171 protein-coding genes, 4 tRNA genes and 4 pseudogenes are annotated in these 211,560 nt (G+C 43.2%); 108 read left to right on the top strand and 71 right to left on the bottom strand.

Annotation, left to right across the window (positions count from 1 at the left end; all coding sequences use genetic code 11):
* The 3 genes from J699_RS0218840 to J699_RS04270 all read left to right on the top strand — a co-directional run.
* The coding region (locus J699_RS0218840) for a BapA/Bap/LapF family large adhesin (RefSeq protein WP_228133445.1) at window positions 1-6,831 on the top strand (6,831 nt) is incomplete at its 5' end.
* Between the two features lie 116 nt (window positions 6,832-6,947).
* Entirely contained in the window at window positions 6,948-8,612 is a 1,665-nt protein-coding gene (locus tag J699_RS04265; protein WP_032870240.1) for a poly alpha-glucosyltransferase, read from the top strand.
* 19 nt (window positions 8,613-8,631) lie between these two features.
* Window positions 8,632-10,359, top strand: a complete 1,728-nt coding sequence (locus tag J699_RS04270) for a CapA family protein (RefSeq protein WP_032870242.1) — start codon at window positions 8,632-8,634, stop codon at window positions 10,357-10,359.
* On the opposite strand, the gene J699_RS04275 is transcribed toward J699_RS04270, so the two are convergent.
* Window positions 10,356-11,084, bottom strand: a complete 729-nt coding sequence (locus J699_RS04275; RefSeq protein ID WP_032870245.1) for a metalloprotease — start codon at window positions 11,082-11,084, stop codon at window positions 10,356-10,358. The two genes, J699_RS04270 and J699_RS04275, sit on opposite strands and share 4 nt — an antisense overlap.
* Before the next feature lie 88 nt (window positions 11,085-11,172).
* On the opposite strand from J699_RS04275, the gene J699_RS04280 reads away from it, so the two are divergent.
* Both J699_RS04280 and J699_RS04285 read left to right on the top strand, forming a co-directional pair.
* Window positions 11,173-11,493 carry an MGMT family protein gene (locus tag J699_RS04280; RefSeq protein ID WP_079281823.1) on the top strand — a complete coding sequence of 107 codons (321 nt, stop codon included), beginning with the start codon at window positions 11,173-11,175 and terminating at the stop codon, window positions 11,491-11,493.
* A gap of 97 nt (window positions 11,494-11,590) precedes the next feature.
* Window positions 11,591-12,103 (top strand): hypothetical protein, encoded by a 513-nt coding sequence (locus J699_RS04285; RefSeq protein ID WP_032870249.1) that lies wholly within the window; start codon window positions 11,591-11,593, stop codon window positions 12,101-12,103.
* A gap of 65 nt (window positions 12,104-12,168) precedes the next feature.
* On the opposite strand, the gene J699_RS04290 is transcribed toward J699_RS04285, so the two are convergent.
* From J699_RS04290 to carA, 5 genes are all read right to left on the bottom strand, one after another.
* Entirely contained in the window at window positions 12,169-12,606 is a 438-nt protein-coding gene (locus J699_RS04290; protein WP_005231901.1) for a universal stress protein, read from the bottom strand.
* 234 nt (window positions 12,607-12,840) lie between these two features.
* Window positions 12,841-13,461, bottom strand: coding sequence for a CatB-related O-acetyltransferase (locus J699_RS04295; RefSeq protein ID WP_032870254.1), 621 nt, complete (start codon window positions 13,459-13,461; stop codon window positions 12,841-12,843).
* A 232-nt stretch (window positions 13,462-13,693) separates the two neighbouring features.
* The gene (gene greA, locus J699_RS04300; RefSeq protein ID WP_005231898.1) at window positions 13,694-14,170 is read right to left on the bottom strand and encodes a transcription elongation factor GreA; all 477 of its coding nucleotides are present in this window, start codon (window positions 14,168-14,170) and stop codon (window positions 13,694-13,696) included.
* Between the two features lie 91 nt (window positions 14,171-14,261).
* The gene (carB, locus tag J699_RS04305; RefSeq protein WP_005231897.1) at window positions 14,262-17,495 is read right to left on the bottom strand and encodes a carbamoyl-phosphate synthase large subunit; all 3,234 of its coding nucleotides are present in this window, start codon (window positions 17,493-17,495) and stop codon (window positions 14,262-14,264) included.
* Between the two features lie 14 nt (window positions 17,496-17,509).
* The gene (gene carA, locus J699_RS04310) at window positions 17,510-18,649 is read right to left on the bottom strand and encodes a glutamine-hydrolyzing carbamoyl-phosphate synthase small subunit (protein WP_032870258.1); all 1,140 of its coding nucleotides are present in this window, start codon (window positions 18,647-18,649) and stop codon (window positions 17,510-17,512) included.
* Window positions 18,650-19,008: 359 nt separating this feature from the next.
* On the opposite strand from carA, the gene J699_RS04315 reads away from it, so the two are divergent.
* Window positions 19,009-19,587, top strand: a complete 579-nt coding sequence (locus J699_RS04315; RefSeq protein WP_032870260.1) for a hypothetical protein — start codon at window positions 19,009-19,011, stop codon at window positions 19,585-19,587.
* A gap of 55 nt (window positions 19,588-19,642) precedes the next feature.
* On the opposite strand, the gene J699_RS04320 is transcribed toward J699_RS04315, so the two are convergent.
* A complete protein-coding gene (locus tag J699_RS04320) occupies window positions 19,643-20,179 on the bottom strand; it encodes a DOMON-like domain-containing protein (RefSeq protein WP_032870262.1) in 537 nt (178 codons plus the stop codon).
* 5 nt (window positions 20,180-20,184) lie between these two features.
* Window positions 20,185-20,511, bottom strand: coding sequence for a ribosome assembly RNA-binding protein YhbY (gene yhbY / locus J699_RS04325; RefSeq protein WP_004774823.1), 327 nt, complete (start codon window positions 20,509-20,511; stop codon window positions 20,185-20,187).
* Between the two features lie 228 nt (window positions 20,512-20,739).
* Here yhbY and rlmE point away from each other — a divergent pair, with 228 nt between their 5' ends.
* The 6 genes from rlmE to J699_RS04355 all read left to right on the top strand — a co-directional run bounded on the left by rlmE (window position 20,740) and on the right by J699_RS04355 (window position 27,460).
* Window positions 20,740-21,390: a 23S rRNA (uridine(2552)-2'-O)-methyltransferase RlmE gene (rlmE, locus tag J699_RS04330; RefSeq protein WP_005231890.1), complete on the top strand. Its 651-nt coding sequence runs from the start codon at window positions 20,740-20,742 to the stop codon at window positions 21,388-21,390.
* 136 nt (window positions 21,391-21,526) lie between these two features.
* Complete coding sequence (ftsH, locus tag J699_RS04335; protein ID WP_005231889.1) at window positions 21,527-23,422, top strand: ATP-dependent zinc metalloprotease FtsH; 1,896 nt, start codon at window positions 21,527-21,529, stop codon at window positions 23,420-23,422.
* Between the two features lie 136 nt (window positions 23,423-23,558).
* Window positions 23,559-24,407: a dihydropteroate synthase gene (gene folP, locus J699_RS04340; RefSeq protein ID WP_032870489.1), complete on the top strand. Its 849-nt coding sequence runs from the start codon at window positions 23,559-23,561 to the stop codon at window positions 24,405-24,407.
* A 97-nt stretch (window positions 24,408-24,504) separates the two neighbouring features.
* Complete coding sequence (locus J699_RS04345; protein ID WP_032870268.1) at window positions 24,505-25,263, top strand: SIMPL domain-containing protein; 759 nt, start codon at window positions 24,505-24,507, stop codon at window positions 25,261-25,263.
* 133 nt (window positions 25,264-25,396) lie between these two features.
* The gene (locus J699_RS04350; RefSeq protein WP_032870270.1) at window positions 25,397-27,037 is read left to right on the top strand and encodes a vWA domain-containing protein; all 1,641 of its coding nucleotides are present in this window, start codon (window positions 25,397-25,399) and stop codon (window positions 27,035-27,037) included.
* Window positions 27,038-27,145: 108 nt separating this feature from the next.
* Window positions 27,146-27,460: a DUF5713 family protein gene (locus tag J699_RS04355; protein ID WP_032870273.1), complete on the top strand. Its 315-nt coding sequence runs from the start codon at window positions 27,146-27,148 to the stop codon at window positions 27,458-27,460.
* A 35-nt stretch (window positions 27,461-27,495) separates the two neighbouring features.
* Here J699_RS04355 and J699_RS04360 read toward each other — a convergent pair whose 3' ends face one another.
* Together J699_RS04360 and J699_RS04365 are read right to left on the bottom strand one after the other, a co-directional pair.
* Window positions 27,496-29,094, bottom strand: coding sequence for an alpha/beta hydrolase family protein (locus J699_RS04360; RefSeq protein WP_032882932.1), 1,599 nt, complete (start codon window positions 29,092-29,094; stop codon window positions 27,496-27,498).
* A gap of 134 nt (window positions 29,095-29,228) precedes the next feature.
* Window positions 29,229-30,167, bottom strand: coding sequence for a DMT family transporter (locus J699_RS04365; protein WP_032870278.1), 939 nt, complete (start codon window positions 30,165-30,167; stop codon window positions 29,229-29,231).
* Window positions 30,168-30,518: 351 nt separating this feature from the next.
* On the opposite strand from J699_RS04365, the gene pnuC reads away from it, so the two are divergent.
* Window positions 30,519-31,124, top strand: a complete 606-nt coding sequence (gene pnuC / locus J699_RS04370) for a nicotinamide riboside transporter PnuC (RefSeq protein ID WP_032882931.1) — start codon at window positions 30,519-30,521, stop codon at window positions 31,122-31,124.
* A 40-nt stretch (window positions 31,125-31,164) separates the two neighbouring features.
* On the opposite strand, the gene J699_RS04375 is transcribed toward pnuC, so the two are convergent.
* Both J699_RS04375 and J699_RS04380 read right to left on the bottom strand, forming a co-directional pair.
* Window positions 31,165-32,307 (bottom strand): glycerophosphodiester phosphodiesterase, encoded by a 1,143-nt coding sequence (locus tag J699_RS04375; RefSeq protein WP_032870281.1) that lies wholly within the window; start codon window positions 32,305-32,307, stop codon window positions 31,165-31,167.
* A 182-nt stretch (window positions 32,308-32,489) separates the two neighbouring features.
* Window positions 32,490-34,097, bottom strand: coding sequence for a phosphoethanolamine transferase (locus J699_RS04380; protein WP_032870284.1), 1,608 nt, complete (start codon window positions 34,095-34,097; stop codon window positions 32,490-32,492).
* A gap of 331 nt (window positions 34,098-34,428) precedes the next feature.
* Here J699_RS04380 and J699_RS04385 point away from each other — a divergent pair, with 331 nt between their 5' ends.
* From J699_RS04385 to J699_RS04395, 3 genes are all read left to right on the top strand, one after another.
* Window positions 34,429-37,533 (top strand): efflux RND transporter permease subunit, encoded by a 3,105-nt coding sequence (locus J699_RS04385; RefSeq protein ID WP_032870287.1) that lies wholly within the window; start codon window positions 34,429-34,431, stop codon window positions 37,531-37,533.
* Between the two features lie 293 nt (window positions 37,534-37,826).
* Window positions 37,827-39,164 carry a magnesium transporter gene (gene mgtE, locus J699_RS04390; protein WP_005231875.1) on the top strand — a complete coding sequence of 446 codons (1,338 nt, stop codon included), beginning with the start codon at window positions 37,827-37,829 and terminating at the stop codon, window positions 39,162-39,164.
* Window positions 39,165-39,242: 78 nt separating this feature from the next.
* Window positions 39,243-39,836 (top strand): DUF4112 domain-containing protein, encoded by a 594-nt coding sequence (locus tag J699_RS04395; RefSeq protein ID WP_032870289.1) that lies wholly within the window; start codon window positions 39,243-39,245, stop codon window positions 39,834-39,836.
* Window positions 39,837-39,893: 57 nt separating this feature from the next.
* Here J699_RS04395 and htpX read toward each other — a convergent pair whose 3' ends face one another.
* A complete protein-coding gene (gene htpX / locus J699_RS04400) occupies window positions 39,894-40,799 on the bottom strand; it encodes a protease HtpX (protein ID WP_005231873.1) in 906 nt (301 codons plus the stop codon).
* A gap of 217 nt (window positions 40,800-41,016) precedes the next feature.
* Window positions 41,017-41,886 carry a lytic transglycosylase domain-containing protein gene (locus J699_RS04405; RefSeq protein ID WP_032870290.1) on the bottom strand — a complete coding sequence of 290 codons (870 nt, stop codon included), beginning with the start codon at window positions 41,884-41,886 and terminating at the stop codon, window positions 41,017-41,019.
* A gap of 497 nt (window positions 41,887-42,383) precedes the next feature.
* Here J699_RS04405 and ttcA point away from each other — a divergent pair, with 497 nt between their 5' ends.
* Together ttcA and J699_RS04415 are read left to right on the top strand one after the other, a co-directional pair.
* The gene (gene ttcA / locus J699_RS04410; protein ID WP_032870291.1) at window positions 42,384-43,289 is read left to right on the top strand and encodes a tRNA 2-thiocytidine(32) synthetase TtcA; all 906 of its coding nucleotides are present in this window, start codon (window positions 42,384-42,386) and stop codon (window positions 43,287-43,289) included.
* A gap of 196 nt (window positions 43,290-43,485) precedes the next feature.
* A complete protein-coding gene (locus tag J699_RS04415; RefSeq protein WP_005231862.1) occupies window positions 43,486-43,869 on the top strand; it encodes an SCP2 sterol-binding domain-containing protein in 384 nt (127 codons plus the stop codon).
* 55 nt (window positions 43,870-43,924) lie between these two features.
* Here the strand turns inward: J699_RS04415 and J699_RS04420 are convergent, their stop codons facing one another.
* Entirely contained in the window at window positions 43,925-45,034 is a 1,110-nt protein-coding gene (locus J699_RS04420) for a transglycosylase SLT domain-containing protein (RefSeq protein WP_032870294.1), read from the bottom strand.
* A 376-nt stretch (window positions 45,035-45,410) separates the two neighbouring features.
* On the opposite strand from J699_RS04420, the gene greB reads away from it, so the two are divergent.
* The 5 genes from greB to J699_RS04440 all read left to right on the top strand — a co-directional run bounded on the left by greB (window position 45,411) and on the right by J699_RS04440 (window position 49,039).
* Window positions 45,411-45,899 (top strand): transcription elongation factor GreB, encoded by a 489-nt coding sequence (gene greB / locus J699_RS04425; protein WP_005231858.1) that lies wholly within the window; start codon window positions 45,411-45,413, stop codon window positions 45,897-45,899.
* Window positions 45,900-45,995: 96 nt separating this feature from the next.
* Window positions 45,996-46,085, top strand: a tRNA-Ser gene (locus J699_RS04430).
* 653 nt (window positions 46,086-46,738) lie between these two features.
* The gene (locus tag J699_RS04435; protein ID WP_032870302.1) at window positions 46,739-47,425 is read left to right on the top strand and encodes a DUF6670 family protein; all 687 of its coding nucleotides are present in this window, start codon (window positions 46,739-46,741) and stop codon (window positions 47,423-47,425) included.
* 42 nt (window positions 47,426-47,467) lie between these two features.
* Entirely contained in the window at window positions 47,468-47,647 is a 180-nt protein-coding gene (locus tag J699_RS19420; protein ID WP_032870304.1) for a hypothetical protein, read from the top strand.
* 153 nt (window positions 47,648-47,800) lie between these two features.
* Window positions 47,801-49,039 (top strand): NADH:flavin oxidoreductase/NADH oxidase family protein, encoded by a 1,239-nt coding sequence (locus J699_RS04440; RefSeq protein ID WP_032870306.1) that lies wholly within the window; start codon window positions 47,801-47,803, stop codon window positions 49,037-49,039.
* 98 nt (window positions 49,040-49,137) lie between these two features.
* Here the strand turns inward: J699_RS04440 and J699_RS19840 are convergent.
* A pseudogene (locus J699_RS19840) lies at window positions 49,138-49,357 on the bottom strand (helix-turn-helix domain-containing protein); the annotation flags it as partial.
* An 11-nt stretch (window positions 49,358-49,368) separates the two neighbouring features.
* Between J699_RS19840 and J699_RS19950 the strand changes: the two are divergent.
* A pseudogene (locus tag J699_RS19950) lies at window positions 49,369-49,584 on the top strand (hypothetical protein); the annotation flags it as partial.
* 112 nt (window positions 49,585-49,696) lie between these two features.
* Here J699_RS19950 and J699_RS04445 read toward each other — a convergent pair.
* The gene (locus J699_RS04445; protein ID WP_005288361.1) at window positions 49,697-50,293 is read right to left on the bottom strand and encodes a LysE/ArgO family amino acid transporter; all 597 of its coding nucleotides are present in this window, start codon (window positions 50,291-50,293) and stop codon (window positions 49,697-49,699) included.
* Between the two features lie 388 nt (window positions 50,294-50,681).
* On the opposite strand from J699_RS04445, the gene J699_RS04450 reads away from it, so the two are divergent.
* Together J699_RS04450 and J699_RS04455 are read left to right on the top strand one after the other, a co-directional pair.
* Window positions 50,682-51,845, top strand: coding sequence for an MFS transporter (locus J699_RS04450; RefSeq protein WP_032882929.1), 1,164 nt, complete (start codon window positions 50,682-50,684; stop codon window positions 51,843-51,845).
* Window positions 51,846-52,087: 242 nt separating this feature from the next.
* On the top strand, window positions 52,088-52,975 hold the full coding sequence (locus J699_RS04455; protein ID WP_005231855.1) for an ArgP/LysG family DNA-binding transcriptional regulator: 888 nt from the start codon (window positions 52,088-52,090) through the stop codon (window positions 52,973-52,975).
* A 207-nt stretch (window positions 52,976-53,182) separates the two neighbouring features.
* Here the strand turns inward: J699_RS04455 and J699_RS04460 are convergent, their stop codons facing one another.
* The gene (locus J699_RS04460) at window positions 53,183-53,518 is read right to left on the bottom strand and encodes a hypothetical protein (protein WP_005288357.1); all 336 of its coding nucleotides are present in this window, start codon (window positions 53,516-53,518) and stop codon (window positions 53,183-53,185) included.
* A gap of 318 nt (window positions 53,519-53,836) precedes the next feature.
* Here J699_RS04460 and J699_RS04465 point away from each other — a divergent pair, with 318 nt between their 5' ends.
* From J699_RS04465 to J699_RS04475, 3 genes are all read left to right on the top strand, one after another.
* Window positions 53,837-54,253, top strand: coding sequence for a J517_1871 family lipoprotein (locus tag J699_RS04465; RefSeq protein WP_032870310.1), 417 nt, complete (start codon window positions 53,837-53,839; stop codon window positions 54,251-54,253).
* A gap of 65 nt (window positions 54,254-54,318) precedes the next feature.
* Window positions 54,319-54,942, top strand: a complete 624-nt coding sequence (locus J699_RS04470; protein ID WP_005231852.1) for a MarC family protein — start codon at window positions 54,319-54,321, stop codon at window positions 54,940-54,942.
* 206 nt (window positions 54,943-55,148) lie between these two features.
* Complete coding sequence (locus J699_RS04475; RefSeq protein ID WP_005231850.1) at window positions 55,149-55,670, top strand: acyl-CoA thioesterase; 522 nt, start codon at window positions 55,149-55,151, stop codon at window positions 55,668-55,670.
* A gap of 137 nt (window positions 55,671-55,807) precedes the next feature.
* Here the strand turns inward: J699_RS04475 and J699_RS04480 are convergent, their stop codons facing one another.
* Window positions 55,808-55,999 carry a hypothetical protein gene (locus J699_RS04480; protein WP_005231849.1) on the bottom strand — a complete coding sequence of 64 codons (192 nt, stop codon included), beginning with the start codon at window positions 55,997-55,999 and terminating at the stop codon, window positions 55,808-55,810.
* A gap of 477 nt (window positions 56,000-56,476) precedes the next feature.
* Between J699_RS04480 and J699_RS04485 the strand changes: the two genes are divergently transcribed.
* From J699_RS04485 to pgaD, 7 genes are all read left to right on the top strand, one after another.
* A complete protein-coding gene (locus J699_RS04485; protein ID WP_032870312.1) occupies window positions 56,477-57,490 on the top strand; it encodes a CobW family GTP-binding protein in 1,014 nt (337 codons plus the stop codon).
* An 81-nt stretch (window positions 57,491-57,571) separates the two neighbouring features.
* On the top strand, window positions 57,572-58,102 hold the full coding sequence (locus J699_RS04490) for a YaeQ family protein (protein ID WP_032870313.1): 531 nt from the start codon (window positions 57,572-57,574) through the stop codon (window positions 58,100-58,102).
* 30 nt (window positions 58,103-58,132) lie between these two features.
* Window positions 58,133-58,474, top strand: a complete 342-nt coding sequence (locus J699_RS04495) for an FKBP-type peptidyl-prolyl cis-trans isomerase (RefSeq protein WP_032870315.1) — start codon at window positions 58,133-58,135, stop codon at window positions 58,472-58,474.
* Between the two features lie 363 nt (window positions 58,475-58,837).
* A complete protein-coding gene (locus J699_RS04500; protein WP_005231844.1) occupies window positions 58,838-59,239 on the top strand; it encodes a hypothetical protein in 402 nt (133 codons plus the stop codon).
* 259 nt (window positions 59,240-59,498) lie between these two features.
* A complete protein-coding gene (pgaB, locus tag J699_RS04505) occupies window positions 59,499-61,496 on the top strand; it encodes a poly-beta-1,6-N-acetyl-D-glucosamine N-deacetylase PgaB (protein ID WP_032870317.1) in 1,998 nt (665 codons plus the stop codon).
* 13 nt (window positions 61,497-61,509) lie between these two features.
* Entirely contained in the window at window positions 61,510-62,766 is a 1,257-nt protein-coding gene (pgaC, locus tag J699_RS04510; RefSeq protein ID WP_032870319.1) for a poly-beta-1,6-N-acetyl-D-glucosamine synthase, read from the top strand.
* Between the two features lie 33 nt (window positions 62,767-62,799).
* Window positions 62,800-63,216 (top strand): poly-beta-1,6-N-acetyl-D-glucosamine biosynthesis protein PgaD, encoded by a 417-nt coding sequence (gene pgaD, locus J699_RS04515; RefSeq protein ID WP_005231841.1) that lies wholly within the window; start codon window positions 62,800-62,802, stop codon window positions 63,214-63,216.
* 131 nt (window positions 63,217-63,347) lie between these two features.
* On the opposite strand, the gene J699_RS04520 is transcribed toward pgaD, so the two are convergent.
* Window positions 63,348-63,433: transfer RNA gene (locus tag J699_RS04520), tRNA-Leu, on the bottom strand.
* 213 nt (window positions 63,434-63,646) lie between these two features.
* On the opposite strand from J699_RS04520, the gene J699_RS04525 reads away from it, so the two are divergent.
* The gene (locus J699_RS04525; protein WP_032870321.1) at window positions 63,647-65,425 is read left to right on the top strand and encodes an alkaline phosphatase D family protein; all 1,779 of its coding nucleotides are present in this window, start codon (window positions 63,647-63,649) and stop codon (window positions 65,423-65,425) included.
* 124 nt (window positions 65,426-65,549) lie between these two features.
* Here the strand turns inward: J699_RS04525 and J699_RS04530 are convergent.
* Together J699_RS04530 and J699_RS04535 are read right to left on the bottom strand one after the other, a co-directional pair.
* Window positions 65,550-65,635 (bottom strand) — tRNA-Leu (locus J699_RS04530).
* An 8-nt stretch (window positions 65,636-65,643) separates the two neighbouring features.
* Window positions 65,644-65,717, bottom strand: a tRNA-Cys gene (locus J699_RS04535).
* A gap of 152 nt (window positions 65,718-65,869) precedes the next feature.
* Between J699_RS04535 and folD the strand changes: the two genes are divergently transcribed.
* The 3 genes from folD to J699_RS04550 all read left to right on the top strand — a co-directional run bounded on the left by folD (window position 65,870) and on the right by J699_RS04550 (window position 67,858).
* Window positions 65,870-66,718, top strand: coding sequence for a bifunctional methylenetetrahydrofolate dehydrogenase/methenyltetrahydrofolate cyclohydrolase FolD (gene folD, locus J699_RS04540; protein WP_005231839.1), 849 nt, complete (start codon window positions 65,870-65,872; stop codon window positions 66,716-66,718).
* A gap of 48 nt (window positions 66,719-66,766) precedes the next feature.
* Window positions 66,767-67,435 (top strand): class I SAM-dependent methyltransferase, encoded by a 669-nt coding sequence (locus J699_RS04545; RefSeq protein ID WP_005288333.1) that lies wholly within the window; start codon window positions 66,767-66,769, stop codon window positions 67,433-67,435.
* Between the two features lie 141 nt (window positions 67,436-67,576).
* Entirely contained in the window at window positions 67,577-67,858 is a 282-nt protein-coding gene (locus J699_RS04550; protein WP_032870323.1) for a GNAT family N-acetyltransferase, read from the top strand.
* A 55-nt stretch (window positions 67,859-67,913) separates the two neighbouring features.
* On the opposite strand, the gene J699_RS04555 is transcribed toward J699_RS04550, so the two are convergent.
* The gene (locus J699_RS04555) at window positions 67,914-68,336 is read right to left on the bottom strand and encodes a hypothetical protein (RefSeq protein ID WP_032870325.1); all 423 of its coding nucleotides are present in this window, start codon (window positions 68,334-68,336) and stop codon (window positions 67,914-67,916) included.
* Window positions 68,337-68,596: 260 nt separating this feature from the next.
* Between J699_RS04555 and glpK the strand changes: the two genes are divergently transcribed.
* From glpK to glpD, 3 genes are all read left to right on the top strand, one after another.
* On the top strand, window positions 68,597-70,111 hold the full coding sequence (gene glpK, locus J699_RS04560) for a glycerol kinase GlpK (protein ID WP_005231833.1): 1,515 nt from the start codon (window positions 68,597-68,599) through the stop codon (window positions 70,109-70,111).
* 51 nt (window positions 70,112-70,162) lie between these two features.
* Entirely contained in the window at window positions 70,163-70,921 is a 759-nt protein-coding gene (locus tag J699_RS04565; RefSeq protein ID WP_032870327.1) for a DeoR family transcriptional regulator, read from the top strand.
* 260 nt (window positions 70,922-71,181) lie between these two features.
* Window positions 71,182-72,702 carry a glycerol-3-phosphate dehydrogenase gene (glpD, locus tag J699_RS04570; protein ID WP_032870329.1) on the top strand — a complete coding sequence of 507 codons (1,521 nt, stop codon included), beginning with the start codon at window positions 71,182-71,184 and terminating at the stop codon, window positions 72,700-72,702.
* A 43-nt stretch (window positions 72,703-72,745) separates the two neighbouring features.
* Here the strand turns inward: glpD and J699_RS04575 are convergent, their stop codons facing one another.
* Both J699_RS04575 and J699_RS04580 read right to left on the bottom strand, forming a co-directional pair.
* Window positions 72,746-74,938 (bottom strand): TonB-dependent siderophore receptor, encoded by a 2,193-nt coding sequence (locus tag J699_RS04575; RefSeq protein ID WP_032870332.1) that lies wholly within the window; start codon window positions 74,936-74,938, stop codon window positions 72,746-72,748.
* Between the two features lie 198 nt (window positions 74,939-75,136).
* A complete protein-coding gene (locus J699_RS04580; protein WP_032882928.1) occupies window positions 75,137-76,966 on the bottom strand; it encodes a phosphoenolpyruvate carboxykinase (GTP) in 1,830 nt (609 codons plus the stop codon).
* Window positions 76,967-77,364: 398 nt separating this feature from the next.
* On the opposite strand from J699_RS04580, the gene J699_RS04585 reads away from it, so the two are divergent.
* From J699_RS04585 to groL, 4 genes are all read left to right on the top strand, one after another.
* Entirely contained in the window at window positions 77,365-78,303 is a 939-nt protein-coding gene (locus J699_RS04585) for a diacylglycerol/lipid kinase family protein (protein WP_032870337.1), read from the top strand.
* Entirely contained in the window at window positions 78,284-79,051 is a 768-nt protein-coding gene (locus J699_RS04590; RefSeq protein ID WP_032870339.1) for a metallophosphoesterase family protein, read from the top strand. The genes J699_RS04585 and J699_RS04590 overlap by 20 nt, the downstream gene beginning before the upstream one ends.
* A gap of 177 nt (window positions 79,052-79,228) precedes the next feature.
* On the top strand, window positions 79,229-79,519 hold the full coding sequence (locus J699_RS04595) for a co-chaperone GroES (RefSeq protein WP_004652030.1): 291 nt from the start codon (window positions 79,229-79,231) through the stop codon (window positions 79,517-79,519).
* Window positions 79,520-79,578: 59 nt separating this feature from the next.
* A complete protein-coding gene (gene groL, locus J699_RS04600) occupies window positions 79,579-81,213 on the top strand; it encodes a chaperonin GroEL (protein ID WP_004878354.1) in 1,635 nt (544 codons plus the stop codon).
* 75 nt (window positions 81,214-81,288) lie between these two features.
* Here the strand turns inward: groL and J699_RS04605 are convergent, their stop codons facing one another.
* Complete coding sequence (locus tag J699_RS04605) at window positions 81,289-81,663, bottom strand: diacylglycerol kinase (RefSeq protein WP_005231823.1); 375 nt, start codon at window positions 81,661-81,663, stop codon at window positions 81,289-81,291.
* A 191-nt stretch (window positions 81,664-81,854) separates the two neighbouring features.
* Between J699_RS04605 and J699_RS04610 the strand changes: the two genes are divergently transcribed.
* Both J699_RS04610 and epmA read left to right on the top strand, forming a co-directional pair.
* Window positions 81,855-82,919 carry a 4-phosphoerythronate dehydrogenase gene (locus tag J699_RS04610; RefSeq protein ID WP_032870341.1) on the top strand — a complete coding sequence of 355 codons (1,065 nt, stop codon included), beginning with the start codon at window positions 81,855-81,857 and terminating at the stop codon, window positions 82,917-82,919.
* Window positions 82,920-82,924: 5 nt separating this feature from the next.
* Entirely contained in the window at window positions 82,925-83,899 is a 975-nt protein-coding gene (gene epmA, locus J699_RS04615; RefSeq protein ID WP_165569316.1) for an EF-P lysine aminoacylase EpmA, read from the top strand.
* Window positions 83,900-83,917: 18 nt separating this feature from the next.
* Here the strand turns inward: epmA and J699_RS04620 are convergent, their stop codons facing one another.
* The 5 genes and pseudogenes from J699_RS04620 to J699_RS04635 all read right to left on the bottom strand — a co-directional run bounded on the left by J699_RS04620 (window position 83,918) and on the right by J699_RS04635 (window position 88,901).
* Window positions 83,918-85,045 carry a helix-turn-helix transcriptional regulator gene (locus J699_RS04620; protein WP_032870346.1) on the bottom strand — a complete coding sequence of 376 codons (1,128 nt, stop codon included), beginning with the start codon at window positions 85,043-85,045 and terminating at the stop codon, window positions 83,918-83,920.
* A gap of 182 nt (window positions 85,046-85,227) precedes the next feature.
* A pseudogene (locus J699_RS19945) lies at window positions 85,228-85,345 on the bottom strand (hypothetical protein); the annotation flags it as partial.
* 127 nt (window positions 85,346-85,472) lie between these two features.
* Window positions 85,473-86,471 (bottom strand): SUMF1/EgtB/PvdO family nonheme iron enzyme, encoded by a 999-nt coding sequence (locus J699_RS04625; RefSeq protein WP_032870348.1) that lies wholly within the window; start codon window positions 86,469-86,471, stop codon window positions 85,473-85,475.
* Window positions 86,468-88,150: an arylsulfatase gene (locus J699_RS04630; RefSeq protein WP_032870351.1), complete on the bottom strand. Its 1,683-nt coding sequence runs from the start codon at window positions 88,148-88,150 to the stop codon at window positions 86,468-86,470. The genes J699_RS04625 and J699_RS04630 overlap by 4 nt, the downstream gene beginning before the upstream one ends.
* 133 nt (window positions 88,151-88,283) lie before the next feature.
* Entirely contained in the window at window positions 88,284-88,901 is a 618-nt protein-coding gene (locus J699_RS04635) for a rhomboid family intramembrane serine protease (RefSeq protein ID WP_032870354.1), read from the bottom strand.
* Between the two features lie 153 nt (window positions 88,902-89,054).
* Between J699_RS04635 and nfuA the strand changes: the two genes are divergently transcribed.
* The 10 genes from nfuA to J699_RS04685 all read left to right on the top strand — a co-directional run bounded on the left by nfuA (window position 89,055) and on the right by J699_RS04685 (window position 104,584).
* Complete coding sequence (gene nfuA / locus J699_RS04640) at window positions 89,055-89,693, top strand: Fe-S biogenesis protein NfuA (RefSeq protein WP_009511435.1); 639 nt, start codon at window positions 89,055-89,057, stop codon at window positions 89,691-89,693.
* A 311-nt stretch (window positions 89,694-90,004) separates the two neighbouring features.
* Window positions 90,005-91,726, top strand: a complete 1,722-nt coding sequence (locus tag J699_RS04645; RefSeq protein WP_032870358.1) for an amidohydrolase — start codon at window positions 90,005-90,007, stop codon at window positions 91,724-91,726.
* Window positions 91,727-91,885: 159 nt separating this feature from the next.
* Window positions 91,886-93,589, top strand: coding sequence for an amidohydrolase (locus tag J699_RS04650; protein ID WP_032870360.1), 1,704 nt, complete (start codon window positions 91,886-91,888; stop codon window positions 93,587-93,589).
* Window positions 93,590-93,987: 398 nt separating this feature from the next.
* The gene (locus J699_RS04655; RefSeq protein ID WP_032870365.1) at window positions 93,988-94,749 is read left to right on the top strand and encodes a TorF family putative porin; all 762 of its coding nucleotides are present in this window, start codon (window positions 93,988-93,990) and stop codon (window positions 94,747-94,749) included.
* Between the two features lie 408 nt (window positions 94,750-95,157).
* Window positions 95,158-96,417, top strand: a complete 1,260-nt coding sequence (locus J699_RS04660) for a Zn-dependent hydrolase (RefSeq protein ID WP_032870367.1) — start codon at window positions 95,158-95,160, stop codon at window positions 96,415-96,417.
* A gap of 78 nt (window positions 96,418-96,495) precedes the next feature.
* Window positions 96,496-97,896: an aminotransferase gene (locus J699_RS04665; protein WP_032870369.1), complete on the top strand. Its 1,401-nt coding sequence runs from the start codon at window positions 96,496-96,498 to the stop codon at window positions 97,894-97,896.
* Between the two features lie 204 nt (window positions 97,897-98,100).
* The gene (locus tag J699_RS04670; protein WP_032870371.1) at window positions 98,101-99,516 is read left to right on the top strand and encodes an aldehyde dehydrogenase family protein; all 1,416 of its coding nucleotides are present in this window, start codon (window positions 98,101-98,103) and stop codon (window positions 99,514-99,516) included.
* 113 nt (window positions 99,517-99,629) lie between these two features.
* A complete protein-coding gene (locus J699_RS04675) occupies window positions 99,630-100,958 on the top strand; it encodes an APC family permease (RefSeq protein ID WP_032870373.1) in 1,329 nt (442 codons plus the stop codon).
* A 72-nt stretch (window positions 100,959-101,030) separates the two neighbouring features.
* Complete coding sequence (aguA, locus tag J699_RS04680; RefSeq protein ID WP_032870375.1) at window positions 101,031-102,116, top strand: agmatine deiminase; 1,086 nt, start codon at window positions 101,031-101,033, stop codon at window positions 102,114-102,116.
* 458 nt (window positions 102,117-102,574) lie between these two features.
* On the top strand, window positions 102,575-104,584 hold the full coding sequence (locus J699_RS04685; RefSeq protein WP_032870377.1) for a ligand-gated channel protein: 2,010 nt from the start codon (window positions 102,575-102,577) through the stop codon (window positions 104,582-104,584).
* Window positions 104,585-104,615: 31 nt separating this feature from the next.
* Here J699_RS04685 and J699_RS04690 read toward each other — a convergent pair whose 3' ends face one another.
* Complete coding sequence (locus J699_RS04690; RefSeq protein ID WP_032870379.1) at window positions 104,616-105,623, bottom strand: hypothetical protein; 1,008 nt, start codon at window positions 105,621-105,623, stop codon at window positions 104,616-104,618.
* A 25-nt stretch (window positions 105,624-105,648) separates the two neighbouring features.
* Window positions 105,649-106,662 carry an alpha/beta fold hydrolase gene (locus J699_RS04695; protein ID WP_032870381.1) on the bottom strand — a complete coding sequence of 338 codons (1,014 nt, stop codon included), beginning with the start codon at window positions 106,660-106,662 and terminating at the stop codon, window positions 105,649-105,651.
* A gap of 236 nt (window positions 106,663-106,898) precedes the next feature.
* On the opposite strand from J699_RS04695, the gene J699_RS04700 reads away from it, so the two are divergent.
* Both J699_RS04700 and aac(6')-I read left to right on the top strand, forming a co-directional pair.
* Window positions 106,899-107,513, top strand: coding sequence for a carbonic anhydrase (locus tag J699_RS04700; RefSeq protein ID WP_005231802.1), 615 nt, complete (start codon window positions 106,899-106,901; stop codon window positions 107,511-107,513).
* A 99-nt stretch (window positions 107,514-107,612) separates the two neighbouring features.
* A complete protein-coding gene (gene aac(6')-I, locus J699_RS04705; RefSeq protein ID WP_032870384.1) occupies window positions 107,613-108,053 on the top strand; it encodes an AAC(6')-Ighjkrstuvwx family aminoglycoside N-acetyltransferase in 441 nt (146 codons plus the stop codon).
* Between the two features lie 27 nt (window positions 108,054-108,080).
* Here aac(6')-I and J699_RS04710 read toward each other — a convergent pair whose 3' ends face one another.
* Window positions 108,081-108,704 (bottom strand): arylesterase, encoded by a 624-nt coding sequence (locus tag J699_RS04710; protein ID WP_171062181.1) that lies wholly within the window; start codon window positions 108,702-108,704, stop codon window positions 108,081-108,083.
* Window positions 108,705-108,746: 42 nt separating this feature from the next.
* Between J699_RS04710 and J699_RS04715 the strand changes: the two genes are divergently transcribed.
* Window positions 108,747-109,451 carry an ABC transporter ATP-binding protein gene (locus tag J699_RS04715; protein WP_032870386.1) on the top strand — a complete coding sequence of 235 codons (705 nt, stop codon included), beginning with the start codon at window positions 108,747-108,749 and terminating at the stop codon, window positions 109,449-109,451.
* Window positions 109,448-111,934, top strand: coding sequence for an ABC transporter permease (locus J699_RS04720; RefSeq protein ID WP_032870388.1), 2,487 nt, complete (start codon window positions 109,448-109,450; stop codon window positions 111,932-111,934). The genes J699_RS04715 and J699_RS04720 overlap by 4 nt, the downstream gene beginning before the upstream one ends.
* Here J699_RS04720 and J699_RS04725 read toward each other — a convergent pair.
* Complete coding sequence (locus tag J699_RS04725; protein WP_032870391.1) at window positions 111,931-112,737, bottom strand: rhomboid family intramembrane serine protease; 807 nt, start codon at window positions 112,735-112,737, stop codon at window positions 111,931-111,933. The two genes, J699_RS04720 and J699_RS04725, sit on opposite strands and share 4 nt — an antisense overlap.
* Window positions 112,738-112,809: 72 nt before the next feature.
* On the opposite strand from J699_RS04725, the gene mtgA reads away from it, so the two are divergent.
* Together mtgA and ppk1 are read left to right on the top strand one after the other, a co-directional pair.
* Window positions 112,810-113,484, top strand: coding sequence for a monofunctional biosynthetic peptidoglycan transglycosylase (mtgA, locus tag J699_RS04730; protein ID WP_005231795.1), 675 nt, complete (start codon window positions 112,810-112,812; stop codon window positions 113,482-113,484).
* 113 nt (window positions 113,485-113,597) lie between these two features.
* Complete coding sequence (ppk1, locus tag J699_RS04735; RefSeq protein ID WP_005288233.1) at window positions 113,598-115,676, top strand: polyphosphate kinase 1; 2,079 nt, start codon at window positions 113,598-113,600, stop codon at window positions 115,674-115,676.
* Between the two features lie 53 nt (window positions 115,677-115,729).
* On the opposite strand, the gene J699_RS04740 is transcribed toward ppk1, so the two are convergent.
* Together J699_RS04740 and J699_RS04745 are read right to left on the bottom strand one after the other, a co-directional pair.
* Window positions 115,730-116,773, bottom strand: a complete 1,044-nt coding sequence (locus J699_RS04740) for an NAD(P)H-dependent flavin oxidoreductase (protein WP_032870393.1) — start codon at window positions 116,771-116,773, stop codon at window positions 115,730-115,732.
* Window positions 116,774-116,892: 119 nt separating this feature from the next.
* The gene (locus J699_RS04745) at window positions 116,893-117,594 is read right to left on the bottom strand and encodes a VIT1/CCC1 transporter family protein (RefSeq protein ID WP_005288229.1); all 702 of its coding nucleotides are present in this window, start codon (window positions 117,592-117,594) and stop codon (window positions 116,893-116,895) included.
* A 231-nt stretch (window positions 117,595-117,825) separates the two neighbouring features.
* Between J699_RS04745 and J699_RS04750 the strand changes: the two genes are divergently transcribed.
* Window positions 117,826-119,040 carry a tetratricopeptide repeat protein gene (locus J699_RS04750; RefSeq protein WP_032870395.1) on the top strand — a complete coding sequence of 405 codons (1,215 nt, stop codon included), beginning with the start codon at window positions 117,826-117,828 and terminating at the stop codon, window positions 119,038-119,040.
* Between the two features lie 21 nt (window positions 119,041-119,061).
* Here the strand turns inward: J699_RS04750 and J699_RS04755 are convergent, their stop codons facing one another.
* The 9 genes from J699_RS04755 to J699_RS04795 form a co-directional block, all read right to left on the bottom strand.
* Window positions 119,062-119,949, bottom strand: a complete 888-nt coding sequence (locus J699_RS04755; RefSeq protein ID WP_165569314.1) for a hypothetical protein — start codon at window positions 119,947-119,949, stop codon at window positions 119,062-119,064.
* Window positions 119,927-121,774: a hypothetical protein gene (locus J699_RS04760; RefSeq protein ID WP_032870400.1), complete on the bottom strand. Its 1,848-nt coding sequence runs from the start codon at window positions 121,772-121,774 to the stop codon at window positions 119,927-119,929. Before J699_RS04760 ends, J699_RS04755 begins: the two co-directional genes overlap by 23 nt.
* Entirely contained in the window at window positions 121,775-123,025 is a 1,251-nt protein-coding gene (locus tag J699_RS04765; RefSeq protein WP_005231784.1) for a glycosyltransferase family 2 protein, read from the bottom strand.
* Window positions 123,012-123,917: a hypothetical protein gene (locus tag J699_RS04770; protein ID WP_005231783.1), complete on the bottom strand. Its 906-nt coding sequence runs from the start codon at window positions 123,915-123,917 to the stop codon at window positions 123,012-123,014. The genes J699_RS04765 and J699_RS04770 overlap by 14 nt, the downstream gene beginning before the upstream one ends.
* On the bottom strand, window positions 123,917-124,666 hold the full coding sequence (locus J699_RS04775) for a hypothetical protein (protein WP_032882926.1): 750 nt from the start codon (window positions 124,664-124,666) through the stop codon (window positions 123,917-123,919). Before J699_RS04775 ends, J699_RS04770 begins: the two co-directional genes overlap by 1 nt.
* 179 nt (window positions 124,667-124,845) lie before the next feature.
* Window positions 124,846-126,288 (bottom strand): cryptochrome/photolyase family protein, encoded by a 1,443-nt coding sequence (locus tag J699_RS04780; protein WP_032882925.1) that lies wholly within the window; start codon window positions 126,286-126,288, stop codon window positions 124,846-124,848.
* Between the two features lie 119 nt (window positions 126,289-126,407).
* Window positions 126,408-126,890 carry an FKBP-type peptidyl-prolyl cis-trans isomerase gene (locus tag J699_RS04785; protein WP_004770302.1) on the bottom strand — a complete coding sequence of 161 codons (483 nt, stop codon included), beginning with the start codon at window positions 126,888-126,890 and terminating at the stop codon, window positions 126,408-126,410.
* Window positions 126,891-127,015: 125 nt separating this feature from the next.
* On the bottom strand, window positions 127,016-128,302 hold the full coding sequence (locus J699_RS04790) for an NAD(P)/FAD-dependent oxidoreductase (RefSeq protein WP_032870409.1): 1,287 nt from the start codon (window positions 128,300-128,302) through the stop codon (window positions 127,016-127,018).
* Window positions 128,303-128,395: 93 nt separating this feature from the next.
* Window positions 128,396-129,715: a D-alanyl-D-alanine carboxypeptidase PBP6B gene (locus tag J699_RS04795; protein WP_032870412.1), complete on the bottom strand. Its 1,320-nt coding sequence runs from the start codon at window positions 129,713-129,715 to the stop codon at window positions 128,396-128,398.
* A 170-nt stretch (window positions 129,716-129,885) separates the two neighbouring features.
* Between J699_RS04795 and J699_RS04800 the strand changes: the two genes are divergently transcribed.
* Window positions 129,886-131,589 carry a M61 family metallopeptidase gene (locus J699_RS04800; RefSeq protein ID WP_032870413.1) on the top strand — a complete coding sequence of 568 codons (1,704 nt, stop codon included), beginning with the start codon at window positions 129,886-129,888 and terminating at the stop codon, window positions 131,587-131,589.
* Between the two features lie 37 nt (window positions 131,590-131,626).
* Here J699_RS04800 and uraH read toward each other — a convergent pair whose 3' ends face one another.
* Together uraH and J699_RS04810 are read right to left on the bottom strand one after the other, a co-directional pair.
* On the bottom strand, window positions 131,627-132,028 hold the full coding sequence (uraH, locus tag J699_RS04805; RefSeq protein WP_032870416.1) for a hydroxyisourate hydrolase: 402 nt from the start codon (window positions 132,026-132,028) through the stop codon (window positions 131,627-131,629).
* Window positions 132,029-132,144: 116 nt separating this feature from the next.
* Entirely contained in the window at window positions 132,145-132,837 is a 693-nt protein-coding gene (locus J699_RS04810) for an outer membrane protein (RefSeq protein ID WP_032870418.1), read from the bottom strand.
* Window positions 132,838-132,987: 150 nt separating this feature from the next.
* Between J699_RS04810 and J699_RS04815 the strand changes: the two genes are divergently transcribed.
* The 3 genes from J699_RS04815 to J699_RS04825 all read left to right on the top strand — a co-directional run bounded on the left by J699_RS04815 (window position 132,988) and on the right by J699_RS04825 (window position 137,593).
* Window positions 132,988-133,674: a heavy metal response regulator transcription factor gene (locus J699_RS04815; RefSeq protein WP_032870421.1), complete on the top strand. Its 687-nt coding sequence runs from the start codon at window positions 132,988-132,990 to the stop codon at window positions 133,672-133,674.
* Window positions 133,667-135,034: a heavy metal sensor histidine kinase gene (locus tag J699_RS04820; protein WP_032870492.1), complete on the top strand. Its 1,368-nt coding sequence runs from the start codon at window positions 133,667-133,669 to the stop codon at window positions 135,032-135,034. Before J699_RS04815 ends, J699_RS04820 begins: the two co-directional genes overlap by 8 nt.
* A gap of 327 nt (window positions 135,035-135,361) precedes the next feature.
* On the top strand, window positions 135,362-137,593 hold the full coding sequence (locus tag J699_RS04825; protein ID WP_032870422.1) for an NADP-dependent isocitrate dehydrogenase: 2,232 nt from the start codon (window positions 135,362-135,364) through the stop codon (window positions 137,591-137,593).
* Window positions 137,594-137,726: 133 nt separating this feature from the next.
* Here the strand turns inward: J699_RS04825 and J699_RS04830 are convergent, their stop codons facing one another.
* Window positions 137,727-138,530, bottom strand: coding sequence for a pseudouridine synthase (locus tag J699_RS04830; RefSeq protein ID WP_032870424.1), 804 nt, complete (start codon window positions 138,528-138,530; stop codon window positions 137,727-137,729).
* 193 nt (window positions 138,531-138,723) lie between these two features.
* Here J699_RS04830 and icd point away from each other — a divergent pair, with 193 nt between their 5' ends.
* Both icd and J699_RS04840 read left to right on the top strand, forming a co-directional pair.
* Window positions 138,724-139,980, top strand: coding sequence for an NADP-dependent isocitrate dehydrogenase (icd, locus tag J699_RS04835; protein WP_032870426.1), 1,257 nt, complete (start codon window positions 138,724-138,726; stop codon window positions 139,978-139,980).
* 139 nt (window positions 139,981-140,119) lie between these two features.
* Window positions 140,120-140,740: a pentapeptide repeat-containing protein gene (locus tag J699_RS04840; protein WP_032870494.1), complete on the top strand. Its 621-nt coding sequence runs from the start codon at window positions 140,120-140,122 to the stop codon at window positions 140,738-140,740.
* 168 nt (window positions 140,741-140,908) lie between these two features.
* On the opposite strand, the gene J699_RS04845 is transcribed toward J699_RS04840, so the two are convergent.
* The gene (locus tag J699_RS04845) at window positions 140,909-141,520 is read right to left on the bottom strand and encodes a DJ-1/PfpI family protein (protein WP_032870427.1); all 612 of its coding nucleotides are present in this window, start codon (window positions 141,518-141,520) and stop codon (window positions 140,909-140,911) included.
* 273 nt (window positions 141,521-141,793) lie between these two features.
* On the opposite strand from J699_RS04845, the gene J699_RS04850 reads away from it, so the two are divergent.
* Both J699_RS04850 and J699_RS04855 read left to right on the top strand, forming a co-directional pair.
* Window positions 141,794-142,612 (top strand): PhzF family phenazine biosynthesis protein, encoded by an 819-nt coding sequence (locus tag J699_RS04850; protein WP_032882924.1) that lies wholly within the window; start codon window positions 141,794-141,796, stop codon window positions 142,610-142,612.
* A 144-nt stretch (window positions 142,613-142,756) separates the two neighbouring features.
* Window positions 142,757-145,525 (top strand): M16 family metallopeptidase, encoded by a 2,769-nt coding sequence (locus tag J699_RS04855; protein ID WP_032870430.1) that lies wholly within the window; start codon window positions 142,757-142,759, stop codon window positions 145,523-145,525.
* A 52-nt stretch (window positions 145,526-145,577) separates the two neighbouring features.
* On the opposite strand, the gene J699_RS04860 is transcribed toward J699_RS04855, so the two are convergent.
* On the bottom strand, window positions 145,578-145,961 hold the full coding sequence (locus tag J699_RS04860; RefSeq protein WP_004770279.1) for a DUF3144 domain-containing protein: 384 nt from the start codon (window positions 145,959-145,961) through the stop codon (window positions 145,578-145,580).
* Window positions 145,962-146,066: 105 nt separating this feature from the next.
* Between J699_RS04860 and J699_RS04865 the strand changes: the two genes are divergently transcribed.
* The gene (locus J699_RS04865; protein ID WP_032870432.1) at window positions 146,067-146,699 is read left to right on the top strand and encodes a hypothetical protein; all 633 of its coding nucleotides are present in this window, start codon (window positions 146,067-146,069) and stop codon (window positions 146,697-146,699) included.
* 328 nt (window positions 146,700-147,027) lie between these two features.
* Here the strand turns inward: J699_RS04865 and J699_RS04870 are convergent, their stop codons facing one another.
* Entirely contained in the window at window positions 147,028-148,485 is a 1,458-nt protein-coding gene (locus J699_RS04870) for a CYTH and CHAD domain-containing protein (RefSeq protein WP_032870434.1), read from the bottom strand.
* 177 nt (window positions 148,486-148,662) lie between these two features.
* On the opposite strand from J699_RS04870, the gene J699_RS04875 reads away from it, so the two are divergent.
* The 3 genes from J699_RS04875 (at window position 148,663) to hemL (ending at window position 151,182) form a co-directional block, all read left to right on the top strand.
* Window positions 148,663-149,034: a DUF962 domain-containing protein gene (locus J699_RS04875; RefSeq protein WP_005231759.1), complete on the top strand. Its 372-nt coding sequence runs from the start codon at window positions 148,663-148,665 to the stop codon at window positions 149,032-149,034.
* A gap of 154 nt (window positions 149,035-149,188) precedes the next feature.
* Window positions 149,189-149,800 carry a thiamine phosphate synthase gene (gene thiE, locus J699_RS04880; RefSeq protein WP_032870437.1) on the top strand — a complete coding sequence of 204 codons (612 nt, stop codon included), beginning with the start codon at window positions 149,189-149,191 and terminating at the stop codon, window positions 149,798-149,800.
* Window positions 149,801-149,883: 83 nt separating this feature from the next.
* Window positions 149,884-151,182 (top strand): glutamate-1-semialdehyde 2,1-aminomutase, encoded by a 1,299-nt coding sequence (hemL, locus tag J699_RS04885; RefSeq protein ID WP_032870439.1) that lies wholly within the window; start codon window positions 149,884-149,886, stop codon window positions 151,180-151,182.
* A 55-nt stretch (window positions 151,183-151,237) separates the two neighbouring features.
* Here the strand turns inward: hemL and J699_RS04890 are convergent, their stop codons facing one another.
* Entirely contained in the window at window positions 151,238-151,513 is a 276-nt protein-coding gene (locus tag J699_RS04890) for a hypothetical protein (protein WP_032870441.1), read from the bottom strand.
* Between the two features lie 15 nt (window positions 151,514-151,528).
* Here J699_RS04890 and J699_RS04895 point away from each other — a divergent pair, with 15 nt between their 5' ends.
* The 3 genes from J699_RS04895 to rapA all read left to right on the top strand — a co-directional run bounded on the left by J699_RS04895 (window position 151,529) and on the right by rapA (window position 155,714).
* Window positions 151,529-151,945: a GlcG/HbpS family heme-binding protein gene (locus J699_RS04895; RefSeq protein WP_005231756.1), complete on the top strand. Its 417-nt coding sequence runs from the start codon at window positions 151,529-151,531 to the stop codon at window positions 151,943-151,945.
* Between the two features lie 142 nt (window positions 151,946-152,087).
* Window positions 152,088-152,732 (top strand): RluA family pseudouridine synthase, encoded by a 645-nt coding sequence (locus J699_RS04900; protein ID WP_171070881.1) that lies wholly within the window; start codon window positions 152,088-152,090, stop codon window positions 152,730-152,732.
* Window positions 152,733-152,876: 144 nt separating this feature from the next.
* Entirely contained in the window at window positions 152,877-155,714 is a 2,838-nt protein-coding gene (rapA, locus tag J699_RS04905) for an RNA polymerase-associated protein RapA (protein ID WP_032870445.1), read from the top strand.
* Between the two features lie 58 nt (window positions 155,715-155,772).
* Here the strand turns inward: rapA and dps are convergent, their stop codons facing one another.
* The 3 genes from dps to fabR all read right to left on the bottom strand — a co-directional run bounded on the left by dps (window position 155,773) and on the right by fabR (window position 158,283).
* Entirely contained in the window at window positions 155,773-156,270 is a 498-nt protein-coding gene (dps, locus tag J699_RS04910) for a DNA starvation/stationary phase protection protein Dps (RefSeq protein ID WP_005231753.1), read from the bottom strand.
* 215 nt (window positions 156,271-156,485) lie between these two features.
* The gene (locus J699_RS04915) at window positions 156,486-157,502 is read right to left on the bottom strand and encodes an AI-2E family transporter (protein WP_005231752.1); all 1,017 of its coding nucleotides are present in this window, start codon (window positions 157,500-157,502) and stop codon (window positions 156,486-156,488) included.
* An 85-nt stretch (window positions 157,503-157,587) separates the two neighbouring features.
* The gene (gene fabR, locus J699_RS04920) at window positions 157,588-158,283 is read right to left on the bottom strand and encodes an HTH-type transcriptional repressor FabR (protein WP_005231751.1); all 696 of its coding nucleotides are present in this window, start codon (window positions 158,281-158,283) and stop codon (window positions 157,588-157,590) included.
* A gap of 140 nt (window positions 158,284-158,423) precedes the next feature.
* Between fabR and J699_RS04925 the strand changes: the two genes are divergently transcribed.
* Together J699_RS04925 and J699_RS04930 are read left to right on the top strand one after the other, a co-directional pair.
* Window positions 158,424-159,491, top strand: a complete 1,068-nt coding sequence (locus J699_RS04925) for a ferredoxin reductase (protein WP_032870447.1) — start codon at window positions 158,424-158,426, stop codon at window positions 159,489-159,491.
* 14 nt (window positions 159,492-159,505) lie between these two features.
* On the top strand, window positions 159,506-160,600 hold the full coding sequence (locus J699_RS04930; RefSeq protein ID WP_005231749.1) for a fatty acid desaturase family protein: 1,095 nt from the start codon (window positions 159,506-159,508) through the stop codon (window positions 160,598-160,600).
* 55 nt (window positions 160,601-160,655) lie between these two features.
* Here the strand turns inward: J699_RS04930 and J699_RS04935 are convergent, their stop codons facing one another.
* The gene (locus J699_RS04935) at window positions 160,656-161,123 is read right to left on the bottom strand and encodes a hotdog fold domain-containing protein (RefSeq protein ID WP_005231748.1); all 468 of its coding nucleotides are present in this window, start codon (window positions 161,121-161,123) and stop codon (window positions 160,656-160,658) included.
* Window positions 161,124-161,234: 111 nt separating this feature from the next.
* Here J699_RS04935 and J699_RS04940 point away from each other — a divergent pair, with 111 nt between their 5' ends.
* Together J699_RS04940 and J699_RS04945 are read left to right on the top strand one after the other, a co-directional pair.
* Complete coding sequence (locus tag J699_RS04940; protein WP_032870449.1) at window positions 161,235-161,867, top strand: TetR/AcrR family transcriptional regulator; 633 nt, start codon at window positions 161,235-161,237, stop codon at window positions 161,865-161,867.
* Window positions 161,868-161,901: 34 nt separating this feature from the next.
* The gene (locus J699_RS04945; RefSeq protein ID WP_032870451.1) at window positions 161,902-162,363 is read left to right on the top strand and encodes a GFA family protein; all 462 of its coding nucleotides are present in this window, start codon (window positions 161,902-161,904) and stop codon (window positions 162,361-162,363) included.
* A gap of 48 nt (window positions 162,364-162,411) precedes the next feature.
* Here J699_RS04945 and J699_RS04950 read toward each other — a convergent pair whose 3' ends face one another.
* Window positions 162,412-163,113: an SIMPL domain-containing protein gene (locus tag J699_RS04950; RefSeq protein WP_005231744.1), complete on the bottom strand. Its 702-nt coding sequence runs from the start codon at window positions 163,111-163,113 to the stop codon at window positions 162,412-162,414.
* Window positions 163,114-163,579: 466 nt separating this feature from the next.
* On the opposite strand from J699_RS04950, the gene J699_RS04955 reads away from it, so the two are divergent.
* The 3 genes from J699_RS04955 to J699_RS04965 all read left to right on the top strand — a co-directional run bounded on the left by J699_RS04955 (window position 163,580) and on the right by J699_RS04965 (window position 168,204).
* Window positions 163,580-164,950 (top strand): diaminobutyrate--2-oxoglutarate transaminase, encoded by a 1,371-nt coding sequence (locus tag J699_RS04955; RefSeq protein WP_005231743.1) that lies wholly within the window; start codon window positions 163,580-163,582, stop codon window positions 164,948-164,950.
* A 3-nt stretch (window positions 164,951-164,953) separates the two neighbouring features.
* Window positions 164,954-166,486, top strand: a complete 1,533-nt coding sequence (locus J699_RS04960; protein WP_032870453.1) for a pyridoxal phosphate-dependent decarboxylase family protein — start codon at window positions 164,954-164,956, stop codon at window positions 166,484-166,486.
* Between the two features lie 287 nt (window positions 166,487-166,773).
* The gene (locus J699_RS04965; protein WP_032870455.1) at window positions 166,774-168,204 is read left to right on the top strand and encodes an aldehyde dehydrogenase family protein; all 1,431 of its coding nucleotides are present in this window, start codon (window positions 166,774-166,776) and stop codon (window positions 168,202-168,204) included.
* A gap of 62 nt (window positions 168,205-168,266) precedes the next feature.
* Here the strand turns inward: J699_RS04965 and J699_RS04970 are convergent, their stop codons facing one another.
* A complete protein-coding gene (locus J699_RS04970; RefSeq protein ID WP_005288129.1) occupies window positions 168,267-168,752 on the bottom strand; it encodes an Lrp/AsnC family transcriptional regulator in 486 nt (161 codons plus the stop codon).
* 135 nt (window positions 168,753-168,887) lie between these two features.
* On the opposite strand from J699_RS04970, the gene J699_RS04975 reads away from it, so the two are divergent.
* Together J699_RS04975 and J699_RS04980 are read left to right on the top strand one after the other, a co-directional pair.
* On the top strand, window positions 168,888-170,609 hold the full coding sequence (locus J699_RS04975; protein WP_032870457.1) for an alpha-keto acid decarboxylase family protein: 1,722 nt from the start codon (window positions 168,888-168,890) through the stop codon (window positions 170,607-170,609).
* Window positions 170,610-170,747: 138 nt separating this feature from the next.
* Window positions 170,748-172,130: an amino acid permease gene (locus tag J699_RS04980; protein ID WP_005231736.1), complete on the top strand. Its 1,383-nt coding sequence runs from the start codon at window positions 170,748-170,750 to the stop codon at window positions 172,128-172,130.
* A gap of 268 nt (window positions 172,131-172,398) precedes the next feature.
* Here the strand turns inward: J699_RS04980 and J699_RS04985 are convergent, their stop codons facing one another.
* Entirely contained in the window at window positions 172,399-172,791 is a 393-nt protein-coding gene (locus tag J699_RS04985) for an SRPBCC domain-containing protein (RefSeq protein ID WP_228131949.1), read from the bottom strand.
* Window positions 172,792-173,192: 401 nt separating this feature from the next.
* On the opposite strand from J699_RS04985, the gene J699_RS04990 reads away from it, so the two are divergent.
* From J699_RS04990 to blp2, 6 genes are all read left to right on the top strand, one after another.
* Complete coding sequence (locus J699_RS04990) at window positions 173,193-174,224, top strand: substrate-binding domain-containing protein (RefSeq protein WP_005231734.1); 1,032 nt, start codon at window positions 173,193-173,195, stop codon at window positions 174,222-174,224.
* 99 nt (window positions 174,225-174,323) lie between these two features.
* Complete coding sequence (gene pstC / locus J699_RS04995) at window positions 174,324-175,703, top strand: phosphate ABC transporter permease subunit PstC (protein WP_032882923.1); 1,380 nt, start codon at window positions 174,324-174,326, stop codon at window positions 175,701-175,703.
* Entirely contained in the window at window positions 175,700-177,097 is a 1,398-nt protein-coding gene (pstA, locus tag J699_RS05000) for a phosphate ABC transporter permease PstA (protein ID WP_005231732.1), read from the top strand. Before pstC ends, pstA begins: the two co-directional genes overlap by 4 nt.
* Before the next feature lie 14 nt (window positions 177,098-177,111).
* Entirely contained in the window at window positions 177,112-178,026 is a 915-nt protein-coding gene (pstB, locus tag J699_RS05005; RefSeq protein ID WP_005231731.1) for a phosphate ABC transporter ATP-binding protein PstB, read from the top strand.
* A 147-nt stretch (window positions 178,027-178,173) separates the two neighbouring features.
* A complete protein-coding gene (sohB, locus tag J699_RS05010) occupies window positions 178,174-179,136 on the top strand; it encodes a protease SohB (RefSeq protein ID WP_005231730.1) in 963 nt (320 codons plus the stop codon).
* A 239-nt stretch (window positions 179,137-179,375) separates the two neighbouring features.
* Complete coding sequence (gene blp2 / locus J699_RS05015) at window positions 179,376-181,550, top strand: Ig-like repeat protein Blp2 (RefSeq protein ID WP_032870460.1); 2,175 nt, start codon at window positions 179,376-179,378, stop codon at window positions 181,548-181,550.
* Between the two features lie 25 nt (window positions 181,551-181,575).
* Here the strand turns inward: blp2 and J699_RS05020 are convergent, their stop codons facing one another.
* Together J699_RS05020 and J699_RS05025 are read right to left on the bottom strand one after the other, a co-directional pair.
* Window positions 181,576-182,214 carry a DUF2238 domain-containing protein gene (locus J699_RS05020; RefSeq protein WP_032870462.1) on the bottom strand — a complete coding sequence of 213 codons (639 nt, stop codon included), beginning with the start codon at window positions 182,212-182,214 and terminating at the stop codon, window positions 181,576-181,578.
* Between the two features lie 38 nt (window positions 182,215-182,252).
* The gene (locus J699_RS05025) at window positions 182,253-182,603 is read right to left on the bottom strand and encodes a hypothetical protein (RefSeq protein ID WP_005231727.1); all 351 of its coding nucleotides are present in this window, start codon (window positions 182,601-182,603) and stop codon (window positions 182,253-182,255) included.
* Between the two features lie 260 nt (window positions 182,604-182,863).
* Between J699_RS05025 and J699_RS05030 the strand changes: the two genes are divergently transcribed.
* Entirely contained in the window at window positions 182,864-183,268 is a 405-nt protein-coding gene (locus tag J699_RS05030) for a hypothetical protein (protein ID WP_032870496.1), read from the top strand.
* Here J699_RS05030 and rsmD read toward each other — a convergent pair.
* A complete protein-coding gene (gene rsmD / locus J699_RS05035) occupies window positions 183,265-183,813 on the bottom strand; it encodes a 16S rRNA (guanine(966)-N(2))-methyltransferase RsmD (RefSeq protein WP_032870464.1) in 549 nt (182 codons plus the stop codon). The genes J699_RS05030 and rsmD overlap by 4 nt on opposite strands.
* Window positions 183,813-185,834 carry a penicillin-binding protein 2 gene (gene mrdA / locus J699_RS05040; RefSeq protein ID WP_032870465.1) on the bottom strand — a complete coding sequence of 674 codons (2,022 nt, stop codon included), beginning with the start codon at window positions 185,832-185,834 and terminating at the stop codon, window positions 183,813-183,815. The genes rsmD and mrdA overlap by 1 nt, the downstream gene beginning before the upstream one ends.
* Window positions 185,835-186,072: 238 nt before the next feature.
* Here mrdA and J699_RS05045 point away from each other — a divergent pair, with 238 nt between their 5' ends.
* The 9 genes from J699_RS05045 to J699_RS05085 all read left to right on the top strand — a co-directional run bounded on the left by J699_RS05045 (window position 186,073) and on the right by J699_RS05085 (window position 196,837).
* Window positions 186,073-186,591: a hypothetical protein gene (locus J699_RS05045; protein WP_005231723.1), complete on the top strand. Its 519-nt coding sequence runs from the start codon at window positions 186,073-186,075 to the stop codon at window positions 186,589-186,591.
* Window positions 186,592-186,653: 62 nt separating this feature from the next.
* Window positions 186,654-187,967, top strand: a complete 1,314-nt coding sequence (locus J699_RS05050) for a membrane protein (protein ID WP_004652140.1) — start codon at window positions 186,654-186,656, stop codon at window positions 187,965-187,967.
* An 83-nt stretch (window positions 187,968-188,050) separates the two neighbouring features.
* Window positions 188,051-188,704 carry an adenylate kinase gene (gene adk / locus J699_RS05055; RefSeq protein ID WP_005231721.1) on the top strand — a complete coding sequence of 218 codons (654 nt, stop codon included), beginning with the start codon at window positions 188,051-188,053 and terminating at the stop codon, window positions 188,702-188,704.
* A 184-nt stretch (window positions 188,705-188,888) separates the two neighbouring features.
* A complete protein-coding gene (locus tag J699_RS05060; RefSeq protein ID WP_032870466.1) occupies window positions 188,889-190,220 on the top strand; it encodes an SWIM zinc finger family protein in 1,332 nt (443 codons plus the stop codon).
* Window positions 190,211-191,848 carry a hypothetical protein gene (locus J699_RS05065; RefSeq protein WP_032870468.1) on the top strand — a complete coding sequence of 546 codons (1,638 nt, stop codon included), beginning with the start codon at window positions 190,211-190,213 and terminating at the stop codon, window positions 191,846-191,848. Before J699_RS05060 ends, J699_RS05065 begins: the two co-directional genes overlap by 10 nt.
* A gap of 32 nt (window positions 191,849-191,880) precedes the next feature.
* Window positions 191,881-192,963, top strand: a complete 1,083-nt coding sequence (locus J699_RS05070) for an ATP-binding protein (RefSeq protein ID WP_032870470.1) — start codon at window positions 191,881-191,883, stop codon at window positions 192,961-192,963.
* 75 nt (window positions 192,964-193,038) lie between these two features.
* On the top strand, window positions 193,039-195,402 hold the full coding sequence (locus J699_RS05075; RefSeq protein ID WP_032870472.1) for a DUF5682 family protein: 2,364 nt from the start codon (window positions 193,039-193,041) through the stop codon (window positions 195,400-195,402).
* 3 nt (window positions 195,403-195,405) lie between these two features.
* Window positions 195,406-196,590 carry a VWA domain-containing protein gene (locus tag J699_RS05080; protein WP_032870474.1) on the top strand — a complete coding sequence of 395 codons (1,185 nt, stop codon included), beginning with the start codon at window positions 195,406-195,408 and terminating at the stop codon, window positions 196,588-196,590.
* Between the two features lie 64 nt (window positions 196,591-196,654).
* A complete protein-coding gene (locus J699_RS05085; protein WP_032870497.1) occupies window positions 196,655-196,837 on the top strand; it encodes a hypothetical protein in 183 nt (60 codons plus the stop codon).
* Here J699_RS05085 and nth read toward each other — a convergent pair.
* Together nth and J699_RS05095 are read right to left on the bottom strand one after the other, a co-directional pair.
* Complete coding sequence (gene nth, locus J699_RS05090) at window positions 196,834-197,520, bottom strand: endonuclease III (protein WP_032870476.1); 687 nt, start codon at window positions 197,518-197,520, stop codon at window positions 196,834-196,836. The genes J699_RS05085 and nth overlap by 4 nt on opposite strands.
* Window positions 197,521-198,318, bottom strand: coding sequence for an RnfABCDGE type electron transport complex subunit B (locus tag J699_RS05095; RefSeq protein ID WP_005231718.1), 798 nt, complete (start codon window positions 198,316-198,318; stop codon window positions 197,521-197,523).
* Window positions 198,319-198,705: 387 nt separating this feature from the next.
* Between J699_RS05095 and gdhA the strand changes: the two genes are divergently transcribed.
* The gene (gene gdhA / locus J699_RS05100; RefSeq protein WP_005231717.1) at window positions 198,706-200,052 is read left to right on the top strand and encodes an NADP-specific glutamate dehydrogenase; all 1,347 of its coding nucleotides are present in this window, start codon (window positions 198,706-198,708) and stop codon (window positions 200,050-200,052) included.
* A gap of 81 nt (window positions 200,053-200,133) precedes the next feature.
* Here the strand turns inward: gdhA and J699_RS05105 are convergent, their stop codons facing one another.
* The 5 genes from J699_RS05105 to J699_RS05125 all read right to left on the bottom strand — a co-directional run bounded on the left by J699_RS05105 (window position 200,134) and on the right by J699_RS05125 (window position 206,263).
* Window positions 200,134-201,240, bottom strand: a complete 1,107-nt coding sequence (locus J699_RS05105) for an META and DUF4377 domain-containing protein (RefSeq protein WP_032870478.1) — start codon at window positions 201,238-201,240, stop codon at window positions 200,134-200,136.
* A gap of 189 nt (window positions 201,241-201,429) precedes the next feature.
* On the bottom strand, window positions 201,430-202,203 hold the full coding sequence (locus tag J699_RS05110) for a DODA-type extradiol aromatic ring-opening family dioxygenase (protein WP_032870480.1): 774 nt from the start codon (window positions 202,201-202,203) through the stop codon (window positions 201,430-201,432).
* A 100-nt stretch (window positions 202,204-202,303) separates the two neighbouring features.
* Window positions 202,304-202,783, bottom strand: coding sequence for a 23S rRNA (pseudouridine(1915)-N(3))-methyltransferase RlmH (gene rlmH / locus J699_RS05115; RefSeq protein WP_005231713.1), 480 nt, complete (start codon window positions 202,781-202,783; stop codon window positions 202,304-202,306).
* Between the two features lie 318 nt (window positions 202,784-203,101).
* Complete coding sequence (gene lon, locus J699_RS05120) at window positions 203,102-205,531, bottom strand: endopeptidase La (protein WP_005231712.1); 2,430 nt, start codon at window positions 205,529-205,531, stop codon at window positions 203,102-203,104.
* A 144-nt stretch (window positions 205,532-205,675) separates the two neighbouring features.
* Window positions 205,676-206,263 carry a 5-formyltetrahydrofolate cyclo-ligase gene (locus J699_RS05125; protein WP_032870482.1) on the bottom strand — a complete coding sequence of 196 codons (588 nt, stop codon included), beginning with the start codon at window positions 206,261-206,263 and terminating at the stop codon, window positions 205,676-205,678.
* A 479-nt stretch (window positions 206,264-206,742) separates the two neighbouring features.
* Between J699_RS05125 and J699_RS0218825 the strand changes: the two are divergent.
* Window positions 206,743-211,560: pseudogene (locus J699_RS0218825) on the top strand (ESPR-type extended signal peptide-containing protein); the annotation flags it as partial.

The following is a 211,560-nucleotide window of genomic DNA, read 5'->3' as shown; positions in this document are numbered from 1 at the left end:
ACAGCGACCTTCACCGATGCAGCAGGTAACAGCAGCAGCGTGACTGACACCCAAGTCTATAACGTGGATGTCACTGCACCGAATGCCCCAGAGATTGATCTGGTCAATGGTACCGATCCAATCACCGGTACGGCAGAACCAGGTTCAACCGTGACTGTGACCTTCCCGGATGGCAGCACCGTTGATGTGGTGACTGATCCAGTGACAGGCGAATGGACTGTACCAAACCCGGGCGGTCTGGTGGATGGTGATACCATCACTGCGATTGCAACCGACCCTGCAGGTAACCCGTCTGTACCAGGTACAGAGACTGTAGACATCACTCCACCAAATCCAGCGGGTGCAACCCTTGCGATTGATGCAGTGACTGCGGACAACGTGTTGAATGCAGCTGAATCAACCACAACCATTACAGTGACAGGTACCTTAACTGGTATCCCTGCAGATGCAGCAAGCACAGTGGTGACACTGGTCATTAATGGTGTGACTTACACTGCAACTGTAGATGCAGCAACAGGTAACTGGACAGCGGATGTGGCAGGTAGTGACCTGTTGGCCGATGGCGATAAAACCATTGATGCCACAGCGACCTTCACCGATGCAGCAGGTAACAGCAGCAGCGTGACTGACACCCAAGTCTATAACGTGGATGTGACTGCACCGAATGCCCCAGAGATTGATCCGGTCAATGGCACCGATCCAATCACCGGTACGGCAGAACCAGGTTCAACCGTGACTGTGACCTTCCCGGATGGCAGCACCGTTGATGTGGTGACTGATCCAGTAACAGGCGAATGGACTGTACCAAACCCGGGCGGTCTGGTGGATGGTGATACCATCACTGCGATTGCCACTGACCCTGCAGGTAACCCGTCTGTACCAGGCACAGAAACTGTGGATCTCACTCCACCAGATACCACTGGTGCGACACTGAATATTGATGCTGTCACAGCAGACAACGTTCTTAACGCAGCAGAATCAGCTGGTACAGTGACCATCACAGGGATCTTAACTGGTATCCCGGCAGATGCAGCAACCACAGTAGTGACTTTAGTCATCAATGGCGTGACCTATACTGCAACTGTAGATGCAGCAGCGGGTACATGGACAGCCGATGTGGCAGGTAGTGACCTGTTGGCGGATATAGACAAGACCATTGCGGCTACAGCCACCTTCACCGATGCGGTAGGTAACAGTAGCAACATCATCGATACTCAAGTCTATACCGTGGATATTACTCCACCAGATAGTGCGACAACGACAGTCACGATTGATCCGATTACAGGTGACAATATTGTTGACTCAATTGAAGCAGGATTGAACCAGACCATTAGCGGTATGGTCACTGGAGAGTTTACAGTTGGTGATGCAGTCATCGTCAATGTAAATGGTGTGGATATTAACACCACAGTTCAAGCGGGCGGTGTATGGAGTATCTCCGTAGCCGGTGCAGAGCTGGTTGCAGATGCTGATAAAGTGATTAATGTCACTGTGAAGGCGACAGATGCAGCAGGTAACGTCGGTAATGTCACTGGTGATGTCACTTATACGGTGAACACCGGCACCTTAATTGCTTATGACAACATTGGACATGCAGTGCTTAGCCCGCAACCGGCATTGGTACAAGATGATGTGAGCTTGGGTAGTACGTCATATCTATTGTTAACTTCATTGGCAGGTATTGATCTTCAACTTGGTGGTAACTCAATCGGCTTTAATGTACAGACTGGGCATGAGGGTACAGTGACCTTCCAATACAGTGGCTTAATTGATGCTGCATTGTTATCAGACTATAAATTAGTAGTACAAAAATTTAATACCACAACCAATCAGTGGGAATCTATCCACGGCGATAGCGATGCTTCATTGCTTAGCTTGCACTTACTGGGTCTTGGCATCGGTAATGTTCCGGGTGTCGTACTTGAAGGTTTAGAAGCGGGTCAATACCGTGGCTTCCTGACTTACGATGGCTTATTAGGTGTAGGTGTCTTGGGTACCTTGTCTGCAACCATGGATGATTATGACCTATCGATCCCTGGCGGATACGAAGTCGGTAATGCTGAAGGTAACGTGATCCTTGATCCAGATCCAAATGGACAAGTCGATCAAATTACATCGACAACCATCGTATCTTCTGTGAATGGTCATGCGATTGATGCCGATGGTGAAAGCTTCGATGGTCAATATGGAACGATTACCTTCCATCAAGATGGTAGTTATACCTATGTTCCGTTCGCGAATAGCTCGGGTGTAGGTCAAACAGATCAATTCACCTATACCTTAACCGATCCGGTCACAGGCGCGACCACAAATGCCAATCTGAATATTGTGTTTGATTCAATCCGTGCTGCGGACAACTTGGTGGAAGTGGAAATCAATCCACAATACCAATTGGTGGGCACAGAAACAGATTCAGCATTCTATGGTATCTTGTTGAATGTCGGAAATCTGGTCGACCTGCAATTGCTGACTGTGGATACTGTTGATTTCAATGTCGCTGCTGGACAAGAAGGTGTTGCAACCTTTAGCTTCAATAGTCTAATTGGCGCATCGGCACTCGGTAACTACAATGTTGTATTGCAAAAATACAATGAAGTGACCGGTCAATGGGAAGCGGTGAATGGTACAGGTGACCGTTCATTATTGAATCTGACCTTATTAGGTAACACACCAACCGCGCAAATTGCGGGCTTGACCGAAGGCGAATATCGAGCGTTCTTGTCCTTCAATGGTCTGGTCGGTGGTGCAGTCGGTGTTACCCTGAACGGTGAGGTTGATCTCTACAACCCTGCGGTGATCACTGGCTACGATGTGGTTGCAGCACACGGTAACCTGATCTCTGATCCAAATACCAATGGTGCAATCGACATTGCTACACCAAACAGTGTCATCAGTGAAATTAACGGTGTTGCCATCACTGGCTCTCCAACTACGGTGCCAGGAGTTCACGGTACCTTGGTGATCTATCCAAATGGTGACTATACCTATACACCAAATCCTGACAGTGCTGGTTTAGGACAGGTCGATGAATTTACCTATACCTTACGCGATCCGGCATCAGGTACCACTTCACAAGCGACCTTCTACGTTCACCTCGACAGTAAAGTTGTCGATATGAACTGGAACCCAGCGGATCCATCAGAACCTGCAACCGTAACCATTATTGCAGCAGACGATGCCGTGAATGCTGGAATTAGTGCGCAACCGCATCTTATTGAAGATGACCGTGCACTAGGCAGCGCAACTTACCTTGCATTGCTATCGTTGGCAGGTATCAACCTCCAAGCACCTTTACCATTCGTGAACAGCACAGTGAACTTCAATGTGGCTGCGGGTGAGCAAGGTACAGCGACCTTCAAATACAGCAGTCTGATTAATGAAGGCGCATTGGGCGATTACCAGCTTGTTGTACAGAAATTCAATACGGTCACAAACCGTTGGGAATCAATTACCGGTAGCAGCGAAGCATCTTTACTTAACCTCAGCGTGTTAGGTATCGGCTTAAATGCAACTCCGGGAGTGGTGCTTGAAGGTCTGGAAGAAGGACAATACCGTGCCTTCATGACCTATAACGGTCTATATGGTAAGAGTATCCTCGGCACATTGACAGGTAGCATGGATGTCTTTGATCCAACACAAGTGGATTACACTGGTGTTGCAGTAGAAGGCAACGTGATTACCGGTCTAGGTGTGGGTACCAATGCCGACTCAGTCACAGGCTATACCGTGGTTGGTTCTGTAACCTTCAACGGGGTAACAACCACAGTTGATCTCACCAATGGGGCAACCATTGTCGGTCAATACGGAACACTGCAAATATTTGCAAATGGCGATTATATCTATACACCGAATAATACCAATGCAAATCTAGGTCTGGTGGATCACTTCACTTATACCTTGTCAGATCCTTTGGGTGGCAATACCTCAAGTGCAAGTCTGGACTTCACCATTGGCAACAGTACGCCAGTGATTGCAGTTGATGACCTTGCAGTTGCCGAGATTAATCCGGAATATCTGCAAATTGGCAATGATGTTGCGGTCGGTAGTCACGGTTATCTTGCGTTGGTCTCATTAACCAATAACTTTGACTTCCAGCTTGGTTCTGCGGGTGTGGCCTTCACCCTGACTGATCACACTCTCAATGATGTGACCTTTAACTACAGTGCATTGATCAGTGCAAATCTACTTGCCGACTATGTGCTTGTGGTTCAGAAATTTGATACTGCGACCAATCAATGGGTAGCGGTAAATGGCACAGGCGAAGCTGATTTACTGAGCCTTGCAGCCTTTGGTGGTAATACAGTGACATTAGATGGTCTAGGTGCAGGTCAGTACAGAGCCTTCATGACCTATGCGGGTAGCGGTATCGGTGTCAGCTTGCTCGGTACGCTTTCTGTTCAGAAAGATGTATTTGATGCAACCAACATCACCGGTTACAGCGTAGAAGCTGCAGAAGGTAATGTGATCCATGACATTGGTCTCAATGGACATGCAGATACTGCATCTGGTTTCAGTAGCATCACCAGCGTTGAATTCAATGGTGTGGCTCATACCGTGAATCCAACAGGTGTTACAACCATTATCGGTGACTACGGTACATTGTCGATTTACGCCAATGGTAATTACAGCTATCAACCAACTGCCAATGCCAGTGGTGTGGGCCAAGTCGATCAATTTACCTATACCTTGACGGATGGGGTGAATTCATCGCAAGCGACCTTGTACTTCCATATTGATAGCGATGCGGTCGATATGACCTGGAACCCGACAGATCCGTCGCAACCGGCAGATATCGTGGCTACACCTGTAGATGCGATTGATGATGTAGTGTCTGCGGGTATTGATGTTGTTCCACAAGGTCAGTTGGGTGTTGCCGTCGGTTCGGCAAGTTATCTGTTACTGGTGGGTGTGTCTGAGAACCTCAACCTTTCATTGCTGGGTACACCAAGTGTGAAATTTAATATTGCAGCTGGACATGGTGCGGACGTGACCTTCTCTTACGCACCAACAGTTTCACTGTCTTTATTCAATGACTACAAGGTGGTTCTGCAAGAAAAAGCAGCAGATGGTACTTGGCATAACATTGATGGTGGTTCAAGCACTGGATTGCTTAATATCGGTCTGTTAGGTAGTGGTGGTATTGGTGTAACAGTACCTGATCTAGGTCAGGGCGAATACCGCGCCTTCATGGTCTACACCGGTGTGGGCGTCGGTATCTTGGGTACCATGAGTGTAGTGAAAGATGACTTCGACTATACCGTTGCACCAACCAATACTGCGATTGAGGCTGAAGGCAATGTGTTAACAGGTGATTCAATTACCTTGACTACACAGGTTTCAACAGTCACTTCAGAAGTTGCTGGGGCGCCAACTGAAACCATCGGAACCAACACAACCATCGTTGGGGCTTATGGTACCTTGGTGATCTCTGCCAACGGCGAGTATACCTATACACCGAACACCACTGATTTGAGTGCGGTGGGTAAAGTCGATACCTTTACCTATACCATCCGTGATGTGCTGACTGGTGCGACGGATACGGCGCAATTGCATATCCAGGTCGGTTCACCTGATGCAACTGTGGTTTGGGATACAGTCAACCCTGGCAATGATGGTGTGGTTCAATTCACAGCCAATGCAGACAATGCAGTGACAACAACAGACTTCTCGAATAGCAGAGATGCAGCTGTTGATGTCGATAGTCCGAATATTACGGTCAATCTCATTGGTTCAACTTCGGTGACTTCAAATAGCTTTACGGTAGCGGCCGGAACAGTGGCCAATATTGATCTGGCGGCAGTTTATACGGCTCAACCACTTGCGAGTTTGTTGCCAACAGTCAGTTACGTGATTCAACGCAGTACCGATGGTGGAGTGACCTGGACCAATACTATCTACACTGGTTCACAAACTGCCTTGGGTAGTCTGGCAACAATTCAGGCGGGCAGTGTGGCCTTCCAGGACAATGTCGATTATCTGGCAGCGGGTCTGTATCGTGTTCAATACACTTTACAAGGCGTATCTCTAGGCGCAACTACCTTGGATACAAGTGTCACCACAACCACAATTCATCTGAATCAATACAGCTCTGAATGGATCAACGGTAACGTGTTACTCGGAGATGATATTGGTGGGGTTGCGGATACAGGTCTTCCAACACATGAAGGTTATAAACTTCAGGTGTGGGATAGCGTCGCTGGATCTTATGTCGATGCGATTGGACAAAGTATCAATACCGGTAACGGTATCCTGATCATGCAGGCCAATGGTACCTATGAATACCGTCCAAATGATGTCAATGTGACTACACATTTAACATCGGCGGATAGCATTGACTACAAGATCATTTCTGCAACAGGTGTCGAGTCAACTTCTACCTTAAATATTGATTTGACCCATACGGATTACAACCTGCTTTATACCAGTACAACTGCCAATGATACCTTCACCACAGGTACTGGATCAGATACCTTAATCTTCCAAATCCTGAATGGTAGTGCGGCATCAGCGGGTAATGGTGCAAATACAGGCGGTAATGGTGTTGATCACTGGACAGACTTTGTTGTTGGCAACACCAATACTGGTGCAGCGAACTACAATGATCAGGCAGACAAGATCGATATCCAGCATCTGTTGGATGGTGATCAAAATGCACTGAATATTGGCGAGTACCTCCGTGTAACCACAAGTGGTGGTAATACAACGATTGAAATCGATCGTAATGGTGATCCTGGTATCCTTGGTAGCAGTACGTATACACCATTGTTAGTACTTGAAGGGGTGACAACAGATCTGAATACGCTGTTAAATAACAACCAGATCATTTACTAATCCTCAATCCTTGCTATAAAAAGAGAACCTTCGGGTTCTCTTTTTTCATTTTGAGAAGATCATAAAAAATTGTGCTATCTTGTTTAAAACGCTTAAAAATTCTAACAACTGAAGACATGACGATTACGACGATTTCAGCACTTGAACAACTCAAACATCAACTCAGTGCTTACTTTGAAAAGATTCAGCAACATCTGGGTTTAACCCATACGGTTATTTTCTTGTCTTATGGCGAAAGAACCCAACGTTGCCAGGTCTGGAATACTGCATTGACTGAGTTACAATCTGCGCAACAGGCGTTGTTTACTTTTCTGGATACACAATTCAACCAGCAGGGACATCTGGCAGAATTGTTAAAATTTGATCTGGCCTATAACATCCAGCCAAAGCACTGGCAGCAAATCGAACAAAATTTAAAATGCCAGTTGCATAATAATCACTATCGTAAAGGCATCAGTTTTGATCAGCACTTCCGGACCTGTTTTTTGGAACAGGAATTGTATGGCAAGGCCATCATTCGTGGCTTGAGCTATGACACGCCCAATTTTTTTGATCAAGATAATCTGAATGCCAGTATTTCAAAGAAATATCCGCATCAAGCGCATCCAGTCCAGCTCAATCAAATCCAGCAGGTCTGGAGCTTCGATAGTCATGCTGTATTTTATGAATCTGGACAGTTGCTACCTCTCCGTAGTCAATTCACTGAACATGGAGTACGTTACTTAACAGATGACAAAAAACAGCATTTCATGCACATGATTGAAGCTAACACCCAGTTTCTTGAACAGCAGATTCAGGCGGATGGACGCTTTATCTATGGTTTTTTTCCAGCCTATGACCGTGACATTCGTAGCTATAACACAGTGCGGCATTGTACTTCGACCTATGCCTTGATTGAGACATTGGCGCTTTTCCCACACCAGCACAGAATCGCAAAAATCCAGACAGCCATTGAATATGCCTTAAAACATTTTTATATCGAAAAGCAAAGTGGTCTGGCTTATATGTTAGATGGCGCGGATCTCAGCCAACTGAATGAAATCAAGCTGGGTGCCAATGCCGCTGCAATTCTGATGTTGAGTAAATATCAGGAAATGACAGGGGATAATCATTATCTGAAGTTTGCCCAAGCCTTGGCCAATGGTATTTTGTCGATGGTCAATGATGCAGGCGAAACCGTACATGTCCTGCATTACCCAGACTACAGCGTGAAAGAAAAGTTTCGCATTATTTATTATGACGGTGAAGCGGCCTTGGCTTTGTTACGACTTTATCAGCTACAGGCTGATGAAAAGCTGCTAGGCACGGTCAAGCGCATGTTTGAACGCTTTATCGAACAAAAATATGATCGTTATCATGACCACTGGCTGAGTTACTGTAGCAATGAGCTCACCAAAATTTGTCCAGAGGAAAAATATTTTCAATTTGGGATCAACAATTATCGCAGGCATCTGGTGTTTATCCGCAATCGTAAAACGGCCTATGCCACTTTGCTGGAAATGATGATGGCGGCTTATCAAATGCTGTGCCGGATTCGGGATTTGGGTTTGCATGAGTTGTTTGCACAGGCACAGTTTGAGGATTTAAAAAAGCTGATCGAGTTTCGTAGCGATTTTCAGCGCACCGGATTTTTCTATCCCGAAGTGGCCATGTATATGGCCTGTCCTGAAAAGTGTCTGAATGCCTTTTATGTCCGGCATGACCGCTTCCGTGTCCGTATTGATGATCAGGAACATAATCTTTCCGGTTATGTGGCCTATGTTCAGCATTTTGAAAACTGAAACATTGAGGATAAAACCCATGCGCTCTCCTCAAGAAATCAAGATCATCAGTCGAATTGGCAATGAAAATTATCAGCATCCGCTCTGGCAGACTAAAATCGCAGGCGACTGTAGTGACTGGATTTTAGTTTATCTGGCTTTGCAAGCTATTGTTGCAGGTCAGGTGCAACTTGAGCAGAATATAGTAATCGAGCAGCCGTTTGAACAGCAGCATCAACAGGGACAGTTGCTGAAACAGGGGGCTTCTGTTTTGGCACTATTACAATATTGGAGTTTTACCCAAAGGCTTGAGCACAAGCAGGCACTTGGTTGTGCTTTGTTGGGTGATTGGCAGCAGGCTCAAATCCAGATAGCGCAGACTGCCCGGCAGTTTGGATTGCAACTGCCTGATCCAGACCGTGATGTACAGAATACCCTGCAAAATTTATCAGGTCTTGCCCAAGCCATCTTTAACATGCCTGTATCCTTATTACATACCGTATTTGTCAAAACATTCAAGCTTGCAGGGCAGCAGATTGCACCATTTAGCGCTGTATTGAGCTGTCACCAGCTCGATGCTGTCCTGATTCTCTCAGATCAGCAGCAACATTATTACTTTTCATATCGCCATGAAAATCAGAGTCTAGGCATTTTTCATCTTCTAGATGATTTGCATCGGATTGATCATCTGCTGCCGTATTATCACTATTTTGAACCCGCTTTATTGCCTGCCAAACAGATTCAGGCCAAACGGGAATGGATCAATATCATTGGCGATACCTATTTCGGTGAGTTTTATACCCATAAAAGAAAAAACAAGGGTATAGACGATGCGCTACAACGTTATGGCTATGCGCATTCTTTTGAGAGGATCAAACCGTTTTTCCATGAAGATGAGATCAATATTGCCAATTTTGAAGCCGTATTCAACCTTGATCAAGATTCGCCGCTTAATGATAAAAAAGCCTTTATTCTGGGAGCACAGCCTGAACCGACTCTGGCCGAGTTTAAGCGCGTGCATTTGAATACGCTATGTCTCGCCAATAATCATTTAAAAGACTATGGTACTCCAAGCCTTGTACATACTTTGGCGTTGCTAAATCAAGCTGAGATTAATTTTATCGGGGCAGGGGCTAATCAACAGCACGCGCATCAGTGCCTGCAAATTCAGGGTGAACAGCAAACAGTTGCCATTTTTAATGGCTATTGGCATCGGCAGACGGCTTATCAAGCGCATGACTTTTATGCATTGGGGCAGAGTGCAGGTGTGGCGAGTATCAATGCCATTCTATTTGAACAAATCATGCAGTATCGACAGCAATATCCACAGCATAAGATCATCGTGATCTGTCATTGGGGTGTGGATTTTAAAAGTACGCATCCTGAACAGGAACAGCTTGCACAGGTGTTAACCCGGATCGGTGCTGATCTGGTGATTGGTCATGGGGCGCATGCCATCCAGCCTATTCAATATATTCAGCATAAACCGGTCATATTCGGAATTGGCAATGGCGTATTTAATAGCAATGGCGAGTTTGAAAAATATCAGGCTTTGCCGTACGGACTGGTGGTTCGAATCAATTTAAAGGCGCAAAGCGTACAGCTTTATCCAATCTTCACGGATAATTTACACAGCTTTTGGCAGCCTTATCCTGTAAATGGAGCACAATTCAAGCAAGCACAGGCTTTTTTAACCGGTCAACTCAATTCGGCAGATTACACATTGGGACAAGATCATTTGGGCCATTATATCCAGCTGAAATTTTAAGGATAACGCTTGTAATTCTCGAGCATGATGCTGAGCTGTTCTTGGGTGAAGCCGAGATTACGTAAGCCACCGCTACCGAGTTTACAGTCGTAACTGGTCATAATATTGGTTGGTGTGGCTTTGGTGGCTTTCGGCGCACAGACATGGCTTAAGCCAAAAGCATGGCCCATCTCGTGTACACTGGCGGCCTGAATCTGGTAATTTAGGCGTTCCCAGTCAATTAAAATAAAAGGCTGACCCTGGTTTCTAAAGCCCCAACTGGTCACATCGGCATATTTGAGTTTATCGCCGTAGGAATCATAAATAAAAAACAGCACTTCCTTGCTTTTGCGACGAGGAAAGCAGGTTTTTACTGCACCAGGAATATTATCGGCAATCAAGGCTCTGGGCTGATTGAGTTGATTGGCCAGATCACATTTTCGTTTACTAAAGTCTTGATAAGAATAGTAGCGATGGAATTTGAACTTAAAGATTTTTTGATTATTTTCATCGACAAAATACTGGTTCAGGATGCCCAGCTCTTTATACATTTGCTTTTTGCTATCAAAGGCTTGGGCTTCAGGACGATTGGTGGTAAAAATAAAACTGACATTGACTACAGGCAAGTCATCTGAAGCACCTGCGTGATATTTATAAGGTGTGATTTTTACAGGTGATTTTTGTGTGGTACAGGATGCACTAAAGACCAGACAGCATACTGTCAGTGCTGTGAATTTTAACCGCATTGTTGTTCTCTCAAGTCGTAGCATTTTAATTATTGTGTCTAACGTTTTCGCATGATTTTTATCATCTTAGCAGATTTTTATAGGTTGTATTGTGCAAGATACCAATGAACTACATCGACAAATCTTGGAAGTAATTGCCCTGATTCCATATGGCAAAGTGGCAAGTTATGGACAAATTGCCAAGCTGGCGGGTTTGCCTAAACATGCGCGTTTAGTCGGTTATGTGCTCAAGCATTTAGATAAAGACAGTGAAATTCCCTGGTATCGTGTTATTAATTCTCAAGGAAAAATCAGTGTAATTCGTATCAATCAGCGTGGTGAAAATGTTCAACAGATGTTATTAGAACAAGAGGGAATCTATTTATTAAATGGCAAGGTCAGTTTAAAAACCTTTGGCTGGCAGCCTTAAATAATCTCAGACTAAACTAGAATGAATATGTTGAAATTATTTTACAGTTTATTTACACTTCGATACATAAAATTACACTAGTGTTTTTGGTATTTAAATGAAAAAGATTTCTCTATTTTGCGGGGCTGTTGTTCTCAGTTTATCTGGTTGTGCCAGCATCATTTCGGGTAAAACCCAAACCATGACATTTCAAAGCACACCTGAGTTAAGTGATATTACAATTTTAAATCGTGATGGGAAAAAAATTCATGTGGGTAAAGCACCTGTTACGGTCAGTTTAAACCGTGGTGCCGGCTTCTTTGTTCCTGAAAGATATACGGTTATTTTTGAAAAAGAAGGCTATGAAAAGAAAGAAATTACCGTAAGTTCAAGTGTAAACGGCTGGTATGTCGGTAATATTCTATTCGGTGGTATTTTAGGGTTACTCATTATCGATCCGGCGACAGGTGCGATGTATAGCCTAAATACCAAAGATACTAATGTTGTTTTAAATGATCTGAATAAAGAGAAACTTCAGGCTAAGGGTCAATCATTAACAATTGTATCGACCAGTGAAATTTCGAACGATGTTTTAGAAAAAGCCAAACCTATTGAATTAAAAACTCAATAATTCAAAATAAAAAAACATGGTAAACCTTTACCATGTTTTTTTATCAATCCGGCAGTATTTACCTTCTAGCGAACAATCAATACTGGAATATGGCTTTCAGCCAAAACCTTTTGTGCCACGCTACCCAAGACAAACTGTTTAAAGCCTGTACGACCATGTGAGCCCATCACGATCAGGTCAGCACCTAGGTTTTGCGCTGCGCCAATAATTTCCTGATGCACGGCAAAGCCTTCTAAGATTTGTGTGGCTACCGTCAGGCCATGCTCTTCAAATTTTTGCTCGGCTTTCGTTAAATTATCCTGAACATAACCTCGAACACGTTCAATCAAATCATTGCTTTGACCCATACGGATATAAGCATCTGCCAGATAAGGATCAAGTGCCATGACCTCAACCACAGTCACTTCACTGTCTAAGGCCTTCGCCAGTTGAGCTGCTTCACGAATGACATTCGCAGCAATTTCGGAGTCATCGATCGCCACTAAGATTTTTTGATAAGCCATGTTGTTACTCCTTATATTTATGATTTTGCATTGAATTGAGTCAATAAAATTTGCTTAATATATGAGCTATGATTCTATTCTAGACCTATTGCGATGAGAATAAAACCTAGCATTTTTATAGGGATAGTTATTATTTATAGCAGTATGGTTAAGCTTGGATGTGTTTAAGAATAGATGAAATTTCCATAAAAATAAAAGGGGACTATCATTATGATTTATCTATAAAAAGTTAGATTAACTTTGCTCGAAATATTGGATAAGGGCTTCTACATCATCCGTCTGCAATTGTTCACGCATTTTCAAAATCTGTTTTTCATCCAGATCATAAAGCTTTTGAGAAAGTAATTTTTCAATGTCTTGTTCAGAAAAGCGATACTTAATGACTTTGGCTGGAACACCGCCAACAATGGCATAGGGTGGAACATCCTGAGTAACTACAGCACCTGTTGCCACTACAGCACCTTCACCCAGTTTCACTCCTTGCATGATCATGGCACGACTACCAATCCAGCAACCATCTGCAATCACGGTGTCACCTGCAGGCAGAAAGCTGCGTGTATCAAAAGGGAAGGTCGAAATCCAGTCAGGGCGGTGCAGTTGATTGCCACCCATCATAATCACGCATTCCGCGCCGAAGCAGACAAAATTACCAATATAAAGTTGATCAATCGGTTTCTCAGGTGTGGACGACTTATCATGTAGATAGCGCACCACACAACGTTCAAAGCCCTGATCCCAATACGCAGAATAATAAGAATAATTGCCCTTGATATGGATGTTGGGGTTTTTCACCGTCTTAGAAATAAACTCGAACTCACACCAGTGTTTCACAGGAGAGTTGATTAATTGATCCATATCTTAACAATAACTACGAGAGGAAAGCGTCGCTATTATAACGACTAAAGTGAATACGGTTCTTTTTATGAGGGAAAAATTTCCTTACTCATGTAAACAGGCGTTGAAGATGATGAGGAAATAAAAAACCAATAAATGCATAGAGCATGGTCATTTTTTTTGAAAATAACACGTCCAAAACTAAAGAACTCTTCAATAAATGAAGAGTTCTTTGGAGACTTAATCGAGCGTGTTAAATATATTCCACACTTACAATTTCATATTCAACCTCACCTTGCGGTGTTTGAATTTTTACTTCGTCGCCTTCGTTTTTACCTAAAAGACCACGAGCAATCGGGGAGTTTACTGAGATTTTATTGATTTTAAAATCTGCTTCGTCATCGCCTACAATTTTATAAGTCTTACGTTCTTCGGTATCCAGGTTTTCAATGGTAACAGTCACACCAAATACAACACGACCATTTTGCTCGAGTGTTCTGACATCAATTTCTTGAACTGCACCGAGTTTACCTTCGATATCCTGAATACGGCCTTCGCAGAAACCTTGCTGTTCACGAGCAGCATGATATTCAGCATTTTCCTTTAAATCACCGTGCTCACGTGCTTCAGCAATCGCTTGGATAATACGTGGGCGATCAACTGTCTTGAGCTGTTGTAATTCTTTCTCTAAGGCAACCTTGCCTTCGGGAGTCATAGGATAACGTTGCATTTCAGTCCCTCTAAAGTGGTTGGGAAAATACAGGATTAAAAAAAGAAAAAGCCCGCCACCGATAAGGTGACGGGACTTTATCGGTAGAGAATTAACCTACAGTTTGTAAATCTTGCAAGCGGTACACATCCATTGGCAATTTCACAGCAAATGCTTGGCAAACTGCTTCAGCACCGTTGATTGTCGTGGTGTAGTACACCTTGCCTTGTAGGGCAGCACGACGAATCATGGCAGAATCATACTGAGCTTGTTTGCCTTCTGTTGTGTTGACAATAAGATGAATTTCACCATTTTTCAAGCGGTCAACAATATGTGGGCGACCTTCGGTCACTTTATTGACAGCTTCACATTCGATACCCGCTTCTTTCAATACACGGTGTGTACCATTGGTCGCAACAAGTTTGAAACCATAGTCAATCAACTGTTGAGCGATGTTGGCAATGTATTTCTTGTCTGATTCACGAACTGACAAGAAGGCATGCTTCACTTCGCCTTCAGTTGGCAAGCCAGGTAAACGTTCGTTTGAACCAAGTACTGCCTTGTAGAATGCTTCACCAAATGTGGTACCCACGCCCATGACTTCACCTGTCGATTTCATCTCAGGGCCAAGCATTGGATCTACGCCAGGGAATTTAGCGAATGGGAACACTGCTTCTTTCACTGCGAAATGGGTCGGGATGATTTCTTTAGTGAAACCTTGAGATTCAAGTGATTGGCCCGCCATACAACGTGCAGCCACTTTCGCCAAAGAGTCACCAATACATTTCGATACGAATGGCACGGTACGAGATGCACGTGGGTTCACTTCGAGTACGTAAACGTCATCGCCTTTGACTGCGAATTGAACGTTCATCAGACCAATTACGCCAAGCTCTTTTGCCATTGCAACCGTTTGACGACGCATCTCATCCTGAACTTCTTGAGAAAGCGAGTAAGGAGGAATCGAACATGCAGAGTCACCAGAGTGAATACCAGCCTGTTCAATATGCTGCATGATACCGCCGATCACAACATCTTTACCGTCAGATACACAGTCAACGTCGACTTCAGTTGCATCATCAAGGAAATGGTCAAGCAGGACAGGCGCTTCATTTGAGGCTTGTACAGCTTCACGAAGGTAGCGTTTAAGCTCTTCTTCGTTATACACGATTTCCATCGCACGGCCACCCAATACATAAGATGGGCGAACAACTAACGGATAACCTACTTTAGCCGCTTCAGAAATACCTTCTTCAGCAGATTTTACAATGCTGTTGTTCGGTTGACGAAGCTGTAAACGCTGGATCATTTGCTGGAAACGTTCACGGTCTTCAGCGCGGTCAATCGCATCTGGAGATGTACCGATAATTGGTGTACCGGCTTCTTCTAAAGCACGCGCCAATTTTAATGGTGTTTGACCACCGTACTGTACGATCACGCCCTTCGGCTTCTCGGTACGTACGATTTCAAGTACATCTTCAAGTGTTACAGGCTCGAAGTATAGACGGTCAGATGTGTCATAGTCGGTTGAAACGGTTTCAGGGTTACAGTTCACCATGATGGTTTCATAACCGTCTTCACGCATAGCTAATGCAGCGTGTACACAGCAGTAGTCAAACTCGATCCCTTGACCGATACGGTTAGGACCGCCACCAATCACCATGATCTTGTCACGATTTGATGGATTTGCTTCACATTCTTCATCGTAAGTTGAATACATGTAAGCAGTGCCAGATTCAAACTCTGCTGCGCAAGTATCAACACGTTTGTAAACTGGATATACACCCAAGTTCCAACGATGTTTACGGAATTGTTTTTGTGAAATACCCATCAAGTCCGCAATACGCAGGTCAGATAAACCTTTGCGTTTGAACGAGCGAATATTGTCAGCATTTAAATCACCAAAACCTAAAGTTTTCACTTGAGCTTCAGTTTTAATGATGTCTTCGATCTGGATCAGGAACCAGCGGTCGATTTTGGTTGCTTCAAATACGTCATCTAAAGAGAAACCGTGACGGAATGCATCCGCAACATACCAGATACGCTCTGGACCCGGGACTTTAAGCTCTTTTAGGATGATGTCTTTGGCATTTGCAGTACCTGCTTCGATTTTTTCATCAAAGCCACTGACGCCAACCTCAAGACCACGAAGTGCTTTTTGTACAGATTCCTGGAAGTTACGACCAATCGCCATCACTTCGCCCACAGATTTCATCTGAGTGGTTAATACCGGCTCAGCTTGTGGGAATTTTTCGAAGTTGAAACGTGGAATCTTGGTCACAACATAGTCAATCGATGGTTCGAAAGATGCTGGTGTTACGCCGCCTGTGATGTCATTTTTCAATTCATCAAGGGTGTAGCCCACTGCAAGTTTCGCCGCGATTTTTGCAATCGGGAAACCTGTTGCTTTAGAGGCAAGTGCAGATGAACGTGATACACGTGGATTCATCTCGATCACAACCATACGGCCGTCTTTCGGGTTAATACCGAACTGAACGTTTGAACCACCTGTTTCAACACCGATTTCACGCAGAACTGCAACCGATGCATTACGCATCAATTGATATTCTTTGTCTGTCAATGTTTGCGCAGGAGCAACGGTGATGGAGTCACCCGTGTGAACGCCCATTGGGTCAAAGTTTTCGATCGCACAGACGATGATACAGTTGTCGTTTTTGTCACGAACAACTTCCATCTCGTATTCTTTCCAGCCAATTAAAGATTCATCGATCAATAACTGGTGAGTAGGAGAGAGGTCGAAACCACGTTCACAGATTTCAAGGAATTCTTCGCGGTTATAGGCGATACCACCACCAGAACCACCCATCGTGAATGATGGACGAATGATGACAGGGAAACCGAAACCGGCTTGAATGGCCAACGCTTCTTCCATTGTTTCAGCAATGGCCGCTTTTGGACATTCCAGACCAATTTTACGCATTGCGATATCAAACAGTTTACGATCTTCTGCTTTTTCAATCGCGTCTTTTGATGCGCCAATCAGTTCAACATTATATTTTTCAAGAACGCCGTGCTCATCAAGTGCAAGGGCACAGTTCAATGCAGTTTGACCACCCATGGTTGGAAGGACTGCATCTGGACGTTCTTTTTCAATGATTTGTGCAACAGTTTGCCAAGTGATTGGCTCAATATACGTTGCATCTGCCATTGCAGGGTCAGTCATAATGGTCGCTGGATTCGAGTTGACCAGAATAACGCGATAACCTTCTTCACGAAGCGCTTTACATGCTTGCGCACCTGAATAGTCAAACTCACACGCCTGACCAATGACAATAGGACCAGCACCAATAATTAAGATGCTTTTAATATCCGTACGTTTAGGCATTATTCGCTCCTTAATTACTTCTTAGCGGCTTCGATAAGTTCGATGAAATGATCGAACAACGGCGCACAATCATGTGGACCAGGGCTGGCTTCAGGGTGACCCTGGAAGCTGAATGCTGGTTTGTCAGTACGATGAATACCTTGGTTTGTACCGTCAAACAGTGAGCGATGTGTCACTTTTAAGTTTGCTGGTAAAGTACTCTCATCGACAGCAAAGCCGTGGTTTTGAGAAGTAATCATCACTGTACCGTTCTCAAGGTTTTGTACAGGATGGTTCGCGCCGTGGTGACCGTGATTCATTTTCATGGTCTTCGCACCTGAAGCAAGCGCTAAAATCTGATGACCTAAACAAATACCGAATACTGGCAATGTTGTGGTTTCAACAATGGTTTTGACTGCTTCGATGGCATAGTCACATGCTGCCGGGTCACCAGGACCATTTGACAAGAACACGCCATCCGGATTTAAAGCAAGAACCTTTTCAGCAGGAGTCTGTGCAGGAACCACTGTCAATTTACAGCCACGGTCTGCAAGCATACGTAAGATGTTGGTTTTGACACCATAATCGTATGCAACCACATGATATTTTAATTCTGGTTGAGTGAAACCCTGACCTAAAGTCCAAGAACCTTCAGTCCATTCAAAACCCGTCGGGTCACAGCATTCTTTCGCAAGATCGAGACCGTTTAAACCGCCAAATTCACGTGCTTTCGCAATCGCTTGTTCTTCTGTAATATTTTCGCCAGCAAGGATACAGCCGTTTTGTGCACCTTTGTCACGTAAAATACGTGTCAATTTACGGGTATCAATATCAGCGATGGCTACAACATTATGTTGCTCCAGGTATTCACTGAGTGATTGTTCAGAACGGAAGTTGCTATGCAATAAAGGAAGATCGCGGATAATCAAACCATTCGCCCATACTTTATGGATGCGACCTGATTCAACGTCTTCACTATTACAGCCAGTATTTCCAATATGAGGATAAGTCAACGTCACAATTTGTTGTGCGTAGCTTGGGTCGGTCAAAATTTCTTGATAACCAGTCATGGCAGTGTTAAAAACGACTTCACCAGTCGTACTACCCGATGCACCGATAGACGTTCCTTTAAAGATCGTTCCATCTGCGAGGGCTAAAATGGCGGGGGGGCTCAAACCAAAGCTCCTGAACTAAGACCACAAAAATTAGGCTGTAAAAAAGCGAGAAGACATAAAAAAAGGCAGGCTGTCTTAAAAAAACATGCCCCTCCTTCCAGTCTGCTCGCTTGTAACTTAACAGCGCATTATACGCATGAGTGCGTGAAAAGTCTATGTGTTTTTATTTATTAAAATCAGGAATTACACGATTTATTTTTTTAAATGGCTAGATAACTGTCTATTGCAAAATCTCTCATCTTTATATGGTTATCATGAGATATTATGCAAATTGTCTGACAATTTTAATGTTGTCTAAGAAGTAGCCGTTTTATCCTATGCTTGGCCAAAAATTAACAATCAAGAAGAGGGTAAGCAAAATGGCTGAGAATCAAACGACACCGGTAACGGCTGAAGAAGTGAAAGATACAGTTGTTGAGAAAACAACCAAAGTGAAACAAGAGGTTGCTGCAAAAACGGCTGAAGTGAAGACTGCTGTGGCAGAGAAAACTGCGAAAGCGAAAGAAGCAGTCGCAGAAAAAACCGCAAAAGCAAAAGAAGTGCTTGCTGAGACCCAAGAGCAGGCGAAAGAAGTGATTGCTGAAACGCAAGGTCAAGTGAAAGAGGCTTTGGCAGAAACTCAGGAAAAAATTGAGACTGAAGCAAAAGAGTTAAATCAAAATGTTCAAAACCAGTTTGCGCAAATCAAGCAGGATATTTTAGAGCGTATCGAAGTGATTAAAACTCAATTGAATTCATCGCAAGGTAACTTGCTTGAACTGAAAAATGCATTGAAAACTGAGTTGAATGCATTGATTGAAGACTTAAGTAAAGTGAGCAAAGAACTGAAAGATGATATTAGCCAGATTTCAGTAAAGCATAAAGATACTCTGGTCGGTAGTTTTAAGCGCACCAAAGAGCAAGCGGTTGAAGCATGGAATAAAGTCCGTACAAGCTAATTGTTCGGAAATTAAAAAAAGCGAGAATTTTTCTCGCTTTTTTATGCTTAACCTATTAAAACTGATGTAACCAGTCGCGCTTGTTATGGAAGTCAGCTTGAGGGCTGCTGTGCTGCATTGCAAAATAATGCATACCTTGAGTGGTATTAAGTACAGCGGTTAAACCGATATACAGGTCAGCCCATTTAAGTTGATGCTCACGCATAAACTGGGAGAAATCCAGACTGACATTCAAGCCATAATGCGTGCGTTGCAAATGATTCAGTTCAATATCATAGGCAGCGACAGGCGGCATATCTTCAGGGAAGCGGTATTCTTCAAATTGATAGACTTGCCACGCTTGAGAAGGGGAAAGGTTAATTTCTCGGTAGAAATCTTGATCTTTCACGCCCACAAAAATTTCAAAGCACGTCTGTTCCCATAAAAAATCATGACGTGGATGCGCCGTAACCTGATATGGGTAAATCAAAAATTGATTTGGGTCACGAACCCAAAAACCAACATTCAAGGTTGCTGGTGTTTGTTGCTCAATCGCCCCAACGACCGTAATGGCACTAAAGCGATCAAAAGCGGATAGTTCATAACTCGCCATGCTAATTACTTATTACTTAAGTGAGCAAAACGGACTAAGTTAGACAGGTGCTGGTTTTGTTTCGCCGCTTTTTTATAGAGCAGAACAATTTTACCAATCTTTTGTACAGACTCGGCACCGGTTGCTTCTACAATCGCATCAATGACGGCACCACGTGCATCACGGTCTTCACCCGCAATTTTCACTTTAATCAACTCGTGGTCGTTTAACGCACGATTTGTTTCTTCAATGACGTTTTCTGTAAGACCTTGGCTACCAATCATTACAACTGGATTAAGTGCATGACCGATTTGACGTAAACGTTTACGTTCATGGATAGATAAAGCCGCCATTAAAAATACCTGATTGGAAAAACGACCTAGTATAACTTGCATCCTGTTTCTAAGATAGATTCGCAGGCCGACACTTCAAACAAATATGTGAAAAATTGCTGAAATAACCAATTGGCCTGATCGGAAAAAATCTGTAAAAGTTCGTGTGAATGAAGTACATCCGTACTGTAATAGGCGGAATTTTCACGTACAATGACTCATCAGAAGTTTTTTGAAATTTAGTGAGTTATGGCGACACGCATTACCAATCAAAAATTGTCTAAAAGCAGTCGTGCATGGATGAGAGAGCATTTAGATGACCCTTTTGTAAAAAAAGCACAAAAGGAAGGTTATCGCGCACGTGCGGCGTATAAGTTACTTGAAATCCAAGAAAAATATAAAATGATCAAGCCCGGTATGACGGTGGTCGACTTGGGTGCGGCGCCAGGCAGCTGGTCTCAGATTGCGGGTAAACTGGTTGGCTCAAACGGTTTGGTGATTGCCTCAGATATTCTGGAAATGGATGCATTGCCAGACGTAACCTTCCTGCAAGGCGACTTCCGTGAGGAAGAAGTTTTCGAAAAATTGTTAAATATTTTAAATGGACGTCAAGTAGACGTTGTAATTTCGGATATGGCCCCCAATACATCAGGTAATAGGGCTGTTGATCAACCGCGTCAGATTTACTTATGTGAACTGGCTTTGGATTTTGCTCAGAAAGTTCTCGGACCAAACGGACAGTTTGTTGTTAAAGTGTTCCAAGGTTCAGGATTTGACGAATTCCGTAAACAGGTGGTCGATAGTTTTGATGTATTAAAAACAGCCAAACCTGCGGCATCACGTGCTCGATCGAAAGAAGTTTTTTTGATTGGTCAAGGTCGTAAAAAGGCATTGCAATAAAAGTGTACTTGCCAAGTTGTTAAAAATTGTGCATTTTGTACCTTTTAAGTTTTTTGCAACGCAAATTCATTGCTGTTTTTGTGAAGGTCAGCCAAGATTAGGTATGATCAAATTAGATTGATATGGGAATAAAGCCTTGAGCGATTACTTCAAGAATGCCGTATTGTGGCTCATCATACTCGGTGTTCTGATTTTGATTTTTAGCAACGTCAGTGACCGCAATAAGCCTGCAGCGATGAAATATTCTGATTTCGTTGCAGCGGTGAATGCTGGGCAAATTAAACAAGTCACAATCGACGGTTTAAATATTAATGGTGAAAAAACCAATGGTTCTTCATTTGAGACGGTTCGTCCTCAAGTAGAAGACACTGAGTTGCTACCAAGCTTAAATAAACAGAATGTAGTGGTTGAGGGCACAGCACCGCAACGTCAAGGCATTTTGATGCAACTTCTCATTGCAAGTTTCCCGGTATTACTGATCATCCTGTTATTCATGTTCTTCATGCGTAATATGGGCGGTGGTGCTGGTGGTAAAAACGGTCCTATGAGCTTTGGTAAGTCAAAAGCGAAAATGTTATCTGAAGATCAGATCAAGTTAACATTCAGTGACGTCGCTGGCTGTGATGAAGCAAAACAAGAAGTGGTTGAAATCGTTGATTTCTTAAAAGACCCAGCCAAATTTAAACGCCTTGGTGCAACCATTCCACGTGGTGTATTGATGGTTGGTCCTCCAGGTACGGGTAAAACATTATTGGCGAAAGCCATTGCCGGTGAAGCTAAGGTTCCATTCTTTAGTATCTCGGGTTCTGACTTCGTTGAAATGTTTGTCGGTGTCGGTGCTTCTCGTGTTCGTGACATGTTTGAACAAGCGAAACGTCATGCGCCATGTATCATCTTTATTGATGAGATTGATGCAGTTGGTCGTCATCGTGGTTCGGGTACAGGCGGTGGTCATGATGAGCGTGAACAAACCTTGAATCAGATGCTTGTCGAGATGGACGGTTTTGAAGGCAATGAAGGCGTGATCGTGATTGCTGCGACCAACCGTGTAGACGTACTGGATAAAGCCTTGCTTCGTCCAGGCCGTTTTGACCGTCAAGTGATGGTGGGTTTACCAGACATTCGTGGTCGTGAGCAGATCCTGAACGTTCACCTGAAGAAACTTCCTTCGGTGACAGGTGTGGATCTTAAAGTGCTTGCACGTGGTACACCGGGCTTCTCGGGTGCGCAATTAGCAAACTTGGTCAATGAAGCTGCATTGTTTGCTGCCCGCCGTAATAAAAACACGGTCGATATGCATGACTTTGAAGATGCCAAAGACAAGATCTATATGGGTCCTGAACGTAAATCGATGGTGATTCGTGAAGAAGAACGTCGTGCTACGGCTTACCATGAAGCGGGACATGCGATTGTTGCCGAGATGCTACCGGGTACTGACCCTGTGCATAAAGTAACGATCATGCCACGCGGTTGGGCATTAGGTGTGACCTGGCAGTTGCCAGAGCAAGATCAGACCAGCCACTATAAAGATAAGATGTTGAATGAACTTTCAATATTGTTTGGTGGTCGTATTGCGGAAGAAGTATTTATTAACCAAATGTCGACTGGTGCATCGAACGACTTTGAACGTGCAACTAAAATGGCGCGTGCAATGGTCACCAAATACGGTATGTCTGATGCGCTTGGCGTTATGGTTTATGAAGATGAAAACCAAAATGGTTTCTTCGGTAATGTCGGTAGTCGTACCATTTCTGAAGCGACTCAGCAAAAGGTCGATGAAGAAGTACGTCGTATCCTAGATGAGCAATACAAAGTTGCACGTGAGATCTTGGAAAATAACAAAGATATCGCACATGCAATGGTGAAAGCGTTGATGGATTGGGAAACAATCGATCGTGACCAGATCCGTGACATCATGGAAGGACGTGAGCCGCAACCACCTAAAGTTTATGTTGCTGATAATCCAGTGGCGGCATTTGAACCACCGAAAGATGGCCCATCTACACCACCACCTTTACCAGCAATGGGCTAATCAAAGCTCAGATAAAAAGAGCGACTCCGGTCGCTCTTTTTTTGTCTGGATTTTGCGCCAAACTGAAAATAAATCAGCAACGCAGCATCAGCTGTGTTGTTAAAATAAGCCTGTTAAAGTGTGAAGAGTTTTGATGATGCAGTTGATGCCATTACCCCAAAGTCAATTATTCTGTGGTCGTTTTCGATTAGACCTTTCACAACCCCAGGTGATGGGAATCTTGAATGTAACCCCGGATTCCTTTAGTGATGGGGGGCAGCATCACCAGAAAGATCAGGCGATTCAACATGCTTTACAGATGATTGAAGATGGCGCAAGCATTATTGATATTGGGGGTGAATCTACCCGCCCCAATGCATCACCTGTGGCGCTGGAGGAAGAACTCCGCCGTGTGATTCCTGTGGTCGAGACATTATCCAAATATGATGTGATCATGTCGATTGATACCAGTCAGCCTGAAGTCATGCGTGCTGCCGTCCAAGCCGGTGCGCATATCTGGAATGATGTACGTGCCTTAACCCGCCCTCAAGCCTTGGAAACCGCAGCCGAGTTAAATATTCCTGTGGTGTTGATGCATATGCGGGGTGAACCGACCAATATGAATCAGCTGGATCAGTATAATGACGTGACCGAAGAGGTCATTCAGGAGTTACAACAACGTCTGGAACAGGCCATTGCGGTTGGAATTAAGCCGGAAAATATTATTATCGATCCAGGTTTTGGTTTTGCCAAAAATGCCCGGCAAAATTTCCAGTTATTGAATGAGTTCTGGAAGCTTAACCGAATGGGGTATCCAATTCTATCGGGCTTGTCACGGAAACGTTTTATTGGTGAAGCTTTAAATGGTGTCCCAGCCCAAGAACGTGCGGTGGGGAGTGTAACAGGGCATCTTTTAAGTCTTCAGCAAGGGGCAAGTATCGTTCGGGCACACGATGTTAAAGCCACTCGCGATGCGATCAAGGTCTGGAAAATGATGCAGGCTTAAAAGTGGCTGAGATGTCAGTAAAGCTTCAGGGCTCTATTGACTTGCTTGGCCAGATTACATATAACAAGACTATAAAATAAGCAAAGTGATATTAAAAATGGAAAATAAAACAATTACATATAAAAGTTTATGGGTATTTGCCCTCATTTTGAGTCTTGGATTCATTATTTCTGCAGGGGTTATGGGCTATGCCCTGAAACAGTTTAATAGCACTAAAAATTCAATTACAGTCAAGGGCCTGGCTGAAAAACCGATTCAGGCTGATTCAGCTCGCTGGGAGATTCATCTCCAAAGCAGCCATACATTGGACACGATTCCAGAGGCCTATCAATTACTTGATCAGCAAATGAAAGCCTTACAGGCGTTCTTTGTAGAGCATGGTTTTAAAGCGGCAGATATGCAACTCGGAAATAAAAGTTCACAACCCTATTATGAAGAAGTGAATCTGGGGGACGGGCGAATCAATCGCGAGTTTAAAGGCTATACCGCTTTACAGAATTTGGTGGTTAATAGCCGCGATATCAAGAAGATTGAACAGGCTGCCAAAGATGCATATCTATTGGATGAAAAGGGCATTGCCATTGAGCAGAAACCTGAATATTTGGTATCAAATTTAGAGGAAATCAAAATGTCGCTGATTGCCAATGCCACCCAAAATGCCTATAGCCGTGCCAACGAGTTTGCCAAAGTGGGTGGTGTAAAGGTCGGAATGATGCGTTCTGCCAGTCAAGGGGCATTTTATATCTTGCCAGAAAGTGGCTCGGATGATGATAGTGATTATGGCGGTGCTTATGACAAGGCCACCATTAATAAAATTGCCCGTGTGGTGGTGACCATCAATTATGCGATTGATTAGAACAACGGTTTAGCTGATTGATCAGCCAGGCTGGGAAGATACATTCGAATACGGTGTATCTTTCTTTTTTTGCATACAATTCTTTGTATCGTGACTGTATTTGAAAAAATGAAATAAATTGGGGAAGTGAATAATGCATCAATCAACAAAAATTTTAACCCTGAGTTTGCTTAGTTGTATGATTATGGCCTGTAGTACACCTGTTAAACAGTATGATCAGGTTGCAGTTGAAACTGCGATGCCTATAGCGCCCTCACCAATGACTCAGTCAAATCAGGGATTGATCAAAGCGCATAAGATGATCGCACCAGCATCTTATATTGCCGTGATGCCGACCATGGAAAGACCGCGCTTAGAGCAGAACACTGAAAAATATCAAAATAATGAAGTCAATCCAGTACATCGTGTTGCGGATCAAGCTGTTTCAACGTTTAGTATTGATGTAGATACAGGTAGTTATACCAACACACGTCGTTTTTTAAATGACGGGCGATTACCGCCTGTTGATGCGGTTCGTGCCGAGGAGATGATTAATTATTTTGATTATCAGTACCCGCAGCCAAATAGCATTCATCCTTTTTCGGTCACTACCGAAACCGTTGATTCGCCATGGAAACAAAATGCCAAGCTGATCAAGATTGGCATTCAGGCCAAAGATCTGAGCACCAAACAACTGCCACCTGCCAATCTGGTCTTTTTGGTCGATGTCTCTGGCAGTATGGATGCAGCTGACAAACTGCCTCTGGTAAAACAGACTTTGCGTTTACTCACCGAGCAACTTCGAGCACAGGATAAGGTCACCATCATTACTTATGCCAGCGGTGAAAAACTGGTCCTGGAACCGACTGCAGGCAATCAAAAAGACAAAATACTTGCTGTGATTAATGCCTTGCAGGCCAGTGGGGCAACCGCAGGTGAACAAGCCATCCAATTGGCCTATCAGCAGGCTGAAAAAGCCTTTGTGAAAAATGGTATTAACCGTATTCTGCTAGCGACAGATGGGGACTTTAATGTCGGTATTACCGATTTTAGTACCTTGAAAGGTATGGTGGCAGAGAAACGTAAAAGCGGGATCTCGTTAACGACATTGGGTTTTGGGACTGGGAACTACAATGAGCAGTTGATGGAGCAACTGGCGGATGCAGGCGATGGCAATTACAGCTATATTGATAATAAAAATGAAGCGAAAAAAGTGGTGCAGCGTCAGCTTTCATCGACCCTTGCGACTGTTGCTCAGGATGTCAAAATTCAGGTCGAATTTAATCCTGCAACGGTGAAAGAATATCGTTTGGTCGGTTATGAAAACCGGATGTTGAAGCAGGAAGATTTTAACAATGACCAGGTCGATGCCGGGGATATTGGAGCGGGACATAATGTCACCGCGATTTATGAAATCATTCCAGTGGGTCAACAAGGCTGGCTCAATGATTCACGTTATCAGGCATCGGCAAAAACTGACACAGCCAAAAAGTCAGAATATGCGTTTGTAAACTTGCGCTATAAATTACCAAATCAAGAGAAAAGTATTTTATTGAGTCAAGCAGTGAGGGCGGAAAGCAGACCATTGGTTCAAGCCAATAACGATACCCGTTTTGCCGTTGCTGTGGCCTCTTATGCCCAGCAATTAAAGGGTGGACAGTACAATGGCGCAATGGGATGGGATCAGATTATTCAGCTTGCACAGCAATCAGCGAAACCCGATCCTTATCAAATGCGAGAAGAGTTTGTGGAGCTTGCAAAGATTGCCAAAAGCTTAAGTGCTAGAAAAGAGTAAACATGATTAAAAAAAAGCGGTCGGAAAACCGCTTTTTTTATGCCTAAATATCGTGATTTTGGTTGGATTATGTTATAAGCATGGCGTTTTATTGGCATATTATTTTTTATGTTCGAAGATTTACTCCTCCCCATGTTTGACGATGAATATTATCCCGATATTCTCGTGGCTGAAGTGAAACAGCATATCCAGAAGTTTTCAAAAAAGGTAAGCCGTACTGACTTATCCGAAACGGAAATCTATCGTTTTGCACATCAGACCATGATCGAAATTAACGAAATGAAACCACAATTTGAAGATCTGGATTCCAGTTTAGATGACACTGCCGCAGATTATATTGCCGAAGCCATGATGATGGTGGTGCAAGATGTCGGTTATCTGGATATTGAAATGGAAGAATTGATTGCCAATCGAGAGTGGTAGAATTCACTCTCGCTGGTTTTTTATAAAAATAAATATTATTTCGAAGCGGTCTCACTCCAAAATTTAGGTAAAACAATGTGCCCTGAAATCCAAGCCTCAATTTTAGGTTGTTTTATTTTTTGATAGTACATGCTCTGTGTATTGATGAGTAAGCCTAGGGTATCGCCTTGATTCAATCGCCCATTCATACTTGGCAACTCAATGGTTAAATGCGGTTCATCCAGCTGGGTTATGTCTTGGGTAATCTGGTCATAAGCCTGTTTTCGGGCTGCATTAAACGGCGCAGTCTGATCATTTAAAACCTCATATTTCCCTGTGAGTTTGGATTTAATCGCCATAGAGATAAATAAGGTCGGATCTACTTTAGATGGTGTTTCTACCTGTAAAGACAGCCGTGGGGCACCCGTGATATAACCGCGTTGGGTGGCGGTATGGATAGGAACGAAGACTGCTTGAGTTGCAGTCGGTGCGATCCAGGTTTTATTCAGACGATAGGACTGAGTTGCATTCAGGTCATTTAAGCTCGTGACAGGACTTTGATCCACACATAACTCCGGTAAGTTGATCGCTGGCGTTTGGTCCTTGAGCTTCTGGTTGAACCAGTCCAAGATGGTATTTTGCAGATTATATTTTTGCTGATTGCCACAACTCACAGTTTTGCCAATATACCAGAAGGGTGTATTGCCGCGAGGCGAATGCTGGGCAAAAGGCTGTAAATGTCCGCCCTGTACTCCAATCAAATGAACGTCATGCTGAGCATGCTGAATACATTGGGCTGCTTTTACTCCTTCATTAAAGGGAAACAAGATATCTCTAAAACCCTGAATAATCAGTGCATCTGCTTGAGGTGCCTGTGCATGATCGCAAAACCAGCTGGCTTGATGGGTTTTTAAAAAATCATAGGTAGATGCTTTCAGTTGACCTTGTTGCGTTGCAAGATAGGCCTGTTTTAATTCGGGATCAAACTTATTCCAGTTCCACCAATCGCCAATCAGGTTGAGAAAACCGATCCAGTTACTTTTGGGTACTCCATTCGGCGCAAGACTATTGACGATGTCATACCAGGTGGTGATAGGAACGATGGCCTGTAAACGGGGATCACGTGCTGAAGCGATGTATTGTACTCCACCTGCATAAGACTCACCGATCATGCCTGTTCGCACGCCATGTTGATTTGTTGCCAGTTGCGGCAGGGTTTTTTCTGCCCAGTTCATCAGGGTGATGACGTCTTGAGCTTCTTTCTCCGGATCAGTCAGGCGGATTTTTCCTTGGCTATCACCGTGACCGCGCTGGTCATAACTCATGACCCAGTAGCCCTTCTGCCAGGCAGTTTTCGCGACTTGTCCAGTAGGTAACAGGAAACCATACAAACTCAGTTCCGGACGTTTCATCCGGGAGAGGCCAAAGCCATGGGTATGTAAAATTAAAGGTGCAGTCTGGTCAGTTTTTAAATGCGGTTGATACACCGTAAAGGCCAGTACAGTCCCATCCGGCGCCGTAGTCTTTGCCTGATAATAGCGTTGTTTCAGTTCGATGCTTTTGCTGGTCACCACCGTTGTTTGGGGTGTGGCATGTACACACCCTTGCAAGACGAATAATAGGCCGAAGCAGAGCCAGAAGACGTAAGAACGCATAGATTATTTCATCCTTGAACAAATCTTTGAGAAATCACGAGGTGATCGGGATAGTTTACTGTGGCTTGTTGGCCGATACTATTGCTGACAGGTCCAGTTGACTGACCTGTCAGTTTTAAAACCTTATCTATACCTTATTTTCTACGGTAAGCGTAAAGAAATAAGCCGAAGCATAGAAAAATAAGTCCAATGATCAGATGTGAGCTTAACGCTTCATTGTTGAACCATACCCCCCAGCCAGTCGCAAGAACGGGTGTTAATATGGTAATCAGCATGACCGTGGTCGGGTTCAGTTTCTGGATCAGGTGGAAATAACAAATCATGGCCAGCACCGACGAAAATAATGCGCTATATAACAAGGCCAGACCTGTTTGCAGGCTCGGCAACTGGGTCGGTGCTTGGCTGAGGAAAAAGGGTAATAAACACAGATAGCCGAACCACGAAACGAGCGTTGAGCCTGTGGTTTGAATAATGGGATGGATCCCGGCACCAATTTGTGCAACGGCAAACATGGAAAATACGTACAGCAGTACTGCAATAATTTCATAGATGACCCCAAGCCTATCTAGCTGGATGTGCGTTGCGCCAAGACCTAAGGTGAGCGAAAGTCCGAAAACGGCCAGGATGAGTCCATACCATTGGCGTTTTAAAAAGTGTTCGCGTTTGAGGATAAATACGGCGATCAGTCCCGACCATAACGGTGCGGTCCCATAAACAATCGAGATCATACCGGAAGAGACGCGGGTTGCACCCATATAACAAAAGGTCATGGAGCCGAACAGCCCAAGCGCACCGGCACCATAACTGAGTATGGCAGTCTTGTTGATGGTCAGTTTCAAACGAAAATAAAGCAGGCACAGCAAGGCCAGTGGAATGGCGATACTGAATCGTAAGAATAATCCCCAAGCCCAATGAATTTCATGTACTGTCCAGACCGCAGCTAAAGGTGTAAATGACCAGATCAGCACCACGGCGATGAATTGACCGACTGTAGCAAGGCGAGGGGAAACAGGGGCTACAGCCGGTTGTAGCTGTGGCATGGAGAGAGCATTCTTTTCGGGTAACTGGGTCATGACATGATTCCTGTAATAACAACGGTGAAATTAAGACAATAAAAAAGGTCGCTCATGAGGCGACCTGTGGATTCAACTGATGTTTAAAGTGTCATCATCTGAAATATATCAAGTCCCCTCGCTGTAACGCGTAGACACGTCGCCATGCCGCATAGACAGAAATGTCATGCGCAATCGCATTCGGACGTGAAGAGGAAACTTGATGGTTCAACATATAAGATATTCGAAACTGATTCTGATCTTTTATAGCATAGAGGGTGTTTGAAAAATAGCCATTTCTCAAATCAAGATAAAAATATAGATAAAGTAAATCAATAATTGGGCATTGCTAAAATTGCAGATTTTTCCATAATGTTGCCAACAAATTCTGAAAGAAGTTTGCTCTTGTCTGCCTTTGAAATTTTTGCGGTCGTGATCAGTCTGATTGGTGTGACCTTAACCATTCGACGCAATATGTGGTGCTGGTGGTTTAATTTTCTGGCGTGCAGTTTATACGCCTATTTTTTCTTTAGCATCCGCTTATATGGTGAAACACTGCTGCAATTTTTCTTTATTGCGATGAATGTGTATGGATTCTATTACTGGCTAAAAGGCAAACGTCAGGACCATGAGATCCGGATTGAACCGATTGCCAAAACTCTGGTATTGGCGCAAATGGGTATGGCGGTTATTTTTGGTCTGCTGTTTGGCTTGATGCTTAAACATTTTACTGATGCTGCGGTACCGATGCTGGATTCGCAATTGGTGGCATTCAGCTTATTGGCCACCTACTGGACCAGTCGAAAGCATATTGCCACGTGGATTCTGTGGATTTTTGTCAATATCATCTATGTGGGCATGTTTATCTACAAAGAAGTTTTCCTGACCGCAGGGCTCTATGCCGCCTTTATCGGACTGGCGGCTTATGGCTGGGGGCAATGGCAACAGGGCAAGCAAAAACAGCATAGCCATGCATAAATAAGGGCAGCTCAGGCTGCCCTTAAATTTGAAACAAGACTTATTTTGCCGTGGTTTGATAACTTTGTACTGCCTGGCGCCCCAATGCTGGATCATCGGTAAAGATCCCATCTACACCCGCTTTGAAATACAGCTGCATTTCCTTGATTGAACCTGTGGCACAACGTTCTGCTTCTTTGGCTTTATCTGCGCTACATTTTAAGCTGGCTGGCAGGAAGTTATTTTCAGGCCGGAAGGTATATGGATGCACCTTTAGCCCCGCCTGATGGGCATCTTTAACAAAGGAGGTGGTTTCCGTTATGTCGTCATTTTTAAAGACATAGACTTTCCATGGGCCGACACCATTGGCATATTTTGCAACTTCTTTAAGACCGCTTGCCGTGGCTAAATCTGCATAGGTTTTCGGATTGTTTTCAGCTACATAATCAGCAGGTTTGGTATCGGGCGCATCATAAAGCTGGATCAGTTGGGCATGTTTGACACTTTTGTGTAGATCAAGCTGATTCTTTAAGTATTTCAAATTGCTGACTTCAAAAGACTGTAAATAGATCGGTGCAATATCGCGGGTGTATTGATATTGAGATAAGGTTTTGAGCAGGTTATCTTCCATTGCCAAATTCTGTTTTTGAAAATAGGTGGGATGTTTGGTTTCGATATAAAGGCCGATGATTTTGCCGGTTTTCTTATAATTTGCTTCAGCCAGTTTGATAATCTGTTCCAAGGTCGGAATTGGATAGAGATCATTGTATTTTTGATTGTCTGGTCGATATTGGGGAATGCGCTCACGTGCTTTCAGTTGTTGCAATTCGTTTAAAGTAAAGTCTTCAGTAAACCAACCTTCTAAAGTCACGCCATCAATCACCTTGGTTTTTTTACGATCGGTAAATTGCGGCAGGGTTGAAACATTGGTGGTGCCGCCAATTTCATTTTCATGACGGGCAACCAGAACGCCATCCTGGGTTGAAACCAGATCCGGCTCAATAAAGTCGGCGCCATCGTCAATCGCCTTTTGATACGATGCAAGCGTGTGTTCTGGACGAAGTGCACTGGCTCCCCGATGTCCCACCACCAGAATTTTAGCACCCTGATTATTCGGTTGTTTGATATTGTTTTGATCATTGTTGTCATCATTGCAACCAGCAAGGCTGATCAGGCTCAGACAAAGAACTGCTTTTTTAAACATAGATAAGCTCATGTGTTTTTTATTCAAGCCGCTAGTTTGAGCGTTGAAGTTATCAAATACATGACAGGGAGATGATAGTTTTATGAAAATATCAAGAATTTTAAAAGCAGTCGCTCTGAAATAAAAAATCCAGTTTGATCTTGTGTCTAAACTGGATTCAAAAACAATGAGAAAATAAAGAGCTATTTCTTCCAATAAGGCCAGTTGGCTTCTGGTGTGAAATGATAATTGTCATCTAACCAGTAAGTTTGAGATGGGGAGGATTTGTCCTTCAGTCCCATAATCCGCATCAGATTATTGTCCAGTTCCGCAGTATTTAAGGTTTTTTCTTTATCTACACCTGTGCTGTGTAAGCGATCTGACCACATGATTACAGGGACCTGATAACCTGCTTTGGTATTTGGGCTATGACCGGCATAATCAATTTCATGTCCGACTTCATTGCCATGATCAGAAACCACGGTAAAGGATCTAAAATCAGGTGTCGCATCTGCTCTTAAATCATCCAGAAACTGGCTCAGTAATGAATCTTCATACAAGACCGCATTATCATAGTCATTGCGCAGTGAACGAATCCACGGATCAATGTCCCGATTTTTGAGGTCAGTTTCGACAGCATCGTTACTGTCGCTGGAAAACCGGTTAAATGCCGCTGGATAGCGCTCTTTATAATTGGGATGAGCGCCAATCAGATGGAGAATAATCAGTTTTTTCGGTTCAGGATCGGCCAGTGCCAGTTGATAATCCGGAATGAGCGTTTCATCCAACGAGGTGCTGCTGCGTCCCGAACGTTTATTTTTATAGACTGCTTTATCGGCATAGGCACCGAATAAAGAAGATAAATAGGTATCATCCTGATTACTGAGCCAGTAAATTTTATATCCTGCAGCCCGGGCATAGGCCAGAATACTTTCTGGTGAATATTGATCATATTGTGAAGCCGGGCTTTCGGTTAACAGTACACGTAATGCATTGATTGTAGACGGTGAAGGAGAGAAAGCATTACAAAAGACCTTGATCTCATTCACGCGTTTTGCCAGTTCAGGCGTGGTATTGCGTGGATAGCCACAGATACCCAGATTTAAGCTGGTTAAACTTTCTGACAGGACCAGTACATGGGTTTGTTTGCCTTTAGCCTGTTCAGTCAGTACCAGATTCTGCTTGGCACTTTTGTCCCATTGCAAATGGACATTTTTATGCTGTTTGATGCGGTCTTTAAAGTCCTGGATTTTGGTCTGATACTCCGTCCAGAATACAATCGGATGTACCTTACGGGAGGGTTTCATCAGATAACTGGTGATCGCCAGCAAGATCAGAAAAATAATACAGCCCCGATAAATTCGGCTGTGCCAGAGTCGGCTAAAATGAATCGGTTTAACCAGTTTAAACACGGTAATGCTATACAGGATGACTAAGGTCAACAGACCTGCCCCCACCATAAGCATGGTACCGAGATGAAGCTGAAAAAATTCCAGACTTTCCCGACGGTTGGTATTGGCAAGCGCTTCAATAATGAAATAGGCCTCATTATCACTATTGAATAAAAACCAGGTGCTTGAGCGAAGTAAGGCATCTAACCAGGCCAAAAACCACCAGATGATGGCAAGGAGATACCAATAGATTTTTTGTCGGGTAATCGCTAGATAAACAAACAGTACGCCAGGCAATGATAAACAGCCAAGTCTTAAACCATCAGATAAATTACCGACTGCAATCAGTAAGCCGCCTGTGATCAAGGCGGGCAATAAGATCAACAGCAGAATATTCAAGTTTTTTAAGCTGGCCTTCATATATGCCTAATACAATGGGGGAGATAAACTAAGCGTGCTAATATGATTTTAAGTCCGGGGTATGTCAATTCAAAATTAAGAAGTATTTGATTGCATAGTAAATTAAATTACCTAACAGCATTAAACTGCTGAATTATTGCAAAGCGATGGTATGAATTTTTATTGTGAATTATTCGAAATTCATTATTTCTCCGCAATTTACGCTTTTTGAAATGATATGTTAATAAGCATGGCGTTTGCCCGTCAGCTCGGTAATGATCATATTCTAAAAGCACTCGTATTTGCCTATCATTTTGAAAAACTGACTGTTTCACTAATGGAATGAACAGCCATGCTATCTAAGTTTTTTATTCATCGTCCGATCTTTGCCACTGTGCTGGCAATTATTGTGATGGCAGTTGGTTTATTCGCCATTCTGAATTTGCCCGTAGAACGTTATCCCGATATTGCACCGCCCCGAATTACGGTATCGGCCAATTATAGCGGTGCGGATGCTCAGGCGGTTGAAGATAGTGTGACCCAGGTTTTGGAACAGCAAATTAAAGGCATTGATCACCTGCTCTATTTTAGTTCGAGTAGTGATGCCAGTGGCAACAGTCGTATTAGTCTATTCTTTGAACAAGGCACCGATCCTGATCAGGCACAGGTACAGGTCCAAAATGCAGTCAATGGGGCAATTAACCGTCTTCCCGATGATGTTCAGCGCCAAGGTGTGAATGTTCGTAAATCTTTAAGTGACTCCTTTATGGTGATTGGGGTCGGGGATAAGTCTGGCCGATCAACCAATCTGGATATTTCCGATTACATTACCAATAACTTTGAACTCAATCTAAGCCGGATTGAAGGCATTGGCGAAGTCAGTGTGTTTGGTTCGCAATATGCCATGCGCATCTGGCTGGACCCGCAACGACTTGAACGTTATCAGCTTCAGGTGGGTGATGTCCGAACAGCGATTGAAAACCAGAATACACAAGTGGCAGCAGGTGCGATCGGAGCACTACCTGCGGCAAGTGATCAATACCTGAATGCCAAAGTCACTTCAGGCTCGTTGTTACGTACCCCTGAGCAATTTGAAAATATTATCGTCAAAGCCAATGCTGACGGCAGTTTTGTCTATTTAAAGGATGTCGCCCGAGTTGAAGTTGGGGCGGAAAATTATCAGGTGTTTAACCGTATCAATGGTTATCCTGCTTCGGGGTTGTCCTTGTCGCTGACTGTTGGCGCGAACGTGATGCAAGTGGCGGATGCGGTGTATAAAGAAGTGGCCCGTTTAGAAAAAACCTTACCAGAAGGTTATTTTGTGATGTATCCACGGGATGACACGCCATTTGTAAAAGAGTCGATGTCGCAGGTGGTCTCCACCCTGATTGAAGCCATCGGACTGGTGGTACTGGTGATGTTTATCTTCCTGCAAAACTGGCGAGCCACCTTGATTCCTGCCATCACGGTACCTGTGGTAATCCTAGGCACTTTTGCGGTCTTGGCTGTTTTGGGCATGAGTATTAATACCCTGACCTTATTTGCCATGGTGCTGGCGATTGGCTTGCTGGTTGATGATGCGATTGTGGTGGTTGAGAATGTTGAGCGTCTTATGCACGAGCAGCAACTCAGTGCCAAACAAGCCTCGATTCAATCGATGCAGGAAATCAGTGGGGCCTTGGTCGGGATTACCTTGGTCCTGACCGCCGTTTTTATTCCGATGTCCTTTTTTAGTGGGGCGACAGGGATTATTTATCGACAGTTCTCCATCACCTTGGTGGTGGCGATGGGGTTGTCCTTACTGGTCGCCTTGATTTTAACCCCGGCTTTATGTGCCATTTTGCTTAAACCGCAACACAAACAAGCACGTTGGGCAGTCAAATTTAATCAAGGGCTGGACTCTATTAAAACACGTTATCTGAAGGTGTCTAACAAAGTCATCAGCCTGAAAAGCATGTCCCTGATCGGCATTGCTCTCCTGATTGGGATTTTTGTCTGGGTGTATCGCGAATTGCCTAGTAGCTTTTTACCTCAGGAAGACCAAGGAACTTTAGCAGTGCAATTCCGTTTACCGGAAGGTACGCCGATGAGCAAAACGGAAAATGTCGGCAAACAGATTTCTGACTATTTCCTTGAACATGAAAAGGCCAACTTAAACGGGGTAATGGTGATTCATGGACGCAATTTTTCAGGTACCGGACAAAATCTTGGGCAGGCCTTTGTTTCACTTAAACATTGGGATGAGCGCAAGGGCACGGAAAACAGTGCCCAGCAAATTCGTGCGCGAGCAATGCAGTATTTTTCGCAGAATAATCAGGCCCGCATTATGGTGATGATGCCTTCGGTAATTCGTGGGCTTGGAAATTCAGATAAGATCGATTTCTGGCTACAGGATACCAAAGGTTTGGGCAGACAGAGTCTATTAAGCTCTTTTCAGGATTTACAGCAACAGGGCAATGCGCTGGATTCGGTCGAAAATGTGGATAAAAAAGGCAATGATGATCAGGCTGTACTGAATATCAAGATTGACCATAAAGCGGCCATGATACACGGGCTCAACGTCAGTGATATTAACCGCACCTTATCGACCGCGTGGAGTGGCAGTTATATTAATGACTTTATTGATCGTGGCCGGATCAAGCGCGTGTATCTACAAGGCGATGCACCATACCGCTCCAAGCCAGAAGATCTCAATTACTGGTATGTGAAAAATGCCAATGGACAAATGGTACCCTTTTCGCAATTCAGTCAGATTGATTGGCAGGGCGCACCGCCAATGCTGGAGCGCTTTATGGGCTATCCTGCCATTAGTCTGGAAGCCGATGCCGCGAGCGGTTTTAGTAGTGGGCAAGGGATGCAGGCTATTCAGGGACTGGTCGATAAAATGCCAGATGTCGGGCTGGCCTGGAGTGGATTGTCTTATCAGGAACAGAAATCCAGTAATCAGGCGATCTGGCTGTATCTCATTTCAGTCGCCTTTATTTTCCTCTGCCTTGCAGCTCTATATGAAAGCTGGTCTATTCCTTCGGTCGTGATGGCGGCGATTCCTTTAGGGGTCGGCGGAACGATTTTATTCAGTTACCTGTTTGGATTCTCCAACGATATTTATTTCCAGATTGCCTTGCTCACCACTATTGGTTTGTCCTGTAAAAATGCCATTTTAATGGTTGAATTTGCAGCCAGCCTGCAACAACAGGGACAAACCGCACTGCAAGCGGCTTTACATGCCGCAGGATTACGACTACGCCCAATCTTGATGACCTCGATTGCCTTCGGTGCCGGCGTTATCCCGCTGATGTTTTCGAGTGGTGCGGGTGCGTTAAGCCGACAGGCGATTGGTTATAGCGTGTTTGGCGGGGTGGTTTTCGGGACCATTCTGGTACTGATCTTTATCCCGTTTATGTATGTCTTGGTGAGAACGGCATTTAAGCCAAAACCGAAGGTTGAAACTGCTTAACCATATTGTTTTACAACAGCGCTAAAATGAACAGTTGCTGGCCTAGACTAAGCCAGCAACTGTTCATTTTTGTTGAGTAAGTTGAGAATATTCAAAAAAATTTGTAGTATTGCCATGCCGTATAAACGGTCTAATGAGGTTTGATTGCCTAAATGGACACGCAGAGTTGTAATTTATCCCGGATTACACATTTTTATTTTCATCAAAGTCTGCATGAAGCTTTCTATTTAGCAGTAAACCAATAAGCTGCTTGTAGTTCTTCATTGCAGAGCATTTGTAGTGAAGAGGCTGACATGAGCTACAATAATTTTTTATATTTACTAAGCGACGCACTTAAAAATAACCATATTGAACTTGCACTCGCATCCGTACAGACCTTTCGGGCGGTGGATCTTGCCGATGTCTTGACCCAGCTCTCTGTAGAGCAAAGCCAACTATTGCTTACCCACTTACCTGAGCGTGCCTACGTTTTCTCCTATCTTCCTCCCAATGAACAGGTCAAACTGGCCAAAGCCATGCCTAGACATATACTGGCAGAGATTATTGGAGAGATGTCTTCGGATAAGCGCGCTGATGTCTTCAAGTGTCTGGATCAGGAACAACAGAATGCATTATTGCCTGCCTTAGCGCAGGCTGAAAGAGAAGATATTCGCCAGCTTTCTGCTTATCTGGAAGGAACGGCAGGGGCAATCATGAGTTCTGAATACGCCACGCTCAAGCCTGATATTACGGTTAAGGATGCAATTAAAATGTTGCGTCTGGAAGCACCCGACACCGAAACGATTTATTTTGCCTATGTACTGGATCAGGCACGAAAAATTCTGGGGGTTTTATCCCTGAAACAGTTAATTCTGGCAGATGAAGAACAGAATATTAATGAGTTGATGGAAACCAATGTGCTGACTGCCTATGTCGATACCGATCAGGATGAGGTGGCCAAGACCATTGCCCGTTATGATCTGCTGGCACTCCCGATTCTTGATCACTACGACATGATGGTCGGGATCGTAACCTATGATGATGCGATGGATGTGGCCAGTGAAGAAGCCACTGAAGACTTCTTAAAAGTCGGGGCGGTCGATGCTTCATCCAAACTCAGCATTAAATCTGCACCGATTTTACAGCTCTACCAGAAACGCGTATTCTGGCTGGTTTTCTTGGTATTCGGAAGCCTACTTTCCGGCATCGGGATTGCACATTATGAAGATGTAATTGCGCAGAATCTGGTGCTGGTCTTTTTCTTGCCATTGCTGGTGGGGAGTGGCGGAAATGCCGGCTCACAGTCTTCCACCCTGATGGTCCGTGCTTTGGCGACAGGAGATGTGCAGTTTAAAGACTGGTTCTCGCTACTGGGGCGGGAAAGTTTGGTGGCCCTGTGCCTAGGTGGTACCATGGCGGTGGCTGTTTCGCTACTGGGCTATTTCCGTGGTGACGAAATGGTGGCACTAGTCCTGGCCTTAAGTATGATGGGGATCGTATTGATGGGCTGCCTGATCGGGATGAGTTTGCCATTTATTTTAAATAAGGCCGGGCTTGATCCAGCCAGTGCCTCAGCACCACTGGTCACTTCGATTTGTGATGCCACCGGGGTGATCGTTTATTTATTTATCGCCTCCATGATTTTATTCTAGGCTGTAATCATAATTGTACCGACAAAACCTAAAAACTACTTTATTCTCAAGCATAAACATCGTTTTTAGGTTGAGCGAATGACTGATTACCCAGAACAAAAAAAACTAACTCAGCAGCAAGCGATTGCGGTCGAGCGTGATTTGGCCAAATTTGCCAATACTATGGACAGTCTGGTCCGCATACCCTTTACCAAGCAGGGCGTGGGCGCGGATGCTGCACTCAGCACGATTCCATTTGCCGGAGATATTGCCGGTTTTATTCTGACCTTATATGCCTTTAAAAAAGCCAGAGAAGTCGGTGTACCGCAACATAAGCTCAAAGGTGTGGTGAAACTGGCAATTATGGATATGCTGGTTGGCTTCGTGCCGATTGTCGGCACTGTATTTGACGTATTCATCCGCCCTAGCCGCAAGACGCTGGAGATCGTGCATGAGCATATTCGAGAAGAGTATCAGGTCCACAGCGATATTCATGTGGTGCATCCATTCCTGCATGAGTCACTTGAGCAAAAACAGAAAACTTCTGCCTTCTGGCGTAATCCGGTGGTGAGCTGGATCTGGTTACGCATTCCCGATTTATTGGGCATCGCAGTGGTGATGTTACTGGTGCTGGCAGTGTGGGCAGGTTTCAGTTATCTGTGGCAATTTTATCAATCTTTCCAGACACGCTAGTCTTTAGGCAAAAATAAAGCCTCCATGATGGAGGCTTTATCATGAATCTGATACTGATTATTGAACGTTTAATTGCTGCAATGCCGCAACACGTTGTTCAATGGTTGGGTGGGTCTGGAATAAAGCCGCTAAGCTAAAGCCTTGTTCCTTACCTTCCGCAATTGCAAATGCTTTCATTTCTTTCGGCATTTGATCTGGCATTTCTGACTCTGCCTGTAAACGAAGCAGGGCAGAAATCATGGCCTGTTTACCTGCTAAACGTGCGCCAGCTTCGTCTGCGCGATATTCACGTTGACGAGAGAACCACATCACGATGGCAGAGGCCAAAATACCGAAGACGATGTCGAGTACAATGGTAATGGCAAAATAAGCAAGACCGGGTGCTTCACCATCTTCGCGACCAAATACGTTACGGTCGATGAAGTCACCTGCAATACGTGCAAAGAACATCACGAAGGCGTTGACCACACCTTGGATCAGCGCAAGAGTCACCATGTCGCCATTGGCAACGTGACCGATTTCGTGCGCCAGTACGGCACGAAGTTCATCTTTGTTCATACGCTCGAGTAGGCCAGTTGAAACAGCTACTAAAGCATCATTTTTATTCCAACCTGTCGCAAATGCATTGGATTGGTAAGAAGGGAAAATACCCACTTCAGGCATGTTAATACCTGCACGTTGGGATAATTGCGCCACTTCTTGTAATAACCAAGCTTCTGCTTGACTACGGGGTGCATTTGGGTCAATTAATTCTGTCCCAGTGGTTTTTTTAGCCATCCACTTTGACATGAACAGGGAAATAATCGAACCCACCATACCAAAGACAAAACAGACGACCAGTAGGTTGCCTAGATTCAAGCCACCCGCGCCATGGTAACTACCGACACCGAAGAGTGACAAGATAATGCCAGCTACAACCAGTACCGCGAGGTTGGTTAGCAAAAACAAACCAATCCGCATCATTGAGAAAACCCTCTTATAAAGAAAAAGTGATCTGATTTATAAATTATAAATCATAACGCTAATATGCAGGGCGAACCCTAAAAATTCAAGAAAAAAATCGGCGCAGATACATTTAGCCAATAAAAATATCAATTGACTATGAAACAGGGACTTAAATGCGATTTTGTCTAAAAAATAGCAGGAAAAATCATGCCATGAGAATACATAGCCTGAATTGTCAGTTGCTTAGACGGATTCGGGCTGTTGCGGTGGCATTGGCGGTGGTATAGGTTCCTGATGGCGCATCGGTAAAGGTCCCATCTGCCAGTGTAATGATCTGGCGATTATAGGATCTAGGGGCGGGAGTGGCTTCAGCAATATTATTGGATGATGAGGAATAATTCGCAGATTGCGCCAGTACCTGAGTATTGCTGCTAGTGGATTCTGTAAACGTACCTAAGCCTGAAGCATAAAGATTTTGGTAACGGCTGGTAACACGACGGACATAATCCTGGGTTTCACGAAATGGCGGAATACCGCCGTATTTATCGACATTGCCTTCACCGGCATTATAAGCCGCAATCGCCAGTTGGGTATTACCATTAAAGCGTTTCAGTAACCAGCTTAGGTACTTTGCACCGCCAAAAATGTTCTGTTGCGGATCATAGGCATTACTGACATTAAAACGGCGTGCAGTGGCTGGCATCAGTTGCATTAAACCTTGTGCACCGACTGGTGAACGGGCTTTGATATTAAAGCCTGATTCGGTATGCATGACAGCTTTAATCAGGCCCTCTGAAATTCCGTGCTGTTGAGCGGCTTGACGGATCAGCTGGTCAAATGCATTTTTATTCCGGCTATAGCTCGGCAGTACAGAGGCTTCACTGGCGCCCCAGTTACTATAGTTATGAATATTACTGTCAGGATAATAAGTGGCTTTGACCACTTTTAGATGACTGTACTCTGCCTTTTTCTTATTGGTGAGTAGTGTTGTCCCATTATCATCTTTAAATTGATAAATGGTTTGCCCAGCATAACTTGATGCTGTCGCATTAAAAAAACCGATTGTTCCCAAGCAAACAGCAAAAAAATAAGTTGTTTTGTTCATCGTTATAATATTCGCGAAAGGATGAGCATAAGTTGCATGTGGCAGTTTAACAAAAAAAAGCAAAAAAAGATCTTTTGCTACAATTTTTTTATTTTTTACTGTTAGACAAAAATCAAGTCAATTTGTGCGAATGTTCAGCAAAAAAAATTAAAATATTTATTTTAAAAACTAAGTCTTGACTTATATAAGTTGTTGATTTTAAATTGATAAAATGATTGGTTAAAAAATGATCAATTTAATGGGAAGCCTTATTTTAAGATAAAGGCAGTTTGTCAATAGCTAAGAAATCCACAAATTTATCCACAGCTTTTGTGGACAACTGTGGAAAAGTTTGAAATATAAGCAATCTGGGCCAGTTTGACATTTTGTGATCAGAATTTTACCAGTATGAAACTGAAATATGACGATTGAAAGAAATTGAAAAATTCTTTAGATGCGCATTTTTTCGGAATGAGATAAAATCGCGCGGTATTTTTGTTTATGAGTAAATCACGTCTATGTACGCGCCAGTGGAGTCCAACCAAGGATTTAATTTCAAGCCAGAGCTTCCGACAAGTTCGGCGTATTATCGCCTGTTGAAAAAACTTCGTCGTCAGGTGGGGCATGCAATTCGTGATTACAACATGATCGAAGAGGGCGACAAGGTCATGGTCTGTGTGTCGGGCGGTAAAGACAGCTATACCATGCTCGATATCCTGTTGCAATTCAAGCGTATTGCGCCAATCAACTTTGATGTGGTTGCCGTCAACCTGGATCAGAAACAACCGGGTTTCCCTGAAGATGTCTTGCCACGTTATATGGAAGAGAACAATATTCCATATTACATTCTGGAAAAAGATACCTATACCATTACCAAACGTTTGACGCCTGAGGGCAAGACCTACTGTGCGGTATGCTCACGTTTACGCCGTGGTTCGCTGTATGGCTTTGCGCAGGAGATCGGCGCCACTAAGGTCGCGTTGGGTCACCACCGTGATGACATCATGGCGACCTTCTTTTTGAATTTATTCCATGGTGGAAGTTTGAAAGCCATGCCACCAAAACTTTTGTCTTCGGATAAAAAGAATATCCTGATCCGTCCTTTGGCTTATGTCGAAGAGAAAGACATCATCAAGTACGCGGAATTACGCCAGTTCCCGATCATTCCATGTAATTTGTGTGGTTCACAGGAAAACTTGCAGCGTGCCATTATCAATGACATGTTACGTGAATGGGACAAACAGCATCCAAAGCGTCTGCACAGTATTTTTGGTGCATTACAGAACGTTTCTCCTTCGCAACTGGCGGACCGTGAGTTATTCAACTTTGAAGCCCTTGATGGTCAACGCGAGTTTGACATGAAAGATCCGGAAGAGATGAAAAACCGTCTGGACGTGGTCAACCTGAGTTTTGCGGCAGAGTAAAGTATAAATTTTTTTGAAAAGGTACTGGTTAAGTACCTTTTTTTTATAAAAAATTTAAAAATTGAATCCTGCGTACAAAAAATCATAGCCCAAAATAAAAATTACATGCTATAACAGGGCACAAGCAAATTGCTTCATGAGATGTCGTCTGGATAGATGGCACAAGAAATTGAACAAATACATTTGAGGAATAATCATGGCTGCATTTTTAACTGATGATTGGTTTGCAACTGTTGAAAAACTTACTGCTGAAGCTGGTGATTTAAACTTGCCACCTGCGCTTGCGAATTTAGCGATTAACTTGGTTGTAACAGATGCAGCTGGTAATACAGAGCTCTCTTTGGATGCAGGTAAAATCCAGAAAGGTTTATCTTCAAATGCGAAAACAACCTTAAACATGGATGCTGAAACTTTACGTAAAGTATTCCTTGAGTTTGACATGGCTGCTGCAATGCAAGCATTCATGACAGGTAAAATCAAGGTGCAAGGTGATATGTCTCAGCTTATGGCTTTACAAACAGCGAAGCCAAGCCAAGAGCAAAAAGATTTATTCAAGAAAGTACTTGAGCAAACTGCTTAAATTCTTTCTCCATAAAAAAGCTTACCTAGTGGTAAGCTTTTTTATTGCCTGACACTTAGACATCGATACGGCTATTGGTTTTGATGTGTTCCAAGTAGGTACGAATCCGCGTCACATATTGTAGCGCTTGCTTATAACGACCATTACGTGCCTGATTGCGTTGCAAGTGATCATACAGGTTGACCCATTGATTTGGGTCCTTACCTTGGGCACGAATACGCTTCTGGATCTGGCTGACAGCGCCAGGGCCCATATTATAGGCCACTAATGCATACCAGTTGCGGTCCGGATAAGGTACATTTGAGAACTGGTCCAGCATCAGATCAAAATATTTGGCACCGCCCTGAATACTCTGGACCGGATCAGAACGATTACTGACACCCATGGCTTGAGCTGTGCTATTGGTCAGCATCATTAAACCACGCACACCAGTGGGAGAAACTGAGGTCGGTTTAAGATAAGACTCCTGATAGCCAATTGCAGCCAGCAAGTGCCAATCTAAATTGTATTTAGAAGCGCTTTGTTTAAAGCTGGCTTTATAAATCGGCAAGCGTTGTTTCAGATCTTTCTGAATGGCAGACCAGGACTCTGGCTTTACTACATTCCGGTTATAAAATGAAGCGAGCTGCTGGGTGGTTCCCATCTGTTTGCTCTGGCAGACATAACCACTTGCGGTTAAGGTCAGCGGATCATCTGCCTGTTTAAATACCCAGTTTAACTGAGGGTTTAAACCATTTTTACTGAGGCTGGCCTGATCGCCACAACTGGCTGAAAAAGAAACCAGTTGTTTGTTCTCAATTGCAGCGAGGTTGGCTGTGGTCATGGCAAGATTGGCTTTGCCCTGAGCGACCCATTTCAATGCCGTGGCATTGTCAGGAACCGTTTTAAAATCAAGTTTTACATTAAGACTTTGCGCATAATTACGCGCGAGGTCATAACCAAAACCATGTAAAAATTGACCATCATTAAATACTGTGGTTGGACTTTCAACTGCAACGACAGTGAGTACATTGGTGGTTACAACAGAGTTGTATTGATGCGATTTTTCTGCATTCAAGCTGTTAAAAGGTAAAACCGCAATACTTAAAGCTAATGCTTGGAACGGGAGTGTGGAAGATAAAGAGTTAAGGCTAGGCCTAGACCCAGAACTTGAATTACTGTGCATGTTGTCTCCGCTACAGATAATTTATGCCCTAAAAGTTCAGCAATACACTGCCTTAACTTTTAAAAGTTGATAAATTCAATAAGGGGTGGGCAAGTCATGAACGTCATTCAAAATGACATCGATTAAAGGGAAAAAATGACGCAAATGTTTCACAACATTAATAATGCGTACAAAAAATAGACAAAATCAAACTTAGGCGCGCATATTAAGCGCCAAAAAGCAGATTGTCAAATTTTAGCGTAAGAAAAAATGAGAATTGCATCACAAACACATGATTTAGAAAAAGAATAAAATTTATACACTTTAGTCGTGGTGAAATAAGGCATACAATGCAAAAACTTGTAAATAGAATGTTGTAGTAACGTATTTTAAGCCTATGAAATCGAATTTAATCACCCGTACCGGACATGATTTACTGGTTGCCGAACTCAAGAAACTTTGGCATGACGAACGTCCGGAAATTACTAAAAAAGTGAATTGGGCTGCTAGCTTAGGTGATCGCTCAGAGAATGCCGATTACCAGTACAATAAACAGCTACTCCGGAAAATAGACCGCCGTGTCCGATATTTAGGTAAACGTCTGGAAGAATTAAAAATTGTAGATTATGTACCTGAGCAGGAAGGCAAGGTCTACTTTGGGGCTTGGGTGGAAATTGAAAATGATGCCGGCGAACAAAAAAAATTAAGAATTGTCGGGGTGGATGAAATCTATGATCATCATCCTCAGCATATTTCGATCGAGTCACCAATGGCGCGTGCATTGCTCAGTAAACAGGTCGATGATGAGGTGGAAGTGCACACACCTTTGGGGAAAAAAGTGTGGTATATCAACTCAATTCGCTATGAAAAGCCTGAAAATTCGTAAAAATACCGCTTGTTGATTTTATTTTGAGCATTTGATGCAGGTTTTTAAATAAAAGATTTGCCAAGTTGAACTTTTATTTATATGATAGCCGCCATTGGAAGCGTGGCAGAGCGGTTTAATGCACCGGTCTTGAAAACCGACGAGGGTGTGAGTCCTCCGTGAGTTCGAATCTCACCGCTTCCGCCAAATACAAAAAAGCCCTTGTGAACACAAGGGCTTTTTTTTTATCTTCTGTAGTTTTATCCCTCATCAAATATTGGATGTGAAAAGTAAAAATAAGATGATTTTGGATAGGAGAGGAAAAAGGGTATAAAAAGACACAAAAGACTTTAAGCTCTTTTTATAATTTTTTATCCCATAACTAAGTATATTGAAAAAAGAATATTTTATACTTGTATTACTAAAAATTAGATCACTATTTGAATTTTTATGAACTATGCTCATTCAGTACAATTAACAATACAAAATGATCATATTAGTAAACTAGGAAAAACGAGCCCTGTTGATACATTGATTGAGTTAATTGGGAATGCATTAGATGCTGATGTTTCAAATGTCAGATTAATTTTTTAAAGATAATGATTTAACCCTTGCATTAAACAGTTCCGCTTTGATGACACCATAATTCAGAATAATAATGTGTAGCTAATAAACTAACCAAGCTATTTTATTACTAAAAGTTTAATTTTAGAAATCCATCTCTAATTTTTTAATAGGATATAACATATATCTGAAATAGTACTTCGAATGGCATAAAAAGTTAAATGATTAAAATAGTGTCAAGACATAAAAATGCATAGCGCTAAGATGAAGTAGCTAAATTCTAATTTGGAATTGATATGGAGAAATCTGCACATATACCTGTTTTTTATCAAACAGGTTATCGGAACGGTGTTAAAGGTGTTTTGACGAAAGCTTTTTGTAAGTTTTTAAAGGCAGATGAGCAAGATGTTATTTACGACACACAAAGGCCTAAAATATTAAAATTTCCTCCATTAGAAACAGTGTCAGGTCCTAATGGAATGTCTCATTATGGCATTATGATTTCAGATTTACCTGTCCCACATCATCTTATGGCAAATATGATCCTAATTGATTATTCAGGATGGAAAGCATGGGACGATGATTCACTCTTACAGAGTAATGCAAAAAATACGATTAGTATTGGGCAGGGTAAAGCGATTACAACGCACGACCCGTTATGGGTGCTTGATCGAATGAGGTCAAATCTAAGAGAAGATGGGAGTTTATTACATTTCATTGATGAATATGAACTTCGTTGTGAATATCCTAAATTTTATTTAAAAAGCCATGTGGGTTCATTCAAAACAGATTTGGAATTGACCTCGACTGATGTGATTTCTTGGACAGGTAGTAGTGAAATGTATCGACATTTTTCACTTGTGTGCACTTATGAGGGAATAATTGAGTTCGAGGATGAGATAACACCTGTCATTGCTGAATTGCGAGATATTAATGAGGGGGCAAAACGTTTTGGTAAACGAGTGAGATTTGAGGTTTCTTAGTTTAGAGATAGTAAGGAGATCAATCCAAGAAGTGGTGAACAGATGAGTTTGCCTCAAAAAATTCGCTGGACGATAGAGGGCACATCGGGCGGCACTATTTATATAGATTGCCAAGTTGATTCTTCATGGCTATATGCCGTTATGGGCTATACATGGGTTTCAAATATGCCTGATTATACTGAAGGTGGTGGTTATTTTGAATATTCAGATCGGCGTGATTAATCGAAGGAATGAGAAGTTGTTTATCAAATCTATAACGATGAAACAAAGATTTAATGTACCACTAGACCAAGTATTTCCCGTATTTAACCAGCATACCACATTTAATACCATACTATGATTTGACGAGCCTAGTATTTTTGCCATGGAGTATCCATGAATAATCAAACTTTAGAATTATCTATTGAAAGTAAATTTCAACTTTCTGAAAAAATAACCCTTAAAAATCGGTTGTGCAAGTCTTCATTAAGTGAACAACTTGCAGATAAACAACATAATCCATCACCTGAATTATTGAAGTTATATGATACATGGAGTTGTGGCGGAGCTGCATTATTGCTCAGTGGAAATATCATGGTCGATCGACGTTTTTTAGCAGAAACAAAAAATATCGTATTGGATCAGCAAAGTGATTTGACACTTTTCCGCGAATTAACTAAAAAAGCAACTCAAAATCAAACCCATTTTTGGGCACAACTCAACCATCCAGGGAAGCAGGTTTCAAATGTTATGTCATGGCAGCCCGTCGCTCCATCTGCGATTGCAATGTCTGGCGGTTTTCAGTTGGCATTTAATAAACCGAAAGCGCTTGATGAAGCTGAAATTCTACATATTATTCAATTATTTGCAGAATCTTCAGAATTGGCAAAACAAGTAGGCTACACAGGGGTTGAGATTCATGGTGCACATGGTTATTTGGTCAACCAGTTTTTATCACCATTACACAACCAGCGTACTGATCAATGGGGTGGTAGTCTAGAAAATAGGATGCGTTTTTTATCCGAAGTCTATCAAGCGATTCGCATGAAAGTAGGACCGGATTTTCCGATTGGGGTTAAGTTGAACTCAGCAGATTTCATGAAAGGTGGTTTTGATGAACAAGATTCTATTCAAGTGATCAAAAAACTTGAACAGCTTGGGGTAAATCTAATCGAAATCTCTGGTGGAACGTATGAATCACAGGCCATGTCAGGCGTAAATGTTAAAGCCTCTACACAAAAAAGAGAATCTTATTTTATTGATTTTTCAGAAAAAGTAAGAGATGTGTGTAGCATTCCAATCTTGCTGACTGGTGGCTTTCGTAGTGTAAAGGGAATGAATGATGCCTTACAACAAGATTCCACAGACTTGATCGGTTTAGGACGTACATTGTGCGTAGAACCAGATTTACCAAATCAATTTTTATCAGGTCATCGCCAAAAAATTGAACTACGATCATTATCTACAGGTTGGAAATTATTGGATAAGCTCAGCTTAATTAATATCACCTGGTATGAACATCAACTGGGATATATTGGCAATGGCGAGAAGCCTAATATTCATCTTAATGAAAAAAAATCTGTATACAAGACTTTTAAGGATATGGGGTTTAACTCATTTGTTACAAGGCGGTAATAATTGATTCGGTGATTATGTAATAGATCTAATACACCATGTCAGTACAGCATGGTGTTTTTTAAGTGTTTATATATTCAGTATAAATTATTAACTTTTTAAGTTGGTATAAGATACACTTTTCTATATTCAGATGAAGAAATATTTCCCATTGTTTAAATGCTCGTCTAAAGGCAATTTGTTCAGCATAGCCTAGTAAAAAAGCAATTTCTGTTAAAGATAGTTTAGAGTTTTCTAAATAGTTTTGGCTAATTCTAAACATGTTTTTCTAAATAATTCGCTATATGGTAAATTATAGCTAGTGAGTATTCTATAAAATATCAAGAGCCTACCCAAATGGAAAGTCGATAAATTTATCTAATCAAAATGCTTTTGGTGAAATTGCTACTAATCTTAATGTCATACAGTCACTTGGATATAATGCACTGCATCAATTAACGACTGTCCAGGCTAATCCTGACATTAGTTGGGGAGAGTCATATAGTGAAAATGGGTTACCAAGTAATGTCTCTGCTAAAAGTTTGGATAAGTGTATTCTAAACATTAAAAGTATTTTAATATTTATTGATCAAATATTGTTTTGATATGACTACCACCGCTTCCGCCAAATACGAAAAAGCCCTTGTGAACACAAGGGCTTTTTTATTGCCTGATGATTTAGATCAATAATTTGGTGGCAATCGCCCACATCATGAGGCCGACCAGAACATCTAATACTCTCCATGAGCTGGCCTTTTTAAATAAAGGTAATAACGCTCTTGCCCCATAGCCCAGCGCAAAGAAGAAGATCCACGACGCCAGAATGGTGCCTGCCGCAAAGAGATAGATCTGATCTGCAAATTGTACGGATATAGAGCCAACCAGAATCACGGTATCCAGATAGACATGCGGATTGAGCCAGGTAAAGGCCAGACACATGCCGATAATTTTAAGCAGTGAATCCTTTTCAATTTCACTTGGATTTAGTCCACTATTATTCTGGATAGCAGAATAAAAATTTCGCAGGCCATACAGAAACAGAAAGGCCGCACCAAAGTATTTCGCAAGCGTGACAATCAGGGGAAAATCCACCACAATTTTCGAGAAACCGGTCACCCCCAGATAGATCAGAATAGAATCGGAAAGTGCACAGATTAAGCAGACCCAAAAGACATGCTGCTGTTTTAAGCCTTGTTTCAGTACAAAGGCATTCTGTGCGCCAATGGCTAAAATGAGAGAAAAGCCGATCCCAAGCCCATAGAAAAATGCGGTCATAGATTGAGCTCCTCAGGAATTAGGGTGGAATGGGAGTGTTCTTTCCTGATCTGAGCTTTGGATGCCGATTTAAGATCAGACATCGCAATGACTTAGACGCTGAAAGAAGGGAGATGTTCCACAATGAAAATTTATGTTTGCTATTATCTTTTTTAAATTTTAAAAGTCAGTAAAATTAAGATTGTTTTGGGTTGCCTAAATTTTTTTAAGGTAGGTTGATGCAACCCAGTCGATTTCAAATCTTGTTGTCCGAATTTCCCCCCTTTGTTTTCCAATTATTGCCCTTATCTTGCGCGTTGTTTTAAATAAAAATTAAAAACAATCGACACAGGACGTGTTCGAGTGCATCTCTAAACAAATATTTTAAAAATAAGTCAGTGAGTCGGGCATGGATCTCAATCTTCCTATCCAAAGTGTAAACGATGGAATTTCCAGCAAAACACGGAAAGTGATTGCGCTGGGTTTTGCAACACAAGGTCTTGGCTACGCAACCGTAATGACCGCACTTCCCAGCATAAAAGGCCGCTTCAGGCTGTCCGATGATCAGTTGTCGTTGATTATTCTGGGGGTATGCATAGCAGCGGCGCTCGGTTCTGTTCTCGCTGACCGTACCGCAGTCAAGTTCGGATCGCGATTTGCTGTTGTAACAGGTTTTCTGCTTGAAGCTGTTGGGGTTGCAGTTGCTGCATGTAGTCCAAATGTGATGCTGATGATTGCCAGCTTTTTGCTTTATGGGCTTGGCCTAGGCTGTTTAGATGCGGCACTGAATATGCAGGCTGTTATGATGGAACAACGGCTTGGTAAGAGGGTATTTGGTGGTTTCTTTGCTTGTTATACAGCGGCGGCATTTTTGGGTGCATTAATCATGTCAGCCACTGTGTCAACTTCACTTGGCGCAACGACAGCATTATGTATTGCAGTAGTGATTGCATTGATCACCTCGCAACTCTCGAGACATTGGTTATTTCAGCAAAAACAATCTTCAGGATTATCTTCACCACAGAAAGCAGTGATTCCATATCGGCAACTTCTCATTTTTGGGATGATTATCCTGATTATATTTACGGTTGATTCTGCCATCAGTACATGGAGTTCAATCTATCTCAAAGATGTTTTAGCCAGCTCGGCAACTGTTGCTCCTTTAGGTTATGCCGCTTATCAGATTGGCATTTTACTGACACGTTTAGGACTGGATTACTTGCTGCAATTTAAAACAGCGACATGGGTTGCTTTGGTCACGCTGCTGATTGGGGCTTTCGGCTGTGCGTTATCCGGGATAAGCCATTCACTCGTTACAGTGATTTTAGGTTTCGCACTGGCTGGTGTAGCGGTGGGTGCCTTGGTTCCACTTACATATTCTGCTGTAGGACGTTTGGATGAAACACGAAGAGATGAAATTATTGCTCGCGTGAATATTTTTAATTATGGGGGTGCAGTCGCTGGTGCAGTGATGGTTGGGTTGTTAGCAACTCCCTTTGGGTATGCACCGTCTTTTATCTGCTTGGCATTTGCGTTACTCAGTATTATTTATTTGAGAAAAAGACTGCTTTGATCTGCATCAATCAAGACAAAGTACGGGGTGACGGTCAGGGTTCAGGAAATTAACAATGGCCCTGCAAAAACCAGGGAGGGCAAGCTAAATCAGAATGGCATCCTAAGGTCTTTAGACCATTGCTTCAAAGCATGGGAAATTTTTCAGATTGAACGTTTATATTTACCGGTGCCTTTTTTAAATTTTAAAAGTCAGTAAAATTAAGATTGTTTTGGATTACCTAAATTTTTTTAAGGTTTGCGATGCTAGACAATAAACAATGTGAAGCCTTCTTTGCTGTTGCAGAAGATGGAAGCTTTGAACAGGCTGGAGCAAAGCTTTGTATTACTTCTTCAGCGGTAACGCTGAGGGTACAGGCGCTGGAAAAAGAGCTGGGCAAACTGTTATTGATCCGTGGTCGTCCTTGTGTACTGACTCAGGCAGGCCAGCAGTTGTTCGAGTATTTGCAACATATAAAACGACTGGAGCAAAACCTGTTGCATGGTTTGACAGGAGGAGGAGATGCCAACTTTTTCAAAACGGTGATCGGTTCTAATGAAGATTCTTTGGCAACCTGGCTTCTGCCTGCATTACAAGAGGTATTGCTCAAACAGAAAATCGTGATTGAGCTAAGGACAGATGACCAGTCACATACCTATTCCTTACTGGAAAAGGGCACCGTCAGTGCCTGTATTTCAATTGAAGACCAGCCGATGCGGGGCTGTCATGCAGAATATCTGGGGGTGATGCGTTACCGAATGGTGGCGACTGCGTCATTCAGAAAAAAGTGGTTTGCTCATGGTATCGACCGGGAAAATCTGCGTCATACGCCTGCGATTATTTTTAATCATAAGGACCGGCTACACTTCGATATACTTGAAAAGCATTTTGGTCTGATGAAAGGCAGCTATCCCTGTCATTTAATTCCGTCTTCCGAATCTTTTGTCACCGCCATCAAGCTGGGACTGGGTTATGGCATGGTGCCGGAGTTGCAATTGGTGACTGAGAAGAATGAAGATGCTTTGGTTGAGCTGTTGCCCGAAGCAAAAATGGAAGTACCCTTGTACTGGCATCACTGGAATCAACAATCCAAACCCTTACAGCTTTTAACCCAGCATATTGTCAGTCAGGCAAAGGCAATCTTAATCTAGAATATATAATGGTTTCTCTTTAAAATATATATGATATGTTTTGATGCACGGCATATTATATAAGAAGTATTTAAAAAATCTCATATTGTATTTATATCAAGTCACTTCTAAATTAAAGTCTCAGTATAAAAATATAATAAGCCTTTATTTAGAAGCGACGCTGAAAAATAGATAAACCTTGTCTATTATTCCCTAAGCGTTAACGTACTAGAAAATTCTAGAGCTATCTATATATTGTTTAGACACATCATTCAAGGCAGCCAGGATAGACGCTGCATCTTCAGTCGCCAAAGCATTACTGATTTCCTGCATATAATGCGTGAGTTGGGCTTTCACTTTACTTGAAAAATCAGGGCTGACCGGTTGATCTTCATAAAGCAAGACATAATTTTTTGTAAAACCATAGATGAGTAATAAAGCACAATGTTCTAGAGGATGTTCGGCCTGAATAATGGCCTGTTCACATTGAGATTTGATTTGTTTGTAGGTATCTGTTCCATTCGGAAGCGCTTGAAAGGTTTCAAAGATCGTTTGGAAAGTCATTTGAATTACTCGCTCAAAAAGAAAATCTACAGATCATTGCAATGAAAATCAAGTCATAATTTTATATTTAAAATAATTATTACAAACTGTTTAGTTTAGAAGGATAAATAGGGATTTATGGGTCTAATCATTTAAATTCTTAAATTAAAAATAAAGATGTTTTAACTGTGAATATTGATTGAACAATCTCATTCGCAAGGTGAGATGTGCTAAATTTTTTTAACATTTCCGATACTAGCTATATACATGCAGTACAAATTAAAAAAAGCTTAAATGTGGGAAAATGTACGGAATTGTTTGATTTTTATTGGGTTAGCTATGGTTGCGAAGAATATTTTATTAGCCGGAAGTCTTGCTTTTGTTTTGGGGGGCTGTACTTCGATAACAACCATGACACCTGCTCAATTCAGTCAGTTAAGTCCGACCCAGATTCCATTTTCAGGGAGCTGGTCTGGCGAGGCAGGGGCATCGATGGCCGTTTTAAAACTAAATCGTCAGGGAAGCGGTATGTTGTGTATGGATGATCGTAAGGAAGCGATGTCTTACAAGGTAAAATTGGTCGACAATGTGCTGTACAGTGATCAAGGTATAAAATTTAATGTGAAAGCATTGAACCCTAGTCATGCAAAAATTCATGTGAGTTTGTTGGGTATTGGTGCGACGCTGGATCTGAATAAAGATGATTCACTCAACAATGTCACACCCCGTTGCAAGCAGCTTTTAACCGGTGCATGAGTTGATGATTTGATTTTTTCTTATGTTGTTCATTTTTAAATTTTTCCGCTGATCACGAGAGTGCTATGTTTTCTCCTTATATTCATGCATTTGCATTGTTTTTCTCTCTCTTAAACCCCTTCCTGATGAGCGTCTATATGGTGGGGATGATCCGTAATACCGAGGCCAAGGTATTTAGTAAGGCATTGATTCAAGGCAGTTTGATTGCTTTTGGGGTGTTTATCCTGTTTGCATGGGGTGGTGAGAACATTTTTAGCCGTTATTTGAATGTCCGCTTTGAATCATTCCAGATTTTTGGTGGCTTCATCTTTCTGGTGATTGGCTACCGTTATGTGTTTCAGGGGGCGGAAACCATCGGTGAGATGCGGGGGGCGCCTGAGCATCTGGCGGGTACCATTGCGATGCCTTTTATGATCGGTCCGGGTACCATCAGTGCAGCGGTCGTGACCGGAGTGAGCGTACCGTTTAGCGGTGCAATTGCAGTGATCGCGCTTACCTTGATCCTGACCTGTAGTATTCTCATTCTGATGAAGTTTGGTCATGATCACCTTCGTTATAAACATGCCAAATATATTGACCGGTATTTTGATATTGTTGGCCGGTTGTCTGCCTTGCTGATTGGTACCATTGCAATTGATATGATCGTCAATGGAGTAGTGGGTCTGATACGCTCGGCCAATTTAAGCTAGAACCATTGAATAATCTTTGAACTGGAGCTGTTTTTATCCGGAATAGAGCCTTTTATCCCGTGTAAAAACAGCTTTAATGTCATTATTTCCAATTAAATAATAGAAAGATCATAAAAATAATTGATGATGTTTTAGCGTTTTGCGCATATTTTTATGCGCATGAATCAACGATAATAATCAGGTTACATTCTTAATGAGCTGTTCTCATGTATCAATTAGATCAAGCGAACCAGGCGCCTGATGACCAGTCAGAGCTGACCATGACCGTTTTGATGACCCCAGACATGGCAAATTTTTCAGGCAATGTTCATGGGGGGACGATTCTCAAGCTGCTCGATCAGGTTGCATATGCATGTGCAAGTCGATACTCAGGAAGTTATGTGGTGACTTTATCGGTTGACCGGGTGAATTTTAAAGAACCGATTTATGTGGGCGAATTGGTGACATTTCTGGCCAGCGTCAATCATGTTGGGCGCACCTCAATGGAAATCGGTATCCGTGTCGAAGCGCAACATATCCAGAATAGAACCATACGCCATACCAATACCTGCTATTTCACCATGGTTGCAGTGGATGAGCAGCGTAAGCCCAAACAGGTACCTGCCTTAAATCTGGATACGGAATGGAAACGTTGTCGTTTTGAGGCAGCAGAGCAGCGTAAAGCTACACGTTTGCAAGAAGTTCATCAACCTTCATGCAGTATGTTTAAAAAATCGACGCAATGCTAAGCGTCTAAATTTTAAGATGCTTAAAAAATAAAAATCGGACCGCAGCATGGTCCGATCTTTTTTACATTGGTAATGAAATAAGCGTTAGATCATTACGAATGTTGGTCTAAAGGTCTGGAGGAGACCTTCAGATCTGCTTAGTTTGTTGGTGCTGGTGTAGATGCAGGTGCTTCAGCAGTTGCGTCAGTCGCAGCTTGAGTACCAGGTTGCTCTTGAGTAGAAACAACTACTCTGTCCTGAGTCTGAGCTTGTTCGTCAGCTGTTGCTGCAAATGAAGACGCTGCTGCAAGAGTAAGAGTTGTTGCAAGAAGAGTTTTGATAAGTTTCATGTTTGGCATCCTTATTTCATTTAAAATAACAGCCATCAATGGAGGATTCAGTCAGTCCGAATCTCTCATTTCGGCATGAGGTCCATGCTATGGGCCAAACGTTTTTGCAGCAACATCCTTAACAATCTATTACGTCCTTCTTAACAATATGAAATATTGCGTCGCTTTATGTAGTCGCTGTGTAAAATAGCATGGAGAAATTAAGGATGAAAATGTATGGAAATATGTTTTTGTGATCAAAAAACAAGCGGATTTTTTACGTATTTTAAACATTGATTTAAGTTTAACGAATATGGGTTAATTGAATAAACCATTTGTTTTTTTAGATTAAATATATTTTTTAGATGTTGATTGTGATGAATATCACTTTATTTTGAACTAATGTGTTTAAAGACATATTATATCAATCAATATTCTTTAATTTATTTAATCAATTTTTCTCTTTAGAATGAAATAAATTTTTAATGCGAGTGCCTCGTGAAATTTCTTGCGCCCAAAACGGTCCCCACCCATATTATTTCCGGTTTTCTAGGAGCAGGTAAGACTACGTTATTACAGCACTTATTGACGCAAAAGCCTGAGAATGAGACTTGGGCAATCTTGATGAACGAGTTTGGCCAAATTGGTGTCGATCAACAATTGATTAGCCAACAACAAGGTTATGCAGTCAAAGAGCTATTGGGCGGCTGTCTATGTTGCAGTAGCCAATTGCCGATGCAAATTGCGCTTGCACGACTATTAACTGAAAGTAAACCTGACCGTTTATTTATCGAGCCGACCGGTTTAGGCCATCCTGCGCAACTTCTGGAACAACTAACTGAGCCACACTGGCACAGCAGTTTGGCGATGCGGGCTTTAGTGATTGTGGTGGATGGTAGCCGTTTACATGATGAGCAGTGGGTCAAGCAAAACTTATATACGGATCAACTCAAAGCGGCACAAATTGTGGTGCTATCCCATATCGACTGTATGACTGCAGAGGACCGTCAAGCTTATACTGCATTAAAACAAGACTATGAAACCTATGTTCAATATTGGATAGAAGCTGAAAATGGGCAAGTGGATATTCAACGATTGGATATTCAGCAGCAGGCAATGCAACGTAAAATCCAGCCTTTATTAAAGCTACAACAAGCACAACCGACGCATGCACCAGTCGCTGAAATTAAACAGCTGCCTTATCACTATATTGAGACGGCTCAGGGGTATACGGTTGCAGGCTGGAAACTTCCCAAACGTTGGCAGTTCAATTTTTATGAGCTGCTGGATGTGTTGTGTACACAGCAAGACTGGGTGCGGATCAAGGGGATTTTTCATACCGATCAGGGCTGGAAAAGTTTTAATTTCAATCCACAGCAATTTAACTATAAATCTGCCGAAGAAGGCATTGATAACCGGATTGAGGTGATTACGCAGTCTGAGCAGGATTGGCTGGCATTTGAGACCCAGTTACTGGCTTGTCGCAATCCTGAAGATTCATCGACTGCCTGAATAATTCAGCGCATTCTTGCCTGCAAAATAGAGTATGCTTAGCGCCAAATTTGAGAGTACCGTATTTTAAGAGTATCGTTTATGGCGTTAAAAGCAACAATATATAAGGCAGACCTGAATATTGCCAATATGGATGAGCATATCTATGCAGATTACCAACTGACACTGGCATTGCATCCATCTGAAACCATTGAGCGTTTAATGGTTCGCATTCTTGCTTATGCGCGTTTTGCCGATGAGCGTCTGGAGTTTACCAAAGACCTGTTTGAAACAGATGAGCCTGCTTTATGGCAAAAAGATCTTACGGGACTGTTAGAAAAGTGGATTGAAGTGGGTTGCCCATCGGAAGATAAAGTCAAAAAGGCCAGTGCCCGTTGTAAGCAGGTGGCTGTCGTGACGTATGGCTCGCAAGCAGACGACTGGTGGCAGAAGAATAGCAAGATTAAAACCTTAAGCAATGTACAAGTGTGGCAATTGGCTCCTCAAACCACACAAGCGCTTGAAGGCTTATGCGAACGGACCATGCAATTACAGCTGAATATCATGGATGGCGAATGGACCTTGCTCAGCGACAAAGGTCAGGTCGACATTCAATGGCAACAATTGCAATAATCTTGATTTGAGTAATTTGGAGAGATAGAAATGAGCACAGAATTAGAAATTATTGATTTAAAAGTCGGTGAAGGTAAAGAAGCGGTGAAAGGTGCCTTAATTACCACGCACTATACCGGATGGCTAGAAGATGGCACCCAGTTTGATTCTTCACTGGATCGCGGCAACTATTTTGAAACCGTGATTGGCACAGGCCGTGTGATCAAGGGTTGGGATCAGGGCATTATCGGCATGCGCGTGGGCGGCAAGCGTAAACTGATTGTGCCAGCACACTTGGCTTATGGCGCGCGTAAGATTGGAAAGATTATTCCGGCCAATGCCAATCTGACCTTTGAGATCGAGCTTTTTGATGTAAAAACCCGCGACGAATAACATTTTTGTAGCGTAGCAATAAAGGTGATTTAGTCTGATTTTTAGCTAAATCACTTTAAAATCAATCATATACTATTATAAACATAATCTTTAAATAACATTATGATTTTTAAATAAATTTCTTTTATCTGAATTATAGAGCAACCCAAGAGAAAAATATTGATTCTCTATACGCTCCTGTATATGTTTGAATGAAAAGCGCAATTTTTGATGATACTGTTGCAAAACCCCATTATTCACTACAGGTCATGATCATTTGTGCTTTGGGTGATTACAGGTGGCGGGGGCAAGTCCACTTGTAATTGAACCATGATAAAAAAATAGCATAAGCAACGATAAGAATTTGAGTGAGTAGAGGTGGGTATGAATGATTATTTGGATATCACTGCATCAGAGTTGTTAAGGGAGCTGGATCATTTTTTTCTGATTGATACCCATGATGGTGCGGAAACCGGTTTCTGGGTCAATGAAAAAGCTTTAATGGATAAACATTACTGGCTGGATGGTGAATATAAAGTCGAAATTTTGAGGTCATTGCAGCCATCGCATCAATATGCGCCGCATGATTATAAATTGACCCGTTTAGCCACAGGCGAAGATGACAGTAATGTGGTATTACTGGAATATGATGGTGTGCATAAAAAAATATTGACCTTCCGCCGTGGGGAATGGGTGAATCGTTTAAATAAATATTTTTATCAAAAAGAACGGCACTATTTACAGCAGCTCGCGGACGATCCGAATTTTCAGTCCATCCAGTATTAAAGCCAGCCAATCACGATTCGAAAAACTCCTAATGTTGCGTGTCATCTTAGGAGTTTTTAGATTTTTGTTAATAAAACTCCAGTTATCCTGTGATTTATTTCATAAAAAATACTTTTAAGTTTATTTTCAGTTTTTAAAATTATAAATACAATCCATATTCCCAGCTGATCATTTAAATTCTCTGATGTTTCAATAAAGTGTAAGAGGCTTCAGGCATGCTTTGCGATCAGCACATTTCTAATCTTGAGACGATATCTCTATGACCACACGTTTCGTGTCTCCGACCTTAAATACAGTTTTAGGTCTTGTGTTTGGCGTGGTTGCCAGCACCACTACTTTTGCTGCAAAACCAAAAATCGATGCAACCACCTTAACCGTCATTGGCTATCATGAAATCACAGACAGGAAAGATGCGCTGATTCCTAGCTATTCGGTGACGGCACAACAGTTCAGTGAACATATCGACTGGCTCAAGAAGAATGGCTATCACTTTATCAATGTTGATCAGTTGATCAAGGCACATCAGGGCAAGTATCGACTGCCGGCAAAACCGGTGTTGTTAACGGTGGATGATGGTTATCAATCTTTCTACCAAAATGCCTATCCGATTATTCGTGCTAAAAAAATCCCGGTGGTGCTGGCAGTGGTGGGGTCATGGCTAGAACCTAAGGCGGGCCAGAAGGTGGACTTTGGCGGTGAGGAAATTGCACGTAATAAAATCTTGAGCTGGGAAGAGCTGAAAGATATGCAAAATAGTGGTCTGGTGGAAATTGCCAGCCATAGTTACCATTTACATCAAGGCATTAATGCCAATCCTCAAGGTAATCTGGAGCCTGCCGCGATTGCACGCATTTATGATCCAAAAAGCAAAAGCTATGAAAGTGATGCAACTTATCAGGCACGTGTTTTTGGAGACCTGAAAAAGAATAATGAGCTATTAAAAGCCCATGGTCTCCGTTCACCGCGTGTCATGGTCTGGCCGTATGGGCGCTATAACATGCAACTGGTACAAGCCGCGAAGCAGCTCGGTATGCCGATTACCATCACGCTGGACGATGGGGCAGACCATGCCAAGCAATCCTTACAAAATATGAGTCGTATCCTGATTCAGGGCAGTATGTCGACCAGTGCACTGGCGCAAGAAATTAAAAATCGTGAACTGAACCTGAACGACAATAATCGTCCGCAAAAAATCATGCATGTGGATCTGGACTATATTTATGATCCGGATGAGAAGCAGCAAGAACGTAATCTGGATCATCTGATTGACCGTATTAATGGCATGGGCGTCAATACCGTCTATTTACAAGCCTTCTCTGACCCGGATGCCAATGGCTCAGCGGATATGGTGTATTTCCCGAACCGCCATATTCCAATGCGTGCCGATTTATTTAATCGGGTGGCTTGGCAAATCCAGACCCGCACCCCTGTACAACGTTTATATGCGTGGATGCCGTTACTAGCGTGGGAACTGCCAAAAACCGATCCGGTATCCAAAGATCTGGTGGAAACGCAGCAGGCAAAAGCAGGTGACCATTTAAATATGGGCTATATCCGTCTCAGCCCATTCTCGCCAGAAGCGCGTCAAACCATTAAGGAAATTTATCAGGATCTGGCAAAATCGACGCCGTTTGATGGCCTATTGTTCCATGATGACGTGACCTTGTCAGACTACGAAGATGCGAGTCCAGAGGCTTTGGCTGCTTATGCTAAGCAAGGTCTACCGACCGACTTGGCAAAGATTCGTGATAATGACGCTGATTTGCAAAAATGGACGGCCTATAAGACACGCTATTTAGATGATTTCGCAATGGAACTGGCAGGAGAGGTGCGTCAATATCAACCTTTCCTGGTGACTGCGCGTAATTTATATGCACAGGTGGCGTTAAATCCTTATGCGGAAAACTGGTATGCCCAGTCGTTGGAGCAATCACTGAATCGTTATGACTTTACCGCGATTATGGCTATGCCTTATATGGAGCAATCCGAGAATCCGGAAAAGTTCTACAGTGATATTTTAAATCGCGTGAAGAAGTATCCAAATGGTGTGAAAAAGACCGTGATGGAGCTACAGGCCATCAACTGGCGCAATAATGAAAAAGTGCCTTCCGAGGAAATGTCAGCGACCATTAAGTCTCTATATGAACAGGGGGCGATGCATATTGCCTATTATCCTGACGATCCGATCAAAGGGCATCCAGATGTAGAAACAATGCATAAGGCTTTTAGTCTAAAATCATCTCAATTAGTACCATAGTCGAGTAATGTAGATGAGTTGGCTTGCTTTATTGTGGTCATATGCCATTAAGTTTGTTTTTTACTATCCCTTGTTCATGTCGTATTTGTGGATGGTCGGGGCAATTATTTTCTACTGGAAAGAGCGTCAGGATCCGCCTTATCAGCAACCTGCTGCTTTACCTGAGTATCCAAAAGTTGCGGTTTTGGTTCCCTGCTTTAATGAAGGGGATAATGCTGAAGAAACCATTAGCCATGCACTGAAACTGGACTATCCTAACTTTGAAGTGATTGCGATTAATGATGGCAGTTCTGACAATACTGGTGAAGTGCTGGATCGTTTGGCGACCCAGTACGACAAATTGCGTGTGGTCCATTTAGCGCAAAATCAGGGCAAAGCCATGGGACTGCAAGCAGGTAGTCTGATGACCGATGCTGAATTCCTGATCGGGATTGATGGCGATGCCTTGCTCGATCCGCATGCTGCTACATGGATGATGCGACATTTTCTAGAAGACCCAACGGTTGCAGCAGTAACAGGCAATCCACGAATCCGTACCCGTTCAACATTGCTCGGGCGGATTCAGGTGGGAGAGTTTTCTTCAATTGTCGGTATGATCAAGCGTGCCCAGCGTACTTTTGGCCGTTTATTTACCGTATCCGGGGTGATTACCGCTTTTCGTAAAAGTGCGGTGCATCAGGTGGACTATTGGTCACCAAACATGTTGACCGAAGATATAGATATTACCTGGAAACTGCAACGTGCCGGTTGGGATGTGCGTTTTGAGCCGAATGCGCTGGTGTGGATTTTAATGCCTGAAACCTTAAACGGGTTGTGGAAGCAGCGCTTGCGTTGGGCGATGGGCGGAGCACAGGTGCTGGTCAAGAATATTGATGTATTCCTGAAACCAAAATTAAATTTTTTATGGCCGTTGATGTTTGAGCTGTGTTTGACACTCGTTTGGTCATATTTGATGCTTATTATGGCGGTGATCTGGTTATTGCATTTCGTGCTTGCGATACCGGCACTGGCAGTGGTCAGCTCTCCATTTTTACCATATGGCAGTGGAATTTTACTGGGGGCCACCTGTCTAATTCAGTTTGCTTTAAGCAAATGGATGGATAGTCGTTATGAGCCAAACTTAGGGAAAAATTATTATTGGATGATTTGGTACCCGTTTGTGTTTTGGTTAATCACGATTACTGCTACAATCGTCGCCTTTCCAAAGGTCCTGTTGCGTAATGATGAAAAGCGTGCCCGTTGGATTAGCCCAGATCGTGGAATTCGTTGAATCGCAAAGATTCATTTTGCTGAGTAATAAGCAATGAAAGCAGACAGTTTGATTATTGATATACGTCGCCAGCTCCCATGGCACAAACGTTATTTTTCGACCACCACCACCGCAATGATGTGGGCAGTCTGGTTGTTATTATGGCGTCCCTTTATTTTGGTTTGGGTCTTGATTGAATTACAAAAGGCCCATATTGCCCAGCGTTTGATGTCGGCATTGAGTGACGGCATTGAGCATGGTGTAACAGCCCTGTTTATGTGTGCAGTAGCCTTATTGCTTTGGGGATTGTTACCTGCCAAGCGTGTGCATCAAAAACATGTAGTGGAAAAAACACTGCCTGATTATGCACGTTATTTTGAGCTACCTGAGCAAGAAATTCAGGCAGGGCGTCAGCAGAAGGTCAGTATCGTACATCATGATGAGAATGGTAAAATTATTCGGGTGGAATAATCTTTACGGTTTTAGAGTGAATGCCTGAGTCTTTTCTCGGGCATTTTTATTTTATCTTTATAAATTTCAGGCATAAAAAAAACCAGCTTACGCTGGATCTTTATTTGCACCATCTTCCATTAGCTGAAAAATGGTGCCCGAGGCCAGACTCGAACTGGCACGCTTTGTGGGCGGGGGATTTTAAATCCCCTGTGTCTACCGATTTCACCACTCGGGCATGTGCGCAATAATAGAGGACACTTTAAAACTTGGCAAGAGTAAAACTCACTATTTGCTTTTTTTTCAAGCGATTCAGAAGTTTGTCTGATGAAAATTAAGCAGTGTCATATAACCTTCATGATTTTTTCATCAAACTGAGATTAAAGCTTCATGTTGGCGAATTAACTTTACTCATTTATTTAAACCAATAAAAGTAAAGGTAGCTATCCAAATGACAGCAAAAATTTCACGGCGGGAACTCATTCAAAAAAGTCTATTCGGTTTCGGGGCGTTGTCTTTAACTGCAGGGTTGACGGGCTGTAACGACAGCTCAGATCAAGAGACAGCAACATTGCAAGTGAATTTTGAACATGGGGTTGCCAGTGGTGATCCATTGCAGGATCGCGTGATCTTGTGGACACGCTTGACGCCAAGCGAGAGTAGTGCGCGTCTACAAGTGACCTGGGAAATCGCTTTAGATCAGCAATTCAAGCAAATCATTAAAACCGATAAAGTCATGACAACGGCAGCCTATGATTTTACCGTGAAGGTCGATGCCACAGGTTTAAAAGCAGATCAAAGCTATTTCTACCGTTTTATCTTCGGAGATAAGGTTTCACCTATCGGTCAAACCAAGACTTTGCCCAGCAGTGCGACAAAAGTCAGTTTTGCGGTATGTTCATGTTCGAATTATCCGGCAGGTTATTTCTATGTATATCGTGAAATGGCCAAGCAAAATGTCGATGTGGTGATTCATCTGGGTGACTATATTTATGAATATGGTGCAGATGGCTATGCGACAGAAGAAGCGAAGGACCTAGGACGGACATTGCCTGCAGATAATGATAAGGAAATTATCAAGCTGGATGATTATCGCAAGCGTTATGCGCTGTATCGTAAAGATAAAGACTTGCAGGCATTACATCAACGTCATCCGTTTATTGTCGTCTGGGATGACCATGAGTTAGCCAATGACGCATGGCGGGAAGGAGCGGAAAATCATACTGAAGAAACTCCACAAGCAAAGAATGAAGGTAAGTTTTTAGAAAGAAAGTTGGCAGCTCTACAGGCTTATTTTGAATGGATGCCGATTCGTCCAGTGGATGAGCAACATACCAAGATTTATCGCCAGTTTGACTTTGGCGGGCTGGTGAATTTGATGATGCTGGATACCCGTATTATTGCGCGTGATCAACAACTGGATTATGCCGAGTATATGACAGCAAATGGTTTGGATATTGCCAGATTCCAGGCAGATTTAACTAATCCGACACGTACTCTAATGGGTTATACCCAACGTGACTGGCTAATTGGAAAACTGCAACAGTCGACAGCAAACTGGAATGTGCTAGGTCAGCAAATTCTCATGACCAAGATGCTGGTACCTGCTGAACTGCTACTTGCTCTAGCTGAAATTACAGCAGGGAATCCGAGTGCAGATACTTTAAATAAGATGAATGCACAAATTACAGAATTGGTAACTTTAAAAATCCGTTTACAGAAAGGTGATCCGACTTTAACGGCACAAGAAAAAGCACGTGTGTTAACTGTTGCACCCTATAACCTGGATGCATGGGACGGTTATTATGCCGAGCGTGAGATTGTGTATGCTGCTTTGGCACAACTCAAGAAAAAAGTCGTGGTGCTGGCAGGGGATACCCATAATGCATGGTCATCAAATTTATACAATAAAGATGGGGCATTTGTAGGGGTAGAATTAGCCACCAGTTCAGTGTCTTCACCAGGACTGGAAAAATACCTGAATATTCCTTTGGCCCAGTTGCAGCAATTTGAATTTGCCTTTACGACTTTGATTGATGAGTTGAATTACTGCAACTTAAATCAAAGAGGTTATTTAATTGTTCAATTTGATACAGCGCAGGTTCAGTCACAGTGGATTTATCTGGATTCGATCAAAAAGTCTGACTATGCGGTTGATCAGAGCCGTGGCTATCAGTTAACACTGGATAAAAACTTAGTAGAAGTCAAAACAGGGCAGCAAGTGGCTTAAGTTTCAAGCGTGGTGGGAAGCCAAGTCAATGTACTTGGCTTTTTTATGATATTCCAAATATCAGACATAAAAAAACCAGCTTACGCTGGATTTTTATCTGCACCATGTTTCATTAGCTGAAAAATGGTGCCCGAGGCCAGACTCGAACTGGCACGCTTTGTGGGCGGGGGATTTTAAATCCCCTGTGTCTACCGATTTCACCACTCGGGCTTTACCAATGGAGGCGGAGGTCGGAATCGAACCGGCGTACACGGAGTTGCAGTCCGCTGCATGACCACTCTGCCACCCCGCCATCTCTTGGTGATGCACATATTAGCAATCTTTAAAAAAAAAACAATAGTGTTTATCGCGAATATGCACATAAAAACAACATCTAAAAGAATATTGCTCAAATTATCATGTATTATTTACCCAATTCATTCATACCCACTTTGGAGATGTGCTGTGGCATTGGTTTTAGACGGTCGTGCATTAGCAAAACAGATTGAAACGGATTTGTTGGTACGTGTAGAAGCATTAAAAGCAAAATCGGGACGTACCCCAATCTTGGCCACCATTCTGGTTGGCGATGATGGTGCATCTGCAACGTATGTGCGTATGAAGGGTAATGCCTGCCGCCGTGTCGGGATGGATTCGCTTAAGGTTGAGCTTCCAAAAGAAACCACAACTGAACAGCTTTTGGCTGAAATTGAAAAATTAAATGCCAATCCTGATGTTCACGGGATTCTGTTGCAACATCCTGTGCCTGAACAAATTGATGAAAGAGCATGTTTTGATGCGATTTCACTGGCAAAAGATGTGGATGGGGTGACTTGTTTAGGTTTTGGTCGTATGGCGATGGGCGAAGCCGCTTATGGTTCAGCGACTCCAGCGGGTATCATGACCATTTTGCAAGAAAACAAGATTGAAATCGCAGGTAAGCATGCAGTAGTTGTCGGCCGTTCTGCTATTTTGGGTAAACCGATGGCGATGATGCTGTTACAAGCCAATGCAACTGTGACGATTTGCCACTCTCGTACACAAAACTTAGCGGAACTGGTGAAACAGGCCGATATTATTGTGGGTGCAGTGGGTAAAGCTGAACTGATCCAAAAAGACTGGATCAAGCAAGGCGCAGTTGTGGTGGATGCCGGTTTCCATCCACGTGATGGTGGCGGTGTAGGTGATATCCAGTTGGTGGGTATTGAAGAGATTGCTTCAGCTTATACCCCAGTGCCGGGTGGCGTGGGTCCAATGACAATTACCACCTTGATTCGTCAAACTGTAGAAGCTGCTGAAAAAGCATTAGGATAAGCATTGATAACCCCTCGCCAAGAGGGGTTTTTTTAGAACTAAATCTATATGAGTTGTACATTTCAATTTGCCAAGGCGCCTGAGCAATTGCTGAAGGCATTGCATGAGGTCATTCCAAACACCGATTTGCTGGCACAACAGCTGCCTGAAACGCCGATTTCCCTGTGGTTGATTCCGCCAGTATTTCCAACAGACCGTTTAGATGATGAAGTGATTCGACGCATCTGGAATGAAACACCGTACTGGATTTTTTGCTGGGCGTCCGGTCTGGCCATGGCGCAATGGTTATTGGCAGAGCCGCATCATGTTAAAGATAAAGTGGTGCTGGACTTTGGTGCTGGATCGGGTGTAGTTGCCATTGCCGCAAAAATGGCAGGTGCGAAGCGGGTGATTTGCTGTGATATTGATCCGGTCAGTCTGGCATCATGTCGTGAAAATGCGCTGCTGAATGATGTGGAGCTGGAATATCTGGATGATTTGTATCAGTCCGGGCAAGTCGACGTATTGTTAGCTGCAGATGTGCTCTACGATCAATGTAATCGTTTCTTTCTGGATGAATTCCTGAAGTTTGCACCTGAGGTCTGGGTGGCAGATAGTCGGGTCAAAAATTTTAGCCATCCGCAATATCTAAAAATTGACGAGCGCAGTGCCACTACCTGGCCAGATCTGGACGAATCAAAAGAATTCCGTAATGTGAGCTTTTATCGAACCAAATAACATCAGGCAGGTTCAGGATGAGCTTATCGGATGGTTAAATATAAAATCTTAACACAGCACGACCCAAGCCCATGTTAAAACATAGAAGATCGGTAATGACGTTGTAAGATGGCATTAAATAGAACATAAATGGAGCATCCTATGGGAATTGAACACGTTGACGATGGTAAACACGGCGCTTTTAAGTTGTTCGAAGGCGAGCTACTGGCAGGGGAAATGGCATATACCTGGGCGGGAGACGCTATGCTCATTATTGATCATACAGATGTCAATGATCAATTTCGTGGGCAGGGTGTAGGGCATAAGCTGTTAAAGGAGTTGATTACCTTTGTGCGTGAACGTCAGGTGAAAGTCATTCCTTTATGTCCGTTTGCAAAATCGGTGTTTGATAAAGATCTCTCGATTCATGACGTTTTAAAATAATAAAAAAGGATATCTCCAGTGCCGGGGATATCCTTTGTTTAAACAATCGGTCTGATTAAGAACAGCTGTAACGTACCACTTTTAAGGTGGCAGGACGGGCTTCAAGTGCCTGACGAGTCGCATAACCTTCGCTATTATTGAAATCTGGCGAGTTTGATAGGCCAAAAGTTGCGCGACTGTTACCGAGCTTGACGCCATATTGTTCTTGTTGGGTCGGATTCATAATTTCATTGACGCTAAGCACTGAAATTTTGTAGTTTTTTTCTGCACCTAAGACCTGTTTGCAGGCATGTTGTAACTTTTTCTCATCAATATCACGATTGCTATGTGCTGCCAGCGTGTAGGCAATCTTTGCCGAAGTCGTTGTTTTATTTTCAATTTGGTAGCCAGTCACACCATTATATTGATGTGGACTGCTTTGACAGGCTGCAATAAGAAGAGTACCGCTTACAAGAAAGAATAAATTCGTTTTTTTCATATCAATGGTCCTGTTATTTCTGCTTTTAGTATCGCATAAAAACAGTTTTTTATTGTGAGTTATCTTTAAAACACGGGCTATTCATCGTTTTTATGTTCAAAGTTAAAGAAAGAATTTTCGTTTTCGAACAATTTTGCATATAATCTGCCAAGTTTTTTATTTAATACAGAAGTCATTGCTTTTTTGCAGTATTGGAGCCCGTTTTTTAACGGGCATTTAATTTATTGCACTATACACAAGCAAGTCTGGATAGGTATGTCATGATCTCTACAGATAGTCAAAAAAAATACGTGGTTGCATTTGACCAAGGTACAACGAGTTCCCGTGCAATCGTATTGGATCACGATGCGAATGTCATCAGTATTGCTCAGCGTGAATTTACGCAAATTTACCCACAACCAGGTTGGGTTGAGCATGATCCTATGGAAATCTGGGCGACGCAAAGCGCAGTATGGGTTGAAGCTTTAGCGCAGGCGAGTATCTCAAGTGATCAGATTGCGGCGATCGGGATTACCAACCAACGTGAAACGACGGTGATCTGGGATAAGCAGACAGGTAAACCTATCTACAATGCAATTGTATGGCAAAGCCGTCAAAGCAATGAGATTTGTAACCAGCTTCGGCAGGATGGCTGGCAAGACTACGTGCGTAAAGTGACGGGTCTGGTGATTGACCCTTATTTCTCGGCCACAAAAATCAAGTGGATTCTTGACCGTGTGGAAGGCAGCCGTGAACGCGCAAAGCGTGGTGAATTGTTGTTTGGTACGATTGATACCTGGTTGTTGTGGAAACTGACCAATGGTCAGGCTCATGTCACTGACTATACCAATGCATCACGCACCATGTTATTCAACATTGAAACACTGGAATGGGATGACAAACTGCTTGAAGCTTTGGATATTCCAAAAGCAATGTTGCCAGAAGTGCGCAGTTCTTCAGAAGTTTATGGTTATACCCACACCATTAGCGGTCAGGAAATTGGAATTCCAATTGCCGGGATTGCAGGTGATCAACAGGCAGCCTTGTTTGGCCAAATGTGTGTAGAAGTCGGGCAGGCAAAAAATACCTACGGCACTGGCTGTTTCTTGCTGATGAATACAGGTAAACGTATGGTTCAGTCAGATCATGGTCTGCTAACGACGATTGCATGTGGTCCGCGTGGAGAAGTGAACTATGCACTGGAAGGTGCAGTGTTTAATGGTGGTTCATGCGTACAGTGGTTACGTGACGAACTGAAAGCCATTAATGACTCACATGATTCTGAATACTATGCCACCAAAGTTAAAGACAGTAATGGCGTCTACGTGGTGCCTGCATTCACTGGCTTGGGTGCACCGTATTGGGATCCGACTGCGCGTGGTGCAATTATGGGCATTACCCGTGGTGTGAGTATTGAGCATATTATCCGTGCCACACTCGAGTCGATTGCCTATCAAACCCGTGATGTACTGGATGCCATGCAACAGGATTCAGGCGAAAAGTTACGAACCTTACGTGTGGATGGTGGTGTTACTGCCAATAACTTCCTGATGCAGTTCCAGGCCGACATCATGGGGACTTCGGTAGAACGTCCAGCCATGAAAGAAACCACGGGGATGGGTGCTGCTTTCTTGGCAGGTTTGGCGGTCGGTTTCTGGTCTGACCTGAACGAATTAAAGAGTAGAATGACCATCGAAAATACCTTTACCCCGGAGTGCGGTCAGGAAGTAACTGAAAAACTGTACAAAGGTTGGTTAAAAGCGGTCGGACGCACTCGTGATTGGGCGGAAGATTAAGTTAAAATAACCCGATTGAGTAACACCTAAAACAATACAGGATGGATGAGCATGAGCTTGATATTGCGCCAACAGAAAACCCTCGAATTAGTGAGAGAACGTGGCTATATCAGTATTGAAGAGCTTGCTCAGCATTTTGATGTGACGCCGCAAACCATCCGCCGTGATATTAATCAATTGGCGGATGAGGGGTTATTGCGTCGTTACCATGGTGGTGCAGCGCATGATTCAAGTGTGGAAAACACTGAATATACCATGCGTGTCGGCCATATGCTGGAAGAAAAAAGAACCATTGCAGCGGCTGTCGCTGCAGCCGTTCCGGATCATGCTTCATTATTCATTAATATCGGAACCACAACCGAAGCAATTGCGCACGCATTGCTGAACCATACCGGTTTGCGGATTATTACAAACAACCTCAATGTTGCGAAAATTCTCAGTACCAAAGAAGACTTTGAAGTTCTGATTGCCAGTGGTCGTGTCCGTCCGGATGGTGGGGTGATTGGTCAGGCGACTGCGGACTTCTTTAAACAGTTCAAAGCGGATTATGCACTGGTCGGGATTAGTGGCATTGAAGAAGATGGGACTTTGCTGGATTTCGATTTTCAGGAAGTTTGTGTTTCGCAAGAAATCGTTTCCAGCGCACGTCAGGTTTTTCTTGCTGCCGATAGTAGTAAGTTTGGCCGTAATGCCATGATCCGTCTGGGTTCACTCAAGCAGGTGGATTGTATTTTTACCGATCAGCAACCGAATGAGGCTTTTATGAAAACCATTCAGGAACTGAATGTCGGTTTGATTATTGCTAAATAAATCTTCATTTTCGAAAAATTGTTACTTTTCTTGAGCCCAAGGCTTTTGGCTCAAGATCACTTGATTAAAATAATCCTGATTCTCTTATAAACATTAGCTTTCCGTAATTTTCATCTTTGTATTGTCTTGCTTTTCATTTTTGACCATTTATCTAAAAATGTCTATAAATTGGCATTTTTTAGGCTAATATTTATTGTTTATTTTCATTTAACATGTTTAAATGTTCGTAATTGAACAATAATGAACATTTGCGGTGATTTATGCAAACTTCTCCTCAGTCAAATGACAAAATTTATGATCTTGCCGTGATTGGTGGTGGTATCAATGGTGTTGGTATCGCAGCTGATGCATCAGGTCGTGGTTTGTCGGTGTTCTTGTGCGAAAAAGATGATTTGGCCAGCCATACATCTTCTGCAAGTAGTAAGCTGATTCATGGTGGTCTGCGCTACCTTGAGCATAAGGAGTTTCGCTTGGTGCGTGAAGCATTGGCTGAACGTGAGGTATTGTTAGCCAAAGCGCCGCATATTATCCGTCCAATGCGTTTTATCATGCCGCATCGTCCGCATTTGCGTCCGGCTTGGTTAATCCGTACCGGTTTGTTCTTTTATGACCACCTGGGCAAACGCGAAAAATTATTGGGTTCAAATAATGTCTACTTTAAGGAAGACAGTCCGCTAAATGCTGCGATTACCCGTGGTTTTGAGTATTCGGATTGTGCAGTCGATGACGCGCGTCTGGTGGTGTTGAATGCCATGCATGCACGTGAAAAGGGTGCTGATATTGTGACCCGTACCCGTTGTTTATCTGCACAACGTGAAGGTCAGTACTGGGTGGTTGATCTGGAAAATGAACAAGGTCAATTCCAGATCAAAGCCAAGGCTTTGGTGAATGCTGCTGGCCCATGGGTTGCACAATTCATTAAGCAGGATTTACAGCTTAAATCACCATACGGTATCCGTCTGATTCAGGGTAGTCACATCATTGTGCCGAAGCTGTATGAAGGCGACAAAGCATTTATTATGCAAAATGATGACCGCCGTATCGTGTTTGCGATTCCGTATCTGGACCAATACACCATGATTGGAACCACGGACCGTGAGTACCAGGGTGATCCAGCACAAGTGAAAATTACCCAGGAAGAGACCGATTATCTGATCAAAGTGAGCAATGCACACTTTAAAAATCAGTTGACTCAAGCCGATATCGTGTCAACTTTTGCGGGTGTGCGTCCATTGTGTGATGATGAATCGGATAATCCGTCTGCCATTACCCGTGACTATACCTTGGCACTGTCTAAAGAGTCGGCTGAGCAGGCACCGCTACTTTCAGTGTTTGGCGGTAAATTAACCACTTACCGTAAGTTGGCAGAGTCTGCCATGCAACAGTTAAAACCATTTTTCCCGGACATGAAGGGAAGCTGGACGGCAACTGAAGCCTTGCCAGGTGGTGAAAATATGGAGTCGGCTGAACAGTTGGCAAAAGAAATTCGTGCACAAGTAACAGATGCTTCTGAGGCTTTAGCAAAACGTTGGGCATCTGCATACGGTTCGCGCATCTGGAATATTGTGGGTGAAGCCACTTCAATCGAGCAGCTTGGACAGCATTTTGGTCAAGGCCTGTATGCAAAAGAAGTTGACTACTTATGTGCTGTTGAGTGGGCGAGCAATAGTCAGGATGTGTTATGGAGACGCTCTAAATTGGGTCTGAACTTTGCACAAAGCGAGATTGAAAGTTTAGATGCCTATCTGGCAACTAAACCACATCGCACTGTTGCTGCTTAAGTCTTTTCATAAAAAAGCCCCCTGATATAGGGGGCTTTTTTTGTTAGTATTTAAATTTTAGTGCGACGGTATAGTTTGCTGGCTCGCCGTAGAATGCCTGACCATCAGTGAAGCTGTTCAGGTACTTTTTATCGGTAACATTGTCAGCATTGGCCTGAATGCTAAAGTTAGGGCTGACTTCATAACTTGCCATCAAATTGAGCAAGGCATAATCCCCCTGTTTCAGGTAGGTCGAATACGTCGGGTCAAAGCGAGTAATCTTGCTTTGCCATTTTAAGCCTGCGCCCACTTTCAGTTTTGGTAACTGGGTAGGTGAATAAGTGGTCAACAGGTTGAAGCTTTGGGTTGGATTATAGGTTCGTGCTGCACCGCCATTTTTCATATCTTGCAGACTGAATTGGGTATAGCCCAAAGAGACATTGACCTGATCGGTGAGTTGACCTGCCAAGCCGACTTCTACACCTTGTGAGCGTAAGTCGCTAATTGCTGAGGTACGATTGAGCGGATGACTGTCGGCTGGTCGAAGTGGATAATTATTTTCCTCGGTTCTAAATACCGCTAATGTGCCGGTTAGTTTATTGTCTAACCATGCACTTTTTACCCCGATTTCGTAGCTTTTACCTTCGATTGGATCGGCGACTTTTCCTGTTGTTTCATCCACTGACGTTTGTGGGCGAAAAATCGAGGTATAGCTCATATAACCTGTATATTCAGGAGTAAAGTTATAGGTGATGCCTGCATACGGTGAGACTTTGCTTTCATCATAATTCATAGGCGAGCTATAACTTGCGCCTTTACTTTTGGCTTGAACGTAGTTCGCACCTAAGGTTAATTTCAGGTCTTCGTTTAAATGCAGGCGGGTTGCTGCGTAAACGGACTGATTCCGTTGGGCGTAATCCGCAGCATCCGTTAAAGCACTCCAGGTGACATTGTTTGGTGTCCAGCTTGCCCAGCCCGTTGTACATGGAGCTTTGTATTGATTAGCACCTGTACCACGGGTACATGTCCCGATATTGTTATCGAGGATCGTTCCGGATTTCTGCTTATCTTTTTGTTCGCTTTGAGAATAGGTGTAGCCCACAATGGCTTCATGTTCGTGACCTAAAAGGTCAAATTTACCTTGCAGGTTAAAATCGGCAGTTTGTAGTTTATTATGTTCTGTTCCACCCCAAGCGGTTAGGTCGACGTCTGAACCATCGGCCTTTGGATAGCCATAATAATAAAGTAACTGGCTACTACGCTCTTTTTCATTGTAGTTATAGCTCAGGTTGGCAGACCATGTGTCAGAGAGCTTTTGTTTTAGTTCAAAGAATGCGTTGCGTGAGGTGTTGTCCCAATAGGTCCAGTCCGGATTGGGATTGTAAGAACGATCATAACTGAGTTGCTTGCCTGTGGAATCCATCAGCGGTAACGCACCCCAGTTGTTGGCATTCGGTTTGTTCTTTTCTTGGCTGGCGCCCACTGTAATGAGAGTGTTATCCGTAAGATCTGCCTCTAATACCCCGGCAATCCCGTTTTTTTCGGAGGTGTAGCGATCTAAATGGGAGTCACCGGTCTGCTCAAAACCAGCAAGGCGACCACGAATATTGCCACTTGGTGTCAGGCTACCAGAAGCATCTGCTTCATAGCGTTGCGTATCCCATGAACCATAGCTCAGCCCGGCATTAGCCTGAAATTCTTTGGTCGGACGTTTGCGAATATAGTTGATGGTTGCGCTCGGGTCGCCAAAGGCATTGGTGAGCGCATCTGCACCTTTAATCACTTCAACGCGATCATAAAAAAAGCTATCGGGATTGGTATCGTTATAGTTCCATGCGCTTGCAGGGAAGCCGACACCATCGACCAGAATATTGGAAATCTCAAAACCACGTGCCATATACACAGAGCGTTCAGTTTCAGATGAGTTGACGGTCACCCCCGGAGTGTTATTTAAAATGTCGCGGGAACTGGTGAGGCCAAAATCATCAATCTGCTGACGTGTCACCACATTAATGGTTTGCGGGATTTCTTTGGCTTCAATATTGAGCTTGGTGGCGCTTGAACTGTGCTTAATCGTGTAGGCTTTGCTTTGTTCGCTACTTCCATCCTCTTGAGTGGCTTGCACCTTAATCGTCGGCAGTTGCTGCGAGGCCTCATCAACTGCATGACTATATGAGCTGATACTGACGAGTGTAGAAATTGCTAAAAACAGGGGAGTACGTTTAAACAGTGGGGAAGAGCTCATGCTTACAACCATGTAAATGAGAAATATTATTATTATAATTATTGTTAATATTCGTTAGTTTTGCAATTTGTTTTGTCTTAAGCTTAATGGGAATAGTTAGGGCTAAGCAGGGGATTGATAGAAAATTTCGACAAGCCATAAAAAAAGGCCACCGAAGTGACCTTTTTATTCTCTTTGAACCCGCTTTATGAAAGAGGGAAGTTAAGAGACTTAAGCAGATTTAACTGCTGCTAATAATTCATTTTGACGATCTTTAAGCGCTTGAGGTAAGCGGTCACCAAGTTTGGTAAATAACTCAGTGTGGCTTTCAAGTTCTTTGATCCACTGGTCTTTATCTTGTGCTGTAACTGTTTCGAATTGCTCTTTAGAGAACTCGATACCTGTCCAGTTCAATTGTTCGTAAGTTGGAACATAACCGATAGGTGTTTCAGTCGCTTCAGCGCGGCCTTCACAACGATCGATGATCCACTCAAGAACACGCATGTTTTGACCGAAACCAGGCCATACGAAGTTGCCTTCAGCATCACGACGGAACCAGTTTACGTTGAAGATTTTTGGTAATTTATTACCCGCAGCTTCAGCTTTCGCACCGACTTTTTTGCCCATGTCTAACCAGTGACCGAAGTAATCAGCCATGTTGTAACCGGCAAATGGAAGCATTGCGAAAGGATCGCGACGAACGATACCTTGTTGACCAACAGCCGCAGCAGTGGTTTCAGAACCCATGGTTGCCGCTTTATAAACGCCATCCACCCAGTCAAATGCTTCAGATACTAAAGGCACGGTGTCTGCACGACGACCACCGAAGATGAATGCAGAGATTGGTACGCCTGCTGGATTTTCCCAGTCAGCATCAATCGAAGGGCATTGACCCGCAGAAACGGTAAAGCGTGAGTTTGGATGCGCAGCTTTTTCGCCTTCAACGTATGGCTGGCCTTTCCAGGTGATAAGATCAGCTGGAACTTCTTTAGTTAGACCTTCCCACCATACTTCGCCGTTTTTGGTTACTGCAACGTTGGTATAGATAACATCTTTATGCATCGTTGCGATACAGTTCGGGTTAGTCTTGGTATTGGTACCCGGTGCAACACCGAAGAAACCAGCTTCAGGGTTGATTGCGTATAAGCGACCATCTTCACCTGGTTTGATCCAGGCAATATCGTCACCTACAGTTTCAATCTTCCAGCCTTCATAGCCAGCTGGTGGAATCAACATGGCAAAGTTGGTTTTACCACAAGCAGAAGGGAATGCAGCTGCGATGTAGTGTTTTTCACCTTGTGGATTGGTCACGCCTAAAATCAGCATGTGTTCAGCTAACCAGCCTTGTTCGCGGCCCATTGCAGAAGCAATACGTAATGCAAGGCACTTTTTACCAAGCAAGGCATTACCGCCGTAACCAGAACCGTAAGACCAGATTTCACGTGTTTCTGGATAGTGAACGATATATTTTTCATTGTTACATGGCCAAGCAACATCTTTTTGACCATCTTTAAGCGGTGCAGCAACGGTGTGTACACATGGGATGAATTCGCCATCTGTGCCTAACACGTCATAAACTGCTTTACCCATACGTGCCATTTTTGTCATGCTGACAGCAACGTAAGGAGAATCTGTTAATTCGATACCAATGTGTGCAATGTGGCTTCCTAAAGGACCCATCGAGAAGGGAACCACATACATGGTACGGCCTTCCATTGCACCGTCAAATAATCCATTTAATTTCGCGCGCATTTCCGCAGGAGCAACCCAGTTATTCGTTGCGCCAGCATCTTCTTGGTTTTGAGAGCAGATATAAGTGCGGTCTTCAACACGAGCAACGTCAGAAGGATCAGAATTTGCAAGATAAGAACCAGGATGTTTTTCTTGGTTAAGTTTCTGCATGGTGCCGTTAGCGATCATCAAGTCCATAAGACGTTGATATTCCTCTTCGCTGCCGTCACACCATTCGATTTTTGCTGGTTTGGTTAATTTTGCAATTTCTTCCACCCATGCAATTAGCTTAGGGTGACGAACGAATTCTGGTGCGTTCACTTGGGTCATGGTGATGCCTTTTTAAAGTGTGTACAACGTACAAGTTCTATCTACTGGATGGCAGTAAGACAGATGAAGTAAAAAAAGTGGCTGTATTAAAGCATAAAATCATAAAAAATATAAGACTAAAGAATAGGGTGGGTTCTAAAGCAGGGAATCTGCTTTTGAATTTAAGTTATTGTTTTTATGTTAAATTATCATTTTATATTTTGCTATTTTGTTTATTTATATATGTTATTTTTGTTATAAATTTTTATTAAAAACAATAGCTTAATTATTTTTTTATTTTCTTGAGAATTGTTATTGATTATATGAATGAAGCTCATTCAAAATTTACATAAACAAGCTATTATTTGTTGATTTTGTAAACAAAAATAGCCCTGTAATCTTCCTTAAGGTTGAAAGTAATGTCCCCTAATGTCCAGCCTCTGTCCATTATTTATAATCAAAAATCAGGTTTTCATGCGGCACAGCAAGATGAAGAATATGAGCGTCTGATGACCTTCTGGACGCAATATGGATTCGAAATTCAGGTATTTGAGCTCAGTTCGCAAACAGATTTTGATGCCATGATGAGAATGGTGCTGGCCCGGCATCAACAGACGGAATCACGCGGCGTTGTGGTGGCAGCAGGAGGAGATGGCACGCTCAATGCGGTCGCAAAAAAACTGATGCATACCGATATTCCGATGGGCATTATTCCCTTGGGCACTTTTAATTATGTGGCACGGGTCTTGAATATTCCCCTAGATGTGTTTCAGGCAGCAGAGGTGATTGCTACCGGCGCGATTCAGAAAGTCCATATTGCCACCATCAACGATCAGATTTACTTAAATAATGCCAGTCTCGGCTTATATCCTTTATTTATTAAAAAACGTGAGCGCTTTAACCAGCATCTAGGGCGTCTTCCTTTAAATGCTTATACCTCTGCGCTGGATGTTTTGTTGCGTGAGCATAAATCCTTGAAACTGTCAGTCAGCGTGGATGGAGAAAAATATCCTGTGGCAACGCCATTGATTTTTTTTGGCAATAATCAGCTACAACTCAGTGACATGAAATTAAGAATTGCGGAATGTGCTGCCAACGGCAAACTGGCTGGGGTGGTGGTGGCTAAAAGTGACCGCTTCAGTTTGTTAAAATTGTTATGGAAACTGATTCAAGGGAAAATCGATCAGGCTTCTGGTGTCTATACATTTTGTGCCGAGCATATCCAGGTCGATTGTAAAAAGCCACAGTTAACTGTTGCAATAGATGGAGAGTTGAAAGAGATGCAAACCCCATTAAAATTTGCCGTTGAAAAATCTGCTTTAAAGGTAATGGTTCCGAATGTTACTGCATCTGTCTGACCTGCATTTTGGAACGGAGCGTGAAGCCTGTATTGACGCGATCAAACAGTTTTGTCTGGATCATCGTCCAGAAGCGGTGGTGGTGAGTGGCGATCTGACCCAACGTGCGCGATTAAAGCAGTTTTATGCCTGCCGTCAATTTCTGGATGCACTGGAAATTCCTTATCTGGTGGTGCCTGGTAATCATGACATTCCGCTTTATCATGTCTGGAACCGTTTTTTCTCTCCTTTTGTGCGTTATCAGGCCTTCTTTGGTCGCATGGAAACCACTTTGGAGACTGAACATTTCTATTTGGTGGGGGTGAACAGTATCCGGCGGCGCTACCATACCCGGGGACATGTTTCTCTGGAGCAGATTCATGAAACTTATCAGCGTTTGAACAATGCGCCCGCCAATAAAATCAAAATCGTGGTGTTTCATCAACCTTTTTATACCTTTCCCAATGAACATGGCGATAAAGACTGTCCAGTGCTGGGGAAAATTGCTTTGGAGCAGTGGGGTAAAACCGGCTTGTTCGGTTTATTACATGGTCATTTACATAAAGTGGCGGTACACGATCTCAATCAGATTTTTCATTTGGGGTTTGATCATCCGATTCTGGATATTCATGCAGGAACAGCCACATCCAAGCGTTTACGCTTCGGATTATCCAATAGTTTTAATGTGATTTCGGATCAGGGGCGGATCGAGCATTACTGGTTCGATGAATCGCTGCAAACATTTGTGAAATCACAAAATGTTGTTTAATTCGGCATAACCTTATTCTTGTGCTCAAAAAAACATCTATAAATAGAATTTTTTTTTATTTTCCCCTTGAAGCCATTTTTTTCATCCCCAAAAAAGTGGCATACCAAAATTTTATATGTGTTGCCACGAACTGGTGACACACATTAATCAATAAGACTAAGTCTGATGGAGTTAACTATGAGCAACATTCGTCCATTACATGATCGTGTTGTGATTCGTCGCGTAGAAGAAGAAACCAAAACGGCTGGTGGTATTTTACTTCCAGGTTCTGCTGCAGAAAAACCATCTCAAGGTGAAGTAATTGCAGTCGGTAATGGTCAGATCACTGACAACGGCGTTCGTGCTTTAGACGTTAAAGTTGGCGACAAAGTATTGTTCGGTACTTATGCGGGTACAACAGTAAAAGTAAGTGGTGAAGAACTCTTGATTATGAAAGAGTCGGATATCTTAGCTGTGCTTGAAGGCTAATCGACACATAACTCAAATTTATTATCAGATTCAGTAATTAAAAAGATTCGGAGTTTAACATGTCAGCTAAAGACGTAAAATTTGGTGATTCAGCTCGCTCAAAAATGATTGCAGGTGTTAACGTACTTGCAGATGCAGTAAAAGTAACTCTGGGCCCTAAAGGCCGTAACGTTGTTATCGACCGTTCTTTCGGTGCGCCACACATCACTAAAGACGGTGTGACTGTTGCGAAAGAAATTTCTTTAAAAGACAAGTTTGAAAACATGGGTGCTCAACTTGTTCGTGAAGTTTCTTCTAAAACCAATGACATCGCGGGTGACGGTACAACAACTGCAACCGTACTTGCTCAAGCAATTTTAAATGAAGGGATCAAATCAGTAACTGCTGGTATGAACCCAATGGATTTAAAACGCGGTATTGATATCGCAGTAAAAACTGTGGTTGAAAATATCCGTACCAATGCAAAACCTGCTGATGATTTCAAAGCAATTGAACAAGTAGGTTCAATCTCTGCGAACTCTGATACCACTGTAGGTAAACTGATCGCTCAAGCGATGGAAAAAGTGGGTAAAGAAGGTGTCATCACGGTAGAAGAAGGTTCTGGCTTCGAAGACGCTTTAGACGTTGTAGAAGGTATGCAGTTCGACCGTGGTTATATCTCTCCATACTTCGCGAACAAGCAAGATACGCTTACTGCTGAACTTGAAAATCCATTCATCCTTCTTGTTGACAAAAAAATCAGCAACATCCGTGAATTGATTACGGTATTGGAAGCTGTTGCTAAAACAGGTAAGCCACTGCTTATCATCGCTGAAGATGTTGAAGGCGAAGCGCTTGCGACTCTTGTTGTGAACAACATGCGCGGTATTATCAAAGTATGTGCGGTAAAAGCACCAGGTTTTGGTGACCGTCGTAAAGCAATGCTTCAAGACATCGCGATCTTGACTGGCGCGACTGTTATTTCTGAAGAAGTAGGTATGTCTTTAGAGCAAGCTTCTCTTCAAGATTTAGGTACTGCGCACAAAATCACAGTATCTAAAGAAAACACTGTGATTGTTGATGGTGCAGGTAATGCTGAGCAAATCGCTGAACGTGTTCAACAGATCCGTGCGCAAATCGAAGAATCTACTTCTGAATATGACAAAGAAAAACTTCAAGAACGCGTTGCTAAATTAGCGGGCGGTGTTGCAGTCATCAAAATTGGTGCGGCAACTGAAGTTGAAATGAAAGAGAAGAAAGACCGTGTAGACGATGCGCTTCACGCAACTCGTGCAGCAGTTGAAGAAGGTGTTGTTGCAGGTGGTGGTGTTGCATTAGTACGCGCTGTAAATGTGTTAGATGGCTTAAAAGGCGCTAACGAAGATCAAACTGCGGGTATCAACATTTTACGTCGTGCGATTGAAGCGCCACTTCGTCAAATCGTTTCAAATGCAGGTGATGAGCCTTCAGTTGTGATCAATGCAGTTAAAGCGGGCGAAGGTAACTTCGGTTATAACGCTGCAACTGGCGAATATGGCGATATGCTAGAAATGGGTATCCTTGACCCTGCTAAAGTAACGCGTTCTGCACTTGAACACGCAGCTTCTGTTGCCGGTTTAATGTTGACGACTGAATGCATGATTACTGACATTCCAGAAGACAAACCAGCTGCTCCAGATATGGGCGGTATGGGTGGTATGGGCGGAATGATGTAATTGCGCATCGACGTCTAGATCAAAAAAAAATCCCTGCCTATGCAGGGATTTTTTTATATGCCAAATATTGAATGTTTATTTAAATAAAATAATTGTCCAAGTAAAAAAGATAATGGCTAAAGAAACAAATTGCGCAGCGCTGCCCATATCTTTGGCATTTTTAGACAACTCATGTTTTTCCAGCGAAATGCGGTCAACAACGGCTTCAATGGCGGAGTTGAATAACTCTACAATAATCGCCAACAGGCAGACAGCGACCATTAAGGCCTGTTCCAGCGCCGAGACATGCACAAAAAAGCTCAGCGGAATCAAGATGACATTGAGCAAGATCACTTGTCTAAATGCAGCTTCATGACTAAACGCTGCTTTAAAGCCGGCTAGTGAATAGCCCGTGGCATTGAAAATCCGTTTGAGGCCATTTTTGCCTTTATAAGGAGAGTAGGGTGTCATTGCGATATGGAGAGACAGAATAAAGCTTTAGTATAAATCCAAATATGTTGCAGTAAATTGGCAAGATGTCGCATGCGTGTACCAATCAGTGCCTTTTTTTGCCATCAAAACAGGCCGTGTGGTATTTAGGAATTGTCAATTTGAATCAGGCTAAGGATAATAAGCATTAATCTATTGAGGAAAGCTGCTGCATGAAAATTATCGCAGATGAAAATTTGGCATTTACCGATTATTTCTTTGCGGAATTTGCAGAAATACAGCATCGGGCAGGGCGTAGCTTGACGCATCAGGATGTACAGGATGCAGATGCACTGTTGGTTCGTTCGGTGACCAAAGTGAACCATGCCTTAATTGATCAGACCAAGATCAAGTTTGTCGGCAGTGCCACCATTGGAACCGATCATTTAGATATTCAGGCTTTGGAACAACAAAACATTGTCTGGAGCAATGCGCCAGGCTGTAATGCACAAGCGGTGGCGGAATATGTGATTACGGCCTTATTGCATTTAAATGAGGATTTATTAGAAAAAAATAAGGACTTCACTTTAGCGATTGTGGGTCTGGGCAATGTGGGTAGCCGTCTGGCGGTGATGGCGCAACTATTGGGTTGGAATGTCATCGGTTACGATCCTTATGTGCAACTTGCCGGGATTGAAAATGTTTCTTTTGAGGCATTGTTAAATCGCGCCGATGCCATTTCAATTCATGTACCTTTAACGGTGTCTGGCGATTATCCAACCCAGCATTTATTTGATGTGACTGCATTTGCTGCAATGAAACCCTCCGCTATTTTGATTAATAGTGCGCGTGGACCTGTAATTGAACAGGCTGCATTAATGGCAGATATTATCGCGACGCAGCGTAAAGTGGTGCTGGATGTGTTTGAGTTCGAGCCAGAAATTTCAGAACAATTACTGGATCTACTGGCATTAGCGACGCCGCATATTGCGGGTTATAGTCTTGAAGGTAAGGCCAGAGGCACGCAGATGATCTATGAGGCGTTTTGCCAGACCTTTGCTTATGAGCTAACAAAGCGTTTTGAAAGCCAGTTGCCACAGGTACCTCAATACTTTGATCATGATTTAAAAGCGGCACTTAAACAGCATCTTGCGCAGATTTATAATATTGCAGCGGATGATCAGCAACTCCGTGCTTGTGTTCAGGACGGCAAGGTCGAGCAAACCGCATTTGATTTACTCCGAAAAAATTATCCTTTGCGCCGTGAATGGGCTGCACATGGTGGACCGAAAGCATGAGCCAGATGATGAACAACTATCAGCCAACGTGCTCCATTGAGGCTTTAAAAGCACGTGCAGCGATTTATCAGAAAATCCGTCAATTTTTTGCTGAGCGTGAGGTTCTGGAAGTGGAAACCCCAGTCCTGTCTCAGGCAGGTGTGACTGATGTGCATTTGGCTTCGGTGCAGGTACAACGTCATATTCATGGCAAATTAAATACGCAATATTTACAGACTTCACCCGAGTTTCCAATGAAACGCTTATTGGCCAGTGGAAGTGGACCAATTTATCAAATCTGTAAAGTATTTCGTGATGATGAGCATGGGCGCAAGCACAACAGTGAATTTACCATGCTGGAATGGTATCGTCCGGGGCTGGATTTAAAGGCACTGATGCATGAAACGGCGGATCTGTTAGCAACCTGTTTGGCACATCGTTTTGGTGAAATTCGTCCAGTGGTGCTGAGTTATAAGCATGCCTTTCAGGATCGTCTTGAGATTAATCCATTGCAGGCAACCTTAAAACAACTCAAGGATACCGCCTATCGTGTCGGTCTGAATCTTGACTTGGGGGATGATCGTCTGGGGTATATGGATCTGTTGTTTTCGCACTTTGTCGAGCCAAGTCTGGGTTTTGATGCGCCTGTCTTTTTAACCGATTTTCCACCTGAAATGGCGTCACTGGCCAAAGTGAAACAGGATGAAGAGGGTGAACTGGTTGCAGCACGTTTTGAGGTTTATATTGAAGGGCTGGAACTGGCGAATGCCTATGATGAATTGCTGGATGCCGAGGTATTGGCCTCCCGTTTTGAAGCCGATAATGCAGAGCGAGCACAACAAGGTTTGCCTGTGATGCCAACCGATCAGTATTTGCTGGCAGCTTTACCGCATATGCCTGAATGTTCCGGGATCGCGTTAGGGATTGACCGTTTATTGATGGTGGTGATGAATCAGGTCAAGATTGATCAGGTGATTGCTTTCCCTGCCGAGATTGCGTAACGCTGCGTATTTTATGGCCTAGACTAATTGCATCAACAACTGGATCAATTCACTTTGTCGATGTGTTCTGGTCTTTTTGAAAATAGCTTGCAGGTGCTTTTTCACGGTATCGGCCTGAATTTCATGTAAAAGGGCAATTTCTTTGGTGGTTTTGCCCTTCAATAGTTGCTCGCATATTTTATGTTCGACCGGTGTGAACATAAACAGCTGGGTACATCGGTCTTTTTGATATTTAGGCGGATGTTGCAGCCCTGAAAATGTTGCCAGTAATACGGGACGTAAACCAAAAATCTTATGGGTTTTTTCGGGGCAGAGCAGATCCAGTGTTAAAAATAGCTGATGATCGAGGTGCATCACCTGACTTCGTTCAGTATAACCGACCTGAGAACTGGTGTGATGCAGGCGTTCTAATTCAAGCAGGTGCTGTTCAAATATTTGCTGTTTATGTGATTCGAAGTAGAAGCGCCGCTGTTCAATCCGGATGTGCGTATTATGTTCGATAAATTTTTCTGCCTCTGCATTCATCTCCAGAATATCGCCGTTGAGATTAATAATCGCAATGGGTTGATTCATTTTCCGGATCAATTGTGACCCAAGCAAGGTCATGGTGGAATATTCAAAATGATGGCGATAGTGCTGAAGCTTTTGCTGGATCTGCGGCAATATCTCATAAATCGGCTGGAGTTCAGAGCAACTTAATGCACCACGATCAGAGCTGGTGAGCAAGGCCAGAATCACACAGATTTTATGATCATAAATGACCTGAAGTGCTGAGCAAAAACGTAAATTGAGTGGTTTTAAAATCTGTTGGTAGACCTGGGTCTGAACAATGTCCTGTTCGCTAAAGTGTTGTGTGCAATGCATCCAGCCTGTGAGCGGTGCTGCCAATAATTTTTTTAGTTGTGGGTCATCATCAAAAGCTAAACGAAGTTGTTGCAGCGCCGCTCGCTCAAGTTGCTGGGGATCAAGATCAACCCCATGATGTACACTAAATGACAGGGCCTGCACTTCAAGATCGACTGCCAGAAGTTGTGTGGCCTGAAGGTCAAAATGCTGGTTTAGCTGTTCAAGGAAAATCAACCAGTCATCAGCATGTTGAACCTTGTTCAGAATGTCCAGTACAGCATGGGATTGGGTTTGATTCATTGAATGCGTCCAGCAAAGAGCAAGATCTATTTCCATATAGTTTATATGGGTTTTATCCAAATAAAATGATCAATCAGAAAAAATGTAATTTTCTATACAATTAAAAGATGAATTAAGCCATGCAGGGGCGATAAAAAACAAATCAATTGCCTCAACCATCATGGCTTTAGGCAAGATGACATTTAGCAACGGCCTTTTTTGGCCTGTCTTGGTGGGCAAAAGTCGCCATGACCATCATGATATCCTCACAATACTGCCATGCGGTGTATGCACTGCACAAGCGGATAGGCTGATATCAACAGCAGATCAAGGTAGCGTGATATTTTTCATGGTTCCGTCCCGTATTTTTATTGCTTTAAGGATCACTTTAAAACGATCAGTTGCTTTTTAACAGAACGGGACTAAAGCTTTAAGATTGATTTCATAATTAAGGTCGTAACACGGTTCTAAACCCGACATGGGTTGCCGCCAGATCAAACTCCTGAGGATAACGACTGCTATTGCGATAACGTGCACAGAAATTAGAGGCACACAAGAATGAGCCACCTTTCAGCACATATTGCGTGGTCGCGTTATTGTGTTGACGTAAGTCGGTATAATTACCCATGTGTTGATCATGTGCACCGTGATAGACCGAAGACGTCCATTCCCAGACATTGCCAATCATGTCAAACAGTTTAAAGGCATTGGCCGGGTAACAGCCAACGGGTGCAACACCTTCAAAATGATCTTCAACGGTATTGTTACCTGGAAAATCACCTTGCCAATAATTGGCTTGCGGATGTTGATGGGCATCTTGTGGGGCTTGGTGTAAAGGGGTATCTGTTTTTGAACCGGCTTTGGCGGCATATTCCCATTCCAGCTCGGTGGGCAAATCATGCCCTAACCAGACTGCATAATGCTCTGCATCATTCTTGGTGACATAGCGCACGGGTTCGGAGGGCTGAGGGGCTTGTCCCTGAGGGCCATTCGGGCTTTTCCAGGTATAGTCAGCTTTAAGTTGCCACCATTGATTGGGGTGATTCAGATCAGGAGAAAACACCGCTGCCTGCTTTTGCTTTTCTGCATCGGTAACGTAGCCCATCGCTTTGACAAAACTGGAAAACTGGGCAACTGTGACTTCGGTCTGGTCGATCCAGAAGCCTTCGACTTGACGCTCTCTGGCGCCAAAGTTGAGTTCATCGGGATAGGCCTGATTAGAACCCAGTGGAAAGGAACCTTTAGGAATCCAGACCATTCCCGCTGTTTTATGTTTTTGCCAGGCATCGGGTAAGCCAGAATAATTCTGGCATTGGCTTAAAGCGCCCAACGATAAAGGTTGAGTTGTTGGGTGTTGTTGCGATGGCTTTACCTTCGACTCAACTTTGCTGCAACCTGCCACAAGGGTCAGGCTACAGATGGAAACTAGAATGCTACTCAGTTTCATTGAGGGTTGTATTCCTTAACGCCATTTTGCTGGGTGTATTTGTTATATACATCGACCAGTTCTTGTAGCTTCGCTGGATTACTTTGGGCAAGGTTTTGGGTTTCACCACGATCATTTTTCAGGTTATAGAGTTCCCAATTGCCTGTACCCAGTTCAGCTTTGCCTTGTAAGGCAATTTTCCAGTCGCCTTGGCGTGCATATTTACTGCCATGTAATTCATCGGCAAAGCTAAAGTTGACTGGGCGAATTACCTGAGCCTTGTTTTCAAGTAGCGGTTTCCATGAATAGCCGCTTGGGGTATTCACCTGACGACCTTTATATTGGCCCTGTGGCACAGCAATATTGGCATAATCTAAAACCGTCGGGAAAACATCCAGCACGGAAGCAAAACCATGGTGAGTTTCCTGAGCCTTGGTTTGATAAGGGAGTTTTACAATGGCAGGGGCAGTGGTCGCACCTTCACCTGCCGTATCTTTCCACAAATGGAATGGCGCAGCACTCACTTCTGCCCAGCGTGGCCCGACATAATGATATGAACTGGATGTACCCACATTGCTGACGCTGTTATCAAAGCCTGATTCGGGACCATAGTTGCCACGGATAAACCCTTCGGCGCCATTATCTGAAACAAAGAAAATCAGTGTATTGTCATATAAATTATTGCGTTTGAGATATTGAATCAGTCGGCCAATATTGGCATCCAGATTTTCCACCATACCCGCGTAGATTTCCATTCTACGTGCTTCCAGCGCTTTTTGTTCAGCCGAAAGCTCGTTCCATTTGCCATATTTTTGTGGCGCATTTTGCGTAGCAATCGGTTCAGCGGCAATAAAGTTTGCAGGGATCAGGCCGAGCTGTTTCTGGCGGGCAATACGTGCATCGCGAATCACGTCATAGCCGACGTCATAAACACCACGATAACGGTCACGATATTCAGCAGGGGCTTGTAAAGGCCAATGCGGTGCAGTGTAAGCCGCATAGGCAAAGAATGGCTTGCCTGAGTTTTTACCTGACTCTAGATAACTGATCAATTTGTCTGTGAAATAGTTGGTCGAGAAGAAATCATCAGGTAAAGATGAAATTGGCACTTGTTTACCATCTTCGGTATAAGTGGCATTGCGTTTATAGGCAGCCGGTGCCTGTTTAAAATGCAAATCCAGTCCTTGCAGCAAGGTAAAGGAATGGTCAAAGCCTTTGGCATGGGCATTGGTTGCAGGGGTTAAGCCCAGATGCCATTTACCACTGATATAAGTGCGATAGCCATTGTCTTTAAGGACTTCAGCTATCGAAAGTGAACGTTCATTCAGATAGCCCTCATATCCGGGTTGGCCTTCTAGATGCTTAGGCGTGAGTTCAGCCATCGCGCCAATACCCGCCAGATGGTGGTCAGTCCCTGAAATCAATTGCGAACGGGTTGGCGAGCAGGTTGGGGCAGTGTGATAGTCGGTTAAAATACGACCTGCTCGGGTGAGTTCATCAATATTGGGGGTATGAATTTCTCCACCAAAAGCGCCTAAGTCTGAATAGCCTAAGTCATCGGCCATGATGAATAAAATGTTAGGTTTTTTCTGGGTTTCGACCACAGTACTGGATTCTTTGGAATCATCATTACTGCATGCTGAAATCGAAAGGCTAAACAGGGCAATCGACAAGGTGGTGAGCAGGCTGTTACGAGGCATGAGAATCGACTTAATCCGTTAAAATAATGCAGTCGAGTTTAGAGAGATGATTTTTATGATAAAAATAATTAAAATTTGATTATTAATCTTAAAAAAAGAAAAGCCCCATCTCTGGGGCAAATATTAAATCTATTTAAAAAGGCAGTTTGGTCAACTGGTTCAGGAAATGTGGAATGACGCGGGGTTCCAGAATAATGGTAACCACAACACCATAGGCGGCGCCCCAAAGATGCGCACTGTGGTTGATATTGCTATTGCCCCGTTTGCCCGACCAGATGCTATAAGCCACATATAAAATCGCAAAAATAATCGCAGGCACTGGAATAAAGAACACGAAGATCAGGTTCCAGGGCTGGAACAGGATATAAGCAAATAGCACCGCTGACACTGCACCAGAGGCCCCTAGGCTAGCCCAGTGGGTATCATGGCGATGTTTTAAATAACTCGGCAAAATGGCAACAATCAGTCCACCCAAATAAAATAAGACAAAGCCCATGTCATAAAAAAACTGACGGTAAAAACTTTCAATGATATTGCCAAAGAAAAACAGCGTGATCATATTGAACAGGAGATGCGTACCGTCGGCATGAATAAAACCATGCGTGATAAAACGGTCATACTGCCCGCGTTGCATGGCAGGCGGCCAGAAAATCAGACGATTCATCACTGCCTGATTGGAGAAAGCCAACAAGGAAATCGCAACAGTAATAATGATCAGGGTCACAGTGTGACCAAAGGGTAGATGTAACATAAATAGTTTAAATTGATCAGAGTCTAAGCAATAATGCCATTAAAAACTTAATAAACAATGATCTTGCATAGAATTCCTACAAAAATGGTTGATTTTTTTTAATTACCCTCCATCTTCGGTTAATATAACGACATCAGCTTGAGGATTATTGTTATGTCGACTGAGAACACCAACACTGCTGTCGCAGAAGAAATTCCAAACCTTTTGATTACTCCCTCTGCACAAGAGTATTTAAGTGATTTATTAGCAAAGCAGAATACTCCAGGGATTGGCGTTCGTGTTTTTGTAGAAAATCCAGGTACTCCACGTGCTGAATGTTGTATGGCTTATAGTGCCCCTGAAGAAGTGGTACCAACCGACTATAAGCAGGACTATCCAGATTTTCCTGCCTATGTTGATGCACCCTCAATTCCATATTTAGTGGATGCAGTGATTGACTACAACAAAGACCGTTTTGGTGGTCAATTGACGTTCCGTGCACCGAACTCTAAAGTGCCACGCGTTGGACCAGATGCCTCAATTGAAGAACGTATCACCTATGTGTTGCAATCTGAAATTAACCCAGGCTTAGCAGGCCACGGCGGTAACTGTAGTCTGGTTGAAGTACAGGATAGTCCAGAGCATGGCTTAACCGCTGTATTGAAATTCGGTGGTGGTTGTCAGGGGTGTTCTGCGATTGATGTCACTTTAAAACAAGGTGTAGAAACCACCTTAAGACAGCATGTACCAGAGTTACAGCGCGTTGTGGATCAAACAGACCATACACAGGCAGAAGGCGCGTATTTTAAATAATCGCGAGAAATCTACTGTATTTTAAAAAGTCCTTTCGAGGGCTTTTTTTATTTTTAACATGCTGATTTTAATAATTTTAAATGAAAAGTAATTTTGCACTTAACCACCCCATGAAGTTGCTTTGATGCAGTCTTTATCCAGATCTGTTCATCACTCCTGATCAATAAAAACAGAGCATAAAAACTTTAGTCGATGTACGGGACTTAAAATGGTTCCTGTTTTTGCAGGCAGATTGGTTCTAGGTTTTACGAGCAAAATAGACAAAATAAAAAAAACAGCAGAATAATTCAGGATAAGGGTGTAAGGGATTTATGAATAAAACATTCGTGTTGGGCCTCAGTATCAGTGTCATGAGTCTGGCAAGCTATGCAAAAACGCCGCAAGTTGATGTGATTGTGTTTAATGCTGATGTGCGAACTTCTAATCCGGCAAAACCTAAAGCACAGGCATTTGCGGTCAAAGAGGGAAAGTTTTTGGCGGTAGGCAATAACAGTTTTATCCGGCATATGGCAACTGAGCACACGCGCGTCATTGATGCTCAGGGTAGTACCGTCATCCCGGGTTTAACCGATGCGCATACACATTTTGGTAGCGGGATGGAAATTGTGCAAGGCATTGATCTATACGGTTTGAAGGATCGTGCTGAATGGTTCAGGCAAATTGCAGAACGTGATAAGCAGCTACCCAAAGGCCAGTGGATGACCGGAGGCCGCTGGGATATCAGTTTGTTGTCTGAGCAAAGCTTGCCGACACGACAGGAACTGGATGCGATTGTGCCAGATCGCCCCGTAGTATTGCTGGATATTGATTATCATACCGCATGGCTGAATAGCAAAGCCATGCAACTTCTGGGAATTGACCGTCACACCGTCGCGCCAGAGGGAGGCGAAATTGTTAAGGACCCACATACCGGCGAGTTGACCGGGATATTTAAAGAAACCGCGGCCACACAACTGGTGCGTAAAAATCCGGTCTATCTCAAGGCAGTGGTTGCTGGAACAGAAGCACTGCCTGTTTTGAAAAAACTGGTTGCGCATTTTAACCAGTTGGGTGTGACCTCAGTTCATGATATGTGGAGAAGTGATTGGTCGGTTTATCCTGCAATGCTACAACAAAAGCAACCATTACCAATGCGGGTCTGGTTTGGCTATATGGCAGATACATCGGCAGAAAAAACCACAACAGCACAATTTGCTGAGTATGCAAGACAGCGCGATGAACTGAACCGGCAATTTAAACAAAAAGAACAGCAATGGTTACAGGGACCGCAATTCCGCTATGGTTATCTTAAATATTTTGTCGATGGCACATTATTTAGTTATACCGCTGCATTGAATGCAGATTATGCAGACCGGCATGATTTTAATAGTGAGCCAATAAGCTCACAGGCCAAATTAAACGATCTGGTTAGCAAGGCAAATGCGGTGGGTTTTCCTGTTGCGATGCATGCGATTGGAGATAAAAGTGTCGATATGGCCTTAAATGCGATTGAAAGCAGTCCCCGCCATCGTCAGTTTGCCAATCGAATCGAACATATTGAAGTCATGAGTGAAACGGCCATGCCGCGTTTTGCCCAGTTAGGTGTGGTGGCTTCGATGCAGCCTGATCATGCCATCTCAGGTAATTACCAAGAATCTCGTTTGGGCGAAGCACGAATGCCCTATAGCTATGCCTGGCAGTCGCTATTAAGCAGTGGGGCTACGCTGGTCCTGGGGAGTGACTGGCCGACGGCCGTAGAAAACCCGATGTTACAACTCAGTGATGCCATATTTCGTGAATATAACGGAAAAACCCGTTATAGCGAAAATGCCCTGAGTCTGGATGAAGCCTTATATGCTTATACGCAAGCGCCTGCCAATGTTGCAGGCTGGGGAAATGAAACGGGCAGTATCAGTGTGGGTAAATGGGCCGATTTTGTCATTTTACAAGGTACCTTGCAGCCACCACTGCCTAAGAACCTGAAGGACTGGCAGGTCGCGGAAACCTGGTTTGCTGGCCGACAGGTCTATGCTGCAAAACCACAACCTCGATAAAAGGCATTCGAACAGGTAGGTGCTTTCGTTTAACTTGAATCGGTTGTATCTCAATAAAAATGGTTCCTGCATTTTCAGTCGAATTGGTTCTAGGTTTTGTAGAGAAAGCAACGAGAATAAAAATGGAAAAATAACACAGGATAGGGAAATAAGGGACTTATGAATAAGAAATTATGGTTAGCGATCAGTATCGGCGTCATAAGCTTAAACAGCTATGCACAAACGCCTCAGGTTGATGTCATTGTACTGAACGCCGATGTTCGGACATCCAATCCGGCCAAGCCAAAAGCACAAGCTTTTGCTGTGAAAGATGGAAAGTTTCTGGCTGTAGGCGACAACCGCTTTATTCAGCAGATGGCGACCAAGCAGACACAAATTATTGATGTAAAAGGCAAGACGGTGCTGCCTGGTTTAACCGATGCGCATACCCATTTGTTGGGTGGGCTAGAGCTTTGGGAAGGGGTGGACCTTTTTGGTATCACGGACCGTCAGGAATGGTTTAGATTAATCGCTGAAAAGGATAAACAGTTACCGAAAGGCGCCTGGCTGGTAGGTGGTCGCTGGGATGTCAGCAGCCTCAAAGATGGTCATATGCCGACACGACAGGAACTGGATGCGATTGTGCCTGATCGCCCTGTGGTGTTACAGGACATTGACTATCACTCGGTCTGGGTGAATAGCAAGGCCATGCAATTGCTGGGGATTGATAAACATACCCAAGCACCGGAAGGAGGCGAGATTGTAAAAGATCCGCAAACAGGTGAGCCGACTGGTATTTTTAAGGAAACTGCGGGCATGCAACTGATTTTGGGCAATCCCAAGTACAGCAGTGCATTACTTTCGGGCAAAGCGGCACTTCCTGTCATTGAAAAAATCATTGCGCATTTTAACAGTCTGGGGATTACCTCCGTACATGATATGTGGACTGAGTTGGCTACGGTTTATCCTGCTTTACTGGAATCGAAACAGCAATTGCCGATGCGGATACGTTTTGGCTTGATGGCGGGAGAGGATCAGGTCACACCAGCCCATTTTCAGGCTTATGCAAAGCAACGTGATCAACTTAATCAGCAGTTCATGCAAAAAGAACAGCAGTGGAAAACTGGGCCGCAGTTCCGCTTTGCCTATATGAAATACTTTGTCGATGGTACCTTGATGAATTACACCGCTGCATTGAATGAACCGTATGCAGATCGTCATCATTTTAATATCGCACCGATTACCTCACAGGTAGAGCTGAATAATTCAGTGAAACATGCCAATGAGACCGGTTTCCCGGTGGCGATACATGCCATTGGTGACAAAAGTGTCGATATGGCCCTGAATGCGATTGAGAGCAGTCCGAAACATCGTCAGTTTGCCAATCGAATTGAGCATATTGAAGTGATCTCTAAAGATGCAATTCCGCGTTTTGCCCAGCTAGGCGTGGTGGCTTCAATGCAGCCGGACCATGCCATTAGTGGTAACTATCAGGAATCGCGTTTAGGTAAGGCGCGGATGCCGTATAGCTATGCCTGGCAGTCGCTGCTCAGTAGCGGTGCCACCATGGTACTCGGGAGTGATTGGCCGACTGCATCCGAAAATCCAATGCTACAGCTGAGTGATGTGGTTTTCCGTGAGTATCAGGGCAAAACCCGCTATAGCGATAACGCTTTAAGTCTGGATGAAGCCTTATATGCCTATACTCAAGCACCTGCCAATATTGCAGGCTGGGGGGATCAGATTGGCAGTATCAGTGTCGGAAAGTGGGCTGATTTTGTGGTCTTGCAAGATGCTTTAAAAACGCCATTGAATAAAGATATCAAAGACTGGAAAGTTGCCGAGACCTGGTTTGCAGGTAAACAGGTATATAAAGGGAAGTGAATAGTCAATAAAGAATAGAGCGCTTTCAAAATTCAAAAAATGCTCAACATTGGTGTTAAAAGTTCCTTCTTCCTTGGGAGAAGGTTAGGATGAGGGGAAATGCTTGATCTAAATCCTCTCCCTTTTACGTGTAACTACGCTCATCCTTTAAAAAGGAGAGGGGACTTTTATTGTCTATTCAATACAGTTCAAAATATGACTGATGCAAGAATGTTAATAAATTTTAAAATTAAAGAAAGCGATAAGCTTGCTTTATTTTTATGCGGATATGAATTAAACCTATTTTTTTTTATAAAATAAATGGCTCTTCTGTTTTTTGTGAAATTGGTTCTCGATTTATAGGATGTGTGAAAGATAATCAGAATTCAAAAATAATCATATATTCATGGAATAAATAGATGATCAACAAGAAATGGATTCTAGCTATCTTAACATCTACACTATTAGCGCCAGTATATGCAAACCCCGCCGATAGTCCTACTGAAAATCAGCAGCAACGTTTTTCAGTCAGTGGTTCAATGGCTTTTTTAACAGAGTATTATTGGCGTGGCACTACGCAAACCAAAGGCAAACCGGCTGTTCAAGGAACATTAAGTCTAGATCATGATTCAGGATTGTATACGCAACTGTTTGCATCAAATATACAGCTGGATATTGGCAGTAGTTTAGAGCTGGATTATTATATTGGCTATAATTATCAAATAAATAATGATCTTAAACTGAATCTGCAATATCTGGATGTGAACTACCCTGGAGAAGATAAAACCCTGCCTCGTGTAGATTTTGAGGAATACTCAATTGGCGTGTTGAAATCAAATCTCTTCCATGCGCAGGATGAGTTGAATCTGGCTTTTTACTATTCACCTGATTATACGCTAGAGACCGGTAAAATGCTGCGTTATGAAGTCGGATATCGTTATCCAGTCGCGGAGCAGTGGAATATATATACGCAAGTAGCATATAACCAGTTCGCAAATAAAGATGCCTATGCTGTACTTTGGGGAACAGATCAGAGAAGCCACTTCTATGATTATAAGTTGGGACTGGATTTTAATTATCAGGATTTTATTTTTGATTTATATTATGCCAATGCAAATGTTAATAAGGATTTACCCAGTGCAGATAAAACAGTGGTATTTAGTTTAACCAAACTGTTTTAGTTTAACCAAACTGTTTTAGTTTAACCAAACTGTTTTAGTTTAAATGTAAATACTTGTATTTTAAAATCATACGTTGATGGTTAAAATAGTCCTATTTAAAATTTTCTTAGATCAAGCAGCAGCCAAAAAGTTTTATATATAAAACTTTTTGGCTGTTTTATGTTCGATGTTGAATGGGATTAGAAATAATTAAAAAGTAATAAAAAACAAATTGATTTTTATAAAAATAGGATTAATTTAATCTTTTGCTTATTTATTTGAAAAACAAAAGGAATTTTATTTATTTATTGATATTTAAATTGGTACCTGTTTTTTTGAAAGAATTGGCACTCGTTTTTAATGGAAGAATTAATCAAAGTAGAGTGAATAAAGCGATAGTGATATATCGATAAAAGGGATGTTAAAACAATGAAAGTGAATGCAGAGCGTTTATGGCAGATGCTCATGGACATGGCAAAAATTGGTGCCACCAGCAAGGGTGGTAATACACGGTTAGCGCTTACGGATGAAGATATTTCAGGTCGGGCTTTACTGCTTGAGTGGGCCAAGCAGATTAATCTTTCTATTCATTATGATGAAGTCGGTAACCAGATTTTACGCCGTTCCGGTCAAGACCATACCGCATTACCTATCGTTATGGGCAGCCATCTGGATACCCAGCCCAAGGGCGGACGCTTTGATGGTATTTATGGTGTGCTGGCGGGGATGGAAGTATTACAGCGCCTAGAAGAACAGAATATTGTGACGGCTCATCCACTTGAACTGGTGGTGTGGATGAATGAAGAAGGCGCACGTTTCACTCCGGCAATGATGGGCTCCGCCGCTTTCGCTGGGGTATTACCTAAACAGCAAGTCTATGACACCACCGATAAAAACGGTATTTCTGTTTATTCCGAACTGGTCCGTACCGGACAACTCGGCGATTATCCACTGGCGCGTCCATTCCAGGCGTATTACGAAGCCCATATTGAGCAAGGGCCTGTATTGGAAACAAACCAGATCTCGATTGGCGTGGTCACCGGTGGTCAAGCCATTCTGTGGCTAGATGTTGAAACCCAAGGCAAAGCAGCACATGCGGGCACAACCCCGATGAATATGCGTAAAGATACCATGGTCGGTACCTCAGAAATGATCGTGGCTGTTGAAAAATGCATTCTTGAGAAATTCCCGCAAGGTTTGGTGACCTTTGGTGAAATGCAGGTGGCAAATTCATCGCGCAATACCATCCCGGGCCAGATTCAGTGGACCATTGATTTACGTCATCCAGATGATGCTGCACTCAACGTCATGGAAGTGGAAACCAGAGCAATCTTGTCTCGTCTGGCGACAGAAAGAGATCTGGACGTTCAGGTGTCTCAACATTGGCTGAGTCCGGCGACTTATTTTGATAAGACTTGTGTGGCAACGGTTCAAGCAGCGGTAAACAGTCTGGGTTACAGCAATCAGCCGATTGTGAGTGGTGCAGGACATGATGCCATCAATATCGCGAAACATTGTCCGACGACGATGATCTTTATTCCGTGTATTGATGGTTTAAGCCATAACGAGGCAGAAGATATTTATATGCAAGATGCGGCCCAAGGTGCCGATGTGTTGCTGAATGCGATTTTAAATTATGACGCACAGTCAACCGCACAAATGGCACAGAAGAATACAGTAACCGTTTAATTATCAACTTATTAACAATGTGTAAGACATGCATGCTGCTGGAATGGAGCATTGCAATAAAAAATGGATGGATAAAAGATGAACTCTAAATTACCTGTAAATGTCGATATTCAGGATATCTGGCAAAAAGATAAGGATCATGTGATTCACCCATGGACAGATTTTTCGACCTTTAAAGACGAAGGCTCTTTAATCATGTCGAAAGGTGAAAATGTCTATGTATATGATGCGCAGGGCAATAAATATCTAGATGGTATTGGCGGTCTGTGGTGTGTCAATGTCGGTTATGGACGCAAAGAAATTGCCGATGCCGTTGCTGAACAGATCATGGAACTACCTTATTATTCACCATTTGGTCATCAAACCACAGCACCAGCAGCCAAGTTGGCGGCTAAACTGGCTGAGTTGGCACCGGGTAATCTGAATCATGTATTTTATGGCTGTGGTGGTTCAGTAGCGAACGATACTGCAGTACGTTTAATTCACCACTATTTCTATCAGATTGGCAAACCATCGAAAAAGAAACTGATTGCCCGTAAAGATGCTTATCATGGCAGTACCTATATCAGTATGACCTTGACCGGTATTGAAGCCGATCATGTCGGTTTCGAAATTCACAATGAGCTGGTTCACCATGTGTCATGTCCAAATCCATACCGCAAGCCAGCATCGCAGTCGATGGAAGATTTCTGTAATGAAAAGGTTCAGGAACTGGAAGATACCATTCTGAAACTTGGCCCGGACAATGTCGCAGCTTTCTTTGCCGAGCCAATCATGGGTGCGGGCGGCGTGATTGTTCCACCAGAAGGCTACCATGCCAAAACCTTGGCCGTCTGTAAAAAATACAATGTGCTGTATGTGTCTGATGAAGTGGTTACTGCATTTGGTCGCCTAGGTCATATGTTTGCTTCAGAAGACGTGTTTGGCATCGTGCCTGACATTATTACCTGTGCAAAAGGCCTGTCTTCGGGTTATCTGCCTTTAGGTGCAACCATCATTTCGGATGAAATTTATGAGGCCATCAGTAAACCGCATCATGAAGGTGGTTTGCTTACCCATGGCTTTACCTATTCAGGTCATCCGGTCAGTTGTGTTGCTGCACTGAAGAATATTGAAATTCTGGAAAAGGAAAAGATTTGTGAACATGTCCAGGACATGGGCGTTTACTTTGAAGAGCAATTAAAGACGTTGGCAGATCTGGAAATTGTCGGTGAAGTACGCGGCAAAAAATTCATGATGTGTATCGAAAACCTGCGTAACAAACAAACCAAAGAACTGTTTGACCGTTCTGTTGGGGTAGGCAAACGTATTGCCAATCATTGCCAGAAACTCGGTTTGATTGTACGTCCTGTGGGTCACATGAATGTGTTGTCTCCACCCTTGATCCTGACACGTGATCAAATTGACTTTGCCGTGAAAACCTTACGTCATGCGATTCAGAATACCATTCAGGAATTAAAGGCTGAAGGTCATTTGTAAGCCGAATCTCTTTGATGTTTCAAGCAGTCAACTTGCCCTGCGGGGTGAGTTGAGTCTCGCTGATCGATAGAAATAGCGGGACAACAACAGATGATGTCGATGGAATGAATGAGGAATATTGCGGACTTTATTGACATGAAACAGGCTGAAATCCTGTGGGCAGTCACGATGAATCCGCGTTAGAACTCGTATGAGAGCAAGCAGATGAAGAATTATATCAATGGAAAATGGGAAAATACGTCAGGAAGCTCCCAGATTACGGTGGTGAATCCAGCCAGTGAAGAAGAATTAACCCATTTTACGACCGCTTCCCCACAAGATGTAGATGCTGCCGTGGCGGCTGCGCAACAGGCGCTGGAAAGCTGGAGTTTGACCAGTCCTGAACAACGGGCAAACTGGTTAAACAAAATTGCCGATGCCATAGACGCAGCAAAGAATACCTTGATTGAACTTTCCCATCGTAATAATGGTAAATCTTCGGAGCAAGCCCAAGTCGACGTCGAGAATAGCATTAAGTGCTATCGCTACTATGCCAATCTCGTCAAAGAATTTGCGTTTAGTCAGGTGACCCAATGTGAAGATGGTGTTGAACTGACCCATCAGCAAAATCCGGTGGGTGTGGTTGCTTTGATTACGCCGTGGAATTTCCCTTTAATCACCAGCGCCTGGAAAATCGCACCCGCCCTTGCCGCAGGTTGCACACTGATCTTTAAACCATCCGAATTGGTGCCATTGCCAGAGTATGAATTTACCCGATTACTGGATCAGATCCAGTTTCCGCAGGGAGTCTTTAACCTGATTCTGGGAGATGCCGTGGCAGCCCAGCATCTAGTGACCCATCCAGAGGTCAATAAAGTCTCCTTCACCGGTAGTACGGAAGTGGGTATTCACGTGATGCAGGCAGCAGCGCAATCGGTCAAGCGTGTCACGTTAGAGCTGGGTGGCAAATCGCCGATCCTGATTCTTGAAGATGCCGATCTGGATGAAGCCGTCGATAAAGCACTTGGTGGCATGTTTTATAACAGCGGTCAAATGTGCTCTGCAACCTCACGTTTACTGGTACACCAATCACTGGCAGAGCGCTTTTACCAGAAGCTTAAAACCGCGGTGGAGTCGATGACTTTAGGTTCTGACCTGAGCGGCCCGTTGAGTATGGGACCGATGACGACGCAAAAGCAATATCAGAAAGTTCATGAATATTTAACTATCGCACAACAGGAAAAGCTTCAATCCTTAATTGATCCTGAACAGATTGCCATTCCGGAAAAGGGCTTTTTCATTCAGCCCTATGTTTTTGTAAATGTACCGACTGAAAGCCGCTTATGGACCGAGGAAATCTTTGGCCCGGTGATGTGCTGTCGAAGCTTTGAAACTGAAGAAGAAGCGATCCGGCTAGCCAATGATTCTGACTTTGGTCTGGCTGCCACCATTATCACCGGATCTTTGCAGCACGGTAAAAAAATTGCCAAGCGACTTCGTTCTGGTCATATCTGGATCAATTGTCATCAAATGATTCAGCCTGGCTCTTTATGGGGCGGGTTCAAGAAAAGTGGAATTGGACGTGAACTGGGTGAATCGGGAATGCAAAGCTATCTCGAAGAAAACGTGATTACGCTCTAATTCTTTCAACTGCTTATTGAATCGGGAAAGGGACTTCTCTGTTCAATATCACTATCCAAGATGAATAAAAAAAGCACTGCGAAAGTGTTTGCATTGATGCAGGAGAAACATGCATGGAAAGCGAAAACAACCGAAAAGGGCTGTCATTGTGGCAAGTGGTTGTCATTGGTGTGGCTTATATGGCTCCAGCAACTGTATTTGATACTTTTGGTATTATTTCAAGAGTTACCGAGGGAAGGGTTCCTCTGGCTTATATTCTGGCTTTATTTGCGATGCTATTAACTGCATTTAGCTATGCACGCTTTAGTAAACTGACACCAAAATCAGGATCGGCTTATACCTATACCACTGAAACATGCGGCAAGACAGCGGGTTTTTTTGTGGGCTGGTGCTCGCTGATTGACTATCTACTGATTCCGTTGGTCAATGTTTTACTCGCCTCATTTTATCTTAATGCATTGATGCCCGATATTTCCTATACCACCTGGGTGGTGATCATGGTCGGGATTATCACGCTAATCAACAGCTTTCGTATCAATATTCTGGCCAATTTTAGCTTTATCTTTATTGCAGCTACGATTTCAATGATGCTGGTGTTTATTTTTCTGGTGGTCACAGGCATGGGGCATTCGCAGGGTTATCAAAGCCTGGCGACAATCAAGCCTTTATTCAATGGTAATCCGGAATATCTGACCTTGCTGACAGGTGTGTCATTGGTCTGTTTCTCTTATTTGGGCTTTGATGCGGTCTCGACCTTAGCCCATGAAAGCCGCAATCCGACCAAGACCATTCCCCGGGCGATTATGCTGACAACCTTGTTAGGTGGCCTGATTTTTATTACGGTTTCGTGGTTCGTTCAGTTGTCCTTTCCGACACTGGAACAGTTTAAAAATCCAGATGAAGCCTTACCTGAAATTGCACTGTTTGTTGGAGGCGTATTTTTCCAGTCAGCCTTGCTTACCGTACAGATCATGAATGCATTTGCCTCCGGTTTGGCCTCTCATGCCAGCGCTTCACGTTTACTTTACATCATGGGGCGTGATGGTGTGTTTAACCAAAAAATATTCGGTTATGTCAATCACAGATTAGGTACACCGTTATATTCGATTTTATTTGTAGGTTTGATTTCCCTGTTAGCGATTACCGTTGATCTGGCAACCGTGGTGAGTCTGGTCAGTTTTGGTGCCTTGATTGCATTTACCATGGTGAACTTCTCTGTATTCATGAAATTCTTTGTGCTTCGTAAAGAGCGTACGGGCTTGAAAAACATTTTCTTCAATTTGCTGCTACCCCTGGTTTCGGTACTGTGCCTATTAGGTTTATGGATACATCTGGAAAAATCGGCACTGGAATTTGGAGGCGTGTGGCTATTGGCTGGGGTTTTACTGCTGCTTTATAAGCGTATCCGCAAACAGCCGCTCTCGTTTGGGGCCACCACTTAAACCGTTTTAAACAATTGATTTGATCAATGTAGATTTGACTTCAAAAGATATGAACATATGGAGATAGACAATATGGAACAGAATGCGACAACCCCAAAGCAGCAAGGTTTTAGCATGCCCGGCGAGTGGTCTGCACAAGAAGCGGTATGGATGATCTGGCCGTATCGTACGGATAACTGGCGTGGCAATGGCGCACCTGCACAACAGGCTTTTGCCCAAGTTGCGGCTGCAATTGCCCAGAAAACGCCAGTATTTATGGCTGTTCCTCAAGCTGAAATGGAAAAAGCACGCCAAGTTATGCCTGCACAGGTCACATTGGTGGAAATGGAAAGTGATGATGCCTGGACACGTGATACGGGGCCAAGCATTGTCAAGAATGCGCAAGGCCAGAAAAAAGCCATCAACTGGGTATTTAATGCATGGGGTGGGGAAAATGGCGGATTGTATTTTCCATGGGATCAGGATCAGTTGATTGCAGGCAAAATCGCTGCTCAGCACAGCATTGACACTTACTCGACACCGCTGATTTTAGAGGGTGGCGCCATTCATGTAGATGGAGAAGGCACATTGTTGACCACTGCAGAATGCTTGCTGAATCCGAACCGAAATCCACATCTGACTCAGGCCCAGATTGAGAATATTCTGCAAGAATGCTTGGGTGTCACCACTTTCATCTGGTTGCCTCAAGGTGTATTTAATGATGAAACCGATGGACATGTTGATAATATGTGCTGCTTTGTCCGTCCTGGTGAAGTGGCATTGCACTGGACAGATGATCTTAATGATCCGCAATACGCACGTTCACAAGCTGCATTACAAGTACTGGAAAATACAAAGGATGCAAAAGGCCGTCAATTGAAAGTGTGGAAGTTGCCATCTCCCGGGCCACTGTATGCCAGTGGAAACGAGACGATCGATATTGATAAGGGCAATGCCATTGAACGTTTTGAAGGTAATCGTCTGGCGGGCTCTTATGTCAATTACCTGATTAGTAACCAGCAGATTATTTTCCCGTTACTGGATGAACGTACTGATGAACAGGCGAAGGCATTGTTCCAGCAGATGTATCCAGACTATCTGATCACAGGTGTTCCTGCGCGCGAAATCTTACTCGGTGGCGGCAATATTCACTGCATTACTCAGCAAATTCCGGCTTAAGTCACGATGCGACATGCAAGTTGAAACGTGGTCCAGATATGGGGCGCGCTTTTCAACTTGCGCAATCAAAAAACAACGTAATATGCATAAAAATTACTAGAAAAGTATCATAATTTTAAAGAAGCGATTTAAGCTATAAAACGTCTTTAAATTTGAACAGCTTGAGTCAGTCGATCATTTCAATAAAAGCTAGTCCCTAACACAGACTTCATCATTAACTTTTTACTTAAATGTAATCAGATCATTGTTAAATAAAATGAATGATTTGGAATCATTATTTTTGACTGAAAGTTAAAAAGTTCAACTGGTTTGCCACAATTGATAAGCTATCGGCAAACAATTAAAAATGAACATATAAATAATAATAATTATCATTTATATTGAGTTTTATTTGTTTTTTGTTAGAATTCCCATAAATTTTAAGCAATCTTTAAGATATCTCTGAATCGGGTGGGAATATGTCCAACAAAATAGCACGTCAATCACTCCTCACTATTTCCGTATTGGGCGGTATGATGGCGCTTGCACAGGCAGCAGAAATTCAGGCCAATAAAGAGCCTGTACAACTGGAAAAGATTGTTGTCACGGCAAGTGGATTTGAGCAGGACATTAAAAAAGCAGCAGCCTCTATTTCTGTGCTCACACAAGAAGAAATGAATAAAAAAGCATATCGTGATGTGACCGATGCACTGAAAGATGTTCCAGGTGTGGTGGTTACAGGAGGCGGTAGCTCAAGTGATATCAGTATCCGTGGTATGGGCAGTGCCTATACCGTGATTATGGTTGATGGCAAAAAAGTAAATTCACGTTCAGTACGTCCCAATAGCGATAACTCAGGCATTGAGCAAGGCTGGTTACCGAATATTGGTGCTATTGAACGCATTGAAGTGATCCGTGGACCAATGTCTGGCTTATATGGTTCAGATGCGATGGGCGGTGTGATTAACATTATTACCAAGAAAAATGTAACTGAATGGACGGGCTCGATCAAGCTTGATACCACGTTGCAGGAAAATTCTGACTCAGGTAATCAATATCAAACCAATGCTTATATTGCAGGTCCTCTAATCGCCAATCTATTATCGTTTAAAGCCAATGGTCTTTATTCGCAACGTGATGAAGATGAAATCTATGGGGGGTATAGCAAGCAAAAAATTCGCGCAGGTGGAGCTGCATTTAGCCTGACCCCCAATGATGATCACACCATTGATCTGGAGTACCAGCGCTCGATTCAAAACCGCGATGCAACCGTTGGCAAGAGTATTTCTCCAATACAAACGGGTCGAAATTCACCAGTAAACTCATTCTCAGACTACTATCGTACCGAATATAGCTTAACGCATCGTGGAAAAATTGGAGCAGTAGAAACACATTCCTATATTCAGCGTGAAGAGAATGAAAATCCATCACGGAATATGGAAGCGATCAATACTACATTTAATACCATCAATAAAATTAATTTTGATCGTCATAGTTTGAGCTTTGGCGGGATGTACCTCAAAGAAGAATTAGATGACAAAGGTAATCAGCTAAGCGTTGGTGGGGCAAAACCTGTTTCCAATCTTGATCGTTATAGCTGGGCATTATTTGCGGAAAATGCCTGGAATATTGTCGATGATTTCACTTTAACCAGTTCACTGCGTTTAGATAAAGATGAAAAATTTGGTGATCACTGGAGTCCGAAAGTCTATGGCGTTTGGGGGCTGAATGATAATTGGGTGATTAAAGGTGGTGTCTCAACAGGTTATAAAACACCAGCACTGCGTGCAACCGTTGCAGAGTGGGGGCAGGCAACAGGTGGTGGGCAAAGTAAAGGTGTGATTGTTGGCAATCCGAACCTAAAACCTGAAAAAAGTGTGAACTATGAAATGTCCTTTAACTGGGACAACTTAGATAATCTGACTGCAGGTCTTACACTATTCAATAGTGAGTTTAAAGACAAGATCACTGAAATCAGAACCTGTCAGGGAGCCTCTGGATCAATGGGCTGCGACTGGCTGGGTGAAAAATTTGACTTTGTCAGCCTACGTGAGAACGTGGATAAAGCCAATATGCGTGGTGCAGAAGCAACCTTTGGCTGGAAAGTCCTACCAAATGTGAACTTGAGTGCGAATTATACCTTCACGGATACCGAACAAAAGAGTGGCGCGAATAAAGGTAAACCTTTAAATGAAATGCCTAAGCATATGTTTAACACCACAGCAGATTGGGAAATTAACGATCAGTTCTCAAGCTGGGGCCGTGTGAATTACCGCAGTAAAACTTCGGATTACTTAAGCCGTACAGCCATGGCCAAAGGTAAACCTGCTTATACGATGGTAGATGTTGGGGTGAACTATAAGCCAACGCAAAATATTGCGGTTGCTGCAGGCATTTACAATCTATTTGATAAAGAGATTGATACTGCGACCTATAACTATGTGTTAGATGGCCGCCGTTATAATCTTGGTGTGACCTATAGCTTCTAGAATTTGAAGGGAAGGGTAAGGTTTTAAGGCCTTATCCTTCTACTTTTAAGATATGTGTCACTTGATCCGAATAATAAAAATTTTCTAAATAAGGGCGGGCACGCTCACGTAAATAACCTGTCTCGATCACCTGTTGCAGTCCAGGGATGAGTAATTGACTGAGTTCATGTTCAATCAATGCCTCATCAATATTCAGGTCACGTAATAAAAGATCAAAAGTCCGTTCCTGATTACGTGCGTACCAGGCATAAACGCCATCATGCACTTGTTGTTTTAGATAAGGCGTCTGACGAATATGCTCCCAGATTTCGTGTCCCATTGCGACGGTTTTTGGTAAGTCCTGTACTTCGATATAATTCCGCAATACCGATAAGGGCATGACTTTAATTTTATGCCAGAGATTGGCCTGAAAATGATAGAGCTTGTCATCATTAAAATGCTGATTCAGTACTCTCTCACTCATTTGACTGATTTTTAAAATATTTTTTTGCAGATAATGGGCAATGGTCTGGTTCAGGTTGGAATCGGTCACTGTTTCTAAAACCGATTTGCCCATTTTCATAAAATGCCCGACACCAGGAACGCGCTTTGACATCACTGAATTATCCAGATAATCCTGAATCGAGTGCTGGATTAACTGGCTAATCAATGCTGAGAACGCGGGATTGTTCACCATGGTTTTAATTAAACGCTGGCGGTGTCCACTTTTACTGGCCACATACTGGGCAATCGAATCTACGGTAAGAACAGGAATAACATCTTCAATGCTGGTCTGGTCGTTAACGGGATGAATCAGGGCAAAACGGATATGCTCCGCAATCTGCTCAACCAGAAAGGCACTTGCGGGTGTAGCAAGAATCTGTTTTTCAATCAGGTTAAAAATTTGTTCAAAAGACCAGAGTTGCTGTAACGGTTGCAAGCGTAACCAATGATAGAACTGTTTAAATTCTGATTGAATGGTGTCTGGCTGAGCAAACTCATGTTCAAGAAAGTCGAGCTGTGCATCAATCAGTTGTTCTATCATTGGATGTTTAGACATATATTCTCAAATCGCTAAATTAAGTTTATTGCGCTGGAGCCGCAGCAGTTTTTTGTGCCTGAATCTTGCTCAGGAATGGCAGATATTGCTGAACCACCAGTTGATCTGCTTCCAGAATCGGCATATGACCGACATTGTCCAGAATGACAGGCGTCTGGGCATTTTTCAGTAATGCTTTTAATTCTGGTACCACCTCAACATTGACAATTTTATCCTGCTTGCCCCATAAGATCAGGGTCGGTGCATCAATCGATCTTGCCAGCAAGGCAAATGAATCCGGGGTATAGAGTTTATTCAAGGCAATGACTTGATCGACCATTTTCTGGGTCTGCTCAACCTGACCAATCATCATTTTTTCTTGTGCCTGAGCAATTTCCTTCGGAATGAACGGTGGGGTAAACATGGCTTGTTGCATCAGGAAATTGAAATCTCCTTTTTTGCTCACAATCATGTTCTTCACCTGATTTGGATCTTTTAAATAAGGTGTTGTTGCGGCCTTATAGACACCAGCTGCATCAATCAGGAAAAGACTCTTGGTTTCAAAGGGATATTGACCTGCATAGAGCATGGCAATTGAACCGCCCAGTGAATGACCGGCAATATGTGCAGGTCCGGTCAGATTGGCGGCCTCCACAAAACGGCGTAATTTTTCGGTGACATTTGGCACAGAATAGTCAAAATCTTTCGGAACCAGTGTTTCACCGCTGGCTGGTAAATCCGGAATGATGACGTGGTAATTTGCTGTGAGGGCGCGTGCGACACGGTTCCAGTTGTCACGACTGCCTGCCAGACCATGAATTAAAATAATAATAGGCTTACCGGCTTGACCGCCTTCGCTATAAGACCAGGTGATATCACCCACTTTTAAGGTCCTGCTTTGTAAACCAGCCCAGGCACGTTCTTGCTGCAACAGGTTTTGAAAGCTCATTTCTATTTCGGCAGCTTGAGTTGTAGTGACAGCAACCGTGCTTAAGCTACAGGCCAGTAACGCAGCACCGAGTGTCTTACGCAACGGTTGGGCAAGTCGGGTATTTATCATCTTTGGTCAATCCTTGATCTGTTTTAAAACCAATTGATTATTGAGGAAGAGACGACGCGAGTCATTTGCATAATCTACAGATGTATGGAAATTCTTGCCAATGAATTCAGCAATTTTCCGCTATTTTAGCGTTCAAAAGATTAGCAAGTATGCTGATCGTTTCTATTTTTGTCAGTGACTTTCAAACGGGCGCACATTAAACTGTTGCCTCAGGTCAATCACACATGGATATACACATGCTCACCGCACAAGAAGCATTAGAACGTTTAAAAGCTGGTAATGCCCGTTTTGTAAAAGGAGAAGCAGTTCAACAAAAATTGTTATCTCACCAAGAACGTGCCGAGATGGCAAGTGATCAAAATCCTTTTGCAATTGTTTTAGGCTGTTCTGATTCACGTGTACCTGCGGAAATGGTTTTTGACCAAGGCTTGGGTGACTTGTTCGTGATTCGTGTGGCAGGCAATATTGTGGCACCTTCACAGGTCGGCAGTGTTGAATTCGCAGCAGAGCGTTATGATTGTGCTGTGGTGGTGGTACTGGGACATAGCCATTGTGGCGCGATTCAAGCCACGATTGATACCTTGATGAACCCTGATCAGCCGCCTTCATCGAATTTAATGTCGATCGTCAACCGTGTCCGTCCTTCGGTTGAAATCCTGATGCAAACCGAACTCAAAAATGATTTGAAAAAATTGTCTGCACATGCGGTCCGTTCAAACGTATTTGCTTCTGTGAATCAGCTCCGTCACGGTTCAGCTGTGCTGGAAAGCCTGATTGAAAAGGGCAAAATGATTGTGGTTGGTGCAGAATATTCACTCGAAACCGGTGAAGTTTCTTTTTTTGATTTCTAAGCATCAGGGCGAGTTTTAACTCGCCTTAATTTCGCTGATTAAAGTATAAATCTTTATATTGAATTAGAAAAATAAGCAAAGTAAAAGGGCAGAATAGAGATGAAAATCATGCCTGTAACCGAGCCGTTATTGGCCGACTGGCTGCAATTAAGACGATTACTCTGGCCTGATCATGAAGACGCGCATTTACTGGAAATGCGGCAGTTACTCGAACAACCACAGACCCTGCAATTATTAAGCTATAACGATCAGCAGCAAGCAATTGCCATGCTGGAAGCCTCGATTCGTTATGAATATGTAAATGGCACACAAACTTCACCGGTGGCTTTTCTGGAAGGTATTTATGTGTTGCCAGAGTGTCGACGTTTAGGTGTTGCTAGCACGTTGGTACAGCAGGTAGAACACTGGGCCAAGCAGTTTGCATGTACCGAATTTGCTTCAGATGCTGCGCTGGATAATACGATCAGTCATGCCATGCATCGCGCGCTGGGCTTTCAGGAAACCGAGCGTGTGGTTTATTTTAAGAAAAACATCAGTTGAAATCGTCAATTTCTTCAAAGGCGCGGTTTATAACGCAGCTTTGATATAAGGATAAGCCAGATTCAGCATCAGGGGTTGTGCTTTCGCATTCGGATGGATCTGGTCGTTCTGGATCAAGTGCTTCTGTCCTGCGACGCCGTCAAGAAAGAACGGTAGTAATTTCACTTTATATTGCTGGCTGACCAGCTTGTAATTATTTTCAAAGGCCTTGCTATAAGCGGTGCCATAATTCGGTGGTATTTTCATCCCGAACAGTAAAACATGAGCTTTCTGTTTCTGACTCAACTGTACCAGCTGGGCAAGATTGTTTTGAATCATTTGCGGAGGCTGACCGCGCAAGCCATCATTGCCGCCCAGTTCAATTACCACCACTTCCGGGCGATAGGTTTGCAATAATTTTGGCAGTCTGGCCAGTGCACCGCTGGTGGTTTCGCCGCTGACACTTGCATTGACCACCTTGTGCTGTTTCGGATACTGTTGGTCTAAACGTTGTTGTAACAAGTGAACCCAACCTTGTTTTGCATCTATGCCATAACCCGCGCTCAGGCTATCACCCAAAATTAAAATAGTCTTTGCTGAAACCAGTGTCGGGATCAAGCAGACACTGATCATTGCAAGCGTTTTAGATACTGACAAGATAACTTTAGATATTTGCATTGCACTTCAAATTTGTCCTAAAGGATACGTGACATCATGCCACAACCGATTATTTCTGCCCAAAAAGTTACACAAAAGATTCAAATTAATCAGCAAAGTTTAACGATTTTAAAAGAGATCGATTTGGAAATTTATCCAGGCGAACAGATTGCCATTACCGGTCGTTCAGGTTCAGGAAAATCAACCTTATTGGGCATCCTGGCAACGCTTGATCGTCCCAGCGCCGGGGAGTTATGGGTATGTGGGCAGGCAGTGCACAGCTTGTCTGAAGAGCAGCGCGCGCAGGTTCGTCTGGAAAATATCGGTTTTGTATTTCAGTCTTTTCAGCTATTGCCGCAGCTCAGTGCACTGGAAAATGTCATGTTGCCCTTACGCTTACAACCTGACTTTAATTTCAGGCAGGCAGAACAGAAAGCATTGGCCTGGTTAGAACGGGTTGGGCTAGTACGTCAGGCCCAGCAAACACCGAAAGTGCTCTCGGGTGGGGAGCAGCAGCGCGTAGCCATTGCACGTGCCCTGATTGCAGAACCAAGAATTATTTTTGCCGATGAACCGACAGGTAACTTGGATGGACAAACGGCTGAAGAAATTGAACAGCTGTTATTTGAGTTGAACAAAGAACTAGGCACAACCTTGGTGCTGGTGACGCATGATCAGAATCTGGCTGCTTTATGTCAACGTCATGTCAAACTGGCGGATGGGCAGATTCAGGACATCGTCAAACTTGGAGAGGGCTTATGAGTTCAGTGCTTAAGCCTCTCTTACTGCAAAGCTTTCGTACGGGAGGCTTGTATTTATTAATCATTGCCCTTTCTTTAGCGATCAGTGCCACCACAGCCCTTAAGTTTAGTAATACCCAAGTCCAAAATGCCGTAACCCTACAGGCCGCTGAAATGTTGGCTGCGGATCTGGTGCTCTACGATAAGGACCCGATTCAGACCGAATGGTCACAGCAAGCCCAAAAACTGGGTTTGCAACAGGCAGCGGTGACGGTATTTAGTTCGATGGCGCATACCTCGGATCAGTTTGTGATGGTTAATGTCAAAGCGATTGATGCGCATTTTCCATTACGCGGTGAACTTGAAATTCAGCCCAAGTCACAAGGCCTTCAAACTGGACAGGTCTGGTTGAGCCCGCGGGCCGCTGATCTGTTACAGGCGAAAGTAGGGGATCAGGTTGCGATTGCGGATGCTCAGTTTAAAGTAACCGGGATTATTGAACACGATGCTAATCAGGAGCTTGGCTTTTCCGGATTTTCGCCGACAGTGATGATTCATCAGGCCGATATTGCCAAAACCCATGCCGTGCAAGTGGGTAGCCGGATTGAGTATCGGTTATTGATGGCAGGGCCGCCTGAACAGGTTAAGGCTTTTAAACACGTCTTCAGGCAACAGACCCATCCTGAATCGGTGCATGACCAGCCCGATGAGCAGCAGATGGAAGAGGGTGAACAGGCTTCGCTGAAATTACGCGATGCCAGCCAATCCAATACGCGCTTAATGAAACCGATTGAAAATCTGGATACCTTTTTACAGCTTGCCAATTTGTTAACCATTTTGCTGTGTGGTATTGCGATTGCCTTGACCAGTCAACGTTATGTGCAACAAAATCAGGATCATATTGCCCTGATGCGTTGTCTGGGGGCAAGCAAGAGACAGATTTTGCTGGCTTATCTGGCCTTGCTTGGCATTGTCAGTGCTTTGTCGATTGGGCTGGGCAGTCTGATCGGTATCGCATTAGGTTATGGTTTATTGCAGTTGATGTTGCAGCTGATTCCACAATTACAATTGAGCTTTGCACTGGCTGATTTACTGTTTGCTTTGCCAGTCGCCATTTTTACTAGTGTGATGGTGCTGATCGGTTTTATCTTGCCCAGTATCTGGGAGTTACTCAATACCCCTCCGATACGGGTGATCCGTCAGCAGGAGCGGTCACGTAAATCGTATATCGCCATGTTTGCAGTTGGTATTGCCAGTCTGGTGATGTTTAGTCTGGTGCTGAGTGATAATTTGCAGTTAAGTCTATGGGTTCTAGTCGCGATTTTGATATTATGTGCGGCGCTTTTTGCCGTGATCTGGTTGCTGTTAAAAGCGATCAAGCAGCTCAAGCATCCGATCTCTGCCTATGTACGCATTCCGCATCAAACTGCGCTACAGATTACCGCTTTGGCTTTGGGGCTGAGCCTGATTACGGTCTTGAGTGTCTTAAGAACAGATTTATTGCAACGTTGGCAGCAACAATTGCCAGCAGGAACACCGAACCAGTTTGTTTATGGCTTACCGCCATTTGATATGCCGCAATTGAAACAGCAGCTTGAGCAGAATCAATGGTCGAGTACCCCGCTTTATCCGAATATTCGAGGCCGGTTGGTGGCAAAAAATGGTCAGCCTTTTGCAGCAGAACTGGTCAAGCAAAATAATTCGTTGCGTCGTGAACTGAATCTGACCCAAGCCGCAGTGTATCCGAAAGATAATCTGATTACTGAGGGCCGTCCAGATTTTACCCAGACGGGGCAGGTGTCGGTAGAAGCCAAACTGGCCACTGAACTGGGAATCAAGATTGGCGATCAGCTCAGTTTCAGCTTACCCGAAGGGCCACTGAATGCGACCGTCATCAATCTGCGGAGCGTGGAATGGGAAAGTTTTAGCCCGAATTTCTTCTTTATTTTTTCACCGAAAACCATGGATGAAAACGCAGGCAGTTATTTAGGCAGCTTCTATGTCCCGCCAGCGGATCAGCCGAAAATGGTGCAATTGATTCAGCAATTTTCCAATACGGTGTTTATTGATGTCGGGCGTATCCTGGAAGAGGTGAAACGTCTGGTCAATGTTCTGGTGCAGATTGTCACGGTTCTGGCCTTGCTGGTGGGTTTATCGGGGGTACTGGTACTGATTGCCTGTTTAAATGTGCTGATGGATGAGCGCCGTAAAGAGGTGGCTTTATTGCGCTCCTTTGGTGTCGCCAAGCATAAATTAAAACGGATGCTCAGTCTGGAAATCGGTTTTATCGGTCTGTTGGCGGGTGTGGTGGCCTGTCTGTTTGCAGAGGTGATCAGTGCGATTGCCAGTTACAAGATGCAAATGGCGATTCAGTGGCATGCGGAAATCTGGCTGATTCTACCGTTGAGCATGCTAGTGGTATGTACGTTGATCGGGCGCTATAGTTTGAGTTACTTATGCGATATTCCGCCCTTACAAAGTTTAAGAGAAATGAACCAGTCTTAGAAAGTAAGCTGGTTCTGACGCAGGATTTCATTCCACAGTGGAGTAAGTCCTGTACTGAGTTGGGTGCAATAAAAGTAGAATGCATAGAGCAGTAGGCTGCCCATCATTATGGCAATGGCTTGAGCCAGTGCTTTTCTTGGCGTTTTCTGGCTGAAATACCAGGTTGCGGCCAGTAATGCCCCCATCAGCATGCCGCCAATATGCGCGGCATTGTTAATGCCTGAAACGGTGAAACCGAAGACAAGGTTAATCCCCATCACCATGAGTAATGATTTTTTATCCAGCAAGAAGCGTTGCTGGGGCAAAGGGGGAAACAGGGAAATAACCGTAAGTGCTGCACCGAGTCCCATTACTGCACCCGAAGCGCCTGCACTGATATGCGGGAGTAATTTCGGGTCAAAATGTTGTAACAGCGCGTAGCCATCGCGGATGCTCAGATAGCTGGACAGGACACTGCCCATCAGGCCAGCCAGCACATACATAGCGATATAATAGCTGCGACCAAATAATTGTTCTGCCACACTGCCAAAGATATACAGTGCCCACATATTTAACATTAAATGGATCAGGCCAAAATGGAAAAACATACTGGTGAACAAGCGTTCAGCCTGCCCGGAAAATGTGAGTGGGGTAAAATCTGCGCCCCAGGCGATTGCATCAACAGGGGCAGGGTCGGTAATATTCACCCCTGAAACAATTTGCCAGCCAAATAATCCGACATTGACTGCGATTAATAACGCAGTAAACCACCAAGTTTGTATTTGCAATTTTTGGTTGATTTGTGGTGGAGTCGTTTCAGTCATATGTTTAGGCTAGTGATTGATATAAAAAATAGCTTAGCATGAATTTATTGCATGATGGAGTGATGCACTTTAATGAAAGCCTTTTTAGCACGCGCAGTAATGTTGATTATCGGCGTCATTCTACTGATCCAGCTTTGGATTTTTAGTAGTCTGGTCTGGTGGCGCACCCATCCGGTTAACACCACCATGTTTATGCGTTGGGATTATTTGACCGACTTTAAACCGATCAAGCAGGAATGGCGTGACTATGACAATATCAGTGATAATTTCAAACGCGCCATTTTAGCGGGTGAGGATGCCAAGTTTATTCATCATCATGGCTTTGACTGGGCAGGAATCCAGTTTGCGCTGGAACGCAATAGCGAAAAAGGTGAACTGGTGGCGGGTGGTTCAACGGTGTCGCAACAGTTGGCAAAAAACCTGTTTCTGTATAATAAACGTTCTTTTATTCGCAAAGGCCAGGAAGCAGTGGCCACCTGGATGATGGAGCGGATGTGGTCAAAACGACGCATTCTGGAAGTGTATATGAACTCGGTTGAGTTTGGCCAAAACATCTATGGGGTTGAGGCAGCAGCCCAGTTTTATTATGGTAAAAGCTCTAAAAGTCTAACCCGGGAGCAGGCTGCATTTTTAGCCGCGCTGTTGCCCAATCCAAAGTATTATCAGGACAACCGCAATGACCGTAAGCTGCAATATCGCAAGCGGGTGATCCTAAAATATATGAATGGCATACAACTTCCGCAATAATTCACCAAATTTTAAAAAAAAGCCCAATATTTTGGGCTTTTTTACCAAATTGACATAATTTTGCAGCATACTTAAATCATCACTTGATGAATGATAAAGCAACAAGGTTGGGTATGAATACTGCAGTGACGACAACAACGCCAATAGAATATAGTTACAACGATCGTTATATCAATCGTGAGCTTTCGATTCTCGATTTCCATCTACGTGTACTGGAACAGGCTGTCGATCCACTTCATCCATTATTAGAGCGGATGAACTTCCTTTTGATCTTTTCACGCAATCTGGACGAATTCTTTGAGATCCGTGTTGCGGGCATGATGGAACAACTGACCTTGGGCAATGAAAGCCGCACACCAGATGGCTTGACCCCAAAGCAGGTTCTGGAACAGATTTCTAAAACCACGCATGCCGCGATCGAACGTCAGTACCGCATATTAAATGAAGAAATCCTGCCGAAATTACGTAAAGAAGATATTTGCTTCCTGCGTCGTGGTGAATTAACACCGGCACAATCGGCCTGGATCAAAAAATATTTCCATGAGCAGGTTGCACCTGTGCTTACCCCTATCAGTCTGGACCCGGCCCATCCGTTCCCGCGACTGGTCAATAAAAGTCTGAACTTTATTGTCACGCTGGAAGGGAAGGATGCATTTGGTCGTCAAATTGATCTGGCTGTTGTACCTGCGCCACGTTCATTGCCGCGTGTAGTCCGTTTGCCTGATGAATTGACCGATGGTAAAGAACATCACGTGATGCTTTCGGCGATTATTCATGAACATATTTCTGACCTGTTCCCGGGCATGACTGCAACCGGTTGTTACCAGTTCCGTGTCACCCGTAATGCCGATCTAGCCTTGAACGAAGATGTTGAAGATTTGGCAAAAGCGTTGAAAGGTGAATTAAGTTCACGCCGTTTTGGTCGTGCAGTCCGTCTGGAAGTGACCCATAACTGTCCAAAGCATATTTATGAATATCTACTTAATGAGTTCGACCTGAACGAAGAACAGTTGTATCGCGTTGACGGCCCTGTCAACTTGGCACGTTTATTATCCAACTTTAAACGTCCACATTTGCGTTATGACTCGCATACGCCTGTGATTCCAAAAGCCTTTAAAAAGTCGGAAAGTATTTTTGCAGCCATGCAAAAGCAGGACATTTTATTGCACCATCCTTTTGAATCCTTCGCGCCTGTAATTCAACTATTACGTGAGGCAGCACGTGATCCGCAAGTACTGGCGATCAAGCAAACCCTGTATCGTAGTGGTGCAGACTCGGAAATCGTGCAGGTGCTTGCCGAAGCTGCACGGAATGGGAAAGAAGTCACAGCAGTAATTGAATTACGTGCCCGCTTTGATGAAGAATCCAATATCGAAGTGGCCAATGTGTTGCAGGAAGCGGGTGCCGTGGTGGTGTATGGCATCGTTGGTTATAAAACCCATGCCAAAATGATTCTGGTGGTACGCCGTGAAAATAATAAACTGGTGCGTTATGTGCATTTAGGTACAGGCAACTATCATGCAACCAATGCCCGTATCTATACCGACTATGGTTTAATGACCACGGATAAAGACCTGTGTGAAGACGTGCATCGTATTTTTCAGGAATTGACCGGCATGGGTAAAATGGCCAAGCCGAAAAAGTTACTGCATGCACCATTCACTTTACATGCGCAGTTGATTAATTATATCGATGACGAAATTGCCAACGCTAAGGAAGGCAAACCTGCACAGATCATTATTAAAGTGAATGCCTTAACCGAAGTTCAGCTGATTAATAAACTATATGAAGCCTCACAAGCGGGTGTGCAGGTCGACCTGATCATTCGTTCAATCTGCTGTTTACGTCCAGGTTTACCGAATCTGTCGGAAAATATTCGTGTGCGTTCGATTGTCGGGCGTTTTCTGGAACATACCCGGGTTTATTATTTCAGTAATAACGGTAATCCGCGTATTTACGGTTCAAGTGCTGACTGGATGGACCGTAACCTGTTTAACCGCGTTGAAGCCTGTTTCCCGATTGAAGAGCCGACCTTGAAAAAGCGGATCTATCAACAGGGCTTACTCAACTATCTCAAAGACAATCAGCAAGCCTGGTTGTTACAAGGAGACGGGGTGTGGGAACGTGCACGGCCTGTAGAAGGTGAAGCGCCACATAATGCCCAGCAGACCTTGCTGGAAGCCATTAAATAACCTGAAAAAGCAAAAAGCCGATCCTGATGGGTCGGCTTTTTTATCGGTAAAATTTAGTTGGTTTTTATTTCCAGCACCAGTTGATTGACAAGATCGGCGGCCTCTAACTCTCTGATTTGTGCCACATTACTCCCAGCCCAAAACGCGCCATAACTGAAATCATGCTGTGCACTGGCAATGCTCATCAACTGCTTGGCCAAGTCATAGGTATATGGGTATTGCGGGGTTGCAGGACGATTCGGTGTATCAATCTGGGTATGCCAAGTCCCAATCAAGCCACGTGCCGGACGACCGGAAAGACTGGCGCTGATCTGGGTAATACTTTGATTGAACAATGCTTTGCGATAGGCGGCATTGGCACTGGAGCTTTTACACTGCACAAAGGCAGTCCCTAGCTGGACTGCTGACGCACCACGATTCAACATTTCCTTGGCCTGTTCGCCATTCATGATCCCGCCCGCGGCAATCACTGGACGATCGCAGTGTGTGGTAATCAGTTGAACCAGATCGCTGGTTTTAATTGCAGCATCAAAATGTTGATTGAAAATCCCGCGATGCCCACCAGCCTCAATGCCTTGCGCAATAATAATATCAATCCCTGCTGCTTCAATCGCTTGAGCTTCAAGTAAATTGGTTGCGGAAACCATGGTGATGATACCTGCCTGCTTCAAAGCCTGAATTTGATGCGGATGAGGAATACCAAAGTGAAAACTGACTGCCTTGGGACGGGTTTCCAGCACTACATTCAGGAAGTCATCATTGTCTAGAAAGCTTGGATAAATACAGTGAAGTGCGGTTGGCGCTTCTACAGCGAATTTCTCAAATTGGGGACGGAGATAATCAATCCATTGCCGGGCAATTTCGGGATCAAGTTGTTCAGATTGATGGCAAAAGAAGTTGACCTGAAAGGGATGATCGGTCAATTCTTGCGTCTTCAAGATTTGTGCTTTGGCTGTTTCAGGGGTATTGGCCCCCAGGCCTAAAGATCCGAATGCACCTTGATTGGACACTTCAGCGGCAAGTTCCGGTGTGGAAACCCCAGCCATTGGCGCAAGTAAAATCGGGTGTTTTATTTCTAATAATTCTAAAATCGACATGATCAATGACTCATTGCATTTTTAATCACCTTAACGTAAAAACAAAAAGCCTTGCAAATAATAATCGCTATTTAATTATTGAATATAGGTACTATTTTCAATAGGTCAACATCTTCGGTTTAAATCGGGGTGACATTAAACAGGGAACCGACCCAGCTGGAAAATGCCATGGCCAGCATTCCCCATAAGCTAATCCGCAGACTGCCTTTCAGCAGGGAAGTGCGGGCAAAGTAACTGGACAATGCACCCAGGAGTGCCAATGCAATAATCCCGGTAATTAATACAGCGGATGCAATCCAGCGGTCTGGACTGAGCAAGATCGCTAGCATCGGTAAGGCCGCCCCACAGGAGAACGAGGCGGCAGAAGAAAGTGCCGCCTGAACAGGATTGGCAGCGGTATTTTCATGGATGCCAATTTCATCCCGTGCATGCGCACCCAGCGCATCATGCTCGGTCAGCTGTCTGGCCACTTCATGTGCGAGTTCCGGATTTAAACCGCGTGAGATATAAATCTGGGTCAGTTCCTTGAGTTCGGCATGCGGGTTGTTTTCCAGTTCTCGAGCCTCAAAACGCAGGTCGGATTTTTCAATATCTTCCTGGGACTTGACTGAAATATATTCGCCTGCCGCCATAGAGGTCGCACCAGAGATCAGCCCAGCGATACAGGTGATCAATAAGGTATGCGAGCTGGCACCACTGGCTGCCATCCCCATAATCAGGCTGGTCACCGAAATGATGCCATCATTGGCACCGAGTACAGCCGCACGCAGCCAGCCTGATCGTTGGATGACATGAGGTTCTGCATGATGTGAAAAAGACATAATCCTACTCGTTTAAATTTATTTAATCTGTTCAGGCCTGGTTTTATAAGGGCTCAATTGTCTGTAAAATTCTATTGTTGTTTCATAAACTTAATCTATTATAAATTAACTTATTTTAACGATAGCATAACGATGATTTGGTTATCATATGTGAACAATTTAACATTTTAAATGCGAATAAGCCCTTCTTGCCATAGGCCCTGTTGTGAGTATTTTTAGTTGAGATTTGCGATGAACAATTCCAAAAATAAGCTGCTGAGTCATACACTATTCATTTTGGGGCTAATCTTGCCTATACAACAGGTACTGAGTGCCGAGCCTGAATTTGTGAAGGAAGGGGATGCGGCCTATAAACCGGGCAATCCGATTTATGACCGTTGGGACAAGTTTTACAAGCTTGAACAAAGCCAGCCGGAAGAAGCTGAAAAAATCCTGCTTGAATTGGGGCAACTTACCCCACAAGACCTTAAAGTCTGGAAAAGCCTGACCTATCTGCAAATCCGTTTGAACAAGCAAAATGAAGCCATCCAGAGTGTACGTAAAGCCGAGCAGCTTGCACCGCAGGATGAACAGCTGAAACTACAGGAAGCCTATTTACTCAACCAGCAAAAAAGAAATAAAGAAGCCTTGGTGATCTTTAAAGATTTATCGGCTTCATCTGATCCGGAAATGGCAAGCAAGGCTCAGCAAGCAGTCCAGAATCTGAGTGCTTCAGCCGTCCCATCCACCTTTAAAGATGTCTACTTTGCGCCTTCTTATGAATCGCGTTATGACGATTTCATTTTCCCATTGAAAATGCGCTATGGTAAAAATCTGGATAATGGTCGGGCACAGGTGTATGGCTTTGTAAACCTGAACCGTGATACCAAATCCAAAGGCGGGGTACGTCCCGAGATTATTGACGAAAATGCAGTAACCGTCGGTGTTGGTGCAAATTATCAGCCGTGGCAATCGATTCCTGTGCGTGCCTATTTGGAGGTCGGCGGGAGTTATGATCTGATTGATCGTAATCGGGATAAGTTCCGTGAAAGTGTGGTCGGTGGTGTAACGGGATATCAGGAATGGTATGCCAATCCTGCGGTTGATCAACGTACCGTCTGGAATGATTATTTCACTGATTTATATGGTAATGTCGCGAGTTACTCACGAGAAGACTATAACGTTATTGCCGATCTGAGATTACGTTCGGGTTTTAATCTCTATCGTGGAGAAGCGGGAACTGTACAGGCCTATGGCAAGCTACATACTTTAGCGGATTCGGAAGGTGAAAATTACAATAACTTATTTGAATATGGTGCGGGTGTTGCCTGGCAGCCATTTAACTATGTGCCGGTAAAACTACGCGTTGAGCGCTTATATGGGCATTATTTCAAAGATGCATTAGCTGATGGAACGGATCGCTATAATAATACGCGCACGGAACTGGTGTTTTATAAGAGCTTCTAATCGCGCGCGTTTGTAATATAGTTATCCGCTAGAGCCGTATTTCAGTTTGTACCATAATGCCACGGCATAAACAGTCATACGGTTCATATAATGCGGACCGTCAAAAATATACACTTTCTGTCCTTCATAGGCCTTAAGCTGTTCCACCACTTCCCATGGATAAGCTGAGCGGAACTGGCCTGATTTTGCTGGACGGAAAGCTTCCAAAACAATCACCACCTTATCCTTACCAAACTCTTTCTGAAGATTTTCTAGAATCATTTTTGCTTGCTGGGGCGAACGCGTTCCGACACCGACGCCATCTTGAAAAAATACATGGGTATTGTGCGGTAACCAGCTTTTTAGCCATACATCCAGATGTTCAGGAGATTGTTCAGCACTGTAGATACTGACCCAGACCGGTTTGGGCAAGCTACTGATCGCCTGTGCCAACATACCGACACCGAGCCAGGTCGGATCAGCCTCAACTGGAAAATAATAACCTTTTAGAGGAACGGACCGGGTTTGTTCAATGATCTGTTTCGAACTTTCTGCCAGTTGCAGCACATTGGAGCGGGCAAGTTTTTCATCATATTCGCCTGCTAGCCCCAAAATAATATGTTGAGACCACGGCTGCTGGTTGAGCTGTTTTAAGTTAAGTGTTTTGTCCCACTTTTCAAAGCCCATGTCATGATCGAACCAGGCTTTGGATTGCACCGTTGACCATTGCGGTACAAAGGTGGAAACGCCAAGTAAATTCCAGTTGCCTGAGGGGGAAGCTGTGGCCAGATCGGGTTGCCAGAATATTCCCTCAATTTGGGGAGGCTGCACATCTGCCTGAAACAGATGCATGCAACCTCCTAAACTGATTAAGGCTGATAAGGTAATCGTTTTTAAAAGTTTAGATTTAATCTGCCTTATTTTTAGCATTCGGTCGTTTACGCCAGTACCAGAGCAAAATTGCCAGAATCATGATAGCAGAGATTATTACCACCAAGATAAAGAATGATGATTGCTGAACCAGAGGCGCTTTCTGATTACCGACAATAATTTTTTGTAAGATAAATACTTGTCCGTTTTCTGCCACCAATATTTTGCTGGCATTATTCGGGATGTTGGTTTGAATCTTATCCCAGAGCTTGCTGAAGTTCTGCGCACCTTCAATCGAGTCGGTAATCACATCAAAACGTTGCTCATGGAAACTGACCAGAAAACCGCGTGCAGTGGCGGGCGCGTACAGAATATCTTTATGCATCAAAACTTGCTGACGGTAGATATTCGGGTTGACCTGTACATTGAGAAGCTCAGGTTTGGCTGGATCAAACTTGACCAGATTTAATGGAATCGGATCATTGGTCATCAGCATCTTTTTCGCCACCTGACTCATGGTCATGGCAATTTCCAGACTGCCCGAATTGCCATCAATCGCAATGGTAGGATGGGTGGCAAAACTCATTGAAAGCGAAGCGACACCGTTTTTGATTTTATGCGGCAGTTTTACGGTCGATTTTTGTGTATCAATCCAGAGTGAGCCTTTGGCTGAAGGCAAACATTGCGAGTTTACAATCACCGAGTTTTCTAGCTTCATGCTGAAGTTGGTATTGTTGGAAATGGTTTTGGCAAAATAGTTAAATTGCCGGTTGACCGGATCTGAATCCAGTTCAGCAGTTTTTAAGCTACCGGCCAGACCGCCATCAATCCAGGTGGTAATATTTGAGCCCTCTAGTAAACCACTCTGCACGCGCAAGGCGATTTGTCCTTGCAAAATATCGGTGGGTTGCCAAACCGCAGGGAAGTTTAAGAACAGGTTCTTTTCTGCCTGATTGAGTCGGAAATCGCTGATGCCCAAATCGGCAAGGGATTTGATCTGTTTAATTCTGGCCCAAGACGGTGCGGCCAGCTTGTTGGGTAGCGTCGTGGAAGAGGTATCCAGTTGCTGTAAATAATTTGGATTTAATAGGCCATTGATGGCAGAGACCAGTTTTTCTGGATTATCATATTGAATACGTAAAGTCGGGACCTCATTCTCGGCACTGATCTGTACCAGGGTGCCATTCGGCAAAGGCGTTGCAGACTTTGCAATTTCAATAAAAAAGTTAGCTGGCTGATTCTCTGGCGCATTCTTTTCATACCACTGGATCGGGGTAACTGAGCTCCAGGCACTGATTAAACGCCCCAGCATCGAGGCTTCATTGAGATTGGCCTGATTGTATTTTAATACCCCGACAAAAGGTGTTGGACGGACCACCTGCGGGTTAAATAAGGCATCAGGTAAATCTTTTAAACGATAAATAGGTCGGTGGCGGGAATAATCAATCTTGGAATTGCTAAGATAGGTGACCTGATCCACATCTTCACTACAGAAGGTGGTTCGATCAGCTGCAGGCGAGGTCGGTGGCGAATATTGTTGCAAGATGAAATCTAGACGGTGAAAGCCACTCTTGGTCGCTGGAATATTAAAGTTCAGCGTCCCATCACCATTCAAGGTGGTGTTATAAATCAGCTTGTCATCATATTTCACCAGCAAAGTGGTGAAATGTTCGGTCGAATATTCACTGCTAAACTGAATATTCTGCCACTCCGAGCCTTTGCCCACATAAAAGAAATGCGGTTCAATGGTGTACTTATTGGAGGTATTGATATTATCAAATGTCCAGGTGTTTATCGTGTCGGCGAAGCTTAACCCCGGCAAGGAGATCGCGGCACTTGCGACCAGTATTTTAAAAATCTGTTGATGTAATGGCTTCTTTTTCATTTATTTTTTCTCCTTGCTGCGCTCAGTTTTGTACCATTGTAGTGAGTTTCCCTGTATCTTATTTTTCAGCATGTCATAGGCCGCTTTGAACACGATAAACAGAAACACCTGTGAATAGGTGATATACGATAAAACCGAGAAGAAATAGAGTTGAGGTTGAGCTCTTTCCAGAGATAGGGTAAACCACATTTGTGCGACATACAGACAGAACGATAAGCCCCAAAGCAGGGTAAACGGGCCAGGAACGGTAATCCCGGCAATACCCAGTAAACCGAGGGTTAAAGTAATGTGACTCCAGATCAGGGCCGGCACAAACAGGACATAACACATAATATTGTTAAAAATTTCGATTCCGATCGGGAACGGTTTTCTTAGCGCAATCGGTAAATATTTGCTGGTAACATAGAAGTTTCCTTGGGTCCAACGCGAGCGTTGCTTGACAAAGACACTTAAGGATGGCGGATCCTGCTGCCAGCCAACGGCGTAGGGTACCCATTTAATCCGACGTTGACCCAGAAAAATCCGGAAACTCATTTCGGTATCATCGACCAGAGATTTTTCATCGAAGCCACCCAGGGTTTCCAGTGCATCCCGCCAGATCACATAATTGGTTCCCATCAGGGTAGAAAGTTCGAAACGTTGCCAGCGTCCTCCCTGAAAAATCCATTGGAAGAAGATAAACTCAATGGCAATGAATCGGGTCAGGATACTGTCACGCCAGTTACGGGTACGTACTTTACCGTTGACGGCAACCAGTTTTTTATCTGCCAATAAGGTCTGTGCCAATAAACGTACACAGTCCGGCTCAGGGGTACTATCTGCATCATAGACCACGATTAATTCACCTTTGGCATGCGGCAGGCCATTATTCAAGGTGCGGGATTTGCCTTTACCGCCCATGCCTTTCGGTACATTGACGATTTTAATGCAGGGATAAATCGCTGCCATACGCTCGGCAATTTCTAAAGTATTGTCTTTAGAACCGTCATTGATCAGTAAGACCTCATAGGCATGCGCTGGATAATCCTGTTGTGCAATTGCATGCAAGGTATCTTCAATGACCACACCTTCGTTATAGGCGGGAATTAATACGCTTAATACTGGCCAATGCTCCGGCACAGGCATGTTTTCCAGTTCTTTGGCAGCATTTTTAGAATATTTCCAGGCCTGATAACTGAGCCATGCCCAAAAGGCCTGAGGAATCCAGATGCCCAGAAAGCCGAACAGGAAAAGAATATCAATTGCGGGCATTTATTCTTCTCCTGCGAATGATGGAAATGATCAGGATCAGCAGTAATCCGCCGCCAAGCAGTAAGGAAATCCAGGAAATAGAGCTACCAAAGGTGCTGAGCAGGCTTGGATAATGCGCGGAATAGATATAATCCAGCGGAATCACGACCGTACTCAAGGCAATCAGTAAATAACCAAAAATATTGGTTTCTACACCGTCGATAGTGCTGGTGTATTGAATATTGTTAATGTCCCAGGAGATGCCCAGATGCGGATATTCAATATTATCTACCGGCATGTCGGTTGGGGGATTGATTACCACCTGATAACCCGAAGCTTGTGAAGGATCCTTGATCACCTGATAAAAATAATGTTGATGCTGCTGAATTTTACGTGCAGGAATTCGAAGTTCATTGGGGCTATCGGATTGAATCAGATAACTGCCCGCTGGTTGCGAAATCAGGTTTTCATCCCAGCCTGTTTCAATCAGGGCAGCGAGGGGCCGAAGTCCAAGTGCCGTTGAAAAGGTAGCTTTGGCGGCAAAATACTTGGAATGCTGCATTTGATAGAAGGCGACCGGAATCGCGCCCTCATTGACTGCCTTTTTGATTTTATAATATTTAACTGCACTAAAATATTCATTGGGCAGGATGATGCCCGGTTTGATCCCTTTCTCCATCAGTTGTTTAAAACTTTCCGATTCTACCTGATCGGAGGTAAACACTGGCCACCAGGTCGAGGGTTGCGGGAAAAAACCTGCGATCGTTCTGGGAAGTTGGGTCTGAGGGTTGAGCTGATTTTGTGCAGGCTGGATCGAGCAGTGATAGTACTGCTGATAAAACTGTTGCAAGGTGGTATCTGGATAATTTGCGGTGGTCACCAGCAAACCACAAATATTAAGCAGTACGGACATTAAGGCACCTCTTGATCTTGAGGGCGCAGATATTCAGTGTGTTGTTCAATTTTAAGCTTTAATACCGACATATCTTGAAGTTGCTGGATAAATACAGGATAGACCTGATTTTCCTCAATCATCGGTTCATGAATGACGATACTTTTGATCTGGCTCAGCTCTTCATTGATAAAATGATAAATGACGCTGTCTCTTTCGGTGGAAAGAATCGCCATGATCTTGTTCTGCGTTTCTTTCCAGATATCTTCACCCAGCATTTCCCGGATCAGCACCGTATTATTGATCTGAGTGGTAATAACCTTGTAATGATCCTTCTGCGTAAGTTTAAGCAACTTCTTTAACTCGCCCTGAAAATGTTTCAAGGCCGTCAGTGGCAAGATATCGTGTTGATAATTACGATCATAACTTTGAATGGCTCGGAAGGTCTTGAGCGCATTCTGAATGTTGTGACGAATGGCACTTAAAAAAATCGGGGTAATCGGCAGCACAAACAGCAACAGCAGTTGACGTTCCACATAGGTTTGATTGGCCAGGTCAAGCAGGAAATAAACAGCAACGCCAATAAAGGTAATTAATCCCAGAATGATGGCCAGACCGACATTTACAAAGGCACCTGCGATTAACAGGATGAGCAGGAAAACCCAACTGCCACGATAACTTGCCGGTAACCACTCATACGCGACGATGCCCATAAAAACATGGGCTGAGATAATCCACAAGACGAGTGCTGAAGCCGGATTTTTCTGCATAATATTTTTAGTTTTAATAAATGTATTTTGTGATCAAGGTATCATTATTTTACGGCTATGACGATAAATTTTCTGTTAGGGATTGTGTAAAATAATTTTATAAACAGTAACATACAATATAGTCTATTCAAAGGAACGAAGAAAAGCTTTGTATTTCAAATAAATTTTATTTTATGTAACTAGGATAAATACGTTTTGAATACCTCGATGGCACGGGCACGGCTGAGCTTTAAATCAACGATGGGATGGGGATAATCCAGCGCCAAAGAGGGCTTTTTTGCATAGGGTTCATGGATGGTTTTTTTATCAAGTTGGGCCAGCTCGGGCAGCCATTTCCGAATATACTCACCCTCAGGATCAAACTTCTGTGATTGGCTCACCGGGTTAAAGATACGGAAATAAGGGACGGAATCTGTACCGGTCGATGCACACCATTGCCAACCACCGTTATTGGCTGCCAGATCGCCATCCACCAGATGCTGCATAAACCATTGCTCACCTTTACGCCAGTCAATCAGCAGGTTTTTGCTCAGAAACATGGCACAAATCATCCGTACCCGATTATGCATCCAGCCAGTTGCCAACATTTGACGCATACCCGCATCAATGATTGGAATGCCAGTCTGACCTTGCTGCCATTGTTGTAAAGCGACGGGATCATCGCGCCAAGGGATATTCTGCGTTGATTGCTTAAAGGGTAAATGCCGTGAGACACGCGGAAAATCAAACAGGATATGCTGATAAAATTCCCGCCATAACAGTTCATCCAGCCAGCTTTGCTGGGCATCGGATTGAAGATCAAAATGGTCTTGCTGTGCTCTGAACAGGGCTTGCAGACACTGGCGTATCGAAATGATACCGATATTTAAATAAGCCGAAAGCTGACTGGTACCCGCGCGTGCAGGAAAATCGCGTGCAATTTTATAGTCACTGAGCTGTTCCTCAATAAACTGGTCGAGCTGTTGCAAGGCATAGGCTTCGCCGACCTGCCATTCGTGATCATGGGGGTGCTGGATGTGTTTTTGATATTCAAGTTGTAGTGACTTGATATCGGTTGATGAGATCAGCTTTAAATCCGTTAACGCTTGTTGAGGAGCTGGTATTGGATAACATTGTGGTAGAGCAGGCTGTAAACGCTGATAACAGGTCTTTTTAAACGCACCAAATACTTGATAAGGCAGGTTGGACTGGTTACGGATCGAGCCAACAGGAAACAGGGTACGATCATGAAAAAGCATCAATTCCTTGTCTTGCTGATTTAAAAGTTTCTGTACAGCCTGATCGCGTTTTAATTCATTTACACCCAGTTCAATATTGGCATATACATGTTGAATCGGCAGTTGCTGTATAAGCGTTGCGAAATACTCAGGTATATCTTTCCAGAGTGAAATGCTGTGAACCAGTAGTGGTATATTCAGACTTGCAAGTTGGTGTTTTAAGCTTTGCAGTTGTCGAAGATAAAAGTCAATTTTAATCGGGGCATCATCGTGTAATTGCCACTGTTCAGGCGATAAAATCACAACGGCGATGGTAGGGCCAGCTTGGGTGGCATGCCAGAGTGCGGCATGGTCCTGAATTCTCAAGTCCTGACGAAACCAGAGCAGTTGATAAGCAGTCGACATAATTCTGTTTATTTTAAAGAAATTGACATGACCATAAGCGATTTTCTGATTTTATAAAAGTAGGGCCAATAAAAAAGCAAAGCCGGAGCTTTGCTTTTTTCATCTAATTCAAAAATGAATTAGTGGTGGTGACCACCTGCACCGTGAACGTGACCGTGATCTAATTCTTCTTGAGAAGCATCACGGATTTCAACGATTTCTACTTCGAAAGTAAGGTCTTGACCAGCAAGCGGGAAGTTTGCATCAACGATGATGTTGTCTCCTTCAATCGCTTTAACAGTTACGATTTGTACGCCGTCATCAGTTTGTGCTTGGAATTGCATACCAGGCTGGATGTTGTCCACGCCTTGGAACATTTGCGCCGGAACTTCTTGAACAAGTTCAGGGTTATATTCGCCATAACCTTCAGCAGCTGGAACGTTTACAGTGAATTTTTCGCCTACAGTTTTACCTGTAAGTGCATTTTCTAAACCAGGAATGATGTTGCCCGCGCCGTGCAAATATGCAAGTGGTTCACCTTGAGATTGATCAAGTGTTTCACCCTCAGCGTTTGTTAAAGTGTAGTGGAATGAAACCACGTGGTTATTTGCAATAGCAGTCATGTTTTAAATCCATGTCATCAATAGTTTTAACTGTATATCATAAAGTGAAAAACAGCTTTTGTTGACTATTTTCCACTTTTTGAAACGATTTAGTTAAATATTGAGACGAAATATCAAATTTCAACTCAATACAGTTTAATTTTTGGACGGACACGACGCGTCAGGAAATCTTTCATGGTCAACATGCCCGCTTGGGTATAACCATGAATATTGGCCTGATGCATCCGATAAAGTGAAACATACATGGTTTTGGCAATGAAGCCTTGTACGCTGACATCACCTAACAATTCTCCTACCGCCTGATTACGACTCAGTGAAACCAGTGAACCTTTGTCATTAAAGGTAAACATCGGTTGTGGAGATCCGGATAAACGTGCAGCCATTGCATCGACGAGGAAGGTTGCTTGCTGACTCGCTACCTGTGCACGCGGACCTAGCGGCGGCTGGCGTGCATCTAACTGACAATTTGCACAATCGCCAAACGCAAATACATTCGGATCAGAATAGGTTTGCAGGGTGGCGTACACCATCAGGCGATTGATCTTATCCCGTTTAAAATCAGTCAAAGACTCGAGAACTTTCGGCGCTTTGACACCTGCGGCCCACACCGTAATATCGGAGTGAATGACATTGCCATTACTGAAGTAGACCTGGGTTTCTTCGACTTTCTGGACTTTATGCTGAGTCAGAATCTCAATCCCCATTTTCTTGAGCTGCTTGGCACTATGCGCCGCCGTTTTTTCATTCAGGGCAGGCAAGATACGGTCAGAGGCTTCAATGAGGGTAATTTTGACTTGCTTCGGATTAATTTTCTTTAATCCATAGCGATAGAAGTTCTTGGCGGTTTCAATCAGTTCTGCTGCCAGTTCCACCCCCGTTGCGCCAGCACCGACGATGCCAATATTCAAGGCCCGTTCATTTGACTGATTTTGTGCCTCGATATAGAGGTGAAATAAATCCTGCTGGAAAATATCGGCTTGTTGACGGCTATCCAGAAAATGACAGTGTTCACGTACACCTTCGGTACCAAAGTCATTGGACACAGAACCGACTGCCAAGACGAGCGTGTCGTAGCTGAGGGTTTGAATCTGCGGCGTATGTTCTTTAGAAAGCTGCGGGGGAGAAAGGGTAATTTGTTTTTGATCTTTATTCACATCAACAAGTGTGCCGAGCACGAACTCAAAATGATGTTTTTCTGCATGGGCAAAATAATTGGTTTGTTCTTCGTGAGGGTTTAGCGAGCCAGCTGCAATTTCGTGGAGGAGCGGTTTCCATATGTGTGTGAGATTTTGATCGACTAGGGTAATTCTGGCTTTCTCTCGTCTGCCAAAACGTTCACCTAACTGTGTCGCAAGTTCCAAACCACCTGCGCCACCGCCCACAATCACGATATGATGTAAGGTTTTGCTCATGATTAACCTAATTATTTTTGTGAAAGGATGGCTGGATTATGCCATCCTTTTTTCAATAATGTATGTTTAATCTTGATAAAAAAAGTTGGTTTTTTATCCTTGATTTAAAGGATAAAGTTTGGCAGTTTTGCTATCGCTGGTCGAAAAGAATGAAAACAGGTTAGAGAACCAGAGCATAATTTTCTGAAAAATATTGGCTTCTTCAATCTGCACATCATTTTCAATCTGTAAGCTGCGAATCAACTGGTTGTTCTGGTAAATCGAAACCGTCGCCAGATTCATGGCCTGCGTCAAAGGTGCAGTCAAATGCTGTTCATTCAATTCAATATTGATACGGGTATTGGTGGTTTGTAACGGTTCAACCGTCGTCACTTGCTGATTGGCATCGGTTAGATGAATGCGTTGGGTGAGTAGATCAAAAGTATTTAAGTCGATGGGTGTTGCCTGACCGTATAACGATGTGGTGACGATGGTCGGTTGCTGCGTTTCGACCTTAAACATTTTCAAGGTTGATTTAATCACAGGCAATTCTGCAATCAGTTTTTGTTTTGGAATGACTTCCTCATCACGGGTATAGGTATAGGCCAGGTTCATTAACTTATGTGCTACTTCCGCGCGTTTGACTGCACTTGGCGTTCCCAGTACCACCACAATCAGACGACGTTTATCAACATGCGGATTAAATGTTGGACGTTCTGCTGTCAGGGCAAGGTTATAACCTGCCGCCTTGGTATAACCTGTTTTAAGACCATCTGAGGTAGGGTCCATTTTCAAGGCAAGGTTAGTGGCATGGTGGAAACGTTGATTGTAGCTAAAGCTCGGCATTTTGGAATAATACAGATATTCAGGCGTTTCTTTCACAATGGCCTTGGCTAACAGGCTGAGATCAGCTGCTGTTGAATAATGATCGGTCATGGTGATCCCAGCTGGATTGCTGAAATGGGTATCCTTCATGCCCAATGCCTGGGCTTCCTGATTCATCCGGGCGACAAATTGTGGCACGCTGCCAGAAATTTTTTCAGCAAGCGTTACCGCAGCATCATTGGCAGACATCACGATCAGACCTGCTAAAAGCTGATCAACAGAAATCTGTTCACCTGCTTTTAGATACATTTGTGATTCATCCCACATTACCGTACTCACCACAGGTGTTGCAGTCAGAACGTCTTCTTTACGTAATTTACCTGCTTCAATATCTTTTAATGCGATATAAGCCACCATCATTTTGGTGAGTGAAGCTGGGGCGCGTTGTACATGACTGTTGTGTTCAGCAATGATTTGTCCAGACTGGGCATCGATGATGGACCATGCTTCAGCTTCAACTGTTTCAGGTGCAATGTTAAGCAAGTTTGCATGGGCGAGATTTGCACAGATGAGACTGAACAACGTAAAGAGAGAGAGGAGAAATTTCACGTGCATACCTTGTATTGCCGATCCGGTGGCCTTAAATGTGAGAGGAGAATGCTATGACTTTTTTGTTGAAGAATCCAGCAACTTTTGCTGACAATTACGACATCTGCGCATGACTTTGTAAAAAAATGCTAAGCTGTGTGAAACCGTTCCTATTTTCATGATTAGAAATTATGTTGCACTATCAAATTGAGTTCGACGATTATCGCCAACACCTGATTCATGTCACCCTACGTTTTCTTGCCAATCCTAATCAGGAGTTGTGGTTACCGACCTGGATCCCTGGCAGCTATCTGATTCGGGAGTTTTCCAAGCATATTGAGTCGGTGAAAGCCTCTGATGAAGCTGGGCGTATACTGAATATTAAAAAAACCGAGAAAAATCGCTGGCGTTTATTCAATACCGATCATGAACTGATTACGGTTGAATATGACGTTTATGCTTATGATCTATCTGTACGTGGTGCCTATGTCGATCAGAGCCGTTTGTACGTTAACCCAGCCTGTGTCTGTTTGGGCCTGCAAGATCAGGAACAGGCAGCTTGTGAAGTTGAGGTTTTCCTACCGGATGAATTAAAACATTTTCAGCTTGCAACGGGTTTATCGAGCAAGAGTCTGGTCAAAGGGCGTTTTACCTTAAAAGCAGACAATTATGATCAATTGATTGATAGTCCGTTTGAACTGGCAGAGCAGAGCCGTTTCAGTTTTGAAGCAAACGGGATTCCACATGAGTTTGTGATTTCGGGGAAACACACCACCAATATGGGTCGTTTAGAGGCGGATATTCAAAAGATCTGTCAAACTGAAATCAACATGTTCGGTTCAGCGCCCTTCCAGAACTATACCTTTATGACCATGGCAACCGGCAATAGTTATGGTGGTCTGGAACATTGTAATAGCACCAGCTTGATTACACCGCGCGACGATTTACCAAAAGCAGATGAAGCCGAAGAACCATCTAAGGATTATCAACGTTTCTTGGGTTTATGTAGCCATGAGTATTTCCATTCCTGGTTAGTTAAATTTATTCGCCCGGAAAACTTTACCCATTATGATTTACATAAAGAGGGCTATACCAGCTTATTGTGGATTTTTGAGGGCTTTACCTCTTATTATGATGACCTGATTTTATTGCGTAGCGGTGTGATTTCGCAGCAGTCTTATCTAGATCTGTTAAAAGCACAGCTGGATCGTTATTTGCAGAATCCGGGTCGCTTGATTCAATCGGTTTCAGAGTCAAGTTTTGATGCGTGGATCAAGTTCTATCGTCAGGATGAAAACTCCAATAATGCAGGCACCAGTTACTATAACAAAGGCAGTTTAGTGGCACTTTGTCTAGATTTGGGTTTACGTTTGCGTGGTTCAAATCTGGATGCATTAATGCGTCGTTTATACGAAAATACCCAACAGGGTATTCAGGTCAATGAACGCACTATTTTTGAATTATGTCATGAACTGACAGGCGATAACTGGATTGAGCAAATCAATCACTTGATCAATACCACCGATGAATTACCACTGGATCAGTTGTTCCCAGAGTTTGGATTGAGTTATACGCTTAAACATGACAAGGCTTTGGCTTTTGGCTTGAAAGGGGTAGATAAAGCAGAAGGCGTGGTGGTACAGCAAGTGCGTCGTGATAGCGCAGCCGCTCAAGCAGGTTTGTCTGCCAATGATGTGATCCTTGCCATTGATGGTGTTAAGGCTTCCGAGAAGCTGTTAGCCAAGTATGCCAAACAACAAGGCACATTTACGGTCCATGCATTCCGTCGTGATGAGCTTTTACAAGTTGAACTGCAAGCGGGTGAAAGTGAATTGACCACGGTTGAATTAAAAGTTGAAGACCAGCAAAAAGTTGATCGCTGGTTGAAGGGCTAAGACTCTTTAAAAAGGACGCGACTAGCGTCCTTTTTTATTAGCTGCCCCGATAAGTCGAATAACCATAAGGGCTGAGCAGTAATGGAATGTGATAGTGCGGTAAACTGCCGTCAACTTCAAAAATAACCGGAATTTCGGGAAAAAAACTACGTTGCTGTTGGGCTTTATACCAGTCACCTGTTTTAAACGTCACTTTATATACACCCGACTTTAACTGTTGCTGTGCCGGATAAAGCGCAGTAATTCGTCCATTCTGATCAGTTTTGGCCTGATTGATTTCGATCCACTGGTTTTTTTGTTGGGTTTCGAGCACAACGGTGACATCAGCAGCAGGTAGACCATTCTGCTGGTTGAGTACATGCACACTCAATGGGTTTGTCGCTGCGTACAAGCTGCTTGAAGCCGAGAGAGCAGCGATGGCGAATAGATTTTTATACATCACAATATTCCACCTTGATTAATCAATGTTTTGGTATGTATTCCCGTCAGTGGTTATGAAGGCAAATACATACGGTATAAACGCAAAACAACACTGCTGATCAGTGCCTTCAAAATTTAGAATGCGTATCTGGCACCGAGATAGAACTCACTTGAATAAAGATGGGCTTTCATCTGTTCATCTTGCAAGTTACGTGCATTGGTGAAGTTATTCAGACCGCTATCAGCTTTGCCCAAGTCGACATAACGGTAGCCCAAGTCAAGCTTAAGGTTGTCAATTGCTTGATAACTTGCACCCGCACCTATGCTATACACCAGTTGGGTTTCGGTATTGGAAAGATATTGGCGAGAGGCATTACCTTGCCAGCCTGAAGATTCGGTACGGGCAACCCCTAATCCCAGATTGCCGTATACAGCGACATTCTGCATGACTTCAAAATCACGATAAGCATTCAGCATCAGGCGCTGCGTCTCGGCTTTATGATGGTTGAGACTGTTTGGAAAGTTAGTTGAACCGCTGGTAAATTCGGCATCGTTTTTAAAGGTATATTCTCCTTCGGTACGCCAGCCATTGCCAAAGTCATAACCGAACCCCAGTGATGCATTGGTTAAATCTTTTTGATCGTCACCTGCGACAAATTTGCCAATCCCCGGGCGTAAGCTGGTTTCCATATTGTCCGCTTTGAGTTGGGCTGCCGCGACTTTTGCGGAGAGATAATAGCCAGAAAGCGCTGTATCTTGCGCATAGCTGAATGATGCGGTCATCAACAATACAGAACCCAAAGTGAAGCGTATAAATTGCTTGTCCATATACAATTTTCCAAAATTCATGAAGACGTGTTTGGCAATAAAAATCTTTATTTCCTCAGTACATGCTAGGAAAAAATGCATCGGGCCATGATGACAATTGGATTACCGATTTGTAATCTTTGTGCTGAATAAAAAAGGTTAAGATGTGGGATGCATATTTTAATTGTTGAAGATGAATCCAAGATTGCGCAGTTTCTGGCAAAAGGATTAAATGAATCAGGCTATACCAGTGCGATTGCAAAAGATGGCATGGCCGCTTTGTCACGCTTGCAAGAAGAAGCATTTGATTTATTAATTCTGGATGTGATGTTGCCGAAACTGGATGGCTGGCAAGTGTTGCAGACGCTCCGTACATTTTCAAAAATCCCTGTACTCATGCTTACGGCGAAAGATCAGGTCATGGATCGTGTCAAAGGTCTGGAACTGGGGGCGGATGACTATCTGGTTAAGCCGTTTTCATATATCGAATTATTGGCACGCATCAAAAGTTTATTACGTCGTGTTCCCAAGGTTGAACAAGAAATTTATAGCATTGCCAATCTCAGCTTAAACCGTTTAAGTTGGGAAGTGCATCGTGCAGAGAGCAAAATCGATTTAACCGCCAAAGAGTTTGTGCTGTTGCAATTATTGCTACAGCATCGCGGTGAGGTGCTTACACGAACACAAATTGCCTCTATGGTCTGGAATATCAACTTTGATACTGACACCAATGTGGTCGATGTCGCGATACGTCGTCTACGCGCAAAGATTGATGACCATTTTTCTCCCAAGCTGATTTATACGGTCAGAGGAATGGGCTATAAAATCGATTTAAAAGAAGACCATGACGATGAATAGATTGTCTTTGGCTTCGCGTCTGAGAATTGCATTTAGTCTGATTTCATGCGTGGTTTTTATCAGTATTGGCACATTGTCTTATCAAAGTTTTCGTGAAATGGTGTATATCCAGCAGGACAAAGCGCTTGCGGCACGGATTAAACGCATGGAAGTGTTTTTGACAGATGCCTATACCGTGCAGATTTTGGGCAAATATCCCAAGCTGTATGAAAATATGGTCGGACATGAGGATAGTATCTTTATCGTTAAAGAGGCGGGTAAGGACCTGATCCGAATCAATCCGTTAAACATCAAACTCCCCCACTTAAACTATTCCAGTAAAATCCAGTTTACGAACAATAGTCCTGAACAGCCAACCACACGGCTTGCATTTCAATCGGTACAACATGGCGATCAGCATTATCAATTGATTGCAGGTCAACAATGGTATGCCGTCAATCAAACCCTGAATCAATATTTCTGGAAAATTGCCTTTTATAGTGGGCTGGGCATTCTATTATCAAGTTTATTAGGTTTTATGGTCGGGCATTACCTGTTCCGTTCGATGCGGGAGTTGATTGCAGCAACCAGTAAAATCAACGTGCAACAACTCAATCACCGTATTCAGGTTGAGACCAGCAATACCGAAGTACAACAACTCAGCCATGCCATGAATGAAATGCTGGATAAAATCCAGCAGGATTATCAAAAACTGGCCCAGTTTTCTGAAGATATTGCGCATGAATTAAGAACGCCACTTAATAATTTGATGGGGCAAACCCAGATTTTGCTGTCGCAACCGCGTCAGAAAGAGGAACTGGAAAATCTGCTGTATTCGCATCTGGAAGAATACGAAAGACTGACCAAAATGATTGAGAGCATGTTATTTATTGCCCGTTCCGAATATGGAGAACACGGGCTTGAGAAAAGTCTGGTGAATATTCCAGGGTTGATCCGGAATGTGACGGATTATTTTGATTATCTGATCGAAGAACGGCAGATGAGCTTGATGCTTCAGCTTCCTGATGAAATGAATTTAAAGGTGAATGAAGCTCTCATGCAGCGTGCGATTGCCAATTTAATCAGTAACGCGGTGGTCTATGGTGCAGAACAGGGGCGTATTACTCTGATGGTACAAAGGGAACAGGCGGATTGTGTGATTGGTATTGTGACGCATGGCATCTGGATTGATGAAAAACATTTGCCTTATCTATTTGACCGTTTTTATCAAATTGATGAGAGTCGACATAACAGAGCTCAAACCGGCGGGCTAGGGCTGGCCATCGTTAGATCAATTATGCAGTTACATGGTGGGTGTGCTGAAGTTGAAAATCAGCCTGAAGGCGTCACATTTAGGTTGCGATTACCACTAAAGCATTAACCTAAGTTTCATGAAATTCTGACAAAATAGGGCACATTTATTTATCAACACCTATTTGTTTGCTAAATGATCAGTTTGCTGGGCATTTTCTGCCAGATAAAGCTTTTGTAGTTGAAAAGGCAACATTTGGCCCAAATTATATGAACTTGCAGTATCTATTATATATAATTGTAGTATTTTTTAGCGAAATGTCGTTATCACGGGATAGGGCGTTGACTAGTATGCTATGAACGCTGATACTCTCAAGTTTGTTTTAAGCAAATCGGTTCTAGGAGCTGGGCCACAAGCGCAGTTTTCCATAACTCAATCCAACACAAGGGGCTATATATGGCTGGTGGAAAGTCAAAAATCATTTATACACTGACTGATGAGGCGCCGTTATTGGCGACCTATTCATTGCTACCGATCATTGAGACCTTTACCAAGCCTGCTGGCATCGAGATTGTGAAAAGTGATATCTCAGTTGCAGCACGTGTACTTGCAGAATTTTCAGATTACCTTAAAGATGAACAGAAGGTAAACAATAACCTTGCAGAGTTAGGTCGTCTTACGCAAGATCCAGATACCAACATCATTAAACTTCCAAACATCAGTGCTTCTGTGGCTCAGTTGACCGCATGTATCAAAGAGCTCCAGTCGAAGGGCTATGCGATTCCTGACTATCCAGAAAATCCAGCAACTGAAGAAGAGAAAGAACTTAAGGCGCGTTATGGCAAATGCCTAGGCTCGGCAGTCAACCCGGTATTGCGTGAAGGTAACTCTGACCGCCGTGCACCTGCTGCTGTGAAAAACTACGCGAAAAAACACCCGCACTCAATGAGCGAGTGGAAACAATGGTCACAAACTCACGTTTCTCACATGGATGAAGGCGACTTCTACCACGGTGAAAAATCAATGACTTTAGACCGTGCGCGTAATGTGAAAATGGAGCTCATCACTAAGTCTGGTGAAACGATTGTGCTGAAGCCAAAAGTTGCACTTCAGGATGGTGAAATCATCGATTCAATGTTCATGAGCAAGAAAGCGCTTTGCGATTTCTATGAGAAAGAACTTGAAGATTGTCGTGAAGCGGGCATCCTGTTCTCGTTACACGTCAAAGCAACCATGATGAAAGTATCACACCCGATCGTATTCGGTCACTGTGTGAAAATTTACTATAAAGATGCGTTTGAAAAACACGGCAAATTATTTGACGAGTTAGGCATCAACGTAAATAACGGTATGGCCGGTCTTTACGAGAAGATCGAAACTTTACCGACTTCACTGCGTGAAGAAATTATTGAAGATTTACATGCTTGCCAAGAACACCGTCCTGCACTGGCGATGGTTGATTCTGCGAAAGGCATCACCAACTTCCATTCACCAAATGACGTGATTGTAGATGCATCAATGCCTGCAATGATTCGTGGTGGTGGTAAAATGTGGGGTGCTGACGGCAAACCTTACGACTGTAAAGCCGTGATGCCTGAATCAACTTTCGCGCGTATCTATCAGGAAATGATCAATTTCTGTAAGTGGAATGGTAACTTCGACCCACGTACTATGGGTACTGTGCCAAACGTCGGTTTGATGGCGCAGAAAGCGGAAGAATACGGTTCACACGACAAAACTTTCGAAATTTCTGAAGCAGGCGTTGCCAACATTACGGATCTAGACACGGGTGAAGTGTTGATGAGCCAGAATGTGGAAGAAGGCGACATCTGGCGTATGTGTCAGGTGAAAGATGCACCGATCCGTGACTGGGTGAAACTTGCAGTAACACGTGCACGTAACTCTGGCATGCCAGCAATCTTCTGGTTAGACCCGTACCGTCCACACGAAAATGAATTGATCAAGAAAGTTGAAAAATACCTGAAAGATCATGACACAGCAGGTCTTGATATCCAGATCATGTCACAAGTACGTGCAATGCGTTATACGCTTGAGCGTGTAGCACGTGGTTTAGATACCATTTCTGTAACCGGTAACATCTTACGTGACTACCTGACTGACTTGTTCCCGATTATGGAATTGGGTACTTCTGCGAAAATGTTGTCAATCGTGCCGTTAATGGCGGGTGGCGGCATGTATGAAACTGGTGCAGGTGGTTCAGCTCCGAAACATGTTCAGCAGTTGGTCGAAGAAAACCACTTACGTTGGGATTCTTTGGGTGAGTTCCTTGCGTTGGCTGTTTCTTTAGAAGAGTTGGGTCTTAAAGAAGACAATAACCGCGCAAAATTGCTTGCCAAGACACTGGATCAGGCAACAGGTAAACTACTTGACAACGACAAGTCTCCATCACGTCGTACCGGTGAGCTGGATAACCGCGGTAGCCACTACTACTTGGCATTGTACTGGGCTCAAGCATTAGCGGCTCAAGACGAAGATGCTGAGTTAAAAGCGAAGTTTGCGCCGCTTGCGAAAGCACTTGCTGACAATGAAGAGAAGATCGTTGCTGAGCTTGCTCAAGTACAAGGTCAAGCTGCTGATATCGGTGGTTACTATGCCATTGATCCTGCAAAAGTAAACGCAGTCATGCGTCCAAGCGCAACATTGAATGCAGCACTTGAAACAGCTTAAGTTTAAATATTACTGACAGTTTTGTTGGTGGTATAAAAAGGCCGATGCGAAAGCATCGGCTTTTTTGTGGATGATGACTTAGATGATCCCCATAAAAAAAGCCCACTTTCGTGGGCTTTAAAACATTTAAATTCTAACGACCATTACGGCTACGACCACGCGGTGCTTTGGTATTAGGACGCGTCGTACCATTGGTCTTACGACGTGGCTTTTCACTTTCATCCATTTGCCAGATACGCTTGGTGCCTGATTTTTTCTTGTCGCCGTCTTTTTTATCACCTTCTTTTTTCTTCTGGTGTATTGGCTTGCCGCCCGTACCACCTGGTTTTTTCACATAAGAACGAGAGCGATACGGTTTATCTTCAGGCAGATCTTTAAAATCAGGATAAAGTAACGGTTCAATTTCAGTTTGCTCACCGGGTTGTAAGCCCAGACGAATCAGATCGATTGCACCGATTTTGGTCCGGATCAAACGTAGCGTCGGGAAACCTACCGCAGCAGTCATACGACGCACCTGACGGTTACGGCCTTCACAAATTTGCAGTTCAATCCAGCTGGTTGGAATATTGGCGCGGTAACGTACAGGAGGATCACGTTCCCATAACCATTCTGGTTGATCCACTTTAAGCGCTTTTGCCGGTAAAGTCATACCATCAGCCAGTTCGACGCCTTTACGAAGTTGCTCTAAAGCTTCTTCAGTCACATCGCCATCGACTTGCGCAAGATAGGTTTTAAATTTCTTATTGGCCGGATTGGTAATGTATTGATTCAGACCACCGTGATCGGTCAGAAACATCAGTCCTTCTGAATCAAGGTCAAGTCGGCCCGCAAGACGTAAATCAGGATCATGGATAAAGTGGGAAAGGGTGAGATGAGCGGAATCCTCACGGAACTGTGACAAAACGTCAAAAGGTTTATTTAATACGACTATTTTCATATCTGTATACTGCTTTGGCTATGGGCGGCATCATAACAATAAAGGTTTTTATTTAATGGGAAAATGTTGTTATTTCCCGTATAAATCTCAAAAAAACCTGTTTTGAACTAAACTGTTTCATGTAATAAAAAACGAAAGCTTGCCACAGAAGGCATCGACATAATCGCTAAATACATGAGGGAGAACCTGCAAAATGGGTTATCAGAAGATCGTGGTTCCTGCAGACGGAGACAAAATCACAGTAAATGCAGACCTGTCACTGAATGTTCCAAATCGTCCGATCATTCCTTTTATTGAAGGTGATGGTATTGGTGTGGATATTACACCAGCAATGAAAGCAGTAGTAGATGCCGCCGTGCTAAAAGCTTATGGTGGCAAACGTTCGATCGAATGGATGGAAGTCTACTGCGGTGAGAAAGCAGACAAAATTTACGGCAGCTATATGCCAGAAGAAACTTTTGATGCTTTACGCGAGTTTATTATATCAATAAAAGGCCCGTTAACCACACCTGTAGGCGGTGGAATTCGTTCTTTAAATGTCGCATTGCGTCAGGAACTGGATTTATATGTCTGTGTACGGCCCGTTCGCTGGTTTGAAGGCGTACCTTCGCCAGTCAAGCATCCCGAACTGACCGATATGGTGATTTTCCGTGAAAACTCGGAAGATATCTATGCAGGCATTGAATGGCCAGCAGATTCTCCAGAAGCGAAAAAAGTAATTAAATTCCTGCAAGAAGAAATGGGCGTCACTAAAATCCGTTTTCCTAAGGAGTGTGGTATCGGGATCAAACCTGTATCGAAAGAAGGTTCCCAGCGTCTGGTGCGTAAAGCGATACAGTTCGCGATTGATAATGATAAACCGTCTGTGACCTTGGTCCATAAAGGCAATATCATGAAATATACCGAAGGTGCGTTTAAAGAGTGGGGCTATGAACTGGCGATAGAGCGTTTTGGTGGACAACTGCTGGATGGGGGACCTTGGGTAAAAATCAAGAATCCTAAAAATGGTAAAGACATAATTATTAAAGATGTAATTGCCGATGCTTTCTTACAGCAAATTTTAATGCGTCCTGCAGATTATTCGGTGATCGCGACCCTAAACTTGAATGGTGACTATATTTCTGATGCACTTGCCGCCGAAGTCGGTGGTATTGGTATTGCCCCGGGTGCCAATATTGGCGGTGCGATTGCCATGTATGAGGCGACGCATGGTACAGCACCTAAATATGCAGGACAGGATAAAGTCAATCCCGGGTCGATTATTCTGTCTGCGGAAATGATGTTGCGGGATATGGGCTGGACAGAAGCTGCGGATTTAATTATTACTGGTATTTCAGGTGCGATTTCAGCTAAGACTGTGACGTATGATTTTGAACGTTTGATGTCAAATGCAACCTTGCTGCGTTGTTCGGAATTTGCACAAGCGATTATTGAACATATGCAAGATTGATGAATTATTTTCACTAAAAGGGCGGATTTTTCTGCTCTTTTTTATTGAGGAATATAGATAAGGTTGTCATGAAAAAAGCATGTACAAAACTAAAGACATGGCATATTTTGGACAATTCAAAAATAAAAAATTGAACATCATGGCTGAAAGAAAATATGGTGAAGCTGCGCCCAAAACAACAGACAGCATTGCCAGTTTAGATTGGTATGAGCAAGTGCTCAGGAATCAGAAATATGAGCGTACTTTATTTGTCGATTTAGATATGTCTGAGGCGCACAGTACAGGTGCAGTGTTTAATGAGTGTACTTTTCGCCGGGCCCGATTCAATGGTTCAGTCCATCAAAGTAGCGCTTTTATCAACTGTACCTTTGTTTGCAGTAATTTTTTTGATAGTCAATTTACTGACTCTAAGTTTATGGGCAGCATGTTCAATGATTGCCAGTTTCATCATATGCGGGTGGAAGATAGTGACTGGGCTTTTGTTGGATTGCCGGGTGCTGATTTAGAGAAAGCCTCTTTTCTTCGAACGCGGTTAAGAGAAGCCGATTTGACAGGAGTACGTTGTCGTGGGAGTTCACTTCGGGAATGTGATCTGTCTGGTGCATGGCTGCACAGTGCAGATTTGACTGAATGTGATTTAAGAGGCAGTGATTTGAGTGCATTAGACCCGAAAGAGACTCAAATAAAAGCGGCCATTATTAACCTCGATCAAACTTTAATGATTGCAGAGAACTTGGGTTTTGATGTTCGAATCGACTGAGCGGGATGGCGCTACTCATTTTAAAAGAATGAATACAACATGAAACCTTAAAAAAGATTAGTGCGCATAAATGCCATCCACGCTGGGTCAATCGTGATTCGTCATAAAGCAGCTCTGGAAAGACGCCAGTATCACGGATCAATGATCCGGTCTCATCAGCTAGCGCGATTATTCAGCTTTCACTTTACAGAAGGGATCAAGGTCTGGATTGCTGTTCCAGAGGTATTCGGCTTCTTCGGCACAAAGTTGGGCCATATTTTCACCTTGCGTGTCCTGAATAAAAGCAAGGGTCATATCCATACCCGCACTGACGCCAGAAGAGGTATAAAACTTTCTATCAGTCACCCAGCGTGCCTGAGTTTGCCATAACACCTGATTATTGAGGCTTTGTACAATTTCTAAGGCCATTTTATTTGATGTCGCTTTAACACCATTCAAAATACCGGTTGCTGCCAGTAGTGAACTCCCTGTACAAACTGTCAGAACATATCTGCTTTGATCTGCCAATGCTTTGAGCTGATCGAGAAACTCCTGATTTTTCATGAGTTCAAAAGTGATGATTCCGCCTGGTATCAGCAAAATGCTTTGTGCATGTGTCTGTATTTCAGTAAATGGTTGGGTTTGAATACAGACCCCATGTTTGTTGGAAACCAGTCCGCCATTCAGGCTATAAAACTGCACTTGATAATGTTCTTGCAGTAAACCAAATAATTCGACCGGCCCCATAATATCGAGGGTTTCAAAGTCTTCAAATACAATGGCATGAACAGGAATACGCATGGCTTTTCTCACAAGTTTTATCTATCTCATACCTTAGAGAGCTTCAAATTTTTGATTGTGAATATTGTGTATGGCTTATTTTGAATTATGCTAAATCATTGGACTTTTGATCTGATTTGTTAGCAAGCGGCATATACTTTTGGCTTGATTTTTAATCATTTAAGCAGCTAAAACATGAAAAGCTGTGGTGTATCGTAAATTTAGGAAAATCTGTATCTATCAATTCGTCTGTAGATGGTCAAAATAGTGGAAAAATAGAGCGAGTGCTATGCCATGAAAATGTATCAAGTGGATGCTTTTACCCAGGAATTATTCAAAGGAAATCCAGCAGCAGTCATCGTGCTTGATGAGTGGTTAGATCAGCAGATGATGCAGAATATTGCAATGGAAAATAACCTGTCAGAAACTGCTTTTGTTCGAACGCTTGATGACAGCAATTATGAGATTCGCTGGTTTTCTCCATTGGAAGAGGTGGCATTTTGTGGTCATGCCACGTTGGCCAGTGCTTTTGTACTGTTTAAGGATTTTACGAAAGCCACAACGATTCAGTTTCATGTCCGTGATTTGGGCATTTTTATCGTTAGTCAGGATGCGGATGGTAAAATCAAGATGAACTTCCCGATCCGTAGGGCGGCGCTTGTATCTGACTATCCGTCAGAACTGCGTGAAGGGCTAACCAAACCATTTAAAGCGGTGTATCGCAATCCTCAAGCTTATATTATTGAGTATGAAACGGTACAGGATGTATTGGATGAGCAACCTGATCTGGAAGTATTAAAACGCTTGGGTAAAATCCGGACTGCGATTACTGCTTCTCAGCCCGACGTGGCGATTACCGCTCGAGGCGAAGGCAAGTTTGATTGTGTCTCTCGTTACTTTGCCCCTGCGATCGGCATTGATGAAGATCCTGTCACAGGTTCGATCCATACGGCGATTGTGCCGTTATGGGCAGAGAAGCTTAACCAGACACAACTGGTGGCGTTTCAGGCATCAGCACGCGGTGGCGTTTTAGACTGCGTAATTGAATCTGATGAGCGTATCGAAATTTCAGGTTATGCCAAACTGTATATGCAAGCTGAACTGGCAATCTGATTTTTAGCTCAAATTGTGCAAAAACAAAGATAAAAGCTGTTTAAATAAACAGCTTTTTTCAAAACATAACTATTAAAAATGCGAATCATTCTCTACCATAGCTTGTCTGTATGATTTAAATCACCATAAATAATTGGATAAATTATGTTAATGCGCTTTAAGCAGCTTACTCTCTCTCTATGTTTGATCGGGTTGAGTGCGACGTCTTGGTCTCAGACAGTGCTCGTAAAAAGTGAAAAAAATATCGAAGAATATAAATTAGATAATGGTTTCAGGGTTATTCTGGCGCCAAACGATAAAGAAAATAAAGTCTATGTCAATACGGTTTACCTGACGGGTTCACTGAATGATCCAAAAGGTAAGGGTGGCCTGGCACATCTATTAGAACATCTGGCTTTTAAAGGCACCCAAAATGTGAAAGGTGAAGAGTTCCAGCGCCGTCTGGATCAATATACCTTGATGACCAATGCCAGCACCGATTATTACGCGACCAAATACTTAAATATCGTTCGTCCTGAAAAAAATGCATTGAATGAAATCCTGTATCTCGAATCCGAGCGTATGGATAAATTGGTGTTGCAGGAAAAATTTGTACCCTCTGAAATTGAAATCGTAAAACGTGAACGCGAAATCCGTATGGATCAGCCCTTTGCAGTTTTAATGGATCAGGTCTGGAAAGCTGCCTATGGCAATCAATATTTAGGTCGTTTACCGATTGGTGACTTACCTGAGCTCAAGTCGATTCAGCTCAATGAATTGAATCAGTTCTACAGAACCTGGTATGCACCGAATAATGCAGTTATGGTCATTTCGGGTAAGTTTGATAAAACCGAAGTACTGAATAAGATTGATCAGTATTTCAGTCCAATTCCTGCACGCGCGGTACCTGCTCAGGTGAAAGTGCCTGTGCTCGACGCCAGCAAGATTGAACAACGTCAATTCACCGTGAAGAAGGGCAGTGATCTGGCCAAATTCCATATTTATATGAATGGAAAAAATACCGAATTACAACCGATTCTGGCACTGGCACCTTCTCTCTATACCATGCAGCCGAGCGGGCCTTTATATAAAAATATGGTTGAGACCGGGATCAGTACTGCAGTGCAATCTGCAAACTGGTTAGATCAGGACTTTAACGTGGTGTTTATGGGCGCAGTTTATGCACCAAGCCATGATGCGAAAAAAGTCGATGATGCATTGAAAACTGGCGTGGAAAACAGTCAGCCATTCACCGAAGCCGAGTTACAGCGGATCAAGAATATTACCCAGAATACCGCGGATACTATTGCCAATGATGCGGTAGCTTTAGGTTCACGCCTCAGTGATTATGCAGTCTCTTCTCAGGGACAATGGGACCAGTACTTCAAAGACTTAAAGACCGTTCAGGCCTTAAAGTTAAAAGATACCAATGCAACGCTGAAAGCGTTTTTAACCGCTTCACATCGTATCTCCGGGGATATTTTGCCAACCCCTGAGGACCAGAAGAAAGCGATGACGTTGAAGGCGGAAGAGAAACCAAAAACCTTGGATCAAAGTGATGAGCAGCCTGAGCCGTTAAAAGATCCAAATGTTTACAAGCAGGAAGTGACCCAGTTTATGTCACAGTCTGCCCAGCAATTACAGAAAAACGAACAGAAAATCCAGCGTGGCGAGTTGAAGAATGGGATTCGTTATGCCTTGTTCCCGACTGCAACCCGCGATGATAAAACCTATGCCACCATTAGCCTGGATTTTGGTGATGAAAAAGCATTATTTGGTAAAGGTGTCACACTGGATTTAACCAGTTATCTGATGTTGCGTGGTTCTGATAAGCATAGTCTGCAAGAAATTACCGATAAAGCGATTGCTGCCAGCGGTGGTGCATCTGTAAGCTCGAATGGCAATGGTTTTACCATTGTGGTGCAGGCGAAAAAAGACAAATTTGAAGACTTTTTCAACTTTATTGTTGATGTGCTGAAGCAGCCAAAATTCTCACAAACAGAATTTGATCTTGCCAAAAATCAAAGTTTATCGGTACTGGATCGTCCTTATACCGAGCCTGCGGTTGTGGCTTCGATGACCTTGTCTAAAATTCTGGAAATCTATCAACCTGGCGATTTGCGCTATCATTTTGAGCCTGATTTTGCGAAAAAACAGATCAGTGAGGTGACTCAGCCGCAAGTGAAGCAATTCTATGATCAATTCTTTGTGACCGATCATGCACAGATTGCGGTGACAGGAGATTTTGATGCCAAGAAAATGCAAAAGACCTTACAAAAGGCATTTGGTTCTTGGAAAGCAAAACAGCCATATACCAAAGTGACAGGGCAATATACCGTCTATAAAGCGCAGAAAGTGCATGCTTTATCGGAACAGCGCGAATTCGGTAGCTACCAGAGCGTGCTGGCATTGCCTGTTGGTTCATATCATCCAGATGCGCCCGCGTTAATTATCCTGAGCCATATTTTGGGTAACTCGCAGCTTTCATCGCGTCTGGCGCAAGAGTTGCGTGAGAAAAATGCTTTGGTCTATGGTTTTGGCAGTGGTTTGGACCTGGATCCAGATATCAATGATGGTACTTTAAGTATTACCGCGAACTATACTTCTGGACGCTCTGCGCAAGTATCACAATCGGTGCATAAAGTCTTGAATGAGCTGTTAAGCAAAGGCGTGACCGAGCAGGAAGTTGAAGCAGCCAAAGCAGACATCATGAAAAAACGTGTCACGGCTTTGGAAGATGAGCGTAATATTCATGGCATGTTGACAGGTCAGTTAGAGCGCAACAAAACCTTGCTGGATCGTGCTGAACGTGATCAGGAACTTGCTAAATTAAGCAAAGATGATGTGAATGCGGCCATCAAAAAATATATCAAGCTGGATCAGTTCGTCGAAGTAATGGCGGATCAGTATGGTCAGCCTCAAAACTTGAAATAAGCAATCAAAAAGAAAGCCACCGGTCAGGTGGCTTTCTTTTTTGCATCAAAGCTTAATGATCATGCTTGTGGGCATGAAAATCTTCATTTTTGCGGAAACGTAAGTAGTTTTCGAACTGTTCACAATATTCGTCAAAATTATCTTCCAGCATCATCTGGAACTGTTGCAGCAGATAAGACATCACTTGTTCTTTCGCTTCACGCATTTCTTCGCCATCTTTAAAGTTATTGGCTGCCACCCAAGTGTTGAAACGGGCAGTAGCGAATAACATGGCTGCGCTGACCTGACCACGTAGTTCTTCGGGTTTGGCTTGCTGACCCTTTGGCGGACGGCAAAAATCATTGGCGAGTTTGATAAATTCATCGGCACGCTCAAAAAATACGGCATTTAAAGCTTCTTCTTCCGTCACATCGGTAGCGTTAATTTTTTGAGACATGAGATTTTCCAGCGACAAGTTAAGACACATTATTATAGACAAAGCCTTGTCGAAACTAAACCTTTGCCTTAACCTAAAATAGCCTAAGCAATTCGAAGAATGACTATGCAAGATGCAATCGCGATTCAAAGCTTAAAAACGGATATTGCCTTACTGCGCCAGCATATCTATCCACCTCAATTTTTAGAACATGTTGAAGGCCTGCCGATTTATTACGGTTTAAAGGATGAGGTCGATGAATATTACCGACAATGGCAGCCTTTGATCGAGAGGGCGCAGCAGCTATGTCAGCCTTTTATGGAAGATGAGGTGCTGGATGCCATTCATTTACCCAGCCATTTAAACCTGCCGCTGTTTTTCTTTCATGTCGATCGGATCAGGATTAATAGAACCCGTGCCAAAGAATCGAAAACTTTTCGCGGTGTTGCGGCCTTATTGGAAAAATGTGGGCAGTTTGAGACCGATCAGATTTTTGCCATGCAAGAATGGTTAGGGAGTGACGATACCGCTGCTTTGGTGGCGCATCGTGAGTTTATTGATTTACGGACTTATGTGTTTCAGCATGGACAAAGCGACTATACCCGCACCCGTTTTTATATGAATGGCGTGATTTTGAGTGTAGAGCCGCATTTTAAATTGGTGGATGCACGGGATAAGCCGCGGAAGCAGCGTAATGATAGTTATAGTGATCCGATTGCAGATAATGGCACGTGGAAGATTTTTGGGAAGTATCGGTAAATGATTTAAGTGGAATAAATAGTTTAACACTCTAATTTTCATTAAAAAATAATAGCACAGCCACAAGTGCTATATAAGGTTTGGATGTTTTCGCGTAGGCGATTTCCTACTTTGTTTTCGGACAAAGTAGGCAAAACCATTGTCATCAGCAAAACCTGTCTATTTCTTGTATTTATTAAAATGTATCGCAGAAACATTACTTTGCTTATATCACGCAGGTTGCTGATGACATTTCCGAGTATCCGCTTTTTTGTAGGACTTAAATTATTTGTGGCGGTATCCATGCCGCCAGCACGATAATAGAGTGAGGTGATTTTCCCTTATACAGCTATTGCTTCTCATCCCAAAAAGCGTCCTGAGCAGATAAGCCTTGTAACTTTTTCGCCGCTTTTTTTGCCACATGTGGTTGCTGTGCCTTAACCCAGCCTAAAGCAAATAAAAACTGAGGATGCTCGGTAGCTTGTTGCTCAAAGATATGTTCAGCTACAAACAGGTCATTATAGAAGCCTAAATATTCCTGAATCGGCTGTAACTTATTTAAAAATTGCTGAACCTGTTTTTCTGGGTAAATCCCTGCAATAAAGTCGATGCAATAACGCAATTGTTTAACGCGCTTACGGGTACGATGTTGTTGTTCCACCGCTAAGCTTGAAAATTGAGCTGCATCTTTCAGTATCTTTTGATACAGCTTGGTTAAGCTTTTGGCAGCTTGTTTAGAAAGTTTGGATTTTGATTGATGTTCACTATAGCTAAAGCTGAATAAGGATAGAAACAGCTGGGTTGTTTTGCTGTCACTTAATAATCCAGCAATATTGGTGTCGACATTTTCAGGGAAGGGAAAATCAAAATCACAGACTTGTTTGACTAAAGGAATGACGGAGTCCTGAATGGCATCATTATCACGTGATTGTCCCAAGGCTCTAAAAATATCTGCCAATTGGCTTTCCCACTTCGGGTCAATCTGTGCCGACCAGTTGGAAAAATGTTTTAAAGCCGAGCGCAGGCGACGTAAGCCGACACGGGCTTGGTGAATATGATCCGCTTCGGCGACGCCATCCGCAATCGCTGCTGCATTGGGCAGGATATGATTGAGGGTATTTTCAATAATCTGTTTAATAGCCTGTTCAGCGCTAACATCTTTATCTAGGTTCAGTGATTTCGCTTTGGTGGCAGCAGAGACGACTTTGCCTTGAGCCAGTAAATTTCCACGTTCAGCCTTACTGCGTACATCCAGCCAGAGCTGATATTGATCGACCCAGGTTTTGGCAAATTGAATCAGGTCTGCTGCTGAACCTTGTTTTAACTCAAATTCGACTTCGCAGATTTTAGCTTGATCAGTTGGAGTTCGGATTTCACCATCATCCAGACAGACTTCTATGTGTGAACCTTCAAACTCGAATACATGAAAAGTACGCTGTACATTGGTCTGGAACTGTAATTCTAGCTCGGCTGGCGCTTCGCCTAAAACCTCACGCAGTACGGTTTGAACGGTTTGATTATGTTTATAGAGGGACAGATCAAGCTCAGGTTCTTGAGCACATTTGCCTAAATAAATATCTTCTTCGATACGTTGTAAATGATTCTTACTGGCTGCTTTAAAGGTTTGTACCCAATGTTCGCCTTCTTGACGTAGACGGATTGCCACATAATTTTTAGCAAGCAAACGTTCAGCGGTATCATAGTATTTTGCCTGTAACTGAATTTTTTGTGCTTTTTGTTTGCTTAAGGCCTGTAAAACACTTTTTTTCTTAGATTCAGGAAGTTGAAATTTTAGCTCTATTTCCATGATGTTATGACTCCTGACCAGCGAGAATGATAGATATATAAATGAGTATAAACTGTTGATCTGAAAAATTATTGTAAAGTTGTTTTAAGGATTGAAAGCAGGGCACACAATGACTTTATTTTGTACAAAAAATGCATTAACGTGTGTAAAGTCTTGCAGGATTAGGATGATCTAGAAATGAATGCCCCAGCCAATATCACCCAGCCAGTGGAATTTTCATTACCGATTAAAAACTATGATGAATTCTATCGCTTTTATTTAACTGAACATCGCAATATTGCCAGCCGCCGTTTGCATGCGGCAGGTAGCTCGATTGGTTTGTATTTCTTTAGCAAAGCCATTCGTAAGCGTCAGGCCAAATATGCCTTATATGGTTTGGTTTCGGGTTATGCCTGTGCCTGGGTCGGGCATTTCTTTTTTGAACATAATAAGCCTGCCAGCTTTAAGCAGCCACTGTATAGCTTTATTTCGGATTGGCGGATGCTGTCGGATATTGCACGTGGCCGTTTGAGTCTGATTGATCGTCAGTTTGATAAAATTGAGTCTTGAAATCGATTGGGTGTTTGAAAAGCTGCTTTGGCGGCTTTTTTTATTTATTCTGTTTTATAACGATTAATGATGTAAATACACTCCCTCTCTTTAAATTTTAGATAAGAAAATATACCCTGAAGCTAATGTAATTATAGTGAATAGTGAAACGTTCATGCGCGGTCTTTACCTTATTACCAACGATGATCCAATCCAGCTCTTACTTGAAAAACTAGATATCGCATTAGCCACCAGGAAGGTTGCGATTTTGCAATATCGCCGCAAGAAGGTAGCAAAGGTAGAGCAGTCAAGCGAAGTCGAGCAGATCAAAGCACTCTGTGAAAAGCATCAAGTGCCATTCGTCATTAATGATGATCTGGCACTGGCTGAACAATTTGGTTTGGGTGTCCATCTTGGACAGTCCGATGGGGAAATAAGTGATGCTGCTGCACGTTTGCCAAAAGGTGTGATTATTGGTCGTACCTGCTTAAACTCACTGGAATTGGCTGAACAAGCAATTGCCGATGGGGCGACTTATGTGGCGTTTGGTGCGGTCTATGCTACTTCAACCAAACCCGAAGCCAGTAATGTCGGTATCGAAGTGATCAAACAGGCGAAACAAAAGTTTGCTGTCCCGATTTGTGCAATTGGTGGTCTGACTGTGGAAAATTCTCAAGTAGTGATTGAGGCTGGGGCGAGCCTTTGTGCGGTAATTAGTGATATATTAGGACGATCAACAGCCGAAATTCCTGCTCGTGTCACTGCATGGGCAACGTTATTTGACTAATTATAGGCATCCGCTTTTGCGGAGCTTTTATTGTTTCTCGGAACGACAGCGTTCCTCGTCCTTGATTCCAGGTTGAGCCTTTTATGAGTTTATCTCCAAAGCAAGAACAGCTATTTAAACAAGCAAATAAACATATTCCAGGTGGGGTTAACTCACCTGTACGTGCATTTAACGGTGTGGGCGGTACGCCAGTCTTTATCGAAAAGGCAAAAGGGGCGTATTTGTGGGATGTTGATGGCAAACGCTACGTAGACTATGTCGGTTCATGGGGCCCAATGATTTTGGGGCATGCACATCCGGATATTATTCAGGCGGTACAAACTGCGGCAGAAGATGGTTTAAGTTTTGGTGCGCCAACTGTGCACGAAACAACGCTGGCAGACACGATCTGTGACATCATGCCTTCAATCGAATTGGTGCGTATGACCAGTTCAGGTACAGAAGCGACCATGACCGCGATTCGTCTGGCACGTGGTTATACGGGGCGTGACAAGATTGTAAAATTTGAAGGCTGCTACCACGGTCATTCAGACTCATTATTGGTGAAAGCAGGTTCAGGCTTATTGACCCTTGGTGAAGGTGAGCCAACGTCAAAAGGGGTACCTGCTGATTTTGCCAAACATACCTTAACCTTACCGTATAACAATATCGAAGCCTTAAAAGAATGCTTTAGCAAATTTGGTCATGAGATTGCGGGTGTGATCATTGAGCCGGTTGCAGGTAATATGAATCTGGTAACGCCAATCGACGGTTTCTTGCAAGCGATTCGTGATGTCTGTGATGAATACAAATCAGTGTTTATCATTGATGAAGTGATGACCGGTTTCCGTGTCGCTTTAGGTGGCGCACAATCGGTGTATAAGGTTAAACCTGACTTGACCACGTTGGGTAAAATCATTGGTGCTGGCCTGCCGGTTGGTGCTTTTGGTGGTAAACGTGAAATCATGGAATGCATCGCACCTTTGGGTGGTGTTTATCAGGCCGGTACATTGTCAGGCAATCCATTGGCCATGCGTGCCGGTATCGCGATGTTCAAGCATTTACGTGAACCTGGTTTCTACGACAAACTAGCTGCACAGCTCGCCAAATTACTTGCCGGTTTACAGGCTGCTGCAGATGAAGCAGGCATTCCATTTAAGACCCAGCAAGTGGGGGGCATGTTCGGTTTGTATTTTACCGATCAGGATGACATTACCAGCTTTGATTCAATGTTGGCCTGTGATGTGGAAGCATTCAAGAAATTCTTCCATGGCATGTTAAAGCGTGGCGTCTATCTTGCACCATCCGCATTTGAAGCAGGCTTTATTTCGTCAATGCATTCAGATCAGGATATTGCCGATACCATTCAGGCCGCAAAAGAAACTTTTGCTGAAATGAAGTAATGTTGTGATGTCTAAAAAAGCCCGATTTTTTCGGGCTTTTTTAATGGATATATCTTTAATCTGAAATGAATAAAAAACTTAAGGTATTAAAAAAATAAGAGTGGGCCTTAACGCAACCGTACTGATTTGCGACCTGTTTATAGGATAAACCTTTGCGATCAACAAAAAGATAAATAATCTTTATTGTACCGCCAGTCAAAATAATGCTTGAATAATAAACTATATTTGCGTTGGTCTGCGACTGCTGCAAAGCATTTACGTTTTGATTGGCGTAGGTGATAGAGAGCGCTTCTATATTTTTTAAAAAATAAGCTTTTGATAACAGACTCATGGGAATGGAGTAACAATGAAAACTAAACATTATTTAACTGCGGCGGATGTGGAAATTCTGGTTGATGCAGCAGCACAATATGCGACAGCACATAATTTTAATGTCAGCATTGCTGTTGTCGATGACGGTGGCACCTTGTTAATGATGAAGCGCATGGATGGCGCATCGGTATTATCGACACAGATTTGTCAGGAAAAAGCACATTCTGCCGCGGTCAGCCGCAGAGCAACCAAGGCATCCGAAGATATGATCCGTGATGGCAAAATCGGCTTTTTAACCATCAATGCTGCGAAAGGCATGCTGGAAGGCGGTGAGCCGATTGTCTATCAAGGACAGGTGGTGGGAGCTGTTGGGGTTTCGGGGGTACAATCTTTCCAAGATGCAGAAATTGCCCAGCATGCGATTCAACAATTTCTAGAGCAACACACCTAAATCATCATTTAAATTCGAATCTGGATGAAAAATCGAGAGAAACACGAAAAAAATCAGTAAAAATACGTGTCATGCATTGTAATTCAGCGCCAAGCTTTTTATGATTGCCCGCTTGTTTTCATCCAGTCGTTGGAAGGCTACCTTGAGTGATTTTCTAAGTGAACATTTGATTCATCGTGATGAAGATTTTATGGTCATCCATAAACCGGCAGGCTTACTCACGGTACCTGGGAAAACGCCAGATTTACAAGATTGCTTAATCAATCGTCTATTAGAACTAGAACCCAAAACCTTACTGATTCATCGTCTCGATCGTGACACTTCAGGTATTCTGGTGTTTGGCTTATCCAAATTTGGACAGAGCACGATTTCACGTCAGTTTCAGGATCGTCAAACTTCAAAAATTTATCAAGCTTTGGTTGCTGGCCATTTAGAAGGTCAGGGCAGCGTCGATATACCTGTGATTTATGACCCAAGCCGTCCGCCATTACATATTGTTGATGCCACGCATCACAAACCGGCATTAACGGAATGGCAAGCGATTGAGCATTTAGAAATTCAAGGACAAGCTGTAACCCGGGTGAAACTGATTCCGATTACAGGGCGTTCACATCAGCTTCGTGTGCATATGCAATATTTAGGTCATCCGATTCTAGGCGATACCTTATATGCCACACCAGAACAGCAGCAGCTTTATGCGCGTTTGTGCTTACATGCCACGCAATTAAGCTTCGCTCATCCTAAAACAGGCGCGCAACTGACCTTTGATTGCGCGGTACCGTTTTAGTCTAAAAACTTTTTTATGAAACACGATGTGATGCACGCTATTTAATGATGCTTTGTGTCAAAATACATCGTTGAAAACTACATAAAATGCCTTAACTTTTATTGGAGTCAGGGCATAAAATATGTGGGCTAACTTGAGATAAAGGTGGAAAAATTGCAGCAGTTTGCTATTGGTCAACGTTGGTTATCAGATACTGAAACTGAACTCGGTTTAGGGGTTCTGATTGATGTAGATGAACGTTCTATCAGCATTTTATTCCCTAAAAGTGATGAAACACGTGTCTATGCACGTAACAATGCGCCTTTATCTCGCATCATCTTTAACGTGAATGATGAAGTCCAAGATCAGGAAGGTATCAAGTGGACGGTTGAGTCGATTGAAGACCGTCATGGTGTACTGCGTTATGATGTGGTTCGTAGCCTGGAAAATGGCGAACAAGAGCGCAAGTCACTGAACGAAACCCGTATCGGTGCGCAAATCCAGCTGTCAAAACCTTTAGAGCGTCTGCTGGCGAGTCAGGTTGATTATAAAGAATGGTATGACCTGCGTATTGAAGCCATGTTATTGCAGGCGCAAATGCATACTAGCCCTTTACGTGGTTTTCTGGGTGCGCGTGTAGGCTTGATTCCACACCAGCTTTATATCGCACATGAAGTCGGTAAACGTTTTGCTCCGCGTGTTTTACTGGCGGATGAAGTTGGCTTGGGTAAAACCATTGAAGCAGGTTTAATCATTCACCAGCAACTGAAAACAGGCCGTTCAGAACGCATTCTGATTTTGGTGCCTGATTCATTGCAATATCAGTGGATGATTGAAATGCGTCGCCGTTTCAATTTGCAATTCTCTTTATTTGATTTGACCCGTACCGCATCGATCAAAGAACATGATCCTGATTTAAATCCGTTCCTGACTGAACAATGCATTATTGCCAGCGTTGACCTGATGGTTGACCATGATGACTTGCGTGAGCAAGCGATGGAAGCCGGTTTTGATCTATTGGTGGTCGATGAAGCACACCACTTGATGTGGAGTGAGGAAGAGGGTGGCAATGATCGCTATGACCTGGTTGAAGAATTGGCAGAACAGACCGCAGGTGTGTTGTTGCTCACTGCAACCCCAGAGCAACTGGGTGTAGAAAGTCATTTTGCCCGTTTACGTTTGCTTGATCCGCAACGTTTTAGCAGCCTTGACCGTTTCCTTGATGAAGAAGAGCAATACCAGCAAACTGCGAAAATTGCAGAAGTATTGATGTCAGATGAGGCCTTAACAGAAGAGCATCTGGCTGCACTGGAAGGCTTATTGGGTCATCGGATTGATGATCAGCCTGAACAGCGTATGCGTGCGATTCATGAATTATTAGACCGCCACGGCACAGGTCGTATCCTGTTCCGTAACACCCGTGAAGCGATTCAGGGCTTCCCGGGACGTGATTGCCAGCCAGCGCCTTTACCAGCGCCAGAAGACTGGTCAATGGACGGCAAAATGCGCGAACAGATGTGGCCAGAAGAAGGTCAACTCGATGGCGCATGGATGGAAAATGATCCGCGTGTGCCTTGGTTGATGGAAGTGCTGCGTAAAGAATTAAAACACAAAAAAGTGTTGTTGATTGCCCGCAGTGGTCCTGTGGTTGAAGCATTGGAAAATGTTCTACGTTTACATGCTGGGATTCGTACCGCGATGTTCCATGAAGGCATGAGCCTGCTCGAACGTGACCAAGCTGCGGCTTACTTTGCCGAAGACAGTTATGGCGCTCAAATCCTGTTGTGTTCTGAGATTGGTTCAGAAGGGCGTAACTTCCAGTTCGCCAGTGATTTGATTTTATTTGATTTGCCAGCAAACCCGGACGTCCTTGAGCAGCGTATTGGTCGTCTGGATCGTATTGGTCAGGAAAACCGTATCCAGATTCATGTACCTTACCTCGTGGGCACAGCGCAAGAGCGTATGTTCCGCTGGTACAACGAAGCACTGAATATTTTCAGCAATATTTCTCCAACAGCGCAAACGCTACAAGAGAATTTTATTGTTGAGCTAAAAGATTGCTTACTCGCAGATCAAGGCCAGACCTTTGAAGACCTGCTTGAAGAAGTCAATGTACAGCGTCAAGCGCTGGAAGCTGAATTACAGGCAGGTCGTGACCGTTTGCTTGAGTACAATTCATGCCGTCCAGTGGTTGCGCAGGGTATCGTGCAAGCGCTTGAAGATTATGATGACAATACCACTTTGCCCATGTTTGTGAAGCGTTTCATGTCATCAACCAATATTGATTTTGATGAGCAAAGCAACGGTACCGTGATCATCAAGCCGACCGATCAGATGCAGGTTCAAGGTCTAACTCTAGACGAAGAAGGGATGACGGCGACGTTCTATCGTGATCAGGCACAAATCCGTGAAGATGCACAATACTTGACGCTGGAACATCCATTTATTGAAAGTGTGATGGAGATGATCCGCACCCAGTCATTTGGTAGTACCAATGTGGCTTTGTTGAAATCGAATGCATTGAAACAAGGCTCGGTATTGCTTGAAGTCTGGTTTAAGGTCGATGTGGTGGCACCGAAAGCCTTAAACTTGCCATCAAGCTTACCGAAACAACTGATTCGCGTATTACTCAGTGAAAATGGTCAGGATTTGTCTGCCAAGATTGATCCAAGCATTTTACGTCCGTATCTGCATCATTTGGATGGCAATAGCTGCCGTCAGGTCGTAAAAGCGCGCCGTGAAGTGATTGAAACCCGTTATGCGCAAGCTTTAGAGATTGCCAAGGGATCATTGCCAGAATTGATGCAGCAAGCCAAAGAGCATTATAGTGCGAAGTGGCAGTATGAAATTGACCGTTTAAGCTACCTTAAGCAATTCAACCCAAGTATTCGTGAAGATGAAATCGAGCGCTTACAGAAATTCCAGAAAGAAGGCTTGGGCCTGCTAGATGGTCTTTCTGTAACCCCTGAAGCGATTCAGGTGCTGGTGGTGGTTAAACCATAATTGAGCGTTAAATAAAAAAGAGGACCGAAGGTCCTCTTTTTTTTCAGCTGTTTTTTAATTATTTTTGTTCAATATTGGCTTCCAGGAACCATAAATATTGATCCAGATCCTCTAAGGCAGCATGAATAATATCTTCTGAAATCGGGTCCTGAATTTCATCAATGGTATCACGTAAATGGTTAGCGACCACGCCATAGCGATCTGCCAGTTCTTTTAAGTGATCCTGCACCGCATGGATAGCAACCGGATAAGGCTTCAGGTGTGAACTTTCACCCACAGACTGCGTAGTTCCCAGCGCTGTGCCACCAATCTGTACTGCACGCTCAGCCACATTGTCCAGATGGGTAATTAACGACGTACGGAACGTATCTAACATTTCATGCACTGCAATAAAGTTACTGCCTCGCATGTTCCAGTGCGCCTGTTTGGTCAGTAACGACAGATCGATCAGGTTGGCAAGAATTTGGTTTAAAATTTTTACGGTCGATTCTTTGATCGCATCATCTAAATTATTACGTGTATATACTTTTAAAGCTTTAGTTGCTGAAGAACTCATAGTTACCTCATTTAATTATATATGTGATGAAATAGAACGAATAAAACCGTTACTTCATCTCTAGCTTACGCCTTGAACCGGCTTCTAAGTGTTTTCGTTTTCTAGCCTTTTGTAAGTTTACTTATCGGTACTTTTCTTTTTATAACAACCGTTTTAATTCAGATTAAAGAGTGCTTCAGTCTGTTAAGCCCAGTATTTTGAATGTATAAAAATGCTTAGATCAGACCGGCATCCTTAGATTCCAGTTTGATATAGGCATAGAAAATAGGCGCAACAATCAGCCCACTCAACCCAAAAATCGCTTCAAAAATCAGCATCGCCAAGAGCACTTCCCAGGCACTGGCATTGATTTTGGTGCCAATAATTTTGGCATTAATAAAATATTCAAGCTTGTGAATAATCACCAGATAGGCCAGGGCAATCGCTGCAACAGACAGGGAAATGGTCAAGCCGGCCATGATGATCAGGGTGTTGGAGATCAGGTTGCCAATAATTGGAAGCAGACCAAAAATAAAGGTCAGAATGGTCAGGGTTTTGGCAAAAGGTAAGTGGATATTAAATATCGGCAGCACAATAAACACAAAGATCATGAATAACACGGTGTTAATCAGTGAAATCTTGACCTGAGCAAAAACAACATTTTTAAAAGAAACGGAAAGCTTCTGGATGCGATGCAGAATGGCCGCCTTAAACGCAGGTTGTGGGGCATGTTGTTTAAAATTCTGGATCGATACCAGAATACCCACAATTAGGCCGATCACCATGGTGGCTAGATTGTGCAGAATATCGGTGCCTGTATTTTTGACAATCGAGATATTATTCTTGATAAAGGACAAGATCTGATTTTTGATATCAGCCACACTATGTGGCAGATAACCTGGCAAATAATGGCTCATCTCAGCCTGAAACTTGATCAGGGTCTGGTCGATTTTAATATTGAAAGAATTGAGTCCTGTGCCTTTAAGATCATAAATCACAAAACTGATCAGGCTGGTGATAAAGAAACCGATCAGCACGGTTGCCAATATCCCTAGAATAATACTGATAAAGATACGCGCACGTTGGCCATCAATATGCTTTTCAACAATCGAACTTAAACTGTTAATAATTTCAAAAACCAGAAATCCGGCAAAGAAACTCGGCAGTAAATGCAAAGGAATGACCATCATTAAAAATAAAAACATCAGGATAAAACTGGCGATGATGCTTTGACGGTCATTCAGTAGATTCATGATCTATAGGCCTGATTAGAATGTGGGGTGATGCAAAGGACAAAATTTAATTTTGCCGAGGTCCATCGTAGGATGATACAAACAATTAATCAATTTCCATTTCATTTAAATGACGCGCGCCTTCTAAAATCATACGGATCATCACCATGGTCTGTTCCGCAACTTCGGTACGTTGCTCCACAGGTAGATCAATGACTTTCGCCCCCATGTTGAACACCAGCTGGGTAATGGCCTTGGCAGCCAGATCCGCATGACTGATTTTACTGTTATTCAGGCGTTCTAAACGGATCAGGTCTTCTTGCAGCTCTTGCTGGAAGAAATTGAGCTGACGATCAACCGCAGCTTTATATGAGGTCGAACCAGTATAACCCTCGCGTAATAACAGACTCAGGTTACCTTCATCGGTATTCAGTTGCTGAATAAACACTTCAACCGAACTACGGATAATGCTTTGCTGCTTGGAAGCCTGTAAACGTGCTTCACGGATAATACGGCGAAGGACCAGACCGGATTGATCAATCAGGGCAATGGCCAGTTCATCAATATCCTTGAAATGACGATAGAAACTGTTTGGTGCAATGCCAGCTTCACGTGCAATTTCACGCAAACTGAGTGAAGCGATACTTTTTTGTGGGCCGATCAGGCTCAGTGTGGCCTGAAACAACTCTTCTTTGGTAATCGTTGCTTTCCTACCCACCGAACGTACAGGAGATTTCATAGGAATGACATCTTGTTCATTTACGGTGTCATGGCCGAGCGGTAAAAAAGAAGAATGAACCATTATTTTCAATATATAAGTAAGCTACTCGGGATTATAGCGATTGTCGGTGTACTTGTGAAATGTAAATTCTTATACGAGTGTATATACAAATATATATACATATGTATAATAATTAGCAAACCACCAGAGTAAAACTGCTCATGCAAGCAATTGAAAAGAGAAATTCTCTATTTAATTCGTTGGCTCAAAGTGTAATGAACAGCCATGATGCCAATTTTTGGTTACAGAAAATCAATCCATTGTGGTCAATCAATCAGCCACTGGCCAAAATCGTAAAAAAACAAAATGTGGCAAAAGATACGGTCAGTCTTATTTTGCAATGCAACCGCCATGTCATACGCGGTGTGGCAGGGCAGCATCATCCGGTAACCGTTGAGATTGCAGGACGTCATTACGAGCGGACCTATAGTTTGATGCAGGTTGATGCCGATCACCTGTGTTTAACCGTGAAAAAAGTTGAACAAGGTTTAGTGAGTTCATGGCTGGTTGAACACAGTCAGACCGGTGATATGTTACGTTTGGGACAACCGTATGGTGACATGCAACAGCACATTGCAACCCCACACTTGCTATTGTTGGCGGCAGGCAGTGGCATCACCCCGATGCTGAGTCTGATTGAAGCCTTGTGCCAGTCCAAACAGTTAAATCACCATACGGTTCAACTGATGTACTGGGTCAAAACGCAGGCTGACGCAGCCTATGTTGAATATCTTCAGGAAGTATCAGAAAACTTCCCTAATTTTAGTTATCAGATTTTTTATACCCAAGAACAGGATCAGCGTTTAAATCAAAGCCATGTGGATCAGTGCACGGCTTTAAGCGACACCACAGTTTATGCATGTGGACCTTCGGGTTTTGCTGCATTAGCGGAAAGCCTGTTTAAAGATGCCGCAGCACTACAAACAGAAGCCTTTAGCTTAAGTCAATTTGCTGAAGATGCCACTGAGACCGGTTTTATTAATGTGACCTTGACGCAATCGAATAAGACGATTGCGATTCCGAAAGGCCAGTCGATTCTTGCAAGTCTAGAGCATCAAGGTATTAAACCGAATCACGGTTGCCGGATGGGAATCTGTAATAAATGTGCCTGCAACAAGGCGCAAGGTGCGACCAAAAACCTACTAAATGGCGCTGCCAATAATGAACCTGCTCAGTTGCTAAAAATTTGTGTCAATTCAGCCCAGTCTGATCTTGTGATTGATCTATAAGAGAGAAATTGATTATGAACATGCCTGTTAAAATTGAATTTTTCAAAAATCCTAAAAACCGTGATCTGACTGCTGCCGAGTTAGATGCGTTTGCCCGTGAACTGGATCAAATTAAACAAGAGGTACTGGATGATATTGGTGAAAAAGATGCGAAGTACATTCGCCGTGTCTATTCCACCATTCGTTATAGCAGTTTGGCTGGGCGTGCCTGTTTATTCCTGGGCTGGTTTCCGCCAGCATGGTTGTTGGGCACGGGCTTACTCGGTTTCGCCAAGATCATGGAAAATATGGAATTGGGCCATAACGTGATGCACGGTCAATATGACTGGATGAATGATCCAAAATTCAACGGTCAAACCTATGAGTGGGATACGGTCGGTACCTCTGATAACTGGCGCCAGACCCATAACTATAAGCACCATACCTATACCAACATTAAAGGAATGGATGATGATGTTGGCTATGGCGTCTTCCGCTTATTCCCGGAACAGCGCTGGTCTAAATTCACCTTGATTCAGCCGATCTACATCGTGCCATTTAGCCTGTTATTTCAGTGGGGTGTCGCGATCCAGAATCTGGAGTTGGGCAAGGTCGTATATAAGCGTAAAAGCATCGCGCAATTCAAGCGTGAATGGCAGCCTGCACAGAAGAAAATTCTTAAGCAGATGTTTAAGGACTACGTGTTCTTTCCACTGATTGCTGGTCCAGCCGCGATTCCTGTATTTACCGGCAATCTGGTGGCCAACGGAATTCGTAATGTCTGGACCTTCAGTATCATTTTCTGTGGTCACTTTACCAAAGATGTGGAAGTATTCCCGAAAGCGGTATTACAGAATGAAAGTCGCGGGCATTGGTATATGCGCCAGATCCGCGGTTCATCGAATCTGACCGGTTCAGAAGCCTTTCATATTTTAACCGGGCATTTGAGTCATCAGATTGAACATCATTTATTCCCGGATATTCCGGCACGCCGTTACCGTCAGGTTGCCCCGAAAGTACAGGCAGTCTGTGAGAAATATGGACTGCATTACAACAATGCCAGCTTTGTAAAACAGTTTGGTGAAGTGGTGGGGCGTATTTTTAAATATGCACTGCCATTTAAAAAGTAAGCGATAAACCTTTAACAAAAGCCCTGAAGCTATGTGCCTCAGGGCTTTTTTTATTTTATTTCTTCTTTTTGGAAACCCACATGGTGATGGTGGCGTGAAATACTTTGTCCTTGTGCTGATCAAGCACATCGACATTTACCAGATATTCACCCGCCTGATCCCAATCGTAGTGATCATCAACCGGGGTAGCAATTGCAACCAGATCGGTTTCAGCTTTTTTTAAATATTCAACCGTCATTCCTTTGGGAATCCAGCGATGTGTCGCAGGAACCGTCACCTCGGTCATGGTCCCCCCCGCCAGTTCGGCCATATTACACATCGCAATCGCGTGCACCGTACCAATATGGTTCAGTACGGAACGTTTTTTCTTGATACTGATTTTACAAGAATTCGGTTTCAGTTCTTCAAATAGCGGAGAAATACTACTGAAATAAGGGGCTTTGAGGCATAACATGCGGGTAAAGGTCCATTTCCCGGCCGGTAAGGCTGAGACTTTATGCCAGAGTTCTAAGGTTGAAGCCATGTTCAGATGTCCTGTAACAAAATTAAATTCTTTTACAGAATATAATTCTGTTTACAAGTTGTGGTCAAGTCATACACAATAGTTCCGACCATTGGTAAATTTGATAGAACTATGCAGGCCGCTCAGCAATTATTGCAACGCTTATATCCGCAACGGAAGTCCTTATTAAAACGGCAAATCTTGCTGGATGCCTTGTGCTGTTTTCTTGACTATGGTCTGGAAACCACCAGTATTGAAATGATCCGTGAAAAATCCGAGAGTAGTGTCGGCGCGATTTACCATCATTTTAAAAACAAGGAGGGGATTGTCGCGGCACTGGTATTTGCGGCACTGGAAGATCAGGCCCAGTTGCGTGAGCGATACCTACAGGAAGCACATTCTTTACAACAATGCTTGTACGCCCTGATTTATAGTTATACCGACTGGGTCTCTGATCAGCCTGAATTTGCCAGATTTCTGTTACTGGCTCACTTTAATGTGATGCAAGGTGAATATCGACCGCAGCTAGATGAGAAAAACAAACTGCGGAATCAGAAAATTGCCAGCCAGATCGGGCGTTATACCGAGGCAAAGCTGTTGAGAGCCGTACCCGCAGAACTGATGATGTCTCTGGTCATTGGAGCGTCAGAAAGTTATAGCCGAGCCTGGTTATCTGGAAAAGTGAGTACAACGCCGAGCCTTTATCGGGAAACGTTGGCCCAAGCTGCGTGGGATTCATTACAGAATCTGACTCAAAATAAATAAAAAGGCCGATCAGCGATTTTCAGGATAACAACACATGCGTGTAGTCAATGACAAACAGTACTTTAGCGGCAGTTGCTTATGTGGCGCGGTGCAATTTGAATTGCATCTCAACCGGATTAAAATGATCTATCGTTGTTATTGCAGTCTATGTCGCAAGCAGAGTGGAGCAGCCTCCAATGCCTCTACCGTTGTGCCGACTGGTGCATTCCGGTGGCAGCAGGGCGAACAATTGATTCAGACCTATGTCAAGGAGACGGGCTTTACCAGTTGCTTTTGCAGACAGTGTGGTTCTCCTGTCCCGAATGCCTTAGGCAGTAAGCCAGAGATTATGTGGATTCCTTTGGGCTTGCTTCAGGAACAGTTCACCCCTGAACTTGAGTTAAACTTTTGTGTAAATTCCAAAGTGAGTTGGGCGGAGGCACATGAGGTGCTTCGGGCATTTGATGAGCTACCCGATTTGAATGAATTGGAAAATTATTTTGATATGAATCGATAAAGGCAGAAGCTATTGCACTTCTGCCTTTATCGAAGGTTATAAAGTAAGTTATTTAAACTGGATCGAACCATTGGCACTGACAGTAATTTTTGACTCGCCCGCAGCCATGTCCTGCGCGGGAGCTGCTTCTGCCATCGCAAATTTTGCCATGCCGCCACGCGCCATCGGTTGCGGGAAGTAGTTACTGGTATTCAGGTTCAGACTAACCAGATTGTATTGGGCCTTGTTCCATGCCTGAGTGATGGCCTGCGCACGTTGCTGGAAATTTTTCGATGCTTCAATCATCAGCTCGTTTTCGACTTTTTTACGCTGTTCATCCGACACGGTAAAGTTGATCGACTGAGTCTGGAAGCTTTGCTGTAATTCGCTAATTAACTGGCTTGCTGCCTTGAAGTCTTTACTTTCAAGCTGGATCTCGGCACGGGCACGCCATTCTTTCAGTTTATTACTGTCATTGTCATAAACTGGATAGGTACTTTGTGTACCGGTTTCGACCTTGACCTGATTATATTTACGTGCAATTGCTTGCGCCTGATTCATCAGCTGATTGATCTGGTTAGAGAGTTCAGCCGGTTGTTTGTTGCTTTTTTCAATATACAGGACGGCACGCATCTCATCATTTGCGACTTGGCGTGAGGCATCCGCTTGGATATTCACAATATTGTAGTTCAAGTTTTCTGTCTCATGGGCAAACAGTTTTGGGCTGAGGGCCGCCCCGATCATCAATGTAGCAAGTGCTAAAGTACGCATAAAATTGTCCTTAGAATTTGATATCGAAAATTTATTTTTTACAGATTTGATATTAAAAAGAACTGATGGTGAACTTCGGCATATTTTGTGGTGACTTTGTAAGGGATTAGCAGTGTTTTGCAACAGGAAAAATAAATGAAAAACTTTAAAAATTAGATAATTAGATGGATTGATTTGACCATTTATCTAAAAATGCAACTAGGATTTAAAAAAGCTTACTTTCTTTCGCTTGTCACATAGTATGATCATAATTCATCATAGTTGTTGGAATGATACATTTTTTCAATAAGATTAGATCAATGTCAGGCATAAAAAGTGTTTATTTTCTTGCAAAATTAGGTATCATCTCGCTCCTAGTTGAAAGATATAAAATTTGTGTCTCACTAGATTCTAAAAAGCACCGAGTCAAACGACCGCAAGTCACCAGACTTATTTCTTTCACCCATATCAGAGATGGTAATTCGATATGAGCGTTACTTCCGTAAATCCTGCCGCTAATGCAACCAACGAATATTATCTGACTCGCCAAAGTCAGATGGAATCAAATGTTCGTAGTTATCCACGTAAATTACCGTTAGCGATAGCGAAAGCACAAGGCTGCTGGGTTACTGATGTTGAAGGTACACAGTACCTTGATTGTTTAGCTGGGGCAGGAACATTGGCTTTGGGCCATAATCATCCTGCGGTGATTCAAAGTATTCAAGACACATTGGCAAGTGGTTTGCCATTGCATACTTTAGACTTAACGACTCCTTTAAAAGATGCGTTTACTGAAGCGCTGCTGGCATATTTGCCAGGCGGTAAAGAAGAGTATTGCTTACAATTCTGTGGTCCAACAGGCGCAGATGGTACAGAAGCAGCAATTAAGCTTGCAAAAACTTATACGGGTCGTAGCTCTGTGATTAGTTTCTCAGGTGGCTACCATGGTATGACCCACGGCGCGCTTGCAATGACAGGCAACCTGAACGCAAAAAATGCGGTCAATGGTTTGATGCCAGGCGTGCAATTTATGCCATATCCACATGAATATCGTTGCCCACTGGGTTTAGGTGGTGAAGCTGGTGTTGATGCTTTGACATACTACTTTGAAAATTTCATTGAAGATGTTGAAAGCGGTGTAACCAAACCTGCAGCTGTCATTCTTGAAGCGATTCAGGGTGAAGGCGGTGTGGTGACTGCGCCAGTTAAATGGTTGAAAAAAATTCGTGAAGTGACTGAAAAGCACAACATCGTTTTAATTTTGGACGAAGTTCAAGCTGGTTTTGCACGTTCAGGTAAAATGTTTGCCTTTGAACATGCAGGAATCGAGCCTGATGTTGTAGTGATGTCGAAAGCGGTGGGTGGTAGCTTGCCATTGGCTGTGTTAGGTATTAAACGTAAGTTTGATGCATGGCAGCCAGGTACACACTCAGGTACATTCCGCGGTAACCAACTTGCGATGGGTACAGGTCTGGCATCACTACAAGTGATCAAAGAACAAAATCTGGCTCAAAATGCGCAAGAGCGTGGTGACTTCTTACAAGCTGAGTTGAAAAAACTTGCCCAAGAATTCCCTTGTATCGGTAACGTGCGTGGCCGTGGCCTGATGATCGGTATTGAGATCATTGATGAGCGTAAACCTGCTGACCGTATCGGTTCTCATCCTGCGGATGCTCAGTTGGCAGCAGCGATTCAAGCCGCATGTTTCAACAATAAATTATTGCTTGAGAAAGGTGGTCGTAACGGTACAGTCATTCGTTTGCTTTGTCCGTTAATTATCAACCAAGACGAATGTGTTGAAGTGATTGCTCGCTTCAAGAAAGCGATTGCTGAAGCATTAAAAGCAGTACGAGGCTAATTCATGGTTGATTTTGCAGAACATCGTAAAGCGTTACTCTGCAATGATGCTCAATCTATTGCTGACTATCAGTCAGCAATGGGCGAGGCGGTAAATGCCGTTTCAGCATGGTTGCAAAATGACAAAATGTATACAGGTGGCAGCATCAAGGATTTGCGCGAAGCAATCTCTTTTGCGCCTTCAAAACAAGGTTTGGGTGTACAGCAGTCATTACAACGTATGGTTGAGCTTTTCCTCAACAAAAGCTTGAAAGTCCATCATCCACATTCACTGGCACATTTACACTGCCCAACCATGGTGATGAGCCAGATTGCGGAAGTGTTAATCAATGCAACCAACCAGTCGATGGACTCATGGGACCAAAGCCCGGCGGGTTCTTTGATGGAAGTGCAGTTGATTGACTGGCTTCGTCAAAAAGTCGGCTATGGCGCAGGTCAGGCGGGCGTGTTCACTTCGGGTGGTACGCAATCTAACCTGATGGGTGTATTGCTAGCACGTGACTGGTGTATCTCGAAAAACTGGAAAGACGAAAATGGCAAGCCATGGTCGGTTCAGCGTGATGGGATCCCTGCAGATGCAATGAAAAACGTCAAAGTCATCTGTTCTGAAAATGCGCATTTCTCTGTGCAAAAGAACATGGCAATGATGGGCATGGGTTTCCAGTCGGTTGTGACTGTACCTGTGAATGAAAATGCCCAAATGGATGTCGATGCACTGGAAAAAACCATGGCGCATCTTCAGTCTGAAGGCAAAATCGTTGCATGTGTGGTTGCAACTGCAGGTACCACAGATGCTGGTGCGATTGATCCACTCAAGAAAATCCGTGAAATTACCACGAAATATGGTTCATGGATGCACATTGATGCCGCTTGGGGTGGTGCACTGATTCTTTCAAATGACCATCGTGCAATGCTGGATGGTATTGAATTATCAGACTCAATCACGCTTGATTTCCATAAGCATTATTTCCAAAGCATTAGCTGTGGCGCTTTCTTGTTAAAAGACGAAGCCAACTATCGCTTTATGCATTATGAAGCAGAATATCTTAACTCTGCTTATGATGAAGAACATGGTGTACCTAACCTGGTATCTAAATCATTACAAACGACCCGTCGTTTTGATGCATTGAAATTATGGATGACCGTTGAAGCATTAGGCGAAGAGCTGTATGGTTCAATGATCGATCATGGTGTTAAATTAACACGTGAAGTTGCTGATTATATTAAAGCAACAGCAGGTCTGGAATTGCTGGTTGAACCACAATTCGCATCAGTTCTATTCCGTGTAGTACCAGACGCTTATCCTGCTGAATTCATCGATAGCTTGAACCAGAACGTTGCAGATGAACTGTTTGCACGTGGCGAAGCGAATATTGGTGTGACTAAAGTTGGCAATATTCAATCATTGAAAATGACCACTTTAAGTCCGGTTGCAACACTTGAAAACGTTCAGAACTTGCTTGCACTGGTGCTTGCAGAAGCTGATCGTATCAAGGATGCAATTGCTGCGGGAACTTATGTTCCGGCCATCGATTAATCGATCGTTCCATAAAAAAGGCACCTCGGGTGCCTTTTTTATTGTCCAAAAATTTCTTTATTAAGTTCTTGTGTTGGTTTTGCAACGTTTATGCACAAAATATGCATCTTGAATCTAAATCAGAAATAATTATGCATGAAGTGTGGATGGCAAATTCCATATTGTATTGATAGACCCTCAGTGTCTGTGATGCATTGATGTCATTCAGGATCGCGTTTACTTGACTTATATTCCAATCATAGACGCGGACAATAAAGCGGAAAAGACAGTTAAGATCAGGAAAAGAAATGCAACAAGTGAATATGCAAAACGAATTTAAACTTATTATTGACGGTCAATCTTGTTTAGGCGAACAAGGTGAACTTGAGATTATTAATCCTGCGACAGGTTCAGTGGCAGCACATTGTGCCAAAGCCTCCGTTGCTCAGGTGAATCAAGCCATTGCTGCAGCAAAGCAGGCCTTTAAAAGCTGGCAGCGTTGTCCGCATGAAGAACGTAAAAATATACTTAACAAAATTGCCGATGGTATCGAAAAGCATGCTGAAACTTTGGCTGAGCTGGTGGTATTGGAACAGGGCAAGCCATTGGCATTGGCGCAAATGGAAGTGCAAGGTGCGATTGGCTGGACCCGTTATACGGCAAGTTTGGACTTACCGGTTGATGTCTTGGAAGATAGCGAGCAGAAACGTATCGAGCGTCATTATCAATCCTTGGGTGTAGTGGCTTCAATTACGCCGTGGAACTGGCCGTTGATGATTGCCGTCTGGCATATCATGCCTGCCTTGCGTGCAGGCAATGTGGTGATTAATAAGCCTTCTGAATTTACGCCTTTAGCCACTTTAAAGCTATGTGAAATCATTCAGCAAGAAGTGCCAGCAGGAGTCATCTCGATCGTGGTTGGGGATGGCGAAATTGGTGAAGCACTCTCGACGCATCCGGACGTACAAAAGGTGGTATTTACCGGTTCAACCAGAACTGGTCAACACATTATGTCCGGTGCAGTAAAGACCTTAAAACATTTAACACTAGAGCTTGGCGGTAATGATGCCGGGATTGTGTTACCTGATTCGGATCTGGATCAGATTGCACAACGGATTTTCAACGTTGCATTTTTAAATGCTGGACAAACCTGTGCTGCTTTAAAACGTCTGTATGTGCATGAAAGCCAATATGATGCTTTAGCACAAAAACTTGCGAATATCGCCAAGGCACAGATTGTAGGAGATGGCATGGCATCGGAGACCACTTTCGGGCCTGTGCAGAACCAGATGCAATACCAGAAGGTTAAAGCCTTGATTGCTGATGCCATTGCCCAAGGGGCGAACGCTCTATCGGGTGATCAGAGCTTACCTGAGCAGGGTTATTTTATTGCCCCGACGATTTTAACTGATCTGGATGAAACATGCAGAGTGGTACAGGAAGAACAGTTTGGCCCGGTGTTGCCGATTCTGAAATATAACAGCATTGATGATGCCATCGCGCGTGCCAATGCCTGTGAGTTCGGCTTGGGGGGCTCAATCTGGTCAACTGATCTGAAAGCGGCACAATTCTATGCAGCACAACTTGAATGCGGCACCGTCTGGATCAATACCCATGCGGAAATTGTGCCGCATGCACCTTTTGGTGGCTGGAAAATGTCGGGTGTTGGTGCTGAATTTGGTATGGAAGGATTACTGGAAAATACCATCGGGCAAACGCTGCATATCAATAAAATTTAACTTTTATAATATGTTAAGGCGGATTCAATATCCGCCTTTTTTGAGCCTCATTGTTTCTCGGTTTAGGTTGCTGGGTGGTAACTCGGGCTTTTGCCTTTGCTCATGAAATGATTCTGTTCCTTGATCTTTTTTAACACAATGTAAGATTTGATATGGCCAATAAAATGATAAGACAGTAGCCGCTCAGTCACAAACTGCGATAGCTGTTCCAGATTTTCTGCCACTACTTTCAAAATAAAATCGGCATCGCCACTAATTGAAAAGGCATCCTGAATATTATCTTCTGCTTCAATTAACTCCTGAAAGGCTTGCTGTGACTTGGCTTCATGGATGCGCAGGTTAATGTGAATCATCGCGGTGACTTCCAGACCTAACGCCTGTTGGTGGATGCGTGCTGCATAACCCAGAATCACACCTTTCTGCTCCAGTAATTGGCGTCTTCTTGAGCATTGAGATGCGGATAAACCGATTAAATCGCCAACTTCCTGATTGGTGAGCCGTCCATTCTTTTGTAATGCCTGAATGATTTGCCAGTCGAACTTATCCATTGCATAAAATCCTTTTATGATACACAAATATTGTATTTTTATTAAAATCCGTTTCCATTATGCACGAAATCTAAAACACAGATGAAATATTATTTTTCTATGGAATAAAAAATTGACTTGAAAGGATGTAGCGCAATGTTCATGGAAATCGGTGACTTTTTAAATCTTCGTCTAAAACAAATGGGTATCCTGCATCTCTTTGGTGTACCCGGTGATTTTAACCTGTCTTATCTCGAACAAGTAGAAGCAGACTCACAACTCGAATTTATCGGCAATTGTAATGAATTAAATGCGGCCTATGCCGCAGACGGCTATGCACGGATCAACGGTTTTGCGGCCTTGACGACGACTTATGGTGTAGGTGACTTAAGCGCGATTAATGGCATTGCCGGTGCTTATGCCGAAAATGTACCTGTGGTACATATCTCGGGTATTCCACCGTTGCATGTGGTTCAGAAGGGCACCTTGGTGCACCACACGCTGGTGGATGGCAATTATGACAATATCATGAACTGTATGAAAGAGTTCACCGTGGCACAAACCCGTTTGACGCCTGCCAATGCTGCATTTGAAATTGACCGTGTGTTACGTCAGTGTTTTATTGATCGTCGTCCAGTGCATATCCAGCTCCCTTCAGACATTACCCATGTCAAAATTGAAGTGACAGACCGTCCATTGGATTTATCCTATCCAGCGGTTGAGCCAGAGCTGCTACACAGTGCTGTGGCGAAACTATGTGAAGTGATCGGTGCTGCTCAACATCCAGCTTTGTTAATTGATAATGAAGCATCCGTATTTGGGGTGACTTCATTGCTGAATGATTTATCGCAAAAATGTTCGATTCCTTTTGCCAGCATGCTCACGGCAAAAAATATTATGGATGAAGGTTCACCCCGTTATGTGGGAACTTATGTGGGGGGCGCGAGTCAGCCGCATGTCCGCAATACCATTGAACAATCAGACTGCCTGATTGGAATCGGCGTCCGTTTTTCCGATGTCGGTACGGGTGTGTTTACCCATCAGATCGCCACTGAACATTATATTGAAATCAAACCCTATGCCTTGACGATTTTTGGTCAGGATTATCCGGGAATTGAGATTGGACAGCTTCTGGTTGAACTGAATAAGAAAGTTGCACCACGTAAACTTTCCAAGCCGATGCTAGAAAAACAACCCTCACCAGCAATTGATGTCCCTGAACAGCAAAAGCTTAGTCAGGATATTCTCTGGAATGCAGTGGCTGATTTTCTTAAAGAGGATGATGTCATTATTGGCGAGGTGGGAACTTCCAATTCTGCACTGGCAGGTTTAAAGCTCCCGGCAACGGCAAAATATATTGCCCAGCCACTGTGGGGTTCGATCGGTTATACCTTGCCAGCATTACTGGGCAGTCTGCTGGCGGCCCCAGAACGCCGTCAAATCCTGTTTATTGGTGATGGTTCATTCCAGTTAACCGTACAGGAACTTTCCACCATTATCCGTCATGACCTTAAGCCGATTATCTTCCTGTTGAATAATGGCGGCTATACCATTGAGCGTTTGATCATGGGAGAAAATGCCGCTTATAACGATATTCAAAACTGGCACTATACCCAGATTCCTGGGGTATTTAATGGCAAGCATCAATATAAGAGTTGTGTGGTTGAAACTGCAGGTCAACTTAAACAGACCCTGGACAGTATCGAACAATTTGATGGTCTGACTTTTATCGAATTAAAACTTCCTGCAATGGATGCACCACTGAGCCTGAAAAAATTTGCTTCGGTGATTGCGCGCTTTGATTATGGTGATCGCGGCTATGAAATCCTCAAGCAGCGCGCTCAGACCACGCCCTGTCAAAAAATGATTTCTTTCTAGATCAGCGATCAGGCAGGAACAATCTTCAAATTTATAAATTGATAAGAAAGCGAAGCAGATTTGAAGCCAGACTTTTGGCTTCGAATTTAACGCTGCATAAAGGTGTACAGGATGTGACACACACATTGGAGATAAGTGATGGATGTAGACAATAAACATGATTTAAAACAGGGTTTATCCAATCGGCATATACAGCTGATTGCATTAGGCGGTGCGGTCGGCACAGGCCTGTTTCTGGGTATCTCCCAAACCATTAAACTGGCAGGACCTTCGGTTCTGCTGGGTTACGCACTGGCTGGCGTGATTGCCTTTTTAATTATGCGTCATCTCGGTGAGATGGTGGTCGAGGAACCGGTCAGTGGTTCCTTTAGTTATTTTGCCAACAAATACTGGGGCCCGATGGCGGGCTTTATGTCGGGCTGGAATTACTGGGTGCTGTATGTGCTGGTGAGTATGGCGGAACTGAGTGCAATCGGTACCTTTATACAGTTCTGGTGGCCTGAACTGCCCACATGGATCACGGCCTTATTCTTTTTTATCCTGATTAACGGCATCAACCTGGTGAATGTCCGTTTCTTTGGCGAGTCCGAGTTTTTATTTTCCTGTATCAAGATTATTGCCATCCTGAGCATGATCGGTTTTGGATTCTATTTACTGGTCTCTGGCAGCGCAGGCCCACAAGCAAGTGTGGCCAATTTGTGGCAATACGGCGGATTTTTCCCGAATGGCATGCATGGCTTCATCATGTCGATGGCAGTGATCATGTTTGCTTTCGGTGGTCTTGAGCTGATCGGGATTACTGCGGCCGAGACCAAAAATCCAGATAAAACTATTCCTAAGGCGATAAACCAGATCGTCTACCGGATCCTGATTTTTTATATCGGTGCGATTGGGGTATTGCTGTGTTTATTTCCATGGAATCAACTGGCGGAAGGAGGTAGTCCCTTTGTACTGATCTTCCAGTCCTTAGATAGTCATGGGGTCGCCAATGTGCTGAATTTTGTGGTACTGATTGCAGCAATTTCAGTCTATAACAGCTGTATTTATTGTAATAGCCGTATGCTGCATGGTCTGGCAATGCAGGGCAATGCGCCTAAAATCCTGCAAAAGGTCAATCGCCGTGGTATTCCAATGGCAGCAGCAATTGTATCTGCTTCCGTGACGGCACTTTGTGTGGTGGTGAATTACCTGATGCCAGGCAAAGCCTTCCAGTTTCTCATGATGCTGGTGGTGGCGGCGTTGGTGGTGAACTGGTTAATGATTTCCTGGACCCATCTTAAATTTAGAAAAGCCATGCAGCAGCAACAGCACATCACCAAGTTCAAAAGTATCTTAACGCCATGGAGTAATTACCTGACCATTGGTTTCATCTTTGCGATTTTACTGATCATGAGCCTCACCCCAGATATGCGGCTTGCCGTAATGCTGGTGCCAATCTGGCTAGCGCTCCTGGCATTGGTTTATGTGCTGAAGTATAAAAAGAAAGAAGTGTTGTCGACGCAAGCTCAGCCAAATATTTAAAACTGAGTCGATTTAAGCGTCGCGAAAAGGAGTTCAAATATGAACTCCTTTTTATTTGCGGTAAGGTAGATCATCAGGCCATCAATTCAAAAGTCAGATTTTTCTGAATCGGACGCTTATGTGGTGATGAGCTATGCGATTAATCAGCAGAATGTGAAGGCGGTGATTGGCCATAGATGAGTCATGTTCTATCTCCAATAGCTAGGCATAGACTTGAAAACGGCTGATGGAAAATAGCGGCGCGCTATTGTCAGCGCTAGCAACACCATCAAAAAGGCGGAAACTTATCCTGTACCAGATGAAGTTCTAGACCATGTTCTAGATAGGCTTTTAAACCATCTAATACAGTGGTGAAGCCACCGGTACTATCAATAATAAAAGCAATCAGTTCTTCTCCTTCTAAGGGAATATTGTAGTTGTGGATAGTGAGATAGGTCTGTGATTCATTGAGTGCTTCAAATTTAAAGTCCACGGTCGTGCTGGGTTCACCCCATTGAATCTGGATCAGTTCATTTGCAATGATGTTTGTCACTGTAACTTTTGTAGACACTTGGTATTTTTCCCAGGTCCAGCTTACGGTATGGCCTTGTTCGAGTTTTCCCGTGGAAGCGCTAAACCAGAATTTTGAGGTAATTTCCGGATCAATAAAGGCCTCAAACACGTTGGAGACCGGCTAACCAATCATCATTTGTGTTGTAATTGTGACAGGATTTGGCATTGCAGCTGACCTTTTTTAGACGGAATTGTCATAAAACATATATAAACTGGCGTTTGCACCCAACAGGTTTTTTGTTAATTAAAATTTTTTATTTTGCTGTAAAGTTTAATTAAATTAAGTAGTTATGTTTTTATTCTTTATGATTTATGACAAATCTGAAAGCTAAGCTGAGATTTTATCAGCGATCATTTTCTAAAAAATTAAGGGGGAATATGACCATCACAAAAGCGTCATAAAGTTGTCACTTAATTGTCATATTATCTGCTCAAAATGCAGTTAACCAAAGTACAACACTTAACTTGAAAAGAGTTGTAAATCAAATTGCATAAATGAGAGAAAACAGAATGCGCTTAAATCCACGTCACATCGCAATTGCATTAGCTGTATCTGGGGCAACTGTAGCAACGACTGCAAATGCAGCTCGTGATACGATTCAAATTGCTGGTTCATCTACTGTATTACCGTTTGCAAGTATTGTTGCTGAAGAGTTTGGCAACACCTTCCCTCAATTTAAAGCACCTGTTGTTGGCTCAGGCGGTACGGGTGGCGGTTTGAAACAATTCTGTCAAGGTGTTGGCGATAACACCATCGACATCGCAAATGCTTCTCGTCAAATCAAAGATTCAGAATTAGATGCATGTAAAAAATCTGGCGTAAACCAAGTCCAAGAAATCAAAGTGGGTTATGACGGTATCGTATTTGCATCAAACGTTAAAAAAGCGGCGTATAAATTAAAACCAGTGCATGTGTTCATGGCTTTATCTGCACAATTACCTTCAAACGGTAAACTGGTTCCAAACCCATATACAACCTGGAATCAAATCGATAAATCATTACCAAATGAAGCCATTACTTTGGTGATTCCAGCGTCTAACCACGGTACCCGTGAAGTGTTCCAGGAAAAAATGGTAGATGCAGGTTGTGAAGCATTTGATTACTACAAAGCTTTAAGCAAAGATGATCAAAAGAAAGCATGTTCAACTTTCCGTAAAGATGGCCGCGTGATTGAAATTGCGGGTGACTATACTGAAACATTAGCGCGCCTGAAAACGTCTCCAAATGCAGTGGGTGTATTTGGCCTAGGTTTCTATGATTCAAACCGCGATAAATTACGTGTGGCGACAGTAAACGGCGTGACACCATCAGAGAAGACCGTTCTGGATGGTAGCTATCTGGTTTCTCGTCCATTGTTCTTCTACGTGAAAGGCGAGCACTTGAAATCAATCAAAGGCTTACCACAGTACACAGAATTCTTCTTAAACAAGAAAATTTCTGGTAAAGGTTCTAAGTTAGAAAAAGCGGGCTTGATTCCTTTAAGCGATAAAGAGCGCGCAAAAATCCTGGCTGATTTTAAAGCGGGTAAATCAGTTAAGTAATATTGTGAAAAGGGAGGCTGGTGAGACTTAGGATCATCAGCCTTTTTGTCTAGCGAAGTTTTTTCAAATCATGAAAATTGAGAAAACAGTGGAGATTACATGAATCTGCTACTTATCGGTGTGTTATTGGCCCTTGTGGCAATTGCATATCAAATCGGGCTAAGTAAAAGCCGTAACCTAGCAGGTAAAGGAAATAACTCAGCAGCACTACATTCACGTCCCGGATATTATGGCGCGTTGGTTGCTTTGTGGTGTGGTATTCCTGCTTTTTTAATTTTGATTATTTGGAACTTGGTTGAACCCAGCGTTTTACAACATATCATTTTCAATAATATTCCAGCCTCTGTCAGTGCCAATCTGGATGCCGCAGGACGTGATGTCCTGAGCAGTCGCGTACAGGCAATTGCATCGGGTTTCGGGGTCACAGACCAGCCCGCAGCATATGAAGTCGCTGCCGCACAACAACTGGCAAAATTCCAGACCATTGGTTCTTTCGCAAAACTTGCGGTCGTGATCTGTGCGGGTTTAGCCGGGCTCGTCTGGGCCAAACGTCATGTCAGCCAGCAATTCCGCGCCCGAAACCAGGTCGAAAAAGCCATCAATGTGGGGTTGATTCTGTGTTCTGGCGTTGCGATTTTAACCACGATTGGTATTGTCTTATCGATGTTGAGAGAGGCGTTACACTTCTTCCAGTTTGTCAGTCCAGTGGATTTCTTTTTTGGTACCGAATGGAACCCGGGGTTTAGCACCTCAGGAAATGCAGAGGGGAGCTACGGGATCTTGCCGTTAATCTGGGGAACCCTGATGGTCAGTGGTATCGCCTTGTTGGTTGCGGTGCCAATTGGTTTGCTGATTGCGATTTATCTGGCTGAATATGCTTCTCCACGATTACGTTCTTGGGCAAAGCCAACCATTGAAGTATTAGCAGGTATTCCGACCATTGTTTATGGTGTATTTGCCTTGATGATCATTGGTCCATTTTTCAAGCTGGTCGGTGAGAGTATCGGCGTTGATATCAATGCAACCAGTGCGTTAACTGCTGGCTTCGTAATGGGCATCATGATTATCCCATTCGTTTCATCGTTATCTGATGACATCATTACTCAGGTGCCACGTTCATTACGTGATGGTTCTTTAGGCTTAGGGGCAACCAAGTCGGAAACTATTCGTCAGGTTGTGCTGCCGGCTGCCTTACCGGGAATTACCGGTGCATTCTTGTTGGCAGTATCGCGTGCGGTGGGTGAAACCATGATTGTGGTGCTTGCAGCAGGGAATAGCCCATTACTGCATGCCAACCCATTAGAAGCTGTTTCAACCGTCACCGTGACGATTGTGAAGCAATTAACCGGTGATACCGATTTCGCCAGCCCGCAAGCATTGGTGGCCTTTGCCCTTGGTTTGACTTTGTTTGTGATCACTTTGGGTTTAAACATTATTGCACTGTACATCGTGCGTAAATATCGTGAGCAATACGAATGAGTTCATCAAATACCTCATCTCCTCTGGATCAGAACGTATTTGATCCACAAGTGGCTGCTGAACAACGTGAACAGCGCAAAAGAAGAATTCAAAGCTCTTTGGCAAAGCGCCATCGTAAAGAAAAGACATTCCGTTTCGCAGGTTTCTCTGCGGTGGTGATCGGCCTGGCTTTTGTTGCCTTGCTGTTTGGCAGTATTCTGGCCAAAGGTTTGCCTTCTTTCTGGCAAAGCAGCCTGACCGTTCCGGTTTATTTTGACCCAGCCATTATCAATGTGGGTGCCAAGCCCAAAGCAACCGCAGGGGAAACACCGGCACATTTTGAAGAGCGTATGGTCGCTTGGCAAACTGAAATGGGCATGGTGGATTGGGATGCGCTGATCGTGAATGGCATCGTGTCTAAAGATAAGGCACTTGAAAGCCAGCGTGATTATTTGAGCAGCTTGTATACCAGCTCTGAAGCTTACCGCTTACGCGATATGGTCATGAACAACCCGGCGTTGATTGGTAGCAAGCAAGAGATTAAATTCCTGGCAGATGCCAATATTGATGTGTGGTTAGCCGGCAATATTGATCGCTCATTACCGGATGACCAGCAACAGCTTGAACCTGAAGTACGTCAGCTTGCAGATAAGTTAAAAGCAGAAGGCATTATTGACAGTACCTTCAATACCAACCTGTTTGTTAGCCCTGATTCACGTAGCTCGCCAGCGACCAGTGGCTTGGCGGGGGCCTTCATGGGTTCATTGTTCATGATGCTGATTGTAATCATCATCTCAATTCCAATTGGTGTGGCAAGTGCGATCTATCTTGAAGAATTTGCACCCAAGAACATGATGACGGACATTATTGAAGTCAACATCAATAACCTGGCAGCGGTTCCTTCGATCGTATTCGGTTTACTGGGCGCTGCAATCTTTATCGGCTGGATGCAACTGCCATTATCTGCGCCACTTGTCGGTGGTCTGGTGTTGAGTCTGATGACTTTGCCGACCGTGATTATTACCACGCGTGCATCATTAAAAGCCGTTCCACCTTCGATTCGACAGGCGGCTTTAGGTTTGGGTGCATCCAAAGTGCAAACCGTTTTCCATCATGTCTTGCCATTGGCTTTGCCAGGCATCATGACCGGTTCAATTATTGGTGTGGCACATGCACTGGGTGAAACCGCGCCATTGCTGTTGATCGGGATGAGTGCTTTCGTTGCCAGTGTACCGACTACACCCCTTGATCAGGCCACTGCATTGCCTGTACAGGTTTATTTATGGCAAGGTAATGAATTACGTAACTTCTTTGAAGGACGTACCGCGGCAGCAATTATCGTGTTGCTTGCGTTAATGATTAGTTTAAACAGCCTTGCAATCTGGCTCCGTAAGAAATTTGAAGTGCGTTGGTAATTGAGGAGAGTACAATGAATACGATTGATATTATGAACGCCGTAGAAAAGGATAAATCAGTGAATCCACAGCAAACAGAATTTACTTCAGCGGAAGGGCAAGTTCAGCAATCGAACACTGCATTTGTTTCTCAGTTTGAAACGGCTGCTTCAAATAAAAAGCCAAAAGCAAGTGACGTAAAAATCAGTACCAAAGATGTTCATGTTTATTATGGTGAATCTGAGGCCATCAAGGGGATTGATCTGGATGTTTACCAAAATGAAGTGATTGCATTCATTGGTCCGTCAGGATGTGGTAAATCGACTTTCTTACGTACCTTAAACCGTATGAATGACACCATTGATAGCTGTCGGGTAACCGGTAAGGTAACGCTTGATAATCAAGATATCTATGATCCAAACCTGGACGTGGTATTACTTCGTGCACAAGTCGGGATGGTGTTCCAGAAGCCGAACCCATTTCCAAAATCAATTTTTGACAATGTAGCGTATGGCCCGAAATTGCATGGCCTGGCACGTGACAAATATGATCTGGAAGAAATCGTAGAAAACAGCTTGCGTAAAGCAGGTTTATGGGATGAAGTCAAAGATCGTTTAAGTCAGCCGGGTACAGGTTTATCGGGTGGTCAGCAGCAACGTTTATGTATTGCTCGTACCATTGCGGTGAGTCCGGAAGTAATTTTGATGGATGAACCCTGTTCAGCACTTGATCCAATTGCAACGGCAAAGATTGAAGAGCTGATTTCGGAACTGTCAGAACAATATACCATTGCAATCGTCACCCACTCGATGCAACAGGCGGCGCGCGTATCGGATCGTACGGCATACTTCCATTTGGGTGACCTGATTGAAGTCAACTCAACCGAGAAAGTATTTACTCAACCTGACCATCAGTTGACTGAAGCCTATATTACCGGTCGTTTTGGTTAAGCAAAGCCAGATCAATCAAAGAGCCTATGGGCTCTTTTTTTTATTATATAAATGAAAATGAATCTATTTTGCAAATTCACTATTGAATTTTTATTCAGCAGGCCACATCTTAGATGGATAAAGCCGAACTTATAGAGCACTTACTGTATGTTATTCCATTTACCCAAATTTCCCGCTGAAATTCGTATTAGTCATCTCAATGCGCGTGTGAATGAACAAAGAAAAAAAATTGCACAAACAACAGCGTCTCGTCTGGAATTACTGCAACTGGTTCAGCAACTTGCCAAAGAAGCAAAAGTGCGTCGCAAGAATGATCAAAAAATTTACGTGCTCGATTTTAAAGGCGATGTACAGGCTTCTGCTGTGGATACCATCCGCGAAGAAATCACTTTAATCTTGGCAACAGCAAAAGCTGGACATGATCGTGTGGTGGTGCGTCTGGAAAGCCCGGGTGGCATGGTGCATGGTTATGGGCTGGCAGCGGCGCAACTGGTGCGTTTACGCGATGCTGGCTTTCATGTCACGATCTGTGTAGATAAAGTGGCGGCAAGTGGTGGCTATATGATGGCGTGTATTGCCAATGAAATCATCTCGGCACCATTCGCGGTAGTAGGTTCAATTGGTGTTGTTGCTCAGGTTCCTAACTTTAACCGCCTGTTAAAACAACATAATGTTGATTTTGAATTGTATACCGCGGGTGAATACAAACGTACCGTTACCATGTTTGGGGAAAACACCCCGGAAGGCAAGGCGAAATTCGAAGAAGAACTCCAGCAAACCCATGCCTTATTTAAGCACTTTGTTGAGAAATATCGTCCTCAACTGGATGTTGCCAAAGTTGCAACAGGTGAGCACTGGTATGGTGAAGATGCCCGCGAGTTAAATCTGGTGGATACCTTGCAGACCTCAGATGAATATTTACTGAGCCTGCTGCCAAAGCATGATATCTATGTGATTAACACGCGTAAACGCCCAACATTTGGTGAAAAGCTGGGTCTACAAGCGGCACAAATGGCTGAGAGTCTTATACCGGCGGTAATGGGTAAAATTACAGATAGTCTTGCGAAGGCGAATAGTACTCTTGTACAAATGCGCGATCCAAAATTCTAATCCGAGTCTACTTCAAGAAACCAGCCAGATCAGGCTGGTTTTTTTATATGGCATCAAAATATGAATCATTTTTTATAGTCTGATTTTTGAACGCATGGTCAATTTAAATTAAACCGCATAAATGCTGCTGTAGAGATTGTTGTTGTAGGAATGTTTTGATATTTTAAATGCGGATGAATTACTTAATTATTCATTAACCGACAAATAGATAAAAATATAATTGATAAGTGAGCATAAAAATGACAAGAGTTGTCGTTTCTTCGAAGAAAAATTCGAATATTTTACAAGATGGACAAATAAAAGCGGTCATGCTCGATCAGCCTTCGATTGTCCAGATTGGTGTAAATCAGGACGATATCAAATCTATTATGAAACAAGGTAATGATCTTGTCATTACACTTAAAAACGGTGAAAAAATCATTATTAGTGATTTTTATACTGATGCAAATGTCACGGAACACACTTTGGCTTTTCCTGAACAAGATGGTAGCTATAGCATCGCCCAGTTTGATGATTCAGGCCAGTTCGTGCGTTATGTACCGACCACGCAACTGACTCAGTTTGCTTATACGCAGCCACCTTCACAGAGCATGATGATGTCAGATGCTACAGAAGACTTGGGGATTACCAAATCACAGTTGCTCAAAGCGGGATTGGTGGCCTTGGCGGCAGAAGGCGTTTATTTGCTGGCTGTCAAAGACGATGACGACGATAAAAAAGCTGAAACACCTAAAGAGATTGATCGAACACCGCCAGTCGTTAAAGCTGTAATAGATACCAAGGACTCACAAACAATCACCGTCAGAACTGAAGCAAATGCTGCAATTAAAATCGTCGATAAAAACGGGAAAATCCTTGCAACTGGACAAGCCGATGCTCAGGGAAACTATACCTTTAAATTAACCGATCCTTTACCGGCTGGTGAAAAGGTGACTGTAACCGCAACAGATGCTGCAGGTAATTCAGCAAGCAATGAGGTTGTGGGAAATAAAGATGTCACCGCACCTGATGCACCGACTGCCCAGCTGAATGCCGATGGCACCATTGTCACCGGTAAGACTGAGGCCAATGCCAAAGTCTCGATTTATGATGCCAATAATAACCTGCTCGGGACCGTAATTGCCAATAAACAGGGACTGTATTCGATCAAGGTTTCACCTCCTTTAACCAGCGACAAGGGGGGAACTGTTGTGGCGGAAGATAAGGAAGGCAACAAGTCAGAACCTTCAAAGGTATTTGCCGGCAAGGATACGGTTGCACCCGATCAACCGACCGTAGAAGTGAATAAAGAAGGGACTTCAATCGTAGGGCGGGCAGAAGCCAATAGCAAAGTTGTGGTCAAAGATGCCGAGGGTAATGTGATTGGAAGTGGCACCACTGATGCGCAAGGCAAGTTTGAAATTGGCTTGTCACCAGCTTTAGGTGCGGATAAAAAGGCCTCTATCGTGCTGGAAGATGCGGCAGGTAATGTTTCAAAACCACTGGAAATCACTGCAGGTAAAGATACTATCGCACCAGATAAAGCTGCTGCCCAGATCAATGCTGCAGGTGATACGGTTACTGGTACTGCCGAAGCGAATAGTAAAATTGAAATTAAAGGCCCGGATGGCAAAACGATCGGGACAGGCACGGTTGGAGCCGATGGGAAATTTAGCATCACTGTCTCTCCTGCGTTAACCGATAAAAATATGGGTAAAGTGTATGTGATTGATGCGGCTGGTAATCGTTCGGATGCCACTGACGTACTGGGCGCAAAAGATACCATTGCCCCGAATAAACCGATCTTGCAAACGGTGACTGATGATGTGGGACCGGTCAAAGGGGCCATTGCTGCGGGTGCAAATACCGATGATAGCAAGCCGACTTTAGCGGGGGTTGGAGAGGCCAAAGCGGTGCTGACGATTTACGACAATGGTCAGCCGGTGGGTACGGTAACCGTAGGGGATAATGGCAAATGGAGTTTTAACTTTAGCCAAGAACTAGGACTCGGTGCGCATAAGATCACCTTAACCCAGACCGATGCTGCGGGTAATATCAGTGAAATGAGTGATGGATTTAGTTTCAATGTGGTTGCGCCGACCACGACAGCATCACTACAAAGTGAAGCTTCGGACTCTGCCGTAACGCAAGCCTCTCTGGTTGATGCCATCAATCTGGAGGTTTTTCAAAGCAAACAGGCAGCGGTCTCGCCCTCATCTGCAGCAGAGAAGTTAAATCTTAGTGAATTGTTGTCTACTACTGAAACGTCAAACCATCAGGTCGATGAGGTGTTGAATCAAATTATTGCCACTCAAGCCCCATCGACGGCTACTGCAAGTCCAGACCATCAGCATGTGGAAAATTTTGATTTTGCCCAAACCATCAAGGCAGGGCCTTTTGACCAGTTGGATGTATTACAGCATTCAATTATCTGATCCATCTACTAATGTAAGAAGACGCTTATTTTTCAATAAGCGTCTTTTGTTTGACCAGTTGAATAATACCGGTCAGGATCGCTCCAATTGTTGCCAGAAACATATCTTTATGCGCATCCCACATATCACCTTGCTGACCATTATAGTTTTCTGCATCTTCCGGCGATAACCCGATAGAAAGTCCCCATTCCAGCAGTTCATAAAATACACTGGAGGCCATGACAAACTGAATTACAAGCAGAAATAACGAAAATGGCTTTGCAGTGGGTAGCCAGACCTGAAAGCAGCGATAGACAAAAGGATAGAGCAGCAGTCCATAAGAAAAATGAACCAGCCGATCATACATATTCCGTGACCAGCCCATGCTTTGATCTAAATCAAAATTGAAAAAATACAGGAGCCATTGGTTATAAGGGACATAGGAGTAGAGGTAGTGCGCACCAATAATATGGATCAACAGAAAGGCTAAATATAAACAGAAACTGAAATAACTCAGTCCGATTCTTTTAAATGCCACCAGCAGGACAATCAACATAAAAAGTGTACCTGCTTGATGTAACAGGTACGATTCAAATTCAAGTGGATCAATACTTGCAATGGCAACGGCGACTACGATCAGCGCCAGTGCCAGATAATGTTTTAAAGTAAATTGTTTTTCGATCATGTCACGTCCTAAACGCGATCAGGAAAAGCGTATTCCCCTTACTCTGTAGAAGTTACAGCAATCGGTTCTTTTGTTGTAGATATACCGCCAAGTGCCTGACACGCTTGTATATATAATTGATATTTTTGTTGTACAACTTCATCTAGGGGAATGTCAAAGAGATCTTCACCATTTTTATATTGTTCAATATAAGAAGCGGCCTTTTCCTTGTTGGCAGCCAAGGATTGCTGATAAAAAGTTGAAATAGAAGAGGTCGCCAGCTCACTGGATTCAATATTATGACATTGAAAATTTTGTAAGACTTTCTCTGCACGCTTGACCTCGCTTGATTTTCCAAAGATACAACCGGTTAAGCTAAGCGTGGCAAGGAGTAAGCACAAAAGTTTCATGATAGATCGAGATACAGTGAAATTTTAAAGACGCTATTATTGTATAGAAGTTTAGTTTTATAAATTAAATATTTATGTCTGACAGAATAAAAATTAAAAAAACTTATACATCTTTTGCATGATTTCACTCTAGCAAAAACTGCAGCATTGAAATAGCCCATCGGACCATGCATAAAGATCAGTCGAATAAATTTTAATTGATTGATAAGAAATAACTTTTAGCGTTATTCTAGTTTGGGGGATAAGTAATATAGATGATGATGCGTATTAAGCATATTTTTTTACTGTTTCTGCTGCTTTGTTGCACTGCTGGGGCGCAGGCAGAAGACTATGATTTCTTTGAGCCGTTCCATGATGATCGTGAAGAAATGTTCGACGCCGCCTATCCGCAAATGAAAACAGATTATTCAGTTTTGCATAACCTGTTTTTTCAGAATGAACGGTGGCGTATCTATAACCATACCGCTTATCAGACCAATCAGTTTAACCATAAGATGTTAACTGGTGATACCAGCAGTCTGTCTTTAGACGACTTCTCGATTTCAGTGGGGTATGGGGTCGCTTATCAGCTGAATTTCCGTCATCGCATTGGTTATGAATATCTGTCCAGTTTCCCTTTTGACCGTGGCCAAATGATCCGGTTTTTCTGGCTGAGTATTTTCTAAACCACTTTTTGGTAGAGACCAGCTCTCACCATACCCGCTTTGGTTTCTTTGATTTTTTGCCAACTCACCGGAAGTTTCAGTTGGGACAGGTCACGATCTGCTTCTACATAGATATAAGCATTTGGATTGATCATTGGATCGGCCAGATCCGCCAGTTCTTGCCATAAATCAAGGCTATAAGGCGGATCAAGAAAAACCACATCAAAACTGTTTTTTAATTTGCTTAAAGCCTGTTGGGCCGTTGAGACCAGTAATTGACAATTTTCAGCTTTTAACAGCTGAATATTGTCTTTTAAAAAGCGTGCCTGATTTGGATTCGGTTCAATCATGGTGACTTGGGCTGCACCACGTGAAAGGGCTTCAAAGCCCAATGCACCAGAACCGCTGCACAAGTCGAGTACCTGTGCATTTTGGATATCCCACATTAACCAGTTAAATAAGGTTTCACGGACACGATCCGGGGTTGGGCGTAAGCCTTCAATACTTGCAAAGGGCAAAGTACGGCGTTTCCATTCACCACCGATAATTCGTAATTGATTCTTCATTATTCAGTGACTCCATCATCTGCGGGTTGAGCGGCTGGCGGTGTGGTCGCAGGTGACGTTGCGACCGGGCTCGAAGCTGGCGCTACATTTTGTGCTGCTGCCGCATTTGCCATCGATAACTCACCTGGCTTGATTCCCGCCGTCATTAAGCCACCACTGACCTGATGATTGGCTGGGCGAAGTGGATTTTTCTTACGCGTCACCAGCCAGTAATCGAAGATTGGGCGGGCAATTTGTGCAGCTGAACCACCATGTCGACCATTTTCCCAAACCACGGCAATGGCAATTTCTGGATGATCCGCGGGTGCAAAGCCAACAAACAGACCATGGTCCCATTGGCGCGAGGACAGGGCCGCTTCGTTATAGCGTTTACCTTGTGCAATACTCTTCACCTGTGCCGTACCGGTTTTACCTGCAATTGAATATTGCAAACCACCTTTGATGCCGCGACCTGTACCGGATTGAATCACGTCAACCATTGCATCATGCATATTAGTCCAGTCTTGCTCTGTGCCGTTAAACTGGATTTTGCCATCAGGCGCATTGTGTACCGCAAACTTTTTGGCACCTTTGGTTTCTCTGAGGACATGCGGCGTAACATGTGAACCCTTATTCGCTGTAATCGCAGTGGCCATGGCCAGTTGTAATGGTGTTGCGGTAAATGCACCTTGCCCGATACTGACCGAAATGGTTTCACCCTTGAGCCATTTGGATTTGCGGGTACGCATTTTCCATTCCGGGCTTGGGTATAGGCCTGAGCTCTCGCTTGGTAAATCTACACCAGTTTTTTCACCAAAGCCGAACTGACGCATCCAGTCATTCATTTTTTCAATACCCATGCGATAGGACAGGACATAGAAATAGGTATCGCAGGAAACGATTTGAGCCTTGTGCATGTTGACGGAACCATGTCCGCTTTTCTTATGGTCACGGAAGCGGTGACTATCGCCCGGCAGAGAGAAATAACCCGGATCTGAAATGGCGGTGCCCCAATCCACCAGACCATAGTGAATGCCACCTAAACCGAACATCGGTTTAATGGTTGAGCCGGGTGGGTAAGCGCCTTGAACTGCACGGTTATACAGGGGCTGGTCGAGATTATCACGCAGTCCGCTATAGTCTTTTGAGCTAATGCCAGTGACAAACAGGTTTGGATTAAAGCTTGGGCTAGAAACCAAAGCCAGAATTTCACCTGTGCGTGGATCCATGGCCACAATGGCACCACGACGGTCTGCTAATTGCTGAGCAGCAACGGTTTGTAACCCATAGTCAATTGATAAATAAAGATCATTACCACGGGCTGGGTTCTGGCGGCCTAAATTACGCAGTACATTACCGTGGGCATCCGCTTCCACAGATTCATAGCCTGGTGTGCCGTGTAACAAGTCTTCATAACTTTTTTCCACTCCGATTTTACCAATCAGGTTAGTGCCTGCGTATAAGTCCTTATCAATCGATTTGAGCTCTTTATCATTAATCCGTCCGACATATCCAATCACATGGGCAAACAGTTCGCCATGCGGATAGTAGCGGGTCATCTGCGTTTCAATTTTCACCCCGGGAAAAGCATATTTTACTTCGCTGAATTTTGCGATATCGGCTTCAGTCAGGTTTAATTTGATTGCCAGACGTTCGGTTTTACGTGCAGTTTTGACCCGGCTTTTAAAACGGTCTACATCTTCCTGACTGAGATTTAAAATCGGGATCAGACGGGTAATGGTATCGTCAATATCGCTGACATCGGCCCGGCTTAAGGTTGCGGTGAAGACCGGATAGTTATCTGCGAGCAACACCCCGTTGCGGTCATAGATATAACCACGGGCAGGTGCCAGGGGTTGTAAGCGAATTCGGTTCTTATCTGAGGCGGTTGTAAAGTCATCGTAATGAACAATCTGTAAATATGCATAACGACAGATCAGTAACAGGAGAAAAAAACCGACCAGAAAAATGGCAAAGAAGATTCGACCCTTATAAATGCGCTTTTCTTGTTGCATGTTTTTTAAAGGAAAGTGCTGTTTCATAGGGTGTCGACTTAATTACAGAGGTGAGAGATACAAAGACGCAATATTTTAACGTAAGTTGCATGATCATACTGTAGAATTTTCAACAATTCATGCAAATGTTGACGCGACAGTTTTTGACTTTGCAGACATTAAAATTATAGGGTCTTGTATATTAGAAGCAAAATAATTCTGTTAAAGTCACAAACTATTCGAAATAGGATTTTCCAATACAGACATAGGGAAAATGGAGAAAATAATGAGAAAAATTTGCCTTTTATTATCGGTTTTAACACTTACGGGCTTAAGTCATGCGGATGATAATCCATTTATGCCTGAGCCTAAATTGAAAGATGCAAACGTTTCAACATGGAATGTCGGGGCAGGTTTTACTAAAAAATTATTACATGGCAATTTGGAATGGGTCAATCCTTACGGGATCGCCTATGCAAAAGCGGGCGCTTTCTTAAATGATGACAACGAAATTGGTGGACAAGTCGGTTTTCGCTATCCGTACTATTTAACGGGTACAGATAAAAATGGTTATTACGTTGGGGTCTATGCGGGCCATTTAGACAGTAAAAATTATGGCGGTAAGCAAAAAGCCAACCTGGGGGTTGGTGCTGATCTTGCATATGTCTGGCTGAACAGTGAACGGATTAGTACCTTCAGCGTCGGCGCAGGAGTACGTGAAAAATTAGAAGATGGGGATGGCAACACGGTGAAAAAAGCACAACCCGTGTTGCAGTTTTCTTACACCTTAAGTTTTGGTTTATAAGAGGAGAATGCAGATTTATTCTTTTATAAGCCATCATGTATCAATAATTCTGAGAGTCATGCATGTTTGATTACGTCAATGAATTGTGGCAGATTTTCTTAAATCGACCAGACCATCTGGCAGTGTTAAGTATCATTCCCGTGACCGCCTTTGTAACTTGGGCGCACGTGTGGATGGCACTGAAAATGGTATTTTACCCGATTAATTTCTGGGGATTCCATTTAGGCCCGTTACCTGTCGGTTGGCAAGGGATTGTGCCGCGTAAAGCTGGACGTATTTCAGGCATCATTACCGATAATACCTTATCTAAATTGGGATCACTGCGCGAGTTTCTGGAAGCCATGGATCCTGAAGATATGGCCATGATTATTGGTGAACAGGTTGGTTTTGAGCTTGAACACCTGATTGATGAGGTGATGATCGATCGTAATGCAGTGCTTTGGGAAAATCTGCCTTATTCGATTAAGCGTCGTATCTATGCGCAAGCCCATAAACAATTGCCCAATACGCTTAGAGAACTTGTGACTGAGCTGACCATGAACGTCGAGTCACTGGTGGATATGCGTGAAATGGTGGTGAGCCAGATGGAAGGTGACCGCCGTTTAATGGTGCGCATGTTCCTGAAAGTAGGTCAGAAAGAGATCAACTTTATTTGGCATATCAGTGCGCTAATTGGTATGTTCTTTGGTATTTTCCAGATGATCGTCTGGTTTGTGGTGCCTTGGCACTGGACCGTCCCGTTCTGGGCGGCCATCTGGGGCTTTTTAACCAACTGGATTGCGATCTGGATGGTGTTTAATCCGATTGAACCACACTATATCCGCTATCCACAGATCTTCCGTTTGACCAAAGACCGTAAATTCCCGTGGATTGTACCTGTCTTGAAGATTGGAACCTACAATGTCCAAGGCGCATTTATGAAGCGTCAGGAAGAGGTTTCGGATGTATTTGCCAGTGTAGTGACTGAAGATTTAATTACCTTAAAATCGATCATGACTGAGATGATGTATGGCAGCAAGAAAGACAAAACCCGTCGTATTGTCAAGCGCCATATCAATGAAATCATGGAAACTCCATTAGTCAGAACCTCTTTGCAGCTTTCATTAGGGCCAAGAGAGTATGCTAGACTCAAGACTGACTTGATTGATCGCTCAATTGAAATTACCATGGGACCAGTATGTGACCCAGCTCTGAATGCAAGTCGTGCGCAGAAGATCTTTCAAATGTTTAGAGACCGCATCCGTGAACTAACACCGAAAGAGTTCCAGAATTTATTGCGTCCTGCTTTCCAGGAAGATGAGTGGATTTTAATTGTACTAGGTGGAGTGACTGGTTTCTTTGCTGGTTTAATTCACTTATTTGTTGCTTTCTTATAATTAATTTGATGTTGGTTGAGTGATAACTCTGTATGATATTGCTCAATTTAAGATTTATTGTTTTTAAATGAGGATGTTCTTTTATGCGCATTATTTTACTCGGACCACCTGGGGCAGGCAAAGGTACTCAAGCTCAGTTGATCTGTAAGCGCTACAATATCCCACAAATTTCAACCGGTGATATGCTCCGTGCTGCAATTCGTGAAGGTACTGAACTTGGCTTAAAAGCAAAAAGTGTCATGGAATCAGGCGGTTTAGTTTCTGATGAATTGATCATTGGTTTGGTGAAAGAGCGTATTGCTCAGCCTGATTGTGAAAATGGGTGTATCTTTGACGGTTTCCCACGCACAATTCCACAAGCTGAAGCATTAGAATCAGCGGGCATCAGCATTGATCATGTGATCGAAATTGATGTACCGGATGAAGAGATCGTGCAACGTCTTTCTGGCCGTCGTCAGCATCCAGCTTCTGGCCGTGTTTATCACACGGTTTACAATCCACCAAAAGTGGAAGGTAAAGATGACGAAACCGGCGAAGACCTGGTACAACGTCCAGATGACCAGGAAGAAACCATTCGTAAGCGTCTTGGTTCTTACCACAGCGAAACTGAGCAATTGGTTGGCTTCTATCAAGGTCGTGCTGCTTCTGGTGAAAATGCACCGACTTACGATAAGCTAGATGGTTTACGTGCAATTGAAGACGTTCAAAAAGAATTATTTGCGATTTTAGATAAATAATTTAGTTTTGATAAAACTGTCTTATGTAAACATAAGGCAGTTTTTTTATAGCCACAATTCTCTACGACATAAATTGTCGTTAGATCAGCTTAAATGATATAAAAACTAATCTAAAAACGTTATATTTTGCTCAAGCTTAGAATTTAAAAATACTGAAACTTACAATTATTTTATAGGGTTAACTATGTTGCTGACGATCCAATCTGCTCAAGTCGATCAGATTATTCCAGACGCAAGTTCGGCAAAATCAGCTAAGAAACTCGCAAAATTTGAAGCATGGAACAATATCTGTGGTTCAACTGATCAGTGGATTTGGGGACAAATTCAGGGTAGTGCAATTTATCAAAGTGCAGTTTTTTTGCCTGAACTCAAATGTGAATGTAGTTGTCCGAGTTTTAAACGACCATGTAAACATGCCTTAGCATTATTATTTGTTTATACAGAGTATCAAGATAAATTTATTGTGCAATCTGATGAGCAAAGCATACCTGAGCGAGTACAAAAATGGCGTGATAAAAAAAGCAAAATACTTGATAAAAAAGAAAGCAAGATTGATAAACCAGTTGATGAAGCAGCACGTGCGAAACGCCAATTGGCACGTGAGAAAAAGATGGATGGAGGTATTGACGCATTACAAACATGGTTGAATGATGTTGTAACTATGGGGTTAGGGCGATTGCGTCAACAACAACATGAAAAGTTCCGTGATATTCAAAGCCGTTTGGTCGATGCTCAAGTTGCAGGTCTAGTCAGCTATTTAGAGGAGTTTTCTAGTGCACTCTATCAAAGTAATTGGCAAATGCAGAGTTCATTTTGGTTAGCTAAATTACAAACAGCCGTTCATTTATGGCAAAACCGTGAGCAGCTTAAACCAGCGCTTTATGAAGAAGTAAAACAGCTTTTTGGGGTGAATTTAACGACTGATGTATGGGATAACCTATCCACTCAAGTATTTGATGTTCATGCATTAGGCCAAGTAACACAGGAGTTGGTTAATACTCGTGGGCGTTATCGCCGTCAATGGCTGTGGGATAGCCAAAATTTATGTGACTATTTGTTGTTGGATTTTGAAATTCCCCCTTATTCGAACTTCGGCCTAACGTTACCTTATCAAAAACAACTGGCTCTAAATGCCAAGCTTTATCCGGTGATAAGCCAACAACGTCTACGTTTAGAAGATGATTTAATGTCATTCAATGATCTTAGCTTAAGGTCTGTTGCACCGGAAGGCTTTAAAAATTTTGATCAAGCATTTACTCAATACGCGCGTGGCTTAAAACAATATCCTTTGCAATTAGTACGTTTTTTCTGGCTAGAGCAATTGCGTTTAGTAAAGTATAACAAAGTGATTTATTTGGTCGATCAGAATCAAAAGGTGTGTGAAATTGAGATTAAACAGTTTGTTGAGCTATGGTTTTTAGTGGGGACTGAACCATTTAGTGCAGGCGTTGAATGGAATGGATTGCAACTTAAACTGGTGAGTATTTGGCAAGGAGGGCACTTTGAATGTCTTTAAGCACATCATACAGTGAGTTTAATCAGCAATTATTACTCAAACTAACACTAGGGCAGCAATTTAAGCAGGCTGTAAAAGTTCCTAATGAATTGCAAGACTATGTGCCTCGGCATATTGATTCAGTTCAAGATTTATTAGTTTTGAATCAATATTGGGTGCTGATGCAACAAGCAGGTTATCAAGCGCAATGTGTACCTGAAACATTACAAAAGAATATTGCTGAGACTGATCAGATAGAAAATGAAAAGCAATTGGATAATCAACTTGTGCAAATTTTGAAATGGGTTGTTGCACAAGAGTCGCCATTTTTATATCAAGATTGGGTTATTCAAATTTTCAAACTTGCTCAACTGCAGCAGCAAGTGATTCCTCGTTATTTGGTGTTGAAAGTTTTACCACTATGTCGGAACCCCGTGTTATTAGCATCAGTCTTACCTGCGTTTGCATTTCAATGTGATGTTACAACACGTTTAGATGATGCAAAAAGAGTGTGGAAATATTTGAAGCAACAAGATGCTGCACCATTGATTCGTGAGTTAATGAAATTAAAAAATAGCGAATGGTCAATGTTGATGAGCCAATTATGCAGTCAATTACCAGACTTTATTCAGCAACATATTGCAGGGTTTTGGTCACAATCCATTCAGAAAAACCATTTGCACAGTCATGCTGAAAGTCTAGTGGCATATAACATGCCGGTAAGCCAATTTGAAGCTTTATACCACCATGTGAAAACACTGGAACCACAGAATGCAGCGACAGTACGTAATAATGCTGCATTAGCTTTCTATTTATATTATCAAGATAATACACTTTATAACGAGGTTATGGCGTTATTGCGTGCATGTTTAAGCTACGATACTCAAGCTAGAAAAGTTAAATTTAATATTAACTTAGATCAAGATGATGCATTGAATGATTATGGTTTCTTTGATCGAAAAGCAAATTTGCTTGAAAGTCGTAGAAGTTTAAAAACGGCTTACCAAAGTGCTCAAGTTGAGCAAACTTATCAATCATTTTGTGAAAGTTCGCAGGGCGTGTTTTATCTCAAAAGAATTTTAATCCAATTGCCACTTGCATATTGGTTAGAATTATTTGGTAATTGGGATCATTTGTTTTCATTACATTCACACCAAAAAGAGCATATCTGGAATGCGTTTATTATGTGCTGTTATCGAGAGCAGCGCCGTGATTTAGCTTTATGGTTTTACCAACATCAAACCAAATGGTGTGAAACCGTGACGATATCAACTGGGAATAGGCTTGAACGTGAGTGGATATTTAATCTGCTTGATCAGGAGCTAGCAACTGAATTGTTATTAAAACAAGTCGAGTCCCATTACCAAAGTCAGGATTTAGAACATTTTTGGTTTGTATTTCAAAGAGCCCAAGTCTTGCATCAAAATCAAAATATTTCAGAGATGGCAGCCGTATTAATACAACATGCATATGAGACTTTGGACTTGCAGCAGGATCAAAATAAATTTGCATTACTAAAAGAGCAGGCACAATGTCTGATTTTGGAAGCTTATCCAATCGACTTCAGTTGCTTACAACCTATGTTTTCTATTTCTGAATGGAAACAGCTTATTCAGCTTAATCGGTACAAACAAAAAATTATTGCTTAATTATCAATAAATCATAAATCAGGATAATCCTCATGTCTCAACAAGTTTTACGTGCACGTGCAGAACAACAATTTTCTCATGAGTTGGATGCATTAAAGGCGCATGACAGTTTAGTGAAACCACCACAATGGCAACTTTCACCCAAAGCAGTTGTAGATTACTTATTAGGTACAACCCTGCCGGATGGAACAGAAATTTCCCCGAAATATATTGGTAATCGCCGTTTAATGGAAATCGCAGTCGCAACTTTGGCAACTGATCGAGCATTATTATTATTAGGGGTACCGGGCACAGCGAAATCTTGGGTGTCAGAACATTTGGCAGCTGCTATTTCTGGTAATAGTGATTTATTGATTCAAGGTACGGCTGGAACCAGTGAAGATACTTTACGCTACAGCTGGAACTATGCTCAGCTTTTATCTAAAGGTCCTAGTGAAGATGCGTTAGTCAAAAGTCCGATGTTGCGTGCGATGCAAGAAGGTAAGATTGCACGTGTGGAGGAACTTACTCGTATTCCTGCGGATGTTCAAGATACTTTAATCACTTTGCTTTCTGAGAAAAACTTGCCTGTGCCTGAGCTCGGTATTGAGTATCAAGCGATACAAGGTTTTAGTGTAATTGCGACCGCGAATAACCGTGATAAGGGGGTAAATGAACTCTCTTCTGCATTAAAACGTCGTTTTAATACTGTAATTTTACCACCACCAGCCACAATCGCAGAAGAAGTTGAGATTGTACAAAAGCGTGTTCAGTCATTAGGTAAAAGTTTACAACTTCCTGAGATTCAGCCTTTAGATGCTCAAATTCAAAAACTAGTTACAATTTTTAGAGAATTACGTCATGGGCAAACTTTGGATGGAAAGCAAAAGCTAAAAGCTACAACGGGTACATTATCAACAGCCGAAGCAATTTCTGTGATGAGTCATGGTTGGGTAATGGCTGGACATTTTGGTTCAGGTAATTTAACTGACCATGAATTGGCAGCAGGTCTACAAGGTGCTGTATTAAAAGATCCTGTCCAAGATATTGTGCCTTGGAAAGAGTATGTTGAAACTGTGATTAAACAACGTGAGGGTTGGCAAGACTTGTATCGTGCCTGTCGTGACTTAGAATAAAAACAAATAATAAATGACCTCATCTTTATCTTCTCCTTTCAAAGGAGAAGATTTGATCAGAATAAAGGATAAAAAATGCTGCATATTCTCGGTATTCGTCATCACGGACCTGGTTCGGCTCGTAGTGTGTGTAATGCTTTGGCTTCGATTCAGCCTGATTGTATTTTGATTGAAGGACCTCCTGATGCCAATACGATCATAGGCCAATTGCAACATCCTGATTTTAAGCCACCTGTGGCATTGTTGTTGAATACTCCTGTACAAAAAGAAGTGAGATCACAGGCGGTATTCTATCCTTTTGCTGAGTTTTCACCTGAGTGGCAAGCTCTGCAATACGCGCTGCGTCAGCAAGTCGTAGTAGAGTTTATGGATTTACCTTTGCAACATCGTTTTGCACTGGAAAAACAATGGGAAGAGCAAAGGCTACAGCAAGATCAGCTTTTAACAGATGAACAAGTATTAGCAAATGAACAAGAGATTGAGTTGAATCAGCAAGATAATATTGAGCCAGAACTTGATCTGGAACAGCACTATCTTTCTATTCGTCTAGATCCAATTCAATTATTGGCTGAGCAGGCTGGTTATCAAGATAGTGAGCGTTTTTGGGAACATCTAGTCGAACAGCAACCCCATGCTGGACAAATGTTTACTGCTATAAGTGATGCGATGGCAGCTTTACGTGATCATCTGCTAAGTCAACAACCTGAAAACTACACCAGCGAAGATCAATTAGTTGAACAATATCGCGAAGCCTATATGCGCAAAGTGATAAAACAAGCAGAAAAGCAAGGCTACCAAAATATTGTGGTGATTTGTGGGGCTTGGCATGCGCCTGTACTGGCAGATATAAAGACCCAAAATAAAGCTGATACTGCTTTGCTCAAAGGCTTACCTAAAGTGAAAGTTGATGCTGCATGGATTGCATGGACACATGGGCGTTTAAATAGAGACAGTGGTTATGGTGCGGGGGTACAAGCAGTTGGATGGTATACCCATCTTTGGAAGCATTACCAACAAACTTTAGAGGAAAATGTAGATGGCGAAAAAATTACGATAGATTGGTTGAGTAAATTCGCATATGCTTTACGCCAAGCAGGCTATGATGCTTCAAGTGCTCAGATTATTGATGCGGTACAACTGATTCAATCGTTATTGCCACTACGTGGACGACGTATCCCTGATTTGGAAGATTTATTTGAGGTGATTCGCTCTGTTTTGAATCATGGTTTAGATATTCCACAACCGATTTTAACTAAATTGCTCGAAGATGAGCAATTGGGACAAGTACCTGCTGAATTGATTGAGTTGCCAATTCAAAAAGATTTTTTACAGCAAGTGAAGCATTTTCGCTTAAAACTCGAAGCACCACATCGTGATATTACTCTAGATTTACGTGAAGCCTTCGACTTGGCAAAAAGTCAATTTCTACATTGCTTGAAATTACTCGGTCTTGGTTGGGCAGAGTTAACAGGTACAGGTGCAAAGCAAGGGAATTTTAAAGAAATTTGGCAATTGTCTTGGCAGCCTGAAAGTAGCTTGTATCTAAATGAAATGTCATTGTGGGGCAATAGTATTCAGCTGGCTACACAAAGTTATTTAGAAAATCGGATTAAGCAGTGTGAAGATGTGGCGCAGATCGCTCAACTGATTGAAAATCTTTTACTCTCGGGACTGGATCAAAGTTTAAATCTTGCTTTAGATAAATTAAATGAGCTCACTACTCAGCATCAAGATCCAAGTATTATTCTAGCTACCTTAAAGCCGCTAATTACGGCAATTCGTTATGGCAGTGTGCGTCAGTTTTCAATGCAACATTTGCATCAATTAGTAGAACATTTAGCGATTCGATTGATGTTGAGTTTGCCAAATTACTGTGTACAACTGAATGCTGATATGGCACAGCAGTTTTCCCAACAACTACAAGCTTTATATGAACTTTTAGAACAATTACAAAAAGATGAATTGCAACAACTCTGGCAAGATACCTTGCAACAACTATTGTACCTTGAACAGATGCAAGGTTATTTGCATGGTTGTTGTGTACGTTTAGCGCGAGAACAACAGTTGATTGATGTTGAACAAACACAAGGGTTCCTGTCTCGAGCTTTATCAATCGGGCAGACGGCAGACTACAGTGCAGCTTGGTTTGAAGGTTTTTTGACGCACCAAGCCTTATTATTGATTCATGAGCAAAGTCTTTGGGACACCGTGAGCCAATGGGTCAATCAATTACAAGAGCAGCAATTTATTGAGTTATTACCAATTTTGGCTAGAACTGCTTCAAGTTTTAGTCCAGCTGAAGCCCAGCAATTAATTCAGAAAGTGACGCAAAAATCGATCACAGTAAAACAAGAGGTTGGTTCTTTAGATATTGCACGTGCTCAAATGGTCTTAGATGAAATTTACGCGTATTTACAGCCTGTTGCTGTCGAGGGTTAAGTGATGAATAGGAATGAAGAACTGATCACTTTAGAACAACCTGATCTTGCGGAACAAGAACGACGTTGGCGTTTGATTTTAGGGCAAGCCCCCAATTCGACTACACATTTACCCAATTGGTCGCTACAAGATAGCAAGATGCAAGAGTGTTTGAATGAACTGTATCAGAGGGAACAGCCTAATCGCCGTGGTGGCTTAGGACATTCTAGTCCGCGCGTAGCGCAATGGTTAGGTGATATTCGACAGTATTTCCCGTCTTCTGTGGTGAAAGTCATCCAAAAAGATGCTTTAGAGCGTTTGAATTTACAACAAATGTTGTTAGAACCTGAATTGTTGGCGAGTGTAGAAGTCGATATTCATTTGGTTTCCACCTTGATTTCACTCAATCATTTAATGCCTGAAAAAACCAAAGAAACCGCACGCATCGTGGTACGTCAGTTGGTAGAGCAGCTTGAAAACCGTCTAAAACAACCATTACAGCAAGCGATTCGAGGCAGTATTAATCGCTCAGCGCATACACGCCGTCCTAAACGCATGCAGGACATTAATTGGAAACGCACCATTCAGTCCAATTTGAAACATTGGCAGGAAGATTTTAAAACGATTATTCCACATGAGTTACATGGGTATCCACGTCAACAAACGGCTTTAAAAGACATTGTCCTCTGCGTAGATCAGAGTGGTTCGATGGCACCTTCTGTGATTTATTCAAGTGTTTTTGCGGCGGTGATGGCAAGTATTCGTGCAGTCAGTACGCAAATGATTGTATTTGATACGGAGTTGGCCGATTTAACCCCTTTGCTCGAAGATCCTGTGGATGTGTTATTCGGCACACAGTTGGGTGGGGGAACCGATATTGCTAAAGCAATTAAATACTGTCGTAGTAAAATCACTCGCCCAGAAGATACCATTTTTATTCTTATCAGTGATTTGTGTGAGGGGGGCGATGCTAAGCAAATGCTCAAGCAAGTGGCTGAAATGCTAGATAGTGGTGTGCAAGTGATTACGCTACTGGCATTGTCTGATGAGGGTGCGCCTTGGTACGATACTCAACATGCACAGATCTTTGCGGACATGGGAATTCCAATGTTTGCGTGTACACCTGATCAATTTCCAGAACTCATGGCTACGGCAATTGAAAAACGAGATATTCATGCATGGTATGCAACTCAGCAAAATCTGACATAATAGAGGTGAAAGATGATGTTACGACATGCAAGTCGAAACGTATGAGTAAATTGAGGATATGTCTTTGCTGAAAATTATTTTGATTGTGGTGGTAATTTTAAGTTTAGCTTTACTGTTATTTTTATTGTATCAAAGCCAAAAAATGTTGCGTCATGTGCAGAAACAGCAGGCTTTGGAAAATAAACTGAACGGTAAAGCACGTCAGCTACATCCAAAATTACAACCGCATAAAAAACCTCAGGATTAACTGAGGTTTTTGACGACAATGGCTTTGTTTGCGCCAAATTCAAAGCGGTCTGGCCAGTTACAGACATCGGCAACCACACATTCACCACATTTCGGCTTACGTGCAATACAACAATAACGACCGTGCAAGATTAGCCAGTGATGCGCATCGATAATAAACTCTTTGGGAATCACTTTAATCAAGCGATCTTCAACCTCGAGCACATTTTTACCCACTGCCAGACCTGTACGATTTCCCACACGGAAAATATGGGTATCGACCGCCATAGTCGGCTGACCAAATGCTGTATTCAGTACCACATTGGCGGTCTTGCGGCCTACACCGGGTAAAGCTTCCAGTTCTTTACGCGTTTCTGGAATTTTGCCCTGATACTGCTCTACCAGAATACGACAGGTTTTAATCACATTCTCGGCTTTAGAATTATACAGACCGATGGTCTTGATATATTCTTTCAAGCCATCCACCCCAAGATTTAAAATCGCCTGAGCGGTATTGGCAACTGGGTAGAGTTTATCGGTGGCCTTGTTGACACTCACATCGGTTGCCTGAGCAGACAGCAGAACCGCAATCAGCAATTCAAACGGTGAAGAATAGTTCAGCTCGGTTTGTGGATGTGGTCTTTGTTCACGTAAACGTTCGAAAAAAGTCTGAATCTGCTTTTTGGTCATATTTTTAACGGGCATTTAGATGTCCTGCAATTCATTTAAACGTTGTTGTAAAGCCAGTAACTGGGCTTGCTTTTGCTCATCTGCACGGACACTCAGCTGTTTTTCCAGTTTCTTGATCTGCGTGCGTACTTTGGCAAGTTCAATGGTAGTTTTAGCATCCAGTGCTGGCGTTTCTTTGGGTTTATCCACGAGGGTAATCACAGGCACATTGTTGAGTGCCTGAGAAAACTGGGCAAAGAATTCCACATCAATTTCTGCACGGACAATCGGGCCTTTACGGCTTAAACGACGTTTCTCTTCACGTTGAATATGTGCGTAGTAACGATGTCTTAAATCGTCCTGTTCAACGCTGCGTTGTTCTGCGCTTGGCAAGGGTTGGCTGTCTGCCACCAGATCAATGCAATCCACTGGACAAGGCGGAATACATAATTCACAGCCTGTACACAGATCGGTCAAAATGCTATGCATCAGCTTACCACTGCCGATAATTGCATCCACTGGGCAGGCACTAATACACTTGGTACAGCCAATACATTCATCTTCCCGAATGATCGCTTTCATACGCTGTGGACGACCATCCGCTTGAATTTCCCAGACACTGGGTTCAGCCGGAAGAGAAGGACGTTGCAATAGCGCTGCCAATGCATCAGCAACCGGTTGGCCACCCGGTACACACTTATTTGCCTCTTCGCCTTCTGCAATCGATTTTGCATAAGGTAAACATCCATCACGATGACCACATAAACCACATTGTGTCTGTGGTAAGAGCTGATCTATTTGGACGATAAGAGAATGTTGTACGGTTGATGACATGGACATGGATGAAGCAAAAAACAGGGAGCCTAGTATAGCAAATAATGACTTTAGGCGGGGTCGCCAAACTGGAAAATCATCCAGATCGCATGTTGGTTTTTTTGCTTAAAAATAGTGCGATTGTTGATGTTTTTTAGTGCGAATTAAAAATAGGACCGCGATATGAAGGATAAAGCTGGAAAAATATCACCGCATTTTTTAAGCAATTTTAGGTACATTTATTATAAAAATAATGAACATTTATTTAAATAAGTTTTTGATTATTAATAATATAAAGTTTGTCCTAAAAAATAATATTGTGATGCAATAGTAATCTGTATTAAATATATGCGATATTCTATTTTGGTGCATTTTTCGCACCAAGATAAATCATGGACTTGGGGGTGAATGTTGAAGTACAACAGCTTAAATGACTTTCTGGATTATGTTAAAGCGAGAGATCCTAATCAACCTGAATTTTTACAAGCTGTCGAAGAGGTCATGACCAGTTTGTGGCCGTTCATTGAGAAAAATCCTAAGTATGCTCAATATGGTCTGCTCGAGCGTCTGGTTGAACCTGAACGCGCCATCCAGTTCAGGGTATCGTGGATGGATGACCAGGGTCAAACCCATGTGAACCGTGCTTTCCGGGTGCAATACAACTCAGCGATTGGGCCTTATAAGGGGGGAATGCGTTTTCACCCTTCAGTGAATCTTTCAATCTTAAAGTTTTTAGGCTTTGAACAAACCTTTAAAAATGCCTTAACGACGCTACCCATGGGCGGCGGTAAAGGCGGTTCTGATTTTGATCCGAAAGGTAAATCAGATGCCGAGATCATGCGTTTTTGTCAGGCATTAATGCTGGAGCTCTATCGCCATCTCGGTTCGAATACCGATATTCCGGCAGGGGATATTGGAGTCGGTGGTCGTGAAGTTGGCTACATGACCGGCATGATGAAAAAGCTGAGCAATGACACTTCTTGTGTCTTTACCGGTAAAGGGATTTCATTTGGAGGTTCCTTGGCCCGTCCTGAAGCGACAGGTTATGGCACGGTTTACTTTGCAGAAGAAATGCTGAAAACCCGTGGCGAAAGCTTTGCAGGTAAAACGGTTTCGATCTCAGGTTCTGGTAATGTTGCACAATATGCCGCAGAAAAAGCCATGTTCCTGGGCGCAAAGGTAGTGACCTTGTCGGATTCAAACGGCACAGTCTATTTAAAAAATGGTTTCAGCAAAGCATTACTTGATGAAGTGATGGAACTGAAAAATGAAAAACGTGGCCGTATTTCCGAGTTTGCTTCAAAACATGGTTTCGAATATTTCGAAGGTCAAACACCTTGGCATATTCCTGCGGATATTGCTTTACCGTGTGCGACACAAAATGAATTAAAAGCGGAAGATGCTGCAACTTTGCTGGCAAATGGCGTGATTTGTGTTGCAGAAGGCGCCAACATGCCTTCAACGCTTGAGGCGGTTGAAAAGTTTGTTGAAGCGAAGATTTTGTATGCACCCGGTAAAGCTTCGAATGCGGGTGGCGTTGCAACCTCAGGTCTTGAGATGTCTCAAAATGCTAACCGCTTGGGCTGGTCTTTTGAACAGGTCGATGAGCGTTTACATGCGATCATGAAAGAGATTCATCGTAACTGTGTCAAATATGGTACTCAGGAAGATGGCTCAATCAACTATGTTGATGGTGCTAATATTGCCGGTTTTGTAAAAGTTGCTGATGCCATTCTAGCGCAAGGTATTTATTAAAAGTCTCTTTTAAATTAAGAAAGACTTCCCATAAAAAAATCCGATGTTAAGACATCGGATTTTTTTATTTACAGCTATAAATTATGGTTTTTTAACAATCTCTTGTTCAACAACCATATCGAGTACGTCTGCAATGCTTGATTGATCAGCAGCTGGGTTCTGAATGTCAAAACGCTTCACACGTACAATCACACGTTGTTGTGGATTGTGCTCAAAACCTTCGATTTGACCGTAGTAAAGCGACCAGTTTTTGTCAGCGTAAGTTTTTAAACCTTTTTCGTCATATTTAACTTCACGCACTTGCATACAGGTTTGTGGCGCAACGCCTGTGCAAGATTTAGTTTCTGGTGCAATTTCCAAGAAAACAGTTTTACCTTCAGACTGGTATTTTGCTTCAGGTGTCATTTTACCCACGAATGTATATTTTTGACCTTTTGCATCCGCGATGACCAAAGTTGGTTGTTCCGGATTGCTTGTATTTACTTCATAAGCGATTTTACGTTTTTGTAAAAGGTCACCCGCAAACTGTTCCTGTTTCATCAAGGCAGGTTCGCATGCCATCATTGTCGAAGCCAATGCACCGGTCACGATCGCACCGTTTTCGATTTTCCAAGAGGTATTTTGACGGTTACAACCCGTATCTACAGATAAACGGTCATTGCCTAGGAAGCTTAATACGATTGGACGTTTGCTATCAGCAGGTTGATATGACCAGGTATAATTGGTCAATACATTGTTATTTGTCACTTTAGCACCTGTGAATACGTGTTTTTGACCTTTGCTGTCCGTCACAGTCAAGATTGCCTGACCATTCACCGTACTGATTTCAAAAGGTACTTTTTTCTCGCTGAAAATATCAGCAGATAAACGTTCTTGTTGCATTAAATCGTCTGCACACGCCATCATGGTTGATACCAGTGGAGAAGTGACAATAGTATTGCCTTCAACTTTCCAGGTACCACCTTGGTTGTTACAACCGGTTTGGATTGCAAGCTTCTGGTCTGCACCAAATGCTAAAACCAAAGGTTTAGATGCTTTTGAACCTTGGTATGTCCAGTTGTATTCAGCCAAATTTTTTGCAGCAGTTGTATTAATTTGTGAAATCACGTTATCAGTCACATTTTGTACCGTTTGACACGCCATTAAAGAAAGTGGAAGTAAGGCAAGAACTAAATATTTAATTTTCATATTCAAAACAACGGGAAATAAATAACAGACCTAAGCTTAAAGTATTCTTAAAAAAAGAGCATGGGTGCCACTTAGGCATTAAGTTTGTTAAATGTTTCTATTTGTAAATTTTAAAAAATATAATGGATTTATAGGCTTGCTAATATTATATACAAGCCTATTTTATTTTTATGTGATTCAGTACGCAATTTAGTCGAATCGGTAAATATCCATCCCGAGGGAACCCATCGAGAAGCTGCTGTGCACAATATTAAAGCGATTTCCTGTGCCCATAGCAAAGAAAAGTGGTGCAAAATGCTCTAGAGAGGGGTGATTTCTCTGTACATAGGGTAAGGATGGCCAGTCCAGCACAGCATCATAATCCTGATGAGTCAGTTTGTTGACCACTGCATTGCGGAAAGTGCTGGCCCAAACTGGCACATCGGCATCTGCTTGCCAGGAAAGTTCAGCCAGATTATGGGTGATACTGCCTGAGCCGATCAGTAAAATCTGTTGTTCACGCAGTGGTGAAAGTACTTGTCCAATTTTATAAATCTCGTCGGCATTCATATGTATCGGTAATGAGATTTCAATCACCGGAATATCTGCATCTGGATACATATGCAGTAACGGCATCCAGACTCCATGATCTCGTGGACGGGTACTGTTGGCATGCGCAGCCAAACCTGCTTCAGCAAACAGCGTCAATATTTCTTCTGCCAACTGCGGTGCGCCAGGTGCCGGGTAGCGAATCTCATAAAGTGCAGGTGGAAAACCACGAAAGTCATGCCAGGTTTCAGGGCGTGTCGATGTACTGATTTCCAGCGCCTGACTTTCCCAATGTGCCGACATGACAATAATCGCTTGAGGTTTAGGCAGGTTGCTACTCAAGCGATTTAAGGCCGGGCCAACCTGTTCCGGGTCAAGGGCAAGCATAGGCGAACCATGAGAAATAAAGAGTCCGGGTAAGGTCTGGAAAGTCATATAGGGCACCTGATTAAAATGACATGATTATCGTGACAAAAAAGTGATGACAATGACAGCCATTAAACTTCAACATATTGTTCTAAAATCAGAACAGCCTTTAAGCCCGATGATAAGGATGATTATGGTTAATACTCATCGCTCTATATAACTGTTCAATGAGTAGGATACGCACCATCGGGTGGGGCATGGTCAATTTCGATAATGACCAATGCCAGGCTGCTGCCTTACGAACCGCATCTGAATGTCCATCCGGCCCACCAATTGCAAGCGCAATATCATTACCTTCCAGCATCCAGTGTTTCATGGTATCTGCCAGTTTCTCGGTACTGAGTTCGCGCCCGCCGACTTCTAAGGCAATTAAGGTTTCATTTGGCTTGAGCGCATTTAAAATACTTTCACCTTCAATTTGACAGTATTTTAAAATATCTGCTTCGGAGTCATTTTTTCCGCGTTTTGCCATCGGTAGTTCAATCACTTGTGTTTGCACGAATGGCTGGATACGTTTGAAATAGTCTTCAAATCCGGTAAGAACCCAAGCAGGCATTTTTTGACCAATGGTAAGAATGCGAATTTTCATAAGAACGGCTTATTTAGCAAATTCCACACATTATAAATGTTGCGGACCCGCATAGGGCAAAAGCTGCGGTTTATCTTGTCATAAATAATACAATAAGCTGTTTTATATTTTCCATAAAAAACGCAGCTCAAAATGCGTATGAGCTGCGATCAAAGAGCCATCCGTCTGGAGTTCAGATGGCACTAAAATGAGTTCACTGAGTCAAACTTGATCTTTGTTTTATCGACTCTATTTTATTATGCAAGATATTGGTTATTTTTCAACCAGAAGATGTAACAAAAAAAGAGAGCCGAAGCTCTCTCTTTTATCAGTCACTGTTTAGTGACGTGCAGCTTTTGCCTCTTCCACCGGTTTTACAATCGGTGTTTTAGGTAAAGGTTTTGGTGTATCCGTTAACGCTAAAGGCAGGATTTCATCAATACTTTTCACAGCCTTGATTTCTAAACCTTCTTTCACGTTGTCTGGAATCTCAGCCAAGTCGCGAACGTTATCTTGTGGAATGAAGACCAGCTTGATTCCGCCGCGGTGTGCTGCAAGAAGTTTTTCTTTCAGACCACCAATACGCATCGCACGACCACCGAGACTGGTTTCACCGGTCATGGCGATATCTGGACGAATCGGAATACCTGTGAATGCCGATACAAGAGCAGTCGTAAGTGCTAAACCAGCAGATGGACCATCTTTTGGCGTTGCACCTTCCGGTAAATGCACGTGAACATCGGTTTCTTCAAAACGTGAAGATTCAATGCCCAATTCATCCGCACGGGTACGTACCACGGTCATTGCTGCGGTAATCGACTCTTTCATAACATCACCGAGTGAACCGGTCGTAATGAATTTGCCTTTACCTTTTACTGCAGCAACTTCGATGGTCAGCAATTCACCACCGACAGACGTCCAAGCCAGACCGTTGACACGGCCTACCTGTGCCTCATCTTCTGCGATACCAAAGTCAAACTTATGTGGACCCAAGTATTCAGGAAGATTGGCAGAAGTCACGTCAATCTGTAAGTTCTTCGACTTCTTGCTGACTGCTTCTTTTACCACTTTACGGGCAATTTTAGAGACTTCACGCTCTAAACTACGAACACCGGCTTCACGTGTATAACGTTGAACGATGTCGCGGATTGCTTCTTCATGAACAGTCAATTCTTTGCTACGTAAACCATTGTTCTTGATTGCTTTCGGAACAAGGTAACGTTCAGCAATATTGACTTTTTCATCTTCGGTATAACCCGGTAGACGAATCACTTCCATACGGTCCAGTAAGGCCTCTGGAATATTCATGCTGTTTGCGGTACAGATGAACATCACTTCAGAAAGGTCAAGATCAAGATCTAAATAATGGTCATTGAACTTGCTGTTTTGTGATGGATCTAGGACTTCAAGCAAGGCTGATGCCGGGTCGCCACGATAATCTTGTGCCATCTTGTCAATTTCGTCGAGTAAGAACAATGGGTTCTTTACACCAACTTTTGTCAATGACTGCACGATTTTACCTGGCATCGCACCGATATAGGTACGACGGTGACCACGAATTTCAGCTTCATCACGTACACCACCGAGTGCCATACGAACAAACTCACGGCCTGTTGCTTTTGCTACAGATTCACCAAGCGATGTTTTACCCACACCTGGAGGACCGACGAGACAGAGGATCGGACCTTTGAGTTTTTTCACACGAGACTGAACCGCAAGATATTCCACAATACGATCTTTAACGTCATCTAGGCCGTAATGATCGGTATCAAGAATTTCCTGAGCTTTATTCAGGTTAATGCTCACCTTGCTGGCTTTGTTCCATGGCGTATCCAAAATCACTTCCAGATAGTTGCGAACTACAGCAGCTTCACTTGAAGCAGGTTGCATGGCCTTAAGTTTACGAAACTCAGCTTCAGCTTTTTTGCGCACGTGTTCAGGTAAATCGGCTTCAGCCAGACGTTTTTCAATTTCTGCAACGTCATCTTCAGCCCCGCCATTCATATCGGAAAGTTCACGTTGAATGACTTTCATTTTTTCATTTAGAAAGTATTCACGTTGGTTCTTTTCCATTTGGCGTTTTACACTGTCGTGCAGCGTTTGTTCAATTTGCTGTTCAGCAGATTGATTCATCAAATAATTCATCAACTCTTGCAAGTGAGCTTCAAATTCATCGTGCTCTAAAAATTTTTGTTTGACTTCAATATTTAAAGGCACACGAGTGGCAACGAAGAACATCAATTGTAATAAGTCTTCAATTTTATTTGCTGCTGCGACGAGTTCACGCGCATTACGTAATTTTGCTTCGGCATATTGAGCAAAAAGGGTACGTAATTCATTTAAGCGAGTTTCTTGGGTCTCTTGATCCAAAGATAATGTCATTGGGCTTAAATGATGTTCAGCTGTTAAGTATTCTTCACCATCAATAATGCGTTCTAACTTAGAACGGTGTAGGCCTTCGATCAGTACTTTAATGCAGTTTTCATCATTTTCATGATTAACAACCTGTACGATTTTGGCCACAGTTCCATATTGATAGAGATTATCGTGATCAATTTCTTCTGTAAGCGAATCTTTTTGCGCAACTACAAATACTAAATTGTCACTGTTACGAGCCACATCCACTGCATTGATCGATTTTTCACGACCCACGAATAGCGCAATTTGCATGTGCGGATACACCACAACATCACGTAACGCTAATAGTGGTAATACACTTGGAACCTGTGGCTCTAAGCTTGTTTCATTATTTAAAATATATTCAGACATGGGCACTCCTAATGAGTGACAACGGTGTTGCCATGTTTTTTATAGTGATGTGCATTTTAAAAATTACAAGGGTTTTTACTTAGAAAATATAAAAAAAAGACTAAATTACTCAAGATTTAGGGCCGTGATAACAAAAAGTGCGAGTTAGCGCTTGAAAAAATAGAATTTTTTAGGTGTAAGTAATCCATCTAGAGGTTGATCCCATTTCTCCCGTAATAAAGGTTGTTGTATATATTGGAAGTCATGGGCCAGGCCAAGACGATAAGGACGCTGTTGAGCACTGGCTAGAGTCCGGTCATAAAAACCACCTCCCATGCCGATACGTGTTCCCCGATAATCACAGGCCAGCAAAGGCATAAGTAGTAGATCGAGTCGGGAAACATGGTGGCCGCGATTTGCCATGGGTTCCTTCATCCCTAGCGGATGGTGTGAAAAGCGTTGATTAAGATATTGCTTTGAATGCACCCGTACCCAGACCAGTTGCAGGTTCATATTACAGATCATGGGTAAATAAACCTGTTTTCCATGTTGAAAACAGAGTTTTAGAATTTTGTGAGTATGAATTTCACCAAAGGCATGTAAATACAGCCCGATTTTTCTTGATGTTTGAAAAGGGACTGACTTTCTGAGCTGAATCAAAACCTGCTGTTCAGCTTGCCTTTGTTGATAAAAGGAGAGTTGTCTTCTTTTAACGCGTAGCTGTTTTCTTAATAATTTTAAATCTTGGCCCATAAGATTGCAGCAATATTTTTGATAAGAGAATCATACTCGATTTAGCAAACAATATCTAAAACCCAGTGTTTTGGAATTTATAAGTAAAAATTGATAGTGTTATGGTTATTTTTATTCCAGCTAATAAATGGTTTTTTGATTACTTATTTCAATAATCAATGATAATTAAAGGTATTGAATATTATTTTGCTTTGTTTTATGGAGTTTTTGCTCTACTTTTCATTTTATTTGTAAAAAGAAACAAAACGAAAACAAAAGAAAACATAAAATTATTTTTGTAGTTAAATCATGGATTTATTTTACATGATTTTTTAATAATATGAGAAATAAGTCTCACATTTTATCAAAAAGTGTTCACTGTATCTTTACCAATTTACTCGGTTTTATTAGCATCCGCGGCTCTTTTTCGGCATCGAAACTAAAAATGCTCATTTGCATTTTTAGACCATCAATAACTGTAGTAAACATCTGAGAATTTTATGAACAAAGTGTATAAAGTGGTTTGGAATGCATCTATTGGCGCATGGGTTGCAACCTCTGAACTGGCAAAAAGTAAAACCAAAACTAAATCTAAAATTTCAAATTTAACTGCTGCAGTATTGGTCGGGGCGATCAGTTTTTCTCCTGCTGCGTTTGCTGCAAGTGGGATTGGTGGGGGAACTGGTTCGGGTACCTCAATTTCAGGAACATGTAATGAGGGCATGGCGAGTACTGCCAATGGTAAAGATGTTGCCATTGGTTGTGGTGCTAAGACACAAGACTTTACCAGTACCAATATCGCAAACCGCCAAAATCCATATAACAATTCAACAGGCGCTTTTGCAGGAACAATGAAACAAGGCGGTTCAATTGCCTTGGGTACAGGTGCGACCACTGAAAAAGGTTTAGGTACGGCAATCGGTTCTTATGCAACCACGACCGATATTGCCGGCGTTGCAATCGGAACAGGGGCTTTATCGAAAGGGAATACTGCGCTTTCGATTGGCCGTCAGTCAGCAGCAACTGGAGACTTTTCGCAGGCAATTGGTAATGTGGCAGCCGCAACAGGTAAAGGTTCTTTAGCGATTGGTCACTCTGCAACTGCAGAAGGTTACCGTTCAATTGCCATTGGTTCTCCAGATATTGAAAATGCAGGTTCTGTCGCAGGTCAGGCAGGCGCATCCTATCAGCCAAACATGGCAACCAAGGCGACAGGTAAAGATTCGATTGCATTTGGTGGTGGTGCGGTTGCAACACAAGAAAACTCTTTGGCAATTGGTGCATTCTCGGCATCAACTGGTAAAAAATCAGTTGCGATTGGTACGGGCGCAAAAGCCAATAAAGATGAAGCTGTTGTAATTGGTGACCAGGCAGAAGCTACTTTTGATGGTGGTGTTGCAATTGGTAAGGGCGCACGTTCAGAAGCTGAAAACAGTATTGCTTTAGGTAAAGATTCAAAAGCGACTCAAGCGACTGGTGAAAGTTTCCTAACCAAACAAGCTGCACCAACAGGTGTTTTGTCTGTAGGGGATGTGGGTGCTGAGCGTCGTATTCAAAATGTTGCAGATGGCGCAGCTGATTCTGATGCCGCAACGGTTGGTCAGTTAAAAGCTGCACGTACCCATTATGTCAGTGTCAATGACAATGGCATGCAAGGTGGCAACTATGAAAATGATGGTGCGAAGGGACTTAACTCTATAGCAGTAGGGGTGAATGCAAGCACCAATGCACGTGAGGCGATGGCTTTGGGTAGTAGTGCTAGAGCAACAGGATCAGGTTCTATTGCAATGGGCTCGGGATCAAATACTGTTGGTCGTGGTGATGTTGCCATGGGCCGAGGCTCTTCGACGAAGGGTGTGGATGGTGTAGATAGCAATCAATCGATTGCAATCGGTGATCAGACCAAAGCGATTGGTGACCAGTCAGTTGCGATTGGCGCAGATGTTATTGCACGAGGTAACTCATCTGTTGCGATTGGCGGTGATGATGTCGACAAAATTGCACGAGATGCCGAATTAAGTAAAACCTATACTGATATTACAGGTGGAACTTTAAAAGCGGGTCATTATCCAACCACTGAGGCGAATCACGGCTCAACCGCAGTCGGTACTCAGGCCGTAGCTACAGGTGCCTTTTCATCAGCTTTTGGTATGACTTCTAAGGCAACAGGTGATGCATCGGCTGCCTTTGGTGTGATGTCAAATGCATCAGGTAAAGGTGCTGCTGCATTTGGTGCGGTCGCTCAGGCGACAGGCGATGGCGCATCGGCAATGGGGATTAACTCACTTGCGTCTGGGACCAATTCAACTGCAATTGGTTCGGGTAATAAACCTGGTGAAGGTGCGACTGCAACAGGTAATGGTGCAGCTGCAATCGGTAGCAATGCCAAAGCAACGGGTGATAGTGCTGCTGCGGTAGGTAAAGGTGCTGAAGCAAGCAATGAAAATGCTGCTGCGATTGGTGGCGGTGCCAAGGCGACAGGCAAAAACGCTGCTGCAATTGGTGGCGGTGCTTTAGCTGATCAGGAAAATGCAGTTGCTGTTGGTCAAGGTGCGCAATCTCTGGTTGTCGGTGGTGTTGCATTAGGTGCACGTAGCCGGGTTGAAGCAGAAAACAGTGTGGCATTAGGACAAGATGCAGTTGCGACAGAAGCAACAGGTAACTCATTCCTCACAAATCGTGATGCATCAATGTCAAATGGTGTGATCTCTGTTGGTTCTGCGGGTAAAGAGCGCCGTATCACCAATGTTGAAGATGGTGCTGCTGATTCAGATGCCGTGACTGTTCGTCAGCTTAAACATGTTGATGCTCGTGTGAATGAGAATGCGCAAAACATTACCAATCTGGATCAGAAAATTGATAACACCAAAACTGATTTGGGCAATCAAATTGCAGATACCAATAAAAATCTGAATGATGCTAAAACAGATTTAGGTAATCAAATTAACAATACTAAAACTGAGCTAAACAGCAAGATTGACAACACCAAGACCGAGTTGCAAAACAAGGGCTTGAACTTTGCTGGTAATGCAGGTGCAGACGTTCACCGTAATTTGGGTGACAAGCTCAATATCGTGGGCGGTGCTGATGCTGCAACAGCAGAAGACAAGACCAGCGGTGAAAATGTCATTACCCGTACGACTGAAGATGGCATCAAGATCGAATTGTTGAAAGATGCGAAGTTCGACAGCATTACCACTGGCGACAGCGTACTCAACAACAATGGCTTGACCATCAAAGATGGCGCAAGCATCACTAAAGACGGCATCAATGCAGGTAATAAAGTTATTACTAACGTTGCTGATGGTGTAAATGGTAAAGATGCAGTCAATGTTGACCAGTTAACCAAAACCAAAGATGGTCTGGATAACAAGATTACCGATACCAACAACAAGTTAGATGATGCTAAAAAAGACTTGGGTAACCAGATCACGGATACCAAAGATCAGTTAACCACCCAGATTACTGATACTAAAACTGAGTTAAATAACACGATCAATAACACCAAGACCGAGCTAAACAGCAAGATTGACAACACCAAGACCGAGTTGCAAAACAAGGGCTTGAACTTTGCTGGCAATGCAGGTGCAGACGTTCATCGTAACTTGGGTGACAAGCTCAACATCGTGGGTGGTGCTGATGCTGCAACAGCAGAAGACAAGACTAGCGGTGAAAACGTCATTACCCGTACCACAGCAGATGGCATCAAGATCGAATTGTTGAAAGACGCGAAATTCGACAGCATCACCACTGGCGACAGCGTACTCAACAACAATGGCTTAACCATCAAAGATGGCCCAAGCATCACTAAAGATGGCATCAATGCAGGTAATAAAGTTATTACCAACGTTGCTGATGGTGTTAATGGTAAAGATGCAGTCAATGTTGACCAGTTAACCAAAACCAAAGATGGTCTGGATAACAAGATTACTGATACCAACAACAAGTTAGAGGATGCTAAAAAAGACTTGGGTAACCGTATCACAGATACCAAAGATCAGTTAACCACTCAGATTACTGATACTAAAACTGAGTTAAATAACACGATCAATGACTGAGCTAAACAGCAAGATTGACAACACCAAGACCGAGTTGCAAAACAAGGGCTTGAACTTTGCTGGTAATGCAGGTGCAGATGTTCATCGTAACTTGGGTGGCAAGCTCAACATTGTAGGTGGAGCGGATGCTGCAACAGCAGAAGACAAGACTAGCGGTGAAAACGTCATTACCCGTACCACAGCAGATGGCATCAAGATCGAATTGTTGAAAGATGCGAAGTTCGACAGTATTACCACTGGCGACAGCGTATTGAACAACAACGGTTTAACCATCAAAGATGGTGCAAGCATCACTAAAGACGGCATCAATGCAGGTAATAAAGTCATTACCAATGTTGCTGATGGTTCAATTGCCAATGGCTCTAAAGATGCCGTGAATGGCGGTCAGATCAAGCATATTTCTGACAGCATCAAGAACAGTATCGGTGGTAACACCATGGTTAATCCGGATGGTAGTATCAGCACGAATAACATTGGTGGTACAGGCAAAAACAACATCAATGATGCAATCAGCAATGTGAAAGACGCAGCAACCAAAGCGAAAACCACAGTGACTGAAGGCGACAACATTGTTGTTAAAGAAACGACCAATAAAGATGGCAGTACCAACTACGAAGTATCGACAAAGAAAGACCTGACCTTAGACAGTGTAACGACTGGCGACAGCGTATTGAACAACAATGGCTTAACCATCAAAGATGGCCCAAGCATCACTAAAGATGGCATCAATGCAGGTAATAAAGTCATTACCAATGTTGCTGATGGTTCAATTGCCAATGGCTCTAAAGATGCCGTGAATGGCGGTCAGATCAAGCATATTTCTGACAGCATCAAGAACAGCATCGGTGGTAACACCACGGTGAATCCGGATGGTAGCATTACCACGAATAACATTGGTGGCACAGGTAAAAACAACATCAATGATGCGATCAAGTCAGTCGATGACAAGGTGACCAATGGTGTCAATGACCTAACCAATAAAGGTCTCAACTTTGCTGGCAATGCAGGTAAAGACGTTCATCGTAAGTTGGGTGACAAGCTCAACATCGTAGGTGGAGCGGATGCTGCAACAGCAGAAGACAAGACTAGCGGTGAAAATGTCATTACCCGTACAACGGCAGATGGCATCAAGATCGAATTGTTGAAAGATGCGAAGTTTGACAGCATCACCACTGGCGACAGCGTATTGAACAACAACGGTTTAACCATCAAAGATGGTGCAAGCATCACTAAAGACGGCATCAATGCAGGTAATAAAGT

The sequence above is a fragment of the Acinetobacter sp. 1000160 genome (assembly GCF_000588715.1).
In the GTDB taxonomy this organism is placed as follows: Bacteria; Pseudomonadota; Gammaproteobacteria; order Pseudomonadales; family Moraxellaceae; genus Acinetobacter; species Acinetobacter courvalinii.
This window is presented reverse-complemented; position numbering and strand designations above follow the sequence as displayed.

Coding starts and splice junctions, on each gene's coding strand:
- J699_RS05060 (WP_032870466.1), top strand. CDS start 188,889: ATGTTGCTGACGATCCAATCTGCTCAAGTCGATCAGATTATTCCAGAC.
- J699_RS04405 (WP_032870290.1), bottom strand. CDS start 41,886: ATGAACAAAACAACTTATTTTTTTGCTGTTTGCTTGGGAACAATCGGT.
- mgtE (WP_005231875.1), top strand. CDS start 37,827: ATGAGCTACAATAATTTTTTATATTTACTAAGCGACGCACTTAAAAAT.
- J699_RS04750 (WP_032870395.1), top strand. CDS start 117,826: ATGAACAATTCCAAAAATAAGCTGCTGAGTCATACACTATTCATTTTG.
- J699_RS05030 (WP_032870496.1), top strand. CDS start 182,864: ATGCGTATTAAGCATATTTTTTTACTGTTTCTGCTGCTTTGTTGCACT.
- pstC (WP_032882923.1), top strand. CDS start 174,324: ATGAATCTGCTACTTATCGGTGTGTTATTGGCCCTTGTGGCAATTGCA.
- J699_RS04815 (WP_032870421.1), top strand. CDS start 132,988: ATGCATATTTTAATTGTTGAAGATGAATCCAAGATTGCGCAGTTTCTG.
- J699_RS04945 (WP_032870451.1), top strand. CDS start 161,902: ATGCGTGTAGTCAATGACAAACAGTACTTTAGCGGCAGTTGCTTATGT.
- J699_RS04650 (WP_032870360.1), top strand. CDS start 91,886: ATGAATAAGAAATTATGGTTAGCGATCAGTATCGGCGTCATAAGCTTA.
- J699_RS04315 (WP_032870260.1), top strand. CDS start 19,009: ATGGCTGAGAATCAAACGACACCGGTAACGGCTGAAGAAGTGAAAGAT.
- J699_RS04785 (WP_004770302.1), bottom strand. CDS start 126,890: ATGACTGCTATTGCAAATAACCACGTGGTTTCATTCCACTACACTTTA.
- J699_RS04345 (WP_032870268.1), top strand. CDS start 24,505: ATGGAAAATAAAACAATTACATATAAAAGTTTATGGGTATTTGCCCTC.
- J699_RS04275 (WP_032870245.1), bottom strand. CDS start 11,084: ATGCGGTTAAAATTCACAGCACTGACAGTATGCTGTCTGGTCTTTAGT.
- J699_RS04655 (WP_032870365.1), top strand. CDS start 93,988: ATGATCAACAAGAAATGGATTCTAGCTATCTTAACATCTACACTATTA.
- J699_RS04825 (WP_032870422.1), top strand. CDS start 135,362: ATGGCTGGTGGAAAGTCAAAAATCATTTATACACTGACTGATGAGGCG.
- J699_RS04775 (WP_032882926.1), bottom strand. CDS start 124,666: ATGCAGAAAAATCCGGCTTCAGCACTCGTCTTGTGGATTATCTCAGCC.
- J699_RS04320 (WP_032870262.1), bottom strand. CDS start 20,179: ATGGCGAGTTATGAACTATCCGCTTTTGATCGCTTTAGTGCCATTACG.
- thiE (WP_032870437.1), top strand. CDS start 149,189: ATGCGCGGTCTTTACCTTATTACCAACGATGATCCAATCCAGCTCTTA.
- J699_RS04875 (WP_005231759.1), top strand. CDS start 148,663: ATGAATGCCCCAGCCAATATCACCCAGCCAGTGGAATTTTCATTACCG.
- J699_RS04470 (WP_005231852.1), top strand. CDS start 54,319: ATGTTTTCTCCTTATATTCATGCATTTGCATTGTTTTTCTCTCTCTTA.
- J699_RS04645 (WP_032870358.1), top strand. CDS start 90,005: ATGAATAAAACATTCGTGTTGGGCCTCAGTATCAGTGTCATGAGTCTG.
- J699_RS04630 (WP_032870351.1), bottom strand. CDS start 88,150: ATGCCTCGTAACAGCCTGCTCACCACCTTGTCGATTGCCCTGTTTAGC.
- J699_RS04350 (WP_032870270.1), top strand. CDS start 25,397: ATGCATCAATCAACAAAAATTTTAACCCTGAGTTTGCTTAGTTGTATG.
- J699_RS04820 (WP_032870492.1), top strand. CDS start 133,667: ATGAATAGATTGTCTTTGGCTTCGCGTCTGAGAATTGCATTTAGTCTG.
- lon (WP_005231712.1), bottom strand. CDS start 205,531: ATGTCTGAATATATTTTAAATAATGAAACAAGCTTAGAGCCACAGGTT.
- J699_RS04385 (WP_032870287.1), top strand. CDS start 34,429: ATGCTATCTAAGTTTTTTATTCATCGTCCGATCTTTGCCACTGTGCTG.
- J699_RS04915 (WP_005231752.1), bottom strand. CDS start 157,502: ATGAATCTACTGAATGACCGTCAAAGCATCATCGCCAGTTTTATCCTG.
- J699_RS05080 (WP_032870474.1), top strand. CDS start 195,406: ATGAATAGGAATGAAGAACTGATCACTTTAGAACAACCTGATCTTGCG.
- J699_RS04605 (WP_005231823.1), bottom strand. CDS start 81,663: ATGACACCCTACTCTCCTTATAAAGGCAAAAATGGCCTCAAACGGATT.
- nth (WP_032870476.1), bottom strand. CDS start 197,520: ATGCCCGTTAAAAATATGACCAAAAAGCAGATTCAGACTTTTTTCGAA.
- J699_RS04490 (WP_032870313.1), top strand. CDS start 57,572: ATGGCGTTAAAAGCAACAATATATAAGGCAGACCTGAATATTGCCAAT.
- glpD (WP_032870329.1), top strand. CDS start 71,182: ATGCAAACTTCTCCTCAGTCAAATGACAAAATTTATGATCTTGCCGTG.
- epmA (WP_165569316.1), top strand. CDS start 82,925: ATGATGAACAACTATCAGCCAACGTGCTCCATTGAGGCTTTAAAAGCA.
- htpX (WP_005231873.1), bottom strand. CDS start 40,799: ATGATGCGGATTGGTTTGTTTTTGCTAACCAACCTCGCGGTACTGGTT.
- J699_RS04695 (WP_032870381.1), bottom strand. CDS start 106,662: ATGATAAATACCCGACTTGCCCAACCGTTGCGTAAGACACTCGGTGCT.
- J699_RS04855 (WP_032870430.1), top strand. CDS start 142,757: ATGTTAATGCGCTTTAAGCAGCTTACTCTCTCTCTATGTTTGATCGGG.
- J699_RS04545 (WP_005288333.1), top strand. CDS start 66,767: ATGAGTTGTACATTTCAATTTGCCAAGGCGCCTGAGCAATTGCTGAAG.
- mrdA (WP_032870465.1), bottom strand. CDS start 185,834: ATGAAACAGCACTTTCCTTTAAAAAACATGCAACAAGAAAAGCGCATT.
- gdhA (WP_005231717.1), top strand. CDS start 198,706: ATGTTGAAGTACAACAGCTTAAATGACTTTCTGGATTATGTTAAAGCG.
- J699_RS04720 (WP_032870388.1), top strand. CDS start 109,448: ATGAGTTCAGTGCTTAAGCCTCTCTTACTGCAAAGCTTTCGTACGGGA.
- J699_RS04460 (WP_005288357.1), bottom strand. CDS start 53,518: ATGACTTTCCAAACGATCTTTGAAACCTTTCAAGCGCTTCCGAATGGA.
- J699_RS04580 (WP_032882928.1), bottom strand. CDS start 76,966: ATGACCCAAGTGAACGCACCAGAATTCGTTCGTCACCCTAAGCTAATT.
- J699_RS05070 (WP_032870470.1), top strand. CDS start 191,881: ATGTCTCAACAAGTTTTACGTGCACGTGCAGAACAACAATTTTCTCAT.
- J699_RS04870 (WP_032870434.1), bottom strand. CDS start 148,485: ATGGAAATAGAGCTAAAATTTCAACTTCCTGAATCTAAGAAAAAAAGT.
- J699_RS04475 (WP_005231850.1), top strand. CDS start 55,149: ATGTATCAATTAGATCAAGCGAACCAGGCGCCTGATGACCAGTCAGAG.
- J699_RS05050 (WP_004652140.1), top strand. CDS start 186,654: ATGTTTGATTACGTCAATGAATTGTGGCAGATTTTCTTAAATCGACCA.
- rlmH (WP_005231713.1), bottom strand. CDS start 202,783: ATGAAAATTCGCATTCTTACCATTGGTCAAAAAATGCCTGCTTGGGTT.
- J699_RS04575 (WP_032870332.1), bottom strand. CDS start 74,938: ATGGTTGTAAGCATGAGCTCTTCCCCACTGTTTAAACGTACTCCCCTG.
- folP (WP_032870489.1), top strand. CDS start 23,559: ATGCAGTTGATGCCATTACCCCAAAGTCAATTATTCTGTGGTCGTTTT.
- J699_RS04925 (WP_032870447.1), top strand. CDS start 158,424: ATGCAAGCAATTGAAAAGAGAAATTCTCTATTTAATTCGTTGGCTCAA.
- J699_RS04800 (WP_032870413.1), top strand. CDS start 129,886: ATGTTGCACTATCAAATTGAGTTCGACGATTATCGCCAACACCTGATT.
- J699_RS04635 (WP_032870354.1), bottom strand. CDS start 88,901: ATGTTACATCTACCCTTTGGTCACACTGTGACCCTGATCATTATTACT.
- adk (WP_005231721.1), top strand. CDS start 188,051: ATGCGCATTATTTTACTCGGACCACCTGGGGCAGGCAAAGGTACTCAA.
- icd (WP_032870426.1), top strand. CDS start 138,724: ATGGGTTATCAGAAGATCGTGGTTCCTGCAGACGGAGACAAAATCACA.
- J699_RS04270 (WP_032870242.1), top strand. CDS start 8,632: ATGCGCTCTCCTCAAGAAATCAAGATCATCAGTCGAATTGGCAATGAA.
- nfuA (WP_009511435.1), top strand. CDS start 89,055: ATGTCGACTGAGAACACCAACACTGCTGTCGCAGAAGAAATTCCAAAC.
- glpK (WP_005231833.1), top strand. CDS start 68,597: ATGATCTCTACAGATAGTCAAAAAAAATACGTGGTTGCATTTGACCAA.
- J699_RS04455 (WP_005231855.1), top strand. CDS start 52,088: ATGCTAGACAATAAACAATGTGAAGCCTTCTTTGCTGTTGCAGAAGAT.
- J699_RS04780 (WP_032882925.1), bottom strand. CDS start 126,288: ATGTCGACTGCTTATCAACTGCTCTGGTTTCGTCAGGACTTGAGAATT.
- J699_RS04935 (WP_005231748.1), bottom strand. CDS start 161,123: ATGGCTTCAACCTTAGAACTCTGGCATAAAGTCTCAGCCTTACCGGCC.
- J699_RS04665 (WP_032870369.1), top strand. CDS start 96,496: ATGAACTCTAAATTACCTGTAAATGTCGATATTCAGGATATCTGGCAA.
- J699_RS04960 (WP_032870453.1), top strand. CDS start 164,954: ATGGTTGATTTTGCAGAACATCGTAAAGCGTTACTCTGCAATGATGCT.
- J699_RS04830 (WP_032870424.1), bottom strand. CDS start 138,530: ATGAAAATAGTCGTATTAAATAAACCTTTTGACGTTTTGTCACAGTTC.
- J699_RS04770 (WP_005231783.1), bottom strand. CDS start 123,917: ATGTCCGTACTGCTTAATATTTGTGGTTTGCTGGTGACCACCGCAAAT.
- J699_RS04990 (WP_005231734.1), top strand. CDS start 173,193: ATGCGCTTAAATCCACGTCACATCGCAATTGCATTAGCTGTATCTGGG.
- sohB (WP_005231730.1), top strand. CDS start 178,174: ATGTTATTCCATTTACCCAAATTTCCCGCTGAAATTCGTATTAGTCAT.
- J699_RS04420 (WP_032870294.1), bottom strand. CDS start 45,034: ATGCACAGTAATTCAAGTTCTGGGTCTAGGCCTAGCCTTAACTCTTTA.
- J699_RS04975 (WP_032870457.1), top strand. CDS start 168,888: ATGTTCATGGAAATCGGTGACTTTTTAAATCTTCGTCTAAAACAAATG.
- J699_RS05125 (WP_032870482.1), bottom strand. CDS start 206,263: ATGGGCCAAGATTTAAAATTATTAAGAAAACAGCTACGCGTTAAAAGA.
- J699_RS05025 (WP_005231727.1), bottom strand. CDS start 182,603: ATGAAACTTTTGTGCTTACTCCTTGCCACGCTTAGCTTAACCGGTTGT.
- fabR (WP_005231751.1), bottom strand. CDS start 158,283: ATGGTTCATTCTTCTTTTTTACCGCTCGGCCATGACACCGTAAATGAA.
- J699_RS04690 (WP_032870379.1), bottom strand. CDS start 105,623: ATGTCTAAACATCCAATGATAGAACAACTGATTGATGCACAGCTCGAC.
- aguA (WP_032870375.1), top strand. CDS start 101,031: ATGGAACAGAATGCGACAACCCCAAAGCAGCAAGGTTTTAGCATGCCC.
- J699_RS04755 (WP_165569314.1), bottom strand. CDS start 119,949: ATGCTAAAAATAAGGCAGATTAAATCTAAACTTTTAAAAACGATTACC.
- J699_RS04565 (WP_032870327.1), top strand. CDS start 70,163: ATGAGCTTGATATTGCGCCAACAGAAAACCCTCGAATTAGTGAGAGAA.
- greA (WP_005231898.1), bottom strand. CDS start 14,170: ATGCAACGTTATCCTATGACTCCCGAAGGCAAGGTTGCCTTAGAGAAA.
- J699_RS04625 (WP_032870348.1), bottom strand. CDS start 86,471: ATGAAACTGAGTAGCATTCTAGTTTCCATCTGTAGCCTGACCCTTGTG.
- J699_RS05095 (WP_005231718.1), bottom strand. CDS start 198,318: ATGTCATCAACCGTACAACATTCTCTTATCGTCCAAATAGATCAGCTC.
- J699_RS04740 (WP_032870393.1), bottom strand. CDS start 116,773: ATGTCGATTTTAGAATTATTAGAAATAAAACACCCGATTTTACTTGCG.
- J699_RS05065 (WP_032870468.1), top strand. CDS start 190,211: ATGTCTTTAAGCACATCATACAGTGAGTTTAATCAGCAATTATTACTC.
- pnuC (WP_032882931.1), top strand. CDS start 30,519: ATGTTGCCAACAAATTCTGAAAGAAGTTTGCTCTTGTCTGCCTTTGAA.
- J699_RS04355 (WP_032870273.1), top strand. CDS start 27,146: ATGTTCGAAGATTTACTCCTCCCCATGTTTGACGATGAATATTATCCC.
- J699_RS04930 (WP_005231749.1), top strand. CDS start 159,506: ATGAACATGCCTGTTAAAATTGAATTTTTCAAAAATCCTAAAAACCGT.
- J699_RS04465 (WP_032870310.1), top strand. CDS start 53,837: ATGGTTGCGAAGAATATTTTATTAGCCGGAAGTCTTGCTTTTGTTTTG.
- groL (WP_004878354.1), top strand. CDS start 79,579: ATGTCAGCTAAAGACGTAAAATTTGGTGATTCAGCTCGCTCAAAAATG.
- yhbY (WP_004774823.1), bottom strand. CDS start 20,511: ATGGCGGCTTTATCTATCCATGAACGTAAACGTTTACGTCAAATCGGT.
- J699_RS04295 (WP_032870254.1), bottom strand. CDS start 13,461: ATGGATCAATTAATCAACTCTCCTGTGAAACACTGGTGTGAGTTCGAG.
- J699_RS04670 (WP_032870371.1), top strand. CDS start 98,101: ATGAAGAATTATATCAATGGAAAATGGGAAAATACGTCAGGAAGCTCC.
- J699_RS04850 (WP_032882924.1), top strand. CDS start 141,794: ATGAAAATGTATCAAGTGGATGCTTTTACCCAGGAATTATTCAAAGGA.
- J699_RS04660 (WP_032870367.1), top strand. CDS start 95,158: ATGAAAGTGAATGCAGAGCGTTTATGGCAGATGCTCATGGACATGGCA.
- pgaD (WP_005231841.1), top strand. CDS start 62,800: ATGAAAGCAGACAGTTTGATTATTGATATACGTCGCCAGCTCCCATGG.
- J699_RS04585 (WP_032870337.1), top strand. CDS start 77,365: ATGTCCCCTAATGTCCAGCCTCTGTCCATTATTTATAATCAAAAATCA.
- J699_RS04495 (WP_032870315.1), top strand. CDS start 58,133: ATGAGCACAGAATTAGAAATTATTGATTTAAAAGTCGGTGAAGGTAAA.
- J699_RS05075 (WP_032870472.1), top strand. CDS start 193,039: ATGCTGCATATTCTCGGTATTCGTCATCACGGACCTGGTTCGGCTCGT.
- J699_RS05020 (WP_032870462.1), bottom strand. CDS start 182,214: ATGATCGAAAAACAATTTACTTTAAAACATTATCTGGCACTGGCGCTG.
- J699_RS04760 (WP_032870400.1), bottom strand. CDS start 121,774: ATGAAAAAGAAGCCATTACATCAACAGATTTTTAAAATACTGGTCGCA.
- J699_RS04765 (WP_005231784.1), bottom strand. CDS start 123,025: ATGCCCGCAATTGATATTCTTTTCCTGTTCGGCTTTCTGGGCATCTGG.
- J699_RS04970 (WP_005288129.1), bottom strand. CDS start 168,752: ATGGATAAGTTCGACTGGCAAATCATTCAGGCATTACAAAAGAATGGA.
- J699_RS04480 (WP_005231849.1), bottom strand. CDS start 55,999: ATGAAACTTATCAAAACTCTTCTTGCAACAACTCTTACTCTTGCAGCA.
- greB (WP_005231858.1), top strand. CDS start 45,411: ATGAAATCGAATTTAATCACCCGTACCGGACATGATTTACTGGTTGCC.
- hemL (WP_032870439.1), top strand. CDS start 149,884: ATGAGTTTATCTCCAAAGCAAGAACAGCTATTTAAACAAGCAAATAAA.
- J699_RS04555 (WP_032870325.1), bottom strand. CDS start 68,336: ATGAAAAAAACGAATTTATTCTTTCTTGTAAGCGGTACTCTTCTTATT.
- uraH (WP_032870416.1), bottom strand. CDS start 132,028: ATGTATAAAAATCTATTCGCCATCGCTGCTCTCTCGGCTTCAAGCAGC.
- J699_RS04725 (WP_032870391.1), bottom strand. CDS start 112,737: ATGACTGAAACGACTCCACCACAAATCAACCAAAAATTGCAAATACAA.
- J699_RS04365 (WP_032870278.1), bottom strand. CDS start 30,167: ATGACCCAGTTACCCGAAAAGAATGCTCTCTCCATGCCACAGCTACAA.
- J699_RS04965 (WP_032870455.1), top strand. CDS start 166,774: ATGCAACAAGTGAATATGCAAAACGAATTTAAACTTATTATTGACGGT.
- J699_RS04375 (WP_032870281.1), bottom strand. CDS start 32,307: ATGTTTAAAAAAGCAGTTCTTTGTCTGAGCCTGATCAGCCTTGCTGGT.
- J699_RS19420 (WP_032870304.1), top strand. CDS start 47,468: ATGAGTTTGCCTCAAAAAATTCGCTGGACGATAGAGGGCACATCGGGC.
- pstA (WP_005231732.1), top strand. CDS start 175,700: ATGAGTTCATCAAATACCTCATCTCCTCTGGATCAGAACGTATTTGAT.
- J699_RS04865 (WP_032870432.1), top strand. CDS start 146,067: ATGCAAGATGCAATCGCGATTCAAAGCTTAAAAACGGATATTGCCTTA.
- J699_RS05105 (WP_032870478.1), bottom strand. CDS start 201,240: ATGAAAATTAAATATTTAGTTCTTGCCTTACTTCCACTTTCTTTAATG.
- J699_RS04840 (WP_032870494.1), top strand. CDS start 140,120: ATGGCTGAAAGAAAATATGGTGAAGCTGCGCCCAAAACAACAGACAGC.
- rlmE (WP_005231890.1), top strand. CDS start 20,740: ATGGCGACACGCATTACCAATCAAAAATTGTCTAAAAGCAGTCGTGCA.
- J699_RS04610 (WP_032870341.1), top strand. CDS start 81,855: ATGAAAATTATCGCAGATGAAAATTTGGCATTTACCGATTATTTCTTT.
- J699_RS04715 (WP_032870386.1), top strand. CDS start 108,747: ATGCCACAACCGATTATTTCTGCCCAAAAAGTTACACAAAAGATTCAA.
- J699_RS04445 (WP_005288361.1), bottom strand. CDS start 50,293: ATGACCGCATTTTTCTATGGGCTTGGGATCGGCTTTTCTCTCATTTTA.
- pgaC (WP_032870319.1), top strand. CDS start 61,510: ATGAGTTGGCTTGCTTTATTGTGGTCATATGCCATTAAGTTTGTTTTT.
- J699_RS04685 (WP_032870377.1), top strand. CDS start 102,575: ATGTCCAACAAAATAGCACGTCAATCACTCCTCACTATTTCCGTATTG.
- J699_RS04890 (WP_032870441.1), bottom strand. CDS start 151,513: ATGAGTCTGTTATCAAAAGCTTATTTTTTAAAAAATATAGAAGCGCTC.
- J699_RS04285 (WP_032870249.1), top strand. CDS start 11,591: ATGAAAAAGATTTCTCTATTTTGCGGGGCTGTTGTTCTCAGTTTATCT.
- J699_RS05045 (WP_005231723.1), top strand. CDS start 186,073: ATGAGAAAAATTTGCCTTTTATTATCGGTTTTAACACTTACGGGCTTA.
- J699_RS04860 (WP_004770279.1), bottom strand. CDS start 145,961: ATGTCTCAAAAAATTAACGCTACCGATGTGACGGAAGAAGAAGCTTTA.
- rsmD (WP_032870464.1), bottom strand. CDS start 183,813: ATGAAGAATCAATTACGAATTATCGGTGGTGAATGGAAACGCCGTACT.
- J699_RS04500 (WP_005231844.1), top strand. CDS start 58,838: ATGAATGATTATTTGGATATCACTGCATCAGAGTTGTTAAGGGAGCTG.
- J699_RS04550 (WP_032870323.1), top strand. CDS start 67,577: ATGGGAATTGAACACGTTGACGATGGTAAACACGGCGCTTTTAAGTTG.
- pgaB (WP_032870317.1), top strand. CDS start 59,499: ATGACCACACGTTTCGTGTCTCCGACCTTAAATACAGTTTTAGGTCTT.
- J699_RS04675 (WP_032870373.1), top strand. CDS start 99,630: ATGGAAAGCGAAAACAACCGAAAAGGGCTGTCATTGTGGCAAGTGGTT.
- J699_RS04435 (WP_032870302.1), top strand. CDS start 46,739: ATGGAGAAATCTGCACATATACCTGTTTTTTATCAAACAGGTTATCGG.
- J699_RS04415 (WP_005231862.1), top strand. CDS start 43,486: ATGGCTGCATTTTTAACTGATGATTGGTTTGCAACTGTTGAAAAACTT.
- J699_RS04950 (WP_005231744.1), bottom strand. CDS start 163,113: ATGCGTACTTTAGCACTTGCTACATTGATGATCGGGGCGGCCCTCAGC.
- J699_RS04845 (WP_032870427.1), bottom strand. CDS start 141,520: ATGCGTATTCCTGTTCATGCCATTGTATTTGAAGACTTTGAAACCCTC.
- J699_RS04440 (WP_032870306.1), top strand. CDS start 47,801: ATGAATAATCAAACTTTAGAATTATCTATTGAAAGTAAATTTCAACTT.
- J699_RS04810 (WP_032870418.1), bottom strand. CDS start 132,837: ATGGACAAGCAATTTATACGCTTCACTTTGGGTTCTGTATTGTTGATG.
- J699_RS04590 (WP_032870339.1), top strand. CDS start 78,284: ATGTTACTGCATCTGTCTGACCTGCATTTTGGAACGGAGCGTGAAGCC.
- ttcA (WP_032870291.1), top strand. CDS start 42,384: ATGTACGCGCCAGTGGAGTCCAACCAAGGATTTAATTTCAAGCCAGAG.
- J699_RS04955 (WP_005231743.1), top strand. CDS start 163,580: ATGAGCGTTACTTCCGTAAATCCTGCCGCTAATGCAACCAACGAATAT.
- J699_RS05110 (WP_032870480.1), bottom strand. CDS start 202,203: ATGACTTTCCAGACCTTACCCGGACTCTTTATTTCTCATGGTTCGCCT.
- J699_RS04745 (WP_005288229.1), bottom strand. CDS start 117,594: ATGTCTTTTTCACATCATGCAGAACCTCATGTCATCCAACGATCAGGC.
- J699_RS04525 (WP_032870321.1), top strand. CDS start 63,647: ATGACAGCAAAAATTTCACGGCGGGAACTCATTCAAAAAAGTCTATTC.
- pstB (WP_005231731.1), top strand. CDS start 177,112: ATGAATACGATTGATATTATGAACGCCGTAGAAAAGGATAAATCAGTG.
- mtgA (WP_005231795.1), top strand. CDS start 112,810: ATGAAAGCCTTTTTAGCACGCGCAGTAATGTTGATTATCGGCGTCATT.
- carB (WP_005231897.1), bottom strand. CDS start 17,495: ATGCCTAAACGTACGGATATTAAAAGCATCTTAATTATTGGTGCTGGT.
- dps (WP_005231753.1), bottom strand. CDS start 156,270: ATGAGTTCTTCAGCAACTAAAGCTTTAAAAGTATATACACGTAATAAT.
- J699_RS04595 (WP_004652030.1), top strand. CDS start 79,229: ATGAGCAACATTCGTCCATTACATGATCGTGTTGTGATTCGTCGCGTA.
- J699_RS04620 (WP_032870346.1), bottom strand. CDS start 85,045: ATGAATCAAACCCAATCCCATGCTGTACTGGACATTCTGAACAAGGTT.
- J699_RS04265 (WP_032870240.1), top strand. CDS start 6,948: ATGACGATTACGACGATTTCAGCACTTGAACAACTCAAACATCAACTC.
- J699_RS04940 (WP_032870449.1), top strand. CDS start 161,235: ATGCAGGCCGCTCAGCAATTATTGCAACGCTTATATCCGCAACGGAAG.
- J699_RS04395 (WP_032870289.1), top strand. CDS start 39,243: ATGACTGATTACCCAGAACAAAAAAAACTAACTCAGCAGCAAGCGATT.
- ppk1 (WP_005288233.1), top strand. CDS start 113,598: ATGAATACTGCAGTGACGACAACAACGCCAATAGAATATAGTTACAAC.
- J699_RS04380 (WP_032870284.1), bottom strand. CDS start 34,097: ATGAAGGCCAGCTTAAAAAACTTGAATATTCTGCTGTTGATCTTATTG.
- J699_RS04790 (WP_032870409.1), bottom strand. CDS start 128,302: ATGAGCAAAACCTTACATCATATCGTGATTGTGGGCGGTGGCGCAGGT.
- J699_RS04980 (WP_005231736.1), top strand. CDS start 170,748: ATGGATGTAGACAATAAACATGATTTAAAACAGGGTTTATCCAATCGG.
- J699_RS04360 (WP_032882932.1), bottom strand. CDS start 29,094: ATGCGTTCTTACGTCTTCTGGCTCTGCTTCGGCCTATTATTCGTCTTG.
- J699_RS04700 (WP_005231802.1), top strand. CDS start 106,899: ATGCTCACCGCACAAGAAGCATTAGAACGTTTAAAAGCTGGTAATGCC.
- J699_RS04895 (WP_005231756.1), top strand. CDS start 151,529: ATGAAAACTAAACATTATTTAACTGCGGCGGATGTGGAAATTCTGGTT.
- blp2 (WP_032870460.1), top strand. CDS start 179,376: ATGACAAGAGTTGTCGTTTCTTCGAAGAAAAATTCGAATATTTTACAA.
- J699_RS04450 (WP_032882929.1), top strand. CDS start 50,682: ATGGATCTCAATCTTCCTATCCAAAGTGTAAACGATGGAATTTCCAGC.
- J699_RS04290 (WP_005231901.1), bottom strand. CDS start 12,606: ATGGCTTATCAAAAAATCTTAGTGGCGATCGATGACTCCGAAATTGCT.